Annotated in this window: 205 protein-coding genes, 8 tRNA genes, 3 rRNA genes and 1 pseudogene (2 of these 217 running past the window's edge); 109 read left to right on the top strand and 108 right to left on the bottom strand. The window is 60.8% G+C overall.

Annotated elements, in window-relative coordinates; genetic code table 11:
- On the top strand, positions 1-1,200 hold the 3' portion of the coding sequence (locus SPITH_RS07830; RefSeq protein WP_245523356.1) for a glycoside hydrolase family 3 N-terminal domain-containing protein. Its footprint begins 843 nt before the window's first position; 1,200 of the gene's 2,043 nt are visible here — the last part of the coding sequence; the start codon falls outside the window, past its left edge; its stop codon occupies positions 1,198-1,200.
- 148 nt (positions 1,201-1,348) lie between these two features.
- On the opposite strand, the gene SPITH_RS12175 is transcribed toward SPITH_RS07830, so the two are convergent.
- On the bottom strand, positions 1,349-1,510 hold the full coding sequence (locus SPITH_RS12175) for a hypothetical protein (protein ID WP_169311813.1): 162 nt from the start codon (positions 1,508-1,510) through the stop codon (positions 1,349-1,351).
- Positions 1,511-1,574: 64 nt separating this feature from the next.
- Here SPITH_RS12175 and SPITH_RS07825 point away from each other — a divergent pair, with 64 nt between their 5' ends.
- From SPITH_RS07825 to SPITH_RS07805, 5 genes are all read left to right on the top strand, one after another.
- Positions 1,575-2,804, top strand: coding sequence for a glycoside hydrolase family 30 protein (locus tag SPITH_RS07825; RefSeq protein ID WP_169311812.1), 1,230 nt, complete (start codon positions 1,575-1,577; stop codon positions 2,802-2,804).
- A gap of 74 nt (positions 2,805-2,878) precedes the next feature.
- Positions 2,879-4,243 (top strand): ABC transporter substrate-binding protein, encoded by a 1,365-nt coding sequence (locus SPITH_RS07820; protein WP_014625122.1) that lies wholly within the window; start codon positions 2,879-2,881, stop codon positions 4,241-4,243.
- 67 nt (positions 4,244-4,310) lie between these two features.
- Positions 4,311-5,255 carry a carbohydrate ABC transporter permease gene (locus SPITH_RS07815; RefSeq protein ID WP_014625121.1) on the top strand — a complete coding sequence of 315 codons (945 nt, stop codon included), beginning with the start codon at positions 4,311-4,313 and terminating at the stop codon, positions 5,253-5,255.
- Positions 5,252-6,277: a carbohydrate ABC transporter permease gene (locus SPITH_RS07810; RefSeq protein WP_014625120.1), complete on the top strand. Its 1,026-nt coding sequence runs from the start codon at positions 5,252-5,254 to the stop codon at positions 6,275-6,277. Before SPITH_RS07815 ends, SPITH_RS07810 begins: the two co-directional genes overlap by 4 nt.
- A gap of 46 nt (positions 6,278-6,323) precedes the next feature.
- Positions 6,324-7,355 (top strand): glycoside hydrolase family 30 protein, encoded by a 1,032-nt coding sequence (locus SPITH_RS07805; RefSeq protein ID WP_245523355.1) that lies wholly within the window; start codon positions 6,324-6,326, stop codon positions 7,353-7,355.
- Here the strand turns inward: SPITH_RS07805 and SPITH_RS07800 are convergent.
- Positions 7,339-8,583: an IS256 family transposase gene (locus tag SPITH_RS07800; protein ID WP_014624686.1), complete on the bottom strand. Its 1,245-nt coding sequence runs from the start codon at positions 8,581-8,583 to the stop codon at positions 7,339-7,341. The two genes, SPITH_RS07805 and SPITH_RS07800, sit on opposite strands and share 17 nt — an antisense overlap.
- Positions 8,584-8,688: 105 nt before the next feature.
- Here SPITH_RS07800 and SPITH_RS07795 point away from each other — a divergent pair, with 105 nt between their 5' ends.
- From SPITH_RS07795 to SPITH_RS07750, 9 genes are all read left to right on the top strand, one after another.
- Positions 8,689-9,075 (top strand): glycoside hydrolase family 30 beta sandwich domain-containing protein, encoded by a 387-nt coding sequence (locus SPITH_RS07795; RefSeq protein ID WP_081467742.1) that lies wholly within the window; start codon positions 8,689-8,691, stop codon positions 9,073-9,075.
- Positions 9,076-9,085: 10 nt separating this feature from the next.
- Positions 9,086-10,117 (top strand): LacI family DNA-binding transcriptional regulator, encoded by a 1,032-nt coding sequence (locus tag SPITH_RS07790; protein WP_014625119.1) that lies wholly within the window; start codon positions 9,086-9,088, stop codon positions 10,115-10,117.
- A 190-nt stretch (positions 10,118-10,307) separates the two neighbouring features.
- The gene (locus SPITH_RS11785) at positions 10,308-11,411 is read left to right on the top strand and encodes a glycoside hydrolase family 16 protein (RefSeq protein WP_014625118.1); all 1,104 of its coding nucleotides are present in this window, start codon (positions 10,308-10,310) and stop codon (positions 11,409-11,411) included.
- Between the two features lie 124 nt (positions 11,412-11,535).
- A complete protein-coding gene (locus tag SPITH_RS07780) occupies positions 11,536-12,561 on the top strand; it encodes a LacI family DNA-binding transcriptional regulator (RefSeq protein ID WP_014625117.1) in 1,026 nt (341 codons plus the stop codon).
- Positions 12,562-12,637: 76 nt separating this feature from the next.
- Positions 12,638-16,063: a hypothetical protein gene (locus SPITH_RS07775; RefSeq protein ID WP_014625116.1), complete on the top strand. Its 3,426-nt coding sequence runs from the start codon at positions 12,638-12,640 to the stop codon at positions 16,061-16,063.
- Between the two features lie 92 nt (positions 16,064-16,155).
- Entirely contained in the window at positions 16,156-17,853 is a 1,698-nt protein-coding gene (locus SPITH_RS07770; RefSeq protein WP_014625115.1) for a family 16 glycosylhydrolase, read from the top strand.
- Entirely contained in the window at positions 17,846-18,175 is a 330-nt protein-coding gene (locus SPITH_RS07765) for a hypothetical protein (RefSeq protein WP_014625114.1), read from the top strand. Before SPITH_RS07770 ends, SPITH_RS07765 begins: the two co-directional genes overlap by 8 nt.
- Positions 18,176-18,550: 375 nt before the next feature.
- A protein-coding gene (locus SPITH_RS07755) for an IS3 family transposase (protein WP_245523354.1) occupies positions 18,551-19,706 on the top strand; the annotation gives its coding sequence in 2 pieces (ribosomal slippage) (positions 18,551-18,807 and positions 18,806-19,706; 1,158 coding nt in all).
- A 330-nt stretch (positions 19,707-20,036) separates the two neighbouring features.
- The gene (locus SPITH_RS07750; RefSeq protein WP_155816530.1) at positions 20,037-21,020 is read left to right on the top strand and encodes a BamA/TamA family outer membrane protein; all 984 of its coding nucleotides are present in this window, start codon (positions 20,037-20,039) and stop codon (positions 21,018-21,020) included.
- Here the strand turns inward: SPITH_RS07750 and SPITH_RS07745 are convergent.
- From SPITH_RS07745 to SPITH_RS07725, 5 genes are read right to left on the bottom strand one after another with little or no spacing between them, the layout of a single operon-like run.
- Positions 21,017-21,754: a PHP domain-containing protein gene (locus tag SPITH_RS07745; RefSeq protein ID WP_014625111.1), complete on the bottom strand. Its 738-nt coding sequence runs from the start codon at positions 21,752-21,754 to the stop codon at positions 21,017-21,019. The genes SPITH_RS07750 and SPITH_RS07745 overlap by 4 nt on opposite strands.
- Positions 21,751-22,092 (bottom strand): hypothetical protein, encoded by a 342-nt coding sequence (locus SPITH_RS07740; protein ID WP_014625110.1) that lies wholly within the window; start codon positions 22,090-22,092, stop codon positions 21,751-21,753. Before SPITH_RS07740 ends, SPITH_RS07745 begins: the two co-directional genes overlap by 4 nt.
- A complete protein-coding gene (locus tag SPITH_RS07735; RefSeq protein ID WP_014625109.1) occupies positions 22,058-23,017 on the bottom strand; it encodes a CBS domain-containing protein in 960 nt (319 codons plus the stop codon). Before SPITH_RS07735 ends, SPITH_RS07740 begins: the two co-directional genes overlap by 35 nt.
- On the bottom strand, positions 22,995-23,354 hold the full coding sequence (locus tag SPITH_RS07730) for a DRTGG domain-containing protein (protein ID WP_014625108.1): 360 nt from the start codon (positions 23,352-23,354) through the stop codon (positions 22,995-22,997). Before SPITH_RS07730 ends, SPITH_RS07735 begins: the two co-directional genes overlap by 23 nt.
- Before the next feature lie 41 nt (positions 23,355-23,395).
- Complete coding sequence (locus tag SPITH_RS07725) at positions 23,396-24,079, bottom strand: redox-sensing transcriptional repressor Rex (RefSeq protein ID WP_014625107.1); 684 nt, start codon at positions 24,077-24,079, stop codon at positions 23,396-23,398.
- Positions 24,080-24,183: 104 nt separating this feature from the next.
- On the opposite strand from SPITH_RS07725, the gene SPITH_RS07720 reads away from it, so the two are divergent.
- The 5 genes from SPITH_RS07720 to SPITH_RS07700 are packed head-to-tail and all read left to right on the top strand — an operon-like array spanning position 24,184 to position 29,191.
- Positions 24,184-24,666 (top strand): NADH-quinone oxidoreductase subunit NuoE family protein, encoded by a 483-nt coding sequence (locus tag SPITH_RS07720; protein ID WP_014625106.1) that lies wholly within the window; start codon positions 24,184-24,186, stop codon positions 24,664-24,666.
- A 5-nt stretch (positions 24,667-24,671) separates the two neighbouring features.
- The gene (locus SPITH_RS07715; RefSeq protein ID WP_014625105.1) at positions 24,672-25,295 is read left to right on the top strand and encodes an ATP-binding protein; all 624 of its coding nucleotides are present in this window, start codon (positions 24,672-24,674) and stop codon (positions 25,293-25,295) included.
- Positions 25,234-25,632: a (2Fe-2S) ferredoxin domain-containing protein gene (locus tag SPITH_RS07710; RefSeq protein WP_014625104.1), complete on the top strand. Its 399-nt coding sequence runs from the start codon at positions 25,234-25,236 to the stop codon at positions 25,630-25,632. The genes SPITH_RS07715 and SPITH_RS07710 overlap by 62 nt, the downstream gene beginning before the upstream one ends.
- A gap of 9 nt (positions 25,633-25,641) precedes the next feature.
- Entirely contained in the window at positions 25,642-27,429 is a 1,788-nt protein-coding gene (locus SPITH_RS07705) for an NADH-ubiquinone oxidoreductase-F iron-sulfur binding region domain-containing protein (RefSeq protein WP_014625103.1), read from the top strand.
- A 10-nt stretch (positions 27,430-27,439) separates the two neighbouring features.
- On the top strand, positions 27,440-29,191 hold the full coding sequence (locus tag SPITH_RS07700; RefSeq protein ID WP_014625102.1) for an NADH-dependent [FeFe] hydrogenase, group A6: 1,752 nt from the start codon (positions 27,440-27,442) through the stop codon (positions 29,189-29,191).
- A 69-nt stretch (positions 29,192-29,260) separates the two neighbouring features.
- On the opposite strand, the gene SPITH_RS07695 is transcribed toward SPITH_RS07700, so the two are convergent.
- The 5 genes from SPITH_RS07695 to SPITH_RS07675 are packed head-to-tail and all read right to left on the bottom strand — an operon-like array spanning position 29,261 to position 34,294.
- A complete protein-coding gene (locus SPITH_RS07695; protein WP_014625101.1) occupies positions 29,261-30,730 on the bottom strand; it encodes a DUF4340 domain-containing protein in 1,470 nt (489 codons plus the stop codon).
- The gene (locus SPITH_RS07690) at positions 30,727-32,193 is read right to left on the bottom strand and encodes a GldG family protein (protein ID WP_014625100.1); all 1,467 of its coding nucleotides are present in this window, start codon (positions 32,191-32,193) and stop codon (positions 30,727-30,729) included. The genes SPITH_RS07695 and SPITH_RS07690 overlap by 4 nt, the downstream gene beginning before the upstream one ends.
- 10 nt (positions 32,194-32,203) lie before the next feature.
- Positions 32,204-33,067 (bottom strand): ABC transporter permease, encoded by an 864-nt coding sequence (locus SPITH_RS07685; RefSeq protein WP_014625099.1) that lies wholly within the window; start codon positions 33,065-33,067, stop codon positions 32,204-32,206.
- A complete protein-coding gene (locus SPITH_RS07680) occupies positions 33,064-34,023 on the bottom strand; it encodes an ABC transporter ATP-binding protein (RefSeq protein WP_014625098.1) in 960 nt (319 codons plus the stop codon). Before SPITH_RS07680 ends, SPITH_RS07685 begins: the two co-directional genes overlap by 4 nt.
- A 46-nt stretch (positions 34,024-34,069) precedes the next feature.
- The gene (locus tag SPITH_RS07675; RefSeq protein ID WP_014625097.1) at positions 34,070-34,294 is read right to left on the bottom strand and encodes a hypothetical protein; all 225 of its coding nucleotides are present in this window, start codon (positions 34,292-34,294) and stop codon (positions 34,070-34,072) included.
- Positions 34,295-34,479: 185 nt separating this feature from the next.
- Between SPITH_RS07675 and rph the strand changes: the two genes are divergently transcribed.
- Positions 34,480-35,160: a ribonuclease PH gene (rph, locus tag SPITH_RS07670; RefSeq protein WP_041624065.1), complete on the top strand. Its 681-nt coding sequence runs from the start codon at positions 34,480-34,482 to the stop codon at positions 35,158-35,160.
- A gap of 295 nt (positions 35,161-35,455) precedes the next feature.
- Entirely contained in the window at positions 35,456-36,265 is an 810-nt protein-coding gene (locus tag SPITH_RS07665) for a ZIP family metal transporter (RefSeq protein WP_014625095.1), read from the top strand.
- A gap of 86 nt (positions 36,266-36,351) precedes the next feature.
- Here SPITH_RS07665 and SPITH_RS07660 read toward each other — a convergent pair whose 3' ends face one another.
- Both SPITH_RS07660 and SPITH_RS07655 read right to left on the bottom strand, forming a co-directional pair.
- Positions 36,352-39,135 (bottom strand): TolB family protein, encoded by a 2,784-nt coding sequence (locus SPITH_RS07660; protein ID WP_014625094.1) that lies wholly within the window; start codon positions 39,133-39,135, stop codon positions 36,352-36,354.
- 89 nt (positions 39,136-39,224) lie between these two features.
- A complete protein-coding gene (locus tag SPITH_RS07655) occupies positions 39,225-39,545 on the bottom strand; it encodes a DF family (seleno)protein (protein WP_014625093.1) in 321 nt (106 codons plus the stop codon).
- 149 nt (positions 39,546-39,694) lie between these two features.
- Here SPITH_RS07655 and SPITH_RS07650 point away from each other — a divergent pair, with 149 nt between their 5' ends.
- From SPITH_RS07650 to SPITH_RS07635, 4 genes are read left to right on the top strand one after another with little or no spacing between them, the layout of a single operon-like run.
- Complete coding sequence (locus tag SPITH_RS07650; RefSeq protein ID WP_014625092.1) at positions 39,695-40,537, top strand: ABC transporter ATP-binding protein; 843 nt, start codon at positions 39,695-39,697, stop codon at positions 40,535-40,537.
- On the top strand, positions 40,537-41,277 hold the full coding sequence (locus SPITH_RS07645; RefSeq protein WP_155816528.1) for a hypothetical protein: 741 nt from the start codon (positions 40,537-40,539) through the stop codon (positions 41,275-41,277). The genes SPITH_RS07650 and SPITH_RS07645 overlap by 1 nt, the downstream gene beginning before the upstream one ends.
- Positions 41,267-41,641 (top strand): GntR family transcriptional regulator, encoded by a 375-nt coding sequence (locus SPITH_RS07640; RefSeq protein ID WP_014625090.1) that lies wholly within the window; start codon positions 41,267-41,269, stop codon positions 41,639-41,641. Before SPITH_RS07645 ends, SPITH_RS07640 begins: the two co-directional genes overlap by 11 nt.
- Positions 41,631-42,326 carry a GIN domain-containing protein gene (locus tag SPITH_RS07635; protein ID WP_014625089.1) on the top strand — a complete coding sequence of 232 codons (696 nt, stop codon included), beginning with the start codon at positions 41,631-41,633 and terminating at the stop codon, positions 42,324-42,326. Before SPITH_RS07640 ends, SPITH_RS07635 begins: the two co-directional genes overlap by 11 nt.
- Here the strand turns inward: SPITH_RS07635 and SPITH_RS07630 are convergent.
- Positions 42,297-42,803, bottom strand: coding sequence for an HAD family hydrolase (locus tag SPITH_RS07630; protein ID WP_014625088.1), 507 nt, complete (start codon positions 42,801-42,803; stop codon positions 42,297-42,299). The genes SPITH_RS07635 and SPITH_RS07630 overlap by 30 nt on opposite strands.
- A gap of 101 nt (positions 42,804-42,904) precedes the next feature.
- On the opposite strand from SPITH_RS07630, the gene SPITH_RS07625 reads away from it, so the two are divergent.
- The 3 genes from SPITH_RS07625 to SPITH_RS12795 are packed head-to-tail and all read left to right on the top strand — an operon-like array spanning position 42,905 to position 45,314.
- The gene (locus tag SPITH_RS07625; RefSeq protein ID WP_014625087.1) at positions 42,905-43,426 is read left to right on the top strand and encodes a DUF6512 family protein; all 522 of its coding nucleotides are present in this window, start codon (positions 42,905-42,907) and stop codon (positions 43,424-43,426) included.
- Positions 43,427-43,437: 11 nt separating this feature from the next.
- Positions 43,438-44,478 carry a magnesium chelatase ATPase subunit I gene (locus SPITH_RS12800; protein ID WP_014625086.1) on the top strand — a complete coding sequence of 347 codons (1,041 nt, stop codon included), beginning with the start codon at positions 43,438-43,440 and terminating at the stop codon, positions 44,476-44,478.
- Positions 44,460-45,314, top strand: a complete 855-nt coding sequence (locus SPITH_RS12795; RefSeq protein WP_155816527.1) for a VWA domain-containing protein — start codon at positions 44,460-44,462, stop codon at positions 45,312-45,314. The genes SPITH_RS12800 and SPITH_RS12795 overlap by 19 nt, the downstream gene beginning before the upstream one ends.
- A 107-nt stretch (positions 45,315-45,421) precedes the next feature.
- Here SPITH_RS12795 and SPITH_RS07610 read toward each other — a convergent pair whose 3' ends face one another.
- The 3 genes from SPITH_RS07610 to SPITH_RS07600 form a co-directional block, all read right to left on the bottom strand.
- Complete coding sequence (locus SPITH_RS07610) at positions 45,422-46,720, bottom strand: TRAP transporter large permease (RefSeq protein ID WP_014625084.1); 1,299 nt, start codon at positions 46,718-46,720, stop codon at positions 45,422-45,424.
- On the bottom strand, positions 46,713-47,258 hold the full coding sequence (locus SPITH_RS07605; RefSeq protein WP_014625083.1) for a TRAP transporter small permease: 546 nt from the start codon (positions 47,256-47,258) through the stop codon (positions 46,713-46,715). Before SPITH_RS07605 ends, SPITH_RS07610 begins: the two co-directional genes overlap by 8 nt.
- A 62-nt stretch (positions 47,259-47,320) precedes the next feature.
- Positions 47,321-48,346 (bottom strand): TRAP transporter substrate-binding protein, encoded by a 1,026-nt coding sequence (locus SPITH_RS07600; protein WP_014625082.1) that lies wholly within the window; start codon positions 48,344-48,346, stop codon positions 47,321-47,323.
- 163 nt (positions 48,347-48,509) lie between these two features.
- Between SPITH_RS07600 and SPITH_RS07595 the strand changes: the two genes are divergently transcribed.
- The gene (locus SPITH_RS07595; RefSeq protein ID WP_014625081.1) at positions 48,510-48,833 is read left to right on the top strand and encodes a cupin domain-containing protein; all 324 of its coding nucleotides are present in this window, start codon (positions 48,510-48,512) and stop codon (positions 48,831-48,833) included.
- 80 nt (positions 48,834-48,913) lie between these two features.
- A complete protein-coding gene (locus SPITH_RS12095; RefSeq protein WP_014625080.1) occupies positions 48,914-49,057 on the top strand; it encodes a hypothetical protein in 144 nt (47 codons plus the stop codon).
- A 31-nt stretch (positions 49,058-49,088) separates the two neighbouring features.
- Here the strand turns inward: SPITH_RS12095 and SPITH_RS07590 are convergent, their stop codons facing one another.
- The 5 genes from SPITH_RS07590 to SPITH_RS07570 all read right to left on the bottom strand — a co-directional run bounded on the left by SPITH_RS07590 (position 49,089) and on the right by SPITH_RS07570 (position 52,431).
- Positions 49,089-49,550 (bottom strand): TPM domain-containing protein, encoded by a 462-nt coding sequence (locus SPITH_RS07590; RefSeq protein ID WP_014625079.1) that lies wholly within the window; start codon positions 49,548-49,550, stop codon positions 49,089-49,091.
- On the bottom strand, positions 49,537-50,304 hold the full coding sequence (locus SPITH_RS07585) for a TPM domain-containing protein (protein WP_014625078.1): 768 nt from the start codon (positions 50,302-50,304) through the stop codon (positions 49,537-49,539). The genes SPITH_RS07590 and SPITH_RS07585 overlap by 14 nt, the downstream gene beginning before the upstream one ends.
- 18 nt (positions 50,305-50,322) lie before the next feature.
- Complete coding sequence (locus SPITH_RS07580; protein WP_014625077.1) at positions 50,323-50,931, bottom strand: LemA family protein; 609 nt, start codon at positions 50,929-50,931, stop codon at positions 50,323-50,325.
- Positions 50,932-51,048: 117 nt separating this feature from the next.
- Positions 51,049-51,121 (bottom strand) — tRNA-Met (locus SPITH_RS07575).
- Between the two features lie 65 nt (positions 51,122-51,186).
- Positions 51,187-52,431, bottom strand: a complete 1,245-nt coding sequence (locus SPITH_RS07570) for an IS256 family transposase (RefSeq protein WP_014624181.1) — start codon at positions 52,429-52,431, stop codon at positions 51,187-51,189.
- A 273-nt stretch (positions 52,432-52,704) separates the two neighbouring features.
- Between SPITH_RS07570 and SPITH_RS07565 the strand changes: the two genes are divergently transcribed.
- The gene (locus SPITH_RS07565) at positions 52,705-53,589 is read left to right on the top strand and encodes an energy-coupling factor ABC transporter permease (RefSeq protein ID WP_014625076.1); all 885 of its coding nucleotides are present in this window, start codon (positions 52,705-52,707) and stop codon (positions 53,587-53,589) included.
- Between the two features lie 77 nt (positions 53,590-53,666).
- On the opposite strand, the gene SPITH_RS12790 is transcribed toward SPITH_RS07565, so the two are convergent.
- Positions 53,667-54,257, bottom strand: coding sequence for a PrsW family glutamic-type intramembrane protease (locus tag SPITH_RS12790; protein WP_014625075.1), 591 nt, complete (start codon positions 54,255-54,257; stop codon positions 53,667-53,669).
- A gap of 1 nt (position 54,258) precedes the next feature.
- On the bottom strand, positions 54,259-55,326 hold the full coding sequence (hisC, locus tag SPITH_RS07555) for a histidinol-phosphate transaminase (RefSeq protein ID WP_014625074.1): 1,068 nt from the start codon (positions 55,324-55,326) through the stop codon (positions 54,259-54,261).
- A gap of 50 nt (positions 55,327-55,376) precedes the next feature.
- Here hisC and SPITH_RS07550 point away from each other — a divergent pair, with 50 nt between their 5' ends.
- Entirely contained in the window at positions 55,377-56,096 is a 720-nt protein-coding gene (locus SPITH_RS07550) for a type 1 glutamine amidotransferase (RefSeq protein ID WP_081467741.1), read from the top strand.
- Here the strand turns inward: SPITH_RS07550 and SPITH_RS07545 are convergent.
- Entirely contained in the window at positions 56,035-56,283 is a 249-nt protein-coding gene (locus SPITH_RS07545; protein WP_014625072.1) for a DUF3783 domain-containing protein, read from the bottom strand. The genes SPITH_RS07550 and SPITH_RS07545 overlap by 62 nt on opposite strands.
- A 102-nt stretch (positions 56,284-56,385) precedes the next feature.
- Between SPITH_RS07545 and clpB the strand changes: the two genes are divergently transcribed.
- Complete coding sequence (gene clpB, locus SPITH_RS07540) at positions 56,386-58,998, top strand: ATP-dependent chaperone ClpB (RefSeq protein ID WP_014625071.1); 2,613 nt, start codon at positions 56,386-56,388, stop codon at positions 58,996-58,998.
- A 141-nt stretch (positions 58,999-59,139) separates the two neighbouring features.
- Here clpB and SPITH_RS07535 read toward each other — a convergent pair.
- Positions 59,140-59,586 (bottom strand): annotated as a pseudogene (locus SPITH_RS07535) (type I restriction enzyme endonuclease domain-containing protein); the annotation flags it as partial.
- 104 nt (positions 59,587-59,690) lie between these two features.
- Between SPITH_RS07535 and SPITH_RS07525 the strand changes: the two are divergent.
- The 3 genes from SPITH_RS07525 to SPITH_RS07515 all read left to right on the top strand — a co-directional run bounded on the left by SPITH_RS07525 (position 59,691) and on the right by SPITH_RS07515 (position 62,983).
- A protein-coding gene (locus SPITH_RS07525) for an IS3 family transposase (protein ID WP_425358081.1) occupies positions 59,691-60,847 on the top strand; the annotation gives its coding sequence in 2 pieces (ribosomal slippage) (positions 59,691-59,940 and positions 59,940-60,847; 1,158 coding nt in all).
- Positions 60,848-61,184: 337 nt separating this feature from the next.
- On the top strand, positions 61,185-61,697 hold the full coding sequence (locus tag SPITH_RS07520; protein WP_014625069.1) for a hypothetical protein: 513 nt from the start codon (positions 61,185-61,187) through the stop codon (positions 61,695-61,697).
- 20 nt (positions 61,698-61,717) lie between these two features.
- Positions 61,718-62,983 carry a PilZ domain-containing protein gene (locus tag SPITH_RS07515; protein WP_014625068.1) on the top strand — a complete coding sequence of 422 codons (1,266 nt, stop codon included), beginning with the start codon at positions 61,718-61,720 and terminating at the stop codon, positions 62,981-62,983.
- Here the strand turns inward: SPITH_RS07515 and SPITH_RS07510 are convergent.
- The 3 genes from SPITH_RS07510 to SPITH_RS07500 are packed head-to-tail and all read right to left on the bottom strand — an operon-like array spanning position 62,911 to position 64,245.
- Positions 62,911-63,303 carry an STAS domain-containing protein gene (locus SPITH_RS07510; RefSeq protein WP_014625067.1) on the bottom strand — a complete coding sequence of 131 codons (393 nt, stop codon included), beginning with the start codon at positions 63,301-63,303 and terminating at the stop codon, positions 62,911-62,913. The two genes, SPITH_RS07515 and SPITH_RS07510, sit on opposite strands and share 73 nt — an antisense overlap.
- 59 nt (positions 63,304-63,362) lie before the next feature.
- Positions 63,363-63,713 (bottom strand): PilZ domain-containing protein, encoded by a 351-nt coding sequence (locus SPITH_RS07505; protein ID WP_014625066.1) that lies wholly within the window; start codon positions 63,711-63,713, stop codon positions 63,363-63,365.
- Positions 63,673-64,245 carry an ATP-binding protein gene (locus tag SPITH_RS07500; RefSeq protein ID WP_041624061.1) on the bottom strand — a complete coding sequence of 191 codons (573 nt, stop codon included), beginning with the start codon at positions 64,243-64,245 and terminating at the stop codon, positions 63,673-63,675. The genes SPITH_RS07505 and SPITH_RS07500 overlap by 41 nt, the downstream gene beginning before the upstream one ends.
- Positions 64,246-64,292: 47 nt before the next feature.
- Here SPITH_RS07500 and SPITH_RS07495 point away from each other — a divergent pair, with 47 nt between their 5' ends.
- Both SPITH_RS07495 and SPITH_RS07490 read left to right on the top strand, forming a co-directional pair.
- Entirely contained in the window at positions 64,293-67,073 is a 2,781-nt protein-coding gene (locus SPITH_RS07495) for a tetratricopeptide repeat protein (protein WP_014625064.1), read from the top strand.
- Between the two features lie 37 nt (positions 67,074-67,110).
- A tRNA-Met gene (locus SPITH_RS07490) sits at positions 67,111-67,183 on the top strand.
- A gap of 36 nt (positions 67,184-67,219) precedes the next feature.
- Here SPITH_RS07490 and SPITH_RS07485 read toward each other — a convergent pair.
- Genes SPITH_RS07485 through nrdR form a run of 4 tightly spaced genes read right to left on the bottom strand, consistent with a single transcriptional unit; the run spans position 67,220 to position 71,000 of the window.
- Positions 67,220-67,942, bottom strand: a complete 723-nt coding sequence (locus SPITH_RS07485; RefSeq protein ID WP_014625063.1) for an anaerobic ribonucleoside-triphosphate reductase activating protein — start codon at positions 67,940-67,942, stop codon at positions 67,220-67,222.
- A complete protein-coding gene (locus tag SPITH_RS07480) occupies positions 67,939-68,418 on the bottom strand; it encodes a thioredoxin family protein (RefSeq protein WP_014625062.1) in 480 nt (159 codons plus the stop codon). The genes SPITH_RS07485 and SPITH_RS07480 overlap by 4 nt, the downstream gene beginning before the upstream one ends.
- Positions 68,419-68,443: 25 nt before the next feature.
- The gene (locus SPITH_RS07475; RefSeq protein ID WP_014625061.1) at positions 68,444-70,513 is read right to left on the bottom strand and encodes a ribonucleoside triphosphate reductase; all 2,070 of its coding nucleotides are present in this window, start codon (positions 70,511-70,513) and stop codon (positions 68,444-68,446) included.
- Between the two features lie 13 nt (positions 70,514-70,526).
- The gene (gene nrdR / locus SPITH_RS07470; protein ID WP_041624060.1) at positions 70,527-71,000 is read right to left on the bottom strand and encodes a transcriptional regulator NrdR; all 474 of its coding nucleotides are present in this window, start codon (positions 70,998-71,000) and stop codon (positions 70,527-70,529) included.
- 181 nt (positions 71,001-71,181) lie between these two features.
- On the opposite strand from nrdR, the gene SPITH_RS07465 reads away from it, so the two are divergent.
- The 3 genes from SPITH_RS07465 to SPITH_RS07455 are packed head-to-tail and all read left to right on the top strand — an operon-like array spanning position 71,182 to position 73,024.
- A complete protein-coding gene (locus tag SPITH_RS07465) occupies positions 71,182-71,511 on the top strand; it encodes an arsenate reductase family protein (protein ID WP_041624255.1) in 330 nt (109 codons plus the stop codon).
- A 52-nt stretch (positions 71,512-71,563) separates the two neighbouring features.
- Positions 71,564-72,634: a 3-deoxy-7-phosphoheptulonate synthase gene (locus SPITH_RS07460; protein WP_014625058.1), complete on the top strand. Its 1,071-nt coding sequence runs from the start codon at positions 71,564-71,566 to the stop codon at positions 72,632-72,634.
- Between the two features lie 45 nt (positions 72,635-72,679).
- Positions 72,680-73,024 carry an FHA domain-containing protein gene (locus SPITH_RS07455; RefSeq protein ID WP_014625057.1) on the top strand — a complete coding sequence of 115 codons (345 nt, stop codon included), beginning with the start codon at positions 72,680-72,682 and terminating at the stop codon, positions 73,022-73,024.
- A 24-nt stretch (positions 73,025-73,048) separates the two neighbouring features.
- Here SPITH_RS07455 and SPITH_RS07450 read toward each other — a convergent pair whose 3' ends face one another.
- Entirely contained in the window at positions 73,049-73,924 is an 876-nt protein-coding gene (locus SPITH_RS07450; protein WP_014625056.1) for an HU family DNA-binding protein, read from the bottom strand.
- A gap of 64 nt (positions 73,925-73,988) precedes the next feature.
- Between SPITH_RS07450 and SPITH_RS07445 the strand changes: the two genes are divergently transcribed.
- The 5 genes from SPITH_RS07445 to SPITH_RS07425 are packed head-to-tail and all read left to right on the top strand — an operon-like array spanning position 73,989 to position 79,649.
- Entirely contained in the window at positions 73,989-74,513 is a 525-nt protein-coding gene (locus SPITH_RS07445) for a hypothetical protein (protein WP_014625055.1), read from the top strand.
- Entirely contained in the window at positions 74,513-75,499 is a 987-nt protein-coding gene (locus SPITH_RS07440) for a metallophosphoesterase (RefSeq protein ID WP_014625054.1), read from the top strand. The genes SPITH_RS07445 and SPITH_RS07440 overlap by 1 nt, the downstream gene beginning before the upstream one ends.
- Positions 75,500-75,510: 11 nt before the next feature.
- The gene (locus tag SPITH_RS07435; RefSeq protein WP_014625053.1) at positions 75,511-77,367 is read left to right on the top strand and encodes a serine/threonine-protein kinase; all 1,857 of its coding nucleotides are present in this window, start codon (positions 75,511-75,513) and stop codon (positions 77,365-77,367) included.
- A 2-nt stretch (positions 77,368-77,369) separates the two neighbouring features.
- Complete coding sequence (locus SPITH_RS07430) at positions 77,370-78,260, top strand: FHA domain-containing protein (protein WP_014625052.1); 891 nt, start codon at positions 77,370-77,372, stop codon at positions 78,258-78,260.
- A 9-nt stretch (positions 78,261-78,269) separates the two neighbouring features.
- Complete coding sequence (locus SPITH_RS07425; RefSeq protein ID WP_014625051.1) at positions 78,270-79,649, top strand: VWA domain-containing protein; 1,380 nt, start codon at positions 78,270-78,272, stop codon at positions 79,647-79,649.
- Positions 79,650-79,715: 66 nt separating this feature from the next.
- Here the strand turns inward: SPITH_RS07425 and pncA are convergent, their stop codons facing one another.
- The 8 genes from pncA to SPITH_RS07385 all read right to left on the bottom strand — a co-directional run bounded on the left by pncA (position 79,716) and on the right by SPITH_RS07385 (position 89,516).
- Entirely contained in the window at positions 79,716-80,324 is a 609-nt protein-coding gene (gene pncA, locus SPITH_RS07420; RefSeq protein ID WP_014625050.1) for a bifunctional nicotinamidase/pyrazinamidase, read from the bottom strand.
- On the bottom strand, positions 80,321-81,739 hold the full coding sequence (locus SPITH_RS07415; RefSeq protein WP_014625049.1) for a nicotinate phosphoribosyltransferase: 1,419 nt from the start codon (positions 81,737-81,739) through the stop codon (positions 80,321-80,323). Before SPITH_RS07415 ends, pncA begins: the two co-directional genes overlap by 4 nt.
- A gap of 94 nt (positions 81,740-81,833) precedes the next feature.
- On the bottom strand, positions 81,834-82,676 hold the full coding sequence (locus tag SPITH_RS07410) for a carbohydrate ABC transporter permease (RefSeq protein ID WP_014625048.1): 843 nt from the start codon (positions 82,674-82,676) through the stop codon (positions 81,834-81,836).
- Positions 82,673-83,569 carry a carbohydrate ABC transporter permease gene (locus SPITH_RS07405; protein WP_014625047.1) on the bottom strand — a complete coding sequence of 299 codons (897 nt, stop codon included), beginning with the start codon at positions 83,567-83,569 and terminating at the stop codon, positions 82,673-82,675. Before SPITH_RS07405 ends, SPITH_RS07410 begins: the two co-directional genes overlap by 4 nt.
- A 69-nt stretch (positions 83,570-83,638) precedes the next feature.
- A complete protein-coding gene (locus SPITH_RS07400; protein ID WP_014625046.1) occupies positions 83,639-84,895 on the bottom strand; it encodes an ABC transporter substrate-binding protein in 1,257 nt (418 codons plus the stop codon).
- A gap of 201 nt (positions 84,896-85,096) precedes the next feature.
- The gene (locus SPITH_RS07395; protein ID WP_014625045.1) at positions 85,097-86,449 is read right to left on the bottom strand and encodes a sigma-54-dependent transcriptional regulator; all 1,353 of its coding nucleotides are present in this window, start codon (positions 86,447-86,449) and stop codon (positions 85,097-85,099) included.
- The gene (locus SPITH_RS07390; protein WP_014625044.1) at positions 86,424-88,460 is read right to left on the bottom strand and encodes a sensor histidine kinase; all 2,037 of its coding nucleotides are present in this window, start codon (positions 88,458-88,460) and stop codon (positions 86,424-86,426) included. The genes SPITH_RS07395 and SPITH_RS07390 overlap by 26 nt, the downstream gene beginning before the upstream one ends.
- A 51-nt stretch (positions 88,461-88,511) precedes the next feature.
- Complete coding sequence (locus SPITH_RS07385; RefSeq protein WP_014625043.1) at positions 88,512-89,516, bottom strand: glycoside hydrolase family 5 protein; 1,005 nt, start codon at positions 89,514-89,516, stop codon at positions 88,512-88,514.
- A 97-nt stretch (positions 89,517-89,613) separates the two neighbouring features.
- Here SPITH_RS07385 and SPITH_RS07380 point away from each other — a divergent pair, with 97 nt between their 5' ends.
- The 3 genes from SPITH_RS07380 to pyrB all read left to right on the top strand — a co-directional run bounded on the left by SPITH_RS07380 (position 89,614) and on the right by pyrB (position 94,514).
- The gene (locus tag SPITH_RS07380) at positions 89,614-91,302 is read left to right on the top strand and encodes an outer membrane protein assembly factor BamB family protein (RefSeq protein WP_218915781.1); all 1,689 of its coding nucleotides are present in this window, start codon (positions 89,614-89,616) and stop codon (positions 91,300-91,302) included.
- Positions 91,299-92,864 carry a P83/100 family protein gene (locus tag SPITH_RS07375; RefSeq protein WP_014625041.1) on the top strand — a complete coding sequence of 522 codons (1,566 nt, stop codon included), beginning with the start codon at positions 91,299-91,301 and terminating at the stop codon, positions 92,862-92,864. The genes SPITH_RS07380 and SPITH_RS07375 overlap by 4 nt, the downstream gene beginning before the upstream one ends.
- A 75-nt stretch (positions 92,865-92,939) precedes the next feature.
- Positions 92,940-94,514 (top strand): aspartate carbamoyltransferase, encoded by a 1,575-nt coding sequence (pyrB, locus tag SPITH_RS07370; RefSeq protein WP_014625040.1) that lies wholly within the window; start codon positions 92,940-92,942, stop codon positions 94,512-94,514.
- Between the two features lies 1 nt (position 94,515).
- Here the strand turns inward: pyrB and SPITH_RS07365 are convergent, their stop codons facing one another.
- On the bottom strand, positions 94,516-94,920 hold the full coding sequence (locus SPITH_RS07365; protein WP_014625039.1) for a ParB N-terminal domain-containing protein: 405 nt from the start codon (positions 94,918-94,920) through the stop codon (positions 94,516-94,518).
- A 46-nt stretch (positions 94,921-94,966) separates the two neighbouring features.
- Positions 94,967-97,501 carry a penicillin-binding protein 1A gene (locus tag SPITH_RS07360; protein WP_014625038.1) on the bottom strand — a complete coding sequence of 845 codons (2,535 nt, stop codon included), beginning with the start codon at positions 97,499-97,501 and terminating at the stop codon, positions 94,967-94,969.
- A 128-nt stretch (positions 97,502-97,629) separates the two neighbouring features.
- On the opposite strand from SPITH_RS07360, the gene SPITH_RS07355 reads away from it, so the two are divergent.
- A complete protein-coding gene (locus tag SPITH_RS07355; RefSeq protein ID WP_014625037.1) occupies positions 97,630-98,430 on the top strand; it encodes a class I SAM-dependent methyltransferase in 801 nt (266 codons plus the stop codon).
- A 147-nt stretch (positions 98,431-98,577) separates the two neighbouring features.
- Here SPITH_RS07355 and SPITH_RS07350 read toward each other — a convergent pair whose 3' ends face one another.
- Genes SPITH_RS07350 through SPITH_RS07315 form a run of 8 tightly spaced genes read right to left on the bottom strand, consistent with a single transcriptional unit; the run spans position 98,578 to position 105,212 of the window.
- The gene (locus SPITH_RS07350) at positions 98,578-99,537 is read right to left on the bottom strand and encodes a PEGA domain-containing protein (protein ID WP_014625036.1); all 960 of its coding nucleotides are present in this window, start codon (positions 99,535-99,537) and stop codon (positions 98,578-98,580) included.
- On the bottom strand, positions 99,534-100,421 hold the full coding sequence (locus SPITH_RS07345) for a LysM peptidoglycan-binding domain-containing M23 family metallopeptidase (protein ID WP_245523352.1): 888 nt from the start codon (positions 100,419-100,421) through the stop codon (positions 99,534-99,536). Before SPITH_RS07345 ends, SPITH_RS07350 begins: the two co-directional genes overlap by 4 nt.
- Positions 100,421-100,819 (bottom strand): hypothetical protein, encoded by a 399-nt coding sequence (locus SPITH_RS07340; protein ID WP_014625034.1) that lies wholly within the window; start codon positions 100,817-100,819, stop codon positions 100,421-100,423. The genes SPITH_RS07345 and SPITH_RS07340 overlap by 1 nt, the downstream gene beginning before the upstream one ends.
- Positions 100,816-101,778: a tetratricopeptide repeat protein gene (locus SPITH_RS07335; RefSeq protein ID WP_014625033.1), complete on the bottom strand. Its 963-nt coding sequence runs from the start codon at positions 101,776-101,778 to the stop codon at positions 100,816-100,818. Before SPITH_RS07335 ends, SPITH_RS07340 begins: the two co-directional genes overlap by 4 nt.
- On the bottom strand, positions 101,775-102,758 hold the full coding sequence (locus SPITH_RS07330) for an MlaD family protein (RefSeq protein ID WP_014625032.1): 984 nt from the start codon (positions 102,756-102,758) through the stop codon (positions 101,775-101,777). The genes SPITH_RS07335 and SPITH_RS07330 overlap by 4 nt, the downstream gene beginning before the upstream one ends.
- Complete coding sequence (locus SPITH_RS07325; protein ID WP_014625031.1) at positions 102,755-103,567, bottom strand: ATP-binding cassette domain-containing protein; 813 nt, start codon at positions 103,565-103,567, stop codon at positions 102,755-102,757. Before SPITH_RS07325 ends, SPITH_RS07330 begins: the two co-directional genes overlap by 4 nt.
- Positions 103,564-104,355, bottom strand: a complete 792-nt coding sequence (locus SPITH_RS07320) for an ABC transporter permease (RefSeq protein WP_014625030.1) — start codon at positions 104,353-104,355, stop codon at positions 103,564-103,566. Before SPITH_RS07320 ends, SPITH_RS07325 begins: the two co-directional genes overlap by 4 nt.
- Positions 104,352-105,212 carry a PHP domain-containing protein gene (locus SPITH_RS07315; protein ID WP_281047812.1) on the bottom strand — a complete coding sequence of 287 codons (861 nt, stop codon included), beginning with the start codon at positions 105,210-105,212 and terminating at the stop codon, positions 104,352-104,354. The genes SPITH_RS07320 and SPITH_RS07315 overlap by 4 nt, the downstream gene beginning before the upstream one ends.
- A 137-nt stretch (positions 105,213-105,349) precedes the next feature.
- On the opposite strand from SPITH_RS07315, the gene SPITH_RS07310 reads away from it, so the two are divergent.
- Genes SPITH_RS07310 through SPITH_RS07300 form a run of 3 tightly spaced genes read left to right on the top strand, consistent with a single transcriptional unit; the run spans position 105,350 to position 108,620 of the window.
- Positions 105,350-106,327, top strand: a complete 978-nt coding sequence (locus SPITH_RS07310; RefSeq protein ID WP_014625028.1) for a cyclic nucleotide-binding domain-containing protein — start codon at positions 105,350-105,352, stop codon at positions 106,325-106,327.
- The gene (locus tag SPITH_RS07305) at positions 106,324-106,971 is read left to right on the top strand and encodes a Crp/Fnr family transcriptional regulator (RefSeq protein ID WP_013313525.1); all 648 of its coding nucleotides are present in this window, start codon (positions 106,324-106,326) and stop codon (positions 106,969-106,971) included. The genes SPITH_RS07310 and SPITH_RS07305 overlap by 4 nt, the downstream gene beginning before the upstream one ends.
- Positions 106,968-108,620, top strand: a complete 1,653-nt coding sequence (locus SPITH_RS07300) for an ABC1 kinase family protein (RefSeq protein WP_052296267.1) — start codon at positions 106,968-106,970, stop codon at positions 108,618-108,620. Before SPITH_RS07305 ends, SPITH_RS07300 begins: the two co-directional genes overlap by 4 nt.
- Here SPITH_RS07300 and SPITH_RS07295 read toward each other — a convergent pair.
- Positions 108,621-108,692, bottom strand: a tRNA-Thr gene (locus SPITH_RS07295).
- Between the two features lie 99 nt (positions 108,693-108,791).
- On the opposite strand from SPITH_RS07295, the gene SPITH_RS07290 reads away from it, so the two are divergent.
- From SPITH_RS07290 to rrf, 15 genes are all read left to right on the top strand, one after another.
- Entirely contained in the window at positions 108,792-109,634 is an 843-nt protein-coding gene (locus tag SPITH_RS07290) for a flagellar hook-basal body protein (protein ID WP_014625027.1), read from the top strand.
- Positions 109,635-109,659: 25 nt separating this feature from the next.
- Positions 109,660-110,454, top strand: coding sequence for a flagellar basal-body rod protein FlgG (gene flgG / locus SPITH_RS07285; protein WP_014625026.1), 795 nt, complete (start codon positions 109,660-109,662; stop codon positions 110,452-110,454).
- A 10-nt stretch (positions 110,455-110,464) separates the two neighbouring features.
- Positions 110,465-110,752, top strand: coding sequence for a rod-binding protein (locus tag SPITH_RS07280; protein WP_014625025.1), 288 nt, complete (start codon positions 110,465-110,467; stop codon positions 110,750-110,752).
- Positions 110,753-110,938: 186 nt separating this feature from the next.
- Positions 110,939-111,784: a sigma-70 family RNA polymerase sigma factor gene (locus SPITH_RS07275; protein WP_014625024.1), complete on the top strand. Its 846-nt coding sequence runs from the start codon at positions 110,939-110,941 to the stop codon at positions 111,782-111,784.
- Between the two features lie 36 nt (positions 111,785-111,820).
- On the top strand, positions 111,821-112,756 hold the full coding sequence (locus tag SPITH_RS07270) for a divergent polysaccharide deacetylase family protein (protein ID WP_014625023.1): 936 nt from the start codon (positions 111,821-111,823) through the stop codon (positions 112,754-112,756).
- Positions 112,753-113,769 (top strand): tRNA (adenosine(37)-N6)-threonylcarbamoyltransferase complex transferase subunit TsaD, encoded by a 1,017-nt coding sequence (tsaD, locus tag SPITH_RS07265; RefSeq protein ID WP_014625022.1) that lies wholly within the window; start codon positions 112,753-112,755, stop codon positions 113,767-113,769. Before SPITH_RS07270 ends, tsaD begins: the two co-directional genes overlap by 4 nt.
- A 38-nt stretch (positions 113,770-113,807) precedes the next feature.
- Positions 113,808-114,335, top strand: coding sequence for an adenine phosphoribosyltransferase (locus SPITH_RS07260; protein WP_014625021.1), 528 nt, complete (start codon positions 113,808-113,810; stop codon positions 114,333-114,335).
- Positions 114,336-114,382: 47 nt separating this feature from the next.
- A tRNA-Gln gene (locus tag SPITH_RS07255) sits at positions 114,383-114,453 on the top strand.
- A 9-nt stretch (positions 114,454-114,462) separates the two neighbouring features.
- Positions 114,463-114,534 (top strand) — tRNA-Glu (locus SPITH_RS07250).
- Positions 114,535-114,618: 84 nt separating this feature from the next.
- Positions 114,619-115,785 carry a glutamine-hydrolyzing carbamoyl-phosphate synthase small subunit gene (gene carA, locus SPITH_RS07245; RefSeq protein WP_014625020.1) on the top strand — a complete coding sequence of 389 codons (1,167 nt, stop codon included), beginning with the start codon at positions 114,619-114,621 and terminating at the stop codon, positions 115,783-115,785.
- Between the two features lie 3 nt (positions 115,786-115,788).
- Positions 115,789-119,004, top strand: coding sequence for a carbamoyl-phosphate synthase large subunit (carB, locus tag SPITH_RS07240; RefSeq protein WP_014625019.1), 3,216 nt, complete (start codon positions 115,789-115,791; stop codon positions 119,002-119,004).
- Positions 119,005-119,289: 285 nt separating this feature from the next.
- Positions 119,290-120,835 (top strand): 16S ribosomal RNA (locus SPITH_RS07235).
- 56 nt (positions 120,836-120,891) lie between these two features.
- Positions 120,892-120,965: transfer RNA gene (locus tag SPITH_RS07230), tRNA-Ile, on the top strand.
- Positions 120,966-121,044: 79 nt separating this feature from the next.
- Positions 121,045-124,043: ribosomal RNA gene (locus tag SPITH_RS07225) — 23S ribosomal RNA — on the top strand.
- Positions 124,044-124,086: 43 nt separating this feature from the next.
- A 5S ribosomal RNA gene (rrf, locus tag SPITH_RS07220) occupies positions 124,087-124,201 on the top strand.
- The 16S, 23S and 5S rRNA genes sit together here with 1 tRNA gene alongside, the layout of an rRNA operon.
- 173 nt (positions 124,202-124,374) lie before the next feature.
- Here the strand turns inward: rrf and SPITH_RS07215 are convergent.
- Together SPITH_RS07215 and SPITH_RS07210 are read right to left on the bottom strand one after the other, a co-directional pair.
- The gene (locus SPITH_RS07215) at positions 124,375-126,183 is read right to left on the bottom strand and encodes a motility associated factor glycosyltransferase family protein (RefSeq protein ID WP_014625018.1); all 1,809 of its coding nucleotides are present in this window, start codon (positions 126,181-126,183) and stop codon (positions 124,375-124,377) included.
- Between the two features lie 2 nt (positions 126,184-126,185).
- On the bottom strand, positions 126,186-128,039 hold the full coding sequence (locus SPITH_RS07210; protein WP_014625017.1) for a penicillin-binding protein: 1,854 nt from the start codon (positions 128,037-128,039) through the stop codon (positions 126,186-126,188).
- Between the two features lie 109 nt (positions 128,040-128,148).
- Between SPITH_RS07210 and SPITH_RS07205 the strand changes: the two genes are divergently transcribed.
- Together SPITH_RS07205 and SPITH_RS12785 are read left to right on the top strand one after the other, a co-directional pair.
- Positions 128,149-129,270, top strand: coding sequence for a peptidoglycan DD-metalloendopeptidase family protein (locus tag SPITH_RS07205; protein ID WP_014625016.1), 1,122 nt, complete (start codon positions 128,149-128,151; stop codon positions 129,268-129,270).
- 29 nt (positions 129,271-129,299) lie between these two features.
- Entirely contained in the window at positions 129,300-129,434 is a 135-nt protein-coding gene (locus SPITH_RS12785) for a hypothetical protein (RefSeq protein WP_013313539.1), read from the top strand.
- Positions 129,435-129,466: 32 nt separating this feature from the next.
- Here SPITH_RS12785 and secA read toward each other — a convergent pair whose 3' ends face one another.
- Complete coding sequence (gene secA, locus SPITH_RS07200; RefSeq protein WP_014625015.1) at positions 129,467-132,184, bottom strand: preprotein translocase subunit SecA; 2,718 nt, start codon at positions 132,182-132,184, stop codon at positions 129,467-129,469.
- A 75-nt stretch (positions 132,185-132,259) separates the two neighbouring features.
- On the opposite strand from secA, the gene SPITH_RS07195 reads away from it, so the two are divergent.
- Genes SPITH_RS07195 through SPITH_RS07175 form a run of 5 tightly spaced genes read left to right on the top strand, consistent with a single transcriptional unit; the run spans position 132,260 to position 136,350 of the window.
- Entirely contained in the window at positions 132,260-133,489 is a 1,230-nt protein-coding gene (locus SPITH_RS07195; protein ID WP_014625014.1) for an LIC_12708 family protein, read from the top strand.
- Positions 133,489-134,961, top strand: a complete 1,473-nt coding sequence (locus SPITH_RS12780; protein ID WP_281047811.1) for an NAD(P)H-hydrate dehydratase — start codon at positions 133,489-133,491, stop codon at positions 134,959-134,961. Before SPITH_RS07195 ends, SPITH_RS12780 begins: the two co-directional genes overlap by 1 nt.
- The gene (locus SPITH_RS07185) at positions 134,954-135,508 is read left to right on the top strand and encodes a hypothetical protein (protein ID WP_014625012.1); all 555 of its coding nucleotides are present in this window, start codon (positions 134,954-134,956) and stop codon (positions 135,506-135,508) included. Before SPITH_RS12780 ends, SPITH_RS07185 begins: the two co-directional genes overlap by 8 nt.
- Positions 135,509-135,523: 15 nt before the next feature.
- Positions 135,524-135,955 (top strand): hypothetical protein, encoded by a 432-nt coding sequence (locus SPITH_RS07180; protein WP_014625011.1) that lies wholly within the window; start codon positions 135,524-135,526, stop codon positions 135,953-135,955.
- Positions 135,955-136,350, top strand: coding sequence for a (deoxy)nucleoside triphosphate pyrophosphohydrolase (locus SPITH_RS07175; protein WP_014625010.1), 396 nt, complete (start codon positions 135,955-135,957; stop codon positions 136,348-136,350). The genes SPITH_RS07180 and SPITH_RS07175 overlap by 1 nt, the downstream gene beginning before the upstream one ends.
- A 1-nt stretch (position 136,351) precedes the next feature.
- Here SPITH_RS07175 and SPITH_RS07170 read toward each other — a convergent pair whose 3' ends face one another.
- Genes SPITH_RS07170 through trxB form a run of 5 tightly spaced genes read right to left on the bottom strand, consistent with a single transcriptional unit; the run spans position 136,352 to position 142,591 of the window.
- Positions 136,352-137,626, bottom strand: a complete 1,275-nt coding sequence (locus tag SPITH_RS07170; protein WP_014625009.1) for a glucose-1-phosphate adenylyltransferase — start codon at positions 137,624-137,626, stop codon at positions 136,352-136,354.
- Positions 137,627-137,674: 48 nt separating this feature from the next.
- Complete coding sequence (gene glgA / locus SPITH_RS07165; RefSeq protein ID WP_014625008.1) at positions 137,675-139,114, bottom strand: glycogen synthase GlgA; 1,440 nt, start codon at positions 139,112-139,114, stop codon at positions 137,675-137,677.
- 21 nt (positions 139,115-139,135) lie between these two features.
- Complete coding sequence (locus tag SPITH_RS07160; RefSeq protein WP_014625007.1) at positions 139,136-139,969, bottom strand: GNAT family N-acetyltransferase; 834 nt, start codon at positions 139,967-139,969, stop codon at positions 139,136-139,138.
- Complete coding sequence (locus SPITH_RS07155) at positions 139,969-141,648, bottom strand: glycoside hydrolase family 3 protein (RefSeq protein ID WP_014625006.1); 1,680 nt, start codon at positions 141,646-141,648, stop codon at positions 139,969-139,971. The genes SPITH_RS07160 and SPITH_RS07155 overlap by 1 nt, the downstream gene beginning before the upstream one ends.
- The gene (gene trxB / locus SPITH_RS07150; RefSeq protein WP_014625005.1) at positions 141,641-142,591 is read right to left on the bottom strand and encodes a thioredoxin-disulfide reductase; all 951 of its coding nucleotides are present in this window, start codon (positions 142,589-142,591) and stop codon (positions 141,641-141,643) included. The genes SPITH_RS07155 and trxB overlap by 8 nt, the downstream gene beginning before the upstream one ends.
- Before the next feature lie 172 nt (positions 142,592-142,763).
- On the opposite strand from trxB, the gene flgN reads away from it, so the two are divergent.
- Genes flgN through csrA form a run of 5 tightly spaced genes read left to right on the top strand, consistent with a single transcriptional unit; the run spans position 142,764 to position 147,085 of the window.
- On the top strand, positions 142,764-143,255 hold the full coding sequence (flgN, locus tag SPITH_RS07145; protein WP_014625004.1) for a flagellar export chaperone FlgN: 492 nt from the start codon (positions 142,764-142,766) through the stop codon (positions 143,253-143,255).
- Positions 143,256-143,264: 9 nt separating this feature from the next.
- Positions 143,265-145,139: a flagellar hook-associated protein FlgK gene (flgK, locus tag SPITH_RS07140; protein ID WP_014625003.1), complete on the top strand. Its 1,875-nt coding sequence runs from the start codon at positions 143,265-143,267 to the stop codon at positions 145,137-145,139.
- 10 nt (positions 145,140-145,149) lie between these two features.
- Positions 145,150-146,397 (top strand): flagellar hook-associated protein 3, encoded by a 1,248-nt coding sequence (locus SPITH_RS07135; protein ID WP_014625002.1) that lies wholly within the window; start codon positions 145,150-145,152, stop codon positions 146,395-146,397.
- 2 nt (positions 146,398-146,399) lie between these two features.
- On the top strand, positions 146,400-146,852 hold the full coding sequence (gene fliW, locus SPITH_RS07130) for a flagellar assembly protein FliW (protein WP_014625001.1): 453 nt from the start codon (positions 146,400-146,402) through the stop codon (positions 146,850-146,852).
- Positions 146,852-147,085 (top strand): carbon storage regulator CsrA, encoded by a 234-nt coding sequence (csrA, locus tag SPITH_RS07125; protein ID WP_014625000.1) that lies wholly within the window; start codon positions 146,852-146,854, stop codon positions 147,083-147,085. The genes fliW and csrA overlap by 1 nt, the downstream gene beginning before the upstream one ends.
- Here the strand turns inward: csrA and tsaB are convergent.
- The 18 genes from tsaB to metX all read right to left on the bottom strand — a co-directional run bounded on the left by tsaB (position 147,082) and on the right by metX (position 160,723).
- A complete protein-coding gene (gene tsaB, locus SPITH_RS07120) occupies positions 147,082-147,756 on the bottom strand; it encodes a tRNA (adenosine(37)-N6)-threonylcarbamoyltransferase complex dimerization subunit type 1 TsaB (RefSeq protein WP_014624999.1) in 675 nt (224 codons plus the stop codon). The genes csrA and tsaB overlap by 4 nt on opposite strands.
- Complete coding sequence (tsaE, locus tag SPITH_RS07115) at positions 147,753-148,175, bottom strand: tRNA (adenosine(37)-N6)-threonylcarbamoyltransferase complex ATPase subunit type 1 TsaE (protein ID WP_081467738.1); 423 nt, start codon at positions 148,173-148,175, stop codon at positions 147,753-147,755. Before tsaE ends, tsaB begins: the two co-directional genes overlap by 4 nt.
- Entirely contained in the window at positions 148,172-148,438 is a 267-nt protein-coding gene (locus SPITH_RS07110) for a hypothetical protein (protein WP_014624997.1), read from the bottom strand. The genes tsaE and SPITH_RS07110 overlap by 4 nt, the downstream gene beginning before the upstream one ends.
- Positions 148,439-148,469: 31 nt before the next feature.
- Positions 148,470-149,579: a PilZ domain-containing protein gene (locus SPITH_RS07105; protein ID WP_014624996.1), complete on the bottom strand. Its 1,110-nt coding sequence runs from the start codon at positions 149,577-149,579 to the stop codon at positions 148,470-148,472.
- A gap of 5 nt (positions 149,580-149,584) precedes the next feature.
- Positions 149,585-150,463: a V-type ATP synthase subunit I domain-containing protein gene (locus SPITH_RS07100; RefSeq protein ID WP_014624995.1), complete on the bottom strand. Its 879-nt coding sequence runs from the start codon at positions 150,461-150,463 to the stop codon at positions 149,585-149,587.
- 9 nt (positions 150,464-150,472) lie between these two features.
- A complete protein-coding gene (fliD, locus tag SPITH_RS07095; RefSeq protein WP_014624994.1) occupies positions 150,473-152,488 on the bottom strand; it encodes a flagellar filament capping protein FliD in 2,016 nt (671 codons plus the stop codon).
- Positions 152,489-152,512: 24 nt separating this feature from the next.
- The gene (locus SPITH_RS07090) at positions 152,513-152,842 is read right to left on the bottom strand and encodes a flagellar protein FlaG (RefSeq protein WP_014624993.1); all 330 of its coding nucleotides are present in this window, start codon (positions 152,840-152,842) and stop codon (positions 152,513-152,515) included.
- A gap of 66 nt (positions 152,843-152,908) precedes the next feature.
- Positions 152,909-153,757 carry a flagellin N-terminal helical domain-containing protein gene (locus tag SPITH_RS07085; RefSeq protein ID WP_014624992.1) on the bottom strand — a complete coding sequence of 283 codons (849 nt, stop codon included), beginning with the start codon at positions 153,755-153,757 and terminating at the stop codon, positions 152,909-152,911.
- Between the two features lie 169 nt (positions 153,758-153,926).
- On the bottom strand, positions 153,927-154,784 hold the full coding sequence (locus SPITH_RS07080) for a flagellin N-terminal helical domain-containing protein (protein WP_013313566.1): 858 nt from the start codon (positions 154,782-154,784) through the stop codon (positions 153,927-153,929).
- A gap of 200 nt (positions 154,785-154,984) precedes the next feature.
- Complete coding sequence (locus SPITH_RS07075) at positions 154,985-156,109, bottom strand: tetratricopeptide repeat protein (protein WP_014624991.1); 1,125 nt, start codon at positions 156,107-156,109, stop codon at positions 154,985-154,987.
- A 30-nt stretch (positions 156,110-156,139) separates the two neighbouring features.
- Positions 156,140-156,964 (bottom strand): PilZ domain-containing protein, encoded by an 825-nt coding sequence (locus tag SPITH_RS07070; RefSeq protein WP_014624990.1) that lies wholly within the window; start codon positions 156,962-156,964, stop codon positions 156,140-156,142.
- A 59-nt stretch (positions 156,965-157,023) separates the two neighbouring features.
- Positions 157,024-157,308 (bottom strand): cell division protein ZapA, encoded by a 285-nt coding sequence (locus SPITH_RS07065; RefSeq protein ID WP_014624989.1) that lies wholly within the window; start codon positions 157,306-157,308, stop codon positions 157,024-157,026.
- Positions 157,309-157,316: 8 nt separating this feature from the next.
- Entirely contained in the window at positions 157,317-157,712 is a 396-nt protein-coding gene (locus tag SPITH_RS07060) for a cell division protein ZapB (protein WP_014624988.1), read from the bottom strand.
- Positions 157,713-158,072 (bottom strand): 50S ribosomal protein L20, encoded by a 360-nt coding sequence (rplT, locus tag SPITH_RS07055; protein ID WP_013313571.1) that lies wholly within the window; start codon positions 158,070-158,072, stop codon positions 157,713-157,715.
- 27 nt (positions 158,073-158,099) lie between these two features.
- On the bottom strand, positions 158,100-158,297 hold the full coding sequence (rpmI, locus tag SPITH_RS07050) for a 50S ribosomal protein L35 (protein ID WP_013313572.1): 198 nt from the start codon (positions 158,295-158,297) through the stop codon (positions 158,100-158,102).
- Positions 158,298-158,310: 13 nt separating this feature from the next.
- A complete protein-coding gene (gene infC, locus SPITH_RS07045) occupies positions 158,311-158,829 on the bottom strand; it encodes a translation initiation factor IF-3 (protein ID WP_013313573.1) in 519 nt (172 codons plus the stop codon).
- Positions 158,830-158,918: 89 nt separating this feature from the next.
- Positions 158,919-159,548: a methionine biosynthesis protein MetW gene (metW, locus tag SPITH_RS07040; protein ID WP_014624987.1), complete on the bottom strand. Its 630-nt coding sequence runs from the start codon at positions 159,546-159,548 to the stop codon at positions 158,919-158,921.
- Entirely contained in the window at positions 159,545-160,723 is a 1,179-nt protein-coding gene (metX, locus tag SPITH_RS07035; RefSeq protein WP_014624986.1) for a homoserine O-acetyltransferase MetX, read from the bottom strand. The genes metW and metX overlap by 4 nt, the downstream gene beginning before the upstream one ends.
- Positions 160,724-160,771: 48 nt before the next feature.
- Here metX and SPITH_RS07030 point away from each other — a divergent pair, with 48 nt between their 5' ends.
- The gene (locus SPITH_RS07030; RefSeq protein WP_245523351.1) at positions 160,772-161,452 is read left to right on the top strand and encodes a hypothetical protein; all 681 of its coding nucleotides are present in this window, start codon (positions 160,772-160,774) and stop codon (positions 161,450-161,452) included.
- 95 nt (positions 161,453-161,547) lie between these two features.
- Here SPITH_RS07030 and SPITH_RS07025 read toward each other — a convergent pair whose 3' ends face one another.
- Entirely contained in the window at positions 161,548-162,540 is a 993-nt protein-coding gene (locus SPITH_RS07025; protein WP_013313577.1) for a class II fructose-bisphosphate aldolase, read from the bottom strand.
- Positions 162,541-162,589: 49 nt separating this feature from the next.
- Between SPITH_RS07025 and SPITH_RS07020 the strand changes: the two genes are divergently transcribed.
- The 3 genes from SPITH_RS07020 to SPITH_RS07010 all read left to right on the top strand — a co-directional run bounded on the left by SPITH_RS07020 (position 162,590) and on the right by SPITH_RS07010 (position 164,982).
- On the top strand, positions 162,590-163,396 hold the full coding sequence (locus SPITH_RS07020; protein ID WP_014624984.1) for a hypothetical protein: 807 nt from the start codon (positions 162,590-162,592) through the stop codon (positions 163,394-163,396).
- Between the two features lie 98 nt (positions 163,397-163,494).
- Positions 163,495-164,268, top strand: a complete 774-nt coding sequence (locus tag SPITH_RS07015; RefSeq protein ID WP_041624058.1) for a flagellar filament outer layer protein FlaA — start codon at positions 163,495-163,497, stop codon at positions 164,266-164,268.
- 9 nt (positions 164,269-164,277) lie between these two features.
- A complete protein-coding gene (locus tag SPITH_RS07010) occupies positions 164,278-164,982 on the top strand; it encodes a flagellar filament outer layer protein FlaA (RefSeq protein ID WP_014624982.1) in 705 nt (234 codons plus the stop codon).
- A gap of 54 nt (positions 164,983-165,036) precedes the next feature.
- On the opposite strand, the gene SPITH_RS07005 is transcribed toward SPITH_RS07010, so the two are convergent.
- Positions 165,037-165,837 carry a TatD family hydrolase gene (locus tag SPITH_RS07005; protein ID WP_014624981.1) on the bottom strand — a complete coding sequence of 267 codons (801 nt, stop codon included), beginning with the start codon at positions 165,835-165,837 and terminating at the stop codon, positions 165,037-165,039.
- Positions 165,838-165,894: 57 nt separating this feature from the next.
- Here SPITH_RS07005 and SPITH_RS07000 point away from each other — a divergent pair.
- Positions 165,895-165,980 (top strand) — tRNA-Leu (locus tag SPITH_RS07000).
- Here SPITH_RS07000 and SPITH_RS12000 read toward each other — a convergent pair.
- The 6 genes from SPITH_RS12000 to SPITH_RS06970 all read right to left on the bottom strand — a co-directional run bounded on the left by SPITH_RS12000 (position 165,962) and on the right by SPITH_RS06970 (position 171,518).
- Positions 165,962-166,660 (bottom strand): NUDIX hydrolase, encoded by a 699-nt coding sequence (locus SPITH_RS12000; protein WP_014624980.1) that lies wholly within the window; start codon positions 166,658-166,660, stop codon positions 165,962-165,964. The two genes, SPITH_RS07000 and SPITH_RS12000, sit on opposite strands and share 19 nt — an antisense overlap.
- Positions 166,661-166,669: 9 nt before the next feature.
- Complete coding sequence (locus SPITH_RS06990) at positions 166,670-168,667, bottom strand: ATP-dependent helicase (RefSeq protein ID WP_014624979.1); 1,998 nt, start codon at positions 168,665-168,667, stop codon at positions 166,670-166,672.
- Positions 168,668-168,675: 8 nt separating this feature from the next.
- Positions 168,676-169,146 (bottom strand): COG2426 family protein, encoded by a 471-nt coding sequence (locus tag SPITH_RS06985; RefSeq protein ID WP_014624978.1) that lies wholly within the window; start codon positions 169,144-169,146, stop codon positions 168,676-168,678.
- A 31-nt stretch (positions 169,147-169,177) separates the two neighbouring features.
- The gene (locus SPITH_RS06980) at positions 169,178-170,458 is read right to left on the bottom strand and encodes an ArsB/NhaD family transporter (protein WP_014624977.1); all 1,281 of its coding nucleotides are present in this window, start codon (positions 170,456-170,458) and stop codon (positions 169,178-169,180) included.
- Between the two features lie 2 nt (positions 170,459-170,460).
- Complete coding sequence (locus SPITH_RS06975) at positions 170,461-171,354, bottom strand: CBS domain-containing protein (protein WP_014624976.1); 894 nt, start codon at positions 171,352-171,354, stop codon at positions 170,461-170,463.
- Positions 171,355-171,445: 91 nt separating this feature from the next.
- Positions 171,446-171,518: transfer RNA gene (locus tag SPITH_RS06970), tRNA-Phe, on the bottom strand.
- A 123-nt stretch (positions 171,519-171,641) separates the two neighbouring features.
- On the opposite strand from SPITH_RS06970, the gene SPITH_RS06965 reads away from it, so the two are divergent.
- Positions 171,642-173,453, top strand: coding sequence for an alanine--tRNA ligase (locus SPITH_RS06965; RefSeq protein ID WP_014624975.1), 1,812 nt, complete (start codon positions 171,642-171,644; stop codon positions 173,451-173,453).
- On the opposite strand, the gene rlmN is transcribed toward SPITH_RS06965, so the two are convergent.
- From rlmN to SPITH_RS06890, 15 genes are all read right to left on the bottom strand, one after another.
- The gene (gene rlmN / locus SPITH_RS06960; protein ID WP_014624974.1) at positions 173,410-174,474 is read right to left on the bottom strand and encodes a 23S rRNA (adenine(2503)-C(2))-methyltransferase RlmN; all 1,065 of its coding nucleotides are present in this window, start codon (positions 174,472-174,474) and stop codon (positions 173,410-173,412) included. The genes SPITH_RS06965 and rlmN overlap by 44 nt on opposite strands.
- A gap of 8 nt (positions 174,475-174,482) precedes the next feature.
- Entirely contained in the window at positions 174,483-175,631 is a 1,149-nt protein-coding gene (locus SPITH_RS06955; protein ID WP_013313591.1) for a tetratricopeptide repeat protein, read from the bottom strand.
- On the bottom strand, positions 175,624-176,001 hold the full coding sequence (locus SPITH_RS06950) for a hypothetical protein (protein WP_245523350.1): 378 nt from the start codon (positions 175,999-176,001) through the stop codon (positions 175,624-175,626). Before SPITH_RS06950 ends, SPITH_RS06955 begins: the two co-directional genes overlap by 8 nt.
- A 147-nt stretch (positions 176,002-176,148) precedes the next feature.
- Positions 176,149-176,736, bottom strand: coding sequence for an imidazoleglycerol-phosphate dehydratase HisB (hisB, locus tag SPITH_RS06945; protein ID WP_014624971.1), 588 nt, complete (start codon positions 176,734-176,736; stop codon positions 176,149-176,151).
- Positions 176,737-176,747: 11 nt separating this feature from the next.
- Complete coding sequence (hisG, locus tag SPITH_RS06940) at positions 176,748-177,386, bottom strand: ATP phosphoribosyltransferase (protein ID WP_014624970.1); 639 nt, start codon at positions 177,384-177,386, stop codon at positions 176,748-176,750.
- Positions 177,383-178,477, bottom strand: coding sequence for an ATP phosphoribosyltransferase regulatory subunit (locus SPITH_RS06935; protein ID WP_014624969.1), 1,095 nt, complete (start codon positions 178,475-178,477; stop codon positions 177,383-177,385). The genes hisG and SPITH_RS06935 overlap by 4 nt, the downstream gene beginning before the upstream one ends.
- 27 nt (positions 178,478-178,504) lie before the next feature.
- The gene (rsmD, locus tag SPITH_RS06930) at positions 178,505-179,047 is read right to left on the bottom strand and encodes a 16S rRNA (guanine(966)-N(2))-methyltransferase RsmD (RefSeq protein WP_014624968.1); all 543 of its coding nucleotides are present in this window, start codon (positions 179,045-179,047) and stop codon (positions 178,505-178,507) included.
- Positions 179,048-179,055: 8 nt separating this feature from the next.
- The gene (recG, locus tag SPITH_RS06925; RefSeq protein ID WP_014624967.1) at positions 179,056-181,107 is read right to left on the bottom strand and encodes an ATP-dependent DNA helicase RecG; all 2,052 of its coding nucleotides are present in this window, start codon (positions 181,105-181,107) and stop codon (positions 179,056-179,058) included.
- Between the two features lie 7 nt (positions 181,108-181,114).
- On the bottom strand, positions 181,115-181,705 hold the full coding sequence (locus tag SPITH_RS06920; RefSeq protein ID WP_014624966.1) for a YggT family protein: 591 nt from the start codon (positions 181,703-181,705) through the stop codon (positions 181,115-181,117).
- Positions 181,706-181,732: 27 nt separating this feature from the next.
- The gene (dnaE, locus tag SPITH_RS06915; RefSeq protein ID WP_014624965.1) at positions 181,733-185,143 is read right to left on the bottom strand and encodes a DNA polymerase III subunit alpha; all 3,411 of its coding nucleotides are present in this window, start codon (positions 185,141-185,143) and stop codon (positions 181,733-181,735) included.
- 123 nt (positions 185,144-185,266) lie between these two features.
- Positions 185,267-186,121, bottom strand: coding sequence for an FAD binding domain-containing protein (locus SPITH_RS06910; RefSeq protein ID WP_014624964.1), 855 nt, complete (start codon positions 186,119-186,121; stop codon positions 185,267-185,269).
- Complete coding sequence (locus tag SPITH_RS06905; protein WP_014624963.1) at positions 186,108-186,593, bottom strand: (2Fe-2S)-binding protein; 486 nt, start codon at positions 186,591-186,593, stop codon at positions 186,108-186,110. Before SPITH_RS06905 ends, SPITH_RS06910 begins: the two co-directional genes overlap by 14 nt.
- Positions 186,577-188,580, bottom strand: coding sequence for a xanthine dehydrogenase family protein molybdopterin-binding subunit (locus SPITH_RS06900; protein WP_014624962.1), 2,004 nt, complete (start codon positions 188,578-188,580; stop codon positions 186,577-186,579). The genes SPITH_RS06905 and SPITH_RS06900 overlap by 17 nt, the downstream gene beginning before the upstream one ends.
- Positions 188,577-189,770 (bottom strand): DegT/DnrJ/EryC1/StrS family aminotransferase, encoded by a 1,194-nt coding sequence (locus SPITH_RS06895; protein ID WP_014624961.1) that lies wholly within the window; start codon positions 189,768-189,770, stop codon positions 188,577-188,579. The genes SPITH_RS06900 and SPITH_RS06895 overlap by 4 nt, the downstream gene beginning before the upstream one ends.
- Positions 189,767-191,245: a polysaccharide biosynthesis protein gene (locus tag SPITH_RS06890; RefSeq protein WP_014624960.1), complete on the bottom strand. Its 1,479-nt coding sequence runs from the start codon at positions 191,243-191,245 to the stop codon at positions 189,767-189,769. The genes SPITH_RS06895 and SPITH_RS06890 overlap by 4 nt, the downstream gene beginning before the upstream one ends.
- Before the next feature lie 166 nt (positions 191,246-191,411).
- On the opposite strand from SPITH_RS06890, the gene SPITH_RS12775 reads away from it, so the two are divergent.
- Positions 191,412-193,148 (top strand): SPOR domain-containing protein, encoded by a 1,737-nt coding sequence (locus SPITH_RS12775; RefSeq protein ID WP_014624959.1) that lies wholly within the window; start codon positions 191,412-191,414, stop codon positions 193,146-193,148.
- A complete protein-coding gene (ligA, locus tag SPITH_RS06880) occupies positions 193,148-195,241 on the top strand; it encodes an NAD-dependent DNA ligase LigA (RefSeq protein ID WP_014624958.1) in 2,094 nt (697 codons plus the stop codon). Before SPITH_RS12775 ends, ligA begins: the two co-directional genes overlap by 1 nt.
- Positions 195,242-195,248: 7 nt before the next feature.
- Here ligA and SPITH_RS06875 read toward each other — a convergent pair whose 3' ends face one another.
- The 5 genes from SPITH_RS06875 to SPITH_RS06855 all read right to left on the bottom strand — a co-directional run bounded on the left by SPITH_RS06875 (position 195,249) and on the right by SPITH_RS06855 (position 200,823).
- Positions 195,249-196,634 (bottom strand): family 4 glycosyl hydrolase, encoded by a 1,386-nt coding sequence (locus tag SPITH_RS06875; RefSeq protein ID WP_014624957.1) that lies wholly within the window; start codon positions 196,632-196,634, stop codon positions 195,249-195,251.
- The gene (locus tag SPITH_RS06870) at positions 196,631-197,662 is read right to left on the bottom strand and encodes a glycoside hydrolase family 88/105 protein (RefSeq protein WP_014624956.1); all 1,032 of its coding nucleotides are present in this window, start codon (positions 197,660-197,662) and stop codon (positions 196,631-196,633) included. The genes SPITH_RS06875 and SPITH_RS06870 overlap by 4 nt, the downstream gene beginning before the upstream one ends.
- A gap of 4 nt (positions 197,663-197,666) precedes the next feature.
- A complete protein-coding gene (locus tag SPITH_RS06865) occupies positions 197,667-198,515 on the bottom strand; it encodes a carbohydrate ABC transporter permease (RefSeq protein WP_014624955.1) in 849 nt (282 codons plus the stop codon).
- Positions 198,516-199,445 carry a carbohydrate ABC transporter permease gene (locus SPITH_RS06860; RefSeq protein ID WP_014624954.1) on the bottom strand — a complete coding sequence of 310 codons (930 nt, stop codon included), beginning with the start codon at positions 199,443-199,445 and terminating at the stop codon, positions 198,516-198,518. It lies immediately after the preceding gene.
- Between the two features lie 79 nt (positions 199,446-199,524).
- On the bottom strand, positions 199,525-200,823 hold the full coding sequence (locus SPITH_RS06855; protein ID WP_014624953.1) for an ABC transporter substrate-binding protein: 1,299 nt from the start codon (positions 200,821-200,823) through the stop codon (positions 199,525-199,527).
- A gap of 278 nt (positions 200,824-201,101) precedes the next feature.
- On the opposite strand from SPITH_RS06855, the gene SPITH_RS06850 reads away from it, so the two are divergent.
- From SPITH_RS06850 to SPITH_RS12770, 20 genes are all read left to right on the top strand, one after another.
- Positions 201,102-201,860: a DeoR/GlpR family DNA-binding transcription regulator gene (locus SPITH_RS06850; RefSeq protein ID WP_014624952.1), complete on the top strand. Its 759-nt coding sequence runs from the start codon at positions 201,102-201,104 to the stop codon at positions 201,858-201,860.
- An 11-nt stretch (positions 201,861-201,871) separates the two neighbouring features.
- Positions 201,872-203,122, top strand: a complete 1,251-nt coding sequence (locus SPITH_RS06845; RefSeq protein ID WP_014624951.1) for a dihydrolipoamide acetyltransferase family protein — start codon at positions 201,872-201,874, stop codon at positions 203,120-203,122.
- A gap of 37 nt (positions 203,123-203,159) precedes the next feature.
- Entirely contained in the window at positions 203,160-205,616 is a 2,457-nt protein-coding gene (locus SPITH_RS06840; protein WP_014624950.1) for an alpha-ketoacid dehydrogenase subunit alpha/beta, read from the top strand.
- Positions 205,617-206,978 (top strand): PHP domain-containing protein, encoded by a 1,362-nt coding sequence (locus SPITH_RS06835; protein ID WP_014624949.1) that lies wholly within the window; start codon positions 205,617-205,619, stop codon positions 206,976-206,978.
- Positions 206,975-208,138 carry an SDR family NAD(P)-dependent oxidoreductase gene (locus SPITH_RS06830; protein WP_014624948.1) on the top strand — a complete coding sequence of 388 codons (1,164 nt, stop codon included), beginning with the start codon at positions 206,975-206,977 and terminating at the stop codon, positions 208,136-208,138. The genes SPITH_RS06835 and SPITH_RS06830 overlap by 4 nt, the downstream gene beginning before the upstream one ends.
- A 12-nt stretch (positions 208,139-208,150) precedes the next feature.
- Positions 208,151-209,671 carry an FGGY-family carbohydrate kinase gene (locus SPITH_RS06825; RefSeq protein WP_014624947.1) on the top strand — a complete coding sequence of 507 codons (1,521 nt, stop codon included), beginning with the start codon at positions 208,151-208,153 and terminating at the stop codon, positions 209,669-209,671.
- 4 nt (positions 209,672-209,675) lie between these two features.
- On the top strand, positions 209,676-210,938 hold the full coding sequence (locus SPITH_RS06820; RefSeq protein WP_014624946.1) for a zinc-binding dehydrogenase: 1,263 nt from the start codon (positions 209,676-209,678) through the stop codon (positions 210,936-210,938).
- A gap of 16 nt (positions 210,939-210,954) precedes the next feature.
- On the top strand, positions 210,955-212,883 hold the full coding sequence (locus tag SPITH_RS06815; RefSeq protein ID WP_014624945.1) for a sensor histidine kinase: 1,929 nt from the start codon (positions 210,955-210,957) through the stop codon (positions 212,881-212,883).
- The gene (locus SPITH_RS06810) at positions 212,864-214,291 is read left to right on the top strand and encodes a response regulator (RefSeq protein ID WP_014624944.1); all 1,428 of its coding nucleotides are present in this window, start codon (positions 212,864-212,866) and stop codon (positions 214,289-214,291) included. The genes SPITH_RS06815 and SPITH_RS06810 overlap by 20 nt, the downstream gene beginning before the upstream one ends.
- 93 nt (positions 214,292-214,384) lie before the next feature.
- Positions 214,385-215,410, top strand: coding sequence for a rhamnose ABC transporter substrate-binding protein (gene rhaS / locus SPITH_RS06805; protein WP_014624943.1), 1,026 nt, complete (start codon positions 214,385-214,387; stop codon positions 215,408-215,410).
- A gap of 82 nt (positions 215,411-215,492) precedes the next feature.
- The gene (locus SPITH_RS06800) at positions 215,493-217,001 is read left to right on the top strand and encodes a sugar ABC transporter ATP-binding protein (protein WP_014624942.1); all 1,509 of its coding nucleotides are present in this window, start codon (positions 215,493-215,495) and stop codon (positions 216,999-217,001) included.
- Positions 216,998-217,984, top strand: coding sequence for an ABC transporter permease (locus SPITH_RS06795; protein WP_014624941.1), 987 nt, complete (start codon positions 216,998-217,000; stop codon positions 217,982-217,984). The genes SPITH_RS06800 and SPITH_RS06795 overlap by 4 nt, the downstream gene beginning before the upstream one ends.
- The gene (locus SPITH_RS06790; RefSeq protein ID WP_014624940.1) at positions 217,981-218,985 is read left to right on the top strand and encodes an ABC transporter permease; all 1,005 of its coding nucleotides are present in this window, start codon (positions 217,981-217,983) and stop codon (positions 218,983-218,985) included. Before SPITH_RS06795 ends, SPITH_RS06790 begins: the two co-directional genes overlap by 4 nt.
- Positions 218,982-219,296 (top strand): L-rhamnose mutarotase, encoded by a 315-nt coding sequence (gene rhaM / locus SPITH_RS06785; protein ID WP_014624939.1) that lies wholly within the window; start codon positions 218,982-218,984, stop codon positions 219,294-219,296. Before SPITH_RS06790 ends, rhaM begins: the two co-directional genes overlap by 4 nt.
- A 10-nt stretch (positions 219,297-219,306) precedes the next feature.
- Positions 219,307-220,455 (top strand): class II aldolase/adducin family protein, encoded by a 1,149-nt coding sequence (locus SPITH_RS06780; RefSeq protein ID WP_014624938.1) that lies wholly within the window; start codon positions 219,307-219,309, stop codon positions 220,453-220,455.
- Entirely contained in the window at positions 220,452-221,714 is a 1,263-nt protein-coding gene (locus SPITH_RS06775; protein WP_014624937.1) for an L-rhamnose isomerase, read from the top strand. Before SPITH_RS06780 ends, SPITH_RS06775 begins: the two co-directional genes overlap by 4 nt.
- A gap of 12 nt (positions 221,715-221,726) precedes the next feature.
- Positions 221,727-223,577, top strand: coding sequence for a methyl-accepting chemotaxis protein (locus SPITH_RS06770; RefSeq protein WP_014624936.1), 1,851 nt, complete (start codon positions 221,727-221,729; stop codon positions 223,575-223,577).
- 19 nt (positions 223,578-223,596) lie between these two features.
- A complete protein-coding gene (locus tag SPITH_RS06765; protein ID WP_014624935.1) occupies positions 223,597-225,420 on the top strand; it encodes a sensor histidine kinase in 1,824 nt (607 codons plus the stop codon).
- On the top strand, positions 225,392-226,876 hold the full coding sequence (locus SPITH_RS06760; protein ID WP_014624934.1) for a response regulator: 1,485 nt from the start codon (positions 225,392-225,394) through the stop codon (positions 226,874-226,876). The genes SPITH_RS06765 and SPITH_RS06760 overlap by 29 nt, the downstream gene beginning before the upstream one ends.
- Before the next feature lie 76 nt (positions 226,877-226,952).
- A protein-coding gene (locus tag SPITH_RS12770) for an ABC transporter substrate-binding protein (protein WP_218915779.1) crosses the window boundary here: on the top strand, positions 226,953-227,347 show its 5' portion. 184 nt of this gene lie beyond the right edge of the window; only the first 395 of its 579 coding nucleotides appear in the window; the start codon lies at positions 226,953-226,955; its stop codon lies off the right edge, out of view.

The raw sequence follows: 227,347 nt of genomic DNA, 5'->3' as shown, positions 1-227,347 counted from the left end.
GCTCGACTTCTCTCCACTCTCGACCGCCTTGGTCTCTTCACCGATGACCACCCCTACGCACGGCTTTCCCTCTCGGATATCGACTGGGAGGCACACCGTGCGCTCGCGAGGGAGGCGGCGGAGAAGTCGGTTGTGCTCCTCAAGAACAATGGAATTCTTCCCTTTGATCGGCAGAAGCTGCGGTACATCTATGTGACAGGCCCCAACGCTGCAAACCCCGTCGCCCTCCTGGGTAACTATGCGGGTGTGTCCTCACGCCTGGTCACGGTGCTCGAGGGGATCACCGGTTATGCGGGCCCTGGAATCACGGTGACGTACAAGATCGGGTGTCCCCTCCAGGGCAACAAGATAAACCCCATCGATTGGGCGAGCGGGGTGGCCCGGTATGCGGACGTGACCGTCGCCGTGATGGGACGTGACTCCACGGTGGAGGGAGAAGAGGGAGATGCGATCTTCTCCGATAATTACGGCGATCTCTCCGACCTCGACCTCCCCCGCGAGCAGATTGAGTACTTGAGACGAATAAAGGAGATAGGAAAACCCCTCGTGGTGGTCCTCCTCTCGGGAGCCCCCGTGTGCTCTCCCGAGCTCGAGGAGCTCGCGGACGCCATCGTGTACGCATGGTATCCAGGCGAAGAAGGGGGGAACGCCATTGCGCGGGTGCTCTTCGGTGAGATCTCGCCCTCGGGGAGGCTCCCCATCACCTTCCCGCGAGGTGTGGACCAGCTCCCTCCCTTCACCGACTATAGCATGGAGGGGCGCACCTACCGCTACATGAGGGAAGAACCTCTCTATCCATTTGGGTTCGGGCTCTCCTATGCAACCTTCTCGTACAGAGGTCTCCAGTCCTCGGCCTCGAGATGGGACAAGAGAGAGACACTCGAGCTCGTGTGTGAGGTCGAAAACACCTCCTCGATCCCTGCCGACGAGGTGGTCCAGCTTTACGTGAGGTGGGAGGACGCTCCCTTCCGAGTGCCGTTATGGTCGCTCAAGGGGTTCACGAGGGTGTCCCTTGGCGCCGGTGAACGGAAACAAGTGCGTTTCGTGCTTTCTCCAGAAGAGCTTTCCTTTATAGACGAGGAGGGGAGGAAGGTTCTCCCCGAGGGGAGACTCCACTTCCATGTGGGGCCGGCCTCTCCGGGTGGGCGAGCACAGGCACTAGGTGCGCCGGAGGGTGTGGACCTCACGGTAGAGTGTTAGTCTGTAGGGTGTTGATCGGAAAAGATCCCCGTTCGGGGATCTTTTTTTTGTTGACAGATCCCGAAACCGGGAGTAAAATGTTTCCGAAAACATGATAAGGCTAACATTACATGGGAAAGAATATTTTATCTTTGTTTTATAAGCACTTTTATTTTCTGGGACTAATGTTTTCGAAAACATTAGTCCCTTGTACTATCCTCCTGCTCCATGGCGTGCTCGTTATGAGTCTTACCTCCTGTGCCTCCCGGAAGGCGGAGATGTGGATGACCACCACTGATTGTTCCTTCCTCCTCTCTCCCGTCACGCCCATATCCCCTCCTGCCTCGCTTTCTTTCGAGATATCTGTAGACCCACATACGAAGTATCAGCGAATCATGGGGTTCGGGGCATCGCTTACCGAATCCTCGGGCTATGTCATCTCCACCTTGCCCCAGGAAGATCGGACGGCCCTCCTCCAGGCCCTCTTCGATCCGGAGATTGGTCTGGGACTCAATCTCCTTCGTCAACCCATGGGATCCCCTGATTTTGCCCTCTCAATGTACACCTATGATGATCTGCCGGAGGGAGAGGAGGACTTTCCACTTTCCAGATTTTCCATAGATCGGGACAGACGTTTCATCATTCCCTACCTCAAAGAGGCACTCGGGGTCAATCCTGAACTCCTCATCATGGCCTCTCCCTGGAGCCCTCCTGCCTGGATGAAGACAGGACAAAGTCTCATAGGAATAGAGGGAGGAAGGCTGAGGGAGGACTGTTATGAGGTGTATGCTCGCTATTTTGTGAAGTTCGTCCAGGCCTACGCGGAGGAAGGAATTCCCATCTATGCGGTCACGCCGCAGAACGAGATCCTCTATGCTCCTCCCACCTATCCGGGAATGCTCATGTCGGCAGAAGAACAGGCCCGGTTTGTTTCAGAGGCCTTGGGTCCTGCGTTCAAGGCAGCGGGCCTTGGGGTGAAGATCTTCTGCTACGATCACAATTGGGATGGGAAGGATGTTGTTCTGGAGATCCTCCGTCACCCCGATGCCTTGCGCTACCTATCGGGGGTTGCCTGGCATCACTACGGGGGAGCGCCCTCAGCGATGAGTGAGGTTCATGAACACTTTCCCGACCTTGAGATGTGGGTAACCGAGGCAGGGAATGGGAGGTGGATTGGGCGGGGTTCATTTTCCGCCACGTTCCGTGAGGGGATGCGAGAGGCGATAGAGATATTCCGCAACCATGCTTCGGCCCTCATTCTTTGGAATATCGCCCTCGATCAGCACAACGGTCCCATCGTGTTTGAGAATACTGCGAATCACGGTCTCGTGGAGATCGTAGTCGATTCAGGGAGCCGAAAGGGCCGGATCCGTGAACCGTACCGGTCAGGCTGGTATGTGCTTGGACACTTCTCTCGGTTCGTGAAGAGGGGATCGTACAGGATCGAATCGAATACCCTCGCAGGGAGTGTAGGCCACGTCGCCTTTGTAACTCCTTCAGGCGAGATCGTGGTGGTGGTGCACAATCCCTTCTTTTCCACCCAACGGGGGGTGGTTCGCATAGGGGGGAGCTCTGTATTCCTTGAGCTGCCTTCCGGGGCTGCAGCCACGATCGTGGTGCGATGAGGTCGTGTGTGAAGAGGTGGTCGACCACATTTCCCGTAGGGGAAATGAGAGATATCTTCCCTAAGGAGGGAGTCATGAGACGGTATCTGCTCCTCATTGTAGGCCTCGTCCTGGTCCTTACCGGGTGTGGGGGACCGGCACAGAAGGCTGAGAAGACCCAGGTTCGATGGTTCGTCGGTCTGGGTGCGGGCACCGATGAGCCTACTATCGCTGCCCAGGAAGAAATCGTAAAGCGGTACAACGAGTCGCAGGATGAGATCGAGCTCGTCCTCGAGATCGTTCCCAACAACCAGGCGTATCAGACCCTGGCCACCGAGCTCTCGGGAGGGAACGCTCCCGATGTGGTGGGGCCTGTGGGCATCAGAGGACGGGACAGCTTCAAGGGGGCGTGGATCGACCTCCAGCCGCTCGTGGACAAGTACCAGTTCGACCTTTCCATCTTCGACGCGCCGATGGTGGATTTCTATCGGAATCCCGGAGAGGGACTCCTCGGACTTCCGTTTGCCATCTATCCCTCGTTCCTCTATGTGAACGAGGAACTCTTCGAAGAGGCGGGAATTCCGCTCCCACCCACTGAATACGGTCAGCCATATGTGGATGAAAACGGCAAGAGCTGGCCGTGGGATATGGACACGGTGAAACGGATCGCCGTGAAGCTCACCGTAGATCAGAACGGAAACGACCCTTCGAGCCCCGAATTCGATCCTCAGAACATCGTGCAGTGGGGGTTCGGTATTCAATGGACCGACGCGAGAGGCATCGGCACGCTCTTCGGCCCCGGCACCTTCGTGGCCCCGGATGGAGGAGCACAGATTCCTCCTCACTGGGCTGAGGGTTGGAAGTGGGTGTATGACGGCATGTGGAAGAGCCACTTCTATCCCAACGGTCCTTACGGGTCGAGCGACCTCCTGAAGAACGGAGACTGGTTCTCCTCCGGCAGGGTGGCCATGGTCCACTGTCATCTCTGGTACGCGGGATTCGCCGAGATCAATTTCAAGTGGAACGTCTATCCCGTGCCTGCCTACAAGGGAAGGACGACCGCCAAGATGCATGCCGACACCTTCCTCATCACGAAGCAGTCGAAGAACCCCGATGCTGCCTTCAAGGTGCTCTCCTATCTGGTGGACGACGTGGCAGGTGATCTCTGTGCGGTTTACGGCGGCATGCCTGCGAAAAAAGAGCTTCAGGGTGATTTCCTCGACACCTTTTTCGCCAAGCGATGGCCGGATCAGGAGTTCAATCTGAAGGTGATCCAGGACAGCATCCAGTTCGCCGACAACCCCAACCACGAGAGCTGGATGCCCAGCTTCCAGGAGGCGAATACCCGGTACAACCAGTTCACGGATCTCATCTTCAACAACCCCGATGTGGACGTCGATGCGGAGATCCAGAAGCTGAAAGAGGATCTGGACAAGATCTTCAGGGCTGCTCAGCAGTGATTCGGTCCGGTGGTGGAGGACCTCGCGTCCTCCACCATTATTCTCTTTTATATAAGGAGTTGAGGCTATGAGCCATAAGGAACGACATCCTTTGAGACTGTGGGAATACAGGTGGGGGCTCGCCTTCATCGCGCCCTGGCTCCTGGGTTTCCTGATCTTCTACCTCTTTCCCATGGTCGCATCGTTCGTGTTCTCGCTGCTCGACTTTTCCCTCGCCGATCCTGCGGCCACGAAGTTCGTCGGGTTCGTCAACTGGAGCAGGGCCTTCGTGGAGGATCCAGAGGTCCTGGCTTCGGTTGGACGTATCCTCCTCTTCGCGCTCATCTCCCTTCCCATCGGCATGCTCTTCGCACTCGCCGTGGCCCTGCTCCTCCACAGCAGGTATCTGTTGGGGACGCGGGCTTTCAGGACGCTCTTCTACCTCCCTTCCATCGTGCCCTTCGTGGCGGCCGTGATCATATGGCAGGGGGTGCTCAATGAACACACAGGGTGGATCAACCTCGCGATCGAAGGGATCACCGGTCTCGATGTGACCGGTACCGACGGGATCAGGTGGCTCGCCGATCCGAGACTGATCTACTTCACCTACACGCTCATCGGATTGTGGGGGCTGGGGAACACCATCATCATCTTCCTTGCCGGACTCCAGGGGATTCCCATCGAGCTCTACGAGGCGGCAGAGATCGACGGAGCAGGACCGGCGCAGCAGTTCTTCAGCGTCACGCTTCCTCTCATCACACCGGTGGTGTTCTACAATGTGGTGATAGGGGTGATAGGTCTCATGCAGTACTTCCTGCCGCCCTATGTGATCAACATGGGGAGCGGATTCCCGAATGGAATGACCAACTTCCCCATGATCTACTTCTACCGGCAGGCCTTCACCTATCTCAATATGGGTTATGGCGCGGTGATCGCATGGATCATCTTTTTCCTGGGGCTTTTCTTCACTCTGATATTGTTCAGGACCTCACGATACTGGGTCTTCTATGCAGGAGGAGGAGAGGAATCATGAGAGAACAACGACTTTTCCTCAGACGAGTCGTCTTCACCCTGGGTGTTGCCGTGCTGGCGGCGGTGTATCTTCTTCCCCTGATGTACGGGTTGTCCATGTCGCTCAAGACGAGGGACCAGATCGCATCCGCGAAACTTTCCATACTTCCTCTTTCCCCCGGGACCTGGGAATACGAAGGAAAGCAGTACGACCTCTATGAGGTTCCCGTGGATGGAGAGGTCCGCATACTCGCCATGATAAAAAGGGGACGGACATCTTCCGTGTTCATGGATCCGCAACAACCGGGTGAGCAGATCATATGGGAGGGGAACTGGAGGACACTCGATCGTGTGTGGAAGGTCGATCCCCAGTGGAGCAACTTCGCCGAGGCGTGGAAGGCGACGAAGTTCCCCGTGCTTCTCAAGAATACCGTGCTCTATGCGGTGATCACCACGTTCGGTACCGTGCTCTCATCGCTCCTCGTGGCCTACGGCTTCGCCCGGTTCAGCTTCCCGGGAAAAAACGTGTTGTTCGTCGTCCTCATGTCGACCATCATCCTCCCCTCGGCGGTGACGTCCATACCCACGTATGCGATGTTCTACTTTCTCGGTTGGGTGGGGACATGGCTCCCCCTCATGGTGCCGGCCTTCTTCTCGAATGCGTACAACGTCTTCCTGCTCAGACAGTTCCTCATGGGTATACCGAGGGAACTCGATGAGGCCGCACGTATCGATGGTGCGGGGCCTCTGAGGACCCTGTTCCAGATCATCGCTCCTCAGGCCACGCCCGCGATCATCGCGGTGGCACTCTTCCACTTTTTCTTCGCCTGGAATGATTTCTTCGGTCCGCTCATCTATCTCTCCGGGAAGGGGGACCTCTATCCGATCTCCATAGGGCTCACGGTGTTCAACAACATGTACACCTCTCAGAACCACTTGATCCAGGCCGCGGCCCTCATCGCGAGTGTGATACCGTTGGTAGTGTTCGCCTTCGCCCAGAGGGTGTTCATGCAGCGTCTCATCGATACGGGGGTGTTCAAGTAATCACCTTTGGTCGGATATATCTACTACTCACGTGAGGAGGATGGACTTGAACGAGGCAGTGCTCTACGAGTCTTCGTATGTCACAGGAACGCGTCTTACCCATTTGCGTCCGGAAGAACGCAGCCCGGCGTCTGTGTCACGGTCATCGTATATCGAGCGGGAGGTGGTGTTCGATCCCTCGCAGGAGTATCAGCGCATACTCGGCTTCGGTGGGGCGCTCACCGAGGCATCAGGATACGTGCTTTCTCTGTTACCGGACAAGGAGAGGGAACGGGTGATCCGGATGTACTTCGATCGAAGGGAGGGGCACGGGTATACCTTTGCGAGGACGCACATGAACAGCTGTGACTTCTCGTTCGGGAACTGGGCCTTCGTGGAGAAGGAGGACCCCTCCCTCTCTTCGTTCGACCTGGCTCCTTCCCGACGGTACCAGCTTCCGCTCGTGAAGGATGCGTGGAGGGTCTCGGGTGGTCTTCGTCTTCTCGTCTCCCCCTGGAGCCCGCCAGCCTGGATGAAGGACAACCGAGAGATGTGCCACGGGGGGAAGCTCCTTCCGGAATACTACCCTGTGTGGGCGCGGTACTTCGTCTCCTTCATCAGGGCTCTTCAAGGGGAAGGGCTCGACGTGTGGGGCGTGACGGTCCAGAACGAGCCCGAGGCGGTCCAGACATGGGAGTCGTGTATCTACACCGGTGAGGAGGAAGGACGGTTCGTCAGGGATCACCTGGTGCCGACGTTCAGAGGGGCCGGCCTGGAAGGGAAAAAGGTGCTCATCTGGGACCACAACAGGGACAGGCTTCCGGAACGAGTGGAGGAGAGTTTCGGACTCGAGGGGGTGAGGGAGGTGGTGGACGGAGTGGCGTATCACTGGTACTCCGGTCCTCAGTATGGTAACGTGGAGGAGACCTCTTCCCGCATCGATGGCAAGCTCCTCGTGTTCACCGAGGGATGCATCGAGGGAGGGGCGAGGCCGGGTGAGTGGTGGGTGGGGGAGCGGTACGGCTACGAGATGATCCAAGACCTCCTCCACGGGGTCAAGGCGTGGATCGACTGGGGGATTGTCAAGGGGGAGTGTTGAAATTGAGCTGGAGCTGATAAGGGGTGCGTCTCCCCACCTCTTGTATCACCTGCATGCCCACCACGTAGAGGCCTACCACCTCATCTGCATGGGCATGGCTCATATACCCAGGATACCTCCGTAGAAAGCTTCTCATGTGCCGAAACATGTTCTCCGCAAGGTTGCTCGTCCTCACCTTCTCCTTCCACTCATAGGGTAACTCCAGATAGGAGAAAAGCCGGTCCTTCCGCCACAGGAGGGAGGCCGTCATCCGGGGAGCCTTCGCCGCCCACTTCTTCACGAATGCCTCCAACGCACGTGCTGCGTCCTCCTTCCCTCCTGCCTCAAAGAGCTTCCAGTACTCCGCTCGAAAAGCTCGCCTCTCCTTCTGGAGGTCTGCGTTCTTCCCCTTCCGTTCCCCCATGTCCTGCAGGAGCTTCTGCTCAAGCGTACCCTGCAGGTGCCAGAGGCATACCTGCTTCTTCGCCTCAGGATACACCGTCTCCACGGCCTGCCGGATCCCCTCAGCCTCATCGGCCACCACCAGCTCCACCTCATGAAGCCCTCGCTCATAGAGCCTGGTAAGGAGTCGCTCGTAGCTCGCCTGGTCCTCCTGCTCCGCAACGACCCAGTCGAGGAGCTCATGAGATCCGTCCTCCTTCACCCCCACGGCACTCAGGACAACCAGCTTCTTCTGACCCCTCCCACGCCTCTTTGCCCACACTCCATCCAGCACAAGGGCCTTCACTCCTCTAAGGGACCTCCTCCGCCACTGCTCCTTCTCCTCACGAAGACGCTTTATGAGCCGCAGGAGTGTCTGCGGGTGAGCCTCGCCTATCCCCAGCTCCCGTAACAGGATGGCCCACGTCCGCGCGCTCATCCCTCCCACATACCCGAGAAGGAGCTGCTCGGCGAGGGCCACGAGCCTCTGCTCGTAGGTCACCAGCTTTACCTCCTTCCCCCCGCCGGTGCGAATGCGGGGCACGCGTACCTCCTCGATCGGCCCCCAGGGGGTCTGCACGCTCTTCCACTTTCTGTAGCCGTACCGGTAGTACTGCCCTTTCTCAGGCTCCCCTCGTGCATATCGTGGTCGTCCTACTGCCTCCTCTCTCAGCGTCTCAAGGAGGTGTTCCAGGTACGTCTTGTAGGTGTGGCGCACCTCCTCCCGTAGCTGGTCTTCCACTTGTTTCATCAGATCAGAGAGGGTATACTGTGTCTCAATCAGTGTGCGTGTGTTACCACGCTTCATGGGGTATCTCCTCCTTGAAAAAAGGATTAGTGTGGTGGGAGATACCCCTTATCTTTTTTCCCCGCCTTTTTCAACACTCGATGTTACAGTCCCATCGACTGGAACGTGGTGCTCGATACGGAAGGGGGTCCGAATCACGCAGGAAACTTCTGCGACGCACCGGTGCTCGTGGATATCGAGGGGAAGGAGGTCTTCCCTCAATCCTCGTACTACTACATAGGTCACCTCTCACGGTGGTGTCGTCCCGGGAGCAGGAGAATCGAGGTCACCGTTCCCGAGGCCGGGGATGAGGGTTCATCCTCCGGTGGTCGCTTCTGGGAACAACGGGATCTGGCATTGGGGGTGCGGGATCCCGAGGGGAGGATCGTGTTGGTCTTGTACAATTCGCGTGATGTCTCCATCATGTACTCGGTTCGAAGGAAGGGGGACCGTGGAGAATTCCGACATGTCTGTCCTCCTCATTCGATCCAGACCGTGATCCTGGAGGCCTGAAGAGGAGGCTATGGTCACACAGAAAGATGTCGCCCGGCTTGCAGGGGTCTCCTTCATGACCGTCTCGCGCGTCATCAACAACAAGGGAAATGTGCGACCGGAGACACGCAGGCGGGTGGAGGAGGCGATCCGGGTGCTGGGGTATTCCCCCAGTTTCGTGGGGAAGGCCCTCAACCAGGGACGCACGGACACCGTGGCCATCATGACTCCTGCTCGTTTCGACGACACGATGGGGAGCCTCTATCTCATGAGGGTGATACGGGGGATATCCCTCGCCTGCAGACAGTACCAGCAGGATATCCTCCTCTCGCCTCTCACCCTCGAGGACCCCTCGTTTGATTACTTAAGGCCCTACAGACAACGGAAGGTGGATGGGCTCATCTATGTGGGACTCCAGAGGATGCCTCCTCAGGTACGTGAGGAGATCCACAAGCGGAAAATCCCCTGCGTGGTGATAGGCGACCGACCTGAGGATGAAGATCTCTCGTGGGTCGACACCGACAACGAGCGGGCGGGATACGACACGGTGATGAGGATGTGGAAGCGTGGACACAGGCGGATCCTGTTCGTAGGTCTCAAGTCGGAGTTCTACAACGCCAATATACGCGACAGGGAAGCCGGCTACCGGAGGGCGATGCGGGAGCTCTCCGGAAAGGAAGTGCCGGATGAGTATCTCATCAGAACGGGCTACCATCAAGAAGAGGTCGCCGGTGCAGTGGAGGAAGCATTCGCTGCTCTGAGCGATAAGCCGACGGCCCTCTTCTGCGCCACCGACGAGATGGCCTTGGGTGCGTTTGTAGGACTCAGGAGGGTGGGCCTCCGGGTCCCGGAGGATGTGTCGGTGGTGGGGTTCGACGGGTTCCTGAAGGACCTCGGCATCTCTCCTACCCTCGCCTCGAACGAGCAACCGCTCGTGGACATGGGGAGGAAGGCCGCCGAGATCCTCTACAAGCATATCTGTAATCCATCCGCACCCAGGGAGACGCACATCTTTCCGGTATATCCCCTGGAGGGAGAGACTCTACAGTCCGTGGTGGATTGAAACAGGGGGAGCCATACAGGCCGACCTCGATCGTACGTTTTCGTTGACGGGAAGGGAAACTGGTGGTAGAATCGTGTTTATGATAACGGTAACAAGCGTGGCGAAAAGAGAGGATCCAGGCCGCCACCCGGATCCTCTTGGCATGGCCTCCCGTAGGGAGGTCCGTACACCTTGATGTAGGAGGAGGGAGATGAGACGTTATCTTCCGTACCTTGCCCCCCTCATGCTCGTGCTTATGCTGGTTGTAGCATGCGAAGGGGGGATCGTCAACCTGAGTGGAGACCTGGTCTCCCGTGCCGCCTTTGAGAGCGGGTGCGACTATGTGGACGCCGACACCGCCCGTATCTGGGTCAATGCTGCCGATGCGGGGTGGGCGGACGTGCACTATAGGGTGAACAGTGGGGGACAGCTCAATGTCCGCATGAACCGGGAGGGCACCTACTTTTGGTACGACGTGAACGGGCTCTCCGAGGGTGATGTGATCGACTACTGGTTCACCATCGGGTTCAACGCGGGTGCGCAGGATACGGGCTGGTATTCCTACACGCACACCGCGGGTGGGAGCACCCCCACACCCACGCCACCTCCGTCTGGTGACTGGGTGCTCATCTGGAGCGACGAGTTCGAGGGCTCGTCCCTGGATACCTCCAACTGGACGCCCGAGATAGGGGGAAGTGGTTGGGGGAACAACGAGCTCGAATACTATACCGACAGGCCCGAGAACATACAGGTGAGCGGCGGGTATCTTCAGATCATCGCCCGTAGGGAGTCGTACGGCGGGATGAATTACACCTCCGCCAGGCTCAAGACCGAAAACAAGGTGTATCACACCTATGGGAGGATCGAGGCCCGTATCCGCCTCTCTCGCATCGGAATGGGGCTTTGGCCCGCGTTCTGGATGCTGGGAAACAACTTTTCACAGGTGAGCTGGCCCGCCTGTGGCGAGATCGATATCATGGAGCACATCAACACCGAAGATGTCGTGTACGGAACCATCCACTGGGACGCGGGCGGATATGCCTCTTACGGCGGCAATATTTCCCCCGTCGATGTGACCCAGTGGCACGTGTACTCCATCGAATGGGATGCCTCGTCCATCAAGTGGTTCGTCGATGGCGTGCAGTACCACGAGGCGAACATAGAGAACAGTATCAACAGCACCGAGGAGTTCCACCGTCCGTTCTTCATCCTCCTCAATGTCGCGATCGGGGGCAACTGGCCGGGCTTCACCATAGACGACAGCATCTTCCCGGTGACCATGTATGTCGACTGGGTGAGGTGGTACCAGAGGTGAGAAGCTTCTCCATACGGTACCCCTGGGTATCGTGGTGGCGGCAGGCAGGGCATCCCTGCCTGCCTTTTTCGTTAAAAAAGGAATGTGTATTGTGGGAATCGCACCTCTTGATTACAATATCGCTATGATCACCCAGAAGGATGTAGCACAGCGTGCGGGCGTCTCCATCATGACGGTTTCCAGAGTCTTGAATGGATCACCGAGCGTGAGGCCCGAGACCAGGGAACGAGTCCTCCGTGCCATGGAGGAGCTGGGTTACCACCCCCACAGCGGGGCGCGAAGCCTTGCTCGACGATACATAGGAAGCCTTGGTGTGGTGGCTCCCCTCCCGGAGAACATCGGCCTCGAGTCCAACCCCTACTTTATCAGACTGCTTCAGGGGATAGAATGGGCGTGTATCCATCAGGGGTACGATCTCCTCATCTCTTCCCAGCGCCGTCACGACCAGGAGGAATTCCCCTACTTCAGACTCTACTTCGAGCGAAAAGTCGACGGTCTCATCTTCCTGAACGCTGGTTTCGGGGATTCCCATCTCGAGCAGATAGAGAGGTATCACATCCCCTCCTGTGTGGTGGGGGAGCGGCCGGAAAGTCCTCATGTGGACGTGGTGGATACCAAGAATCGGGAAGGGGTGGCACGCCTCGTGGAGTATGTGGTGGCGCACGGGCATTCGAAGATAGGCTTCCTTCACTCTACCGTGACCACGTACCACATTGTCGAACGATTCGAGGGTTTCAAGGAAGCACTCTCCCGGTATGGCCTTCGCTTTCGCGAGGACTGGGTGTTCTGGGGGGATTTTTCCGAGGCGAGCGGGGCGGAGGCCCTGGACAGGCTCCTTTCACTGGATGACCGCCCCACCGCGCTCATCTGCGGTACGGACTCGATGGCCATCGGTGTGATACGGCGGGCTCGGGAGAGGGGGGTGCAGATCCCCGGCGATCTTTCCCTCACGGGATTCGACAACATCCCGGAGGCCAGGGTGGTGCACCCCGCGCTCACCACCATGGAACAGCCGCTCGTGAAGATGGGAGAACGAGCCGCCGAGTTGTTGCTTGAGCGAGTCCAGCATGTGGATCTCCCTGCACGACGGGAGTTCTTCGAGACCACCCTGGTGGAAGGTGAAACGGTCGGACATCAGAGAAACGTCTAGCCCGTGCCGGGCTCTTGAAAGGAAAGGAGGAATCCGTTACCCTTGTGTTAGCGATAACAATCAGGAGAATCCACACATGAAAGTAGATGGTAAGGCATTCCACGAAGGTGAAGGTGAGATCGTCTCTTTCCTTGGGGAACGCTGGTATCAAATCCGTCACTTCGACAGGATGCCCTGGTTCTTTACCACGGTAGCGAGCGGTGGAGATCTGTGGCTTTATCTGACCTCCAACGGAGGGATTACTGCAGGGAGGAAGAACCCCGATCATGCACTCTTCCCCTACTACACCGAGGACAAGCTCGCCGACATGGCGGAAGTCACCGGGGCCTCGAGCATCGTGCGGATCTTCACTCCTGGGAGTATGGTGGTATGGGAGCCCTTCTCCTGCCGTTCTGAAGGCAGGTGGGAGGTGGTTCGATCCCTCTACAAGCGATTGAACGGTGCCGCGGTCTACTTTGAAGAGGAGAACCTCGATCTCGGACTCTCGTTCATCTATGGCTGGACCACGAGTTCCCGGTTCGGACTGGTTCAGCACGTACGCCTCGAGAGAAAGAAGTGTTCCCACCTTGTGGAGGTGCTCTCCGGGGTGCGGAATATCCTCCCTTCCGGGGTGAGCTCCCGAGAGCAGAATGAGTTCAGCTGTCTCGTCGATGCCTACAAGCTGAACGAGCTCCTTCCCGGACCTCTCGGCCTTTTCAGACTCAGCTCCATACTCACCGACAGGGCAGAGCCGAGCGAGGCGCTGAGGACCACGGTGGCGTGGACCACCCTGGAAGCACCTGAGGCCGTCCTCCTCTCGGATGCCCAGGTGGAGGCCTTCAGAAGGGGGCAGGATGTGGAGACCGAGTCTCTCACCAGGGGACGGAGAGGGGCCTTCTGGCTCAAGACACGTCTGAGCCCTCGCGAGACCTCCAAGGACTGGCATGTGGTGCTCGACGTGGACTACGACCAGACCGACGTCCTCAGCCTGGGGTCCTTTCTTGAAAAGGGAAGGGATGAGGTGCGTTCGGCTCTGGAAGGTGATATCGAGGCAGGCATGGAGGAACTCGAGCGTATCGTGGGATCGGCCGATGGGTTTCAATGTACCGCCTCGGAGGCCTACGATGCTCACCATTATGCGAACGTCCTCTTCAATGTGATGCGGGGAGGAACCTTTCCCTCTGGCTACAGCCTTTCCAGGGACGATTTTTCAGATTTCCTTCGAATGCGCAGCCGGCGTCTCTTCGAGGCCCATACCTCCTGGTTCACATCACTCCCTCCCCAGATGGATCGAGAGAGACTCCTGGAAGAGGTGGAGAGGCGTGGAGATCCTCACCTCGTGCGTCTCGCCTACGAGTATCTCCCGCTCTACTTCAGCAGGCGGCATGGGGATCCCTCGAGGCCGTGGAACCGTTTTTCCATTGAGCTTAAAGATGAGGCAGGAAGACCCCGGCTCTACTATCAGGGCAACTGGCGCGATATCTTCCAGAACTGGGAGGCGCTCTCGGTCTCCTTCCCCGAGTTCCTGGAGCACATGGTGGTGGTGTTTCTCAATGCGAGTTCCCAGGACGGCCACAACCCTTACCGGATTTCGCGTGATGGAGTGGAGTGGGAGGTTCCCGAGCTCGAGAATCCCTGGGCCAACATCGGCTACTGGGGTGACCACCAGATCATCTACCTCCTGAGGTTGCTCGAAAAGCTCGCGCACATGTACCCCGACCGACTCGAGGCGATCTCCAAGAAGAGGATATTCACCTATGTGGAGATCCCCTACAGGATGAGGCCGTATCACGAAATGCTGGAGAACCCACGGGCTACCATCGAGTTTGATCCCGACTGGCATCGCAGGATCATGGCTCGGGTAGAGAGAGAAGGCTCCGATGGAAGGCTCGTCCATGAGGGAGACGGTGTCTACCTCGGCACGCTCCTCGAGAAGCTCCTCCTCCCCGTGTTGGTGAAGCTCACCTCCCTCGTCCCAGAAGGCGGGATCTGGATGAACACCCAGCGGCCCGAGTGGAACGATGCCAACAATGCGCTTGCCGGCCCCGGGCTCTCGGTGGTCACGCTCGCCTATCTCCGCAGGCACCTCGCCTTCCTCAGGAGTCTCTTCTCGGCGTGGGAGGGGAAGCGGGATGTCCCAGATGCCATTGGCCGCCTCTTTCACGGTGTGGATGGTGTGCTGAGAGACTTCGCCTCAGTGGAGATGTGGACTCCACGCCGGCGCCGTGCCTTCCTGGATCGTATGGGGAGGGAAGGGGAGACCTACAGGGGGCACCTCTACGAGCGCGGTCTTCCCGGCAGGCGCATCCTCCTCTCAAAGGAGGATCTCCTCTCCTTCTGTGAGCGTGCCCTGCAGGTGGTGGATGCCTCGCTCAGTGCCAACCGAAGGGATGATGGGCTCTATCACTCCTACAACCTCATGGTACTCGATGAGGAAGGCGGCATAGGCATACGCCACCTCTACCCCATGCTCGAGGGACAGGTTGCCGTCCTTTCTTCCGGCCTTCTTTCAGGTGAGGAGGGGCGCTCACTCCTCGATGCACTTTGGGAGAGTCCGCTCTATAGAGCAGACCAGAAGTCGTTCCTCCTCTACCCGGATAGGGACCTTTCTGCATTTCTCGATCGGAACGTGATCCCGCGCGAACGCCTCACCTCTTTCCGGCTTGTGGCAAGGATGAAAGAGCGGGGTGACGAACGCCTTTTCAGGATCGACGACGAGGGATACTGCCACTTCCACCCCGATTTTCGGAACGTGGAGGTCCTCACGGCGCGTCTTGCAGAGCTCCGGGAGGATCCTGAGTATGCGGAGCTCGTGGATGCAGAGGCGGAGGCGCTCTGTGACCTCTATGAGGAGGTCTTCGACCACGCCTCGTTTACCGGACGTTCGGGCACCTTTTTCGGGTACGAGGGTCTGGGAAGCATCTACTGGCACATGGTGGCAAAGCTGCTCCTCGCAGTGGGAGAGGCTTTCTGGGAGGCACACGATCGGGGTGAAGAAGAGATTGCCCGTGCACTTGCCCGACACTACTACCGGATTCGTGCAGGCCTCGGCTTCAATAAGACGCCTGCCGAGCAAGGCGCCTTCCCGCTCGATCCCTACTCCCACACGCCGAGGCACACAGGGGCGAGGCAACCTGGCATGACCGGCCAGGTGAAAGAGGAGATCCTCGCCCGGTGGTTGGAACTGGGAGTAAGGGTGAAGGGGGGGAGGCTCTGCTTCGAACCGGCGCTCCTCAGGAGAGAGGAGTTTCTCTCTGGGGCCCGAACGTTCGAATACTATGATCTCATGGGGAAGAAAGATGAGGTGGATGTCTCTGCGCACCAGTTGGTGTTCACCCTGTGCCAGATCCCGGTGCGGTACACCATGGGTGAGGGCTTGGAGGTGAAGGTGGTGTTGAGGGGTGGTGAGGTGAGGTCCCAGGAGAAAGGTGAGCTTGATCCTTCCCTCACGCAGGCACTCTTCTCTCGATCAGGAGAGATCCGTGAACTCCTGTTGACGGTTCCCGAAGAGATGCTCCTTTAGAAGTGGTGGGATGACGTTTTTCTTGACAGGGTGGAGAAGCGTGGTATAATGATAGCGATAACATGTTAACGCTATCATTATGGAGGCACACCATGAGAGCCAGATTGATGTCATGGGGTCTTGTGTGTGGGCTGGTATTGGTCGGCGTGATCGCGTGTACCAGTCCTACGGGACCAGGTACCGGGAGTGAGCCTACGCCCACGCCAACGCCAGAGCCTGTCTCCGGCAACGGGGACTTCTCCGAGCCCCTATCCACCGCCGAGCCCGATGCGAACGGCAACCTGGATACAGGGGGAAGTTGGGCCTTCTACCTCAACAGCGGCGGGGAGGCTACGTCAGAGATAGTGGATGAAGAGCTCCATGTAAGCGTGACGAATGCAGGCACTGCAGATTGGGCGATACAGCTCCTCCAGGCCCCTGTGGTGGTGGAGCGTGGCGGCACCTACCACATCAGCTTTGATGCCCGGGCTTCAGAAGAGGGGATGCGGGTGGTGATCAAGGTGGGAGGTACAGCGGAGAGAGGCTGGACCGCCTACTACCAGAACACCTTCACCCTCACCACAGGCATGCAGACCTATGAAGCCGACTTCAGGATGGAGCTCGACACCGATGAGAACGCACGCTTCGAGGTGTGGTTCCTCGACACTGGTGACTACTGGTTGGATAACATCTCTCTTCTGAAGACAGGTCAGGAGGAACTCCCCACAGAGGGTACGCTTACAGAGACAGATGAAGATAAGGTTGAAAATTGGCAGCTCGTGTGGTCTGAAGAGTTCGATGGTCCCTCCATTGATACCAGCATCTGGAACTTTGAGACAGGTAATGGCCAAGCGCAGGGCATTCCGGGATGGGGAAACAACGAACTGGAATACTACCGGGCTGAGAATGCATTCATTGAAAATGGGGTTCTGGTGATTGAGGCACGAGAAGAGCAGGTGACCGATGAATATGGTACGTATGAGTACACCTCGGCCCGCATGACGACCAAGGATAAGTACGAGTTCCAGTACGGAAGGGTGGAGATTCGGGCGAGGCTTCCCTATGGGCAGGGAATCTGGCCTGCGCTGTGGATGTTGGGGGTTGACATCGATACCAATTCCTGGCCCAACTGTGGTGAGATCGACATCATGGAGCTGATAGGGAGTGTGCCCAATGTGGTACATGGAACCGTACATGGGCCGGTGAGCCAGGGACCAGGTGTCGGTTCTGGGTACACCCTCGAAACCGGCACGTTTAACGACGACTTCCATGTGTTTGCCATGGAGTGGGATCCCGACGAGGTGGAGTTCTACGTCGACGATCAGCTCTATCACGTGGTGAACAAGGATGAGATCGGGTCTGACTGGGTCTTCGATCACCCCTTCTTCTTCATCCTCAACGTGGCGGTGGGCGGTAACTGGCCCGGCAATCCCGATGCTACTACAGTCTTCCCACAGCGTATGGAGGTGGACTACATTCGCGTGTACGAGGACACGAACCCCGATTCCATCGACGGCCAGGAGAAGTGGGACTGCGACTATGAGATCGCCTGGCAGGAACCCGTTCAGATAGATCAAGTGACGGCAAGTGAGGATCCTGAGTACTACCTCATCGCTGAAGATTCCACTCTTGTGGACGTGGTGATAGATTGGGATAACAGTGCTCTCACGACCGGTGCTGTGATGCCCGATGTGTGGGGTTCCGGCTCCACCTACGATGCTGAGGCGACCTATAATTGGGAAGAACTGCTGGTCTGTGACCCCCGGCACGAGATGGAGTATTTCTGCAGGTGTGCTCGCCTTCATGGGTGACATCTACGATGGCACTAAGTTGGCAGATTTCCCTGCGGATATTTCCACCTACACCTCCGTGAAGCTCACCTTTGCACTTCCTGCAGATTTCGACCTGGGCTCTAATCATGACATTCACATGAAGCTCGCAGGTTCTGCAAAAGAGATCTCCATCCTCCCGTACATCGATACCAGCACCACTGACTGGCAGCAGGTGTCTGTGCCTCTGTCTGCATTTGGCACTCCAGAGGAACTTGCGGGAAGCACGCAGATAGCCATTTTTACGCTTGGGTCTGCACAGCCGTACTACATTGCCGAGTGGCGCCTGAGTTCGCAGCAATAATGTGGTTCGTGATAACTTGAATCAGAGAGGGCCGTGTATGACCCTCTCTTTTTTTCTCACAGGATTAGGAGTCCTTCCAATGTTGAAAAGGTATCATTGTGGAAGTAATCAGAGCACGTGAAGCAAAAAAGCAACATACGGTGTCATGAAGGTGTAGATGAATACCCATGACATTCGAGGTGTCCAAGATTTTGTGGATGAAAGCGTGTTATGGTAGTAAGTGACTGTAATATAATACAATAGTATGGTTGTCGACACTTGCGAGTGTAGGTGAAGGAGGTGTGGTTAAATGAGAAAAGAAGTTATACTGCGTCCCGTAGGAGTGGACACGGAGAAATGGTAGAGGTAAGACTGGAATAAGGGAGGAGGACGCAGATGAAGAAGCGGACATGGACCACTGAAGAGAAACTTGCGATCGTCCTGGAAGGACTCCGAGGCGAACGGCAGATCGCCGAGATCTGCCGGGAACACCAGATCAGCCAGACGATGTACTACCGATGGCGGGACAGGTTTCTGGAAGGGGGCACGAGAGCCCTTGCAGACGGCAGGAAGGAGAAGGACACCTATCGAGCGAAGATAGAGCAGCTTGAGAAGATCATAGCGAAGCAGGCGATCCAGATCGAGATACTAAAAAAACGAAGGAGCTGTTGGGGAGATAGAGGCAGTGGAGCGGCTGGTGGGGGAAGGGTACCGGGTGAAGGATGCGTGTGAGGCACTTGGCGTGAGTCGGAGCCGGTACTATGCGAGGAGGAAAAGGGGGCAGAAGGTGGGGAAGAAGCGGGAGGAGAAGGAGAGGGACGATGGGCGGCTTATGGAGAAGATCAGGGATCTTGTGGGGGAGCATCCGTACTGGGGGTACAGGCGGGTGGCGTGGTGGTTGAGGAGGCGGGAGGGGGAGGAGGTGAGCGAGAAGCGGGTGAGAGGACTTATGAAGGGTGCGGGGCTTATGTGTAGACGGGAGAAGAAGAAAGCGAGACGTGGGAGTGGGCGAGGGAAGCCGGTGGCGAGGAGACCGAGGGAGTGGTGGGGGATCGACATGACGAAGGTGCTGGTGAAAGGGATAGGATGGGTCTATCTCGTGATCGTACTTGACTGGTACACGAAGAAGCTGGTGGGGTGGAAGGTGTCGGTGAGGGGGAGGAGTGAGGAGTGGTGTGCGGCGATGGAGATGGCGGTGGAGCGGGAGTTTCCCGAGGGGGTGAGGGGGAGAGGGCTTCGGCTGGTGAGTGACAACGGGAGCCAACCGTTGAGCCGGTCGTTCATGAAGGCGATGGAGGTATTGGGGATCGAACAGGTGTTCACGAGCTACAACAATCCGAAGGGGAATGCGGACACGGAGCGGATGATACGGACGATGAAGGAGGAGCTGTTGTGGCTGCGGGAGTGGGAACACGTGGGGGAGCTGGAGGAGGCAGTGAGGGGATGGGCGGAGGAGTACAACCAGCACTATATCCACAGTGCGCTGGGGTACAGGAGCCCTGAGGAATATGAGGCCCTTTGGGCGCAGATGCAACGAGAGGAGGTCGCATGATCCCTTTAGGTACTACCATTTCTCCCTCCCCTTTTTGTCTTGACGTAGTGGGCGCAGTACACCGTTTTCCGCTGTACTTGAAAGCATTGGCGTGGCAGTATAATCATAGGGGAGATGAGGATGTAGGATCTCTGTGAGTTCCTGGTGGATATACTTTATACTTAGAGAATACTCCCAGGTGGCAAATAGTAGATAATCACTAACACAAAAATAGGAGGGTGGATGCGAAAAGGGTTTATAAGGGCTATTATGTTGAGTGTGTTTTTGGGTTTGTGCCTTCTTGTGAGCGCGATGGAAGAGGAAGATTCCTCAGGGGTATTCTTCAGTCCCATGCTTTCGACATGGGGACTTGGGGTGGTGGTTGGTTATCGATGTGCAGATCTCATGGTCCCGGGAACTGCAACCTCGGTCTTTGCAGGGACAGAGGGAGGTTATTTCTACGGAACATACTACCGACTTCCCGATGGTACGGTCTTCTCTGGGACCAGGGGAGCATTCTCTCCGGACGATGTGGGCTTCAACTACTGGATGGTAGAGTGGAAGAGTGGTCTGAAGCAGGGATTTCTCTCAAAAGGGGGGCACGACTTCCTTGGCCTCGAACTGATCTACACCGGCGATTGGCGTCATCATGTAGAGAATGAGGGTGCGCTCCTCTTTGCTTCGAGTGTCCCCGAGAAGGAGGGACTCCTCATGCACGAGCTGAGAGTCTCGGTGTTTGCAGATTATGTGCTTCCGCACATCCTTCACCAGTACAAGGAGGGGATGGGGGCTGAGGTGTGGTTCCGCATGGTCCCTCCCGGGATGGGTGAGGGGTCTGGGGGGACGGTTTCCTACTATGGGGTGGGGGGGGAGACGAAGGCGAGTTTCACGGTGTACGACTCTGATCCCGAGGGAGATGAGTTTTGCGTGGTGCTTGTCACACATGCACTTTTCGAGCATATGTGGGGAGAGCACGTTCCGTTTTTTGAACTGGGCTATGCGACGGAGTATCTTCGAGGGGTGGATGGACAGGGATTGGATACTCCCAATTCAGGTGTAGCTAATGCGGAGCTACGTTTCTACCTTCCATCGCCCGGGCTCGCCTTTAACCTGACTATCTGGCCCGTGCTCTACGTATTTTCAGACAACGGATACTTCTGGGACGAGGCGTTCGAAGAGGGAGTGTTCGTCTCCTCTGCTGGTCTGGGATGTGCCCTGGAGCTGGCTCCTGTAGGTGTGCTCTCGCTTTCAACGCAGTGGCGACTCACAGACACCAATGTCGATGGGACGAGATGGAGTCCGCTCTACCTCTCCTTGGGCTCGTATCTCTTTTAGCTGGATGTTCCCGGTGGGAGGTCCCGTACCTCCCACCGTATCCTTCCTTCTGTGAGCGCCTTTTTAAGCTCGCTAAATGTAGGTGCTACAGCCTGAAAGAGAAAGTACCTCGCCCCGATACGATCGGGAAAGTGGGCGTCTGAATTGGTGATGATGGGGTAGCCACGGGTCTCGAGCTGAGGAGGAATGTGCCAGAGTTCGACCGCATCGAACGGCTCGTCCGGGAGAAAGCCGAGCTGGCTGTAGCAGGAGAAGGCACCTCTGTCTATGTGGGAGGGTATGGCGAGGCCTCCCTGTTCGTGCACTGCCTTTACGGCTCGGTGGAGATCCACCGTGCTTGCCGAGGCGAGGGAGAAGGGGATCTCCTCGATGATCTCTTCGGCCGCATTGACCACCGGTTGGTCACCGTATCGTTCGGGATTGTGGGGTACGGTGATGAGCGATGCTTCCCACCACGATGAGAACTTGAGGGCCGCTTCAAGGGTGGGGAAGATGGCAAGCATGTGGAGTTCCTCCGCGGTGGTGAGTTCCAGGCCTGGAAGCACGGTGAGGCCTGCCTCTTCTCCGCACGCATGGACCGCAGGGGCATTGCGGGCGGTGTTGTGGTCGGTGAGGGCGATGAGCGCAAGTCCTTCCTCTGCCGCTCTCCGGACGATGGTGCGAGGTCCCATGGAGAGGTCCCCACACGGTGAGACACACGAATGGATGTGAAGGTCGGCCTTCCACCACCTCATGATGATTGGGTAAGGGCCGTGTAGAGGATACCGGAGCACTCGAACTGGTTGCGGCTGGTCCTCAGGATGGCGATCCCCTCCTGCGATGCGGCCTCCACCATGTCCTCAGGGATGGGCCTGCTGTTGCACACGAGGACCACCCTGATGCCGGTAAGGGTGGCCACCGCGATGGTGTTCTTGTGCGCCTGGATGGTGATGAGGATCGAGTCTTCGGGGGCATTGGCCATCACATCGCTCAGGAGGTCGGAGGTGTATCCGGCCCTCACCACCACCTCGGGATCGGGAATGAGAACCTCCTCCGCCTCAACCAGAGGGGGGATTTTTTTTATAGTGAGCATCTTCTCCTCCTTGGAAGGATATTGCGATCTTCACGGTGGTCCCCTTTCCAGGGGTGGAGTGGATGGAGAACTCATCCGCCACGCGTTTGGTATTGGGAAGTCCCATCCCTGCTCCGAAACCGAGGGAACGTATCCAGTCCGCTGCGGTGGAGTAGCCCTCCTGCAGGGCCAGGGCAATGTCCTCGATACCCGGTCCTGAGTCCTCAGCGGTGATCTCCACCCTCTGAGGGGTGAGCACAAGCCTGAGGACCCCACCTACAGAGTGCACCACGATATTCATCTCGAGCTCGTAGGCGGCGATGGACGCCCTCCTCACCACCTTGGGGGGGAACCCTCGCTCGGTGAGGATCCGTTTTATCTGGGTGGAAGCGGTACCTGCGTGTTCGAAGTCGTACTGCCTGATGTAGAACTCCCTTGTGTATGAGCCCGCCTCCGGCGGCTGTCCCTCGTAGGAACGCTTATAGAGGGTTGCTTCCATCTGCTCGAGAGCTCGGTTCGCCTGCAGGAGGAGGCTCGTGATGATATCCCTGCTCGTGACGATGCCTACGAGGCTTCCTTTCTTGTCGAGTACCGGGAATCGTCCGTAGTGGTACTTATCGAGATAAGAAATTGCGAACCTGAGCGGCATGTCCTCTTCCAGCACCACCACGTTTCTCGTCATGTAGCTACCAGCCGGTTCGTCGATGTAGCCCTTGTCGAGGGCGGTGATGATGTCGTCGATGCTCACGATCCCCACCAGACGGTTTTTCTGCACCACCGGGACCCCGGTGATGCGATTCTCTTTCATCTTGTGCTGGATGGAACGCAGGGATTCGTCAGGAGTGGCGGTGATGAGTTCCCGCGTCATCACGTCCCTCACCTTGAGGGTATAGATGAGTTCGAGGAGTCGGGGAGAAGGGATGTCACTCAGCGGCGCCTGATCCATAAGCACCTTCCTTGATGCGGGCGATGACCGCACAGGTCTCGAACGTGGGCAGAGGAGTGGAGATGAGGCAGATCCCGTATTCATCGGCGAGGGCCTTCATCCGGGGCTGGACGGGTTTCCCGCATACCAGGATCACCGCGGGAGCTCCCACGATGTGGGCGGTACGAAGGGTCTGTTCTGAGGCGAGGCCGGTGATGAGCAGAAAGCCTTCTCCTTCATGCGTGAGTACATCGCTCATGAGATCGCTCGCTATCACTTCATCACAGGTGATCGACTCAGGTGAGGGACCGGCGACGTGTGAACCTTGTATGGCACGTACTATATCGGAAAGCCGCATTATACCTCCTTGAGGCATGTGTATGAGGTTGTGACTTATGTTCACTCCCTTAGAAGTTCAGGATGGTGTTCTGTAATGTGCACCATGTGAAAGAGATTTTCAAGTTTGAGCGCAATGTTGATTTGGATAATGATACACTGCTCTTCGCATCCATGAGGGCACTGTTCCTGACATTTGAGATTCACCGTTGTGAAGTTGAGAAACCCCCGCATCCCTGCAAGGCGCATCCTCTGAAACATCTCGAGTGCTGCGTGCGAAGGAACGGCCAGAATGCCCACCTTTATACCCTCTTTTTGTACGAATGATTGCAGCATATCCACGTGGTAGATGGGGACCTCACCCTGTTCGTCAGGAGGGGGTGGTGCAACATCGAAGCCTGCTACGATCTGGATTCCTTCCCGACGGAGCTCCTGAGATTCGATGAGGGCCCGGCCTATCCTTCCGCACCCTACCACTACTGTCTTGCGTGGTTTCTGTGCTCCGAGCAGGTCTTCGAGGCGAGCGATGAGGTCATCGATGAGGTACCCCCCCTTCTTTTTCCCCTCTAAGCCGAGGGCGGAAAAATCTTTGCGGACCACGGCGGGGGTCAGGCCGAGCGCATCGGCAAGGTTGGATGAATAGACTCTCACGAACCCGAGGGACCTGAGGTTTTTGATCACCCTGAGATAGCTCGACGCCCTCGTGATAGTGTTTTTTGTGATCGATTTCTCGTTAAATGCATCCATCGAGTTTCATATTACCATTATTCCTGAATAAAGAAAAGACTATTGATATTAATGCACCTATTGTCTATACTACAGCATACCACCACAAAAACACAGGAGGGTGCATGGCTCAGACAGTAGAGGTGACGCTCCATCCGGAACTTATGTCCTTCATCGATCAATGGAAGGAGAAGCCTGGGAATCTGATCATGGTGCTCCACAAAACGCAGGAGATCTACGGGTATATTCCCCGGGAGATCGCCATGGAACTCGCCAAGGTGCTCGATGTACCACTCGCAAAGATCTACGGTGTGATCACGTTCTACCACTTCTTCAAGCTCCGTAAACCCGGAAAGCATCGGATCTCGGTGTGTCTAGGTACTGCGTGCTTCCTCAAGGGAGGCGAGGACATCCTCAAAGAGCTGGAGGACCTTCTGGGTGTGGGGCCGAACACCGCGACCGAGGATGGGCTCTTCTCGTTCGAGGCGGTTCGGTGTCTGGGGTGTTGCGGGCTCGCACCGGTACTCATGGTGGACGGCGAGGTCTACGGCAAGGTGACCAAGGACGACCTTCCGGGCATCCTTGCCAAGTACAGGGAACAGGGATAGTACGTATGCATCGTACGCTCTCCGATCTCATTCTCGAGCTCGTTCAGAATTCGCTTGAAGCCGGAGCGCGTACGATTGAGGTGTTCTGTTCCACCAGGGAAGGGTGGTGTACGGTCCGTGTGAAGGATGATGGAAGGGGCATGTCCCCTGAGGAGAAAGAGCGGGCGCTCGACCCCTTTTTTACCGATGGCAAAAAGCACCCGGGCAGACGTCTGGGACTGGGGCTCGCCTTCCTCAAACAGACGGTCGACTTGGTCGGAGGCGGACTCTCCATCGAGAGTGAACCGGGGAAGGGCACGGTGGTACGCTTCAGCATGCCGCTCGATCATGTGGACACGCCTCCGATCGGTGACCTGGCGAGCACGTGGCGAGGAGCCCTCTCCTTCGAAGGGGACTACGAGCTTCTCGTGCAGAGAGAGAGCGATGGTGGTGAGTACACCCTCTCCAGGAGGGAGCTCCTGGATGAACTCGGGGACTTCTGGTATGCACCTCATGCCCTTCTGCTGGACAGGTTCTTGCACGAGCTCGAAGGCTCGTGCCTCAACGCTTCACGTGAAGGAGATGTCTATGGGAAAGATGACGCTGGAACAGCTCAGGAAGCTTCGGGAAGAGAAGAAGCGGCTCCTTGAGATGCGCGATCCCGACAATAAGGAGATCCACATCGTGGTCGGTATGGGAACCAGTGGGATCGCTGCAGGGGCCAAGGAGACGCTCGATGCCTTCTTGAGGATCATCGAGGAGAAAGGGCTCACCAACGTGGCGGTTCGTCAGGTAGGTGGTTTCGGGCTCGATTATGCCGAGCCCACCGTGGAGGTGATCATGCCCGGCATGCCGCGTGTGATCTACGGTAAGGTCACCCCTGATGTGGCGCGGCGTATCGTGGAAGACCACATCCTTGGCGGAAAACTGGTGGAGAATCACGTCTACGACAGGCCCGCAGCTGATATCGTGAGCAAAGAGGAATAGGAGGGACGCATGGCATACAAGCAGTACGTGCTCATATGTGGCGGTACCGGGTGTGAGTCGAACAAGTCCGACCAGGTGTATCGGAATCTTCTCGGGCTCCTCGAGAAAGAAGGGATTTCGTCCGATATCCAGGTCGTCAAGACAGGATGTTTCGGGTTCTGCGAGCAGGGACCGATCGTGAAGGTGCTCCCCGAGGAGTCCTTCTACGTGCAGGTGAAGCCGGAGGATGCAGAGGAGATCGTCAAGGAGCACCTCATAAAGGGGCGACCGGTCACCCGTCTCCTCTACAACAAGGAGCAGAGCAAGGAGTTCGCACGGGTCGACGATATCGACTTCTATCAGAAGCAGTTCAGGGTGGTGTTGCGAAACTGCGGGTTCATCAACCCCGAGGATATCAACGAGTACATCGCCCGTGACGGGTATGCGGCCCTCGAGAAAGTGCTTCTCGAGATGAGTCCCGATGAGGTGATCGAGGAGCTCAAGAAGTCGGGTCTCAGAGGTCGGGGTGGAGCAGGATTCCCCACCTGGCGGAAGTGGCTCTTCACCATGCAGGCGAAGGACGATGTGAAGTACGTGGTCTGTAACGCGGATGAGGGAGACCCCGGTGCCTACATGGACCGGAGCGTGCTCGAGGGAGACCCGCACTCCGTGCTCGAGGCGATGATCATCGCAGGTAAGACGGTGGAGGCCCACAAGGGATATATCTACGTGCGCGCCGAGTATCCGCTCGCCATCCGCAGGCTCAACATCGCCATCGAACAGGCGAGAGAGCTGGGCCTCCTCGGAGAGGACATCCTGGGGAGCGGGTTCTCTTTCGACATCGAGATCAGGCTCGGTGCAGGGGCCTTTGTCTGTGGTGAGGAGACCGCCCTTCTCGCCTCCATCGAAGGTTCCAGGGGTACGCCCAGGCCAAGGCCACCGTTCCCTGCGGTGAAGGGATTGTGGGGCAAGCCCACGGTGATCAACAACGTGGAGACCCTTGCGAACATCCCGGTGATCATCCTGAGGGGTGGTGACTGGTTCGCGAAGATCGGTACAGAGACATCCAAGGGAACCAAAGTCTTTGCGCTCACCGGTAAGGTGAACAACTCGGGGCTCGTTGAGGTCCCCATGGGCACCACCCTGAGGGACATCGTCTTCAACATTGGGGGAGGCATCCCCAATGGCAAGAAGTTCAAGGCCGTGCAGACCGGTGGTCCCTCGGGAGGTGTGATTCCCGAAGAGTACCTCGATACGCCCATCGACTACGAGAACCTCCAGAAGCTCGGTTCCATTATGGGCTCGGGCGGTATGATCGTGATGGACGAAGACGACTGTATGGTGAACGTGGCCAAATTCTACCTCGGCTTCACGGTGGACGAGTCGTGCGGCAAGTGTGCTCCGTGTCGGGTGGGCGGCCGCAAGCTCTACAACATCCTCGACCGCATCTCCAAGGGCAAGGGCACTCTCGAGGACATAGACAAGATCAAGGAGATCTCCCACGCGATGAAACGGGCCTCGCTCTGTGGTCTGGGCCAGACCGCACCCAACCCTGTGCTCTCCACCTTGCACTATTTCGAGGACGAGTATCGGGCCCACATCGTGGAGAAGCGGTGCCCCACCGGCAAGTGTGTGGAGCTGGTCACCTACACCATCCTTCCCGACAAGTGTATAGGTTGTGGCGTATGTGCCCGTAGGTGTCCGGTGAATGCCATAAGCGGGGAGCGGAAACAGCCCCACGTGATCGATCAGGACAAGTGTATCAAGTGCGGTGCCTGTTACGAGGCCTGTAAGTTCAACGCCATAGAGAAACGCTAAGGGGGCCATGATGAAGACGATAACGGCTACGATAAACGGCATACAGGTAGAGGTGCCTGAGGGCACGAGCATCCTCGATGCAGCAAAGCAGACACAGGTGAAGATCCCTACCCTCTGTCACCATCCCGACCTGCCTGCGTGGGGTGCGTGTGGTATCTGTGTGGTGAAGGTGGCGGGCAGCCCCAAGATGCTCAGGGCCTGTGCCACACCGCTCGAGGATGGGATGGAGGTGATCACTCACGATCCTGAGATCGTTCAGGTGAGAAAGACCGTCATCGAGCTCATCCTCTCCACCCATCCCGATGATTGTCTCTACTGTCCGCGTAACCAGAACTGCGAACTGCAGCGCCTTGCCGCCGAGTTCGGAGTACGGGAGCAGCCCTACGAGAAGAACATCGTTGATCTGCCCAAGGACAGCTCCACCCCCTCCATCGTGCTCGATCCTTCGAAGTGTGTGAAGTGCGGCAGGTGTGTGAACGTGTGTCAGAGCATGCAGAACGTGTGGGCGCTCGAGTTTCTGGGAAGGGGCGACGGTACCCGTATCGCTCCGGCGGGCGACATCGCGCTCAACGACAGCCCGTGTATCAAGTGCGGCCAGTGCTCGGCCCACTGTCCCGTCGGAGCCATCTACGAGAAGGACGACACCCGGAAGGTGTGGGAAGCCATCATGGATCCCGAGATCCACACCGTGGTACAGATCGCTCCTGCGGTGCGCGTGGCCATAGGGGAGGCCTTTGGCTACGAGCCCGGCACACTTCTCACCGGTAAGACCTATGCCGCACTTCGACGACTTGGGTTTGACGCGATCTTTGATACCAATTTCGCCGCCGACCTCACCATCATGGAGGAGGCGAGCGAGTTCGTGGAGCGATTCGCCCACGGCAAGGGCCCCATTCCCCTCATCACCACGTGTTGTCCCTCGTGGGTGGACTACCTTGAGAAGTACTACCCCGAGATGATCCCCCACTTCTCTTCGGCCAAGTCGCCGCAGATGATGCTCGCCGCCATGGTGAAGACCTACTACGCCCAGAAGAAGGGGATCGATCCTTCCAAGATCTTCATGGTCTCGGTGATGCCCTGTACCAGTAAGAAGTACGAGATCGAACGTGACGAGAACATGTACTCTTCGGGTTACAAGGATCAGGATGCCTCCATCACTACCCGGGAACTCGCCCGTATGATCAAGTCGGCCGGTATCGACTTCCACAACCTCCCGGATGAAGAGGCGGATCAACCGCTGGGGATATACACCGGTGCCGGTACCATCTTCGGCGTCACCGGAGGTGTGATGGAGGCGGCTGTTCGTACTGTGTACTACTTCATCACCGGCAAGGAGATGGAGAAGGTGGAGTACACTCCCATCAGAGGACTCGACGGTGTGAAGGAGGCCACTCTGGATATCGATGGCACGCAGGTGCGGATCGCGGTGGCCCACTCCATCTCCAACGTCCAGTACGTGCTCGATAGGGTGAAGCAGGCCTTGCAAGAAGGCAAGGAACCACCCTATCACTTCATCGAGGTGATGGCCTGTCGCGGCGGATGTGTGGGGGGCGGGGGTCAGCCGTATGGCGCCACCGACGAAATCAGGGCCAAGCGGGCTGCAGGGATCTACACCGACGACGAGCGTTCGGTGTACCGGTGCTCACACCAGAACCCTGCCATCAAGCAGCTGTATGAGGAGTTCCTCGAAAAACCGCTCAGCGAGAAGGCCCATAAATACCTTCACACGCACTATACAGCTAGGCCGCTCTATCTCAAATAACATGAGCGGCTGGAAAAGAAAGAGCGCGCCCCACAGGGCGCGCTCTTTTATGCCTGTGAGCCCCCTCGGCTAGCTTCCCGCCTCCTCCGCCCTTACCACCTGGTGGGTGAGGGTTTCCTCGGCCGCTTCGAGGAGGGCCTCGATCTGCCTCCGGGAGACGAGGAAGTAGGCCTTGCCCCTCCGCTGAGCTGCGTAGAACTCTTCATCGTAGGGGATGAAGGCGATCTGCTCACTCTTGTGTCCGAGGGTCTCGTCGAACCGGTAGGAGATCACCACCTCCGGTTTCCCCGTGATGTCCGGGGCGGGATTCGGGGAATCACCGGCGATCCCCACGCACTTCTGATAGAACTGGCGGAAGGCCTTCTCCTCTATCTCCTTGCCGTTGAGGTAGAAGTGTTCTTCTACCTCAGGCGTGGGTGTGGGCGTAGGACTCGATGCAGGGGATGCTCCCGGAGTGGGGGAGGGCGTGGGTGCAGGCTTCGCTACCCTCTCGATCTTCGCTTCATAGGTGACATCCGAAGCCATGATGGAGAAGCTTTCCACGTTGTCTATGTTCACCAGAAAGATCATAGTGTCGATGAAGTCGAACGGAGAGGCCGTGAGTACGCGGCTTATGTCTTTGATCACGAACACCTCATGGCTCTCCGGCCTGCGGGCGTAGTACCTGCCGTCGGGAAGCTGGCTGCCTATGTAGAGATCGAGCGTCTCGTCCTCGCCCTCCACCAGGAGGTGATAGGGAGGATCGACCAGATTCACCTTCTCCGGAGTGAGGTCCGTGAACTCCTGGATCATGATCCCGGTTACGGGGAGGATGAAGTCCTCGAACTTCTGGGGATCGATGGCGATCCAGTAGGCGAGGGGTTTCGTGAGCTTGTAGGTGTTCAGAGGTGCGAAGATCCTGTCCTCCTGGGTGGTCGGTTGTATCTCGATGGGGGCGGCTCCCTTTCTCTCGAGGAGAAGATATTTCAGCTTGCTGCTGTCGATCGAGGCGAGGTGTTTGTCCCTTATGTCGTCCAGGGTGATGAGGAACGCGTCTCCCATGTACTTGGGGATGGTGTATACCGCGCTATCCCCTTCACGCATCGCATAATAGGTGTTTCCCGCCGGACTCAGGTCTCCCAGGAGGATCCGTTCGGTGTTTCCGTTCTTGTCTTCAAGGAGCACGCTCGCCCGTGGTGTATCCAGTCCGTATTTTGCGAGATCCTGGGTGTTCTCCTCGAGAAGTCTGTCGGCCCGCAGGTTGGTGAGGCTGTAGCAGCGACTCGTCACCTCTGAGTTGTCGATCGCGTAAGGGGTCTCGCCTGCGAACTTCCATTCACCCAACCCTTCCTCTCCTTCTTTCTTCTCGCGAACGAAGACGAGCCCCGAGGGTTCCACCGTGACTCTCACGATGTCCTGTCGTTCGAGGGTCCTCACGTAGAGGATCGTATCCTCCTCTATCTCTTCCTCCTTCTGGAGGAGCGGGCGGACGAGAATGAGCGCCGCCACCACGGTGGTGGCGGAGAGCAGGATCACGAGACTCTTTGCACGCTTGTTCACAGATGCCTCCTCCTGAGCCAGATGATGGTTCCAGTGATGAAGAAGGCGAGGGGGATCACGGCTACTACCACCACGCTATAGACGAGCACCTGCGTGGCGGTCAGACTGAGGGGGAGATTGAGAAGGCTCTTGGAGGGAATGGAGAGCATGTCCTTCCTCTCGATGCACCAGAGCACACCGCCCATGAAGAAGTCGAGATTACCGGGGATCTGGGCGTTGAAGGGATACAAGGTTTCGAGCAGTGTGCCGGCGCCCACGAGGACGATCCGCGTCTTCTTCTCTCCCCTGTCGTCGAGACGTTCCTCTATAGCTGCCGCGAGTGTGTGCGGGCCGGGGATGTCGCCCTCTCCTCTCTGGATGTCTTCTCTCTCCAGGTCCTTTCGGAGAAAGGATCTGTCCGAAGAGGTGAGGAGAGGCGTGACACTCACGTTCCGCCTCTTGATCTCCTCTTCCTTCACGGCCTGCGTCCACTGGAGGACGATCGCCTCTTTGTTCTGGGTGATGGTCTTGGTGATATCATGGTACTCCACGTTGGGGACCACCTGATAAGGGTTGCCTGTATGGCGCTCCCTGTCCTGCTCGATCACGAATCCGTAGTCGAACCGAGCGCCATATCTGGAGAGTAGATCGTTGAGCACCGGAAGCTCTCCTGCCCGCACATCGGCCGCGACGAAGAGTCGTCCTCCTTCAGCGAGATATGCGTCAAGCAGGTCTGCCTCGCCCGGGGTGAGGTCTTGCTTGGGCGCGAGGATGAGCACCACGGCTGCGTCCTCAGGGACCTCGCCTTCCTGGAGAAGGTTGAGTTCCTTGGAGGTGAGGTTCTCCCGTTCGAGGAAGTCGTTCATTGCGTAACGGGAGAGTCGTTCCTCGCGGTGTCCCACCAGCTCGTAGACCACAGGGCTCGCGCCGGTGGTCACGGCGTGAATCGCTGCGGTGATGCGCTTCTCTGCAGAGAACCCCGTGATCTCGGGTCCCTGGGGAGAGTTGTAGTTGATGTCATAGAGATCGTACGAGCTGATGATCCTGTAGGCTCCTTCTCCCTTCACGATGATCGATCCCTGCTGGAGACGCTCTCCCTCCTTTTCGTACTCCGTGACGAGTTGAGGGTTTTTCTCCAGGTCCATGTACTCCACGTGAATTCGAGGAGAGGCCTTCTCGTAGAGGGTGAGTACCTCCTGTACTACCCGCGGGGCCTTTCCTTCCTCGTAGAGGGCGATGACGGTGATGTCCTCATCGAGCCCTTTGAGAAAGTTGAGACTCTCCTCTGAAAGGGAGAAGAGCTTCTCCTCGGTGAGGTCGAACTTGAGATCGATCTGCTGGACCAGGATGTTCACCAATACGAGGAGGAGTGCCATACCTACCGTGAGGATGGCCGCATACCCGCCGTACCGTACCGGATCCCTGTTGAGAGAAGAGATGAAACCTTCCATGGCAGATCGTATATGTTTGAATATCTGTTTCATTCCGGCCTCCTTACGACCAGCGTCGTTTCTCGAGCGCGTGTGTGGTGATGAACAGGAAGAAGGTGATGAACGAGAGGTAGTACACAATGGAGGTCACGTTGAAAATGCCAAGCCCGAACTCCTGGTACCGCTTATTGATGGAAAACCACCCGAGCACCTTCTGTATGAGACGTTCGAACAGGCTCTTCTCGATACCGTAGCCGATACCTATGGCGAGGATACCGACGAGGAGTACCGCTGCGGCGAGAAGGGGATTCCTCGTGGTGCTGTAGAGATAGAATCCGAGGGCTCCGATCAGGAGTACCGCAAATACGGCACCGGCGGTGGCGTCCGCAGGGAGGGCATTCGCAATGCTGTCGATGAGGATGAAGAAGAGAATGGCGAAGAAGGTGACAAGGCCCGCAGTGATCTGGTTCTCGGTGACCGCCGAGATGAAGGTGCCCACTGCAATGTAGCACCCACCAAGGAGGAGAAAGCCGACATAGCTTCCCACCGTCTCCCAGAGGGGAAGGGAACCGTGGATCTCGATGATGACGGCATACACCACGGTGGCGAGAAGGGTGAGGGCAAAGACCGTGAAGGCGGCGAGGAACTTCCCTGTGACGATCTGCCATACCGGCACGGGGGCGGTGAGGAGGAGCTGATCGGTCTTCTGATTCTTCTCCTCGGAGAGAAGCCGCATGGTGAGGATAGGCGCGGAGAAAAGAAAGACCATGATCACCGAGGAGAAGAAGCTCGCGTATTCGGGGCTCCTCGTGAAGAGATTCCCTGTGGCGAAGAAGAAACCCGTGGTGAGGAGGAAGAGCCCCATGAAGACGTAACCCAGCGGACTCACGAAGTAGGTGAGCAGTTCCTTCTTGTAGATCGCCTTCATGCGATTGCCTCCTTGGTCTGGGATTCCTGGGTGACGAGCTGGAGGAAGATGTCCTCGAGCGAGATGTCGAGCGATCGCATCTGGAGTATGGGGAGGCCGGCCCTGGCGCAGGCGGTGAAGACCGCCTTGCGGATGTCGGTTTCCTCCGGGGCCTTGGCCACCACCTCGACCGTACCCTCTTCCTGGGAGGGGCGGAACTCCAGCTCCTGCACCTCCTTGACGGCGGAGAGGGCCTTCTCCACCGCCTCTCTCGTGCCCTCGATGCGGAGGAGCAGGGTATTGGTACCCATGAGCCGCTTGGCGAGGTTCTCAGGGGTGTCGTCGGCCACGATGACCCCGTTGTTGATGATGAGCACCCGTTTGCACACCATGCTCACCTCGGGGAGAATGTGGGAGCTCAGGATCACGGTCCTGTCCTTCCCGAGGTCCTTGATGAGGGTGCGGATGTCGATGATCTGTCTGGGGTCGAGTCCTATGGTGGGCTCGTCCAGGATGAGGATCTCGGGATCCCCTACGAGGGCCTGTGCGAGCCCCACGCGCTGCTTGTACCCCTTCGAGAGGTTGCGCACCAGGCGTCCCCTCACGTGGAGGATCCCCACCTTCTCCATGATCGACTCGAGGTGTTCTTTCTGGCGTCGCCTCGGTACGTATTTGAGGTCGGCGACGAACCTGAGGAACTCGTCCACCGTGAGGTGGCCGTAGAGGGGCGGGTTCTCGGGCAGATAGCCGATCTTCTTCTTGCACTCCTCCGGCTCTTCGAGGAGCTTCACCCCGTCGATGACGACGGTGCCCTCGGTGGCCGAGAGATACCCGGTGAGGATGTTCATGGTGGTACTCTTCCCCGCGCCGTTGGGGCCGAGGAACCCCACGATCTCTCCTTTCTGGATGCTGAAACTCACGTCGTGGACCGCCGTGTGGATGCCGTAGCGTTTGGTGAGATGTTGGACTTCGATCACGGCTTCCTCCTTCCCTGCATGAGATTGACGGCCGCTCGTGTGCGGCTCAGGAGTCTGAGCGGTCCTCGTTCGCCTCGCCCTTGTCGAAGAACGAGCGGACGATCCCCCACACACCCCCAACGGCGAGCGCACCGTAGAGGAAGAGCGAGAATGCGTTGTAGAGGGTGAGGGGAGGTTGGAGGACCTTGAGGATGTCACCCCGTATGTAGAGGAGCACCGGAACGGCGAGCGCAACCAGAGACGGCACGAGCGTCTGGAGGTGTGGTCGCATCGGAGTCCTCCTTCGGGGTTTCATGCGTACCTATGATACGGGTACTTTCTAGAAAAAACAATAGAGCAGGGAAGAAGTTACAGGATGGGTGTTGCGAATGGGATATGAAGTCGCGGTGATCCGTGATGATAAGGTGACGGATGTTTCCTTGACAGAGGAGGAAGCTTCCTTCTAGCATAGCTCGCATGAGGCCCATGTCGTTTGAAGTAGGTGTGCTTGCCTATCCTGCGGGATCATGTCTGGTCTCGTTCGGGAACACCAAGGTGCTGTGTGCGGCTTCCATAGAAGAAGGGGTGCCGCCCTTCATCGAGCAGGAAGGGGAGGGGTGGCTCACTGCTGAGTACGCCATGCTTCCTGCGAGTGTGCCCGAAGGGCGTAAGCGGAGGGAGCGGGATAGCAGGGCGGTGGAGATCCAGCGGTTCATCGGGAGGTCACTCAGGGCCGCCCTCGACCGCACAAGGCTGGGACCCTATACCATTGTGATAGACTGCGATGTGCTCCAGGCGGACGGTGGGACGAGGACTGCGGCCATAAGCGGGGGATGGGTGGCGCTCTACCAGGCGCTTGAGAAGCTCGCCGAGCTCCACGGGGTGGAGGGGCCTGAGTACTTTCTGGCAGGACAGGTGGCGGCGGTGAGCGTGGGTATCGTGGAGGGCCAGCTGGTGGCCGATCTGGATTTTGCACACGATCTGGCCGCGCAGGTGGACATGAACGTGGTGATGTGTGATGACAGGCTGGTTGAGGTGCAGGGCAATGGGGAGAAGGGGGCCTTCACCAGAGAGGAACTCGATGCCATGCTCGACCTCGCGGCACAGGAGATCGGGCTCATCTACGAGGCGCAGCGTGCGGCATTGGGCCTTGCATGATGAGGTCGAGGTCGGGTGCTGAGTTCATTGGACGCACGTTACTAGAGGATATGGCACCGATAACGGGTACCGAGAAGGCCTTTCTTCCGGATCACGAGGAAGGTCCGCCGGCACAAAGGGCAGGGCATCTTGAGCGCGTCTTCCTTTTGTGTGAGGGGAGGGAGTGAGTGAAGACTGGTCCTCCCGCAGAATGGACAGGCGAGTGGGCGTAGAGTGGTGCGAGGGAGCTTCCCCATAGTATTATTCCTCTAGTAAAGTATATGTGATCATACGGTGTAGTGCGAGAGGAGGCGGTATGCAGTGGTTCATCGAGGCCCATGTGATCCTTCAGGCGTTTCTCGCCACGCTGTTCACGTGGGGTATGACCGCGCTTGGTGCCGGCGGCGTGTTCCTCTTCCCCAATCCTTCCCGTAAGGTGATGGATGCAATGCTGGGGTTCGCGGCGGGGGTGATGATTGCTGCGAGCTTCTGGTCACTCTTGAATCCTTCCATAGAGCTTTCAGAACAGATGGGGCTCATCCCCTGGGTCCCCCCGCTCGTGGGCTTCCTTCTGGGTGCGGGGTTCATCAGGCTCATGGACCTGGTGCTCCCCCACCTCCACCTGGGCCAGCCGGTGGAGCAGGCCGAGGGCATCCACACCACATGGAAGAAGACGCTCCTGTTGGTACTCGCGATCACGCTTCACAATATCCCGGAGGGGCTTGCTGTGGGGGTGGCCTTCGGAGCCGTAGGTGCGGGCATCCCCTCGGCGGACCTCGCCGGGGCCGTGGCCCTTGCCCTTGGTATCGGGATCCAGAACTTCCCCGAGGGGCTCGCGGTCTCTGGCCCTCTCAGGCGCGAGGGAATGAGCCCGGCCAGGAGCTTTTTCTGGGGGCAGCTCTCTGCGGTGGTGGAGCCTGTTGCCGCGGTGGCGGGGGCCGCCTTCGTGCTCGCGATGCAGCCCGTGCTTCCCTATGCCCTTGCGTTTGCGGCCGGGGCCATGATCTTCGTAGTGGTAGAGGAGGTGATCCCCGAGTCGCAGCTCTCGGGTAACTCCGATGTCTCCACCCTGGGAGCGATCATAGGCTTTGCCGTGATGATGACGCTGGACGTGGCCCTGGGATAGGTGCCTCCGGACGGATGTAAGGAGGGGCCTCGAGGGAGGGGTCCCTCCTTTTACGCAGGCGGCGCATGGGGGAGTGGGGAGATGTGCTACATGGTGAGAGTTCCCACCTCGAGGTTCAGCCACAGGCGGGGCCGTCCGTCACCGTGGGGTGGGAAGGGCCAGTAGATACCGGTGGTGAGGCTGAAGACCACTGAGGGGATGTCGAAGAGGCCCATGTCGGTGATGAGCCCACACCCTGCGGACTGAACAGGGGTGGTGGTGAGGTCGGGCAGGGTGGGTTCGGTGCTCTGCCAGCCTGCGGAGTACACGCCTGCGAGTCTCATGCGCCTGAGGTAGACGAGTGAGCCGAGAGGGGCGAGGTCGGGGTAGAGGAAGGGAACGGCATAGGTGGCCGTGAGGCTGAGGATGCTGTGCGCCTCATCGGAAGGGATGTAGCCGAGGGCAAAGGGTTCTCCGCTGAGGTCGTGGGTGCCCTGGGCTGTGTGGGCCTCCAGCGTGAGGGCTGCGTGGGGGAGCAGGCCGGGGATGCGTATGTCGAGGGTTTGAGAGAGGAGGTAGGAAGCCTGGTCCTGGAGGGGGTAGTGGAGGTGGGAGAGTTCTGCGCTGAGGCCCCACAGCGGGAAGGGGTCTCTTGGGCCTCCTATTCCCCTGAGGGTGAAGGAGAGGGTTTCCTCCACGGGGTATCTGGACCCCTCTTCAGGGGAGGTTGTGATGCCTGCGGTGAGTTCCGGTTGGAGGAGCCATCGGACGGCGTTGAGGCCCGTGCCGTGGCCGCCCTGGATGGGGAGGCGGACTGTGGCGAGGTGGGTGCTGGAGGGGGTGCCCGGTGCTCCCTCGAGGAGGTAGTCGCCGGCAAGACCGAGGTAGGTGGTGTCGAAGGCCCACCCCCCGTGGGCGGTGTGGGTGGGGAAGGTGTAGGCGGCAGAGAGGATGAGGTCTGTGGTGCCGAGGAGGTCGCTGGAGAAGAGGACGAGCGATGCGGTGTTGAGGAGGGTTTTCTCGGGGTGGAGGTGTGCGAGGTCAAAGGGGAGGATGGCCCATGAGTGGATGTTGAGGAGGTGGCCAAGGACGGAGTAGTCCTCGACCGGGTAGGCAATCTTGTCCATGGAGGAGAGGGCGGTGGTGGCGAAGGGGGTGGAGGATGCCCGGGGGGTGGGGGTGAGGGCTATGTGAGGGGCCTCCTCGGCCGGGAGCCAGGAGGAGGGGTCCAGGACGAGTGTCTGGATGGAATGGCCTTTCCAGGTGGTGTGGGCGGCATAGTAGAGGATCCCACCTGTGATGGAGGTGGCGGTGATGTTGTAGGGGGCGGTGGCGGTGAGGAAGAGGCGGGCCGGGCCGTCGGGTTGGGGCACGAGGGCGTAGATGGCGGGGTAGCCGTGGAGGGGAGCGATGAAGTAGAGGGCCTCGGCGCGGTAGAGAGGACAGGTGAGGGGGAGTGACTGTGGAGGGATGAGGGTGGTACGGGTGGCGGTGGGGATGTGGAGGAGCTGGAGGGAGACGCCTGCAGGGGAGTGCACCACCACGGCGAGTGTCTCTCCGTCGGGTGAGACCGCCACTTCTGAGGGTACCTCGCCGTGGGGGAAGGTGTAGGAGAAGTAAGGCGCAGGGGGAAGCTCATCGGGTCGTTCCATTGTGAACACCTGGAGTTGCGCGTTCCGATCACGGGAGAACCACAACCCTATGACCAGAGACCCGTCCTCTGAGGCTCCCACCCCGTAGTACCGGCCTTTCGAGGTGAGGCGCTTCTTCCTTCCTGTGGCGACGTTCATGTACCACAGGTCTGACCACCCTTCCTGCTCGCCCCATCCTGGGGCGTACTCCACCCAGTAGGCGCTCTCATCGGTGAGGGCCATGGCTTCACCGGAAGGGATCCGTCCCACCGAGCGTTCTTTTCCCTCTGGCGTGCGGAGCACCAGTTCCGTGCCCTTCTCGAGGGTGCCCCGGGCCAGAAGGAGGGAGCCATCCGGCCGTGTCCGCACCGCCGAGTACCAGGTGTAGTCCCCCTTTTCTGGCACCAGGGTACGGGAGGGGAACCGGGGTATCCCCTCCACCTCCTCTTTCCACACCTTCTGGTAATGCGAGATCATCTCGTTGTAGAGCCCTTTCACCCCCTTGCCTGTTACCCGGCGTAGACCTATGTCGAACCCTACATAGGGCAGCATGCTCCCCCATCTGATGGCCTCCTGGATCGCCTCCTCGCCATAGGTCTCCCGGATGTAGGAGACGAGGTGATACCCGAGTACGTAGTGGTTGGGGGTATAGACCACATAGGATCGGTTCACCATGGTGTGGTAGGAGAGGGGGTGCTCCAGGGTGAGGGCCCTGAACTGCGAGGCGAAAGCCGGGACGCGGCCCCTGCCCCTGTCGGAGAAGGCCGTCTCAGCCCACACCGCATCGCCCTCCATGAACCACAGGGGCATGGTGAGGGCTTCGTGTACCGCCTCGCCGGCCTCCCCGGCGAGGGCGTAGTAGAGCCACCAGGGACCCAGGCGGGCCGCATCTACCTGTGCCATGTGGCGGCCTTCGTGCACAGCGAGGAGCGAGTACCAGTCGCCTGCGAACAGGCCGCCGCGCACGTAGGGCACCTCGTACCAGTAACTCACCGCAGGGGGGAGGCCCACCGAGCCGTTCGCCGTCATGGTGGTGTTCCAGAGGACCACCGGCCAGGTGCGTGCAGGACCCTCTGGCCGTATCCCGAAGATCTCCTCTACGTGCTGCTCCAGGAGGTTTGCAACGTATTGTGCATCCTCCTCTAGCTCCGCAGGAAAGAGGATCTTGAAGTGGGGGGTGGTGATGGATTTCCAGTCCGTGGCGGAGAGAGGGGAAAGAGAGAGTACGACAAAGAGAAGCGCACACAGCACACGTTTCATGGCACCTCCCGTTTGATGTAATAGAGGGAATGAACCGCTCTCTTTAACCTTATCATGGGTACACGGGTGTGCCAGAGCGTATGACGGTGTTACATGCGAGAGAGAAAAGACTCGAGTCGCTCCACGATGAACCGGGTGGGAAGCACACCTGTGGGCTTTCCCTCTATGTGGTACACCCTGCAGGTGAAGCCCACGGTGGTGGGCACCTCACCTGTAGCGAGGTCCGTGGCATCGACAAGGATGGTGGGCGACCCAGGAAACCGCCACGTTTCGGCCTGTTCCTGGTTCTCTATCCGCACGTCCTTTACCATGTGAGGATCGAGCCCTAGCTGCTGGAGCGCCTCTTCCAGGTGCTCTCTCGTCTCTCTGCTGTGAGGGCATCCTTCAAAGTAGAGAAAGTGTATGGTCATATAACAAGTCTAACAGGAGGAGAGGTGAAGTGGAAGGGCACTGTCAGAGAGGTGCGGAGAACACGAAAGACGAGGAGATGCGCACCAAAAGGTTGACAAAAGACTAATAGTGTTATACATTGATATTACACTATTTCAAAGGAGCACGTATGGATTCTGTGATCCGAATAGAAGACCTATCCTTTAGTTATACGAAGAACACCCCTCTCTTCCAGGATCTTTCCCTTTGTCTCTACCCCGGTCAGGTGGCAGGCCTCCTAGGGGAGAACGGTGCAGGGAAGACCACCCTCCTCAAGCTCATCGCAGGAGAACTTTTTCCCGATGAGGGCACGGTAGAGGTCTTCGGTATCCCTGCTGACCGCAGGGATCCGGAAGTGCTTGGGCAGCTCTACTTTCTTGCCGAGGAACTTCCCTCCTACTCAGTGGTTGCTGAGACGTACGCCCGGACCACGGGTGTATTTTACCCAAGGTACCGCCACGAGATGTTTCTCGAGCTCTCCGACCACCTCGAGGTGGATGTCTCGAAGAAGCTCACCCAACTCTCGTACGGTCAGCAGAAGAAGTTTTTCCTGGCCTTTGCCCTCGCAACCGGGGTCCCTCTCCTCCTTCTGGATGAGCCTACGAACGGCCTCGACATACCCTCAAAGCGTCAGGTACGGCGGCTCATCCCTCGGTATGCAGCAGAAGGCCGTACGTTCCTCATAAGCACCCACCAGGTGCGCGATCTGGAACACCTCATCGACCCGGTGATCATCCTCCGTAAGGGGAGGGTGGTGCTCCATGCCTCAATGGATGACCTTCAGGAACGTTTCTCCTTCGTGGTGGCGCCCGAGGTGCCCTCCGCTGCCCTCTACGCAGAGAAGGTCCCCGGCGGCTATGGAGCGATCCTTCCGGGTGGCGGCAAGGGCGAGGTGGACCTCGAGCTCCTCTTCGATGCGGCGCGTACCGAACCAGAGGCGTTCGCGAGATTCCTTGAAAAGGAGGGAGTATGATGAACTCGATAGTGTATAGAGCCTCTCGTTACCTCATGCGGGATGCCCTCTTACGACGGGACAGCCTCTACACCATCCCTGGAGTGGTTGCGGCACTCTCGTTTGTCTTCATGTGTCTTGGACTTTCTGTGGATCCTCAAGGAGGGGATGCCTCAGCCTATCTGTTTATCTTTTCCTTCACAGGATGGGTGAGTGCAGCGGCAGCGCACAAGGAGCTTCAGCAGAAGGGGACACGTCATGAGTGGTACACCCTTCCCCTCGCTTCATGGGAAAAGACCATCTATCGCATGATACCTTCCCTCATCATCTGGCCCCTTGTGTGTTTCCCTCTCATATGGGTGGGCCGCATGCTCGCTGTGCTTGTGTTTGCCCTTTTTGATCCTGCGCATCATGCGGGCTTTCTCGTACCCCTCTATCCCCCGGGGGTGGGGGATGCCCTTCTCACCTATCTCCTGGGGCACGCGCTGTTCTACTTTGGAGGGGTGTACTTCACCTCCCATCCTGTAGGGAAGACCGTCCTCGCTTCACTGGGTGGAATGATCTTTCTCTCAGCCATAGTGGTGTTTAGCATATGGGCATGGAGCAAGCTCAGGGGTGTTCCTTTCGGAGGTTTCGATGGATTCAGCTTTCCTCTTGGCTCATGGAGGATGTTTTCAATAGGCCTTTCACTCTTCACCTCAGTGTGGTTCTGGGTACTTTCTTACTTCAGGATAAGGGAGAGGGAAGCGCGTGGAGTTTAAAGAGACGCGACCAATCTATCTTCAGATCGCAGATCACATCTTCGAGAAGATCGTCTCCGGGAGTTTCAAGGAAGGGGAGCGCATTCCCTCAGTGCGAGACCTTGCAGAGGAGATGGAGGTGAATCCAAATACAGTGCTCAAGACCTATGGGTATCTGGAACGACACGGTGTTATTCACAAGCAGCGGGGTACAGGCTTTTATGTGAGCGAAGGGGCAAAGGAAAAGGTGAAGGAGCTCCAGCGAGAAAGATTTTTTAAAGAGGTGCTTCCGGAGGTTTTCCTTATGATGGATACCCTCGGGATCACAGCTGATGATCTAATTCATTACTATACGACATGGAAGGAGGAATCGCATGAGACGTAAGGTGACGAACATACTTCTGGAAGTGTGGATCGGGGTTATGGTGCTCCTGGTAGGACTCTTCCCCGGGATTGCTTCCTGTGTGGGAGAACCACATCCCCTGTCATGGGGAGATGTAGAGACCAGGAAGGTGGAGGGGAGAGGCTTTTCAAAGATAGTATCTTCAGGTGTGTGGGAAATAAGGGTGGTGAAAGGGGATGAGTGGTCGGTTGAGGTTGAGGCACCTGAACGTCTGTTTGAGTATCTGGAGGTAAAAGAGAGAGGGGACATCCTCTCTCTTGGATGGCGGGGAAGGGTCACTATGTGGGGAAACGTCCCCACTCCTGTTGCGAGGATTACCGTTCCCTCCTTGAGGTCAGTGGAACTCTCAGGCGCATGCGAACTCACTTTCCGTGGACTTGTTGAGGATCGGTTCTCCCTTGAGGTGTCGGGCGCTGCGGATGTGGTGGGCAAGGAGGCCGCGTTTGGCGAACTTGAGCTTGAGGTTTCAGGAGCAGGGAGGGTGGATTTGTATGAAGTAGAGGTTGAGGAAGCCGAGGTGGAGATATCGGGAGCAGCTCATGTGACGCTCTGGGTGACTGAACGGCTGTTGGGTTCGGTCTCGGGTGTAGGATCACTCAGATACAGGGGGAATCCGTCAGAGGTAGATGTGGATGTCTCAGGGGCCGGGTCGGTCGCTCCCTTCTGAGCGGGTGAGGAGGATGCGGAGCGCTCCGATGCTCTCCTCCGCTGAGGTGTGGTGGATGAAGATACCGCCTATCGCCTCCCAGGATGCCCTGAGGCTTTCCCTGTCGTCGATGAGCACAGGGATTTCACCAGGCTGGAGCACCTTTTGTGCCGTGGTGGCCTTGTGTCGTGAGAGGCACGTGAGCACCTGCACATCCGGGCCGAGGTGGATGCGGCACCACTCCCGCTTCTGGGGGGCTGCCCATCTGCCGAGAGGAAGGCCGGTGAGCACGGTAGGGCCGAGGGGGCGGAGGAAGTGCCAAAGCTTCCGGCCGCCGGGGAGCCAGTCGAGCCGGGCGTAGAAGTGGGGTGTACGGGCGAGCACAGCCCACATCTCGGAAGGGGACTGCTCGTCAACCCGTTTCCCTGTGGCTTCGAGCACTCCCTTCTCGAAGTCCACGAGCACGCCGTCGAGGTCGACGAAGATACGGTATCGCATGGGTAAAAGGTGCGGATCTCCGGCCTTCTCGTCAAGGATATGGCCTTAAGGCCGGCTCTTTGTCTATAATTGAGAGGAGAGCATATCGTTCAGGAGAGAGCATGAACATATTCCTCAAGTCATTTGTATTTCTGGGGATCTACGGGGTGCTCCACTTTGGGTATGAGCTTACGGGATGGAGCTGGCTGGTTCCGGTGTTCGGCACGAACGAGTCGGTCTTCGAGCACCTGAAGATGGTCTACTGGGCCTACCTTTTTGCCTCACTCATAGAAGCGGCGGCCGCAGGATCGCTCAGGAGGCGGGAGACGCCTGGTTTCTGGCCCTCACGCTTCCTCTCCGTGGTGCTTGCGCCGTGGGTGGTGGTGCTCATCTGGTACGTGCTTCCGGGCTTTGTGGGGAAGGTGGAGAGCCTCGCGGTGGAGCTGAGCTGGGCCTTTGCGGTCACCTACGTAGTGGGGCTCGTGGCTGGCATGCTTGAGCACGACCTGGAGCGCCTCCCCTGGAAGGGCCGCACCCGCCTCTTGTTGACTGCACTCCTGGTGCTCGGGGGGTTCTTCTTCGTCTTCTTCTCGTTTTCCACGCCGTGGATAGACGTGTTTGTCGATCCTGCCACCCTTGAGTAGGGGAGTGTGGCGTGATCGATCGTGTGTTTCCGTTTTCGGCTATCGTGGGCCAAGAGGAGGCGAAGCAGGCCCTCCTCCTTGGGGTCATCGATCCGGGTATTGGGGGTGTGCTCCTCTCAGGCGAGAAGGGTACGGGAAAGACCACGCTTGTGCGAGCCCTCGCCTCACTCGTGCCGGGGATGCCTCTGGTGGAGCTCCCGCTCAACACCACCGAGGACAGACTGGTGGGATCGCTCAACGTGGAGAAGGCCCTTTCCGAGGGGGTGCGTGAGTTCGAGCCGGGGCTGCTCGCCGCGGCACACCGGGGGATCCTCTACGTGGATGAGGTGAACCTCCTTGAGCACCACCTGGTGGATCTGCTCCTCGATGTGGCGGCAACGGGGGTCAACCGCGTGGAGCGGGAGGGGATCTCCTATGAGCATCCGGCGCGGTTCCTGCTGGTGGGGTCGATGAACCCCGAGGAGGGGGATCTGAGGCCGCAGTTTCTCGACCGGTTCGGGCTTGCGGTGCCGGTGCGGCATCTGGAGGATCCGGACTTGAGGGCCGAGGTGGTGCGGCGGAGGCTGGCGTTCGAGACGGATCCCGCGGGGTTTTGCAGGGCATGGCAGGAAGAGGAGGAGGTGCTGGCCTCGCAGGTGAAGGCGGCGAGAGAGCGTCTCGGGAGGGTGAGGGTGGCCGAGGAGACCTACCGGGAGGCGGTGAGGATTGCGGCGGAGCTCGGGGCGCGGGGACATCGGGCGGAGCTGGTGATGGTGAGGGCCGCCCGCGCGCTCGCCTCGTTTCTCGAGCAGGAGGAGGTGGATGCCTCGCTGGTGAGGGCGGTGGCGCGGTATGCGTTGTTCCACCGGGTGAAGGTGGGGTCGGGTGAGAGTGAGGAGCGGGTGCTGAGGAGGATCGATGCGGCGGTGGACGGGCGTGTGGATGAGGGTCGGGAGGAGGGAGAGGTGGTGGTGGAGCCTGAGGATGCGATGGTGCCGGGGGCGGCGGCGGCAGGGTCGCTCATGTTCGAGTTCGTTAAAAAAAAACTGACGAGGTGGTCCACGAACCGGTAGTGGTGGAGATCGGGGAGCTGGACTTCGAGGGAGGGATGCGGGATGTGGGCCGGGGGGTGTGGAGGCGTGAGGTGGAGTATGAGCGGGGGCGGGCGGTGGGGGTGCGTCCGTTCGGGGAGGGGGAGGCGGTGCGGGATGTGGCGGTGGGGACGAGCCTGGTGGCGGCGGCGGGCGAGGGGGTTCGGAGGAGGGAGGGGAGGTTGGTGCCGGGGGTGAGGAGGGGGCACCTGCGGCGGTGGGTGCGGCGCAGGGGTGCGTTGGATGTGGTAGTGCTGGTGGTGGATGCGTCGGCGTCGATGGGGTGGGGCGAGCGGATGCGGGTGGCGAAGGGGGCGGCGCTCTGGATGCTGGAGCGAGCCTACCTGCTGCGCTGCAGGGTGGCGGTGGTGGCGTTCAGGGGGGAGGGGGCAGAGGTGGTGCTGCCTCCCACGGTGAGCAGGGAGCTCGGGAAGGTACGGCTCGCCCGGATGCCGGTGGGGGATGCCACGCCGCTTCCCGCAGGGCTTCTCGAGGCGGCCCGCTTGGTGGAGGCGGAGGGGCTCCGGTCACCGGGGACCCGCGCCACGGTGGTGCTCATCTCTGATGGTGAGAGCAACGTGCCCCTGCGGGACGGGGCGGACAGCTTCAGCGAGGCGGTGGGGATTGTGCGGGCCCTGGTGGGGAAGGGGGTGCGTGTGGTGTGTGTGGATGCGGGGATGGGGGAGGGGAGGATGGCCGAGCTCGCGCGGAAGGGTGGGGCGGACTACCGGCAGCTTCCCCGAGTTCCCGGTGCTCTTGGGGCCTTTGTGTCGGATCTCGTCGTATCGACGGATTCCACCTACGGAGAGCACGTATGAGGTGGAGGCCGGTTTGAGGGATTGGCGATTGTGAGAGAAACCCGGCCTCACCCGAGGGTGGGCCGGGAACGTGGAAGCAGAAGCTTTCTCATGTGACAGGGAAGGCGTCATGGCATGAAGATTCCAGGGAGGGTGGTGGTGAGCGGCGGGAAGAAGGTAACCAGGAGGAGCACCGTAACCATCACCAGCCACAGTGGGAACATGGTGCGCACCACCTTCTCTATGGGGATCTTGCCCACCGCACACCCCACGAAGAGGGCGGATCCCACTGGCGGAGTGGTGAGTCCTATGGCGAGGTTGAGTACCAGCATCACGCCGAACTGAATGGGCGACATCCCCAGTGTATCCACCACCACCGGGTAGAGAATGGGCGTGGTGATGAGGATGAGTGGGGCCATGTCCATGATCATGCCGAGCAAAAGAAGCAGTACATTGATGAGCAGGAGCAGAAGTACTTTGCTCGTGGTGATGCTCAAGAGGAGTTCCGTGGCCTTGGCGGGTATCCTCAGGTAGGCCATGAACCAGCCGAAGGCGCTCGCGGATGCGATGAGGGCCATCACCATCGCAAGGGTCTTCAATGAGCTGTAGAGAATCCTCGGGAATTTTCTCAGCGGAATCTCGCGATAGACGAAAAAGGTGACCACGAAGGCCCACACCACGGCCACGGCAGACGACTCGGTGGCGGTGAACACCCCGGAGACCACACCCACGATGATGATGACGGCCGTCATGAGCCCCATGAAAGCCTCTCCGGTGATGGCGAGGGCCTCCCGAAAGGAGTACCACCGCTCTCTCGGATATCCCCGTTTGATCGAGATGAAATGGGTGATGATCATGAGAGCGAGCCCGAGTATCACCCCCGGCAGGTACCCTCCAAGGAAGAGCCTTCCTATGGATACTCCTCCTGCAGCCAGGGAGAAGATGATCATGTTGTGACTCGGAGGAATGATGATCCCCTGGCATGCGCTGGTCACGGTGATGGCCACCGAGAAGTCCTCGTCATACTTGTTCTCCTTCATCATGGGGATGAGTATAGTTCCTATGGAGGAGATGTCGGCCACCGCAGACCCCGAGATGCCTCCGAAGAACATGCTGGCGAGGATGTTGACCTGGGCGAGGCCTCCGGGAAGTCTGCCTACGATGAGGTTCGAGAACTTGATGAGACGCTTGGATATTCCTCCCTGTCCCATGAGTTCTCCGGCCAGTATGAAGAAGGGAATGGCCAGGAGAGAGAAGGACTTGATGCCGTGGACCATCTGCTGGACCACCGACATGAGGGGAACCTTGAGATATATGCCCGTCACGATGGCCGCCAGGGCGAGTGCGAATGAGATGGAAACTCTCAGGATGATGAGCACGAGAAAGGTGCCCAACAGGAGGAATGTGGCGATCCCTGTATCAGGCATGGAAGACTCCTTGCAGATACTCTCGTATGGTCATACGTCCTTCGAGGACCGATTCCACGGCCTCTTGATCCGTGGGGATGCCGAGGAGTGCCATCAACGATTCCGCGGTGATGAAGAACCCGGCTATCGGGAGGATGAGATAGAGGATCCCCGCGGGCCAATGGGTGGCGGGGAGGATGGACCTGAGGGTGAATACGATGAGGATCCTGCCGTATACCATCATGATCACACCCACCACACCCTTTGCCGCGTAGTCGAGGATGTGCAGCACCCTGTTCACGAGGGGAGGAAGGCTCTCCTCATTCACGAGGTGGAGGCCGATGTGGAGGTTTTGCTTGACTCCGAGGGCGATGGAGATGAAGGCGAACCACACGAGAAAGACGAGGGAGACCTCTTCCGACCATCGCAGACCGCTGTTGAAGACATATCGGAGCACCACGTTGGTGAAGATGATCAGTACCATGAGTGCGAAGAGGATCTTCGCGAGGAAGAGCGTGACGATATAGAGGAGGTTGAGGATCTTGATCACGTGTTTCATCGAAATCTCCTCATACGGATACGAGAAAAGAGGAGGGCCCCCTGGGGGCCCTCTCTTGGAGATTACTGTACTTCCTGGATGCGGCGCACGATCTCCTGGATCTCGGGAGACTGCTTCGCATAGAGGTCCTTCATCCGTGCCTGCCAGGCGCTCTTGTCCTCCACCGGGATGATGGTGTTGCCCGCCGCCCGGACCTTTTCCTCTGCGACCTTTTCATAGGCCGCCCACTGTTCCCTCTGGTACTCTATGGCGTGCCAGGCTGCCTGTTTGAGGATCTCGATCTCCTCGGGTGTGAGTTTCTGGGAGAGGGAGATCTTGCTGCCGATGATGATCTCGGGCACCCTGAGGTGCTCGTCGAGGGTGTAGTACTTGGCTACCTCGTAGTGTCCGCTCGTGTAGTAGCTGGGCCAGTTGTTCTCGGCCCCGTCGATCACGCCGGTCTGGAGGGCGCTGTAGACCTCTCCGTAGGGCATCGGGGTGGCCACACCGCCGAGGGCGTTCACCATGGCAACCATGAGATCATTCTCCATGACGCGAATCTTCATCCCTTTGAGGTCATCTGGGGTGCGCACTGGCTTCTTGGTGTAGAAGCTTCTCGCTCCGGCCTCGAACCACCCGAAGCCGATGAATCCCGCATCTTCCACGGACTTGAGGAGTTCCTTGCCGATGTCTCCCTTGAGCACCTTCCACATGTGATCGGAGTCCCTATAGAGATAGGGGAGCTGGAGTGCGTTGAGGATCGGAACGAATGCCCCCACGGGTGCGATGCTCACCCGGGTGAGATCGATGGATCCGAACTGGACCTGTTCGATGACCGCCTTTTCCTCACCCAACTGGGAACTTGGATACACCTCGATGACTATCCTGCCGTTCGTTCGTTCTTTCACGAGTTCGGCGAACTTGTAGTCCCCCTTGGTGGTGGGATAGTCAGGCGGATGGGTCTCGGCGAGGCGGAGGACCACCTGCTGGGGTGCCTCGGCAGTGGTCTCTTGCGGCTTCTCCTTCTTCGCGCATCCTCCGAGGAGGAGCACGACGGCCAGTATCAGTACCACTATGATGTTGGACAGGGTGATGTTCTGTCGTCTCATATCCTCTCCTTTCGAATGTGGTATGGTGATATCATAAACTGATTACTACCGACTGTCAACGAAAAATGACTTTCGTTATGACTTTCGTTTTTTTTTCATAGTATTGAAATATATTACATAGTCGGCTATTATGGACCAAATAGTGCTTACTGATGGAGGGTGTATGAACTTTTATACCGGCTCAGGCACGACCCCGGTGGAGGTCTCCCCCGGGGTGAAAAGGGCGATACGAGCACACGGCGGAGGTCTCATGCTGGTCGAGGTATGGTTCGAAAAAGGGGCGAAGGCCGCGGTCCACACACATCCTCATGAGCAGGCTACCTATGTCATGGAAGGGAGGCTCAAGCTCACGGTTGAGGGAGAAGATGTTGTCCTCGAGAAGGGTGATTCCATCTATATCCCGCCCGAGGCTCCTCACTCGGCAGAGGCACTCGAGGCGACCCGGCTCCTGGACGTCTTCTCTCCTCAGCGGGAGGACTTCCTCTGAGATTTGTCTTTTCAGGCCCTTGTGCCGATATTTAACATAGGGGAAAGGATTTCCCTTACACCATAGGCAGGAGGCCGGTCATGACGGATCCCATTCGACCTGTAGATGCGGTGCCGATCGTGCCCGAGATTCCGGAGGCCCCTCCGGAGCCCCAGGAGAACGTCGAGGTTTCTGAGGAGGTAAGGGAAGAGGGGGTGGGGGAGCAGGTCAACGAAGAGGCCTGAGAGGTCTCACCTTCTTGAGGCCTTCCCCCACTCACTCGAAGGAAATCTCGTTGGGCAGTTCATTGGTATCATCGGGTGTGATGGGGAAATAGGTTTCGAGCAGCTTTCCCACCGCTTGTATCCCTGCAACAAGACCTTCACCGAACTCGCCCCGCGTGAAATACTCTTCCATGGTGTGTGCTGCCTCTTTCCAGAACCCTTCTCCGGCCTTTTCGTGAATCCCCTTGTCCCCGATGATGGCGAATGCGCGGTTTTTGATAGCCAGGAAGAAGAGCACGCCTGTCCGTTGTGCCGTCTTGTACATGCCGAGCTTGTTGAATGTGTTTATTGCCTCCTGGAGGACATCGCCGCGTTTTACCTCTTTCGCAATGTGGACGCGTATCTCGCAGGTGGATCGTTGTTCCACCTCTTCGATGGCCCGGACCACTGCCTCCTGTTCTTCCTTTGTGAGAAATCGTCTCGGATCAAGGGGTCGTTCCCTACCAACTGCCACTGGCACCTCCTCCGCCAAAGCCTCCCCCACCCCCGGAGAAGCCACCACCACCTCCCCAGAAGCCGCCTCCGGATCTGCCGCCGAATCCTATCCAGTAGATCCCTGGGCTTCTCCGCCTCCTTCCGCGGATGCTGTGAGCGCTTCTCCGGGAGTCGAGGATGAGTATGAGGAAGACCGCACCAAGGAAGAGGATCACTCCCCACAGGACGGGATCCTCGAGTGTGGATGGGGTGCCTCGCGCCATCGGTGTGTAGCCAGAGAAGATCTTCTCAAGGTCATCGCCGTCCACAGTGGCGGCGATGACCTTTTCCACCCCCTGCCTCACCCCGATGTCGTAGTTGCCCTCCTTAAATGCGGGGATGATGTACCGCTGGATGATGAGTGCACAGGTGGCGTCGGTGAGGACCGGTTCGAGTCCATATCCCACTTCGATGCGCACCCGTCTCTCCTGAGGTGCGACCAGTAGGATGATCCCGTTATCTTTCTCTTTCTGACCTATCTTCCACTTCTCTGCCAGGCGTATGGAGTATTCTTCAATGGACTGTCCCTCCAGGGACGGAACGGTGACGACCACGAGCTGATTGGTGGTGGTCTGCTCGTATCTCAGGAGAAGCGCTTCCAGTTCCTGCTCTGTCTGTGGTGAGAGGATGTCGGCGAAGTCGTTCACCCTCCCTGCCGGGGTATCGGGGAGGGTGAATCCGAACAGGAGACATGAGAGTGCAGCTATGGGTATGAGCGTGCGTATCTTGGCCACGGTATCTCCCCGGAGAGATCAGTCGAAATTCACCACGGGTGCCTTCTCGGCCCCCGCTTCTGCCTTAAAGTAGGCCTTTTCTTTGAATCCGAACATGTTGGCGATGATCACCGCGGGGAAACGGCGTATGGCGGTGTTGAAGCGCTGGGCAACCTCGTTGTACCTGCGGCGTTCCACTGCGATGCGGTTTTCGGTTCCCTCGAGCTGAGCCTGAAGGGCCAGGAAGTTTTCGTTGGCCTTAAGCTCCGGGTAGCGCTCCACCACCACGAGGAGGCGCGAGAGGGTGCTACTCAGCTCAGCCTGGGCCTGCTGGAAGGCCTCGAACTTCTGTGTGTCTTCTATCACTGAGGAGTCGAGGGTGAGGGATCCCACCTTGCTGCGGGCCTGCACCACTGCCTCCAGGGTCTCCCGCTCGTGTGAGGCGTATCCCTTCACCGTGGCCACGAGGTTGGGGATGAGGTCGGCCCGCCGCTGGTAGACGTTTTCCACCTGTGCCCACTGCGCCTTCACCCCTTCCTCAAGCTGGACCAGGTTGTTGTAGGTACCTACCACACATCCGTAGAGAGAGAGGACTATAAGAAGGATAATCCCTGCGACGATGAGGAGTGTACGCGTCCCTGGTTTCATGTGCGGCCTGCCTTTTTGGGTAGAGTGTTGCTCGTACAAGAAGATACTGCAGGAGAAGAGGTTGGTCAACGCTGAGGGGAAAGGGCAGAAAAAAACCGGCGCACTCAGCGCCGGTGTTAGCAGGGGGAGGACTCGAACCTCCGACCTTCGGGTTATGAGCCCGACGAGCTGCCAACTGCTCTACCCTGCGGTATTGTGTAGAGAAATATACAGAAACCGGCACATTGCGTCAACCCCTTCCGGGATTCGGCACTGTCAAGGGGGAGTGTTGAAATTGAGCTGGAGTTGATAAGGGGTGCATCTCCCCACCTCTTGTATCACCTGCATGCCCACCACGTAGAGGCCTACCACCTCATCTGCATGGGCACGGCTCATATACCCAGGATACCTCCGTAGAAAGCTTCTCATGTGCCGAAACATGTTCTCCGCAAGGTTGCTCGTCCTCACCTTCTCCTTCCACTCATAGGGTAACTCCAGATAGGAGAAGAGCCGCTCCTTCCGCCACAGGAGAGCAGCCGTCATCCGGGGGGCCTTCGTCGCCCACTTCTTCACGAATGCCTCGAACGCTTCCTCTGCCTCCTCCTTCCCTCCTGCCTCAAAGAGCCTCCAGTACTCAGTCCGAAAGGCTCGCCTCTCCTCCTGGAGGTGAGCCTTCTTCCCCTTCTGGTCCCCCATATCCTGCAGAAGCTTCTGCTCAAGGGTGCATTGCAGGTGCCAGAGGCATACCTGCTTCTTCGCCTCAGGATACACGGTCTCCACCGCCTGCCAGATCCCCTCTGCCTCATCGGCCACCACCAGCTCCACCTCCTCAAGCCCTCGCTCATAGAGTTTGGTAAGGAGTCGCTCGTAGCTCGCCCGGTCCTCCTGCTCCGCAACCACCCAGTCGAGGAGCTCATGAGATCCGTCCTCCTTCACCCCCACGGCACTCAGGACAACCAGCTTCTTCTGACCCCTCCCACGCCTCTTTGCCCACACTCCATCCAGCACAAGGGCCTTCACTCCTCTAAGGGACCTCCTCCGCCACTGCTCCTTCTCCTCACGAAGACGCTTTATGAGCCGCAGGAGTGTCTGCGGGTGAGCCTCTCCTATCCCCAGCTCCCGTAACAGAATGGCCCACGTCCGCGCGCTCATCCCTCTCACATACCCAAGGAGGAGCTGCTCAGCGAGGGCCACGAGCCTCTGCTCATAGGCGACCAGCTTTACCTCCTTCCCCCCGCCGGTGCGAATGCGGGGCACGCGTACCTCCTCGATCGGCCCCCAGGGGGTCTGCACGCTCTTCCACTTTCTGTAGCCGTACCGGTAGTACGGTGCCTTCTCAGCCTCCCCTCGTGCATATCGTGGTCGTCCCACTGCCTCCTCTCTCAGCGTCTCAAGGAGGTGCTCCAGGTACGTCTTGTAGGTGTGGCGCACCTCCTCCCGGAGTTGGGCCTCCACTTGCTTCATCAGATCAGAGAGGGTATACTGTGTATCAATCAGTGTGCGTGTGTTACCACGCTTCATGGGGTATCTCCTCCTTCTTTCAGAGGTTTGGTGGTGGGAGATACCCCTTATCTTTTTTCCCCGCCTTTTTCAACACTCGATGTTACAGTCCCTGTTACAGTCCCGGGTTTTGAGCGTTTTGTTGCTCTTTCTCAGTGGAGGCGGTTTGAGTTCGTAAATCGAAATTTGCAGAAAAATCGGGGGGATTTGCGAATCTGTGGGAACCACTTGTAGGTGTATAGGAAAGCTTTTATACTTCTCCTGAGATTTTAGAACACCATAAGAGGAGGGAGTATGCACATTCCTTCACACGTGATGTCGCATGCGCGGTCTGGTGCAGCAGGGGGCGGTATTGCAGGGCTTCTCACGGTGGGGGTCGCCTGGTGGGCCGCCCGAAGTGAGCGGAAGCCTGACGGCCTGCTTTTCGCGAGCGTGACGGCGCTCGTCTTTGCCCTGGAGATGCTCAATGTGCCTGTTCAGCATGGTACCTCGGGACACATCATCGGGACGGTGCTCGCCATTGGGGTGCTAGGCGCTCCGTTTGGTCTGCTTTCCATGGTGCTTGTGCTCAGCCTTCAGGCCTTGGTGTTTGCTGATGGGGGACTCGCCTCTCTCGGGTGGAACGTGATCAACATGGCCTTCGTCGCGGCGCTTCCGGCCCTCTTCCTGGTGCGGAAGGATCGGCCCGTCTCCCCGCTCCTGTGGGCGATTGCAGGTTGGGCCTCGGTGGTGCTCGCTGCGCTCGCTTGTGCGCTCGAGCTTGCGTACATGGGGATCTTCCCCGCACGCGAGGCGGTGCCTGCCATGGTGGGGGTGCACGCCCTCGTCGGGTTCATCGAGGGGGCGGGTACTGCGCTGCTCGTTCCTGTGCTCTCCCGGATGGGGAGCGAGGCACGAACGATGGGCTGGCTTGCCCCGGGACTCGGTGCGCTCGTAGGAGTGGTGCTCTTCGCACCGCTCGCGAGTCCGCTCCCCGACGGGCTCGAGTGGGTGCTCGAGCGCTTTGCCCACATCAAGGAGGTGGCCCCCTCGTTCGTGAGCCCGCTTGCCGACTACACGGTCCCGGGTGTGGCGAACCCCTTCCTTTCCACCATACTCGCAGGTATGGTGGGGGTGGTCCTTACCTTTGGCCTCGCGTGGGGTGTGGGGTGGTTTCTGGGTGTGCGGCGAGCAGGGTGAGTGTGGGTCTGAGTGTCTGTGGGGGGAGGCTGCGGTGTGTCCGCGGCCTCTTTTTTGTGGGGCGGGTCTTGTGGGGGCTAGCGGCGGGAGGGGGATGAGAGGAGGAAGGAGGTGATGATGAGGAGGGAGAGGGGAAGAGAGGCGAGGCCGAGGAGGGGGCGGGTGCGGGAGAGGAGGTTGTAGGCGAGGTGGAGGAGCCAGGCGAGGAGGATGCCGCGGTGGGAGCGGAGGGTGCGGGGGGGCGGGGTGGTGAGGAAGGGGCTGGCCCACAGGGTGGTGGCGGCGAGGTGGAGGGGGAGCGAGAAGAGGGTCCGGGCGAAGAGGGTGGAGGGGGAGGGAAAGGCGTAGAGCACGGTCTCAAAGGAGGCAAAGCCTGCCGGCACGAGGAGGACGGCGGGGCGGAGGGAGGGGGTGGGGATGCGGGGGAGGAGAAAGACGAGGGTGCCCGCCTTCACCGCTTCTTCGAGGAGGGGGATGAGGAGGGTGAGGAGGGAGGAGGGAAGGAGTGGGGAGAGGAGGGCGGTGAGCGAGAGGGCGAGGGCGCCGCCTGCCATGCCGGCAAGGATGAGGCCGAGGGTGTGGGGGATGGGGAGGCGGGTGAGGATGGCGGGGAGGGTGCAGAGGAGGAGGGCGCCACACCAGATGAGGGCCCAGAGTGCCACTTCCACGTCAGGTCCTCCTCGTCCTGAGGTAGTCCTCGAGTGCCGCGATGAAGGCCGTGTTGTGTTCGTGCGTGCCCACGGTCACCCGCATCCAGCCGGGGAGCCCGAAGCTGTCGAGCGGCCGGATGATGACGCCTCGCTCCATGAGCGCTCTGAAGGCCTCCTGTGAACTCCCTTCCACACGAAAGCACACGAAGTTCGCCTCTGAGGGGTAGTAGAACAGTCCCAGTCGGGAGAGTTCACCATAGAGGAATGCTTTCCCTTCTCTCGTGATGGCGCGGGAGCGTTCCACAAACGCTTCGTCGTCCAGGGCCGCGAGGGCTGCTGCCTGACCGAGGAGGTTCACGTTGAAGGGAGGCTTGAGCCGTCCCACATATCGTATCACCTGTGGGTGCGCCACGCCGTATCCAACCCTGAGGCCTGCGAGCCCGTAGACCTTGGAGAACGTGCGGAGCACCATGAGGTTGGGATGGTCTTTGAGGAGCTCGACGGTCTCGGGGAAGTCGCGGGCCTCCACGTATTCCCTGTAGGCTTCATCCACCACCACGAGCACGTCTCCGGGTACTTTTTCCAGAAAGGAGGTGAGCTCCTCATGGGAGAGGTACGTGCCTGTGGGGTTGTTGGGGTTGCAGATGAACACCACCCTGGTGGATGCGTCGATCCGGGCGAGGATCTCCTCGAGCTGAAACCGTCCCTCCTGCATGGGAGCGTAGCGGACCTCTCCCTCGAACACGCGCGTTGCAAAGGTGTACTCGGAGAAGGTGTGCTCCCCTGTCACCACGGAGGCCCCTCGGTCCACAAAGGCGCCGGCGATGAAGAGCATCACCTCATCGGACCCGTTTCCTATCACGTACCAGTCGGGGGAAAGGCCATGAAGCTCTGCCAGCTTCTCCTTGAGCGCGCGACATGCTCCATCCGGGTAGCGGTGGATGGTGGCTGCGGTGTCCTGGAGGGCCTTCAGGGCGAGCGGTGAGGGGCCAAGCGGATTCTCGTTGGAGGAGAGCTTTATTGCACCGGGGCGCGAGGCACCGGCCGTGTACGATGGAAGGGTTTCCACCACCTTGCGGACTCGCATGGACACTCCTTTTCAGGGATGGTAGAGTCATAGTAGCCCAAGAGGTAGGGATGAGGAAAGGAGGTCTTGTGCACGTTCTCTTCGTCCAGCACGTGGCGTTCGAGCGGCCCTTTATGATCGAGGATTACGTTCGCGAACAAGGGGCCCGCTGGGAGTCGGTGTGTCTTTCCTCTGGAGATGTGCTTCCCTCTGAGGTGCCCGATCTGGTGGTGCTCATGGGAGGGCCCATGAGCGTCCACGATGAGGGGCTGTACCCGTGGTTGAAGGAGGAGAAGGTCTTCATTCGCCGGTGTGTAGAGGCCGGGAAGCGCCTCATCGGTGTGTGCCTGGGCGCCCAGCTCCTCGCAGAGGCCCTCGGAGGTGAGGTGAGGAAGGCCAAAGGAAAGGAGATCGGCTGGTTCCCGGTGTACGTGACGCCCGAGGCCTCCGGCCACCCCTGGGTGGAGGGGATTCCCCCCTCACTCATGGCCTTTCACTGGCATGGTGAAGAGGTGACCCTCCCACCTGGGGCGCTCCACCTCTTCTACAATCACCACACCGAGGTGCAGGGCTTCCTCTACGAGGACCGCATCCTGGGGCTCCAGTTCCACCTGGAAGGGACGCCGGAGACCGGCGAGGCCCTCCTTGCCGCCTGTGCCAGCGAGTGTGCAGGCGAAGGCCCCTCAGTCCAGGACCCGCAGACCATCCGTGAAGGCTTCTCCCGCTATCTCACTCAGACGCGGAGGGTTCTCTTTCACCTTCTCGCCCGCCTGATTCCTTACGGGCAGTGAGCATCTTGTGTTCTTCAGTCACTTCTTTTATGAGCTCCGCCACCGTCCACTCGAGGTTCGTGGGGGTGGTCATGGCAAAGGCGATGCTGTGAGGATCCTCCACCACTTGCTTTATCGCAGGCAGGAGTCTCTGGATCTCCTGATGGGTGAAGCCGTGGAGCAGGACGAGCCGGTCTCGCTGTTCCATCGTAACTCCTTTGTTTGACGATCTTGAGCCCCTTGAGTAGGTTATTATACACGGACCCGGAACGACACGCCAGTACAAAATGTGATCCAAAGGGAGAAACATATGGATCTCGAACGTTTCACGGTGAAGGCGCAGGAGGCCTTGCAGAACGCGACCAAACTCATGCACCAGTACGATCACACCCTTCTCGAGCCGGAGCACATCGCCCTTGCGATCGTCCAGCAGGAGGAGGGGATCATCAAACCGTTGGTGGAGCGGTTGGGCGCATCCCGTGCCCAGATCGAACACGAGCTTGTAGCCCTGCTTGAAAAGAAGCCAAAGGTCTATGCAGAAGGGGGGTCGACCACTGGAGTGAGTCTCTCCAACCAGGCGGCTCGTGTCCTCAGCAAGGCCGAGATGGAAGCCAAGCGCATGCAGGACGAGTACGTGAGTGTGGAGCATATCCTCCTCTCTCTTGCCCAGGAACCGGGGGAGGTAGGACGTGTGTTCCAGCGCAACGGCCTCACCTATGAGGGCATAAAGCACGCCATAGAGGGTATCCGCCAGGGGAGACGGGTGACGAGTCAGGATCCCGAGAGCACCTACCAGGCCCTCGAGAAGTACTGCCGTGACCTCACCGCACTCGCCAGGCAGGAGAAACTCGACCCGGTGATCGGCCGCGACGAGGAGATCCGCCGCATGATCCAGGTGCTCCTGCGGCGCACCAAGAACAACCCTGTGCTCATGGGGCCGCCGGGTGTGGGTAAGACGGCCATCGTGGAAGGCCTTGCGCGCAGAATCGTGGCAGGCGACGTGCCCGATTCCCTCAAGGACAAGCGGATCCTCGCACTCGACCTCGGGGCCCTCGTGGCAGGGGCCAAGTATCGCGGCGAGTTCGAAGAACGCCTCAAGGCCGTGATCAACGAGGTCATCGCCTCTGAAGGAAAGATCATCCTCTTCATCGACGAGCTGCACACCCTCATCGGTGCAGGTGCGGCTGAAGGCGCCACCGACGCCGCCAACCTCCTCAAGCCCCCGCTCTCCCGTGGTGAGCTGAGGACCATCGGTGCCACCACGGTGGACGAGTACCGGAAACACATCGAAAAGGACGCGGCCTTCGAGCGCAGGTTCCAGCCCATCTACGTTGCGGAGCCCTCGGTGGAGGACACCATCTCCATCCTCCGCGGGCTCAAGGAGCGCTACGAGGTGCACCACGGTGTGCGCATCACCGACGAGGCCATCGTGGCCGCGGCGGTGCTCTCGGACAGGTACATCACCTCGCGTTTCCTCCCGGATAAGGCCATCGACCTCATCGACGAGGCGGCCAGCCGGCTCAAGATGGAGATAGAGAGCATGCCCACTGAGCTCGACCAGCTCGACAGGAGGATCCTCCAGCTCACGATAGAACGCCAGGCCCTCTCCAAAGAGAAGGACCCCGCCTCTCAGGAGCGGCTCAAGAAGATCGAGCAGCAGCTCTCCCAGCTCAAGGAAGAGCGCGACAAGCTCTACCTCAAGTGGCAGAACGAGAAGAAGATCATCGACGAGATCCGGAAGCTCAACGCCGAGATCGAGGAGCTCACCATACAGGAGACCCAGTACGAACGGCAGGGGAACCTCGACAAGGCGGCCGAGATAAAGTACGGCCTCCTGCCTCAGAAGCGGCGTGAGCTCGAGGAGAAGACCAAGGAGCTCGAGCGGCTCAAGGGCGAGGAAAGCTCGCTCCTGAGGGAAGAAGTGACAGAGGAGGACATCGCCCGCGTGGTCTCGAGCTGGACCGGCATACCGGTGACCAAGATGATGGCCTCCGAGAAGGAGAAGCTCCTTCACCTTGAAGAGGAGCTCGGCAGACGGGTGATAGGGCAGGAGGAGGCCATAAGGGCCGTGGCCGATGCGATCCGAAGGAACCGGAGCGGCCTCTCCGACCCGAGACGGCCGATGGGCGTCTTCCTCTTCCTTGGCCCGACCGGTGTGGGAAAGACCGAGCTTGCCCGTACCCTGGCCGACTACCTCTTCAACGACGAGCGGGCCATGGTGCGCATCGACATGAGCGAGTACATGGAGCGGCATGCGGTCTCCAGGCTCATCGGTGCCCCGCCGGGGTATGTGGGCTATGAAGAAGGCGGTCAGCTCACCGAGGCTGTGCGCAGAAGGCCGTACTCGGTGATCCTCTTCGACGAGGTGGAGAAGGCCCATCCCGATGTGTTCAACATCATGCTCCAGATCTTCGATGACGGAAGGCTCACCGATAGCCAGGGGCACGTGGTGGACTTCAAGAACACCATCATCATCATGACGAGTAACATAGGGAGTGATCTCATCCTCGAGGCCGACGATCTGGAGAAGGTCAAACCGCAGGTCAACAGCCTCCTGAGGGCGAGCTTCAAGCCCGAGTTCCTCAACCGGATCGATGAGATGATCGTCTTCCACAGGCTCACGCAGGAGCACATCTACAAGATCCTCGATCTCGAGATCGCACGCCTCAACGAGCGGCTTTCGGAGCAGCACCTCTCCATAGAGGTGGATCAAAAGGCCAAGGAGATCCTGGTGAGGGAAGGCTTCAGCCCCGAGTTCGGCGCACGACCCCTCAAACGCAGCGTACAGCGCCTCATCTACAACCCCCTTGCAAAAGAACTCATTGCAGGCAAGTATAGCGAGGGAGATACGGTGTTCGTGACCGCCGAGCACGGCCAGCTCCTCTTCACACGGAAAGTAGGAGAGGCAGTAGCCTCTTCATAGACACCTCAATTCTCGCCTTGAGGGAGGGCGTAGGCCCTCCCTCATTTGTGTGTGTGAACGAGAGAGGCGAGAAGCTCGCCAGAGTACGTGAGGAGAGGGGGCCGTGTTTCACAAGTGGAAGGAGCTCTAGTGAAAGAGCGTTTACGATAGCACCCAGTCCTCACACAAGACTTCTGTTTGCTCCAGCACAAGCTCGGTGGTTTGTTCCTGCTTGTCAGGAGGATAGCCGTATTTTCGCAGGATGCGCTTGACCAGTACTCGCAGCTGGGCACGGGTATTTTCCCGCTTGCTCCAATCCACCGAGACGCTTCCACGTACCCTTTCCACCAACTCCTGGGCGATCTTCCTCAGGGTCTCATCCCCCAGGACCTGCACCGCACTCTCGTTGGAAGCCAGTGCGTCGTAGAACGCCACCTCGTCCTCGAATAGTCCCAGATCCTCGCCTCGCCGAGCGGCTTCGCGCATCTGCTTGGCAATGGCGATGAGCTCTTCTATCACCTGAGCCGTCTCGATGGCCCGATTGTGGTATTTGTTCATAGCTCGCTCAAGCAATTCTGAAAGGTGATTACCATTTTTGAGCCACCTGTGGTATAATACCGAAGAGAGAGGTGGCACGGATATATACTGCGTCCCGTAGGAGTGGACACGGAGAAATGGTAGAGGTAAGACTGGAATAAGGGAGGAGGACGCAGATGAAGAAGCGGACATGGACCACTGAAGAGAAACTTGCGATCGTCCTGGAAGGACTCCGAGGCGAACGGCAGATCGCCGAGATCTGCCGGGAACACCAGATCAGCCAGACGATGTACTACCGATGGCGGGACAGGTTTCTGGAAGGGGGCACGAGAGCCCTTGCAGACGGCAGGAAGGAGAAGGACACCTATCGAGCGAAGATAGAGCAGCTTGAGAAGATCATAGCGAAGCAGGCGATCCAGATCGAGATACTAAAAAAAACGAAGGAGCTGTTGGGGAGATAGAGGCGGTGGAGCGGCTGGTGGGGGAAGGGTACCGGGTGAAGGATGCGTGTGAGGCGTTTGGCGTGAGTCGGAGCCGGTACTATGCGAGGAGGAAAAGGGGGCAGAAGGTGGGGAAGAAGCGGGAGGAGAAGGAGAGGGACGATGGGCGGCTTATGGAGAAGATCAGGGATCTTGTGGGGGAGCATCCGTACTGGGGGTACAGGCGGGTGGCGTGGTGGTTGAGGAGGCGGGAGGGGGAGGAGGTGAGCGAGAAGCGGGTGAGAGGACTTATGAAGGGTGCGGGGCTTATGTGTAGACGGGAGAAGAAGAAAGCGAGACGTGGGAGTGGGCGAGGGAAGCCGGTGGCGAGGAGACCGAGGGAGTGGTGGGGGATCGACATGACGAAGGTGCTGGTGAAAGGGATAGGATGGGTCTATCTCGTGATCGTACTTGACTGGTACACGAAGAAGCTGGTGGGGTGGAAGGTGTCGGTGAGGGGGAGGAGTGAGGAGTGGTGTGCGGCGATGGAGATGGCGGTGGAGCGGGAGTTTCCCGAGGGGGTGAGGGGGAGAGGGCTTCGGCTGGTGAGTGACAACGGGAGCCAACCGTTGAGCCGGTCGTTCATGAAGGCGATGGAGGTATTGGGGATCGAACAGGTGTTCACGAGCTACAACAATCCGAAGGGGAATGCGGACACGGAGCGGATGATACGGACGATGAAGGAGGAGCTGTTGTGGCTGCGGGAGTGGGAGCACGTGGGGGAGCTGGAGGAGGCGGTGAGGGGATGGGCGGAGGAGTACAACCAGCACTATGTCCACAGTGCGCTAGGGTACAGGAGCCCCGAGGAATATGAGGCCCTTTGGGCGCAGATGCAAGGAGAGGAGGTCGCATGACCCCTTTCGGTACTACCATTTCTCCCTACCCTTTTTGTCTTGACTTAATGGGCGCAGTACACATCACTGCTTGCGTGACGGATAGATGGAGCTTATAATGGCACTACGATTATTGTATGTGGGAGGAGATGTGCGGAAGGGGTTTCCTACGGTACTCGTGTTTCTCTTATTGGTGCTCTCCATGCTCTCTTCCTGTGAAAGAGGCACATCAAAGAGTGTAGAGCACACCCCTCTTCCTTCTCCCACGAGTTCTGCCTTAAGGGTGGAGCTCTCTGCCGCGCAAGAACCCTCTCCCCCTCCTCAGCCCTCGCAGGAGACGGGAGAGAAGGGGCTGACGATGAGATCCCCCGCTCCCTCTCTTCGTCCCTCTTCGGCCCCTCAACCCGCCCGGGTTCCGAGGGAGCATCCCTTTCTCCAGCACCTGAGGGAGTCCGTACTCGCGACCGACACCTACATCGGCCCCCTTCCGGGCCGTATCGCGCCTTCGTCGCCCGAAGAGGCGGCCCGCCGGACGGCACAGGCCTTTTCGACCAGGCGGCTGCCGCCCGAGATCCAGGATGAGGGGGTGCGGCAGCACGTTCTCAGGACCCTGGCCTATATGGATCGGCTGGGAGTCTCCGTCACAGGTGTACGTATCGGACTGGCCTTCCCCGACGCCTCGGGGCTCTTCCACGTGAACATCAAGCTGTATCTCCAAGAGGGATACGTGGGGGGGAGCCTCGTCTTGAAGAAGCAAGATGCCGGATGGGTGGTCTCCGACCTCCTCCTCGATACGGCATCGTTCCTCTCTCCCGAGACCGAGGAACGCCCCTTCGCGCCGGGAGGCTACGCCATGTTGCCCCTGTATTAGGGGAAAAGGAGGAGCAGGCCATGGGTACTCCGCTCAGGCGGATCGAGAAGGAATTCATCCTCAAGTCGCTCGAGGATGAGAAGATCCCCGTGGAGCTCCTGTTCCAGAGGCGGCGATACCGCGCGGAGATCCACAAGGTGGACTTCAAGACGAGCAAGATGTATCTCTTCGTGGAGGGGAACCCGGTGCTCGACATTCCCGTGGGCGACGAGGTGAGCGCCTATTTCCGCATCCACGGCACCCTCATGACCTTCGACATGGTCTACCTGGGGCGGGAAGACGACCTCGTGGTCACGAGCATCCCCGAGGGGGTCTATCGGGATCTCCAGCGGGAGTTCGAGCGGGTGAGACATCCGGAAAACGTGAGGCTCCTGTTCACCGTGAGGGGCGAGCGTTATGTCCTCAACTTTCCTTCCGTGAAGAAGGGGGGGGCGGGGACCCCACCGGTGGTGTCTCCCTCCTTCGATGCGGCCACCATCTCCGCGCTCCTCAACGACTTCAGGAAGAAGGCGGCCGAATTCTCCACCGAGAGCAAGATCGTCATGTTCAAGGAGCGCACTCCCGAATCCGAGGAAGAGCGTATCATCACCGACACGGGCAAGGTGCTTCTCTATCCTCAGAGCTATATCTACACGTCGGCCAACATCGACAGGCTCTACCCCCAGCTCAACCTCCTCTCCATAGACGCCATTCTCCTCTACTTCCGCGACCAAGGCGTCTCAAGGTCGGATGCCGTGCGCCGCATCAGGGAACTGGTGGCGCGGAAGCGGGAACAGAAGATAGGTCAGGAACTCTTTGCCCCCATCCTCTTCTATGAATACGTGATAGGGTATGTGTACCTGGTGAGCACGGTGGAGAAGAGGGTGCGTTACGACAGGCGGGTCCTCGAATACGTGCACGAGTTCTGCGCGAGTCTGGCCTATTCCCTCAAGATCCACGGGTACTTCAAGCCCCGGAAGGCCGAGATCACCTACGATCGGGCGGAGATCATCGACATAAGCCTCTCCGGGGTCCTGTTCACGTTCCCTCGACAAGTGGAGGACGATCCCTTCCTCCTCTTCTCGGAGATCGAGGTGGTGCTCGAAGTGGAAGGCAGGAAGGTCCCCGTCAAGGCCCGTGTGGTGCGGCGTTTTCAGGATGCCGACAAGCTCTACGTCGCGCTCGCCTTTCTCGATCTGAAAGACGACGACAGGTTCTTCCTCGCACGATCGCTCTACGGTGAGGATTTCTCCGGAGAGGTGAAGGTCATCTCTTCGGAGGGATCGGCGGAGGATTCTTCCTCGTGAAGCGCCTCCTCGAGAGATGGAGCGATGGGGAAATAGTGGAGGAGTTTCGTGAGCTCGATGACCCGTTTCACCGAGCCGTGGAGATTCACCAGGTAGAAGGCGATGTCCCGGCGTTTGGCCTCGGAGTAGGCGTAGAGGAGGGCCCCTATGCCGCTCGAATCGATGTAGGTGAGACCGTCGAGGTCGAGTACGATCTTCGCCGGGTGTTCGGGAAACACCTTCTGCAGCATGTCCTTTATCCGAGGAGCCTGGTAGAGGTCGAGCTCCCCGGTCAGGGAGAGGATGAACGAATGCTTCTCCCTGGTCACATCGATATCCATTCAGGCACCCCCTTTGCTACGCTGCATTATACCGCCTCCCGAATGAAGGTGCCAGGGGGTCATATGGTACGTACGTGATCCCGTATGAACTCCACCAGTTTTTTCAATTTGAGCGATGATTCTATGGGCACCTCTACGAAGCGAAATCCCGCCGTGTAGAAGAGATCCTCGTGGGCAGTCCATCGGACCTCGGCAGTCAGTTCAAAAGGGGGGATGCCCGTCTCTTCGAGGGGTATCACCTGGAGGACGTGATGCGCCCCCTTCTCCAGGGGAAGCGGCTTCAGGAACTCGAGTTTACAGCCGAGGACAGAGATGTCCCTCACATAGGCGGGGGTCTCCTCGTCCTCGATGAGGGCCTTGGCGTAGAGGTTATCGCGAGGTACTTTCCGCTTCTCTTCTCGCTGCTCCATGAGGGGCTCCTATAGCGATGCTTCCCCGGATGAGGGTCCCGTGTTTCTCCTGGGCGTCCCAGGGAACTTCGTTCCCGGTGCTGTCGAAGAAGTGGATTTCCAGTCTGTCGAAGACCTTCTTTGCGATATAGAGGCCCAGGCCGAAATGTCGGTTGCCGTTCGCTTCCCGGTAGGCATGGAAGGCCTTGCTCTCGATGTCGATCCTGTCCGCCGGTAGATTGATATCGTAGGGAAGAGTGGAGGGATCGAAGCCTCCTGCCTCGTCCCTTACCTCTGCGGTGAAGGAGCCGTCCTTGAAGGCGAGGGTCACGTATACAGGCGCAGGGTCGGTCTTCTTCGAGAGCGCCCTGAGGGAGTTGCTCACAAGCTCGAGTACGGCGTAGATGATGGTCTGAGGAGAGTGCGGGAGTCCGACTATCTCCACTTTCCTGAGGAGGGAGAAGACTTCCGTGACCGTGGCCCCCGGGTGGATCGTGAGTCGGATCCGGGAGAGTTTTTTCTCGCCAATCCGCAGATAGTGTGGCATAATCATCTATAAGGATAACCGATTCTGCCGAGAAATGCAAATAGGGGGAGGATGTGTTTCTCAGCATCTATCTCTACCACGGGAAGATGGCCCGACGGATCGGGCGGAGGCCGGTGCTGGAGTTCTATGACGAGCTTCGCAGGCGGCTTGTGGAGGTATGGCCGGGTTGCGAGTTCGTGGAGCACGGTGACCTGTGGCGCCTCTCCCTCCCCCCCCAGCACTCGAGGGAGGACGTGCTCGCGCTTCTCTCCTCGCTTTTCGCTCTCAAGGAGTTCGTGGAGGACCGTTCACACCTCCATCACGGAGTCGCCTTTCTCCTCGAGGATGGCGGATCCGGGGGCGGCCGGACGCACGAGGAGATCCCCCTCGGAGGCGGCTGCCTCTGGAGCACGGAGGGGGTCTACCGTCTCCTCGTCCGACATGTACGGGCGAAACGGGAGGAGGACCTGTGGCTCCTCACGGAACTGAGGGGCTATACCCCTTCCTCGGTCGAGTTCCCGTTCTCCCGGATGCCGCTTTCCCGGGGACAGTGCAGGGCCTTCGGCCGCTGCCTGCACATACTACGCCGGGGGGGCGTCTGCCACCTTAGGGCGCATCCGGCGGATCTCCTCGATTGGACCCTTGTCTGGCGTCTCGAGGGGAGAGGGTGGACCGTCCTGCCGCAGTCCTTCCACTCAGGACGCATGCTCGCCGCGGAATCCCTTCTCTCGGGTCTCCTCCGTCTCCTCCTCTCCCGCGTGGAGGAGGATGACTTCCCGAAAGGGTATGTAGGAGAGATGCTTCGAAGGGTTCGCTATGAAGACATCCTCGTCGACATCCCGCTCCGCGCACTCTACCATGCATGCACGCATCTCATGGATCTCCTCCGGCGCAGAGGACGGAAGGTGGTCGTGCTGGTCGCCTCGGAAGGGGGAGAAGAGGAGGAGCCCATCCTCGTACGCCTCCTCGAGTGGAGCAGGGAGAGGGGGATCGGCTGGGTGTGGGTCTCATCCACCTCCCCTCCCGCGTGGCTGAAGGACAGAGCGGTTTCCGTGGTGGCGCCTGGCCTCACTCCCGGGGACAGAGAGAGGTTCTTCCGGGAGAGAGGAGTCGATCCCCTCCGGGGAGCAGGAAAGTGGCACCGATTCGAACTCTACGCCCGGAACCTCGTGCGGGAGGACGAGGGCACCGGTCCCCTGGAAAGCTTTCTCATGGGACTCTCTCCGAAGGAGAGGAGACTCCTGTTGCTCCATGAGCTGTGTTTCCCCGTGCTGGGAGAGGAACGCATCAAGGACTGGGCCTCGAGATGGGATATCACGCCGCTCGAGGTGGAAGAGATGAGGAGCTGGCTGCAGGAGTATGGGGTGCTCTATCCGGGATCTCCTTCCTCCCCTCGGTATGCAGGAGTTTCCTCCTCCGGCGACGAGGTGCGGGAGATGGTCGCGCACCTCTCGATGGAACTCAGAAGGTTGGGGCATTCCGTCCCCTGGTTCTGGTTTCCCCATCTCCAGGGGGGGGAGCGGGATTCCTTCGTCTGGAACCTGTATCGGGGGTGGCTCCGGGGCGATAGCATGGTGAGGGATGCGAGAGAGGGAGGGCCTCTCTCCACACGGCTCCGAGAGGAGGAACGGCGTGGGCTCCTCCTCCTTTCGAGGATGATGTATGCGCTCGAGGAAGAGGAGAGGGGGGAAGGGGACAGGGTGGTGACGTTGTACGAAAAGGAGACATCGCTCTCCTCGCCTTTCAGAGAGTTTCTCGATCTCCACGTGGTGCGGTATCTCCGGGGAACCGATCCTCCCCGAGCCCTCGCCCTTGTGAAGGACCTCATCTTCCGGCTCCAGAACGGTCGTCCTTCCTCGTTCCTCAGGATCGTCGCCTATCTCGAGCTCACCCTCGCCATCGCTGCGAGAGGCACCCTCAGGGATGCGGAGGAGTATCTCCACCTCGCGGTGCACCTCGGAGAGAAGGATCAGGCCACCGGGCTCCTGGCCTCGCTCGTGGAATCCACCCTGTGGTGGCTCGAGGGGAGCTATACCAGGACGCTCCTCTCCCTCACCACGGCCCTGGACGGTGCGGTGGGGATCGACCTGCCCGAGGTGAGGGCCGCCCTCGGGTTCGTGCTCGGCCGGACCCACGTGGAGTTCGGTGAGTACGAGAAGGCTCTCGAGGTCTTCGACGCTACGCACGGATACTTCCAGTCCGTGCTCTCTTCAAGGGCCCTGCGGGTATTCAAGAAGTGGAAGGCCCGTTGTCTCTTCTTCCTCGACCGGCCGGAAGAGGCGGACCGCATCCTTCGGGAACTCCCTGAAGACGAGGAGGCGAGGTTGTTCCGTATAGAGGCCGCGGCCCGCGCAGGGGACACGAGAAGGATCATGGAACTGCTCTCCCTTCCGCCCGAGGATGTGAGGAAGTATCCGGAGGTAAAGGAAGACCTGCTTCCGTGGTGGTACACGGGCTTCGGGCTCATAGAAGAGCGGGTCTTCTATCAGCAGCCGAGGGAACGAGTCCCCAGGATGCTCACCCGGGTCCTGGAGCTCTACGCCCGGGGCATGGAGGGGGACATGTCCGCGGTGGAAGCCTTCTCGGAGATCATCCGCCACGCCCATCTGCGCAAGGGCGATCCCTATACCCATCTCTACCACCTCTGGTACGGCGAGATCCTCCTCGACCTCGAGAGGAGGGGCCTTTCCTATCAACAGGATCATCCCCTCACCATCCTTGGGAAAGGGGTGAAGCTCCTCCAGGTGAGGGCGAGCAGGATAGAGAACGCCACCCAGAAGCGGCACTACCTCTACAGGAACTACTGGAACGGAAGGCTCATGGAACTCGCGCGCCGCCACAAGCTCGTCTATTGACAGGCGCTTCCGGCTTTTGCTATAGTTTCCCACACATGGTGGCGTAGCTCAGTTGGTAGAGCAAGCGGCTCATATCCGCTGGGTCAGGGGTTCGAGTCCCTTCGCCACTATAAAAGGCGGCCGAGAGAAGAGGCCGCTTTTTTCTTTTACAGGGGATCGTCCTCGTGAGGGGTGTGGAACCGCAGGGAACAACGGATGCCCCTCTCTTCGCAGAGATGCTTCCACTCCTCGAGTTCCTCCGGCGGGTACGGCGCAACCTCCCTATAGGCGGGATCGAGGGTCACCGAGGGCCTGAAGCCTGCCACCACCACGTGGTCGATCCCCTCCGGCAGGTCCTCCAGCATCCGGGAGAAGACCTCCCTGTCCACGATGGGGGGACAGGCGGTCACCCGTACCTCATGGGGAATCCCCTGCTGCGCCACGAGCCCGAGCGATTCCCGCACCTTCTCTCCACCGGTCGTGTCGCCTCCCACCCTGTGGTAGAGATCGGGCGCGGTCTTGAAGTCCACCGCAACGTAGTCGAGAAGGGGAAGCACCTCCTCGAGCCGTTGAGGAAGGGTCCCGTTCGTGTCGAGCTTGCAGGCGTACCCCATCCCCCGCACCTCCTCGATGAGGGAGGGGAGAAACCCCTTGAGCAGCGGCTCCCCTCCGGTGAAGACCACGCCCTTGAGTATCCCGCGTCTCCGTGTGAGGAATGCGCGGATCTCCTCCCACGGGAGGAAGTCCTCGGAGTCTCCCTCTACCAATTCGGGATTGTGGCAGTAGGGGCACCTGAGGTTACACCCCCCCGTGAAGAGGACCGCGCTGAGCATGCCAGGAAAGTCGATGAGGCTCGTCTTCACGAGCCCCAGTCTGATCGCCTTGCTCATGCCACGGCAGCCGCGCCCTTGAGGAGATCCTTGAGCTCCTCAGGCGAGGTGGTACGGCCCACCTCCTTCCCCTTGCCGTCGAGGAGGAGCACGGTGGGGGTTCCGAGCACGCCGTATCGCTCCGCGAGGCTTTGCCCCTCGGCCGTGTCCACGTCTACGGCCCGGTAGGAGATCCCCGCCTCCTCGAGGGCCTGCCTCATGGCAGGACAGTAGGGGCACGCCTTCCGGTAGAAGTAGAGGATCTCGTCGGCTTCCCTCCGCTCCCGTGTCCTGAAGGTGTCGAAGGACAGCCCCACTTCGAAGGTCTTCCTGTGTCGGTACTCTTCCTTCTTGCCTTTGTTCCAGTTCTTGAGCGAGCGGTAGTAGCCGACGATCCGGGTGTAGATCTCGGTCTCCCTTCCTTTCACCTCGGCCAGCCTGGCCTTGAGCGATTCGATCTCCCGGTCGATCTCTGCAAGTCGTGTGCTCACGTCCATACGTTCCTCCTTACTGTGGGTGCATTTATAGTGCGGCCTGGAGCCGGCCCTTTTCCTGTTCCAGTTCCTGGATCCTGGCGAGGATGCGCTCCCGCTCCTCACGTTCGCAGTGTGGACAGTAGCGCACCTCTCCCTTCAGGTACCCGTGTACCGGACACACCGAAAATGTGGGGGTGATGGTGAAGTACGGGATACGATAGGTTCCTGCAATGGCCTTCACCAGATCGCGCACCACCCGCCAGTCGTCGATGGCCTCTCCCACGAAGGCGTGGAACACCGTACCCCCGGTGTACTGGATCTGGAGTTCCTCCTGCAGGTCGAGGGCATCGAAGATGTCGGCCGTGTAGTCCACGGGGAGCTGGGTGGAGTTGGTGTAGTACGGTTCCTCCTCACCTGCGGTGATGATGTCGGGGTAGTGCTCCTTGTCGTGCCGGGCGAGACGGTAGCTCGTGCTCTCGGCCGGCGTGGCCTCCAGGTTGAACAGGTCGCCGGTGTCCTCCTGGTAGTCCTGGAGCCTGCGGCGCATGTGCTGGAGCACCTCGAGGGCGAAGGCCCTCCCCTCGGGCGTGGTGATGTCCTTGCCCATGAAGTTGCGCAAGCACTCGTTCATGCCCACGAGCCCTATGGTGGAGAAGTGGTTGTTGAAGTGCTTGAGGTAGCGTTTGGTGTAGGGGAAGAGTCCCGCCTCCAGGAGCCGGGTGATGACCTTGCGCTTGATGGTGAGCGATTCGGCGGCGAGGTCCATGAGGTGGTTGAGCCGTCTGAAGAACTCGGTCCGCGAGTCCGAGAGATACCCGATGCGGGGGAGGTTGATGGTCACCACCCCGATGGAGCCGGTGAACTCGTCGGAGCCGAAGAGCCCGCCGCCCCGCTTCCTCAGCTCCCGCTTGTCGAGCTGGAGCCTGCAGCACATGGAGCGCACGTCTCCTGGCTTGAGGTCGGAGTTGATGAAGTTCTGGAAGTAGGGCGTCCCGTACTTGCCCGTCATATCGAAGAGCAGGGCGGCGTTCTCGCTGTCCCAGTCGAAGTCCCGCGTGATGTTGTAGGTGGGAATGGGATAGGCGAACCCCCTGCCGTTGGCGTCCCCCTCGAGCATCACCTCGAGGAAGGCCCGGTTGATCATGTCCATCTCCTCCTGGCACTCGCCGTAGGTGAAATCCTGGGGCTTGCCTCCCACGATCGCGGGCATGTCCTTGAGGTCCTCCGGTACCACCCAGTCCAGGGTGATGTTGGTGAACGGCGCCTGGCTGCCCCACCGCGAGGGCGTGTTCACGCCGAAGACGAAGCTCTGGACCGCCTGTTTCACCTCCTCGTAGCCGAGCCTGTCCACCTTCACGAAGGGGGCCAGATAGGTGTCGAAGCTCGAGAAGGCCTGGGCCCCGGCCCACTCGTTCTGCATGATACCCAGGAAGTTGACGATTTGCTGTACCAGGGTGAAGAGGTGCTTCGCCGGCTTGGAGGAGACCTTCCCCTCGACACCACCGAGCCCCTCCTCGATGAGCTGCCTGAGCGACCACCCCGCACAGTAGCCGGAGAACATGGAGAGGTCGTGGATGTGGAAGTCTCCGTTGATGTGCGCCTCTGCGATCTCGGGAGGATAGACCTTCTTGAGCCAGTAATTGGCCGTGATACTCCCCGAGTTGTGAAGGATGAGCCCACCGAGGGAGTAGTTCACGTTCGCATTCTCGTTGACCCGCCAGTCGCTCTGGGAGAGGTAGCCGTCCATGATGGCGGAGATGTCGAGCATGAGCTTGCGGGTGTCTCGCATGATGCTGTGCTGGGCCCGGTAGAGGATGTAGGCCTTGGCGAGGTCCACCTGGCGTTCCTCGATGAGCACGGTCTCGACCAGGTCTTGTATCTCCTCGATGGCCGGGGCCGAGTTGGGATGGCGATCTCTCATGAGCGCGCGGATCTTCTCCTCTACCAGATCGGTGAGGTGTTCGGCGAGGCTTTTGTCCTTCTCCCCCCGGACGCTCTCGATGGCCTTGAGGATGGCCCGCGTGATGCGTGACCTGTCGTAGAATTCGATCTGTCCGTCCCGTTTCACCACATACTTTGCCGGCGTTTCTCGCCGGGACGACACCTCATGTTCCATGTCGTTCTCCTCCTTAGCGTGTCACGTTGTTGGTTTTCTGGATGTGTCCTATCTCCTCCAGGAATGCCTTGAGATCCCTGAAGTTCTTGTATACAGAGGCGAACCTGATGTAGGCCACAAAGTCGAGGGCTTTGAGCTCCTCGAGCACCATATCCCCCAGGACCGACGTGGGAACCTCACGAGCGATGGGGTCGTAGAGGGCTGCGCGTTCCTCGATGCGGTTCACCAGCTCCTCGATCGTCTTGCCCGAGACAGGGAGCTTCTCCACCGCCCTCAGGATGCCCTTCTCGATCTTGCCGCGCTCGAAGGGTTCCCTCCTTCCCGACTTCTTGATGACCATGAGGGGTTTCTCCTCGATCCGTTCGTACGAGGTAAACCGATATCCACACGAGAGGCACTGCCGTCTCCGCCGGATACCCTCCCCTCCTGCGAGGGTACGCGTCTCTATCACCTTGTCGTCAGTACTCCCACAGTGAGGACATTTCACAGCTTGGAACCCCTCCCACATATAGGGTCTTTATGGATGTATTGTATGATAACACAGTATATATAGTGTGTCAATGGTCGGGGTGTGAGAAGCGCATCTCCTTCTTGAAGAGAGAGTTGAGGATGTCTCACCTTCACTTTTGAGACGAACTTGAGGTATGGTGTGCATATGGAGGTGCGAGGTGAACATCATCGTCTACGGTACCAGAAAGTGCAGGAACACGCAGAAGGCGATCCGCTTCTTCAAGGAGCGTCGCATCCCCGTGCAGTTCTTCGATCTCACCGAACGGCCCTTCAGCCCGGGGGAGGCGAGGAAGATCGCCCAGGCCCTGGGGAATGACGTGATCGATACAGAGTCCCGGCTCTACCGTGAGCGCCTCGCATTCATGGAGGTCTCCCTCGAGGAGCTCCTCCTCGAACACCCCGGTGCCCTCCGGACCCCCGTCGTGCGGGAGGGGACGCGTATCACCGCGGGCTATGTGCCCGAGGTGTGGTCTTCCTGGTTCTCCTAGAGGGGTTGTGCGAGTGGGTTTCTTCCGGTAGAATCAGGAGAGGAGGAACGTCATGGTGACCCGCATCTCTCAGCAGGCTGAAAACCTTCACATCCACGCCTTTGAGCAGCTCATCCCACCCAGGGAGCTCAAGGAGGCCCTTCCCCTCACAGAGAAGGCCCTCACCACGGTGGTGGAGGCGAGGAAGACCATCGTGAGCATCCTCACCAAGCAGGACCCCCGTCCCATAGGCCTGGTGGGCCCCTGTTCCATCCACGACCCTGTGGCGGCCCTGGACTACGCACGTCGGCTCGCTGCACTCCGCGAGAAGGTCCAGGATCGACTCTTTCTCGTGATGCGGGTCTACTTCGAGAAACCGCGTACCTCGGTGGGATGGCGTGGGTTCATCTTCGATCCCCATCTCGATGGCTCGGGCGATATCGCCTACGGCCTCAGGGAGGCGAGGAGGCTCCTCCTGGAGATCAATGAGATGGGGCTCCCTGCGGGATCCGAGCTTCTCGACTTCATCGTGCCCCAGTACATCGCTGACCTCATCTCGTGGGCCTCCATCGGGGCGCGGACCACGGAGTCGCAGACGCACCGCGACATGGCGAGCGGTCTCTCCATGCCCGTTGGCTTCAAGAACAGCACCGACGGCAGCATCGACAACGCGATCAACGCCCTCAAGGCGAGCAGGCACCCACACAACTTCCTGGGAATCGACCAGGAGGGGCGCACCTGCATCGTCCGCACCACGGGCAATCCACACGGGCACATCATCCTTCGCGGAGGAAGGCAGGGCCCCAACTACTACGAGGAGTTCGTGGAGGAGGCCGAATCTCGCATGCGCGAGGGGGGGTTCGAGCCGGCCATCATGATCGACTGCAGCCACGCCAATTCAGGCAAACGCTACGTGCGCCAGGAGCGCGTCTTCCGGGCGTTTCTCGACCAGCGCCTTTCGGGGCGCACCTCCCTCATCGGCTTCATGCTCGAGAGCAACATCCACGAAGGGTGCCAGAAGATCCCTGAGGACCTTTCCCAACTGGAGTACGGTGTGTCGGTCACCGACGAGTGCATAGGGTGGGAGAAGACCGAGGAGCTCATCCTGGAGGCGTATGAACGACTGGGAGGCGGAGAGAGATAGTCCTCCTTGTGCGATGCTCTAAACTGCAGTATACTGGTACTCAGTATGGGGGATGATACCATCATCGGTTCCAGTCCGGTGGGGAAGCGGCTGGGATCCATCCAGAAGCGCGAGAAGAACTACTGTCTCATCTTCGGCAATAAACGGCTTCCGATCGTCACCAAGATCACGATCGGCCGCGCCTCGGACAACGATGTGGTGATCGACAACAAGCTCGCGAGCAGGTATCATGCCTTCATCCAGAAGATCAAAAACGAGTATTTCCTCAAGGACCTCAACAGTACGAACGGTACCCATCTCAATGGCGTCCGCATTCCCCCTGACAAGTACGTGAAGCTCGCGCCGGGGGATGTGGTCACCATCGGCAAAACGAATCTCATCGTGATGTGACACGTACCCTCGGGTCACCTTCCTCTATGGTTCTTCGGCGGGGCTGAGAGGAGAGATGTCCACTGAGGCGGCCTTTTCCTTGAAGGAGCGTGAGGGCTTGAAGCGGGGAACGGCGATTGCAGGCTGTGCGGGCACGAGGATCTCTCCACCCGTGGCAGGGTGCCGCATGACCCGTGCCTTGCGTGGGGGGCGTACGGTGAGGCTGAAGGATCCGAGGTTCCCGAGGCGTACCCGCTCGCCCATGAGCACGCCGGCCTCCACGAGGGTGAGGTAGTCGGCGAGGAGTTCCTTCACCGCCTTCTGGGGAAGGCCGTGCCGGCGGGAGAGGTAGGAGGTGATGGTTCGGAGGGTGAAGTGGTCGATCTCAGTGGGCGTTGCGGGCATGGTGGACCTGTTGATCTTCACGAACCCGTTGGTGAGGTAGATGGTTGCTTCCCTCACCCTTCGCTCCTGTTCTGCAGGGGCGAGCGAGGGATCACAGACCGCTATCTTGTAGACCGCTGAGCTCTGCTTGAGGGCCGATCCCTCGAAAGAGGCGGTCTTCCCTTCCTCCACAGGTGCTGCGAGGCGTACGTCTTCGGCGCGGATGCTCTCCGGCACGTCGGAACGGAACTTGATGGAGGCGTACTCGAGCCACCTCCGATCTTCGCGGACCGGCCCCAGGCTGATGAGCGAGCCTGAATAGGTGAGGATGATGAGGCCTCTCGGATCGTCCGCCTCCACGCGGCCGAGCATCTGCATGCCGAGGCTCTGTGTCTGGCTCGTGAAGAGCTGGAACTTCTTTTCCCACGCGAGCGCGTACCGCTCTTTCAGTTCGTCCCGTACCGCGGGATCTTGCTCTTGAAGCAGCATCTCTATCTGACGCTGTATTTCGTAAGGGAGACGGTCGAATGTATTCATGTTACCCCCTTTTCAAGAAAAATGTGATAGAATACGCTATAGTATACAATGGAAGGAGGTTCGTATGGAAGTCTTTAATTCTCTTGCGCCGGTGATTCAGGAACACATCAAACAGATGGCCAAGACCACGGGTCTTCCTCTCGAGGATGAGACCTACGAGAAGCTCGCGAAGGCCTGGGTCGAAAAGGAGAAGGCCTTTCAGGAGGCGCTCCAGGAACACCGGTTCGAAGAGGTCTCGTTTTTCGGGAAGGACGATCCGCGCGGGCTCCTCGTGCTCACCTACTCGGGATCGCTTCTCTCCATAGGGCCGCTCAAGGAAGGGAAGCGGAGGGTGGAGTACACCTCCATCGGTCTGCGTACCGATGTGCCCGACAGTGCCGTGAAGGAGGACTCCGACCTCGCCGAGGATGTGGAGACCGATGCAGTGGTGAAGTTCTCCCGGGGGCCTATCCAGCAGAGTTCTCCGGTCTACAAGATAGCGGTGTTCTCCGAGGAGAAGCCGGCCGAAGAGGAGGACGAACTGCTCACCCAGGTGATCCAGGAACTCAGCGAGGATTTTGCAGAGATCAACAAGACCGTGATTGACTGATGTCGCTCCTTGACGTGCTGGACCAGATACGGGTCAGGGACGGCCTTCCTGAACGGGATGCCTACCTTGCCCTGGTGGAGGAGAGCCTCTCTCTGTTGGAGGGTGAGCCCCCTGTGTACCGACCGCGGGATGTAGAGGGTCGGAGTGGGGGGCTCGTGTACCTCGATCCGGAGCTCCCCACTGTGATCGTGCCCGACCTGCACGCGAGGTACGACTTCTTCCACGCCCTCATGCACGCCCGGCTGTTGGGGGCCGGACGGGTGGGGGAGATGCTCGAGGAGGGGCGCATACAGGTGCTCTGCCTGGGCGATGGGTTCCACTCGGAGCGGAGGGGGAGGGAGCGGTGGAAGGAGGCCTTCGACGAGTACGCCACCGCCTTCAGGGTGCGCAAGGCCATGGACGAGGAGATGAAGGAGAGTTTCGCGCTCATGGAGATGGTGATGCGTTGTAAGCTCGCCGCTCCCCGTTGCTTCCACTTTCTGAAGGGAAACCATGAGAACATCCTCAACGAGGAAGGGGAAGGGAACCATCCTTTCAGGAAGTACGCCTTCGAAGGCGAGATGGTGAGGGAGTACGTGCTCCGGTTCTACGGCGAGGACTTCCTCCACACGTATGCGAGGTTCGAGAAGGCGTTGCCTCTCCTCGCGGTGGGAGGACGTTTCCTCGCCTCCCACGCCGAGCCTGCCGAGGTGTACGACGAGGAGGTGGTGATCAACATGCGGCTCTATCCCGAGGTGATCTACGGCCTCACCTGGACGGACAACGAGGCCGCGGACGAGGGGAGCGTGGAGGGGATGCTCGCGCACTACCTTCCGGACGTGCCCGATGCCGTGTATTTCGGAGGGCACCGGCCGGTCTCCGGTGCCTACATGGAGCGGGCGGGAGGGCGGTACATCCAGGTACACAATCCTTCGCGCTGGGGGGTGGCGGTGGTGATGCCCGACAGAGCCTTCGATCCCGAGACCGATCTCGTCGACATCCAGTGAAGGAGGGTGTGGTGGCGGAACAGCCCAAGGCGATAGGCAACTACAAGGTGATCTCACTCCTCGCTCGGGGCGGTATGGGTGCGGTGTACAAGGCCCTCCACCCTGTGCTCAAGCGCCACGTGGTGATAAAGAAGCTCGCCCTCAAGGGGAGGAAGGAGGTCATCGAACGCTTCAAACGTGAGGCGAAGATCCTCCTGGATTGCAAGGACCAGAGGATCGTCCACATGTACGACTATTTCACCGAGGGACGCTCCCACTATATCGTGATGGAGTTCGTGGACGGAATGGCCGTGGACGTGCTCATCAAGCACCGGCGATACCTTCCCGCTCCCCTCGCGCTCTACATCCTGCGCGAGGTATGCTATGCCCTCAAGTACGCGCACGACCGCGGTATCGTGCACAGGGACATCAAACCGGCCAACATCCTCATCTCCAAGGAGGGGGAGGTCAAGCTCACCGACTTCGGTATCGCCGCGATTGAGAGCGACGAGGAGGAGGATCTTACCCGAGAGGGGATGACCCTCGGCACGCCTTCCTACATGCCGCCCGAGCAGTTCAAGGATGCGAAACACGTGGACAAACGGGCCGACATCTACGCCCTCGGCGTGATGCTCTATGAGATGGTGACGGGTAAGCGTCCGTTTCCCGGCAACTTCGCTCCCGAGACCATCATGATGATCCAGAAGGGGCGCTACCTCCCGGTGAAGAAGCTCAATCCCGATGTGCCCCGCACGGTGAGCAGGATCATCCGCAGGACCATCAATCCCAATCCCCGGAGGCGGTTCCAGGATGTGGCCCAGATCATCCGGATGGTGGAGCGCTACCTCTCGCGCTTCGATGAGGCCGAACTCAGGCATACGCTCTCGGCCATGGTGCTCCAGCCTGCGATCCCCGAGCCCGAGTTCAGGCAACGGAGGCGGGGGGGGCTTGTGGCGGCGCTTCTCACATTCGGTGTGCTCCTCTTGGGAGGTGCGGGGTATGCGGGATGGTGGACCGGTTTCATCCAGGAGACGGTACTCACCTCACGGTACGGGCGCCTTGCCGTGGAGGTGCGGGTGCCGGTCGGGGTGAAGGAGCCGGAGGAGCTCTTCCTCAAGGGGGTGCTCTTCATCAACGACCGGAACGAGATCCCGCCTGCACCCTATCCCCCGTTGCGTTTCGAGTTTGCGAGGGAGGAGGGGGAAAACCTGGTCTTCTCGTCTCGTCCCCTCTACGTGGCGCCAGGGGCCTACCGTCTCAAACTCATGGTGGAACACAGGGTGTACTGGTATTCCTGGGAGATCCTTCCTCTCTCCGAAGGTGAGCATCCTCCGCTTCTCGTGGATGTGGGCGAGGTGGCCGAGCGTCCGCTCAGGGTGGAGGGTGTAGCCCGTGACGCCCTCAGCGACACGAGGATCCTGGAAGGGGTGCGGTTCCTCGTGCTCCTCGACGGTCGCTGGGTACCGATCGATGAGGTGGAGGCAGAGAGACTGGTGACCGGACGCGTGTGGCGCTTCCGGGCAGAGGCGGCGGGGTACTACCCCGAGGTCTTCTCCCTCCTCATACGCCCGGGGCAGGACGAGCTTATCCTCTCCGCCGCCCTGGTGCCGAAACCGGGGAGGCTCGTGCTCTCGGCGCCCGAGGGGGTCAGGTTCCTTCTCGACGGGAAGGAGCGGGTACGTGCAGGGGGACAGGATCTCGGGTGGGTGGATCTCTCTGCCTACCGCGGAGGGGAAGGGGTCTGGGACCTTCCGTCCGGTCGATATGAGGCCATGGTGCGCAAGGGAGAGGAAGAGGCGAGGTTGGTCTTCCTTCTTCCCCCCGAGGGAGAGGTGCGGCTCTCGGTGCGTGAAGGGGAGAGTGGACTCATGCTCATGAAGGAGGAATAGTCATGTCGCTCATGATGAAACGTCTCGTGATGATGCTCCTGGGGGTGGCGGGGGGGGTCGTGGTGTGGCCCCTCCTGCTCCTCGTGGAGAGCCTGCAGACGACCTTTTCGAGCTATCTCGTGTTCTCACTGCTCGAAGGGATGCTCTTCGGCCTCGTCTTCGGTGCGGTCTTCGGTTCCTTCGAAGGAATCGTGGTCTCCTCGCGCAGAAAGGGGCTTCTCGGGCTGCTTTGGGGTGCGATCTTCGGCCTTTCGAGTGGCGCGCTGGGGATCCTCCTCGGCCAGCAGGTGCTCTTCGTGGTGGCCGAAGGAGTGCTCTCGGGGTGGGAACGGGGCCGGGAGGCGGGACTCATGTTCGCGAGCGGGCTCGGCTGGGGGTTCATAGGCCTTCTGGTGGCCCTCACCGAGGGGTTCAGGTCCCGATCCCTGCGCAAGCTCGGGGTGGGGATCGCAGGCGGGCTTGCCGGAGGCCTCGTGGGGGGGATTGCCCTCCAGGCCTTCAAGCTCTCCTTTCCCGGAAGTCCCTGGGCGCTTCTCGGAGGGCTCGTGCTCTTCGGACTTCTCTTGAGTTTCTTCTATGCCTTCTTCGAGAACCGGTTCTCGTGGGGTGCGCTCAAGGTCCTCACAGGGCCGCTCAAGAACAAGGAGTACCATCTGGTGAAGGCGAAGATGAGCCTCGGCTCCGATCCGAAGTGTGACATCGTGCTCAGGGGATACGGAGAAGTACGCCCGGTACACGCCTGGATCATGATGCGTAAGGGGAAGGTGGTGATCCGAAGGGAGGGGGATGCATCCCTCAGGGTGAACGACCGGACGGTGGAAGAGGCCCAGCTCAGGAGAGAGGATGTCATCGCCTTTGGCAAAGCCAAGCTCATCTACGGCATATTTGTGTAGGAGGGGAGTATGAAGGTACGCTATGCGTTCATGCTGGTGGCCGGGATGTTGATGGGAGGGGCGCTCTCCTCGCAGACGCTCACCATCACCCAGGTGGACACCTCCTCGCTCCTGTTCACCCAGACGGTGAGGGCCTACTTTTATGTGGACAACCTTCCGGGAGGGAAAGTGCTCACCGCCGCCGACATCACGGCACAAGAATCTCCCGACGGCGCCTCGTGGCGCCTCCTGCCCGTGCGCTCGCTGCGACGGGGCGTGAACCGAGAGGAAGGGATATCCTTCCTCCTCGTGCTCGACGCCTCGGGGAGCATGTGGGATGCTCTCGACGGCACGCCCACGGAAGATCCGGACCGGATGCGGATCACCCACGCAAAGCGGGCGATCCGTGAGTTTCTTCCGCTCCTCTCCGAGCGGGACAGGGTGGGGCTCGCGGTGTTCAACCGCACCTATCGGATGATTCAACCGATCGTCGACGATCCGGCCCTGGTGCTCGAGAAGCTCGATGCGATCGAGCGGCCCTCTCGCGAGCAGGCCTATACAGAGCTCTACCGCTCGATGGAAGAAGCCCTCACCAGCTTCGAGGAGGAGGGGCGACGTCGGGTGCTCGTGGTCCTTTCGGATGGTGAGAACTTTCCGGTGGATCCTGAGAAGAGTCCCGCAACGCCCGGGACCGCGGTCGATCTCGCCCACCGCTACGGCATCACCTGCTACGTGATCCACTTCGGTACCGAGAAGGACAGACTCATAGGGGATCTCGCCTCCGAGACCGGGGGAAGGGTGTTCGATGCGCGTAATGCCCTCGAGCTCGCCTCGGTGTACACTGCGATCCAGGAGCAGGTGCTCCAGGAATACGCGGTCGCCTACTATGCGGCGATGTTCCCCGGTGAACGGAGGTACGTGCGTATAGCCCTGAAGGGTTCCGGCACCTCCGACGAGCAGTACTACTACGCCGGCACGGTCCTGGGCAGCGCATCCAGCGGTGTGCCGTGGTACGCCCTGGTCCTCATGCTCCTCGCGATCGGTGTGTGGGCCTTCTTCCTCCTCTTCAAGCTGGAGAAGGAGACGACTCGGGCGGGACTCCAGCTCCTCTTCGGTGCCCCCGGCATGGGCACACGCATGTTCGCCCTCGCAGGGACCAAGACCGTGATAGGTGGCGATGCCACGGCCGACATCACCATCACAGGGAACCCCTCGCTCAGGCCGCAGGCGGCCACCATCTACTACGATCCGGATCGGGGCCAGTACACCATCCAGGGCGACGCAGAGCTCACGGTGAACAATCAGCCGGTGACGAGCAAGAAGCTCGAACCGGGGGATGTGATCAATATCTCGGGCACGGTCGTGGTCTTCGATGCACCCGACGAGGAGAAGAGGAAGAAGAAGGGATAGATGCTCATGCTCTCTACCGCGGGAGAAACGTGGAGCCCCTTCCTCCGTGCAAGACGTGGGGTGTGGTCAGCCCACGTCCCTTGACCGTAGGATGGTGATCCCCTGTTCCCTCATGCGGACCACAGCCTTCTCGAAGCCCTCCGCGCTGAGGGGCCTGGTAGCGTCCTCCACCACGAAGGTGGCGAATCCCTCGGCAGCCGCATCCATGGCCGTGTAGAAGACGCAGTACTCGCCGGCGAGCCCCGTCACGTACACCTCCCTCACCCCCCGCTCCCGCAGGTACCCGGCGAGGCCCGTGCTCCGTTTCCGGCCGTTGTCGTAGAACCCGCTATAACTGTCGATCCCGGGATCCGTCCCCTTGCGGACGATCGCCTCCACGGGACGGAGGTCGAGCCCGGGTGTGAACTCCGCGCCCGGGGATCCCTGCACGCAGTGATCGGGCCAGAGCACCTGCTCGAGGCCCGCGAGGGTGATCACCTCGTAGGGGCTCCTCCCCGGATGATTCGATGCGAAGCTCTTGTGTGTGGCAGGGTGCCAGTCCTGGGTGGCCACCACCACGTCGAACCGGCCCATGAGGCGGTTGATCACCGGGATGACGGCATCGCCTTCCGGCACCGGAAGGGCACCTCCCGGGACGAAATCGTTCTGGACGTCCACGACGATGAGCGCTCTCATACATCTTCCTCCTCACGCGAGATGTAGGGCGCCATGAGCTCATCCCGCAGGTGTCGCAAGGCCCTGCTCACCCCCACCTTGTAGATGTGGGGGTACTCGAAACGCTTGTACTCGGGGGGGAGCGCGGCGAGCCGCTCCCTCGCGTACCGGGCGATCTCCTGCACCGTGGGTGCGGGCCCCACACGGCGGCCCTCCTCCATCACCAGGTGGTGGAGCTCCTCGGTCTCGAAGTCCCTCACGCACAGCTTCTTGCCCGGTTCGTACGGGTGGTGGATGGTGTGTGTCCCCTCCTCGTCCGTGAGCAGTATCCCATCGGCCACCCATCCCCCGTCCCCGTTGGCGTAGCGCACCGCGCGCTTGCGGCCCGGGAGCGTGGTCTTCACGATGGTGTTGGAAATCTTCATCCGCGGCCTTCCTGCGCACATCGAGAGTTTGTACACCCCGTCCAGGGCCGCATCCGGCTGACCAGTCACCATCCTGGTGCCCACGCCGAAGATGTCGATGGGAGCGCCCTGCTCAAGGAGGCTCTTCACCACCCGCTCGTCCAGCTGGTTGGAGACCGCGATCTTCACGTGGGTGAGGCCCGCCTCGTCGAGCATCCTCCTCGCCTTTCGTGAGAGGTAGGCGAGGTCGCCGCTGTCGATCCGGATCCCGCGCAACCTGTGACCGGCTGCCTCGAGCTCCTTCGCCACCGTGATGGCGTGGGGGATCCCGCTTCCCAGGGTATCGTAGGTATCCACCAGGAGGATGCACGAGTCGGGATTGTGCCGCGCGTACTCCCTGAACGCCTCGAGCTCGTCGTCGTAGCTCTGCACGAACGAGTGGGCCATGGTCCCCACCGCCGGGATCCCGTAGCGCCGGGCCGCCTCCATGTTGGAGGTGCTGTCGCACCCTCCTATCACCGCCGCCCTGCTCGCCATGATACCGCCCCAGCCGTGGGCCCGCCGCAGTCCGAAGTCGCTCACCACGCGCTCGCCTGCCGCGAGACGCACCCTCGCCGCCTTGGTGGCGATGAGGGACTGGAAGTTGAGCACCGCGAGAAGGAGGGTCTCTATGAGCTGGGTCTCGAGGAGGCTCCCCTCCACCCGGAGGATCGGCTCGTGGGGAAAGGCGATCTCTCCCTCTCTGAAAGAGTAGATACTCCCCCTGAACGAGAACCCCTCGAGGAACGAGAGGAACTCGCTCCTGAACCCGTCGCGTTCCAGGAAGGCGAGATCCTCCTGTGAGAAGCGGAACTCCTCGATGAGCTCGAGGAGGTCTCCGAGCCCGGCGAAGACCAGGAACCCCCCTTCGTAGGGGAGGGTACGGAAGAAGTAGTCGAAACAGGCGGGAAGCTCGGCCCTGCCGGAGAAGAAGTAGGTCTGGGCCATGGTGAGCTCGTACTTGTCCACGAAGAGGGCGGGATGCAGCTCCACGCGCGTCCTCCTTTCGGGCGTCTCGTTGTAAGGTATCGTGAAAAAGGGAAAAAGACAACGCAGCCCCTTCCCGTTCCCGGGGCTGCGTCTCGTCTCACTGCTTCACCGATCCTGCGAGGAGGCCCCTGATGAAGTACTTTCCCAGGAGCAGGTACACGAGGAGCGGCGGGAGGGCGGCGAGGAGCGCGCCCGCCATCTGGACGTTCCACTCCACGATCTGGCTGCCCGCCAGGTTCTGGAGGGCCACGGTGATGGGCTGCACCCGAGGATTCTGGGTGATGGTCACCGCGAAGAGGAACTCGTTCCAGATACTCGTCATCTGCCAGATCACCACCACGACGAAGGCCGGGGCCGAGAGCGGGAGGAGGATGTGCCGGTAGATCCTGAAGAGCCCCAGTCCGTCGATCTGGGCCGCCTCTATGAGCGATCCCGGTATCTCGGTGTAGTAGTTGCGGAAGATGAGGGTGGTGATGGGGATTCCGTACACCACATGGGTGAGGATGAGTCCCGGCAGGGTGCCGTAGAGCCGGATCCTGCTCAGGAACTGCACCAGGGGGATGAGGATGCTCTGATAGGGGATGAACATCCCGAAGAGCACGAAGGCGAAGAGCAGGTTCGCCCCCGGGAACCGCCACTTGGCGAAGATGTACCCGTTGATCGACCCCAGGAAGGCACTCAGGATGGTCGCCGGCACCGTGAGGAGCACGCTGTTTAGGAAATTCGGCCCCAGTTTCTCGAGGGCCTTGGCGAACCCCTCGAGCGACACGGTACGGGGAAGCGACCACATGTTCTGGATGTTCACCTCCGCGAAGGACTTGAGGCTCGTGGCGAGGAGGACGTACACCGGTACGAGAAAGAAGACGGCTCCCACCACGAGCACCAGGTAGAGGAGGATCTTCGCCGCCGCCTTCTGCCGGAGCGCGTACTCCGTCCTCATGCGCGCCTCCCTTCCCTGAAGACCGACACCAGGTAGGGGACGATCACCACCGCTACGAGAAAGAGCATGACCATGGAGATGACCGCACCCTGGGCGTAGTGGTTGCCCCTGAAGGTGGTCTCGAACATGAAGATGCCCGGGAAATCCGTGGCGAATGCCGGCCCCTTGCCGGTCATCACGTAGACCAGGTCGAAGATCTTGAGAGAGATGTGTCCCAGCACGATGAGTGCGGAGAGGGTGATGGGCTTGAGGAGGGGAAGGATCACGAGCGTGAGCCTCTGGAAGTAGGTGGCCCCGTCGATCATGCTCGCCTCGATGACATCCTCGGGGATCCCCCTGAGGGCGGCGAGGTACATGGCCATGGTGTAGCCGGAGAACTGCCACGAGGCGGCGATGATGAGGGGGATGAGGGCAACGTGGAAGGGCCCCACGGTCGACGGATCGGTGTACCACCCCCAGGTCGCGGGGATACCCAGCTTCTGCAGCAGGGCGTTGAGGCCCACCGTGGGGTTGAAGATCCACCTCCACGCGACACCCGTGACCACGAAGCTTATCGCCATGGGGAAGAGGTAGATCGTCCTGAAGACATCCTCCCCCTTCACCGACCGCTCCAAAAGCAGGGCGAGGGCGAGCCCAGTGGTGACGGTGAGGCCGAGAAAGAAGATGGTGAAGAAGAGGGTGTTCCAGAGATCGGTCTGGAACCGCTGGGTCTGGAAGGTTTCAATGTAGTTCTTGAACCCCACGTAGGTGAAGTTGGGGAGGATACCATCCCATGCGGAGACCGAGACCCTGAACGACCAGATGATGAAGCCGTAGACGAAGATGCCCACGGCGATGATCGAGGGAAGCACGACCGCAGCGGCCTTCAGCAGTTCCCTTCGCTGATACAGCATATCGCGCTCCTTCCTGGTATGTAGAGAAAGAGGGTCCGTCCCCGGATGGGAACGGACCCTTCGACCGGCTTACTTCTTCGCGTACTTGTCGGCGATCTTCTGGAGCTGGGCCGCGGCCTTGTCCACGTCCCTGTCGGCCACCAGCACCGAGACCACGTCGTTGAGTTCGGTCACCCAGGCCTCGGAGGCGGCGGCGCCGTGGGCCACGGACGGGATGATCTCGTTCGAGGCGAAGTCGTCCATGGCGGCCTGGAGATACTCGTCATAGAGCGAACGGTCTCCATCGATCCGGCTGGGTATGGAGCCTTTCTTCGGATTGAAGGCATCCTGTCCCTCTCTGGAGGCGCACACGGTGAGCCACTTTATGGCCGCATCCCGGTGCGGGGCTCCCTTGGGCAGTCCGAAGGAGTCGGAGAGCATGATGAACATACCGCTCGTGCTGGGAGAGGGCGACCAGCCGTAGTCCACCCCCACCTTGAGCCCCTTGGACTTGAAGTAGCCGTGCGCCCAGTCGCCCATGATGGTCATGGCCGCCTTGCCGTCGGCCACGTACTGGGCTGCGGCGTCCCAGCTCAGGGCTGCGTGATCGCTGTTCACGTACTCGAGCATGCGCACGAAGGTGGTGAGGGCCCTCTTGGTCTCGGCGCCGTTCCATCGCGTCGTGCCGTTCCAGAGGCCGCGGTACCGTTCAGGACCCAGGCTCCCCGCGAGCACGGACTCGAGCAGATGGGTGGAGGCCCAGATCCCGTTGTCGCCGAGTGCGAGGGGGGTGATGCCCTTGTCGGCGAGGGTCTCCGCCACGGAGAAGAACTCGTCGAAGGTCCTGGGTGGGGTGAGTCCGTTCTGATCGAAGACCTTCTTATTGTACCACAGCACGTTCGAGCGGTGGATGTTCACGGGCACGCTGTAGATCTCTCCCTGATAGGAGATGATGTCGATCACCCCTTTGGGGTACTTGTCGAGGAACCCGTTCTCCTCGAAGATGAAGGTGATGGGCTCCATGGCACCGGCTACCACCCAGGTGTCGATGAGCTCGTGACCCGCGTGCACCTGGAAGCTGTCGGGCGGGTTGCCTCCCTGCATCCGGGTGGCGAGGACGGCCTTGGCATTGGATCCCGCGCCCCCTGCCACCGTGGCATTGATCACCTCGATCTCGGGATACTTCTGATTGAAGACCTCGATGAGGGCTTCGAGACCTTCGGCCTCACCCCCTGCGGTCCACCAGCTGAAGATCTCCACCTTGTTCTCTTCCTCCTTCTGCGCACCCGCCCACACCGTTGCTGCGAGCACCACGCAGAGGAGAAGTCCCGTGAGTATACGTCTCATGTGCACCTCCTCGTAAAGGGTGTATGTGTACGATGTAGCAATAAGGATGCCAAACGTGTTCATCGCATGAAGAAGACGGTCCATACAACTCGTTTCGATGTAATGTATTGTATTGGGATGACTCCGTTCGATTCCGTTCCTTTATCTTCATGGGGCCGATTGTTCCCTCATGGAAACAGGAGTGTTTCCTCCGGGATACATTCACAGGCCGTATTCCCGTATCCTGTGGTAGAGGGTCTTGCGGGAAATGCCCAGGAGACGGGCCGTCTCGCTTATGTGGTAACCGGTCCGCCTCAGGGCATCCTCGATGAGGGCGCGCTCGAGCTCACGGGTGTGGCGGCGTACTGCCTCGGGAAGGGTCTCGCCCTCCTTCAACGAGGGGCGGGAACCGGGAGCCCTGGGGAGATCGATGCGGTCGATGAGGGGTCCCTCTGCGAGGAGCACGGCGTTGGTGATGACATTCTTGAGCTGCCGGATGTTGCCGGGCCAGGTGTAGGAGACGAGGGCGCGTTCGACCTCTGGGGTGAAGCCTTCCACCTTGCGGTGGTACCGGAGTCTCGCCTCTTTGAGGAAGAGGTAGGCGAGGGGGAGGATGTCCTCCTTGCGTTCCCTGAGCGGGGGAAGGTGTATGTGGATGACCTTGAGCCGGTAGAAGAGATCGCTCCTGAAGAGCCCCTCCTCGACCCGTCTCTCTATGGGGGCATTGGTGGCTGCGATGATACGGCACTCGGCGGTGAGGGGTCTGCTCCCCCCGATGCGGTGGAAGGTCCGCTCTTCCAGGACGTGGAGGAGTTTGGCCTGCATCGCGAGGCTCATCTCCCCGATCTCGTCCAGGAAGAGGGTGCCTCGGCCCGCCTGCTCGAACTTGCCGCGGGTGCGTTCCACCGCTCCGGTGAAGGCCCCACGCTCGTGTCCGAAGAGCTCGCTCTCGAGGAGGGTCTCGGGGATGGCGGCGCAGTTGATCTCTATGAAAGGCCTGTCCTTCCGCACGCTCTCGTAGTGGATCCTCCTGGCCGTGACCTCCTTGCCGGTGCCGGTTTCTCCTGTGATGAGCACGGGGACGTCGAGGTCTTTCACCTTCTGGATGGTGACTTCCACCTGGTGCATGAGGGGGTGCCGGCTCCTGAAGGGCTCGCGTTCCTCCTTCGACCACCGGGCCTCGAGGATGGCCTGCTGTTCTGCGCGGCGCCGCATGTCCTCCCACTCCCGTTCCAAGAGGGAGAGGAGGAGGGTGTGGTCCACCGGCTTGGTGAGGAAGTTGCGGGCGCCCATCCGCATGCACTCCACGGCGGTAGGGATGTCGCCGTACCCGGTGATCACCAGGACCGCCACGTGCGGGTGGTGTGCCACCATCTCCGCGAGGAGGCTCATCCCGTCGTCCTTCCCCAGCCTGAGGTCGAGGAGGGCGATGTCCACCTCGTGGCGGATGAGGATCTCGCGGGCCTCGCTGGCGGTGCGGGCGAGAAGGACGCGGTAGCCCTGCACTTCCAGGAACTTCTTGAGACCGAGAAGCAGGCCTTCTTCGTCGTCAACGATGAGTACTACCGGCTGCACGTAGTCGTACCTCCACGGTGGCGCCGGAGGGGGTCCGGTTCCGTACCGCGATCCTCCCGCCGGCTCGTTGTATGATGTGATGGGTGATGGTCATGCCCAATCCGGTCCCTTCCGCCTTGGTGGTGAAGAGGGGGTCGAAGAGGTGGGCCTCCGAGGGTTCGGGGAAGCCGGGTCCCGTGTCGTGGAAGGCGATGACCAGGCCATCGTCCACGGAGCGTGCCTCCACCTGGATGGAGCCGCCTTCTCCTATGGATTCCATGGCGTTCTTGAGGATGTTGAGGGCCACCTGCTTGAGCTCCGCCTCCGAGATGAGGGCGGAGGGAAGCGGGCCTGTGCTGGTGTAGGAGAGCGCTATCCTCTTCTGTCTCGCCTGGGGGGAAAGGAGGCCGATGGTGTCCCTGAGGGTCCGGTCGACGTCGCAGGGGCCCTCGGTGCGTCCCCGTGCGTGGGAGAGGATGGTCTTCACGAGGTTCCCTATCCTGGTGATCTCTTTTTCGATCCAGAGGAGGGATTCGCGGCGCTCCGGGTCGTCTTCCACCGAGAGGAGGTAGGCGAGATGGGAGCTTATGGCGCCGAGGGGGTTGTTGATCTCGTGGGCGAGGCCTGCCGAGAGGGCGCCGAGGGCGGAGATGCGTTCGCTTATGAGGAGGGTTTTCCAGAGGGCCTCCAGTTCGGTGACTTCTTCGAAGACGAGGAGGGCCTTGGGTTCTCCTCCTTTCCTGTCGGCGGATTCGAAGGGTTGTATCTTGAGGGTGAAGACGCGTTCCGATGAGGCGAGGCGTACGCGTTCGAGGGTGGTGGGCCGGGAGAGGTCGAGGTCCTCGACCGGGGTGGGGAGGTGGAAGGAGGCGGAGATGAGGGGGGTGGCGAGACGGCCGAGGATATGGGGAGGGGAGGTGCCCAGCATGTCGGCGAAGTAGGTGTTGCAGAACTCGATCGTGCCGTCGGGGCGGGCCACCACGATACCGGCGCGGAGCGATGAGACGATCTGGCGGTTGTACGAGGTGAGGCGGGCGATCTCACGGTACTGCTCGCGGATGATCCGCTCTTCCTCGAGGAGGGTCTTCACGATGTGCGAGGCCTGATGGGCGATGAGACCGATCTCGTCGCGGGAGGAGAGGGGGGGGAGGGGGTGTTCCTGGGCGTGGGGGAGCCAGGCGAGGAGGCGCTGCAGGGGGGAGAGGAAGTGGGTGGTGCTCCCGGCGGCGAGGGCGGCGGAGATGAGGAGGGTGAGGAGGAAGAGGGCGAGGATGGTCAGGCCGATGGTGCGCAGGTCGATCTTGCCGGGAAGGGCGGAGCGGAGGGTGATGAGGTAGAGTCCTTCGGGGACTTCGCCGGAGAGGAGACGGGTGTAGGCGAGGAAGGGATGGTTGCCTATGCGGATCTCCCGGAAGGCGGCGTCGAGGGGAGGGGTGAAGCGGGGAGTCTGGGAGGCGAGGATGTGATCGGGGGTGGAGAGGGCCACGCGGGTATCCCGCGAGGGGTTCCACGCGAGGAGGCGGTCCTCGTCGACCAGGGTGAAGAGGAGGGCGTGGCCCGATCCTGCGGGGGTGTGGTAGGGCGAACCGGCGACGAGGAGGAGGGAGGGGCGGCCGTGCACGGGGGCGAGGAGGTAGAGGGCGCGGGGGAACCGGAAGGAGGAGAGGGAGAGGGAGGGGAGGGCGAAGGGTTCCCGGATACGGTAGCTGTAGTGGTCCACGAGGATGCGGCCGCCTTGGTCGAGAAGTACCACCCGGTCGGCGGGCGTGGTGGCGCAGATGAGCGAGGCGAGACGGGGAAGGGTGGGGGAGGGGGTTTCCAGGTGGGAGTTGAGGAGGGCGAGGGCGTTGAGCATGTCCCTCTTGAGCGCCTCGAGCGAGCCCTTCACCGTCTCCCACGTGCCGGTGAGGATCTCCTCCTCGGTGCGCCTCAGCCGCTCACTGTAGAAGAGGAGCACAAACGCAGTATTGAGCGCCGTGTGCAGGACGAGGAGACTCGAGAAGACGAGTATGAGCTTTGTCCGGAGTTTCACCTACCGGCTTACTATACCCCCTCTCCTCTCCGCGGTCAACGAAGACGTGCACTACGACCTCAGCATACCCTCCCTGAGGATCGAAAGGAGGTCGACGTCCACCATGTACCCCCCCATCTCCACGTACCGCGTACCGGGTCTCCCGTGCTCCACCACGCCGAAGGGCCCCTTGAAGTTCCAGAGGGCGTAACCCCATCCCCACTCGCGGTAGAGGGAGATCACGTCCTCGAACCACCGGAGGGCCGTAGGGTTCTCCACCTGGTTGTAGCATCCGAACTCCCCTATGTGGACGGTCACCCCTCGGGCGGCCACCTCGAGCCAGGGGCGGTAGAAGACGCGGAGCGTCTCCCTGTCCCAGGCCGCTCCCTCCCAGACGAGTCCGGGGTAGTTCGGGCGCTCCTTCACCTTCTCGTGGTCGGGCCACCACCAGGCACGGTAGTGGGTCAGGGCCATGGGTTGGTACCCCCGCCCGCTGTGGATCACCCCGAGATCGGTGAGTTCGGGCATGGCCTGGTGGCCGCCGCCCACCCCGTCGATCACGATGGTCCGATCCGGATCGATGGCCCGTACGGCCTCCACGGTCCGCCTCATGAGGGCCTCGTGCACCTCCCTGGTGAACCCGTACTGTCCCTCCTCCGGCGGCTCGTTGAGGAGGTCGAAGCTCAGCTCCTCTCCCGGGATGTCCCGGTACCTCCGGGCGAAGCCCTCCCAGAGGAAGACGAATGCATCCTGTGCCTCGCGGTCTGTCCAGAGATTGTGGCGTTCGAGGTCGTTACGGTTGATGCAGTACCCCGGTGCCCGGTGAAGGTTGAGGGAGACATGCAACCCACGGTTCCTGCATGCCTCGATATAGGCGTCGATCCGCTCGAGGACCCGCTCGTCCGGATGGAAGTAGTCGAATCCCTCCGTCCAGAACCTGTAGTCCATGGGGATCCGGATGAAGTTGAATCCCCAGTCCCCGATGAGGTCGAGGGCTCGTTCATCCGCAGGCTCTGGGGAAGGATGTTCGGGATCGCGCGAGAAGATCCACTGCAGGTTGAAGCCGTAGTAGGGCATGCGTCCTCCTCGTGGTTGTGTGCCACTATGATACCGGTTTCCATGGAAAAGGCAATACCCCTTGCCCCGGGCCATCCGGAAGGGTACCATGAACCACATGTCGGTCCTGCGCAGGATCCCCCTCTTCCTCATCCTCCTCGGCCTTGCCGCCGAGGAACCCGCCCCCTGGTGGTACATCGCCACCGGGAACGCGGCCGCCCCCCCCGTGCCCCTCTCCCCCGCCGCCGTCCTCCTCGCCACCGACGACCGCACCCTCATCCTCCTCTCCCTCTCCGGCACCCCCCTCCGCACCACCACCCTTCCCGCCCGCCCCCACACCCTCCTCGCCTCACCCCCCCACGGCCCCCTCTACCTCCTCCTCCGCCCCCACACCCTCCTCGCCCTCACCCCTGCGGGCACCCCCCTCTGGACCCTCGCCCTCCACCCCCCGCACCCCCCCGCCGTCCTCCCCTCCGGCACCCTCTACGCCCTCACCGCTCCCCGCACCCTCGCCCGCATCACCCCCACCGGCCGCACCCTCTGGCGCCGCACCCTCCCGGCCGACCCCGTACTTCCCCCCGTCGCCACCGCGGGCGGCCCCCTCTACCTCGCCCTCCCCGACACCCTCATCGCCCTCACCCCCGGCGGCCGCACCCTCTTCCGCATCCCCCTCGAGGCCTCCCCCCTCGCCCTCGTCCCCACCCCCCGGACGGGCCCCCTCCTCCTCACCGCGCGGTCCCTCACCCAGTTCGACCCCACCGGGACCCCGCTTTGGACCCGTCCCCTCACCCCCGGCGCCGCCCCCGCCCTTCGGACCGCACCCGGCCACATCGCCGTGATCACCCAGGATAGCACCATCCATCGATTCGATGCAGACGGCACCCCCCTCGGCCGCCATACCCTCCGCACACCCATCGCGCCCTCCCTCACCGCCCTCGCCGCCGACGGCACCCTCCTCCTCGCCACGCGCGACGGTCGCATCCTCGCCCTCGCCCCCGACCACACCCTCACCGACCTCACACCCGCCCCCCCCATCCCCTATCGCGGCACCCCCCTCCATCTCCTCCTCACCGAACAGGGACGCATCCTCCTCACCACCAGCGACTGGCTCCTCTACGCCCTCCCGACACCCCTTCGCCCCTCGCCCCTCTGGGCCCATGAACGCGGCCCTGCCGCCGGCACCGCCTCCCTCACCCGAGGCCCCGCCATCCCCCCCTGGTGGGAGGACGATCCCCGCTACCGGACCCTCCGCAGACTCGCCACCTCCTCGGACGTCGAGGACAACCTCAGGGCCCTCTCCCTCATCGAACGTCTCCTCGAAGGAGACCGGACCCTCGAGACCCTCGACTATCTCATCCCCCTCCTCCAGGAGCTCGCCCTGGGGGGCATGGGAGACCCCCGCACCACCTGCACCCACAGCCCGGTACGCGCCCGCGCCTACCTCCTCCTGGCCCGCACCGGAGACCCCGCCGCCCTCCCCCGGATCCTCTCGGGACTCTCGTACGAGACCCTCCCCGAACCCGTCGAAGCCCTGCTCGCCGCGGTGGCCGCCTTCCCCCTCGATCCCGACGGCACCCTCACCGACCGGCTCGAGACCCTGCTCCACAGACTCCCCCGCACCACCCTCACCGCCGTACTCGACGAATTTGTAGGTGCACTCTCACGCATTGTGGAGTATAATAGGGGGAGGGAAGGTGTGGAGAAGGCCATGAGACTCGCGCACCAGCTCGCCACAGGACCGTATCCCGCGGCCGTCCGCAGGGCCGCGCTTGACATACTCACCCACCAGGAAAAGGAGGCCCCATGAGACGCATCACCGCCCTCTTCCTAGGGCTCCTTCTCGCCATGCCCCTCGCACCCCTCGAAGTCGCCCGCGACGAACTCGAGGCCTACCGGGATGCGGAGGTCACCTTCGTCAACTACGAAGGCCCGCACGAGAAGATCGAGACCATCGAACAGATCAGAGGGATCGGCATCGCCCTCGCCGGTGGGAGGGACTACACTGCGCCCTTCACCGCCGACTACGCGGGCAAGTACCGCATCATCCACGCCGTCGATCCGGCCACCCCGGTAGGACTCGACGCCGACATCATGGAGATCCTCCCCTCGGCCCGTGTGGACCACATCCTCAACCTCAGACGCATCATCTCGGGATACCTCCAGGAAGCCTACGGCTATAGCCCGGAGGACGCCGCCACCCTCGCCTTCTTCATCACCATCTACAACGCAGTGCTCAGGGGCAACATCACGTACTTCCAGGAAATGTACAAACCCGTGGTGGTCCGGCACCTCAGGACCGACACCGTCGGCCTCTCGCGACACTACCGCGACTGGCCCGGGGGAAGCCAGATCGTCATCCCCCTCTCCGAAGGAGCGGCCCGCACGGACATCACCGCCGTAGAGACCCAGGCCCTCACCGGCCCCGAGGTCATCCAGGAGCTCAAGACCAGGGAGGACAAGGCCATCCCGGAACGCAAGGAGATGGTCGAGATCAAGGAGAAACAGATAGAAGAAGAGAAGGCCGCCCTCGAGGCCCAGAAGCAGGAGGTGACCGAAGAGGAGACACGACTCGCGGAAGAGAAGGCCGTCCTCGAAGCCCAGAAGCAGACCCTCGAGCAGGAGAAGGCACGGGTGGAGGAGACCCTGGCCCAGGCACCCCCCGGGAGCGAAGAGGAACGACAGGCCCTCGAGGAGAAACGGGCCGTGGAGGAGAAGGAAGCCGAGATCGCCCGGATGGAGGAGGAGACCGCCGAGAAAGAGACCCGGATAGAGGAGGAGAAGACCGAGATCGCCCGGAAAGAGATCGAAATCGAGAAGAAGGAAGAGGCCGTGAAACGTGAGCGCGAGGACATCGCCCGCGACCAGGAGAAGGTCATGGCCCAGCAGGCCGAAGCCGCACCCGAGCGCGTCCCCGTGGTAGAGGTGACCGATCCCGAGGGCCTCATGAAGAGCAGGTTCCTCCTCCTTGACACCACCACCTACGAGCCGGTCGCAGGGGCGGGCCTCACCATCGTGGGGAGGACCCCCGTCCCCTTCTCCGGAGGCTACCTCGTGATCGTGCCCCGGGACGGAACCACCGGCACCCTCACCCTCGTCGACGCCCGCACCCTCGACATCCTGAGGGAATGCGCCGACCCGGTGAGCATCCAGAGCCTCATCGAAGTACACGAGGGCAACGTCTATGCCGTGTTCCAGAAAGAGGGGAGGTGGCACGTAGGCCGGTTCGACCAGAACCTCGTTCGGCTTGCCTACACCAGGGAGGAAGTGGCACCCTACACGAGCTTCACCTTCACACCCACGAGCCTCTTTCTCCAGCGGCCCGACGGGAGGATCATCGAGGTCTCACTCTCGAGCCTGAGCACGGAGTGAGGGACCGACGTTGACCCTCACCCTGCAGATGCTGCATACTCGGTGCCGGACCACACCCACTCACGAGGAGGACCTATGAGCGAGCATCCCTTCAGGGGAAGGACCATCGCCACGGTACGGGATCTCTCGGTGGACGAGCAGTACTACCTCTACACCAAGGCCCGGGAGTTCAAAGAGGGCTTCGAAAAAGGCGGGGACATCTCGAAGTTCCGTATCGAAGACCCTTCCATGGCGGTGTACCTCTTCTTTCTGGAGGACAGCACGAGGACCAAGGAATCGTTCCGGAACGCCGCCCTCTTCCATGGGGTGAAGGTCAACGACTTCAACGTCCTGAGCTCCTCCTTCAACAAGAAGGAGAGCATCACCGACACCGTGAAGATGCTCGTGGGCTACAGTAAACGCACCATCGTGGTCACGCGTTCCCGTCAGGAGGGCCTCTGCAGGTGGCTCGAGCAGGCCGTGGGCGCCTACGCCCGCGACGTCGGCAGGGACCTCGTGGCCTTTATCAACGGAGGTGACGGCAAACACGAGCACCCCACCCAGGAGTTCCTCGACGAGTTCTCGTTCCTCGAACACCTGGGATGGGACAGGAGCGGGATCCACATCGCCCTGGTGGGAGACCTCTTCCACGGTCGTACCGTCCACTCCAAGGTCGACGGCCTCAAGGTCTTCCGGCAGGTGGAGGTCGATCTCATCGCTCCCGATGACCTCGCCATGCCCGAACACTACGTGCGCAAGATGGAGCTCGCAGGCTTCACCGTGCGGAGCTTCCCTTCGATCGATGCCTACCTCTCCCAGCGGAACATCGCCCCCATCTGGTACTTCACCCGGCTCCAGCTCGAGCGGATGGGTGAACACATCCTCGAGAAGGCCCCCATGCTGAGGAAGGCCGTCACCTTCAGGAAGGAGTTCATGGACCTCCTGCCGAAGGGAACGCGGTTCTACCATCCCCTCCCGCGGCACAGGGAGACCCCCACCATCCCCCACTTCCTCGATGCAACCCCCCTCAACGGCTGGGACAGACAGTCGATCAACGGCTATTTCACCCGGGCCGTACTCCTCTCCATGGTCGCCGGGAAGATAGGAGACGACTTCGAGGGTGCACCTCGCATCCTCCCCACCTTCAACGAAGACTTCGTGCAGGAAGTCGAGGTCCGACCACGACGGAAACCGGACTACAAGGTAGGGATAAAACCGGTGGAGAACGGGATCGTCATCGACCACATCGGGATGGGCAAGGATCCTGCGTCCATCTGGGACCAGGTCGACAAGATCCGGCGGATCCTCAGGCTCGACTGCATCAGCTCGCACGGCGTCTACAAGTCCCATCGCACGGGAGAGCACAAGGGCATCATCTCCCTCCCCGACGTCCTCTCCTTCGACAGACCTCACATCAAGATGCTCGGGGCCATTGCCCCCGGATGCACCCTCAACATCATCAAGGAGGGGCGGGTCGAACGGAAGTTCCGTATAGGGATGCCCCCACGTATCTACAACTTCGAGGAGATCTCCTGCACCAACGAGGACTGTATCTCACACCCCGATCAGCACGAGCACGTCATCCCGGAGTTCCACCGTTCCGACGAGGGGCTCTTCGTGTGTAAGTACTGTGAACGACCGCACACCTACGAGACCATATGGAGGAGCTGAGTCATCCCCTCCTCTTCTCCCACCACCTGCGGACGGCCCGCCAGAGTCTCCTGAACCAGAGCCGGATCCGCATCCAGAGGGAGGGGTGCTCGAGTGCGTTGAGGAGGAGATAGCCGTCGGTCTCCTCCTGGAGGGAGAGCTGTTTCCGGGTGGTGTTCTCCTCCATCTCCAGCTCCCGCATCCCCATCTCGTCGTCGATCGGCACGATCCGTACCTCGATGGTCTTCCACCCGAGTTCCTGTGCGGCCCTCAGCCTCCGATAGCCTGCGATGAGATCGAAGTCCCGGGAGATGATGATGGGGTGGAGGAGACCGTGCTTCTTCATGCTCTCTTTGAGCGGAGAGAGGTCACCCACATCCTTTCGTATCCGCTTGGGGATCCTTATCCGTCCGATATCCACTTGCATACGCTTCTAGGTACAAACTATCAAAAAATCTCCATTGTGGAAAGGCTTAGTCGAGCAAGGGATTGGAGGAGAGGTCCAGCTCCTCCTGCGGCGTCGGCGCGATCCCTCCGCCGGGGGTGGCGGACGGTCCGGCATCCAGACTCTCCATGAGGTTCCTGATCTCCGGATCGAGTTCTATCCCGATGGAGAGGGGCAGCTCGTCCGGCGTGTCCTGCACCAGGAGGGAGTCGAAGAGTTTCGATTCCAGGATCTGATCCCGCTCCTGCTCGAACTCCACGATGCTGTCGAATTCCTTGGGTTCCGTGCCGGTGAGGAAGACCTCCGTGCGGACTTCGCCCGTGTAGCCGGGTGGGGGCAGCAGCCCGTGCTCGGTCACCTCCACTTCCACGATCCCCCGTGAGGGTTTGGGGAAGTCCTTGGCCGGCAGGTCCTCGTGGATGGCCTTCATGTAGCGGGCCCACACCGGACCTGCGGTGACCGCTCCCGTCTGGTTGACGCCGAGGGAGTTGCCGGGCTGGTCGAAGCCGAACCAGACGGCCGTGGTGAAGTAGGGGGAGAAACCCACGGTCCATACGTCGGACCAGTTCTGCGTGGTACCCGTCTTGCCGGCCATGGGCATGGGAAACCCTCCCACGAGCTGACGGGCGTACCGGAGGGTTCCCTCCTCCACCGTGCTCTGGAGCAGGCTCGTCATGATGTAGGCGGTCTGGGGGCTGATGAGATAGATGGCGTCCCCCTTGCGCTTCTGCTCCTCGCGGAGCTCCTTTTCCGGTTCGAGCACGATCCTCCCGTTGCGGTCCTCCACGTAGCGGATGGCGAGGGGGGTCACCTCCTTGCCGCCGCTTGCGAACACCGCGTAGGCCCGTGCCATCTGTATGGGGGAGACGGTAATCACGCCCAGGCCCAGGGGATACTTCCGGGGGAAGGTCCGGGCGATCTCGGTCGGGTCGGAGATCCCCAGGAGGAGGGCCGCCCGTTCGATCGCCGAGTCGAACCCGATGGCGTCGAGCACCTTGAGGGAGGGGACGTTCATCGAGTGGGAGAGTGCCTCCCTCACGGTCACGTAGCCCTTCCACTCGCCCCGGTAGTTGAGAGGGGTGTACGGTGTGCCGTCGTCGTTCCAGAAGACCACGGGTGCGTCGTAGATGAGGGTGGCGGGCGTGAACTTCCTGGAGTCGATCGCCGCCGAGTAGTAGAGTGGCTTGAACGAGGAACCGGGCTGCACCTTGGCCTGGACCGCGCGGTTGAACTGGTTGATCTGTTCGAACGAGCTTCCTCCGACCATGGCGAGGATGTAACCCGTATCGTTCTCGAGGGTGATGAGTGCCCCTTCGACCCTCGTGCGACCCCGCTCCTGCTGGCGCTTCCGGTTTTCACGCTCGATGGGGGTGGCGAGCTCCTGTATGTCGAAGAGATTGGTGCTCATCTCCAGCACGGGGAAGAGGTTGTCCATGGCGTACTGCTTCGCGTCCTGCATGCGGCGCTTCTCGCCCGCGGCGATCTCAGGGAGGTCGAAGGCCAGGGAGAGCATGTCGAGCACCGGGATGAACTCCTGCTCGGCCTTGGACCTGGCCCGGGACCTGTTCGACCGGTAGACCGCATTCACCCGGGCGAATCCTTCCTGCATGTACCTGTCGGCCTTTTCCTGGAAGTCGAGGTTGAGGGTGGTGTGGATCACGAAACCATCGGTGTAGATGTTGAAGGTTCCAAGGAGCCGCTCTTCGAGCTGCTGTCGCACGTACTCCGAGAAGTACGGGGCCCTGTCCTCGCGTTCGAAGAAGGCCGAGGTGTTCTGGGGACGGGTGTAGTCGAAGTTGCGCCAGAACTCGTCGAACGATGCCTTGGCTTCCTCCTCGGTGGCATACCCCAGCCGCACCATCTCCTGGAGAACGGTCCACTGCATCTTCTTTGCCCGCTCGGGATGGTTGATGGGGGAGTACCTCGCGGGGCTCGCGAGCTGGATCACCAGCATCACCGATTCGGCGAGTGAGAGCTCCCGGGCCGAGTGACCGAAGTAGAACTGCGATGCGGCCTCCACGCCGTAGGTCCCGGCGCCGAAGTACATGGTGTTCAGGTAGAGTTCCAGAATTTCCTTCTTCGTGAGGTTCCGTTCGAGCTGGAAGGCCCACCACAACTCCTTGAGCTTCCTGGTGATGGTGATCTCCCGTCGATCGGTGTAGAGGTAGCCCGCCACCTGCTGGGTGATGGTGCTCCCGCCGGAGAAGTATTGACCGGTGACGATGTTCCAGAGGGCACGGAAGAAGTTCCTCACGCTGAATCCGTTGTGCCGAAAGAACTCCTGGTCTTCACGGGTGATGAGGGCGTAGATGAGGTGGGGAGGGAGTTCCTCTATGGAGACGATCTCCCGCTTCTCGTGTGAGAAGAACTCGGTGATGAGCCGGTCCTTCACGTCGAGGACCTTGCTCGGCAGCGCCACCTTGCTCCTTCCCACGTCGTAGAAGTGCTCGATGTTGAGGGTTCCGGCGAGGGCGAGACCCACCCCTATGCCCGTGCCGATCGACCAGAGGAGGAGCACGCCTATGAGTACGTTGAGGAACAGAGTGGAGCGCTGCACACCCATACGTAGAGACAGTAGGAGGAGGAGGGGGGTTTGTCAAGGAGGACCGGGTAGGCGATACGTGCGGTCCCCTCTGCCCGAGGAGGGACCGGCCTTGCCGAGCTGGCCCCTCTCTGGTATCCATATGAGGGATGCGGTTCGCGGATCCCCCGGTGGTCACAGTCTCTCTCGGGGCCTCGGAGCGGGAGATCGAGTGGGCGTGCTCGCTCGCGAGAGAACTGGACCTCGTCCTCGTGCCTCGCGGAGAGCGCAGCCTGGAGGATCTGGCGGCCGCATCCGGAGCCTCCGCGGTGCTGGTGGTGGGCAAGGATGGCCTCTCCCTGTTCCACGAAGGGAGACGGTACGTCTTCCACCCCAACATGGCCGTCCTGAGGGTCGATCGCCTCCGGAAGGGGGTGGGGGACAGGCTCGTGGCGGTGGCGGGGCTCGGGGCCGGAGACCGGGTGCTCGACTGCACGTGCGGGATGGCAGCCGATGCCGTGGTGGCATCCTTCGTGGTGGGGGAGGGGGGAGAGGTGCGCGCCCTCGAGGCCTCGCCCGTCCTCGCCTCCCTGGTGCGGGGCGGTCTCGCTTCGTACGTCCACCCCGATGCGAGGCTCTGCGAGGCCATGCGGAGGGTGGAGGTGCTCACCGCCGACTACAGGGACTACCTCGCTCAGGAGGATCCGGGCTCGTGGGACGTGGTTCTCTTCGACCCCATGTTCGAGTCCACCTACGACGCCTCACGCGGGATCGACCTCGTGAGGATCCTCGGGAGGGAGGGACTGCCCGACAGGGAGGACATCGAGAGGGCGCGGCGTGTGGCTCGGCGGTGTGTGGTGGTGAAGGATCGGCCGCCGGGCGCCCTCATCCGTCGTCTCGGGGTCGATGTGGTCCACCGCTCGCGGAAGGTCTGGTATGGGGTTGCGGAGGGGACGGCCTCACGATCGTAGAGATGAAGAAAAAGGGCCGACCCCCGAAGGGCCGGCCGCGGGTCGGTAATGTATAGCGTCTGGGAGGGGAACTATAGCGATTACCGACACCCTGATTATCGACGTATGCCGTCGGAAAATTTACCAAAAAATCTCCGCCACGACCACCTAGTGTGCCGGCTCCTCTATGTGCAGATCGAGGAGCAGGGTGATGGTATAGGTGACGTTCTCGGTGACCTCGAACTCCCTGGTGATGGAGTAATCCCCCACCTTGATCACCACGCTGTGGGTGCCCGTGGTGATGGGGAGCAGTTCCCGGGGCGCCGCGTCTATCTTCTCTCCGTCGAGGAAGATCTCGGCGACCTCGGGCACGTGGAAGAGGAGCGAGGGATGCGCCCTCTCGACCTCCACGACCAGTTCCGTGGTCTTGCCCTTCTCCACCGCGAACGTCTTCTCCAGGGGGGAGAACGCGGGGCCCTTTATGGTGAGGGAGTGGAGGCCGCTCGAGAGCAGGATCGGATCGCCCGTGTAGGAGATTTCCTTCCCGTCTATGAAGAAGGCGCATGCCGGGATTTCCTCGTCGTCGAGGCCCTCTATCCTGAGGCGGAGATACCCTTTCCGGGCGTAGAGAGGGAGCACGGTGCACTCGAAGGCCTGTGAGGAGGCCGAGGAGGGGAGACCCTTCATCACAGGGGTGAGGACGAGGGCGAGGGGGAAGTCGTCGGGTGCGACGGCCGGGGTGGGGAAGACCCCGGGACCTCCGGGAACGAAATCCGAGGAGGGGAAGGGGACCTGTATGACCACCTCGGTGGAGGTCGGGAGGATCTGGAAGAACGTCCGCGTCCCCTGGTAGACCCTCCGCTCCGGGGAGGGCGCGGGAAGGATCCCACGGTACAGAATCCCCGCGATCCCCTGCACACCCTGGAGCTTCCGGGGGACGGTGATCCGCAGCTCGAGCCCTGCGTACAGCTCCCTCTCCTCAGGAGGTATGGTGATCACGAGGACCTCCTCCAGGAAGAGAGGAATGGGGCCTCCGTCCCTGCCGTCCCACACCTTCGTCCTGAGGCCTCGGATCTCCTCCCCCCCAAGGGGCACAGAGAGGAGGAGGATGGCGAGCACGAGCATCATCTTCGCAGGAACTGTAGAGGATCTTTCCATCTCTCCCCCAATTGGGTGCCGAAGTGGAGGTGGGGTCCGGTGGTCAAGCCCGTGGTTCCCACGCGTCCGATCACGGAAGAGAGCACGACCTCCTCTCCCTCGGCCACCGTGATCTCCTCGAGGTGGCCGTAGAGGGTCTTATAGCCCCCCGCGTGTGCTATGATAATATATAGCCCAAGGACCGGATCTTTTCCAGTTGCCACCACCTTTCCTTCGCGGGCGGGATACACGGGCGTGCCTTCGGGTACGGCGAGGTCGATGCCGTAGTGGAACGAGGTCTTTCCCGTGATGGGGCTGATCCTGTGCCCGAAGGTGCTGGTGATCCTCGCTCCCTTCACGGGCATCTGGAAGAAGACGTTGAGGAAGAGGAGGCGTTCCAGAGGGGTGAACCCCTCACCCGGGTGGAAGAGGAAGCGCGTGGACGCTTCTCCCGTGTGGACCACCACCTCCCGGCCCTCGCTGCTCCTGGCTGAGACGGCCAGATACTGCTCGAAGTCGGTGCGCGGCTCGGTGGGGACGAAGAGCCCGGGCTGATTGGGGAGGAGGAGGGGAGTCCCCGGGATGAGATCGTCGGGGTGTTGGAGCCTGTTGAGGGTTGCGATCGCATCGTAGGGGATGTTGGCGGCGGCGGCGATGGTCATGAGGGTGTCGGAGGGGGAGGGCACGTAGAGGTAGAGGAGGAGAGGGGGAGGATCGGCGTCGGTGCGGGATGCGGCGAGGTGGGAGGATGCAACGTCGGCGAGGAGTTGTTTGAAGAGGGGATCGGAGGAGGAGAGGTCCCGGATGAGGGGATACCATGGCTGGGCGAGCGAGGGGAGAGTGAGGATGCACGAAAGGAGGAAGACGCGTCCCATCATAATAGGTATCGGAGGAAGAGGACGAGGAGAAGAGCTGCTCCTGCCACTGCCGCCCCGGCGAGGGGGGACCCGGCGCTCATGAGGAGGAGCCCGCCGATGATCCCTGTACCTCCGAGAATCCATCGGACCAGGCCTTTGAGGAAGGGGACGAGCACCTCTTTCGCATACGCCCGCAGACCCTTCGAGCGTATGCGTACGACGAGACCCCTGAAGAGATGGAAGCCGACGAGGAATGCGGTGAGTCCCACGGTGAGCCAGGCGAGGAGGGGGGACGAGAGCACGGCGAGGCCCCACAGGCCGTAGGCCGCGACGGCTCCCACCAGGGCGATGAGTGCGCAGACCAGCAGGACGTCGAGAAGCGTCTCCACCTCACGCTTGAGCGACTGTTTGTTCACGGCCTCCCTCCTTTGGATCCTTCCTCCTGGTCGGGGAGGTCGGGGCGTCCCTTCAGTATTCCCACAAACCACGAGAGTTCCTCCTCCTTCCCGAGTTTCTCTGCGAGGGGGAGGAGCTTTTCGAGGATCGCATTCACGCGACGGTCCTCTCCCATCGCCGCCCATATGCCCAGTGCCCTGGTGTAGGAGAGATAGGCGAGCTCGTCTTCCCCTCTTTCGAGGTAGAGGTCCCCGAGGGTCGTGAGGGAGAGGGCGATCCCGGGGGCATGTTCGGCCCTCTTGTCATGTGAGAGGGATTCCTGGAGCAGGGCCACGGCGGTCTCCGTATCTCCTTCGGAGGCGGTGATGGAGGCGAGGACGTAGTAGTTGGCGGCGAGTCCCCGCTGATCCTTCGCCCTCTCGTTGAGGGCCGCCGCACGTTCGAGATAGGCCTTGGCCTCCTCCCGTCGCCCTTCCCGTGCGAGCATGAGGGCCATGTTGTGGTACACGGTGGCCACCTTTTCCGGGTGTTCCTTCTCCACGTCCGACGAGGAGGCGATGAGCGAGTCGAGCATCGCTCGTGCCTCCTCCATGTGTCCTGTGCGCTGGAGGAAGGAGGCCCTGCCGGAGCGAACCTCGTATGAGAGGAGCCGGTCGTCGGTGAGGGCGAGAAGTTCCTCCGCCCGGGTGAGGGCCGCCCCGGCTCCCGTCTCGTCGCCTCGGGCGATGGCCACCTCGGCGAGGGCGAGATAGGAGCGGATCACCCCCGGGATGTGGTCCACGGAGAGGTTCTCATGGAGGGCCCGCAGGAAGAGGGCCTCGGCCTGGGCGTAGCGCCCCTTGGTGAAGTAGTCCCACCCGTACGTGAGGTAGGATGCCGCCTGGTTGCGCACCTCGAAGCGTTCCTCGGATACGGGCGGTTGACTCGAGCAGGATGCGAGGATCAAGGGGAGAGCGAAGAGCAGGTGTGCGTGCCTCATCGGAAGGCTCCTTCACGTAGAGGTTCGAGAAGGGTCTCCTGCGTCTGTTCCTCGGCTATCCCACCGCGGATGAGGGGATTGTTCCGGATCCCTTCCAGGACATCCCTTCCCCTCCGGATGGCCTGTTTCCCCTCTTCGAGGGTACCCACGAGTTGGGGCTCGGTCGAGGTGAGGAATTCGGTGAACTGCCTGAGGTTCGAGATCGCCGCCTCGAGTTCGCTGAGACTCGCCTCTATCGTGCTGTAGAGTTCCATCTCGTCGTCGAGTATCTTGGCGAGGGATCCCCGGGCACCCAGGAGCCGGGGGACGAGTCCTTCCACCTCGGACAGCCCTGCGGAGAGGGTCTCGATGTTGGCGGCGATCCCTTCTATCCTTTGGAGCACGGCGCCCAGGGCCACTCCCTCGTTCCCCGAGAGCCCCGCCTCCACCGTGGTGAGGGTCCGATCGAGGGAGAGGAGTACGGTGTTGAGGTTCTGGAGCACGGGCTCCACCTCCCCCAGGAGCCGGGTGATCGCGTCGGCGCCCGGAGGAACGTCCACACGTCCCTCTTCCACGAGGCGTCTCCCCTCCTCGAAGTCGAGCGAGGGGATGAGGCTCCCCTCGGGGAGTGGCGGGGTGGGCGTCTTCCCTTGGTAGAAGACGAGACCCCCTCCCAACCCGAGGGGGTTCGAGACCACGGCGAGCACCGAGTCCTCGTAGACCTTGTCGTAGAACCGATCTTCGATGTAGAGGAAGACCTTCACCCGGTTGTCCTCGTCGAGGGTGATGTCGGTGACCTTCCCGATGGCGAAGCCCTTGAACTGGATGCCCATCCCCGGCTTGATCCCATGGGTTTCGGAGAAGTACGTATAGAAGTGGTAGTTCTTCGAGAACCACCGCTGGTTCACGCCGAGGAGGATGAGGACCCCAACGAGGGCCACGAGGCCTCCCAGTACGAAGAGACCCACGATCTGGGATGCGAAGCGTATCTTGAATTTCATGGTGAACCCCCCTGCCACACGTCTTCTCCATCGAGGAGGGAGAGGATGTCCATGTCGTAACTCGCCGCCTGGCTGAGCACGTCGGAGAGGGCCTCGATGGTCTCGGGATTGGTGCTTCGGATCACCTCCGAGAGGGAGCCGGTCTCCACCAGACGTCCCTCTTTCAGGATGATCACCTCGTCGGCGAGGTTGGCACAGACCCTTGGGTCGTTCGTGGCCGCGATGATGCTCACTCCTTTCCCCTTCTCCTTTCTCAGGCGCTGGATCATCCGCTCACAGACGGCCGGATCCACCGATGAGGTGGGCTCGTCGAGGAAGAGGACGCGCGGTTCGACGAGGAGGGCCCTCATGAACGAGGCGATCTTCCTTTCCCCCAGAGAGATCTGGGAAGGGCGGAGGGAGAGGTCGTCGTCGAAGAGGAACTCCTCGCACATACGCTCGATCCTCCGCAAGAGGGCCTGCCTGTCGGCCGAGGGATCCCTCTGGAGCACCGGGAGGGTGAGGTTCTGGAGCAGGCTCATGTTCGCCCACAGTGCCGCGTCTTGAAACACGAAGGCGGTCTGCCTCCTCATCGAGAGGAGTCGCTCGTGGGAGAGCCGAGTGATGTCCTCCTCCCCGAAGATGATCCGGCCTTTTTCTATCTCTTTGAGTCCGTTCATCACTTTGAGGAGGGTGGACTTGCCCGATCCGGAGAGGCCCATGATCACCGTGGTCATGCCTTCGGGCACCTCCAAGGTGATCTCCTTGAGGATGGATACCCCTTCTATGGTCGCGGTCACCTCTTCCAGGCGTATACAACTCCGTCTCATAGGTAGTACACCAGGGTGAGGAGTGCATCGGCCACGATGCAGTAGACGAATCCCTTGCCTACCGCCTTTATGGCCACCTGCGGTATCTCGGTGGAGGCGCGTTCCACCTGGAACCCGCTGTAGGTCCCGACCAGGGCGATCACGGCCCCGAAGGTGGCGCTCTTCACCAGGGAGGAGAGGATGTCCACCGGCTTCAGCCTGAGGAGCAGGTTGTGGAAGTACTCGGCGAACTGTATGGGGTGGATGAGAGAGGTCACGAAGAAGGAACCCAGGAGTCCGAATATATTGAAGTAGACATTGAGGAGGGTGACGGCCACGATGGCGCCGAGGAACCGGGGTACCACGAGGTAGGAGATGGGGTCTATGCCGAATGCCATGTAGGCCTCGATCTCGTGGGAGACCACCATGGTGCCGATCTCGGTGGCGATGGCGGTTCCCGATCGAGCGGTCACGATGAAGGCCGTGAGGATGGGACCCAGCTCCCGGGTGATCACCGCGATGAGGATGGGGTAGACCAGGTCTCCCTGTCCGAACTGGGGGAGGAGGGAGACGCCCTGGATGATGATGAGGGCCCCTATTCCCAGGGCGAGGAGGGCGATGACGTTGAGGGCCTCCACTCCGGTGAAGAGTATCTGAAGAACGAGGACCCTCCCGGCTTCCCCCCGTCGTTTGCGGAAAAAGAGGACGGTCTCCTTGATGACCGTGGCCACGTACCCTATGCCGTAGAGGATGTCGTGTGTACGAGTGATGGCGCGATTTCCCAAGGAGCTGAGGATGTCTCCGCTCATGTACAGACTCCGCAGTGGGAAAGTCGTTCGATCAGGTCCGGGATGAGGGATGAGGTGATCGTGAGCCCCCCCGCGGTGGTGCCCAGGTCCACATCCCGCCTGTCCTTGCCGTGGAAGTCCGAGCCCGCCGAGACGAGGAGGCCCAGCGAGGCGGCAATCCGGGAGAACTTCCGTGCCTCCTCCAGGGAGTGGGAGTAGTGGTAGGCTTCTACCCCGTCCACCCCCGCCTCACGGTAGTCGGCGAAGCGCCGGACGAGCTGCTCGTCCGGGATCCCGAGGCTCACGGGATGTGCGATCACGGCGAGTCCCCCCGCCGTATGGATGGCCCTCACGGCCTCCTCCAAGGTGCACCCTGCCTTGGGCTCGTAGAAGGGCCTCCCGTAGTTGAGATATTCCTCCATGGCCTCGGGGATGGATCGTGCCAGACCCCTCGCCACCAGAAGGCGGGCGAAGTGCGGACGCGTGACCACCCCTTGCACCTCCTCCATATCCTCGAGGGAGACCTCTATGCCCGCTTCGCGCATCCTGTGGATGATGCGTACATTGCGCTCGTGGCGGCGTCTCCTCAAATCTGCGAGCAGATGTCCGAGCACGGGGTGCGAGGCATCGATCCCGAGCCCGAGGAGGTGGAATTCGCCACCCTCGTGGGCCACTTCTATCTCGATCCCCGGGATGAAGGAGATTCCTTCCTCTCTTGCGGCGCGTGATGCCTCCTCGAGCCCCGACGTAGTATCATGATCGGTGAGGGCGAGGAGGCCGATGCCCAGGCGGGCGGCCTCTTTTATGAGGAGGGAGGGGGAGAGGGCCCCATCCGAGGCGGTGCTGTGCGTGTGCAGATCGAGCCGCATAGCTTCCATACACCTATTACAGTAGGAAAAAACCGACTCCTGCTCAATGCCCCGGGGAGGGGCGGGGAAATCCCGTGGAGGATGGTATACTATATAAATGCTTGATTTTCTCGAGGTATGGTTTTACAGTCGAAAAAGGAGAGGATATGCCCCGAACCGTCCACTACAAAGCGAGCTCCGTGATCTATTTCGAAGGGGATGTGGGAGACAAGGCCTACATCCTCCGCGAAGGAGAGATCGTCCTCACCTCCACCGATCTCGAGACGGGCCAGGAGGTGCACGAACGGATAGGCAAGGGGGAATTCTTCGGTGTCAAGTCGAGCGTGGGGCGCTATCCCCGGGAGGAGACTGCGATGGTCCTCTCCGACGCCGAGGTGCTGGAGTTCTCCGCCTCTGAGTTCGAGGGCTTCCTCCTCAAGAACCCCCGGGTGATGATGAAGATGCTCAAGGTGCTCTCCCGTCAGCTCCGACGTATCCACAAGCGGGTTCAGACCTTGCTCGCCGTCTCGGAGGAGGTGAATCCGGAGGAGGGCCTCTTTTCTATCTGCAAGTACTACATCGAGAAACAGCAGTTCTCACAGGCCGCCTACGCCCTCGGCCGGTACCTCGCCTACTATCCCGACGGCGTCCACGTGGAGGAGGTGAAGGCCGCCCTCGCCCGCGTACAGGCTGCCCAGGCGAGAGGGGGTACGGGTGCGCTTTCCGTCCCGTCGCCCGAGCCCAGGAAGCCCTCCCTCTCGTCCGCGGAGAAGGACTTCTACGAGGCAGAGAGCCTGTTCGGCCAGGAACGGTACGAGGAGGCCCTTGCCTCCTTCATGCGAATTGCGGAGGGATCCGACCAGGAGGATGTCCGGCGCAGGGCCCTCTTCGAGTCGGGGAGGTGTCTCATGGCCATGGCGCGTTACGACGAGGTCATCCAGCACTACTCACGGTTCGCACGGGACTTCTCCGACGCACCGGAGACCTCGGAGGCCCTCTTCCTCATCGCCCGTGCCTACGAGGAGAAGGGCGATGGAGCACGGGCAGGGGCACTCTACCGTAAGGTGCTCTCCCTCCCGGGAGTGAGCAGCGAAGTGGTGAAGAAAGCGCGGAAGGCACTCAGGGGCCTGGAGGAACGGGTATGATGCTCACGGGGCCGTCATTCGACCGATTCGCCGTCTACTACAAGAGGGGTGACATCATCTTCTGTGAGTATGAACCGGGGGACACTTTCTACCTCATCCAGGAGGGGAGGGTACAGATCTCCAAGATCATGGGAGGGCTCGAAAAGACCATCGACATCCTCAAGCCGGGAGAGATCTTCGGAGAGATGGCCATCCTGGAGGAGGCACCGCGCTCGGCCACGGCCGTGGCCCTGGACGACGTGAAACTACTCGAGTTCACCAAGGAGAACTTCTCCCTCCTCCTCGAGGGAAACCCCCAGATCGCCCTGAAGCTCCTCAAGCTCTTCATCAAGCGCATCTATGACCAGAAACGAAGGCTCATGATCCTCACCCTCGACGATGAGCAGGCCAGGATCGCGGACGTGTTCCTCATGCTCGCCGAGTCCCGTCTTCAGGAAGAAGAGGACGAGGGTAAGGGGCTCGTCTTCGAGACCACGGTGGACGACATCGCTCATTGGGCCGGGATGAATCCCACCCGCGCCCGCAACGTGCTCAACCAGTTCGCCTCACAGCACCGGGTGACGCTCCATCCCGACAAGATCGTGGTGCACAACATCAACGATTTCAGGCGTCTGGTGTCCTCCCGGAGACCCATACGGAAATGAGAAGAGCACGGGGAAGAAAGGCACGCCTTGCCCGCTACCGCGAGATCTTCGCCCTCCTCGTGGGATACGGGTTCGACGAGGCCCTCCGCCGCCTCCCGCTGCGGGGCTTTTTCGTGAGGAAAAGACGCGGTGGGAAGGTGGAAGGGCTTCCCTACGAAACGAGGGTGCGACTCCTCCTGGAGGATCTCGGTCCCACCTTCATCAAGTTCGGTCAGCTCCTCAGCAACCGACCGGATCTCGTGCCGCCTCGGCTCGCCCACGAGCTCATGAAGCTCCAGGACCGGGTCGCCCCCTATCCCTCGGAGGAGGCGTTCGCCATCTTCGAGGAGGAGCTCGGAGTCGCTCCCTCGGAGGTGTTCACACGCATAGAACGGGAGCCCATCGCCTCGGCATCCATGGCCCAGGTCTACCGGGCCCATCTCCCATCGGGTGAACAGGTGGCGGTGAAGATCCAACGCCCTCACCTCGAGGAGATCATCGAGACCGATCTAGAGATCATGGAGCGCCTCGGCTCGCTCCTTGAGCAACTCTTCTTCGAGGGGCATATCCCCATGAAGGCCCTTGTCCGGGAGTTCGGGCGCCAGCTGCGGAAGGAGATGGATTTCTCGGGCGAGCTTCGCCGTATCCAGCGTTTCCGGGAGATCCACGCCGGGATGCCCCAGGTGATGGTGCCTCATGTCTACGAACGACTCTCGGGAAGTCGCGTGCTCACCATGCAGTACGTGGAGGGCATTCGGGTGAGTGAGCTGGATGCCCTCCGGGATGCGGGCATAGATCCTGCGGGTATCGCCCGGGTGGGCGTGGAGAGTGTACTCACCCAGATCTTTGTTCACGGGTTCTTTCATGCCGATCCGCATCCCGGCAACATCCTGGTCCTCCCCAACGGGAGCCTCTGCTTCCTCGACTTCGGGGCCATGGGAGTCCTCGATCCGTCCACCAGGATCCACCTCGCCCAGATCTTCCTCGGTATAGGTGAACAGAGTCCTCAGAAGGTGGTCTATGGTCTCCTCTCCCTCTCCGTCCGAAGGGAAGGATTGGACAGGAGACGCCTCGAGCAGGAGGTGTACGACCTCATCCAGGACTATGCCCTCCTGCCTCTCGGTGCGCTCAACGTCAAGGAGGTGATAGAACGCTTCTATCACCTCATCCTCCATCACAGGCTCGTCTTCCCTCCGGGACTCTATCTCTTCTTCAAGACCTTGCTCGCCCTCGAAGCGTTGGGAAGGACCCTCGACCCGGGTTTCCAGCTGGTCGAGTACCTGCAGCCGCACGTGAAACGGTTCGTGGTCAGCACCCTCAGGAAGAACCAACTCCTCAAGAACATCCCCTTCTTCCTCTCGGAGGCCTTCGACAGCCTCAACGAGACGGGGTTCGAGATACCCCAGCTCATCCAGCGACTCAAGGAGGGGAAGGTGGTGGTGGACCTCTCGGACACCGACCTCAAACTCCTCTCCCAGAAGGTGGACGAGTCGACCACCCGGCTCTCCTTGAGCCTCATCATCGCCGCGGCGATCGTGGGCTCGTCCATCCTCATACAGGCGAAGATACCGCCCCTCTGGAACGGGGTCTCGATTCTCGGAATCGTCGGTCTCGCTACGGTGGGGATCCTCGGGGGACTGCTCGTGCTTCACTTTTTGAGGAAATCTTAGAGCCAGAAGTGGGATTCGAACCCACGACCCACGCTTTACGAGAGCGTTGCTCTACCTCTGAGCTATTCTGGCGTGCGCACGGCATATATACCCTATTTCCTCTCGAAAATCAAGAAGCCAGTCCGGCAAAACCGTTAACTCTTCCTGCACGGGGTCGATAATCAAAGTGGTATGATACGTGGATACTACATAGGCGCGAGCGGTATGGCGAGCCAGCTCAACCGGATGGACGCCATCGCCAACAACCTGGCCAACGTGGACCTCACCGGGTACAAACGGGACACCGCGATCTTCAAGGCCTTCCCGGAACTGCTCATCCGAAGGATGAACGACAAGTACTTCAAGGTCCCGTGGGGGTCCATCGACAACACCCCCGTGGTGGGAAAGCTCGGCACCGGGGTGGAGACGAACGAGGTCTACACCGTGTTCGAGCAGGGACCGCTCAAGGAGACCAAGGACCCCTTCCACTTCGCCCTCGAGGGGCAGGGCTTCTTCACCGTGCTCACCCCGCAGGGTGAGCGCTATACGAGGAACGGGTCCTTCATCCTGGGACCCGAGGGCCTGCTCGTCACCAAGGAAGGCTACCCCGTGGTGGGTGAGAACGGGCTCATCCACATCAAGGCCAACAACTTCGTGGTCGACGAAGACGGACGCATCTTCCAGAACGCCCGCTTCGCGGAAGACCCCGACAGGCTCGTAGCCCTCGAGGAGAACGAGTGGGACGAGACGGAATTGGTGGACCGTCTCAAGATAGTGAACGTCCGAAGGCCCCGTTATCTCCAGAAGCAAGGGGACTCGCTCTGGAGGACCACCCGGGAGTCCGGGGAGGCGGAGATACTCCAGGATGGAAGACCGAAGGTGCGCCAGGGCTTCCTGGAAGGGTCGAACGTGAACCCGGTGACGGAGATGGTGCAGATGATAGAGGTGAACCGGGCCTATGAGGCCAACCAGAAGACCATCGAGACACAGGACAGCCTGCTCGGACGACTCATCAACGAGGCGCTGAAGATATGAACATGATGGATGAGGAGGCGGAGATATGATGCGATCGCTCTGGACCGCGGCGTCCGGCATGGTGGGACAGCAGTACCACATAGACACGGTGGCGAATAATCTCTCGAACGTGAACACCACCGGATTCAAGAAGAACCGGGTGGACTTCCAGGACCTCATCTACCAGACCGTCCGCATGGCGGGTACCCCTGCCACCGAGGTGACCGTGGTGCCCACCCCCACACAGGTGGGACACGGCGTACGGGTGGCGGCGAGCAGCAAGATCTTCACCCAGGGGGCCCTCCAGCACACGGACAATGTGAGCGACCTCGCGATTCAGGGCGAGGGGTTCTTCAGGGTCCTCCTCTACGACGGCACCTACGCCTATACCCGTGACGGCTCCTTCAAGATCGACAGCAACGGCCAGCTCGTCACCTCGAACGGGTACCGCCTCATCCCCGAGATCGTCCTCCCCGAAGGCTTCATTGCCGACACCCTCTCGGTCTCGGAGGACGGAAGGGTGACCGTGAAGGTGCCCGGTCAGGACGATCCCGTGGAGGTGGGCCAGATACAGATCTACCGCTTCGTGAACCCCTCAGGACTCCTCGCCGTGGGCGACAACCTCTACAAGGTGACGAACGCCTCGGGTGATCCCATAGGCGGGAGACCCGGATTCGATGGTATGGGCAAGCTCCTTCACAAGTTCCTCGAGATGTCCAATGTCTCCGTAGTGAACGAGATGGTGGAGATGATCGTGGCTCAGCGGGCCTACGAGCTCAATTCGAAGGCGGTGCAGACCTCGGATTCCATGCTCGGCACCGCCGTGAACCTCAAGCGGTAGGAGGACCGCGGTGATCAACCCCCTCGACCTGTATAAAATAGTAGACACATCGGTGACTCCTGGGCTCCCCCGGAAGGAGGATCCGAAGCTCAAGGAGGCAACCGAGGAGTTTGAAGCCCTCTTCGTGAAGATGATGGTCGATCAGATGCGGAAGGGGGTGCCTAGATCAGGGCTCCTCGAGAAGAACATGGCCGAGGAGGTCTTCGAGGACATGCTCTACGACGAGTATGCTCGGCTCATGGCCAAGAGCACCAGGTTCGGTCTCGCAGAGATGCTCTACAAGGAACTCTCCGGATGATCGAGGTGTAGTGAAATGAGAAAAATGTGCTGCCGTGATGTATGAAAAAGCATACAGAAGACGAGGTGACAAATAGGATGGTACGGGGAGGATCTCATGATCCTTCCCTTTTCTTTTTCTTGAAATGAATTGTATGGGTGTTGGATTATGGCACGCTCCTTGCTAGATAATGGACAGGAGTGTGCCATGAGCAGAAAGAGAGTCGTGAAGTACAGCGTCGGAAGGGAAGAGACGGCCTATCTCAGGGAGATCAAGCGCTACAAACTGCTCTCTCCCGAAGAGGAGAGGGAGCTCGGCAAGCGGATACGCCGGGGTGATCCCGTGGCGCGGGAACGGCTCATCACCGCAAACCTCAGGCTCGTGGTGAAGATCGCGCTCCAGTTCTCGGTACCGGATATCCCCCTCCTCGATCTCATACAGGAAGGTAACATCGGCCTCATCCGGGCGGTGGAGAAGTTCGACTACCGGAGGAATATCCGCTTCTCCACCTACGCGGCCTGGTGGATACGACAGGCCATCCACAGGGCGCTCATGAACAAACGTCGGCCGATACGACTTCCGAACCGTAAGGAGGACGTGCTCCGAAAGATAGAGAAGGCGAGACGGCTCCTCGAACAGCGGCTCATGAGGGAGCCCTCCACCGAGGAGATCGCCGATCTTCTCGGCATGGAGAGCGAGGAAGTCGAAGAGCTCATCAACCTGGGCCAGGAGGTGGTCTCCCTGGAAACCCAGATCAACGACGGGAGCATGGACCTCCACGATGTCTGCCCCGGTGGAGCCTCTCCAGAAGAAGAGGTGTGCAGGAAGGCCTGCAGGGAGGATACCCTCACCCTCATACAGCGGACCCTGGATTCCCGAGAGAGCGAGGTCGTGCTCCATCGCTATGCGCTCACCGGACCCCGCTATACCCTCAAGACATTGAGCGAGCAGATGGGGATCTCGCCCGAGACCGTGCGGCAGATAGAGATCCGTGCCCTCCGGAAACTGAGGGAGCGAGCCGAGGTGGTGGGCGATTACGTGCTCTCCCGGTGAGTTGAAGTTTACGCCGGAAACGGCGATATATGAGGTGTGAGTAGTACAGAGAAGCCGTCTCCCCGGAAGAGAAGCGGGAGCTCCCGATCCCGCGGCCGCAGGAAGCCTGCGAGAAAGCGTGCGAAGGCGAAGCGGAGCGCGAAGGGCTTCGGCCTCGTGTGGTTTCTCCTCGGCCTGCTCGCGGGAGCGGTCGCCGTATGGGTGGTGGTGCCTCCCCGTCCGGTGCCCTCTCCCCTCCCTACACCCGTGCCTTCCCCGTCACCCGTCCCCAGCCCGCTCCCGAGCCCCTCTCCCACCCCTCGGGTGGAGGGGGTCCTCTACCTCATCATCGACGATGCAGGGTATTCTCTCGACCAGGTGGCCCCCTTCCTCTCCCTTCCCTTCCCGCTCACTGTCTCCGTGCTTCCGGGTCTCCCCCTCTCGAAGGAAGTGGCCCTCAAGGTGCAGGAGGCCGGCAAGACCCTCTTCCTGCATCTCCCCATGGAGCCCGAGGGGGATGAAGACCCCGGCCCCGGGGCCCTCTATGTCTCCATGTCCTGGAACGAGATCGAGAAGGTGATCGCGGAGGACCTCGCCTCGGTCCCCGGGGTGCAAGGGGTGAACAACCACATGGGTTCTCGTTTCACCAAAGACCCTTTACGAATGGAGTGGATTCTTAGTATCCTTGCCGCCGGCGGTCTCCTGTTCGTCGACAGCAGGACCACGGCCGAGAGCGTGGTGCGGGAGACGGCGCTCAGGCTCGGGGTGCCTGTGATGGAGCGGGACGTGTTCCTGGACAACGAACAGACCGAGGCCTACGTCGAACAGGCCTTCATGCACGCCGTGCAGATCGCCAGGAGACGTGGGAGGGCAGTGGCCATAGGCCACGTGTGGACACGGGTCCTTCCCGGCGTGCTCGACCGAATGGCGGATCGCGCCAGGAATGAGGGCGTGATCCTGGGGGACATACTGGAGGTACTGGAGCGGCGATGAGGATAGTGGGTATAGAGACCTCGTGTGACGAGTGCGGGGTGGCGGTGGTCGAAGACGGACGACGCATCTTGAGCAACGTGGTGGCCACCCAGATAGAGTTCCACAAGCCGTACAGCGGGGTGGTGCCGGAGATCGCCTCCCGGAAGCACGTCGAATGGATAGCGGATGTGTACCTCAAGGCCCTCGATGAGGCAGGGGTGGCCCAGGAGTCCCTCGATGCGGTGGCCGTGGTGAACCGCCCGGGGCTCGTGGGCGCCCTGGTGGTGGGTGTGGCCTTCGCCAAGGCCCTCGCCTATGGGCTCGGGAAGCCTCTCGTCGCGGTGGATCACATCAAGGCCCATCTCTATGCTCCTCTGATGGAGTTCGATATCCCGTATCCGTTCCTGGGACTCCTCCTCTCGGGTGGGCACACCGTGATCGCAGAGGTGAGGAGCTACGACGAGTTTCGAGTGCTCGGTACCACCATTGACGATGCGTGCGGCGAGGCCTTCGACAAAGTGGCCAAGCACTATGGATGGGGATATCCCGGCGGTGTGGTGATAGACCGCCTCGCCCGGAAGGGGATCCCCGAGGCGTGCGCCTTCCCCGACCCCTCTCTCCACAAGGGGAGACACCGGTACGATGTCTCGTACTCGGGGCTCAAGACCGCGGCCATCCATCAGCTCGACCAGTTCTGGAATCCCGAGTACCCCCGGACCGACGAGAACCTCGCCGCAGCCTTCCAGAAGGCCGCCATCGACATGATCCTGAGACGACTCGAACTCGCGGTGGAGGATACGGGTATCCGCCGGATCGTGGTGGGCGGCGGGGTGGCCGCCAACTCGTATCTCAGGAACGCCCTTGGTGCCAGGTCCGATTGGCACGTGTTCTTTCCCTCTCTCCCGCTTTGCGGCGACAACGGTGCCATGGTGGCGGGTATCGCCTATCACTACGCGCGGGAGGGGAAGTTCGCCGCCCTCGATCTCGACGTCCATGCGCGGGTCGAGGCCTTCAAGCCCTATGCCGGCACGTGAGTTCCGGCCGGGGTGAAACTCATCGACGGAGGGGTGACATGTCCTTCGATCTCGACGCGAGAATCCGCAAGGTGCCCGATTTCCCCAAGCCGGGCATCCTGTTCTACGACATCACGAGCATCCTCATGGATCCAGAGGCCTTCTCCTACTGCATCGAGCGGATGGTCGAGCGGTACAAGGACCGCCCTGTCAACGCGGTGGCAGCCGTGGAGTCCCGGGGGTTCCTCTTCGCCGCGCCCTTTGCCCACAGGATGGGGCTTCCCCTCGTCCTCGTGAGGAAGAAGGGCAAGCTTCCGGGCAAGACGCGGGCGCGACGGTTCCAGCTCGAGTACGGGGAGGACGTGATCGAGGTTCACGAGGCCGATGTGCACGAGGGGCAGCGCATCCTCCTGGTGGACGACCTGGTGGCCACGGGAGGCACGCTCAAGGCTGCGGCGGAACTCCTGACCGAGTGTGGGGCCGAGGTGGAGGAGATCTTCTGCGTCATCGGACTCCCCTTCCTCAAGTTCAGGGAGTACCTCGCCGGCATCCCCGTCACCACCCTCATCGACTACGAGCACGAGTAGGGGCTTGACACGGGGGAAGGTTTTTTGTAGATTCTGGTAAGATTCATTCCCCGGTGGTGTAATGGTAGCACCGCAGACTCTGGATCTGCTTGTGGGGGTTCGAGTCCTCCCCGGGGAACGGAGACATGGCCCCTTCGTCTAGTGGTTAGGACAGGAGATTCTCATTCTTCAGGCAGGGGTTCGACTCCCCTAGGGGCTATATCCGGCGGCTGCCGGATTTTTTTTAGGATTTTCTGCATAAATATGCAGAAAATATCGCATAAATATGCAATAGGAGCCAGTAATGGAAGAACGCTGTGCCCTGGTCCTGGAAGACGGGATGGTCTTCTACGGCACCTCTTTCGGTGCCCCCGCCCTTCCGATCGAGCGCCTCACCCCTGGGCTGAAACCGCTCGAAGGGGTGGGGGAGGTGGTGTTCAACACGGGGATGGTGGGATACTTCGAAATCCTCACCGATCCCTCGTATACCGGACAGATCGTGACCATGACCTATCCCCATATCGGGAACTACGGGGTGGATGAGGCCTGGTGCGAGAGTGGTCCGGAGGAGGGGCGGCGTAAGGTGAAGGCCGCAGGTTTCGTCATACGCTCGCTCTATGACGGACCGGTTCCCGAGGGGCGCATGTCCCTTCACGAGTACCTCGCCTCACAGGGGATCCCCGGTATCACCGGCGTGGATACCCGTGCCCTCACCCTGAGACTCCGCGATGGCGGGAGCCCCTTCGGAGTCATCGTGGCCGTGCCCCACGGGAGGGAGATGCTCAACGACGAGGAGCGGACGAGGGTGGTGGAATACCTCACGAGCATCCCCCACATGGAAGGGGCGAACCTCATAGGGTACGTAGGCACGCATCAGGTCGTGGATCTGGAGGGCCGGCGGCCTCCTCACTTCGCAGTGATCGACTGCGGGATCAAGGCCAACATCATACGGGAGCTCAAGGCCCGCGACGTGCAGGTGACGCTCTTCCCCAGTTCCGTGGGAGCCGACGAGCTCCTCACACCCGAGTTCGACGCCGTGCTCTTCTCCAACGGTCCGGGCGATCCGGCGGTGCTCACCGAGCAGATCGACCTCGCCCGCTCCCTCATCGGCAAGAAGCCCCTCTTCGGCGTGTGCCTGGGCCACCAGATCATCTCCCTCGCCTTTGGCGCCAAGACCTATAAGATGAAGTTCGGCCATCACGGCATCAACAACCCGGTGCGTGACGAGTTCACCCGCCGGGTCTTCGTCACCTCCCAGAACCACGGGTTCGCAGTGGACGAAGAGACCCTGCCCGACGACCTTCTCGTCTGGTTCAGGAACGCCAACGATGCCACGGTGGAGGGAATCGCCCACAGGGATCTCCCGGTGAAGGCCTCCCAGTTCCACCCGGAGGCAGGACCCGGTCCTCATGACTGTTCCTGGATCTTCGACGAGTTCATCAGCACCGCCCTCAGGGCGAGAAAGGAGTAGCCCGTGCCGGCACGAAAGGATATCTCATCGGTACTTATCATAGGTTCGGGTCCCATAGTGATAGGTCAGGCCTGTGAGTTCGACTACTCCGGGACCCAGGCCGTGAAGGCCCTCAAAGAGGAGGGCTACAGAGTCATCCTCGTGAACCCCAACCCCGCCACGATCATGACCACTCCCGGCCTCGCCGACGTGGTGTACATGGAGCCGCTCGAGGTTCCCTACCTCGAGGAGATCATCAGGAAGGAGCGGCCTGACGCCCTGCTCCCCACCATGGGAGGGCAGACGGGCCTCAATCTCTCGGTGGAGCTCTACGAGGCGGGGGTGCTCGACCGCTACGGGGTCGAGCTCATCGGCGCGAACGTGGAGGCCATCAGGAAGGCCGAGGATCGGGGGAAGTTCAAGGAGGTGGTGACGAGTATCGGCCTGGACGTGCCCCGATCGGCGATGGTCAAGAGCCTGCAAGAGGGACGAAAGGTGATGGAGGAGATAGGCTTGCCCTTGGTGATCCGGCCGAGCTTCACCTTGGGCGGCAAGGGCGGGAGCATCGCCTCCACGCCCGAGGACTTCGAACTCCTCCTGGAACGGGCCCTCCTCGAGAGTCCGGTCCACGAGGCCCTCATCGAGGAATCGCTCCTCGGGTGGAAGGAGTTCGAACTCGAGGTGATGCGCGACCACATGGACAATGCAGTGATCGTCTGTTCGATAGAGAACATCGATCCCATGGGCGTGCACACCGGCGACAGCGTGACCGTGGCCCCCATCCAGACCCTCTCCGACTGGGAGTACCAGAAGATGCGGACCGCCGGGATAGAGGTGCTGCGGGCCATCGGCGTGGACTGTGGGGGATCGAACGTGCAGTTCGCCGTACGGCCGGACACCGGGAGGATGGTGGTGATAGAGATGAATCCCCGCGTCTCCCGATCGAGTGCCCTCGCGAGCAAGGCGACGGGCTTCCCCATCGCCCGGTGTGCCGCCAAACTCGCCGTGGGGTATACCCTGGACGAGGTGATCAACGAGATCACGGGGAAGACGGTTTCCTGCTTCGAGCCGGCCCTCGACTACGTGGCGGTGAAGGTCCCCCGGTTCGAGTTCGACAAATTCCCCTCGGAGTACGAGGAGCTGGGCACGCAGATGAAGTCGATCGGCGAATCCCTCGCCCTGGGGAGGACCTTCGCCGAGGCCTTCAACAAGGCCTGGCGTGCGGCCGAATACGGGTTCGAGGGGCTCCAGGAGCTTCGTGGTGTGAGTGACGAGGACCTCGAGCGGATGCTCCACTTCCTCCATCCCAGGAAGTTCTTCGCCATCTACACCGTGCTCCGACGGGAGGGGAGAGGAGCGGTGCCCTATCTCGCGGAGAAGACCAAGGTGGATCCGTGGTTCCTCTTCGAGATGGCCCGGGTGGCCGAGTTCGAGAACGAGCTCGAGCGTGAGCGCACGCTCACCCCGGAGCGCCTCCTCCAGGCGAAGCAGTACGGACTCACCGACAGGCGCATCGCCTCGCTCGTGGGGATGCGCGAGGAGGAGGTGAGCGCCATGCGGGATGCCCATGGCTTCAGGGCCTCCTACCACTTCGTGGACACCTGCGCCGGGGAGTTCGAGGCCCAGACCCCCTACTTCTACAGCACCTACGGCGAGATCGACGAGGGCGGGGATGCCGGTGAGGAGAGCGTGATCATCATCGCCTCCGGGCCGAACAGGATCGGGCAGGGTCTCGAGTTCGACACCTGCTGCACGCTCGCCACCATGGCCTATCGGGAACTGGGGAAGAAGGCCATCATGGTGAACTCCAACCCCGAGACCGTGTCCACCGACTTCAATGTCTCCGATAGGCTCTACTTGGAGCCTCTCTCCCCGGAGGATGTGGGGGAAATACTCAAGAAGGAGAAGACGAAGAAGGTCGTCGTCCAGCTCGGCGGCCAGACGCCCCTCAACATGGCCGAGGCCCTCGAGGCGGCAGGTGCCGAGATCGTGGGTACACCGGTGCGGGGTATCAAGGAAGCGGAGGACCGAGGGTTTTTCGCCGATCTCGTGCGTCGGGTGGGGCTCAACCAGCCGGCCAACCGCGCGGCCCGTACCCTCGAGGAGGTGCGCGCCTTTGCCGAGGAGATCGGCTATCCGGTCCTCCTCCGTCCCTCGTTCGTCCTGGGCGGGAAGAGCATGTTCATCGCGTTCTCGCCCGACGAACTCGAGGAGTTCCTCAGGCGTGGCGTTGAGATCTCACCCGAACGACCGGTGCTCGTGGACCAGTTCCTCGAAGATGCCTTCGAATACGACGTTGATGCGGTCTCCGATGGAGAGAACGTCTACATCGGGGGGATCATGCAGCACATCGAGGCGGCGGGCATACACTCCGGCGATTCCGCCTGCGTCTTCCCCCCGTACAAGTCGAACCCCGAGGTGCTCACCCAGATGAAGGACGCCACGGTGAAGATCGCCCGTGCACTGGGCGTGGAAGGGTTCCTCAATATCCAGTACGCGGTGAAGGACGACGTGCTCTACGTGCTCGAGGTGAACCCCAGGGCCTCCCGGACCGTACCGTATCTCTCCAAGGCCTCGGGGGTGAACATGGTGAAGGCCGCGGTGAGGGTGTGGGAAGGGGAGGACCTCAAGACCCAGGGGCTCGTGGGAGAGGACGGTGTAGGCGAAGGACGGTGTGTGGTGGGCTGGGCGGTGAAGGAGGCCATGTTTTCGTTCGACCGGTTCCGCACGGTCGACCCCATACTCGGGCCTGAGATGAAGTCCACCGGCGAGGTGATAGGGATAGGCCGCACCTTCGGAGAGGCCTTCGCCAAGGCCCAGCTGGCGGCGGGGAACACCCTTCCCACGAAGGGACGGGTGTTCGTCTCGGTGCACGATGCCGACAAGGCGACGATCCTGCCTATCGTGAAGGAACTCGTGGAGCTCGGATTCGAGATCGCGGCCACGAGAGGGACCGCCGACTTCCTCTATCGACACGGTATCTTTTCGGAGGTCCTCCTCAAGCTCCATGAGGGGCATCCGAATGTCGTCGATCACATGAGGAGGGGCCGGATCCATCTGGTCATCAACACCCCCCTCGGTCGATTCTCCCAGCGGGGGGACGAACACATCCGCATAGAGGCCTTGAGGAGGAAGATCCCCTATACCACCACCACGTCCGCGGCCAAGGCGGCGGTGGAGGGGATAAAGTATCTCCTCTCCGGTGAAGTCCGGGTGCAGGAGGTGACGAAATTCGAGTGAGTTTTTTGCGCCGGAGGTGTTGACAAAAAAGAGGGAGTCGGGTATAGTCACCCTCGCATTCGCAAGAGCGAGCGGATGTAACCCGCTTGACAAAGTGAATGAAAAGGCGCATACTATAAAACTGCGCTGTGGAATTGTGTTCTTTGGCAGAAGGTAGCGAAGGGGAGGTTGAGTAAGGGTGTGACGGAGACGAAGTGGTCGTACTGCTGCGTTGGGTAGTGGTACGGCATGAGGTAAGGTTTGAGCGAGAAGAAGAACCGCACTCTTCGGAGTGTGGTTAAGAGAATGATGGAGAGTTTGATCCTGGCTCAGAACGAACGCTGGCGGCGCGTCTTAGGCATGCAAGTCGAGCGGTAGGGTGGTGCTTGCACCACCTGAGAGCGGCGGACGGGTGAGTAACACGTAGGTGACCTATCCTCAGGTTGGGGATAGCCCGTGGAAACACGGGGTAATACCGGATGGCCTCTTATGGCTGTGGCTATAGGAGGAAAGGCCCGATAAGGGTCGCCTGAGGAGGGGCCTGCGGCCCATTAGCTAGTTGGTAGGGTAACGGCCTACCAAGGCGACGATGGGTAGGGGGTCTGAGAGGATGGCCCCCCACACTGGGACTGAGACACGGCCCAGACTCCTACGGGAGGCAGCAGCCAAGAATCTTCCGCAATGGGCGAAAGCCTGACGGAGCGACGCCGCGTGGGGGAAGAAGGCCGGAAGGTTGTAAACCCCTTTTCCCAGGGAAGAATAAGGGCGGGAGGTAATGCCCGTCTGATGACGTTACCTGGGGAATAAGCCCCGGCTAACTACGTGCCAGCAGCCGCGGTAATACGTAGGGGGCGAGCGTTGTTCGGAATTACTGGGCGTAAAGGGGGCGCAGGCGGTCTGGCAAGTCTGGTGTAAAAGGCTACGGCTCAACCGTAGTGTGCACCGGAAACTGCTGGGCTGGAGTCCCGGAGGGGGAGCTGGAATTCCCGGTGTAGGGGTGAAATCTGTAGATATCGGGAGGAACGCCGGAGGCGAAGGCGAGCTCCTGGCCGGAGACTGACGCTGAGGCCCGAAAGCGTGGGGAGCGAACAGGATTAGATACCCTGGTAGTCCACGCCGTAAACGATGTGCACTAGGCGTTGGGCCTTGGAGGCTCGGTGCCGAAGCTAACGCGTTAAGTGCACCGCCTGGGGAGTATGCCGGCAACGGTGAAACTCAAAGGAATTGACGGGGGCCCGCACAAGCGGTGGAGCATGTGGTTTAATTCGATGATACGCGAGGAACCTTACCAGGGCTTGACATCTACCGGGCGGCTGCAGAGATGCAGCTTCCCCGCGAGGGGCTGGTAGACAGGTGCTGCATGGCTGTCGTCAGCTCGTGCCGTGAGGTGTTGGGTTAAGTCCCGCAACGAGCGCAACCCCTGCCGTCTGTTGCCATCGGGTGAAGCCGGGCACTCAGGCGGGACTGCCGGTGACAAACCGGAGGAAGGTGGGGATGACGTCAAGTCATCATGGCCCTGATGCCCTGGGCTACACACGTGCTACAATGGCCGGTACAGAGGGAGGCGAAGCCGCGAGGCGGAGCAAATCCCAGAAAGCCGGTCTCAGTACGGATTGGAGTCTGAAACCCGACTCCATGAAGGTGGAATCGCTAGTAATCGCGCATCAGCCATGGCGCGGTGAATGCGTTCCCGGGCCTTGTACACACCGCCCGTCACACCACCCGAGTCGGGGGTACCCGAAGCCGGTAGCCTAACCCGTAAGGGAGGGCGCCGTCGAAGGTACGCCTGGTGAGGGGGGTGAAGTCGTAACAAGGTAGCCGTACCGGAAGGTGCGGCTGGATCACCTCCTTTCTGAGAGAAAGACACCCTGAAAGACCTCCCTTCGCTTTTTCTCGTGGAACAGGTGTGGGCCTGTAGCTCAGGTGGTTAGAGCGCACGCCTGATAAGCGTGAGGTCACTAGTTCAAATCTAGTCAGGCCCACTGTGGATAAGCGTGGCAGCGCGTGCTGCACGCGTTCTGTTCTTTGGCAGAGGGTAGAGAAGGGGGAGAGGGGAGATATGGTCAAGGAGATAAGGGCCTATGGTGGATGCCTCGGAGCCGCTCGGCGAAGAAGGGCGTGGTAAGCTGCGAAAAGCCACGGGGAGGGGCACACACCCTGAGATCCGTGGATTCCCGAATGGGGTAACCCGGCGGGCTGGAGGCCCGTCACCTATGGACTGAACACATAGGTTCATAGGAGCGAGACCCGGGGAACTGAACCATCTCAGTACCCGGAGGAGAAGAAATCAAGATGAGATTCCCTGAGTAGTGGTGAGCGAAAGGGGAGGAGCCTAAACCATGCTGGTGTAGAAGGTCTGGGCCGTTGCCGGCATGGGGTTGAGGGGCCGTTCTGGAGGGAGCCCGGAATCCCTCGCGCAGTTACCAAGCATCCGGCTAGTGGAATGGTCTGGGAAGGCCAGCCGGAGAGGGTGAAAGCCCCGTACACGAAAGCTGAGGTGCCTGCGTGGGAACGGTACCCGAGTAGGTCGGGACCCGAGGAAGCCCGACTGAATCTGGGGGGACCACCCTCCAAGGCTAAATACGAGGCGGCTACCGATAGTGGAAGAGTACCGTGAGGGAACGGTGAAAAGAACCCCGGGAGGGGAGTGAAAGAGAACCTGAAACCATAGGCCTACAAGCAGTCAGAGCCCGCGGAAGCGGGTGATGGCGTGCCTTTTGCAGAATGAGCCTGCGAGTTACTGTTGCAAGCGAGGTTAAGGGACAGGAGTCCCGGAGCCGTAGGGAAACCGAGTCTTAAGAGGGCGCTAGTTTGCAGCAGTAGACCCGAAGCCGGGTGATCTATCCATGGCCAGGTTGAAGCTGGGGTAACACCCAGTGGAGGACCGAACCCTAGTCTGGTGAAAAAGGCAGGGATGAGCTGTGGATAGGAGTGAAAGGCTAAACAAACCCGGCGATAGCTGGTTCTCGCCGAAATAGCTTTAGGGCTAGCCTTGCAGTTGACTGTAGCGGAGGTAGAGCACTGGATGGGCTAGGGCCCTTCACCGGGTACCAAACCCAACCAAACTTCGAATGCCGCTACAGGGTCTGCAGGAGTCAGACTACGGGCGACAAGGTTCGTGGTCGAGAGGGGAACAGCCCAGACCGCCAGCTAAGGTCCCGAAACCGTGCTTAGTGGGAAAAGAGGTGGGGCGGCGAAGACAGCCAGGAGGTTGGCTTAGAAGCAGCCATTCCTTAAAAGAGTGCGTAACAGCTCACTGGTCGAGTCGCCCTGCGCTGATAATGTAACGGGGCTATGCACGGTACCGAAGCTGCGGGTCGACACCTGTTTGAGGGTGTTGGCGGTAGGCGAGCGTTCCGCGTACCGATGAAGGCATGCTGGGAGGCATGCTGGAGGGGGCGGAAGTGAGGATGCAGGCATGAGTAACGAAAAGAGGGGTGAGAATCCCCTCCGCCGAAAGCCTAAGGTTTCCTGAGTAAAGGTCGTCTGCTCAGGGTTAGCCGGCCCCTAAGGCGAGGCCGAAAGGCGTAGCCGATGGGAAACGGGTTGATAATCCCGTGCCTCTCACAGTTTCCGAAGGGGTGACGCAGGAGGCGAAGCCGGGCCGGGGGATGGTAGACCCGGTGTAAGCGGGCGAGCCGGAGAGGGCGGTAGGCAAATCCGCCGCCTGAGGTGAGCCGTGAAGCCGAGCCCTGTAACAGGGGCGAAGCTGGTGTAGTCATGCTGCCGAGAAAGAGCCTCTAGGGGTAAGCTGTGAGAGACCGTACCGGAAACCGACACAGGTAGGCGGGATGAGCATTCCAAGGCGCGCGGGAGAACTCGCGTTAAGGAACTCGGCAAACTACCCACGTAACTTCGGGAGAAGTGGGGCCTCTGGTGGGTGGCGGAAGCTGCTTACTGGGGGTTGCAGAGTCCAGGCCCAAGCGACTGTTTACCAAAAACACAGGTCTCTGCGAACTCGCAAGAGGACGTATAGGGACTGACACCTGCCCGGTGCCGGAAGGTTAAGGGGATCCGTGAGCCGCAAGGCGAAGCGGTGAACCGAAGCCCCGGTAAACGGCGGCCGTAACTATAACGGTCCTAAGGTAGCGAAATTCCTTGTCGGGTAAGTTCCGACCCGCACGAAAGGTGTAACGACTTGGGCGCTGTCTCAACGCGAGACCCGGTGAAATTGAAGTATGGGTGAAGATGCCCATTACCTGTGGCTAGACGGAAAGACCCCGTGAACCTTTACTGCAGCCTGGCATGGGGACTTTGCATGGCATGTGTAGGATAGGTGGGAGGCAGGGAAGCCTGTGCGCCAGCACAGGTGGAGCCGTCGGTGAAATACCACCCTTGCCATGTAGGGTTTCTAACACCTGCCGTGATCCGGTAGGTGGACAGTGTCAGGTGGGCAGTTTGACTGGGGCGGTCGCCTCCTAAAGGGTAACGGAGGCGCGCGAAGGTCACCTTGCGCTGGTTGGAAATCAGCGTGGACGTGCAAGGGCATAAGGTGGCCTGACTGCGAGACCGACGGGTCGAGCAGGCGCGAAAGCGGGTCCTAGTGATCTGGCGGTACCGAGTGGAAGGGCCGTCACTTAACGGATAAAAGGTACTCCGGGGATAACAGGCTGATCCTGCCCAAGAGTCCACATCGACGGCAGGGTTTGGCACCTCGATGTCGGCTCATCGCATCCTGGGGCTGGAGCAGGTCCCAAGGGTTCGGCTGTTCGCCGATTAAAGCGGTACGTGAGCTGGGTTCAGAACGTCGTGAGACAGTTCGGTCCCTATCTGCCACAGGCGTTGGATGGTTGAGGGGGTCTGCTCTCAGTACGAGAGGACCGGAGTGGACGGACCTCTGGTGTACCAGTTATCGCGCCAGCGGTAGCTGCTGGGTAGCCAAGTCCGGAAGGGATAACCGCTGAAGGCATCTAAGCGGGAAGCCCACCCCAAGATGAACCATCCCCGGCACGTTATGTGCCCTGAAGGAGCGAGGGAGAAGACCTCGTCGATAGGCTGGCGGTGTACGCGTGGTAACACGTTCAGCCGACCAGTACTAATCCTCCGTGAGACTTGACCGTATCTTCCTGATCCCCTTTCCTCTGCCAAACAATGGAATCATTGCCTGGTGACTCGAGCGGAGGGGCAACACCCGTTCCCATTCCGAACACGGAAGTTAAGCCCTCCAGCGCCGATGGTACTGCCCCATGAGGGGTGGGAGAGTAGGCCGTCGCCAGGCTCTTTTTTTGTACTTATAGCGACCCCGCCGAAAGGGAGGGGTTTTTTTATGAATCATACTTGACACTAGTGCATAAAAAAAACGGCATGCTCCCTCCGGAAGCATGCCGTGCCCCTCCAGGGGGTCACTGATCATAAACCACACTTCTCTTTTCGGTCGGTTTTCCTCTGAGTTTAGAGTTTTTTCACCATTTCACGGGCTCGTTCTATTTCAGTGCGATGGAGGACGACACCTTCTCTGATCTTCTGATAGAGAATCCTGGAGTTGCCGAGCACGTGTTCCATCGCCGGTTCATCGGAGAGTCTGTCCACGATGTCTTGGAGCAGGAATCCCACGAGATCCCTCAGGGGATGGGTATAGATCCGGCTGTCCACGCCCTCCAGGGATGAGAAGATCTCCTGCGCGTGTCGGGGCGTGCCGTCCCAGGTGGCGAGTGTCTTGAGACCCTGTTCGAGGAGACAACCCAGCTCGGAGAGTCCCTCGAGGAGGTGTTCGTAGATTGCGAGGGCCTTCTCCCCTGTCTTCGTGTCCGGACGCTCAGGGGCTAGATCACCGGCGAGGATCTCTCGTATGAGGGGGTCGATGTGTTCTCGAACAGGGGGGAGTCCCAGGATGTCCTCGGGGGGAAGTTGTTCCATCCCCTCGATCGGGAGGCCCGGCCCGGTGATACGTACGCTCTTCACCATGCTCTCGGGGAGGTGGAGTGAAAACCAAGATGCGTAGAGCTTCATCCTCGCATTGGTGATGAGTGGATGGTCTTCCTCGATCTCGACGACGTCGGCTCCCCCCTCCCAGAGGGCGAGCGTCTCCTCCTGAACGGGTTGGTTGAGCCTCCAGGAGGCCGAGTGTCGTAGTCTCTCGTAGAGCGAGCCGCGGTAATAGGTCCTCCCATCGGGAAAGGCGAGGTCGAGACCGGCGCAGAAGATCGTGTTGCTCCCGATGTATCGGCAGAAGTCCCATGCCGTGGTGGAGACCGATCCTCCAGCGCCGAGTCGAGCGCGGAACGGGATCCACCGGGAGAGGTAGGCAGCGAGAGGGGAAGGGGATGCGATGAAGAGACTCCGGGATGCGTGCCTCCTGATCAGGGAGGGATAGACCGCAGGGTCCATGATGAAGAGGGATGTTCCTTGGCCCATGTGGTCGAGGTGCCGGGTGTTCCAGTATTGAGGGTCCACGATGACGACGAAGTCGGGCTCCACCCCGTGTGCCATGGCCCATCTGTAGGCGGTGTCCGTGGCCACCACGATGCAGCGCCTGGCGAGTTCGGGAAGGAGGGAGCCGATCTGATCCAGGGTGGGGCCCGCCGCCAGGAGGAGGGTGGGGTACGGGAATTCGTTCTGGAGGAGTTCGATCCCCCTCCCGTAGAGGATCCAGGGAAGGTTCACGAGGAGGTTGCGGATCCACCTCCTCCCGAAGCGTTCGATGGTGAAACGGTTGATTCTCCTCGTTTCCCGGATGCGGTTTACGAGTGAGGCGAGACGGGATGCTTCGTCCGGGAAGGCATAGGTATAGGCCGGAAGGGAGTGAAAAAAGATCTTCTCCGATCCCTTTCCCAGGAGGTCGTGATAGAGACGTTTCGGCACATCGGGGGAGGGGAGGAGGATCTTCACGCGATCGGAGGAGAGGATACGGGTGAGGGATCTTGTCCGCGCGGCGTGGAGGAGCACCTCCGGGGCGGGTTCCAGCACCCAGGCCTCGCCGTAGTGGTTCTTTTCCAGGAAGGCCTCCAGGTGGTAGCCGAGTCCGAATCCGAGGAAGACCACGACCTGGGCATGGCGGAGTTCGGGCCGATGCTCGAAGAGCCGAGCGGCTTCCTTCTCGGGCGCTCTGCTGCTGTGCACCACACGGCCCGCGAGTAGGAGGGTGGGGATGTCTCCCCCCTGGAGCTCCACAGGGACGGAACCGGATCGTTCGAGCAGGGAGAGGTGTTCCCGGGGAAGGAGGCGTTTGAGTGCCTCAAGGTTCGCCGTGAAGGTGTCCATTCCTACTCCAGTTCGAGGATGAGCCGCATACCGGGGCTGTAGGGTGTACCCGGCGGGGGATCCTGTCGGGTCACCCATCCGGAGCCCCTGATGATCACTTCGATATCGTCTCTCAGGAGGAGAGGGATGAGGTCCCTTTTGGAGAGGCCTGTGAAGTCGGGGATCTCATCTCCGATCTCGGGGAGCCTCTGCAAAAGGGGGGTCACGTGGCCGGTACCGACGAGGGTGGTCCGATTCCCCGAGGGAAGGGGGAGGTAGTCCTGGAGAAAGGCGGCGATCTCCCGTACCACCGGGGCCGCGATCCTTCCACCGTAGTAGCTGTCCCCATGCGGGGTGTCGATCACCACATAGACGATGACCCGCGGGTCGTCGGCAGGGAGGAGGGCCAGGGTGGAGGCCACGAAAGCGGTCTCGGAGTAACGTCCGGTCTCGGGGTCCACCTTCTGGGCGGTACCTGTCTTGGCCGCGATGGGAAGCTGCTCCAGGGCGGCTCGTCTCGCGGTGCCCCGCTCCACGGCCTCTCTCATGCCCTCCAGTATAAGGGCCGCGGTGCCGGGCGAGAAGACCCGGCCTGCGGGTTCGGGTCCCATCTCCTCGATCACGCTTCCGTCGGACGAGAGGACCTTTTTCACGATACGGGGTCTGAGCATCACGCCGCCGTTCGCAAGAGCGGTGGCCGCCTGGATCATCTGGATCGCCGTCACCCCTATCTCCTGCCCGATCGCGATGGTGGGTTTGGATCTGAGTGACCAGAGACGCGGCGGCTGCAGGACCCCTGCACTCTCCCCGTTGAGTCTGATCCCTGTCCTGGAACCGAATCCGAGCCTCGTGAGCATCTCATAGAAGCGCTGGCGATCCACGGTGTCCGAGGCATAGGCAGCTCCGGCGTTGCAGGAGTTCGCGAGGATGTCCTGTATGGTCTCGGTCCCGTGGACCCCGAGGCATCTGATACGGATGGGGGGAGAGACCGAGGCGTTTTCGTAGAAGCCGTTGCAGAAGAAGGTGCTCTCCCGGGAAGCTCCTCCCAGTTCCACGATGCTGGCGAGGCTGAAGATCTTGAACACGGAACCGGGCTCGTACACCGCCGACACGGGATAATTGAAGCGTTCCTCGTCCGTTGCCTCGGGATAGTGGTTGGGGTCGAAGTCGGGTAGTGCGGTGTAGGCGAGGATCTCGCCTGTGAGGGCGTCCGCCACCAGGATCATCACCGAATCGGCCTGTTCCTCCTCCTGTATCCGACGGGCGATCTGATCGGTCTTGTGCTGGATGTTCACGTCGATGGTGAGGACCACCTGATTGCCCGATGCTGCGGGGCTCTCGAGGGGGGATGACATGAGGGTCCTGTCCATGGTGTATTCTATGCCGTCGAGTCCCCTGCTGTCGGTACCGGCGAACCCTACGGCGTGTGAAGCGAGTTGCTTGAAAGGATAGATCCGCACGAATTCAGGCTGGAGGGAAAAGCCGGGAAGCGATCCAGCTTCCAGGAGATTCTTGATCTCCTGCTCCTCCGATGGGGAGATCCGACGTTTCACATAGAAGAACCCCGGATATCGTTGGATGAGGGAGAGGAGTTCCTCCTCACTCATCTCCAGTATGGGTGAGAGGAGGCGGGCCGCCTCTTCCGGTCGAGTGATCGAAGGTTTCCATGCGGTGAGAGCAGCCAGACGTGTCTGCATGGCGAGGATCTCCCCGTTCCTGTCGAGGATGGGTCCTCGTATGATGGAGCGGGAAGGAGAGGAGTCCTGGGGGGAACCGGAGAGCATGAGGTGGGCGTAGCGACCCACGAGAAGCACGCCCCAGATGCCGATGAGGGTGAAGACCAGGATGTCGCGCCAGCCGAGTCTGGAACCGATCATTGCCATCCTACCCTAGCACGATTGAGCTGTCCGTCTCAATCGATTATGGATGGATCTCCGTGTAAGGTAACGATCCCTCCCTGTCGATATCAGAGAGAGGAGGGGATCGATGCAACGAACGTCGTTCTACATGGAAAGCACCTATGTGAAGCCGGGTCTCCCCCGGAAGAGGCGTGTCCCTGATCGCATCCCGGGGTCCCGGATCAGGATGGTGGGCCACCTCCCTTCCGTGGAGAGGCGTACTCGTCCGGGGCGGGTCCTGTTGCACCGGGTGTGGGAGCGCATCACCTCCTCCGACCTCTGCAGGAGGGGGGCGCTCTCGGTGATGACCGTGTCGTTGGCGCTCAGTCTTTTCTTCTTCATCGCTCCTTCCCTCTCCTCCGTGACCGTGTCGATTCCCGTGGCGGAATCACACGAGGATATCTCGGAGATCCTCCGTTCGTACGTACGAAGGGAGGAGCATCCTCCCGCCGATATCCTCGAACCCGTCGACCCTTCCCTCTTCTCGAGACTCTCCATCCGTAGTTATACGATACAAGAGGGGGACACTCTCTACGATGTGGCGAGGCGTTTCGGGTTGAGAATGGATACCCTCGTGAGCTTCAATACCATAGAGGATGTGAGGCGTATCCCCGTGGGGGCGCAGATCCAGGTGCCGGATAGGGACGGCCTCCTCTATACCGTGCGGCGGGGGGATACGCTCGAAGGGTTGAGCGGACGATTCGGGGTCTCACTCGCACGGATCCTCGATGCGAACGATCTCGACTCCGACGTGCTCACGCCGGGACAGAAGCTCTTCATCCCCGGTGCCCGCATGACTTCCTTCGAGCTCAAGAAGGCTCTGGGAGAGCTCTTCATCTTTCCCCTGCGGGGGAGGATCTCATCGGGGTTCGGTATACGCCCGGATCCGTTCACCGGGGTGCCGAAGTTCCACAATGGGATCGATATCCCCGGTGATGTGGGGACTCCTGTGTATGCCGCACTCGGGGGGAGGGTGGTGCAGACGGGGACGCATCCGATCTATGGGAAGTACGTGATCCTCTCTCATCCCGATGGGTTTCAGACCCTCTATGCCCATCTCTCGCGGATCAGGGTCGAGAAGGGAGCCTATGTCTCCCAGGGGGGAAGGGTCGGTGATGTTGGAAACACGGGGTACAGTACGGGGCCCCACCTCCACTTCTCGATATTCAAGTATGGAAAGGCGGTAGACCCGCTTCGATATCTTCATTAAAATAGGACGACGATTCGAGGAGGGATGGAATGCGACGACTGGCCATCGTACTCGTAGTGTTGTTCGCCGTGGTGACGTTGGTGAACGTGTATACGAGTGAGCTCTCCCGTACTGCCCATAGCGAAGAGCCCGCTCAGGCGGCCGCCAGTGTGGTGGACGGCTGAGGCGGGCTTCCTCGGCACCCGGTGGTTCCCTCCTATCTCCCGCAGCAGTGCTTGTACTTCTTTCCGCTCCCGCAGGGGCAGGGCTCGTTCCTTCCGATCTTCCGCCCGGTCCGGCGTACGGTCGCCTGGGCCGGTTGGGCTGCGCGGGGAGGGGTGCTCATGCGTTGGCGCGTGGGTGCCCCCACCGGCTGGAGTACGCTGAAGTCCTGGTGTACGGCCTGGATGCGTTGAGGTCGGCGCGCGCCGGTCCCCACCGGAGGGCGTTCCTCGATGCGCAGGAGGAGGAGCTTCCGCGCAATGCCGGCCCTGATCCGATAGATCATATTTTCGAAGATGTCGGAACCTTCGAGCTTGTATTCGAGGAGAGGGTTCTTCTGCCCGTACACGCGTAGGTACACCGCTTCCCGGAGCGCTTCCATCTGCTCGAGGTGTTCCTGCCACCCCTGGTCGATGTTTCTGAGGTACTCGAATCTGAGGAAGAGGTTGAGGGCCTCTTTGCCCGCCTTTTCTTCCTTCTCTCTCAGTTCCCGGTCGATGAGGGCGAGCAGGTGATCACGCAGGGCTTCCTGGGTGAAGGGGATGTCGTCGGGGATGGGGGGGGCGTAGTAGAGGTGTTCCTGGAGTGTGCGGAGCAGGAGGTCCGGCGAGGGGTGCGGGTCTCGGAATACGTGTTCGAGGGCTTCGTCCACGAGGTCTTCGATGGCCGTGCGGACCCGGTCGAGAAGGTGGTTGTCCGTGAGGATGTCGTCCCTCTGGGCATAGATGAACTTTCGCTGTTCGTTGAGTACGTCGTCGTATTCGAGGAGGTGTTTTCGGATTTCGAAGTTGCGTTCCTCGACCTTCTGTTGGGCCCGCTCGATGCTCCGGTTGATGAGGGGATGGTTGATTGGTTCGCCGGGCTGCATGCCCACCCGGACCATCATCTGCTTGAGATTGCCGCCGCCGAAGAGGCGCATGAGGGAGTCGTCCATGGAGATGAAGAACCTGGAGCGGCCGGGATCGCCTTGTCTGCCGGAGCGTCCGCGCAACTGGTTGTCGATGCGGCGCGACTCGTGACGCTCGGTACCGATGACGTAGAGTCCTCCCAGGGCCTTGACCTCTTCGTAATCGCGCTCCCATCGCTTGAGCTCTTCCTCGTACGCGGCAAGGTAGTCCTCCGGGGCGGCGTCCGTGCCGCATCGTTTGCGGGCGCGGAACTCGGGGCTCCCTCCGAGTTTGATGTCGGTACCACGGCCGGCCATGTTGGTGGCAATGGTGACGGCGCCTTTCGCTCCCGCCTCCGCGATGATGAGGGCCTCACGGGCGTGGTTCTTCGCGTTGAGCACTTCATGGGGGACTCCGCGTCGTTTGAGCATGGTCGACAGGGTCTCGGATTTCTCTATGGAGATGGTGCCCACCAGGATGGGTTGGCCTTTCCTGTGCACCTCCAGGATCTCGTCGCAGATGGCGTCGAGTTTTTCCTCCTCGTTGAGGAAGACGAGGTCGTCGTCGTCGATTCGTCGTACGGGTCGGTTGGTGGGGATGACCACGACCTCGAGGCCGTAGATCTTGGCGAACTCTTTGGCCTCGGTTTCCGCGGTGCCGGTCATGCCGGCGAGTTTCTCGTACATGCGGAAGTAGTTCTGGAAGGTGATGGTGGCGAGGGTCCGGTTGCGCTCGGCCACGCGGATGCCTTCCTTTGCCTCGAGGGCCTGGTGGAGTCCGTCGGAGTAGCGGCGTCCATGGAGGATGCGGCCCGTGAATTCGTCGACGATCTGCACCTGTCCCTCTTTGACCACGTAGTCGACGTCCTTGTGGAAGAGGAAGTGCGCCCTGCACGCCTGGGTGACATAGTGGATGTATTCGAAGTTCTCCTCGGAGAAGAGCGATCCCTGGATGACCTTGTGTCGCAGGAGGAGTTCCTCTATGCGTTCGAGACCGCGGGTGGTGAACATGACCCGCTTGCCTTTCTCGTCGATCTTGTAGTCTCCTGTCTCCTCGAGGTATTCGCCGGTCTCGGGATCCTTCTCACATTCCTTGAGGAAAGGGACGATCCGGTTGGCGTCGAGGAATTTGCGCCGGTCGTCTTCAGCCGGGCCGGAGATGATGAGGGGGGTACGGGCCTCGTCGATGAGGATGGAGTCTATCTCGTCCACGATACAGTAGACGTGCCCGCGCTGGACCTTTTGAGAGATGTCGTAGCACATGTTGTCACGCAGGTAGTCGAAGCCGAATTCGTTGTTGGTCCCGTAGGTGATGTCCTTGGCATAGGCCTCTTTCCGTGCGGCGGTGTCCATCTGCGAGAGGATGGCGCCCACCGAGACGCCGAGGAGGTCGTAGACGGGTTTCATCCAGTTGGCATCGCGTTCGGCGAGGTAGTCGTTCACCGTGACGATGTGGACGCCTCTTCCTGTGAGGGAGTTGAGATAGGCGGCCGGGACGCTCGCGAGGGTCTTCCCCTCACCGGTTTTCATCTCGGTGATCTTGCCCTGGTGGAGGACGATGGCACCGAGGATCTGTACGTCGTAGAGGCGTTCGCCGAGCTTCCGTCTGGCGGCCTCTCGTACGAGGGCGAAGGCTTCGGGGAGTATGTCGTCGAGGGTGCGGCCTGCCTGGATCTGCTGTTTGAACTCCCGGGTCTTCTCGGCAAAGGCGTGATCGGGGAGCGATGTCGCCCATGACTCGCGTCTGTTCACCTCGTGAAGGAGGGGGAGGAGGGCCTTCACGTCGCGTTCCCGTTTGGTTCCGAAGAGGCGTTCGAGTATGCTCATGGTTTTAAGCTATCGCTTTGAGGGGATAAGGTCAAGATTGACAGGGAGATAGGCCACGGTTAGTATAAGCTGGTAATGAAATTGTCATGGTTCTACAGGGCGGCGGCGGGGGGGGTCTTTCTCCTCGTGATGGCATGCGGGAGAACGCAGGTGGTGGAGCTCCCGATGGAGAACGTGATCCACCTCCCGTTCGGTCGGCTCGAGGACGAGGTGAGTTTCTTCCCCTTCGCCGGGGACGTGGCGGCGAACGATGTGAATCTCGCGGTCCGGGAGGGGAGGTTCTTCGTGGGTAATGCGAGTGCCGCCAAGGTGATGGAGTTTTCGTCGTACGGTGAGCTCCTGCGGTTGTGGTACAATCCGGCCAAGAATCCCCCGCCGGGGATGCTCTCGCAGGTGGGGGACAGGTCGAGCCCCAGAAAGGCCTTTCCCTACGGTTTCGTGCAGAACGAGAGTCTGGCCGTGACGTCGCGGATGGAGCTCCTGGTTGAGGATGCCCTTCCGCCTGAGCGGGTGGAGCGCGACGAGGAGCGGGGGATGGTCTTCAATCAGGTGGTGGTGCGGTTCGCCGAGGACGGGTCGTACCGCGATTATCTCGGGAGGGAGGGTGTCACAGGGGCTCCGTTTCCCTACATCGAGGGGGTGTACGTGGTCGAGGGGGACGAGGTGGTGGTGGTGTGTCGGGTGGGGGCCTCCTGGGAGGTGTACTGGTACGACAGGGAGGGGAAGCGACGGTGGTACCGCTCGTTCGGTCTGGACAGGTTGCCTCTGCCGTCGGGGGTCCCGGTGGAACGGGTGGTGCCGTCCATCGCCGGGGTGGTGCCCGATATGGATGGGGAGGGGGTGTTCGTGAAGCTGGATTACTTCATCGAGGGGGTGGACGAGGAGACGGGTACGGTGTGGGGGATCGAACGGTACGTGAGCAGGGTGTACTGGTACAGTTTCTCGGAAGGACGCTATCTCTCGTTCTACGAGCTTCCGGAAGAGCGGCTTTTTTCGGAGGAGCGTGTGTTCGCGAGGAGGGATCAGGCGGTGCCGATGCCGTACGATTTCGTGGGGGTGGGGCCTGGTCAGCACTTGTTCTTCGTGAAGAGGGAGGAGGGGGAGGAGGGGCTCTCCCTCAGGGTGGTGGATGCGGTGAGTCTCGTGGCGAGGGACTTCCGGCTGGAGATGCCTCGGGCCGAGCCGGTGTACGTGCGTTTCACCGTGACGCCGGAGGGGATGCTCGCGGCGTTGGTGGTGTCGGCGGGGGGGGTCGATTTGTTCTGGTGGAGGACGGATCGTTACCTCGTGTCGGGGGGTGGATGATGAGGCCGCTCGTTTCCGTGGAGGGTGCCCGGCGGGTGGATGCCCGGACCCGGGAGGAGTATGGGGTGCCTGAGCTGGTGCTCATGGAGCAGGCGGGGATGCGGCTCCATGAGGTGTTCCGGGAGGTGGCGGGGGAGGATGGGCCTGTGGTGTATGTGTGCGGGTCGGGGAACAATGGGGGGGATGCGATGGTGATGGCGCGGTGGGCGTGGTTGGAGGGAAGGAGGGATGTGCGGCTGGTCCTCAGGGCGCGGCGGTTCTCGGAGGCGGGGAGGGTCCAGGCGAGGGTGCTCGAGCGGTTGGGGGTGCCCGTGCTGGTGTGGGAGGAGGAGAGGGAGGAGGTGAGGCGGGTGTGCAGGGAGGCGGGGTGGGTGGTGGAGGGGGTGTTGGGGGTGGGGGCGAGGGGGGGGCTCGCGGAGGATGTGGCGGAGTTGTTCAGGGTGGTGGGGGAGAGTGGGGCGAGGGTGTTTTCGGTGGATGTGCCCGGCGGGGTGGGTTGTGAGGGGGGGGTGAGGGCGGATGTGACGGCGATGGTGGGGGTGGGGAAGTGGGAGGTGTTGGTGCCGGCGTGGCGGGAGTGGGCGGGGGAGCTCCGGGTGGTGCCGATAGGGTTTCCTCCGGAGGTGGTGAGGGAGGAGGCCGAGGGATGGTGGCTCGGGCCGGGGGATGTGGGGGGGCTGGTGGGGAGGGTGCGGGCGGCGTCGCACAAGGGGGAGAGGGGGCGTGTGGGGGTGTGGGCGGGGAGCAGGGGTCTGGCGGGTGCGGCGTTGCTCTCGGCGAGGGCTGCGGCGAGGACGCCTGCAGGACTGGTCTACCTCTGTTGCGACGAGGAGGTGTACGGGCTTCTGGGGGGGCTGGGGGGTGGGGTGGTGGTGCGGCCGGGCGATGAGGGGGTGCGGGTGGATGCGGCGGTGGTGGGGCCGGGGTGGGGAAGGGGGGAGGGACGGGTGGGGCAGCTGGCCGCGATCCTCGGGCGTTGCGGGAGGGGGGTGATCGATGCGGATGGGCTCGAGGCCCTCGCCCGGTTGCGGGACGGGGAGGGCCGGCTCGATCTGGGTGGGAGGTGGGTGCTCACGCCGCATCCCGGAGAGTGCGCGCGTCTTGCAGGGTGTACGGTGGAGGAGGTGCTCGGCGCGCCTGGGCGGGTGTGCGGGGAGCTCGCGCGGGGGTTGGGTGCGGTGGTGGTCCTGAAGGCGCACACCACGTGGGTGGTGGCGCCTTCGGGAAGGGTGTGGGTGTACGACGGGATGTGCGCGCCGTTGGGGACGGGAGGGGCGGGAGACGTGCTGGCCGGGGTGATAGGGGGGCTGCTGGCGCATGGGGTGGGGGTGGAGGAGGCGGCGTGTGCGGGGGTGGTGGCGCATGGGGAGGCGGGGAGGCGCTTGTTCGCGCGCAGGGGATGGTTCGGAGCGGAGGATCTGGTGGGGGAGGTGGGGACCATCTTGAAGGATCTGGGGGTGGACTATGGTTGACCGGGAAGGAAAGGACCTTCCCCCCTCCCTCCCCCACGAGGAGGAGCTCACCTTCCGCTACAGTCGGGAGGAACGCCTCTCCATGGCTCCCCCGCGCGATGGATCCCGTATCGACTCCCGTCCCTTCTGGAGGAACACCTCGCTCATGATCCTCCTCCTCGACGTGGTGGTGATCGTCATCATGGCCCTCATCTACCATGTCTTCCTCGCTCCCAGAGACTGGGAGGTCACCGCCTCGGGGTACGTGTGGAGGCTCGAGGCGGTCTCCTATCAGGGACAGGTCCTGGGCAGTGTGAAGGTGAGGCGGGATGATGAGAGGGTCGTGCCGGTGCAGGTCTTGGGATATGGAGGATTCCAGAAGGAGGAGCTGTCCTCTTCCGGGGAGCCTCTCTTTTCGGGAATCGCGGGAGAGGGTGAGGGCCCCTGGGTGTTCACCTTTTCGCTTCCGCTCCCTGAATCGGATAGCCAGAGCCCGATGATTTATGTATTATTACAGGTGGGACAGGAGACGTTCCTCCTCTCCCGGGAACCTAGAAGGATAGATTAGCGAAGGAGGTCCATGATGTTGCAATTCTACGCGCTTTCCGTGCTCACGAACTTCATGAGCGGTATCATCCTGGCCCAGGAGACGTTCTCGGAGCGTACGGGCATCACTGCGCTGTTCAATCCCGAGGTGCTGAGGAGCAAGACGTTCCTCCTCGTGTGGGGAGTCCTCACTGCGGTGACGGGGGTCTTCAAGATCCTTTCGGTCACCGAAGGGGACGTGATCATCGTAGGGGATCTCCTCCCGGCCATCGCCGGTCTCGCGTCCGGTACCGCCCTTCTCCTCATGTTCTACCGGGAACGGCGGACCCCGAGTGAAGGCGCCGAGGTGGGAAGCGATGCGGTGGATAGGATCGACGCCCTTCTCTCGCAGAACAAGACCCTGGTGGGCGTGCTCTCGGTGGTGGCCGCGCTCCTCCACTTCCTCTTCCCGAGGGTGCTCTTCCTCTGATGGAGGAGCGGCTCACCACTGCTGGCGTCCTGCTGAGGGGAGGGAAGGTCCTCCTCGCCCTCCGGAGGGAGGGGGGATCGGTGGGTGGGTTATGGGAGTTCCCCGGAGGCAAGGTTCGCCGAGGGGAGGCTCCAGAGGAAGCACTTGTCAGGGAACTGCGTGAGGAGTTGGGCCTCGAGGTGGAGGTGAGGGAGTGTATCTATACGGGGAGCTTCAGAAACGGCCAGGTGAGGTATACCCTCCTGGGCTTCCTCGTCGAGACGGAGGGGGAGCCTCGGCTCAACGAAATGCATGCCGACCTGCGCTGGTGGGATGTGGGCTCCGTGAGGGAGGAGATCCTCGTCCCCTCTGACAGGCCGCTCCTCAAGGCCCTCCTCTACAGGTCGAAGGAATGACCTAGATCACCGTGCCGGACGGGATGACCTGGTTCTTGGTGATCACGATGATGTTGTCGCGGATGTGATAGCTCCCGTAGTCGCCGTTCCTCCGTTCCTTTGGATCCACCCCTATCCTGCAGTTGTCTCCGATGCGGGTGTTCTTGTCGATGATGGCGTTCTTTATGTGACAGTTCCGCCCTATTCCGATATGGGGGATCCCCTTCCGTACATTTTCCTCTTTCTGGGCGGGTGTCTCGTAGAGATCGGCCCCCATGCACACCACTCCTTCGAGTACCGAGTGGTCTCGTATCACGGTCCTTATCCCGATGACCGAACGGCTGATCGAGGCGTTCTTTATGATGCACCCTTCGCCTACCAGCGAGGTGTCGATCTTCGTATTGAGAAACTTGCAGGGGGGGAGGTGTCTCATCCGGGTGTAGATGGGGGAGGTCTCGTCGTAGAGGTCGAACTCCGGATACTCGGTGGCAAGGGCGAGGTGTGTCTCGTAGAACGATCGTATGGTCCCGATATCGACCCAGAACCCGGTGAAGACGTGGGAGTAGACCGCATATTCCCTCACCGCAGCCGGGATGAGTTCCTTCCCGAAGTCGGTGTAGGGGCCCTCCATCATCTTCTCGAGTACTTCCGCCTTGAAGAGGTAGATGCCCATGGATGCGAGGTAGTGTTTCCCCTGTTCCCTGTGGGAAGGCGGCACGATCTGCGAGCTCTTGAGATGTTCGGTCTCTCCCCTCGGATCGGGCTTCTCCTCGAAGGCCTTCACCCTGTGGGACTCGTTGCTCACGATGATCCCGTAGCGTCCGATGTCTTCCCTCCGGACCGGGGTTACGGCGAGAGTGATGTCGGCGTCGCGCTCCACATGGAACCTGAAGAACTCCCTCAGGTCCATCCGGTAGAGCTGGTCGCCGGAGAGGATGAGGTAGTGGGAGGGGTTTTGCGTCCTGAAGTGGTGGAGGTTCTTCCGTACCGCGTCGGCGGTGCCCTCATACCAGCCTGCGTGGGAAAAGCCCTGTTCCGCGGCGAGGATCTCCACGAAGCCCCTGCTGAAGCTGTCGAACTGATAGGTCTGGGCGAGGTGGAGGTGCAGTGATGCGGAGTTGAACTGGGTGAGGACGTACACCTTCCTGAACCCGGAATTGATGCTGTTGGAGAGGGGGATGTCCACGATACGATACCGCGCTGCGAAGGGCACGGCGGGTTTCGAACGCTCCTTGGTGAGGGGGTACAAGCGCGTCCCCTTCCCTCCCCCGAGGATGATGGTGAGCACGTTTTCCAATGCCTCTCCTCCCTTCCTGCTGAAAGATACCTTCCCTGGGATGGAGCGTCAATCGGATGATCCCCGCACTTCCCGGTAGCATGAGATGTACGACCGGGCGGCGTCTTCCCAGAGGAAGCGTCTTCGCATGCCGTTCTCTCGGATGGTGCGGATCAGGTCCGGGGATGTGAGGTAGAGCTCACAGATCCGTCTCATGGTCTCCACAATACCGTGGGGGGTGAGCGGATCGATGAAGAATCCGGTGCCGCTCCCCTTCCGGATGTCCACTTCTTCCACCGTGTCCACGAGCCCGCCGCGCCGACTCACCACCGGGATGGTGCCGTAGGCGAGGGAGTACATCTGGTTGAGACCGCATGGTTCATAGAGGCTCGGCATGAGGAAGAAGTCCGCTCCCCCTTCTATGAGGTGGGCGAGGTGTTCGTCGAAGGTGATGTGCACCGAGAGATTGGGGTACTGGGAGGCGAGGGCTCTGAGGTATTCCTCGAACCTCCGTTCCCCCGTGCCCAGAACGATCATGGTGAGGGGGAGCCGGAGCAATTGGGGAAGGGCGGGGTCGGGGGGATCACAGAGGAGACCGAGTCCCTTCTGATGCACCAGGCGTGTGACCATGCCGACGAGGGGACGTCCCCGGTCCGGTAGACCGGCGAGGGAGAGGAGGTGCCGCTTCACTTCTTCCTTTCTTTCCAGCGTTTCGATGGAGTACTGCACAGGAAGATGGGGATCCGTCTCCGGGTTCCAGAGATCGTAGTCCATCCCGTTGAGGATGCCCCGGAGTCTTTCCCCTCTCTCCCTGAGTATCGTTTCCAACCCGTATCCGAATTCGGGGGTCTGGATCTCCTTCGCATAGGTGGGCGAGACGGTCGTGAGTAGGTCTGCATTGACCACTGCCCCGCGAAGGAGGTTGATGGCCTCTCCGGTGACGATGTCCAGTCTCTCCGCTTCCTCCCTGGTGATGCCCATGGTGGGGAGCTGGTGGAGGGGAAAGACCCCCTGGTAGCCCAGGTTGTGTATGGTGAAGACCGTCGGCGGATCTCCACCGGCACGGGCGCTGTAGAGGACGGCAGGAGCCGTCGGCCAGTCGTGACAATGGAGCACCTCGGGCCGCCATGTGCCGTGGCGGGCGAGGGCATAGGCCGCAGCGGAGAGAAAGGAGAACCTGAAGAGGTTGTCGGGAAAGTCCCTGTGATCCGTGGTGGTGTAGATCCCCTTCCGCGATCCGAAGAGGAGGGGATGTTCCAGGAGCAAGACCGGAACCCGATCCACTTCCACGTGCAGGATTCGGGCCCACAGGGTGTGTGAGCCCATCGTGATTTTGAGTTCCTCCACCTTTGGGGACTCGGGGACTTCCATCCCCTGGTACCTGGGAAGGAGTACTCTCGCGTCCACATCCTGTGCTCGGAGCGCGCCTGCGAGGGCGGCTACTGCATCACCCAATCCTCCTGCCTTGGCGAGGGGGGTGAACTCACTCGTGACCAGAAGGACTCGCACCTCTTGGACTCCCGCTCGATTCTAGAAGTATGCGATACCGAATTCTCCCACCACCTCGAATCCCACCTTTTCATAGGCGTGCCGCGCGATGGTATGACCCTTTCGAACAAATAAACACACTTTTTTCCCTAAAGTTTCACTCGTGCGCGAAATGGTGTGAACCAACGCCTGGGCTATCCTCTTTCCCCGCCATGCGGGAAGGGTGTAGACTCCTCCCACCTGGTCCACGGTGAGCCCTCGGGCATTGGTGCCGGCCTTGGCCACGACGGTGTCTCCTGTACAGGCCAGGTAGAGGATCTGATCCCGCAGGAGGTGCCGTATGGTGGCGAAACAGTGGAGCGGGGAGAAGAGACGGGGATCGTAGAGGACTTCCTCTTTTTCGTATCCTTCTTGGAGCTGGTAGAGGGCGGGTATGTCGGAGGCGAGAGCGGGTCGTATGACGAGAGGGACGGCGGGTTCCGGAGGAGGAGATGTCCGGGTTCGAAGCATGAGGTCGTATTCCCTGAACACTTCGGGAGGAGAGGCGAAGAGCGGAAGCAGCTTCTCTACTTCGGAGAGGAGGCCCAGGCAACGGTTTCCCTCTCGCCGGATCTCGCTTCGGAGTGCGGCCTCCTCGTCCGGCTCGAGGTACCCGACCTCCGGGAGGTAGGGGAAGAGACTCCCGTGATCGAGGAGGATGACTCCTCCGAGTCTCCCGTCTCGGAAAATGCCCCAGAGGCGGCGTCCTGGGCACGCTTCGGCCTCCACGAGGGTGCGAGAGGATAGGTACACACACTCCCACTCCCGTCGGGTGAGGAGGTCCGTGACCCATCGTCTGAGTGTCTCGTCCCTGAGATCCAGTGGAACGACGGACATCAGGGAGGTGCTCCGGAGGAGGGGGTGAGGGAGATGGGGAGCGTCCCCGTTGGGGTGAGTTTGCCCATGAGGGCGAGGAAGCCACCCCGGTAACACTCTTCGCTCGTACCGTATACGGCCACCGCCGTGTCCACCCAGGGGACCTCGGCGAGGTACACCGGTGTGAGGGTGGAGAGCACCGCGATTCGTGGCCCCCATTCTTCGAGCGAGGCGAGGACCTCGAGACTGTTGGGATTCATGAGACAGTAGATGACCAGATCATACTGCTGGACGAGACGGGAGAGTCGGGCCTTCACTTGTTCGGAGGCAAAGTAGAAGGGGAGATAGGAGAACTGGAAGGTGTCCGCATGGGGGAAGTATTCCTTCCCGATGGAGAGGAACCTGGTGTGCTGGCCCACGAGGAGTACTCGTGCATCGCCTCCAGGGGAGAGCGGCACCTTCCCGCTCCTTACCATGGTGACGGCCCTGAGGGCCTGTTCCCCGAACGCCTCCGCGGTTTCCTCGTCGGGGAAGGCCTCCCGCAGGGTCTCCTCGGAGGGGATGAGGCCTTTTGGTCCCATGGCCTTCAGGTATCGGATCTTGAGCGTGAGGATCCTCCTCACGGAGGTCTGTATTCGTTTCCTGAACTCGGGATCGTTCCGGTATCTCGACAGCACGGCCTCCCAGACCGGGTCTCCGGGATGAGGAGGTCGTGACAAGAGGACCATGTCGTTGCCTGCCGAGAGAGCCTCTACCACGATGTGGGGGATGTCCTCACCCGCGACACGGGCCCCCATCATGTAGAGGTCGTCCGTGATGACGAGCCCCTGGAAGTCGAGTTTCTCCCTGAGGAGAGAGATCACGTGGGAAGAGAGGGTGGCGGGCAGGTCGTTCTTGGAGAGAAGGGGAAAGTTGAGGTGTCCTACCATGACGGCGGGCAACCCCTCCCTGATGAGGATCCGATAGGGGAGCCAGTCCCTCTCCCAGAGGGTGGCCAGGTCGTCTTCCACCACGGGGAGCTCGCCGTGGGAGTCCCCGCGGGCGTTCCCGTGTCCCGGGAAGTGTTTGGCCACCGGGATCACCCCGGCGTCCAGGCTCCCATGGTAGAAGGAGAGCGCAAGGGTGGCGACCAGCCGGGGATCCGATCCGAAGGATCTCGGCCCTATCACGTGGGCTTCGGGGTTGACGTACACGTCCACGGTGGGGGCGAAGTTCATGGTGATCCCCAGTGCCCTCAATTCCTTTCCGATGAGGAGGCCGGTCTGATAGGCCTCGTAGGGGAGGCGGGTCGCGCCGATGGCCATGTTCCCGGGAGTCTCTACGGTCTCCCCCTTTATGTGGCGGACCCATCCGCCCTCCTGGTCGGTGGCGACGAGGAGGGGGATGCCGGAACGGTGAGCGAGCGCCTTTTCCTGGTAGGCCGCCACACTCCTCACCACCGGGAGGAGGCGCTCGGCGTTCCTCCCGAAGATCTTGATGCCGCCCAGGTTGTAGCGCCCGATCCACTGCAGGATCCGGGGGTCGGGGGTCTCGCCATCGTAGCCTATGAGGAAGACCTGACTGATCGTTTCCTCGTCGGACATGGCTTCGAGGAAGGAAGGGATCTCCTCCTCCGTGAGGTCCCAGAACGAAGCGGGACCGGCCGGCAGCATCCATGGGAGGAGGAGAAGAAGGAGGGGGGCGTGTCCCCCTCTACTCATAGGCTTCCCCTTTGAGTTCATCGATATACTTCGCTGCACAGTGGGCTGCGACCGCCCCTTCACCCGCACCTACCACGATCTGACGGAAGGGGGTGTTGCGCACGTCGCCGGCCGCGAAAAGACCGGGAATGGAGCTCATCATCTCCTGATTCGTGATGATGTATCCGGATTCGTCCTTCTCCACTCCCTCGACGAAACCGGTCTGGGGATCGGAGCCGATGAAAATGAAGACCGCATCGATGGGTTCCTCATAGGTCTCTCCTGTATCCACCCGTTTGAGGAGCACGGAGGAGACCTTCTTCACCCCGTTCACTTCCTCACCTCTTATCTCCACCGCCACGGTGTTGAACCGGACCTCGATGTGAGGGTTGTTGAGCACCCTCTGTGCCAAGGCCTTCTGCGCCCTGAAACGATCGCGTCTGTGGATATGGACGATCTTGTCCGTGAGCTTGGAGAGATACATCGCCTCGTCGCACGCGGCGTCTCCCCCGCCGACCACGAGCATCCGCTTCCCCTTGAAGAAGGGACCGTCGCAGGTCGCACAGTAGGACACCCCACGACCGGTATATTCCTTTTCTCCCGGGATCCCCAGCTTCCGATGTGCTGCCCCCGAGGCGAGGATCACCGCGTAGGAGGTGAGCACCCCCTTCGTCGTCTCGACTTCGAACACCTTTTCCTTTTTGGAAATACGTTTCACCGTGGCGTTGAGAAAGGAAGCGCCGAAGTTCCTCGCCTGGGTTTCGAAACGTTGGGCGAGCTCGAAGCCCGAGATGGGTTCCGGGAATCCTGGATAGTTTTCCAGGGTGTCGATGATGAGCGCCTGCCCGCCTGGTGCCATCTGCTCTATCACCAGGGTATCGAGGGCTGCACGGGCGGCGTACTGAGCTGCGGCAAGCCCAGCGGGACCTGCCCCAACGATGATCACGTCATGGTCGGGTGTCATGATTCCTCCATAAAAAAATTCATATATATGAAGATATAGATACTATCTTATCCCGTCAATCTTACTCTACCACAGCCTCCCGAAGTGAGCAACCGAAGGATGATATTTCCGATAATCATTTCCCGAGGGTCATCCGATGATTAAGAGGAAGACCTCCCCAAAGGAGCCGCGTATGGTAGTCCTGGCCCATATCATGGAGCGGACGCTCGAGCAGATGGTGAGAGTGGTGGATGAGATGCTAGATCTACAGGAGAGTCTGAGGAACGCACTCTTCGAGAGGGAGTGGGTCGAGGTTGAAGAAAAGGTGACGGCTCTCCTCGAGAAGAGCCAGGCCCTCCAGATGCTCGAAGAGGACAGGACACGTGTCTATGCGGAGCTTCTCGCTGAGCTCGAGCTTCCGCCCGATACGCCCCTCCGGACGGCCCTCCGATACATCGACCCGCCTGAGGCGCAGGGCATAGAGGATGTGGCCGGGCGCCTCCGGGAACGACTGTTCAGGGTACGCGGCCTGGGTGAGGTGATCGCCAGGTATGCCGAGGCCTCCTATGCCGCAGTGTACGCCTGCCTCAGGGACCTCTTTCCCGATCGGTTCCTGGGGGGATACGGCAAGGACGGGAGGAGGTCCCAAAGCGAGTCCTCGCTCCTCATAGATACACGGCTTTAGGAGGAAGGAATGCACTCCACGTTCATGAGCATAGAGATAGGAAAGAGGGGACTCCTCGCACACACGCAGGGCCTTGCGACCGTGGGACACAACATGAGCAACGCCTCCGTGGAAGGCTATTCGAGGCAGAGGGTGAACTTCGAGGCCATGGATCCCCTCTACATGCCCGGGCTCAATCGGGAGGAGACACCCGGCCAGATAGGGCAGGGGGTTTCCATCCAGTCGATCGAGCGTATTCGGGATGAGATACTCGAAGGACGTATCGCGGCCCAGACCAATGTGGGCGGGTACTGGGAGACGAGAAACTCCTACCTCCTCATGGTGGAGAAGACCTACAACGAGCCTTCCGATGTCTCGGTGCGGAGTCTCCTCGACGCCTTCTGGGATGCGTGGCAGGAGCTCTCGATCCATCCGGACGAGGTGGCGGCCCGACACGCGGTGATAGAGAACGCGAAGGCCCTGGTGGACGGGATACACGGCCGGTATCACGCACTCTCGAGCATCCGCAAGATGATCGAAGAGGACGTACAGGTGACGGTGAACGAGGTGAACGACTACATCGCCCGTATCGCCCACCTCAACGAGCAGATCGTGAAGGTGAAGGCCATGGGTGACAATCCGAACGATCTCATGGATCGGAGGGACCTCCTGGTAGAGAAGCTCGCGAAACTCATCAACATCACCGTGGACAAGCGCGATCCCGACGAGTTCACCATCCACGTGGGGGGGAGACATCTCGTCCAGGGGAAGGTATATCACCCCTTCATCCTCGACCCCAGGCCTCAGAACGAGGGATTCAGTGCCGTGCTCTGGGAAGGGAGTACGGAAGAGGTTCGCCTCGAAGGGGGTAAACTCGCCGCCCTCCTCGAGCTTCGGGACGGTGACGTGAGAGGAGAGATACAGAAGCTCGATACCATGACCGTGAATCTGGTGAACCTCGTGAACGAGGTCCACAGGAACGCGTATGGACTCAACGGACAGACTGGGGTCGATTTCTTCGTGGAGCATCCGGCCGTCCTCAATGCGGTGGGGAATTACGATCGCAATGGCGATGGAGAATTCGACTCCACCTATCTCTTCCGTATCCACGGCACGAACGTACTCGATCCCAACGCCCAGGTGGGTATAGAGGGGGTCATCACTCTCTCGGGGACCGAGGGGGATGTGCAGATCGCCTATTACCCCACGGATACGGTTCAGGATATCGTGAACCGCATCAATACCTCGGGAGCGGAGGTGAGCGCCTCGTTCGATCGTCTGGGAAGGCTCGTCCTCAAGGCCACTCCGAGTGGGGATGTGGCTTTCCCTGATTTCGTGATACGCCACGTGGAGGATTCCGGACAGTTCCTTTCCGGCTATGCGGGGATCCTTGGGGGTAGCGGTCCTGAGAACGCCTACGATTGGGAGACCGTGGACGCAGTGCTCACCCTGAGGGGCGGTGCAGAGTATGGAGTGGCACCGTTCGCACATCCTTCGGGATGGGTGGTCCTCAACCCGGAGGTGGAGCGGGATCCGGCGAGTGTGGCAGCGGGCTTCGGACAGGGGGGGAGGCCCGCGCCTCCGGGTGATGGATCGGCCGCCCTCGCCATCGCGAACCTCAGGACCGAACCGGTGATGATAGGCAGGCTCATGACGTTCGACGACTACTTCGCGGAGGCCGTATCGGAGATAGGTCTCAAAGGACAGCAGGCCCAGATAGCGGACGAGACCCAGAAGCTCATCATGAAAGATCTCAAGGATCTCAGGGAGAGTATCTCGGGAGTGAACATAGACGAGGAGCTCGCCCAGATGATCAAGTTCCAGCACGGATACGCGGCGAGTGCGCGTTTCATCAGCACGTTCAATTCGATGCTGGATTTGCTCATCAACAGGATGGCGGTGTGAGGAGGCATAGATGAACCGGATCAGTACCAACATGCCCAATGACGACATGGTCTACCACCTCCAGAAGCGGGAACGGGCCCTCTACAGGGTACAGAACCGTATGTCCTCCCAGACGAGGATCCAGGACCTGAGGGACGACCCTGTGGGGGCGGCCCATGCGGTGCGTTATGACTCCTTTCTCACGCGCCTCAAACGTTATGGAGAGAATATAGAGTACGTGCAGGACTACTACAATGTGGTGGAAGGCCATCTCAAGGAAGGGGTGGAGATACTCCAGCGGATCAGGGAGCTCACGGTACAGGCGGCACACGGGACCTACACCCCCGAGGACCTCAAGGCCATGGGGAAGGAGGTCGATGAACTTCTCGAGCAACTCGTCCAGATCGCGAACGCACGTGGCCCCGAGGGGCGGTTCCTCTTCGGAGGGGCGCGTACGAGAGGGGAGCCGTTCCGGGTGGTACGCGGGAACGTCCCCGGGGCCGACGATCTCCTCATCACGGGTGTCGAATACATCGGGGACATCACGGAGAAACAGACGGAGATCGCGGAGGGGGCCTTCATCACCACCGGTTTCTCGGGGAACTTCGTATTCGGAGCCCAGCAACAGCAGGTGTATGCCACCGTCGATGCGCTTGACTACAGGGTGGGAGAGGCCGGATATTTTTCTATAGATGGAGTGCGTATCGACGTGACGGAAGGGGATACCCTCTATTCCATCGTGCAGAAGATAAACGATTCAGCCGCTCCCGTGAGGGCGAGGATAGATCCGGTGAACCACTCTCTCATCCTGGAGACGACGGTACCTCACCAGTTGTGGATGGAAGACGGGGAGGGAACCGTGCTCCAGGACCTCGGGATCATCGCTCCTCCGGATGTGCAGCGTCCGCCCGGCAACATCGCGGCCTCCGCTGTCCACGGAGGTGGTTCTCTCTTCGACGTGGTGATGCGTGTGAGGGATGCCATGATGGTGGGTGATCAAGACGCCTTGGGAGGAAGAGGGCTCGGTATGGTCGATGAGGCCCTCTCCGCCCTCGTGGGGAAGATGGGAGAGATAGGCGCGCGGGGGACGAGGCTCACATTCGCCTATGCTCACAATCAGGAGGAGATCCCGGATGTGACGGAACTCTATGCGAAGCGGGTGGATCTCGATGTGTCCGAGGCCATCATCGAGCTCAAACGACTGGAATTCACGCACAAGGCGGCCCTCTCGACGGCTGCGCGTATTCTACCACCTACACTTCTCGATTTTCTGAGGTGACGATGGGGACAGTGACGATTAACACGCGCCCATATGGGCCACTGACCGTTGACGAACGACAGATCCTCACCTTTGTGAACGGGCTCTTCGGGTTCGAGCACCTCACCAGGTACGCCCTTCTCGACTCGCATCAGCCTCCTTTCTACTGGCTTCAGTCTCTCGAGGACCCCCAGGTGGCGTTCGTGGTGATAGATCCTCGCGTCTTCAGACCCGATTACGATCCTGCACCTCTCCCTTCCGATCTCCAGGCGCTTGAGCTGGAACGGCAAGAGGATCTCCTGATCTTCGCGATCGTCACGATCCCCGAGAACCAGAGGGAGATGACGGCCAACCTGCAAGGCCCCCTGCTCGTCAACAGGAAGACGCGTCGGGCCGCTCAGGTGATCAGTACCGACGACAGGTGGCATGTCAAACACAGGATCCTGGAAGAGCTTGCGGCCCTGAGGAAGAGATAATGCTGGTCTTGAGCAGGAAGAAGAACGAGAGCATCATCATCGGAGACAATATAGAGGTCCGCGTGGTGGATATACGCGGAGACCAGGTGAAGATCGGTATCTCCGCCCCGCCTCAGATCAAGATCTATCGGGAAGAGGTATATCGTGCCATCCAGGAGGAGAACCGTTCGGCGCTGAGCGTCTCCAGGGAGATCCCTTCCCTCGATGATCTTCTGGGTGACGATGTTCCTTAATCTGCTCTTCGTGTGATTCCTATCTCCGCCTCGCTGAGACGGAGATAGAGGGGTTGTGCAGACGTGGGTGCCGCTCCCTGCTGCTCATAGATCGATCGGGCGAGGGCGAGCACTTCTCGGCCCAGCGCTTCCCTGAACCGGGGCACCACCTGTACCTTCTGGTCATCCGGGAACCAGGTGTCCTTGCATCTCTCTGCATGAGGTCCGACGAAGGATACCCTTTTGTAAGGGGCGGTGAGTTCGGAGAGTTCCCCGAGGGTGAGGTCGAGGTACTCCGTCCTGCGCTCACCTTTCAGGTAGAGGGCAGTGTAGTACCGCTGTTTCCTACCATCGATCACCGGTAGTACTGGATACTCCTCGCCCCGGTAGGAGAGCGCGTAGGCGTCGAGGGTGGGGACGAGTACGAAGGGGATCCCGAGGCTTACGGAGAGGCCCTTGATGGTGGCGAGGCCGATGCGCAGTCCGGTGAACGAGCCGGGTCCTGCACAGCAGGCGAGGAGATCCATCCTGCTCAGCGACGTGTGGAGAAGTGTGCACACCCTGTGGATGGTGAGGAGCAACTGTTCGGCATGCACCAATCCCCGATCCACGTGGAGGGAGATGTGGTCTCTTCCTGAGGATGCCACGACCGAGAGGAGTTCCGTGGAGGTATCTATGCAGAGGATGTTCATCGCCCTTCTTCCTGCACGGTGATCTTTCTTCTGGATGCGTCCACAACCTCTATGGTGATCGAGACGTGTCGTTCGGGGAGAAGGGCCTTCACCTTCTCGGCCCACTCGATCACGGCGATACCATCCCCGTAGAGGATATCTTCCAGGCCCAGATAGATGAGATCCTCCTCGGAGGCGAGCCTGTATGCATCGATGTGATAGATGGGAACCTCAGCCTCGTAGACCGTGGCTAGGGTATAGCTCGGGCTTGTCACGAGCCCGTCGTATCCCCACCCACGGGCCAGACCTCTCGTGAGTGTCGTCTTGCCTCCTCCCAGGGGCGCATAGAGCGCCACCACGACCGGAGCGGTGATGCGTGAGGCGATCTCCCGACCCACCGCTTCGGTCTCCTCGGGGCCGTGTGAGAGGTATTCTTTCAGGAGAGGACTCCTTGTTCCCTCAAGGCCTTGATGTGTGACTTGAGCGCCTTCACGGCACCCAAGACTTCCCCGCTCCTCGGATGCTCATGGAGCTGCACCTCTATCCTCGGTTCTCCCAGGGGTGTGTATTCGATGTGAAAGGATATCGGGATCTCTTCCTTCCCATGCACCACCGACTGAAACACCGCCCTCGCGGTGTAGGTCTTGCGGTAGTCCAGAGGGTGATCCTTTTCCTTAATGTCTTCCACGGAAATGAGTTTCATCTTTAGAGGATAGCGCAAAAGCAGGTGGGAGTCAATATCTGGAAGGAGAGGGGCTGAGACCGGGACGCATGTCGTAGATGATCTCCCGGAGTTCGTTCAGCTGGTGACGTGACATGCTGGTGAACATCACATGCATGATCGTCCCCTTCCCCCTCTCGGTGGTGACTCCCCGCACTTTCCCGTACGCGGAGATGGGTTCCCCCAGGTCGGTCCTGAAGTCGAGTCTGAGGAGGGAGCCGGGGGGGAGGGGATAATAGGTCCTCACTCCGCAGCCGCCAGCCGAGAGGTCAATGATGGTGCCATTGTATCGCTGCCCGGTATTGACGACCGCCTCCCGTCTCCGGCCCGTTCCTTCCACGATCTGGACCTTGTAGAAGTAGGTGGGCGCGTTGAAGTCGATCCTCTTGTGGCGTCGTTTCATCACCTGTGGTACCCGGGAGAGGTGGTCGATATAGAGGATCGGGATGGAGGAGCGGGTGCTCACGTGGCGGATGGTGGCAGGGGCGGAAAACAGCTGGGTGCCGTAGCGTACGAAGCTGAGGTGGACCCGGCTGCCTGGCGGGAGTTTCACGAGCCTTCCCTGTTCGTCGAGAGGAGCTCGTATCCCCAGATAGGTGGGGGTGTTTTCTGCCACCTCGGAGAGATAGAGTCTCCGGTTGTGAGGGAGGTAGAGCTTGACCTCTTCCCCGGGTTTCAGCTGTCTGGTCGATCCGAGGGTCCCCCTCCTGGGACTATTGGCCTCGATCACCTGTTTGATGAGAAACAGGTGGTGCTTCCTGAGGTCCTTCTCAGCATCGGGGAGTCTCGATTCCTCTATCTCGGCCATCTCGCGTCTGAGAATATTGTCGAGGACAGGGCTGTTGTGGAGTACGCGTTCGGGATTGGGTACGCGGTACTTCTTCACCAGTCCCTCGAGGAGACGGATATAGTGTCGGGTGAGACCGATCTTCTTGGCCGACCGCCGGAAGGAGAAAGTGCCGAGGCCCGAGAGGCTTCTCGCCCCCCCTCCGCTCCGTTGAGAGGTGAGCTTTCCCACCACCACGGTGAGGAGTACGGCACCGATGAGGACGAGGATCATGATGAGATTCGTGGTGGGGTCGGTCTCGGTGAAGAACTGGAATTCGTAGCGAAGGAGCGGCATCTCGCTCACCTGTCCAGCAGGAATGTGAGAAACCGTTGCATCCTCGGTATGATCTCGTATTCGAAGAGGTCTCCCACGAGGACGTAATCCTGATCCTCGTAGGCCTGCGTGACCTCGGAGAGGAATCCGTTTATCTCCTGAGCCAGGCCGGGAAGGCCTTCCCACTGTTCCCGGGTGTCCCTGTCGAGGTTCCCGAGCAGCCGTATGATCCTCTGGAGGTATTCGCTGAATCTCAGGACGATGTCCCGCGCCTCCACCGCCTTCCCCGTCTGGAGGAGTATGGAAACCTCGGAGAGTCGCTCGAGTTCGGAGGAGAGTGCCTGGGCCGTCTTTCTCAGGTGATCGAGGGGAGAGAGGAGTTCTTCTATCCTGTCCTCGATGAGGACGAGGAGCGCGGAGACGAGTTCGAGTATCTCCTTCTTGCTTTCGGGGGAGAGGGATGTGCTCGTGAGGAGAGAAGAGGTCTTGAGAGCCTTCTCGAGGGGGGATGCCCCTTCGGTGGGAAAGATCTCAGGGAGGAGGTAGGAGAGGTGTTCCCGCAGGGAGAAGAAGTCTTCGGCGAGGAGGCGGAGGTTCGGGTAGTCCTCCTTTTCCACGAGGGATTTCATGACGAGGAGGTATTCTCTCAATGTCGAGAGGGTATAGGCCCTGAATTCCTGCGGAGTATAGGCGGTGATCTCCAGCATCTTCACCTGATCCACGGGAAGGCGTTCCCACTCGTTCCTCTCTTCGAGAGGGATCGCGGCCTCTCCGTTGAGTCGGGCTTCGGTGATGAAGAGACCCGCCTTGTTGAGCCACTCCTCCACTCCTGAGAAGACTTCCCCGAGCGTTTGTTCGTGTTCGAGCGCGATGTCCACTTTCTTCTGGTTGATGACGAGCTCCATGTGTTCCCCCTATCTGTTCTGATTCGAAAGGGATCGGGAGAAGTTTTCGATCTCCTGGGAATTCTTTTCGAGCGTCTCCAGCATCCCCTCCATCATACCATACTTTCTTCGGAGTTCCACCTCGTAGTCCTGAAGGTATTCCTTGTAGTCTTCGATCTCTTTGTTGGTGGCGTTTATCTTCGTCTTCAAGGTGTTGAGACGTATGTCGTACACCCCCCCCGTGCTCCCGTACTGCTTCAGGGTCTCCTCCGTGAGGAAGGCAGCTCCTGTATCGACCACGAGGTCCCCGTCGGTGTCCCTCCCGAAGAGATCCTTGATCACGAGGATGTCCTTCTCCAGGGCGGCATCCAGGACGTTTTCGTCGATCTCGAGGTAGCCTCGCAGCTTGGTACGGTCGAATGGGCCTCCCCTCGTGGCATTGGTTGAGACTCCTATCTGGGCGAGGAGCCGGACGGAGGGATCCCTCGTCTCATACGGGTTCATCATGATGGTCTGGAGCTTGTTCCTGAGCTGAGTGAGCGTCATGTCGCCGCGGAAGATCCCCAGCTTCTCCTTCGCTCCTTCCCGCTCTTCGTCGGTGAAATACCCTATCTCGGAGATCACCTGTTCGTCACCCTGGGTGTATATGTTGAGATAGGCCATGAGCCTGTTGTACTGTCCGACGAACGAGATGATGGTGTCCTTGATGGTCTCCTTGTCGGGGCGGATGGAGAGGTTCACCGTGCGATCACTCGTGTCGTGAAGATGGAGGGTCGTCCCGGGGATCGCGTCCTCGATGTCGTTTGTGGGTCGGGTGAGGGGAATACCGTCGAGGAGGAACTCGGCGTCTTGGGCCTGGCTCACGGGATGTTTCGGGATGAAATCCGCCCGCACCGACGGATCGTAGACGCGGAGGGATGAGATCGTGATCTCTTTGTGGGTGTTCCTGTTCCGCAATGCGATCGCGTCCAGACCGTCCACAAGGGACGAGAGAGGAATGGTGATCGTCTTGGGAAACGGTCCCCGGTCGAGAGGAGTGAGGGGCACCGTCCTCCCGTTCTTCATGGCAAAGAGTACCTGATCGTCGTCTACGCGGGCAGGGGTCGGAGGTGGAGTCCATTGGGGGAGGGGTACCTCCGAAGGAGCTCCCTCCACCGAGATACCATCCAGTGTCACCCCTTCCGTGCCGGGAAGGGAAGGGCCGGGAGGGGGGGTGGGTTGAGGTGGTTCCTCGAGTTCCTTCACATCCAACGTCACCTCCAGGACCATCTGAGGGGTCACCTTGACGGGAGGAGAGACAGGAATCTGAAGCGAACTCCCCGGAGGGAGGACGAGGGTGGAGTCCACGATCCTGTGGCCGGATTCTTCCAGGGGGGTCTCCCACGCGGCGATATGGGCCTCATCGAATCGAGCCTCGAAGGAGGTGACGGGCACGGGCTCGATGAGGCCGAGCTCCACGGCGAGTTCCCTCGCTGCGCCTTCGAAGGCGAGGGCGGCGTCCTTGCCTGTCTTGAGCGATTCGATGAGGAGGACTTGCTGGGTGGGGGACTGTCGTACGATGCTCGCCTTGAGCACTCCTTCCCCCCGCCGGTTGAGACGGGCGATGAAGTCCTCGATGGTGCCGCCGGAAAACGAGAAGCCGACCTCTTCTTCCCCTATGCGGAAGGTATAGGTTCCCTCCGGTACGGTGTAATCCTCGGATAGGGGATCGGAGAGGAAGCGGTCCGCTGTAGCGAGACGGGTGACCTTGATCCTGTGCGTCCCCTCCAGGGCCTCTCTGGTGGTGGATGCGGTGAGCACTCGCTCGTCGGAACTCTCTGCAACCTTTTCCTGGAAGGGATTCTCGAATCCGTAGAGGCGCTTTGCACTTTCCCTCACCTTGGAGGTGAGGGTGGCTATTTCCTGCCAGGCTTCCTGCTGTTTCTTGTAAGAGGCGAGGGTGTCCTCCATTCGAGTGAGGGGAACCTTTTTCGCCTCGACGAGCTTGCCGACGAGTTCTTCCGTGTTGTATTTACTCGTGACACCGGGAATTGAGATGTCGGACATGCGAGGCCCCCTCCATTCTCCCCCCTATACCTGCTCGTCTACCAGAAGAGCCACTGCCTCTCGTATGCGTCTATGAAGACGCTGCAATGCTTCTGGCGGGAGCTCCTTTATCACCTTTTCGGTTTCCCTGTCGATCACCTTTACGATTACCTGATGCACTTCTGGATCTATCATGTACTTGAGGCGTCTATTGAAAAGAGAAGGGAGTCGTGTCGGGGGACTGAGTGTCTCCTTCCTGGGTGTTTGCCTCGCCGTGCCGGATGTCTCGTGGGCTGTGCGTATATCGTTTGCCTGTCGATGTGTATCATAGTCCTGCTGTTGCTGGTTCCCCCCCCATACTCCGTCGATCCTCATGTGATCCTCCTAGAGGGGAGAGGATCGCTTCATGCGTTCCTCCCCCCTTCCTCAAAAGAGGATGCCTTACCCCAGCAACTGGAGCACAGACTGAGTCTTCATGTTGGCCTGAGCGAGCATCGCCGTGTTGGCCTGGGTAAGGATCTGGTTTTTCACGTACTCCACCATCTCCGAGGCCATGTCCACATCGCGGATCCGGGACTCGGCCGCCTGGATGTTCTCCGCTGCAACGGAGACGCCCTTCCAGGCCATCTCGAACCTGTTCTGATACGCACCGAGGTCCGCTCTCTGTTTGGAGACGATCCTCAGGGCGGTATCGACCTGACCGATGGTCCTGTTCGCGTCCTCGGGAGTCGAGATGGAGACGAGGGCTCCTGCACCCGCGTTCTGACCGCCGAGAAGGGCTTCTGCGGTCATGGTTCCTATGTAGATCCGCTCCTGCTGATCCATGTTGGCACCCACCTGGATGGTGAGGCTCCTGGGACCGTTGGGCGCGAATCCACCGGTGAGCAGGTTCATCCCGTTGAACTGGGCGTGGGATGCGATCCTGTTGATCTCGTCCACCAGCTGGGACACCTCAACCTGGATTTGTAGCCGGTCCTCGTCGCTGTAGATCCCGTTCGCGGCCTGGACCGAGAGTTCCCTGAGCCTGTGGAGGATGTCCTGGGTCTCCTGGAGGTATCCCTCGGAGGTCTGGATGAAGGAGACTGCGTCCTGGATGTTCCGGGCCGCCTGGTTGAGACCGCGGATCTGGGAACGCATCTTCTCGGAGATGGCGAGCCCCGCTGCATCGTCGGCTGCCCTGGTGATCCTGAGACCGGAGGACAGCTTCTCGATGTTCTTGGTGATCGCCGTGTCCCGTTCGGCGAGCGTCCTGTTCGCGTACAGGGCGCTCATGTTGTGGTTTATGATCATGTGACCCTCCCTGTATAGAGAGACTTCTGGAAAGGCGATCCCTGCCTTTCCCCCGGACGTACCGTCCGGTTATATACGTGAAGGAGTGCCCGGGTGGGATCCCGGGCCCCCTTGAAGAGACATCCCCTGGAGGGTGGACTTTTCAAAGAGCTACTACAATTTTACTCCATCATCCGAAAAGTTGCAACACCGATTGTGTCTTGGTGTTGGCCTGCGCGAGCATGGCGGTGGAGGCCTGGAGCAGGATCTGGTTCTTGGTGTAATCCACCATCTCGGCTGCCATGTTGAGGTCCCGGATGCGCGATTCGGCGGCCTGGAGATTTTCCGCACCGATGTCGAGTCCCTTCATCGCATGTTCGAGCCTCGTCTGGTAGGCGCCGAGATCCGCCCGCTGCTTGTTCACCTTCTTGAGGGCGAGATCGATGACGCCGATGGCGCGGTTGGCGCTCTCGGGATCGGCGAGAGAGATCGGGGTGTTATCGGCGTTCTTCATCTGGAGAGCCGCCGCGGTCATGGTACCGATATACACCCGTTCCCTCTGATCCATGTTGGCGCCGATGTGGAACCAGATGCTGGCCGTGACCACATTCTCCCCTTCCTCCCGAGCGAAGCGCCCGGTGAGCAGGTTCATCCCGTTGAACTGGGCGTGGGATGCAATCCTGTCGATCTCGTCCACGAGCTGGGAGACCTCCACCTGGATCTGCATCCTGTCCTCTTCGCTGTAGATCCCGTTGGCCGCCTGGACCGCGAGTTCCCTCAGACGCTGCAGGATGTCCTGCGTGTTCTGGAGGAATCCTTCGGCGGTCTGGATGAAGGAGATACCATCCTGGGCGTTCCGGGAGGCCTGCTTGAGGCCCCTTATCTGGGAACGCATCTTTTCGGAGATGGCCAGTCCCGCTGCATCGTCGGCCGCACGGGTGATCCTGAGGCCGGAGGAGAGTTTCTCCATGTTCTTGCTCAGGTCGAGATCGACGATCCCGTGTTGCCTCTGAGCGAACATGGCGCTGAGGTTGTGGTTGATAATCATACCTTCCTCCATGAATGGTGTAGTGGTCCGGGCGTCCATGCCCGGAAAATTTTCGCTCATGTCGGCACGCCGGCATACCGACACTACGAATAGGAGAGCCCCTGCCTTTGACCTTCCTCCATGGCAGAAGCCTCACTCTCTTATCGACGAGGAGGGGTATAACTTTTAGGGGGGCGCTGTTTTTTCGTGCAATCCGAGGGTCACACCTCGTCTTCGAGCATCTTCAGGTATTGAAGTGCGAGAGGGTCGTCGGGAGCGAACTCGAGGACCACCTGGAAGAGCCTTCTCGCCTCCTCCACCCGGTGTTGTTTGAGTGCCACGATGGCGAGGTTGGAGATGATCTTCGTGTTCTCCGGGGCTTTACGGAGGGCTCGGTTGAGGGCCTCCTCTGCCTCTTCGATTCTCCCTTCTTCGATGAGACATATGGCGAGCTCGTTGAGCGTGTCGGCATCATCGGGATGGAGGGACTCCGCCCGGCTGAAGGCCTCGAGGGCCTCCCCGTAGCGTTCCTTCCTCCTGAGCGCCCAGCCCAGAAGGAACCATGCATTCCAGACCTCGGGGTAGACTTCCAGAAACTGGCGGATGAGATCGATCCCCTCTTCCTCCCTGCCTCCTTTGATAGCCTCGTACGCCTGCTGGAAGAGTTCGTCGTAGAGGTGGTGCTTCTCGATCTCCTCGACCAGTGCTCGTACTTTTCCTTTCCTGGAGGGGGGCGCTTCGGGATGATCGAGGAACCGTTTGAGGTAGGTGAGGGCGGTGGCATAGTCGTGCTGCTCAGCATAGAAGAATCCGGCGTTGAGATACGCGGCGGGGGGAACCCCTTCTTCCATGAGGAAGAGACGGTTGTAGGTGAAGGCGGCGTTCTTTCGGTATTCCTCGGCCCGTTCTTCCTGCCCCAGTTTTTCGTAGTTCTTCGCCCGCTCCTCGTAGACCACGGCGAGGTTCAGGAGGTGAGCGGGGTTCTCAGGCTCTAGTCCGATCAACGCGAGGAAGATCTCCTCGGCGAGGTCGTACTCCCCCTGCTTCGCCTTGAAGACTCCTGTCTCGGAAAGCTCTTCCGTGAGAGAAGGGCGCACCGCCTTCGCGAAGCGGCGATAGTATGCAGCATGTGGGTCCCCTGGTTCGTAGGCGAGCACCTTGAGTATGCCGGAGAGGATCATCTCCCAGGAGAGCTCCTCCAGGGAAAAGGCATCCTTTCCCGGGGGGGGTTCCACGGGGAGGGGGATATGAGGGTCGATGGTGAAATCCTCGATGGAGAAGTCGAGATCTTCGGGGAGTGATATGAAGACGATATGTCGTAGGGGATCGTGTGTCTGTTCCTGCATGTTCTCTCCTTGGGGTTCAGGAAGGGGTGCTCACTGAGGGGTATCCGTGCCCTGTCGGGGGAGGTATTTGAGGGCCTCATTGAGACGGATCTTGTAGCCGTGGGGCACCTTGTCCTCATCGAAATGGATTCCGTACGCTCCGATGTCTTTCCGTCCCTCCACCGGCTCATAACGGATGATGAGACCGGGAATTTCGAAGGTCTCCTGAGGGTCTTCGAATTCCAGTCTGAGTCTCACCTCTTTCTTGAGGAGGAACTTGGCCACCCCCATCATGATCACCTTGGCTCCCGAGAACGAGAGGTCCCTGAGGAGGCATCTTCGGGGGACCATCTGGATGTAGACGAGGGTGTTCCGTTCACGGAGTTTGAGTCGGCGTTGCATCTCCTCGTTGAGGAGGATGCGCTCCTCTTTCCTGTTCTTGGCATTGATGTTGGCTTCGAGGAGGGTTCCCAGTATCTCTATGAGATCGTCGGGAGGCCTGTGTGTGTAGGAGAGGGTGAGAAAGCTCACCGAGGCATCCTGTTTCCCGTAGGGCGTGATTCCCGCCACCTTTGCCGAGACGAAGAAGGAGAGCGGCTGGTGTTTCTCCCGCTCCTGGAAGCAGAAGCGGAGGCTCACGAGATTCTTCGCCTCCTTCAGTTTGTCCATGAAGTTGAGCTTGTTGTTGAGGATGATCTTCGCCCCTTCCATGGAGGAGGAATAGATGATGCATGGCCACTGTTCGTCGAGGCACTTCACGTACGTCTGTGTGGGTACGAGTCCTATGGCGGCGTTGATACCTTTGGTGAAGGTAACCTCGATATGCTTGAACTGATTGTAGTATCGTGTGATCTGCTGGCTGGTGACGATGGCCATACCTAGTAGCAACTATGGTGCATTTCATCTCTGTTTGTCAACAACGGGTGGAAACCTCCCTATTCGAGGGCTTCGTTGATCTGGAGGAGGATCCGGGAGGTGAGACGTTCGAGTTCCTCGTCATGGGGAGAGGGGCTCTCTGCCTGTTCGTGAAGAAGCTCGTCCGCGAGGACAAGGCCTGCAAGGATCGCGATCTTGAGGGAATCCTGCACGCCTGTTTTCTTCATGATTTCTTCAACCTTCCGCGTGTATGTCGAGAGCACCTTCTCCATGTGTTGGGGGGACTGATCGGTCCTTATCGCGAATCGGGTTCCCAGGATATTGATCTCGAAGGGTTGTTCCATCTCTCGACTCAGAAGATGTCGAGTTCTGGAGGGGGGGGAGGGGAGGAGTCTTCCTCCTCTCCCTCTTCCTCTGAGGAGATGGGTTCATCCTCCTCTCCATCGGGAGCTTCTTCCTGCTGAGAGGGGGGGGCTTCGGTGTGTGGTGGAGCGGCAGGCGCCTTGTCGGAGGAGAGAAACTCGTCTTCAAGGGCGTCGAGGTGCTTGAGCGCGGAGAGAATTCCTTCCTCGATCTCCTTCTGATCCTCACGGTACTGATGGATGAGCTGTTCCAGCTCTTCGATCCGTTCCGTGTAGCCTGCGAGTTTCTCCTTGAGGAGGGTGTTCTCCTCTTTCAGTTCTCTCACCCTCTTGACGAGCTTCTGAACCCCCTCCTCCAGGGCCCTGATCTGCTCCACATTCACCATCTATACCTCCAGGGCCTTTTTCGCAGTGGCGACGAGCTCCTTGAAGGCCTGGGGATCCTCGATCGCCATATTCGAAAGGACCTTTCTGTTGATGGCGATATTGCTCTTTCTGAGCCCTTCGATGAAGCGGGAGTAGGTCATACCTTCCTCCCTGCATGCGGCGGAGATACGAGCGATCCAGAGCTTCCGGAATTCACGTTTGCGATACTTCCGGTCCCGGTAGGAGTAGACGAGGGCCTTCGCCACCGCATCCTTGGCAGTCCTGAAATTCGACTTCCGCCTTCCCCAGAACCCCTTCGCGAGTTTAAGAATCTTCTTTCTCCTGTCCTTTCGTCGTGTACCGTCTATCGCTCTCGGCATGGTTCTCTCCTCTTGTGTGTGGTGTGGTCAACCGTAGGGGAGAAGTCGTTTCACCCGCTTCTCCTCCATCTTGGGAAGATGCCCCGGTTTTCTCAGGTGGCGTTTGCGCTTCTGGGCCTTTTTCGTGAGTATGTGACGGAGATTCTGTTTCTTGTACTTCACCTTCCCACGTGCGGTGATGGAAAACCGCTTCGCGGCGCTCTTACGGGTCTTCATCTTCGGCATACAGGACTCCCCTCTACTTCTTTGATTTCGGAGCGAGCACCATGGACATGAAGCGACCCTCCATGCTCGGTGTCTTCTCCACTGTATAGCCGTCCTCGAGCAACTCGAGAATCTTCTCGAGGACACCTCTGCCTATCTCCGTGTGCGCGAGTTCTCTTCCTCTGAAACGGATGGTAACCTTCACCTTGTTCCCCTCTTCCAGGAACTCGCGTATGTGACGCGTCTTGAACTCGAGATCGTGGGAATCGATCTTGGGCTGCATCCTCACTTCTTTCAGCTTGTTCTGTTTCTGCTTCTTCTTGGTCTCCTTGAGCTTCTTTTCCTGCTCGAATTTGTATTTGCCGTAATCGAGGATTTTGCAGACCGGAGGTTTCGCCTGAGGGGCGACTTCCACAAGATCAAGTCCCTTCTCTCTGGCTCGTCGGAGGGCCTCCTGGGTGGGTACCACTCCGAGCTGCTCGCCGTTCTCGTCGATGAGACGCACCTCACGCGCGGTGATCGCCTCGTTCGTTCTGAAATCCTTGTCAGCCAATCAGCCTCCTCGCATTCGTGCTTCGCGGATTGTTCGAGTGGAAAAAACTATATCATTCTTTCCGGAAAGAGTCAAACCACCCCGAAGGGTCAGCCCGTGAGGCCTTTCAAGAGATAGCATGCCTCGGTGCTCCTCACGTTCCGTAAGGGACCCTTGAGGATCCGGCCGCGCCTGAACGTGATCTCCTTAAGGATCGGAATCCCGAGGTCCCTGCAGAGATCCAGGAAATCGGCACGGGTGCAGAGGTGGATGTTGGGAGTATCGTACCATTTGTAGGGGAGATCCCTGGTCTCCGGCATCCGCCCGGTGAAGAGGAGCTTGAGTCGTACCCCGAGGTATCCGAAGTTGGGGAAGTTGACGATCACCCTCCTCCCCACCCTGATCATCTCCTGGAGGAGCTGTTTGGGTCTGTGCACGACCTGGAGGGTGTGACTGAGGATGACGTAGTCGTAGCTTCCCGTCTCGTAGTCCTTGAGCCCCTCGTCGAGATCGCCTTGAAAGACGCTGATCCCTTTCTGGATGCACTGGAGGACCATCGCCTCTTCGATGTCCACCCCCATCCCCTTCACGCCCCGCTCCTCGATGAGGCGGGAGAGGAGCGCTCCGTTCCCACATCCCAGGTCGAGCACCCGTGATCCCGGTTCGACCATATCCACGATCACATCGAAGATGTAGTTCTCGCTCTGATACGACGCGGGCGAGGGGGGCATGGACCTCATGACGACCTCCTTCCCGTGGTCTCCCTGGCCACGGTCTCGAGAAAGGATGCGATGAGCGGGGTCTGCCGCTCGGTCTCTATGAGGAATGCATCGTGTCCATAGGGACAGTCGATGTTCACGTAGGAGACGTCTTTCCCCGCCTTCATGAGGGCGAAGACGATTTCCTTCGACTGGTAGGGGGGATAGAGCCAGTCCGAGGAGAAGGAGACCACGAGCATCTTCCCCATGACCCGTGAGAAGGCCTGGACGAGACTCCCGTATTTCTCGCTGAGATCGAAGTAGTCCATGGCCTTGGTGAGATAGATGTAGGTGTTCGCATCGAACCGTTCGACGAACTTGTCCCCCTGGTACTCGAGGTAACTTTCCACGCTGAACTGATCTTCGAAGTCGTAGCCATAGGTCTCCCGGTTCTGGAGCCTTCGTCCGAACTTGTCCCTCATCGCCTCGTCGGAGAGGTAGGTGATGTGGCCTATCATTCGGGCGATCGCCAGTCCCCGGGCGGGGATCTCCTTTCCGTAGTAATCCCCGTTGTTCCAGCGGGGATCGGATATGATGGCGTTCCTTCCCACGGCATTGAACGCGATACCCTGGGCGGTGAGTCGTGCGGTGGAGGCGAGTATCACCGCCGATCGTACCCGCTCGGGGTGGGCCGTGACCCATTCGAGCGCCTGCATACCCCCCATGGATCCCCCTGCAACGGCGAGGAGGCGCTCGATTCCCAGGTGTTCGATGAGTTTCACCTGGGCGTTCACCATGTCACCGATGGTGATCACAGGGAAGCTCATGCCGTAGGGGGTTCCCGTTTCGGGGTTGATCGAAGAGGGCCCTGTGGAGCCCTGGCAGCCTCCCAGGACATTGGAGCAGATGACGAAGTATCGGTTCGTGTCGAAGGCCTTGCCGGGTCCCACCATCGTGTCCCACCATCCCGGGGACGGGTCGTCGGGGGAGTGAAAGCCCGCCACATGGGCGTCGCCGGAGAATGCGTGGAGGATGAGGACGGCGTTGCTCCGATCGCGGTTGAGCTCCCCGTAGGTCTCGTAGCGGATGGTGATTGGTCCGAACGACTTTCCGCTCTCGAGGATGAGCCCCTCTCCCGGTGTCCCGAAGGTGAAATCCTGGGGGGTGACGAGCCCTATCCCCTTTCCATCGTCCCACCTGCGACGTTCCTTGCCCATGATCCTCGCTCCATTGCAGGAATGAGTGAAATGTGCTCTAATGGGCACATGATGTTGTTCGCCCTCGTGAGCATGCCTCTATTCCTGATTTTTCTGGTAACTATACTGGGTCTCGTTCCCGAGAGTAAAGAGGGGTTGTACCGGTTCCTGAGAGGACTCGTGTGGGCCGTGCCCTTTGCAGTGCTCTATGTGCTCGTCATGCAGGGGACGGGGCCCGCATACGAGGGGCTCTGGCTCTACGTACGGGAGGGCGTTCTTGGCCTCGGACTTCCCTTCCTGGCGCTCCTCCTCGCCGGGGAGATCTTCGGATCCCGCTGGGGGGAGGGGTTGGAGCGGTATGGCCGCTTCCTGTGGTTTTCGGGGGGGTTCCTCCTGGCCTTTCAGGTCCTCGACCTGCTCCTCCACGTGCGGTGGATGGGGGCCTACACCCTCTTCTCTCACCCCCTTCTCTTTTCCCTCTTCCTGTACATGGCACCACGCATGTATACCGAGTGGGGCAAGACGGGGAAAAGGTTGCGGATATGGGGGTACTGGATCCATGGGGTGGTCGTGGTGCTCGCCACGGCCCTCGTGCCATTCTTCTACTACAGCAACTTTCCGGTGGTGACCCTTGTAGTGTTGGTCCTCGTAGGAGGATCGGTGGCAGTGAGCGGGGTCTTCCTTCCCTCACTCATCTCGTGGGTAGAAGGTCGCGTAGGAGGGGGGAAAGAGGAAGCTCACAGAGTCTGAGGGAATGCCTGAAAGGGGATGTCCCTCATCGTAAGAGAAGAGCCCGCCTTCCATGGGCGGGCTCTTCTCCATGAGTACCGATCTTTCGCCGGGCCTTATGCCTTTCCTTCCGATCCAAGCACATTGATGATCTTGTGTTTGTAGAGTTCCTTGAGCTCCGCCCTGGCGGGACCCAGGTACTTCCGGGGGTCGAAGACCTCGGGCTGCTCGTGGAGCACCTTTCTGATCATGGCCGTCATGGCGAGTCTGCCGTCGCTGTCGATGTTGATCTTGCACACCGCCGACCGTGCCGCCTTCCTGAGCTGATCCTCAGGGATCCCCACCGCGTCTTTCAGTTTTCCGCCGTACTTATTGATCATCTCCACGTACTGAGGAGGAACCGAAGAGGACCCGTGGAGGACGATGGGGAAGCCGGGCAGGCGCCGTTCGATCTCCTCGAGTATGTCGAACCTGAGAGGGGGAGGTACGAGCCGTCCATCCGGGAGCCGGGTGCACTGCTCGGGCTTGAACTTGACGGCCCCGTGGGACGTCCCGATGGCGATGGCGAGGGAGTCCACGCCCGTGCGCTTCACGAAGTCCTCGACCTGGTTGGGATCGGTGTAGATGGTCTTCTCCGAGGAGACGTGTTCCTCGATGCCGGCGAGCACCCCGAGTTCTCCCTCCACCGTGACGTCGTACTTGTGGGCGTACTCCACGACCTTCCTGGTGAGTTCCACGTTTTCCTCGTAGGGGAGATGGGATCCATCGATCATGACCGAAGAGAAGCCCATGTCCACGCAGGACTTGCAGAGCTCGTAGCTGTCACCGTGGTCGAGATGGAGGACGATGGGGATCTCGTATCCGAGTTCCCTCGCGTACTCCACGGCACCGCGGGCCATGTGCCGGAGGAGGGTGGGGTTCGCATACTCCCTCGCTCCCTTGGAAACCTGGAGGATCACGGGAGAGCGGGTCTCCACACATGCCTGGATGATGGCCTGGAGCTGCTCCATGTTGTTGAAGTTATAGGCAGGTATGGCATACTTGCCTTCCATCGCCTTCTTGAAGAGCTCCCTTGTATTTACCAGACCGAGTTCCTTGTAGGAAATCATCTCTCTGCTCCTTTACGTAAGGGTGTGTAGTGCCATATTATGGACTTAGATGTGGGCTGTCAATAAGATCGGCTTCGGCTCTCCGATACCCATCCTCGTCCTCTCCCTTTTGTGCTTCGGGTGTCACTCGGGCGAGAAGCCCGTTCTGCTCCTTTCCGCCGAGGGGGTGACGTTCTGGGAGCGTGCCCTCTCCCTTCCTCTCGAGGAGGTGGAGGCGCGTACCGGGTGTGAGGTGAAGGTGTTCCCGGATGATGCGGATCCGGGGGCCCTTCCCCAGAGGTCGCGCGTGCTGGTGGATCCGCTCCTCCTCGTTTCCGGACGCCTCGTACCGGATCTGCTCCCTTCCGGGGGTGGATGGACCACCGTGTCGTTTTTCCCTTGGAGCAGTTTGGTGGTCCCCGAGGGGATCGAGGTGATCCATGCGGACATGGGGGATGCGTATGAGGATCTTGCAGCCTATATAAGGAAGATTAAAGAGAAACCGAAGCCCCCGAGGATCCTCGTGGTCTACAGGGAGGAGGACGAGATCCTTCCTGCCGTCCTGGAAGGGCTGGGCGTGGTCCTCATCCCCACGAACGAGACGACATCGTTGGAGGAAGTACGGACCCTTCTCTCGGGCGGCCAGGCCGGGGGTCCTTCGCTCGTGTGCATCCTCGACCCGGTCTTCACCGAGAGTCTTCCCCATTCCATCCAGGGTGAGGTGCAGTGGGTAATGTTACAGGATGCCCCAGCCGATACTGAACGTGAGGTGGAAGGGGTCCTCTATCCCGACCTCATGGGGATGTTCGAGGCATGGTGCAGAGGAGAGACCTCTCCTCCCTTGCGGTGGAAGTTCATGATCGTGGAGCGAGGATGAAACGTGTGCTTTCCATTTTTTTCACCGAAAACTATTTGACAAAGAAAATTGATGCTCATATAATTCAATTAGACGAGCGCTGGCAAAAGGAGTCGAGAATGAAACGAGGGATAAGCCTGTGTATAGGCATCCTCCTCCTCGTCGGGGCGGGGGGGGTGTATGCCGATGAGGTGACGGAAAACATCCAGGCGATAGTCATCGAAACCTTCGACGACCCCACTGGACAGGAAGCGAATTCGCACATCTGGATCGCGAGGGGAAGCAAGTACGCCTCCGTGATCGAAACCGATCAGGGAAGCGTTGCCTATCCTCAGTGGGCATATGTGGAATCCTATCCCGAAGCCCTCTTCCGGCGTCCTCCCGAGGACAAGACCCTCAGGGTCTTCGGAATCCACGGGAAGTTCGATCTCAAGGGCTACAACTACGTGGAGTTCTTTCCCGTGAGGGAGGAGAACGGCGAGTATGTCCCCGATCCGATCGTGCTCCCCGGAAGGGTGAAGGAGATGGACCTGTGGGTGTGGGGCTCGAACCACAACTATACCCTGGAAGCTCACATCCAGGACTACATGGGAAGGATCCATGTGCTGGACTTCGGATCCATCAAGTTCAAGGGGTGGAAGAACCTCAGGGTGAAGTTCCCCGGGGCCATTCAGCAGGCTGTCCAGTACGTTCCTTCACTCAAACAGCTCTCGCTGGTGAAACTGGTCCTGTGGACCACCCCGGAAGAGAAGGTGGACGATTTCTACGTGTACATCGATCAGATCAAGGTGCTCACCGATCTCTTTGAGACGGGATTCGACGGTGACGTCCTTGCCAACCCGGAGCAGGTACAGGATCTCTGGGCCAATGCCCCGGCACCAGGAAGAGAATAGGAGTGAACGATGAAAAGGATAGCAGGTATTATAGTCACGTCTATCATGATCCTCTTCCCAGTGATGGCTCAGAATGTGGATGAGATAGATCCCACCAAACTGGGCACCGATACGGCACAACAGAAGCTTCAGGAAGTCTCGGTGGACCGGTTTGAAAACCCCGGTTTCTGGACGGTGAGGATGCCGCTCGACAACGGCCTCGTCGAGTTCCGCCGGTTCGAAGGAGGGCCGAAGGACAAGGAGCCCATCCAGGCGGAGGTGGAGGCCGGTATCCAGGAAGAGGATCGCTACGTGCTGGGTGTGAAGGCATCGTTCTTCCGGCGGGGGCCGGTGGAGATCCTGGTGAAACCTTCGAGGCCCATCATCGTGGAAGGCATTGTGAAGACCCTCTCCGTCTGGGTCGTGGGTCGTAACTTCAACCACACCCTCAAGGTGTGGATAGAGGACGCCTTCGGGAACGAGGCGATCCTCACCATGGGCAAGCTCAACTTCACGGGCTGGAAACGCCTCTCCGTGCCGCTTCCCACCACCTTGAAACAGCAGGACTACCACTACGGACAGAAGTCCGGGATACGGATCAAAGGGTTCATCATCGAGTGTGACATGATGGAGACCTTTGGACGCTACTACGTGTACTTCGACGATCTCCGGGCCGTCACCGACCTCTTCCCCATAGAGGTGAGGGACGAGGACGACATGGCCGACAACTGGTGAACCGCTTATCACACACGCGTGAGACATTGTAAGGCCGCCGAAGGGCGGCCTTTTTCAATGGTGAAGGGTGGGGTCGGAAAGAGGGGGGACTCGTTCGAGGAACCGCCGGTAGTTGGACATGAGGTGGGTGGCCGTCTCCTCGGGGGAGAGGCCCTTGAGAGAGGCGAGGGCCTCGATGATGTGAGGGATGGTGCCGGGATGGTTGACCGTCCCCCGGACGGGCTGGGGGGCGAGGTAGGGTGAGTCGGTTTCCACCAGCACGGCCGAAAGCGGTGTGGCCCGGGCCGCATCTCTGAGGCTGTGGTTCCGGGGGTAGGTGAGAGTCCCTGCGAAGGAGATGTAGAATCCTCTCTCCAGGAGGGCCTCAGCCTCCTCGGGCCCTCCCGAGAAACAGTGTGCGATCCCTCCCCGGGGAGGGGGCACCTCGTCGAGGAGGGAGATGGCTTCGGGGAAGGCCTCGCGGAGGTGGAGGATGACCGGATGGCCGGTCTCCCGTGCGAGGTGAAGCTGCGTACGGAAGAGGGCGATCTGGGCCTCCTTTGTGCCGTAAGACCGGAAGAAGTCGAGGCCGATCTCCCCTATGGCCACGAGTGCCGGGTGGGAGAGGGCTTCCCGCAGGTGTGACATCAGGAGGGAATGGTCCTCTTCGCAGAGTGAAGGGTAGGCACCCACGGCGAGCCGGATCCGGGGATGAGTGTCCGGATAGCGGAGGGCCTCCCTCCATCTGCGGGGATCGGTGCACACATGGATCCCTCCCCGCCATCCTTCCTTGGAGAGGGTGCGGAAGAGGGTCGCCACATCCACGCCTTTGTGTTCCATGAGATCGAGGTGAAAGTGTGAGTCGATGTACTCCACTGATCCTCCTTTCTTGACGATACCGTCGGGCTGTAGGTATAGTGATGAACACGAGATGCCGGAGTGGTGGAATTGGTAGACACAGGGGACTTAAAATCCCCTGGCCCGGAAGGGCCGTGCCGGTTCAAGTCCGGCCTCCGGCATCATCCTTCCATCTGATCGACCATCCTCGTTCCATCGTCCACAGGAGTGTCGAGAGTATTTCGCGATCGCCCGGAAGGATTGAGAGGGCTTGTGCGTCTCCCGGAGGGACGAGCGTGATCTCCTGATGGTCTTCGAGGTGCCCGGGAAGGTGGAGGAGGGGGGCGAGGTAGCTCACGAGGAGAAGACGTTCCTGCACGTATTCATACACATAGAAGAAGCGGAACAGGTGGTCCGGCAGGCGGAGATGGAGCTCCTCTTCGAGTTCTCGGGAGAGGGCCTCTCTCGCGGTCTCTTGAGGAAGAGCCTTCCCCCCGGGGAACTCCCAGAGCCCTGCATGGGGTCCGCGCTTTCTCTTGCCCAGGAGGATATTGCCCTCAGGGGAGACGAGGAGTGCTGCCACCACCACGGTGTGATCCGGGAACAAGGAGGCGGGGGGGATGTGAAGCCGGGCGGCGAGGTAGAGTCTGAGGGCGGGGTGTTCTGTATCCTCCGGAGTGGGCGGTATGTCTCCGGGCTCGGTTATGCCGGGGCCTTCATGCCACGGGAGTACGTGGATGCTGCAGGTCTCGAGTCGCGTTTCCTCCCAGAGCGACTTGCCCTCGACCTCGCCCTCCCACACGAGGCCCTTCCCTCCGAACACGGGTGCTGAGGACCTCTCCGGATGTCCTGCGTCCCTCACATCCGCCTCCTAGGAGCCGAATCTCGATTTCATACGGGCGAAGATGTCCTCCACATCCTCTTCCGTGAGGTCGGAGGGGGGCGCCTTGGTCTCGATGAGATGATCGGGAAGTTCCTCGAGGAATGGGGACGGAGTCTGCTCTTGGTCCTCCCGCATCACGCGTCGTTGTCTGCAGGAGGTGAGGTACAGGGCCTCCCTCGCCCGTGTGATGGCCACGTAGAAAAGCCTGCGCTCCTCCTCCATGTTGGCCTCCGATTCCTCGAGGGCTCGGGCGTGAGGGATGATCCCGTCTTCCACCCCTGCGAGGAAGACGTGGGCGAACTCGAGCCCCTTGGCGGCATGGATGGTCATGAGGTTCACCTTCCCCTTCGTGTCCTCCTCGTCGAGTTCGTCCTTCGTGATGAGGCTGATGCGGGTGAGGTAGGCTCCGAGGTTGGGATTGAGGTTGTCGGGATCGTTCTCCCAGCGTTCGATGAGGTCGGCAAAGAGCATGAGGTTCTGGTACCGGTACCGCGCCACCTTCTCGTTGTCGCGGTGTTCCTGCATGAGGTACTCGAAGTAGTCGATCCTGTCCACGAGGTCTCGCACGGTCTCTGCGATGGAGGTGCGACGACTGATTCGTTCCCCGAATTCCTCGATGAGTGAGACGAATTCGTCAAAGGTACGGGCCACCTGAGGGGGAAGGCCTTGCGCGTAGAGGAGCGAGGTGAGGGCGGAGTAGATCGAGAGCTCGTGCTCCGTGGCATACTCGCCGAGCATATGGAGGGTCTGACGGCCTATCCCTCTCCGTGGGGTGTTGATGATGCGCAGGAGGCTCACGTCGTCGTCCGGGTTGAGGATGACCCGCAGGTAGGCGATGATGTCTTTTATCTCTTTACGTTCGAAGAAGCTCGTACCACCCGAAAGCTTGTAGGGGATGTTGTGTCTGAGGAAGGCGTCCTCTATGGGGGTCATGAGGCTGTTGGTGCGTACGAGGACTCCTATCTCGTGATAGGGGATACGCTCCTTGAGGACCACGGTGCGGATGGTCTCCGCGATGTACTCCGATTCTTCCCTCTCGTCCGAGGGAAAGGTGAGGTAGATGGCGGTCTTGCCCGGCCTCCCGCTCCAGAGGCGCTTCTCCTTCCTGTTGGTGTTGTGGGAGATGAGCTGATTGGCGGCCTCGAGTATGGTCTGTACGGAACGATAGTTCTGCTCGAGTTTCACCTCTTTGCGCTCGGGGAAATCCCGCTCGAAGAGGGCGAAGTTCTCGTAGTTGGCGCCCCGCCATGAGTAGATGGACTGGTCGTCGTCGCCCACCACGCAGAGGTTGCGGTGCTCCTCGGCGAGGAGCTTGATGAAGTGGTACTGGAGGATGGAGGTGTCCTGAAATTCGTCGATGAGGATGTAACGGAAGCGCTCCCTGTAGGAGGCGATGACCTCGGGATGGGTCTCGAAGAGCCGTATGGGAAGCACGATGAGGTCGTCGAAGTCGACTGCATGATAGGCCCTCAGGTGTGCGTGGTATTCCTCGTACACAGCTCTATAGACCTCGTTCTCGGCATTCCACACGGCCCTTCCTGTCTTTATTGCACTGATGGTGTTCCGGATGGTGGAGATGTTGGCGAGGTCGGGATTGAGTCCCACCTCCTGGATGCATTGCTTGAGGAGGGCCTTCTGGTCCTGGGTGTCGTAGATGCTGAAGGTGGGACGGTATCCCAGCAGGTGGATGTGTTCACGCAGGATCTGTGCGCCGAAGCTGTGGAAGGTGCCCACCGTGAGGTTGGTGAGCTTCTTGCCCGTGAGGGTGCGGACGCGTTCCCACATCTCCCGGGCGGCCTTGTTGGTGAAGGTCAGGGCGAGGATGGCCTTCTGGGGGATGTGGGAGTCGAGCATGTAGGCGATGCGGTAGGTGATGACACGTGTCTTGCCCGATCCTGCACCAGCGATGATGAGGAGGGGCCCGTCGATCGTGGTGACCGCCTCGTACTGGGCAGAGTTGAGCTCCGCGCGGTAGTCGATCCCCATGGTGTACCTCACTTCACGATGAACTTGAGTGTCTCTATCCCTGTGAGTGTCACGAGAAGGACGATGATCCCTGCGATGACTACGCCCAGGGTCACCGCAGGTGCGGTCTTCCTGAGGGGGAGGCCGAGGATCCACGCGCCCAGGGTACCGGTGTAGGCGCCGGTGACGGGGAGGGGGACGGCCACGAAGACCATGAGTCCCCACATGCCGTAGCGCTCCACCTGATCGTGTACCTTTCTCCGGGCCCGTTCGAGGAGGCGTTCGGCGATGCGGTGGTAGACGGGGATGCCGAGGAGGGCCCTGTGGATGGTGTTGAGGAAGAGGTAGAGGAGAGGGGCGACCAGGCTGTTGAGGGTCACACAGTAGAGGTAGGCAAAGACCGGGTGGAGCCCTTGAGCGAGTGCGAAGGGGAGGCCTCCCCGGAGCTCGGAGACAGGGGCGAGGGTGAGGAGGGCTGTGAGGAGAAGCGTCCGGGTCATACGTCCTTCCTCTTGGAGAATGGGTGAGTACTCAAAAGTATCGGATGAACACGTAGAGAGTAGAGAAGAGGAGCGATACCGCCGTTACCAAGGCACCGTACTTGGTGAACTCGAGGAACGAGATGCGGTAGCCCGACCTTCCCGCGATGCCGGCCGACACCACGTTCGCCGAGGCCCCCACGAGGGTGCCGTTCCCGCCGAGGCACGCTCCCAGGGCCAGGGACCACCAGAGCGGTTGAATGGCGGGATGGCCGAGGGTGTCTCCCATGTGCTCTATGAGAGGTATCATGGTTGCGACGTAGGGAATGTTGTCCACGATGGCGGAGAAGATACCTGAGAACCATAGGATGAGGAGGGAGGTGGACTGGATATTGCCCCTGGTGAGCGAGAGCACGGCCTGGGAGAGGCGCTCGATGGCCCCCACCTCGACGAGGCCGCCTACCATGATGAACAGCCCGATGAAGAAGAAGATAGTGCCCCACTCGACCTCGTGGAAGAACTTCTCCACCTCGTGCTCGCCGGAGAGGAGCATGAGGAGCGAGGCGCCGGTCATGGCGATGGTGGCGGGTTCCAGCCCCAGGGCGCCGTGAATGAAGAACCCCACCATCACGAGACCGAGAACAAGGAGGGAGCGCTTGAGGAGCCGTGGGTTGGTGATGGCCTTGCGCTCGTCGATCTCCATGAGGCGGGCCCTGCGCTCGTTGCTCACCCTGAGATCCCTGCCGAAGAGCCACCAGGCGAGCAGGCCGTAGATCCCGAGAAAGAGGAGGATAAAGGGGGTGAGGTTCACGAGAAAGTCCATGAATGAGAGTCCTGCGGCGCTCCCTATCATGATGTTTGGCGGGTCGCCTATGAGGGTGGCGGTGCCGCCGATGTTCGATGCGATGGCGTCGCTTATCACGAAGGGAATCGGCGAGATGCCCAGCTCCACCGCGATGAGTATGGTGATCGGTGTGAGAATCAGCACGGTAGTCACATTGTCGAGGAGGGCCGAGAAGCCCGCTGTGATGAGGGCGAAGAGGATGAGGATGAGTACCGGATTACCCCTTGTGAGCTTCGCGGTCTTGAGGGCCACGTACTGAAAGAGCCCCGATTCCTTGGTGATCCCCACGATGATCATCATGCTCACGAGGAGGAGGATCACGTTCCAGTCGATGTGTTCGAGGAACGCCGCCTCCTGAGTGAGGATCTTGAGTAAAAGGAAAATCGATCCCCCCAGGAGGGCGAGGATGGTCTTGTTGATCTTCTCGAGTGAGATGAGTACATAGATGAGCACGAAGAGGATGAGTGCGCCGTAGATCTGCCATCCCATACTTATACCCTCAGCACCTTTTCGAGAATGTCCATGAAGCTCACCACACCGACGAGGGCCTCTCCCTCTACCACTGCGACGTGACGTCGCAGTGTACGGGTCATCTCGAAGGTGAGCTCTATCACCGTGGTCTGCGGTGTGCACACGGGGTGAGGCTGCTTCATCACCTCCTTCACCTGGATGCGCTCCTCGTTCTTGAGGAGTTCCTCGAAGGGTTCGAACGAGGAGAGGAAACTCAGATTCCCGAGCATGGAGGTGTATTGGGGAAGTCCTATGTGGAGGACGTCGAGCATCCGGATCTCACCCACGAAACGTCCGGACGCCTCGATCACCGGAAGGTAGCTCGTGTGATACTTCACGAAGAGGTCCACCACGTCCTTTATCGTATCGTCGGGAGAGATGGAGACGATGGAGGTGTTCATGATGTCCCTGACGAGAAGGCCCTTCTTTATCTCCACGTCGTGGGCTGCGATGATGCGGATGAACTGTTCGGGATGTTTTGCAGAAAGGAGCGCTTCCCTGGTATCAGGATCTTTGAAGAGGGTGGCGAGGCCTTTGAGGGTGTTGAGATAGGTGGAGGGCTGGGCCTTCGACGAGATGATGAGAATGAGGATGTCCACCTCTTTCCCGCCATAGGTGAAGGGCCTCTCCGGCACCGCCACGGCGATCACGTGGTCGTCGAAGTCGTCGAGCCTGAGGTGGGGAACACAGAGTCCGTGATCGAGGACCGTGGGTGCCTGCGCTTCCCTCTCCTGGACACGGGAGAAGAGGGTCTTCTCGTCCTGGTCCACGAGGCCACGAATGAGCCCAAGGAGGAGTCTCACCCCCTCTTCGAACGACGAGATACGGGCCTTGAGTTTGATGTACTCCGGGTGGAGGTAGCTCGAGAGTTTCATGCGATCACTATAGGGGAGAGGCCGGGCTTTGCCAAGGGGAGACAGGTCGTGCCCTCTCCTGGATACAAAAAAACCGGCCTTCCGGCCGGCCTGCCGCCGCGCAGAATCGAACTGCGGACACGGGGATTTTCAGTCCCCTGCTCTACCAACTGAGCTACAGCGGCATCGTTACGTGAGGATATATACCAGAAGATCGATCACATGTCAAGTGTAAGAGGGGTGATCATGTTCCTGCCGGTGTTATTCATGTTGACAGCGCAGGGGGGTTTTATTACTATCTTACCACCATGACAGGAAAAGAGCTGCGCGAGAAGTATATCCGGTTCTTCAGGGAACACGGTCATGCGGAGATCTCCGGGTTCTCCCTCATCCCGGAGAACGATCCGACGGTGTTGTTCACCACGGCGGGGATGCATCCACTCGTGCCCTACATCCTCGGAGCGGAGCATCCGGCGGGCAAGCGGCTGGTCGACTACCAGCGGTGCATCCGTACCGGGGATATCGATGCGGTGGGCGATGCGAGCCATCTCACGTTTTTCGAGATGTTGGGAAACTGGTCGTTGGGGGACTACTTCAAAGAAGAGGCCATCAGGATGAGCTACGAGTTTCTCACGTCCCCTCGATGGCTCGGGATCGATCCCGGGAGGCTCTCTGTGACCGTCTTCGCAGGGGATGAGATGGTCCCCCGTGATGAGGAATCGGCGGAGATCTGGCGGAGCCTTGGGATTCCCGAGGAACGCATCCACTTCATGTCGAGGGAACACAACTGGTGGGGGCCGGCGGGCAAGACAGGGCCGTGCGGGCCTGACACCGAGATGTTCATCGATACCGGCAAGCCTCCATGCGGGCCGGACTGCAAGCCGGGCTGCTCGTGCGGAAAGTACTTCGAGATATGGAACGATGTCTTCATGGAGTACAACAAGAAGGCGGATGGCACGTATGAGCCCCTCTCGCGTAAGTGCGTAGATACGGGAATGGGGCTCGAGCGTACCACGGCGATCCTCCAGGGAAAGCAGTCGGTCTACGATACCGAGTTCTTCGTGCCCATCATACGGGCGATCGAGGAGTCCACGGGGGCGGTGTATGGGAGGGATCCCGAGAAGGATGTCTCGATAAGGATCATCTCCGATCACATAAAGGCTGCCACCTTCATCCTGGGAGACGAACGGGGGGTAACTCCCTCCAACGTGGGGCAGGGGTATGTGCTCCGGCGTCTCATCCGGAGGGCGATCCGGCATGCGAGGAAGCTCGGAGTCGAGGGCAATTTCGTCCACCTGCCCGCCCAGGTCGTGTTGGACATGTACAAGGAGTACTATCCTCTCCTCGCGGAAAAGCGCGATTTCGTTCTCGAAGAACTCCGGGTGGAGGAGGACAAGTTTCTCAAGACGCTCCAGAAGGGCGAGCACGAGTTCGAGAAGATGCTTCCCAACCTGCTCAAGAACCCCAAAAAGGTGATTCCAGGGCGGATCGCCTTCAGGCTCTACGACACCTACGGGTTTCCCATCGAGGTGACCGAGGAGCTCGCACGGGAGCATGGGCTCACCGTGGATAGAGCGGGGTTCGACGAGGAATTCGAGCGCCACAGGGAACGCTCCAAGCAAGGCGCCGACCGGGTGTTCAAGGGAGGGCTCGCCGATCACACCGAAGAGACGACCAAGCTCCACACCGCCACCCACCTGCTCCATCAGGCGTTGCGGATCGTACTCGGCCCCCACGTCCAGCAGAAGGGGAGCAACATCACGCCCGAGCGGTTGAGGTTCGATTTCTCGCATCCCGACAAGCTCACGCCCGAGCAGATACGGAAGGTGGAGGAGATCGTCAACCAGAAGATCAAAGAGGATCTCCCCGTCACCATGGAGGTGATGACCCTGGAGGAGGCCAAGGAGAAGGGGGCGATCGCCTTCTTTACCGACCGGTACGACGAGAAGGTGAAGGTGTACTCGGTGGGAGATTTCTCGAAGGAGGTGTGCGGGGGGCCGCATGTGGAGCGTACCGGGGTGCTCGGGAGGTTCAAGATCGTGAAGGAGCAGTCTTCCTCGGCGGGTGTGCGGAGGATCAGGGCCGTGCTCCTGCCTCCCGATGGGTCTTCCGAGGAGTGACGACGCCGAGCTGTCCACATGCGCCATGGATGTGTTGGCCCTTGCGGTACCTGACGGTGACCGTGAGGGCCTTTTTCGTGAGGGAGGAGACGAAGGAGGAGAGGGCTGCGGGAGAGGGAGGACGGTAGGGGAGGCCGGGCACGGGGTTCCAGGGGATCACGTTCACGAGCACCCTGAGGCCTTCGGCGAATCCTGCGATGGCCCTGCTCTCCTCGGGGGTACAGGTGAGTCCCTCTATGGCCACCACCTCGAGGGTGATGCGTTTGCCGGTCGCCGCCTGGTATTTGAGGAGCGCCTCCTTCACATGGTCGAGAGGGTGGCGTGCTTCGACGGGCATGAGCTGTTTCCTCACCTCGGGCCGGGCGCTCGTGAGTGAAAAGGCGAGGCGGACGTGCGGCCCTTCTTCCGCCAGGCTGAGGATACCCGGGACGATACCGCAGGTGGAGACCGTGATCCTCCTGAGGCTGAGGCGGGAACCCCGCTCATGGGAGAGTATCGAGATGGCCTTCCTGAGGTTCGCGAGGTTGAGGAGCGGTTCCCCCATGCCCATGAAGACGATGTGCGAGAGGGGACCGGCCGTGTCCTGGAGGATGAGCCATTGATCCACGATCTCTCCGGGGGTGAGGTTCCTGGAGAATCCGAGTTGACCGGTTTTGCAGAAGGCGCACCCCATGGCGCACCCCGCCTGGGTGGAGAGGCAGGCGGTCTTCCGTCCCTTCCCGTCGGTGAGTACCACGGCTTCGACGATCTGTCCATCCTGCAGGCGTACCTGGGCCTTGATGGTCTCGTCTCCGGGATCCTGCACGAGTGCGTGGATCGTGGCGCCTCGTACGTGGTACGAAGAGGAGAGTTCCTCCCTCAGGCGGGAAGGGAGGGTTGTCATGCCGGAGAAGGAAAGGATCCGTTTCGCATGGATCCATTCGAAGATCTGGATGGCTCGATAACGAGGTTCCATTGGAAGGAGTTCGGAGATCTCTTCCGGAAGCAGGCCTGAAAGGGAGAGCCGTTCCCTGGTCCTCATGGCGCCGTTCAGGTCTCGAGTCTGTCGAGGAGATGCTGGATGTGGGTGTTTTTGAACCCCCTCCTGAAGAACTCCTTGAGCACGGATCTCGCCTCCTCCTTCTGATTGAGATGGAGGTAGCAGTCGGCGAGTTCTATGTAGATCTTGGGGTTCTCGGGATCGAGGCGGAGTATGGTGTTGAGGGATTCCGCTGCTTCGCGGTATTCCTTCCTCGCCTTGTGCACCATGGCGAGGCCGAGGATGGCGTAGCTGTCGAATTCTATGTTGAGGGCCTGGTGGTAGTACTCCTCGGCCCGCGCGAGATCCCCGAGGTGACGGTAGGCGTCACCGGTGCGGGTGAGGATGACCTTGTTGTGGGGGTCCTTCTCGAGGATACGCTCCCAATACTGGAGGGACCTGCGGTGATCGCCCACCCCTCGGTAGCAGTCGGCCAGGCCGAAGAGGGCGTAGAAGTTGTGGGGATCCTTCTCGAGGGCCTTGAGGAAGTAGGGGATGCCTCTCTCGTACTGTTTGAGCTTTCTGTGACAGTTCCCTATTGCCGTGAGCACTCTGATGTCGACACGGTCCCTGTCCCTCTCGAGTATGGCCTCCCAGTAGCTGATCGCGGTTCGGTAGTCCTTGAAGTCGTAGTGCAGGTGGCCGAGTCCGATGAGGGCGTAGGGGTTGCCCTCGTCGAGTTCGAGCACCTTGAGATAGAGTTCCTTGGATCGTTTGAAGTTTCCTGTCTTGCGATAGGCGTCGGCCACCCGGGTGAGGACCGTGACGTTGGTCTCGTCGTACTTGAGGTATTTCTCCCATATCTCGATGGCCTCGCGATAGCGTTCCTGGGCCTTGTAGCAGTCGGCCAGGCCGAAGAGGGCGTAGTTGTTGCCGGGGTAGTAACGCAGGCACTCCCTGTAGTAGGAGACGGCGCGGTCGTGCTCGCCCTTCTTCCTGTAGGCGTCTCCCAGGCCCACGAGGGCGTAGTTGTTGTGTCTGTCGAGCTCAAGGATCTTCTCGAAGCGGATGATGGCCTCTTCGGGTCTGTCCTGCTTGAGGAGGGCGTAGCCTTCTTGCGAGAGCTGGAGGATCTTTTCGTCCACCTCCTGGATGAGGTCCTTTCCCATGGGGAAGTCCTCCTCATAGGATGGTCGGTGTTCCCTGATCTCCTCATTCATGACGCACGTTCCCCTCTTCGTGTAGCCAGTGTCGTATGATTCCCGCGATCTTCTGCGTGATCGATTCGATCTTCCTCTTGTTACCGCTGAGATAGTAGAGTTTTATGGCGTCGATCGGTTTGTCGTGCTTCATGTACCAGTCGCCCACCCTCACGAGACCGTCCTTGTAGTCGCAGGTGAGGAAGATCTTCCTCGCCATATCGACCTCTCCCCGGTTGAGGAGTTCGTTGCCCTTTCTGATGAGCTGTACCCTGTCGGACTGGCTGAGAGAGGGAGCTGAAGGCCGCTCGGTAAGCCTGAAGAATCCTCCAGGAGGTATGTGCGCAAGAAGCTCATCGTCTTTTTTTCTTGGGTCTCTGTCCTTTTCCACCGACTTTACCATATGCGCGGATGTTTTTCAACCAATTTCTACAAAACCTCTAAAATCTCCAAAGTCTCACTTAATTCAAGATCGGCACGGCGTGTTGATTGTTAAGTAAAACATAGTAAAGGGAGCAGGAAAATGCAAGCTTTTCCCCTAGATGGTCCCCTTGGTGGACATGCGGGACCGTGAGGTGCCGCGCGGGGTGTACGCCTCTTCGAGGGCCTTGCCCCAGGCCTTGAAGAGGGCCTCGGCGATGTGGTGTCCGTTCTCTCCGTAGAAGGCCTCGAGGTGGAGGTTGATGCGGGCGTTGTTCACGAACCCGAGGAAGAATTCCTTGAGGAGGAAGAGGGGGAAGTTGCCGGCCTGGGCTTGGGGGAATGTCACCCTGTACACGAGATAGGGACGCTCGCATACGTCCACCACCGCCTGGCAAAGGGCGTCGTCCATGGGGATGATGGCGTAGCCGTAGCGCCGGACGGCTTCCACGCGCTGGAGGTGTTCCCTGAAGGCGGTGCCCAGCACGATGCCCGTGTCCTCCACGAGGTGGTGCGGATCGACTTCGATGTCGCCTTGCGCCTCGAGTTCGAGTCCGAAGCCGCCGTGGAACGAGGCGGCGTGGAGGAGGTGGGTGAAGAAGGGGAGGGGGGTGTTGAGGGAGATCCGGTCGGGATTCCCGGGGTGGAGGCTGAGGGTGATCCGGGTCTCCTTGGTGATCCGTTCGATGTGGATGGGGTTCTCCACGGCGTCTCCTTTCAGGGGGAGGGTTCTGTAGTTTCAATATCGAGCATTTCGAGGAATTCCTCAATCTCCTTGTAGTGGAGCTTGTAGTAGGCGGGGTTCGCCACGAGGTAGACTCGGATGCGGGCGAGTTCCTGGACCACGTAGAGGTTGTTGGCTTTGAGGGTGGAGCCTGTCTCCACGAGGTCGACGATGTAGGGGGCGAGGCCGAGGACCGGGGCGAGTTCCACCGACCCGGCCAGTTTGATGACCTGCACGGCCACGCCGAGCTTGTGGTAGTAGGTCCGGGTGAAGTGGGGGAACTTGGTGGCGATGGTGAGGGGTCCGGATCCTGCGGGTGGCGGGGTGTCCTTTCGGGCCGCGAGGCACATCCTGGTGGAGCCGAAGGGGAGGGGAGCGAGCTTGAGCAGGTCGGTCTGGCTCTCCGTGAGTACGTCTTCGCCGCAGATGCCGAGGCCGGCGATCCCGTGGCTCACGTAGACGGGTAGGTCGCTGTTCTTCACCAGAAAGAAGGTGAATCTGCCGGAGGTGTCCTCTATGACGAGCTTACGGTCGTCCTCGTCGGGAAAGATGATGCCGTAGCGTCCGAAGTGGTCCTGCACCTTCTTGAGAAGCCTTCCCTTGGGGAGGGCCATGGTGAGGCGGTCGCTCATGTGCGCTCCTTTCGTATGCGGGCGAGGATGGAGGGGGGGATGAATCGATGCGGGTCCCTTATAAGGGGTTCGAGCTTGCGGAGCATGAGGGAGTATCCCACGGAGGGGCACTCGAGGCCGAAGTAGGAGAGGAGGGAGTCGTAACGCCCTCCGGAGACCACGGCCGCATCGGCGCCTTCAACGTACACACGAAAGGCGATGCCGGTGTAGTAGTCCTGCCCCCCTGTCTCCGAGAGGTCGATGCGCAGGAGGGATCCGGGTACGCCCTGCGAGGTGAGGGCTTCGACGAGCGATGCGAGGGCTGCCACTTCCTCTCCGAGGGCGGTGGGGAGGTCACGGACGAGGGAGGTGAGTGCGGGGATCTCGCCGGGTTCTCCTATGAACCAGAAGAGTCGACGGTGGTTCTCTATGTCTCTCTCGTCCCAGCCTGCTTGGGTGAGGATCCGCCTGAAGAGGCTGCGATCGCGGGTGGCGATGGCATGGGCGATGCGGGAGGAGAGTCCGTCCGGGAGGGAGGAGAAGGCGAGGGAGAAGAGGCGTTTCGATCCTATGTGGAGGGCGTGAGGAGGGAGATCGAAGAGGGAGAGGGTGTGTGCGAGGAGGGTGAGGATCTCGAGGTCGCCTTCGGGGCCCGGGAGGCCGAGGAGCTCGACCCCCGCCTGGAAGTACTCGTCGTGGGATATGTCCTCCTGGCCTTCGTGACGGAGGATGGTGTCGGCGTAAAAGACACGAAGGGGGAGGTCTTCGGGGGCCACGGTGGTGCCGAGCTGTTTCGCGAGGAAGAGGGTGATGTCAGATCTGAGCATGAGGATGTCGCCTTCCCGGTCGACGAGGCGGTAGGTCTTGGCCTGGACGGCGGGGTCGAGGAGGGGACGGTAGATGTCGAAGAAGTCGAAGACCGGGGTCTGTACCGGGAGATAGCCTTGCGAGAGGTAGAGGTCTTCCAGTGTCCGGACCACGAACCGATGGAGGAGGGCTTCCTCCTGGAGGAGCTGCTCGGTGCCCCGTGGAATCTGGAGGCGCGCCCGGGCGGTTTCCGTGGTCTGGGCGAGTGGGAGGTCAGGTCGTGCGTGGTTGTTCTTTCTCTGCATCGCGGTCTCCAGTGGTCTGTGGGGCCACTATAGCACAATTCGATAGAAAGATACATATGACTGACCGAAGTGTTTCTCCTTGAAGCGTTCGAGCCTCCCCGGTGTCCCGGGGAGGGGGTCCTTTGAGGGGTGGTGGATGAGGATCACGGTGGTCTCGTGCAGGAGGGCCGAGGAGGAGACGAGTTCGAGGAGGCGGCCCTTGTGGGGGTAGGCGAAGGGGGGATCGAGGTAGATCACGTCGAAGGGGGAGACGGCGTGCCGGATGTAGTGCTCGGCGGGTTCGATGAGGATGCGGCCGTCTATCCCGAGTTCGCGCAGGTTGCGTTCGAGGACGGGTCGTTTCCTCCGATCCTTCTCCACGCACACGACAGGGGAGGCGCCCCGGGAGGCCGCCTCGATGGCCATGATGCCCGATCCCGCGAAGAGGTCGAGGAAGGATCGGCCCTCCATGTTCCCCAGGGAGGAGAAGAGGGCCTCGCGCATGCGCGCCATGGCGGGCCGGATGATGCCCGGCGGGCAGAGGACGGTGCGGCCTTTGTGGATGCCTCCGGTGATGCGCATGGGTTTCATGGGGCCTCCTAGAGGGCGGGTTCCTTGTCGGTTCGTTCAATGAGGGTGCGGATGAGGGTGTGTTCGGGCCTGAGGAGGCCGGGGTCCCTCGCGAGGAGGGCTTCCACGTCCTTCCGCACCTCGTGCATGAGGGGGGCGTCCCGGGTGAGGTGGGCGATCCGGAGCCTGAGGTGGCCGGCCTGGATCGTGCCGTCGAGGAGGTCGCCGGGGCCGCGTATCTCCAGGTCTTTCTCGGCGATGAGGAAGCCGTCGGTGGTTTCTTTCATGGTGCGGAGTCGGGCCTTTGCCTCTTCGGTGAGGTCGGGGCTGTACACGAGGAAGGCGTAGGATTGGCGGTCGCTTCGACCTACTCTCCCACGAAGCTGGTGGAGGGTGGCGAGGCCGAAGCGTTCGGCGTGTTCGATGACGATGCAGGTGGCGGTGGGGACGTTCACCCCCACTTCGATGACGCTGGTGGCCACGAGGATCCGGATCTTTCCCTGCATGAACTCCCGCATGATGCGTTCCTTCTCTTCGTCGGGGATGCGGGAGTGGATGAGGGCGACCTTCCACCGGGGGTATCGGCGGCGCAGGAACTCGACCATGGATTCGGCGTTGCGCAGCTCGAGCTTCTCGGATTCACCGATGAGGGGGTAGACGAAGTAGGCCTGATGTCCCTTCTCGAGCTCCTTCTCGACCCAGGTGTAGACCTTTTCCTCTTTGCCGAGCACGGCGAGGTGGGTGCGGACGGGTTTTCGGCCGGGGGGCATGGTCTTGATGGTGCTCATGTCCATGTCGCCGTAGAGGGTGAGGGCCATGGTGCGGGGGATGGGGGTGGCGGTCATGAGGAGGAGGTCGGGGTGGGAGGCCTTCTCCAGGAGGCGGGCGCGTTGTGAGACGCCGAACTTGTGCTGTTCGTCTATGATGGCCAGGCGGAGGTTACGGTAGGCGACGTCGTCGCTGAAGAGGGTGTGGGTGCCGATGACCAGGTCGACTTCGCCGCGGAGGATGGCGGAGAGGAGGGTGCGGCGGGCGGCGGGTTGGAGGGTGCCGGCGAGCAGGGCGGTGCGGACGCCGAAGGGGGAAAGGAGGGTGTGGGCGGTCTCGGCGTGTTGAAGGGCGAGGAGCTCGGTGGGGACCATGAAGGCGACCTGGTGCCCGGCTTCGATGTAGGGGAGGGCGGCGAGGAGGGCGACGAGGGTCTTGCCGCTGCCGACGTCGCCCTGAAGGAGACGGGCCATGGGGCGGGGGCTCGTGGTGTCGGCGTAGATCTCCTCGAGGACCTTCTCCTGGTCGGGGGTGAGGGGGAAGGGGAGGGAGCGTCGGAGGCGTTCCTGGAGGGTGCGGGGGAAGTGGACGGGGGCCTGAAGCTGGGTCTTTCGTTTCATGGCCGCGCGTACCACGATGACCTGGAGGAAGAAGAGTTCCTGGTAGATGAGGCGGGTGCGGGCGCGGGTGAGGGCGTCCCGGTCGGGGGGGAAGTGGATGGCGGCGAGGGCCTCGGGGAGGGGGGGGAGGGAGCGGGCTGCGAGGAGCGAGGGGGGGAGGGGGTCGTCGAGGAGGGGGAGGTACTGGCGGAGGGCGGCCTCCACGGCGGAGCGGAGGATGGTTTGGGGGAGGTCCTCGGTGGTGGGGTAGATGGGGAGGATCTTCCCGAACTCCTTCGGGCTCTCGGTGTAGGGTTCGATGATGAATCGTGTGGACTGGAGCTTCCCGTAGCGCATCTCGAACTGGCCGCTCACGAAGACCTTCATCCCCGGGGAGAACTTCCGGGAGAGGAAGTTGCGGCCGAAACAGACGAGGGCGGCGAGCTCGGTCCCGTCGTTGATGAAGATGCGGAGTACGGGATTGGAGGGTTTCCCTATGTAGTCCATGAGGGTGATGGTGGCAACGGTGGTGGCCTTGCCGGTGGCGTGGGCCTCGGCGAGGGAGGTGAAGGTGCTGCGGTCCTCGTAGTCGCGCGGGTAGTGCTGGAGGAGGTCGCCCACGGAGCGTATGCCGAGCTTGTGGAAGTGCCGTGCGGTCTTGCCTCCTATGCCGGCGAGGGTGGTGATGGGGGCGCTGATGTCCTCCAGGAGCATGGCGGCTCTAAAAGGGAAGGAGGATGAGGGCTCGGGTCACGAGGGAGACGAGGGCGTTCCCTGCGAGGTTGAGGAGGAGGAAGAGCACCCCGGTGATGAGGAGTCCCGTGCGGTATGAGAGGGGTCGGGAGGTACGCCAGAAGAAGTGGGAGACCGAGTAGGTGAGGGGGGAGAGGATGTTGTCGAGCGTGAACCAGAAGGGCCCCACGGAATTGGCGCGGAAGGCGATACCGAGGAGTCGGACGGCAATGAGTATCACGAAGAACATGAGGATGAAAGAGACCGCGAACCAGAGTCCCCCTACGATGATCGAAAGGATCTGTCCTACGTAGATCCGTCCCGTACGGGCGAGACTCAGGAAGATGTTCCCCAGCACCGAGAGGGCGAGGAGGGCGATGATGGGGGAAAAGTCGAAACGTTCGGTCCGGAGGAAGCCGATCCTCCTGAAGAGGGCGAGGTAGGGGTCGGTGATCCGGTAGAGCAGGAACAGCGCCTCCCCTCCCGAGGGGTAGAACCAGGAGAGGAGTATCCGAATGACGAGTATCAGACTGTACAGTGTGACGAGGGCGGAGAGGGTATAGAGTATCGTCGCGATCATGACGTCCTCCTTTCGATCTTCATGGGATCACTGGACCCATATCTCTCGCACGTACTCCTCTCTCCGGAGCTGATCGATCAGATCCCTCGAAGGGGATGTGGTGATGTGGACGGAGGCCTTCACCACCTGTTCTTTTCCCGAGGAGAGGGGTACGTGGAGGAACACCTGACAGCGGCCGCGGTGCTTGAGGATGAGTTCCCGGATCTTGAAGAGGTGGTCTTCCGGTACCTGGGGACTTGCGAGCCTGATGTGGACTTCCTGTGCGCCCACGGGGGGCAGGTCCTTCGGGTCGAGCATCTCTTCCACGATGAACTTGTAGTCATCACGGTTCCTCTCCACGCGTCCCCTGCATGCGACCACGGTGTCCGGGAGGAGGGGGGAGGAGAGTGCTTCGTATACGTTGGGGAAGAAGACCGCCTCGATGCTCCCTCTGTAGTCCTCGATGGTACCGAAGGCCATGCGGTTCCCCTTCTGGGTCGTGATTTCGCGTACGGTCTTGAGGACTCCCATGAGCTGGTAGGTCCTCGAGGGATCGGTCCTCTCCGGATGGGAGAGATCGAGGTTCACCCCCTTCTCCCATATCTCGCGCAGGTGGTCGAGGGGATGCGATGAGAAGTAGAAACCGAGAAGTTCCCGCTCGTAGCGGAGCTTCTCCATGGTGTCCCAGTCTTCCACAGGGGTGAACTGGAACTCCTCCCGGATCTGGGTTTCGGTCTCCTCGAAGAGGAAGCCCTGCGAGGCCTCCTGCTGCTCCTTTATGCGGTTCACGTGGGCGAGAAGGGCCTCCAGGTTGTGCATGAGTTCCGCCCGGTTGGGATGGAGGCTGTCGAAGACCCCTGCCTGGATGCATGTCTCGATCACCTTCCGGTTGACGGTGCGCAGATCCACGCGGAAAAGGAAGTCGATGAACGAGGTGAAGGGTCCTTCCTTCCGCTTGCCGAGGATCTCCTCCACTGCAGCGGTCCCCACGTTCTTTATGCCCACGAGGCCGTAGACGATCTTCCCGTCCCGGACCGTGAAGTAGCGTTCGGAGGCGTTGATGTCGGGAGGGAGGACCTCTATGCCCATCGCCCTGGTCTCGCCGATGTATTGGGCGAGCTTGTCCGGGTTGCCGATCTCGTTCGTGAGGTTCGCGGCCATGAACTCCGCGGGATAGTGGGCCTTGAGGTAGGCGGTCTTGTAGGCGAGTACGGAGTACGCGGCGGCGTGGGACTTGTTGAACCCATAGCCTGCGAAGGGGATGAGGAGCTCGAAGAGTTCCTCGGCGAACTGGCGGGAGTAGCCCTGGGCCACCGCCCCTTTGATGAACTTCTCCTTCTCCTTCGCCATGACCTCGGGCTTCTTCTTCCCCATGGCCCGGCGGAGGATGTCGGCTCCGCCCAGGGTGTAGCCCGCGATCTTCTGGGCGATCTGCATCACCTGTTCCTGGTAGACGATGACCCCGTAGGTCTCCTTGAGGATGGGTTCGAGGTCGGGGTGGGGGTAGGTGATCTTCCGTCTGCCCTGTTTCGCCTCGATGAACTGGTCGATGAACTGCATGGGCCCGGGCCGGTAGAGGGCGTTGAGAGCGATGAGTTCTTCGATGCTCTCCGGTTTCGCCCTTCGGAGGATGTTCTGCATACCCTCACTCTCGAACTGGAAGACGCAGGTGCTCTTCCCCTCGGCCAGGAGCTGGAAGGTCTGTGCGTCGTCTTCTGGTATGCGTTCCGTATCGAAGTCGGGAGTGTGCGTGCGGACGAGCTCCTCGGTGTGGGTGATGAGGGTGAGGGTCTTGAGTCCGAGGAAGTCCATCTTCACGAGCCCGCAGTCCTCGAGGTGTTCCATGGAGTACTGGGTGGAGATGTCGCCGGTCTTGGGATCCCGGTAGAGGGGCACGTAGTTGGTGAGGGCTTCCCGGCCGATCACGATACCCGCCGCATGGGTGGATGCGTGACGGCTGAGGCCCTGGAGCACCGAGCCTATCTGGAAGAGGCGCGTGTAGGTCTCGTCCTCCTCGGCGAGGCGGGCGAGTCTCGGTTCCCTCTGGATGGCCTCCTCGACCGATGATGCATCGCCCATGAGCTTGGTGAGTTCGTTCGCCTCGGCGAAGGGGATCCCGAGTACCCGGGCCACGTCCTTGATCACGGCCTTGGGTTTGAGGGTCCCGAAGGTGATGATCTGGGCGACCCGATCCTTTCCATACTTCCGGGTCACGTAGTCGATCACCTCTTCGCGGCGCGCGTAGCAGAAGTCTATGTCGAAGTCCGGCATGGAGATCCGTTCGGGATTGAGGAATCGCTCGAAGAGGAGACCGTACTTGAGCGGGTCGATGTTGGTGATGCCGAGGGCATAGGCCACGATGGATCCGGCCCCGGATCCGCGACCCGGACCCACGGGGATGCCCTGTTCCTTTGCGAAATGTACGAAGTCCCACACGATGAGGAAGTATCCGGTGAAGCCCATCTGGATGATGATGGACAGCTCGAGGTCGGCCCGCTCGCGGATCTCTCGCGTGATCTGGTGATACCTCTTCTTGAGGCCCTCGTAGGTGAGGTGTCTCAGGTAGGCCTCGGGCGAGTCGAATCCCTCGGGGATGTGGTATTCGGGGAGGAGAGGGCCGGGGAATGGTATCTCGAAGGCGCAGCGTTCCGCGATCCGTACGGTGTTCTCCAGGGCCTCGGGGATTCCCTCGAAGAGGCGGGCCATCTCCTCGGGCGACTTGAGATAGAACTCCTGGGTCTCGAACCGCATCCTGTCCTGGTCCGAGAGCTTCTTGTTCGTGCCGATGCAGAGAAGCACCTCGTGGGCCTCGGCGTGTTCCTTGAGGAGGTAGTGTACGTCGTTGGTGGCCACCAGGGGGATGTCGAGCTCCTTCGAGAGTTCCACCAGGGCCTTGTTGACGCGTTTCTGCTCGGAGAGGCCGTGATCCTGGAGTTCCAGGTAGAAGCGGTCGGGGCCGAAGATGTCCCGGTAGAACCGGGCGCGCTCGCGGGCTTTGTCGATCCGGCGGCCGAGGATGAGGGAGGGAATCTCGCCCCCGAGGCAGGAGCTCAGGGCGATGAGCCCTTCGTGATGTGCGGCGAGGAGCCCGTCGTCGATACGGGGTTTGTAGTAGAACCCCGTGAGGTAGCTCTCGGTCACGAGTTTGAGGAGATTGAGATAACCGGTGTAGTTCTCGGCGAGGAGGATGAGGTGGTAGTTGGCCGCGTGGTCTTGATCCTTGAGGGTGCGGGATTCCGGGGCCACGTAGCATTCGCATCCGAGGATCGGGGTCACTCCTGCCGCCCTGGCCTTCTTGTAGAACTCTATCATGCCGAAGAGGTTGCCGTGATCGGTGAGGGCCACGGCGTCCATGCCGAGTTCCTTCACCCTCTTGACCAGGTCCCCTGTCTTGATGGAACCGTCGAGCAGGCTGTAGTCGCTGTGTACGTGGAGGTGCACGAACGGATGGGTGCTCATGACCCTACACTATATCCCGAAACCGGGGGGCGTGCAACATGGGATGCTGCAAGGAGGAGGACGAGCCCGATCGGTGTGTCTGTAATATGTTTACAAGTATAGAGATAACCACCGTGAGATCGCTCAGGCGTGGCTCACGTTGAGGAGGAAGGTGTGGAGGAGGTGCAGGGCCTGCCGCTGTTCGTGGGGGGAGAGGCCGTACTGCTCCTGGGCGATGAGGGCCTCGGCTTCGTCCAGGGTGCGTGTCATCTCCCGTTCCGAGAGGGGGAGACGTTGGCCGGAGAGGAGTCCTTCCAGGTCGGCCATGCGGATGGGGAAGGGGTGTCGGGTGTGGAAGGCCCATCGGATCTCCTCGAGGAGTGAGCCCTCGCTCCGGGCGAGGCCGTAAAGGGTGAGTGGGCGATCCATGCGGTGGGGCGGCGTGAGGGAGAAGAGGTGGGTGTGGGTCCAGGGGGTTCGGGGGATGCGGATCCGGGTGAGGATCTCGTCTTCGTGGAGGAGGCTGAAGCCCTGCTGGTTCCTGATGGCGGAGACGGGAATCCATCTGCTCCTCGTGGATGTGCGGATCTCGACCACGGCGTCGAGGAGAATGAGGGCGGGCGAGATCCCGAGGCTCCTGTCGGGTATGGTGAGGTTGCCGCCCACGGTGGCCTTCCACCTGACGGTGGGAGGGGCTGCGAGGAGAAGTGCCCGGGTGAGGAGGGGGGGGAGGACGGCGCGGGCCACGGTGGAGAGATGGCCCTGGCTCACCATGGCGCCTATCTCCAGATACCGTTCCGTGCGGATGATCCGGCTCAGTTCTGAGACCCGTTGGAGGGTGATGATGGGTCCCTGGAAGCGGGTCCAGGTGTCGCTCATGGCGAGATAGGTGCCCCCTGCCATGAGAAGGGCCTCGGGGCGCTTCCGGGCGAGAAGGAGGGCGTCTTGAATGTCTTGGGGATAGTAGATGGCGACGCCGGAGTGCCTAGTAGTGTCCATATCGCCTCTGCCTGAATCGGAGGGCCTTCACGAGGCCCCTGGTATACTCCTCGGGGGTGATGCACGTGCAGGGAAACTGTGCCACGTGTTCCCTTATGCCCCTGGGGTCCATCTGATGATGCTCCGCGTATACGAGGAGACTGTGGCCGAGGAGGATACGGGAGGGGGCGCAGTGGCCGCAGGGGAAGACCTTCTCGGCGTGGAATCCCTTCTCCAGATCCACGTAGTCGGGGGTGGAGGAGAACCCTACGATCGTGAGGATGCGACGCTGTTGTACCGAGAAGAGGGGGACCATACAGGCGAGAGAGAAGACGTCGTCGATGAGCACCCCGCACCGTCCGCAGTAGCCACTGCCGCACGAACCCTTCACTGCGGTGACCCGGAGTTCACTCTTGAGGAAGGAGTGCAGATCCATGAGGGGGTCCACCTCCTGTTGAAGGTGGACGTGATCGAGCTCACAGGTGAGCAACATGGTGTTCTTCTCCCTGGATGAGGGTGGTGGAGCCCTCCCCATGGAGCTGGAGGAGGGCGAGATCGAGGGCGGGTGGGATGAGGGCGAAGGGGAGGTTGCCCGCGGGGAGGGGGACCGTGTTCTGGGAGGGGAAGAAGTGTATCTCTATGTTCGGAAGGGAGATGTCGGGATAGAGATCCCTTTCCCACGAGGAGCGTCTCATCGAAAGCGCCGTCAGGGTGTTCTGGATGAGGACCCTCCTGAGAGCCTCGGGAGAGAGGATGTGTCCGGCATCGATGCAGAGCCAGATCTTCACGATCCGAGGGACGTGGGTGAGGGGGATGGCCCGCACCTCCACTATGCCCACGCCCCATGCCTTTTCACTGGGGGGAAGGAGGTGATATCCTTGGGCGGTGGGTTTGACCCTCGTCCCTCTCGCATAGACCGAGAGGTGTATGGGGAGGGGGGTGCGGAATCGTTTCTGCTGGAGTTCTCTGCAGGCCCTCACCAGGAGCCCGGTGAAGAGCCTCACGTTTCTCCCCATGGATGAGGGACCTCCTGCGGGGAGGTCGGAGGCCCCCTCGAACGAGAAGGTGATCTTCCCTTCCGATATGCCGGTGTACTCCTTGATGAGAGATATCCAGACGTCCCGCAGTTCCGGATGTTGTGGAAGGTGGGTGCTTCGTACTACGAGTGTTCCGTCGGTCTCCAGCGAGAGGGAGAGGGCGGCACGTCGCCACCTCTCGGGGAACGAGAAGAACCCGTGCCAGAGGCCTGCGACGGCGAGACCTGTACCTCTTCTCGGTTCGAAGGGGAGAGCCTCTGTTCTTGGTGTGATGCTCTCGACAGTGAACTTGCGCGGAAAGTCGGCTTTTCGGGTGGCTTCCCGGACGAGAGTACGAAGTGCGTCGAAGGAAGGGTCTCCCCGGAGGTGTGTGAGCCTCCACTCCTCGGGAGAGGCCCCGGCCTTGAGGGCCAGGTGGTTCATCATGCCCTCCACGGCACGGGCGATGGGGACATCTCCCAGGCCGGCGAAGAACCCGGTGGGAAGGAGGTTCGTCCGGACGGCGCGTATGGTGAGTCGCATGCTCTTCCATCGGTAGAGGGAGAGGATGCTGGAAAAGGCCCGATCGACCATCTCCCTGCTGAAGGGCGCGATATACCCTGCATCGATGGAGATGAGGAGGTCGACCTTCCTCACGGCGTTCCGGGCGATCCAGGCGGTGTACTGGAGAAGCACCGAGGGGGCCTTGCTGCCGTAACGGCTCATTTCGTGGGGGGATAGTTGCAGCCTACACGGGCGCCCCGTTGTGCACGTGACGAAGGCCGCATAGGCGGAGCAGAGGAGCGGGGTGAGGACGTCCGCATCGTAGAGATGTTCCTCCCTGAAGAGGTTCACGTGGATCTTGGAGGACGGCTTGCCGCATACACGGGCCACGGTCTCTCGGACGAGCGAGGGCCATGGACATGTGGTGGCGATGTGGAGCACTCCGTCGGCGAGGTGGGTGACGATGGCCTCCTCGCGGAGTGGCGGCAGGGACTCGGACGGGACGAGGATACGGCCTCGTATGATCTCTGTCTCCGGTTCCTCCTCCCAGGGACCCCTTGTGGCGGTTCGGACGTGAGCGATCTGGTGGCCCAGGGCTTCTTCCAATGAGATGGTGGCGGGGAGTTCCTCGTAGGTCACCTGTATCCTCGAGAGGATCTCCCTCATCTCCCGGGAGGAGGGTGCGACGACGAGGAGGATGGGTTGTCCTTCATAGAAGACCTTGTCTTCCGCGAGGAGAGGGATCTCTTCATCGAGGATGGTGAGGGTAGGGCGGGGGAGGTCGGCTGCGCGGATGATGTTGATGTCGGGGGGGATGTCCTGGGGAATCTGGATCTCCCTGATCTTTGCGTGGGCCCTGGTGGACCTGAGGATGCCCACGTGGAGCATCCCGGGAAACGAGAGATCCAGGGGGTGTTCGGCTCCTCCGGTGAGTACGGTTCTCAAGTCCCTCAGGTTCATGGCCTTTTCCTGTAGGCGGCGTCGCCTGTCTCCAGGACCGAGCGGATCACGTAGTCCACCTCTTCATCCGAGAGATCGGGATAGAGGGGAAGGCTGAACGACCGCCGGTACACCCTCATGGAGACGGGAAAATCATCCGGTGAGAGGTGATAGCGTTTGCGGTAGTAGGGCATGAGGAAGAGAGGGATGTAGTGGACTGAGGTGCCGATACCCCTCCGGGCGAGCTTTTCGATGTACTCGTCCCGGGTGATGGAGAGGAGATCCTCCCTGATCCCCAGGATGAACAGATGCCAGGCGTGTTCCTCCGGGGCGTCGGGGAGTATGAGGTAATCCCTGGTTGCGAAGGCCTCCAAATAGCGGAGGGCGATCCTCTTCCTCTCCTCCCTGAGCTTCCAGGCCTTGCGGAGCTGCACCCGGCCTATTGCGGCGAGGATGTCGGGCATGTTGTACTTGAATCCCGGTTCCACCACCTCGTAGTACCACGCGGCCCCGGCCGTTCGATAGCGATTCCATACGGGCCTGTCGATCCCATGGAGCCTCATGAGTCTCACACGCGTCGCATACACCTCGCTCGCGGTGACCACCATGCCCCCCTCACCCGTGGTGATGGGCTTGGTGGCGTAGAAGGAGTAGACCCCCAGATCCCCGATGGCGCCGAGCATGCCCAGGGGAGTCTCCACCGGAAAGGCATGGGCAGCGTCCTCCACCACCGCGACTCCGGCGGTGCGTGCGATCTCGAGGAGCTCCGCCATCCGGGCCCCGCGTCCTGCGAGGTGCACCGGCACGACGACCTTCGCCTTTCGAGCCACCACGGGGTCCTTCAGTGTACGTTCGACTTCACGGGGATCGATGGTGAGGGTCTTCTCATCGATGTCGCAGAAGAGGACCTCCGCCCCGAGGTAACGGGCGACTTCGGCCGTGGCGGTGAAGGTGTAGGGGGTGGTGATCACCAGATCCCCTTCCCGGACACCCACGGCCTCGAGGGCCAGGTGGAGCCCCGCGGTCGCCGACTGTACTGCGCACGCATGAGGAACTCCCACTGCCTTGGCGAATTCCTCCTCGAAGGCGAGGGCCTCCTTCCCCGTGGTGAGCCAGCCGCTCCGTAGGACCCTGAGCACCGCCTCTTCTTCCTCCTTCCCTACGTGGGGCCGGGCGAACGGAATGGTGTAGGACGGGGATGCCTCGCTCATGCCGAACGCCTCACCAGCACCCGATAGGAGGAAAAGTATGTCGCGAGCACCTCAGAGAGGTGCTCCCTGTTCCGGTAGAGGTACTCCTTTCCCGGCATCCGGAAACAGATGGGCCGGAGCTCTTCGACGATTCTCTCCACCGGGAGGTTCGCCCCACCGTTCCTCACCACCTGGAGGATCCCCGGGTAGGGGGTGGGCTTGAGCTCCTCGTCCTCTGCGGTGAGGGTTTCGTGTTCCTTCTCTCCAGGGCGAAGACCGATGTACTCGATGGGGATGTCACGGTGGGGTTCGAAGCCGTAGAATCTGATCATCTGTTCGGCGAGGTCCTGTATCCGGATGGGTTTGCCCATGTCGAGGACGAAGAGCGCTCCCTTCTCCGTGACGCCTCCCGCCTTGAGGATGAGGGAGGCCGCTTCCGGTATGGTCATGAAGAAGCGGGTGGTCCCGGGGGTGGTGATGGTCACGGGCCCTCCGGTGAGAATCTGTTCCTTGAAGAGCGGCATGATGCTCCCACGGGATCCGAGGACATTGCCGAACCTGACCACCATGTAGGCACAGACCTCACCATCGCTGGAGAGCACGATCTCTTCGGCGATCCGCTTCGAACAGCCGTACACGCTCACAGGATCGGCCGCTTTGTCGGTGGAGACGAAAACGAACCGTTGCGTCCCGGCGGCACGGGCCGCGTCCACGAGGTTTCTGGTGCCGAAGACGTTGTTCTTGATGGCCTCCACCGGGTTCGCCTCCATGAGCGGCACGTGCTTATGCGCAGCGCAGTGGAAGACCACATCGGCCCTGAGGCGCTCGAGGATGTAGAACATGAAGTCCCTGTCCTGAAGCTCTCCGATGATGGGCACCACCGCGGCCTTCTCTCCGACCCCTTCCTTCTGGAGGAGACGGAGCTCCCGGTCGATCTCGTAGATACTGTTCTCCCCGTGCCCGAGGAGGTAGAGGCGCTGCACCCCACCGAAGAGGAGCTGGCGCGCGAGCTCACTCCCGATGCTTCCCCCCGCGCCGGTGATGAGGACCCGCTTTCCTCGAAGGTACCTGAGGGCCTCGGAGAGATTGATGGTGAGGGGTTCCCGGGGGAGAAGGTCGGCGGGGTCTATCTCCTTTGTCTGGATGAGATGTGCCTCGCCGTCGAGGATCTGGGATATGGTGGGGAGGATGCGGATGCGACCGAAGCCGGCCTGTTTGAGGGCCTCGTAGATCCCCTTGAGGACCATGCGTGAGGCCCCGGGCATGGCGATGAGGGCCTCGTCGTGGGGCCTGTTGCCGAGGACGGGCAGGACGTCGCGTATGGGACCCAGCACCGGAACCCCCATGAGTTTCGTGCCGATCTTTCCGGGATCGTCATCCAGAAAAGCCGCCACCGATCCGAAGATGCCCTTCTCCTGGATCTCCTTCGCAATGGCCGTACCGGCCAGCCCTGCGCCTATGATGTAGATTCGTGATGAACCCGTCGTCTTTCTCATGTGGTCGCCTCTCTCGAGCGAGGGTCTCCGGATCTGTCCATACCTTCATGACCTGTGATATAGTGTACATAGAGAGTACACGAGAAGGTCTCGCCCTTCAACTCATCTCTTTACATGTTAAGCTATCGGTTTTTTTCTTCCGATAGACAAGAGTAAGGAGAGATCCATGGATCGGAAAACCCTGCTCCTCATGATCCTCATAGGCGGTTTCGCGTGGACGAGCGAGGCGTCCCAGAACGTGTGGCAGGGGACCGCCACCGTCTCGCGGTACGGTGACTTCCCCTCCGGGGGATACTATGCTGCGTCGAACGCGTTTCCTCCCAACACCTTGGTCGAGGTGACCAACCTCGAGAACAGTGCCACGATCACCGTGATCGTGACCCAGCCCTTGAAAGAGGAAGGACTCCTCCTTCTCCTCTCCGGGGATGCGGCCCGCGCCCTGGGCATCCCCTCGGGCACCATCGCCCGGGTGAGGGCGGTGGAGAAGTCCAGGGTCACGGCGGGTGCAGCCGCCGGAGGAGCAGGAATCACGTCCGACATCGATTTCAATCCCGGAGCCACCATCCCCGAGAGCGCGCTCACGCCCACCCCCACCCCCACCCCCGTCACCCCTCTCCCCACCCCGCGCCTCCAACCCGGCTCCGTTCCCCTCACCGCCTCCCTGCTCGAGCCCTCCCCGCCCCCCGGCCCCACCCCCCAGCCGGCCCGTGCCGAGCCCACACCGGTCCCTTCACCGTCCCTCACGCCGTCCCCCTCACCCACTCCTGCGCCCGCCCGCGCCGAACCCACACCAGTTCCCACCCCATCCCCCGCACCCACCCCGACCCCCACCCCATCCCCCGCACCCACTCCCGCACCGGCCCGCACCGAACCCACCCCCATCCCCACCGTCCCCCTCCTCACCCCCACCGCACCCCCCACCGAACCCCTTCTCACCCAGCTCACTTCACGCACCCCCTCCAAACCCCTTCGTCTCCCGCCGCGTTCCGAGAATCCCTTCCTCTTCCTCACCGAACCCGAGACCACCCTCGACCTCTCCGAAGCCGAGATCGAACTCCTCGAGGAACCCGAACTCCCTGAATCCGGCGGTGAGATCGCCGCTGCCACTCCACAACCCACCCCCACCCCTGAGGTCGCCGCACCACCCACCCCCACTCCTACCCCGGAACCCGCACCGAGCCCCCTCATCTCCCTCACTCCGCCGCGCACCCTCACACCCACCCCCACCCCCATTCCCCTCGACGACCCGCCTCCCGTCCCGTCCCCTCAGCTCGCACCCGAACCACCTCATGCCCCCTCACTCGCCCTTGCCCCACCCCTCCTCGAACCTGCAGCACCTGCACGCGATGAAGCCCTGGTGGAGACCCTCACCCCCCCCACCATACCCGACACCGCCCTCGTCGTACCCCAGGAAGAGCCCACCCTGGCCGAGGCCCCACCCACTCCCGGCCCCACCCCCACCCCGATCCTCCCTGAAGGAGAGGTGGAACTCGCCCTCGTGCCTGCAGAGGAGCGCCCCCCTGTCGCCCCGGAACCCACCCCCACCCCCGAAGCAGAGGCCATCGAGCGCATCATCGAGCAGCTCCCACCCGCCCCCACGCCCACACCCTCTCCCACCCCCGCCCCTGTGGTGGCCGACACCAACCTTCCCCTTGTCGAATCCCTCGATCCAGGTGCATATTACCTCCAGATAGGGGCATTTACACGCCCCCAGACAGCCCTGCACCTGGTACAGAGGATCCGCACCACCTATCCGGTGGTCGCCTATCCCCTCACCCGACCGGACGGCACCACCGTGTACCGCATTCTGGTGGGACCTCTCAATGAAGATGAGGGAGGCACCCTCCTGTACTGGTTCAAGGCACAGGGCTTCAGAGACGCCTTCATCCAGCGGGGGAGGTGATGACCGAGCAGGAAGCCAAGAGGGAGATCGACCGACTCGTCGAACTCCTCCAGCGGGCGGACTACGAGTACTACGTCCTCGGCCGACCCCACCTCACCGACCAGGAATACGACAGCCTCTTCGAGCGCCTCAAGACCCTCGAGACACGGTTCCCCCACCTCCGGCGCCCCGATTCCCCCATCCAGCGCGTGGGCTCCGATCTCACCGTGGACTTCCCCGAAGTCGCACACACCATCCCGGTCTTGAGCCTCGACAAAGCCTACACCGAGACCGAGGTCCTCTCCTGGATCGAGAAGACCGAGCGCGCCGCAGGCAAGCCCCTCGGATTCGTCATAGAAGAGAAGATCGACGGCGTCTCCCTGGTGCTCTACTACCGGGGCGGCATCCTCGATCGTGCCGTCACCCGCGGCAACGGAAGGGTGGGGAACGACATCACCCCCAACGCCAGAACCATCAGGCAGATCCCCCTGCGCATTCCGGAAAACGGAGAGGTCGTGGTCCGGGGTGAGGTCTACCTCCCCCTCCAGTACTTCGACGAGATCAACGCCCGGATGGAAGTCCCCTACGCCAACCCCCGCAACCTCGCAGGGGGCGTACTGCGCAGGAAGAACAGCGCCGAGGTCGCCCGGGTACCCCTCCACTTCTTGGCCTACGACGGCTACCTTCCCTTCCCGGTCGCCACCTACACCGAGAGCCTCGACTACCTCATCGACTGGGGATTCCCGGTGAACCCGCGCCACGAACGCCTCCCCGCCGGAACCCCTGACCGTGAAGCCCGCATCCGCACCTTCATCGAGAGGGAACGCAGCGGGCGGGCGACCCTCGACTACCAGATCGACGGCCTGGTCTTCAAGGTGAACGAACTCGATGTCCGGGAACGCCTCGGCTACACCGGCCACCATCCACGATGGGCCATCGCCTACAAATTCGAGGCCCCACAGGCCGTGACCGAACTCCTCCGCATCGACGTCCAGGTGGGGCGCACCGGCCGCGTCACCCCTGTTGCACGCCTCAAGCCCGTTGAGCTCTCGGGTTCCACCATCTCCAACGTCACCCTCCACAACGAGGACTACGTCCAGGCCCTCGAGCTCGCACCCGGCGACCTCGTCGCCATCTCCAAGCGGGGGGACGTCATACCTGCCATCGAGAAGGTGGTGGAGAAGAACGAGGAGGGCGTGCCGGTCTGGCGCATGCCCGAACACTGCCCCGAGTGCGGCTCTCCCCTCGAGCGCCGGGGAGCCCACCACTTCTGTCCAAACAGGAACTGCCCTGCCGTGATCACGGGCAGGCTCAAGTTCTTCGTGAGCCCCAAACAGATGGACATCCGTGTCTTGGGGAACGAGACCATCGACTTCCTCGTGGAGAAGGGCTACATCCGGCGTATCCCCGACCTCTACACCTTCGACTACTGGAAGCTCCTCGACGAGCCCGGTTTTGGGGAGAAGAAGATCAGTCAGATCGTCCAGGGCATCGAGGAGAGCAAGAAGCGCCCCTTCTCCACCGTGCTCGTGGCCCTCGGGATCCCGGAGGTAGGCCCGAGCGTGGTCGAGACCCTCATACGGGGCGGCATCACGAGCATCGACCGGCTCTTTACCATCGCCGATAGAGGTGATGTCGAAGCCCTCACCCGGCTCGAAGGCATAGGTGAGAAGACCGCCCGGCAGCTCATGGAGACACTGAGAGACCCCGAGTGGCGGAAGGAAATCGAGGAGCTCCGGAAGGCAGGCCTCTCCTTCGAGGAGGAGCGACCTACCGTGGTCTCCGGCGGCCCCTTCGAAGGCCAGGCCTGGTGTGTGACCGGGAGCTTCCGGCACTTCACCCCCAGAAGCAAGGCCGAAGAGCTCATCGCCTCTCTCGGCGGGAAAGTGGTAAGCAGTGTCTCATCGAAGACCACCCACCTCCTCGTGGGCGAAAACCCCGGCTCCAAGCTGGAGAAGGCCCGCTCCCTCGGTGTCCGCCTGGTCTCCGAAGACCAGTTCATCGAGATGCTGAAGGCCGCGGGGGTGGACCCCTTCAATGAGAAAGAGAAGGGGCCCTCTGCCTCGCAAGAGGCATCTGAGCCCCCTCGTCAACCGGATCTCTTCTCCTCCTGAAGGAGTCTCACTCCCAGCCAGGCATCGAGGGCGAGAGTTTTTCTCGCATGAGGGAGAAGAGCCTCTCGGCCTCGCTCGGGGAAAGGTGGGCTACGAGAGGATCGGAGAGGAAGGCCCTGAAGGCGAGGTCCCAGTTCCGCTCGAGACCGGCCCTCGAGATGGTTTCCTGTTGTGCCACATGCCGGGTGAGATGACCGAGGAGGGAAGAGGGAAGGGCCCCGGCCTGGACGGGTTGCACCGAGTCGTACCTGAAGAGGGCGTTGGTCTCCACCACCGTCCCCGGCGGGAGATTGGCGATCTGTCCTCGGTTGGGAAGGTTCACGTTGCTCACCGTCTCCTCCACCCCAGCGATGGCCTTCAGCATGAGGACCCCTTCCTCTCCCGACGGGGCGAGCTCCACCTCTTCCTCACCGGAGGCGAGCCTCCGCGCCCGCGCCTCGAGCGACTTCTGATTCTCCACCCGCCAGGAGACCGGGGTGAGACTGAACTTCCAGGAGCGCACGGTCTCGGGGTCCTTCAAGTACCAGGATACAGGGAAGAACTCCGCGAGATGTCTGTCCCCTGCCGCTGCGATGAGTCCGAACCGCAGGAAGAGGTCGAACTTCACCTTGTGGGCGCTCGTGAAGTAGTCGTTCTCCCAGGTTCGTTCGCCCCCTGTCTCGAACCCCTCCTCCCTGTGACGCTCCGCGAAGCGCCGGTACATCGGGAGGAGGTCCACCCCCCGGAACGAAGCCCTGTCGATCCATGTGCAGTGGTTCAGCCCCAGGACATTGATGTGGATCTCCCTGCGCTGCGGAGGATCCTGGACAAGGCCCTCGTGTACCACCATCGAGGCGAGGAGTTCCTGGGTTCCAAAGACCTCATGACAGCATCCGAAGGCCTTCACCTCCGGGAACACCTCGTAGAGGGTCCGCACACAGAGTGCCATGGGGTTGGTGTAGTTGATCACCCAGGCCTTGGGCGCCCAGGTCTTGATGGCCTGCGCGAACTCTTCGTAGATCGGAATGGTCCTCAGGGCCCTGAACAGGCCGCCCGGTCCCGTGGTGTCGCCCACCGACTGGTAGATCCCGAAGGGCTCGGGCGCATGGACGTCCACCTCCATCTCCTTGAAGGTGCCGGGCATGATGGAGATGATCACCACATCCACGCCCTCGAGCGCATCCTTGAGGCTCGTCCTGGTCTCGTAGTGCCACTTCCCCTTCACATCGGAGCGGCTGGAGAGCCGGTTGCCGATCCGTTCGTTGAGGCGCGCCGCCTCCTGATCGATGTCGTAGAGGCGGACCCTTCCGGTGAGGGCGGGTTCGAGTGCGAGATCCGCCATGAGCTTCCATGCCCATCCGCGGGATCCCCCTCCTATGTAGGCGATCTCGAGTGACTGTTGTACGTGACTCATTCGTGCTCCTTGTGCTGCTGAAGTAGAGATGAGAGGAAGACGAGGGCCAGCCCCTGTCCCCATCCCTGTACACGTTTTTTCGGTATCTGCTTGTAGGCCTCCACGTCCCTCATCACTGCGGTACCGGCGGAGACGTTCCGCACCGAGCCGTCGGGCCCGATGTTGTCGACTATACCATTCAGAGCGCGTGCGACATATTTCCCGTGAAGGGGATGCCCGTAGAGTACGAGGGCCGCGGCGATGCCCGCGGAGGCACTCGTCTCCAAATAGGAAGAAGGATCGGTGAGCACCGTGTGCCAGAGCCCTTCCTCGGATTGGAGTCTCACCAGGGCGCTCAGGAGATCCCTGAGCGCCCCCTCGATCTGCATGAACATGGGGTAGGTGTAGTCGATGAGTCTGAGGGCCTCCGCCATGGTGAGGGCGGCCCATGCGTTTCCCCTCCCCCAGAAGATCCCTGAGAGATGGGTTCCCGAGAGATTGTCCCAGGCGTGGTAGAAGAGGTTGGTGGTCTCGTCCTGGAGGAGCTCCTCGTGCCAGTAGTACTGGGAGAGGGCGTCCTCGATGATCTCATCGTCCTGGAGCGTCACCCCCACCCGGAGGAGGAAGTAGGCGGCCATGAAGAGGGTGTCCACCCATGCCTGCTCCGGGAAGTCGTTCTTGGTGGACACCGTGTGTTGGAGCACTCCCTCCCCGAATCTGGGGGCCTCCTCCCGGAGGTAGCGGACCTTCTGCATCACGAGGTCCATGTACCGGGTCTCGCCCGTGGCTTCGTGAAGGGTGAGGAGGGTGTGGCCCATGGCACAGGCGTTCACGGTGAAGGGAGGGAGCCCCACTTCCAGATACTCGTCCACCCACCGGATGAGGAACTCGAGGTACTCGTCCTTCCCTGTGGCCTCCCAGGCCCTGCAGATGCCATGAAAGGCCACTCCCGCGGGCCAGTCCCACGTGAAGTCCACGTTCATGGTCCTCTTCGCTACGAGATCGATGATCTCTCGAAGCCTCTCTGGATCAATGGTCGGCATAGTCATGGCGTTATCCTTTCAATCCGGAGACTGTGATCCCCTCGACGAGGTATCGCTGGAAGAACATGAAGATGAGGAAGATGGGGACCAGAGAGAGCGTCCCCATGGCGAAGATGGCGGCCCAGTCCGTGGAAGTGGTGGGATCCGAGAACATCCTCAGGGCGAGCGAGACCGTGTAGTGTACGGGCCGGTTGAGATAGAGGAGCGGTCCGAGGAAGTCGTCCCACTTCCAGTAGAACTGGAAGATGGCGCTCGTCACCAGGGCGGGGCTCATGAGAGGGAATATGATGTGTCTGAAGGTGGTGAACCTGCTGCACCCGTCGATCTTCGCGGATTCGTCAAGCTCGAGGGGAATACCCCTTATGAACTGGATCATGAGGAAGATGAAGAAGGGCTGGCCGAAGAAGGTCGGTACGATGAGGGGGGCGAAGGTGTTCACCCACCCCAGTTTGAAGAAGAGGATGTACTGGGGGATCATCACGATCTGATAGGGGAGCATCATGGTGAGGAGCATACAGGTGAACCAGAAGGCCCTTCCCCGGAACCGGATGCGGGCGAACCCATAGGCAACCAGGGAGGAGGAGAGGAGGGTACCCACGGTCGCCATGGTGGAGTAGAAGAAGGAGTTCTGGAAAAAGGTGGCGAACGAGACCCCGCCCACCCCTTTCCACCCCCGCACGTAGGCCTCGAAGGAAGGAGCACGGGGAATGAGCGAAGCCGAGGCGAAGATCTCGGAGTTCTCCTTGAGGGAGCTTGCGATCATCCAGAGCACCGGATAGATCATCACGTACCCCAGGAGTATCACCACCGCATGGGTGAGGACCGAACGAAGGATCCTTGTCGTCTGCCTGTAGTTCATCTATCCCTCCTTCGCTTCGTAGTGCACCCAGAGATACGAGGACTTGAAGATGAGCGCGGTGAAGATCGCGATGACGAGGAGGAGCACCCATGCCATGGCGGATGCGTATCCCATCTGATAGAACTCGAAGGCCTTCTTGTAGAGCTGAAGGGCGTAGACCAGGGTGCTGTTCATCGGATCCCCGGAGGGGCCTCCTACTATATAGGCCTGGGTGAAGATCGTGAAACCGTTGATGAGCTGCATCACCAGATTGAAGAAGATGAGAGGGGTGAGCTGGGGGATGGTGATGTGTATGAATCGCTGGAAGGGATTCGCGCCGTCTATGTGTGCGGCCTCGTAGTAGCTCCGGGGTATCTGCTTGAGGCCGGCGAGGAAGATGAGCATGGAGGATCCGAACTGCCAGGCGGCGAGGAGGATGAGCGTGAGAAGGGCGGTCTTGGGATTCCCTATCCATGAAATATCCGAGTGTATACCCAGGGAGTGGAGCATCATGTTGACGATGCCGTCCTTCATGAAGATCCGTCGCCAGAGGACCGCCACGGCCACGCTCCCCCCGATGAGCGAGGGGATGTAGTATACGGCCCGGTAGAACCCCACGAATCTCAGGTTCATGTTGAGGAGCATCGCCACCGCCAGGGCGAAGACGAGCCTCAGTGGCACGGAGACGAAGGCGTACTGAAAGGTGACCCCGAGGGACTTCCAGAAGAGGTCGTCCCTGAGGAGGGCCCGGAAGTTGGAAAGGCCGGTGAAGACGGGGGGCGAGAGGAGGTCGTAGTCGGTGAAGGCGAAGTAGAGTGATGCGAGGATGGGGAAGAAGGTGAAAGCGAAGAATCCCACCAGCCAGGGGGAGATGAAGGCATAGCCTTCGAGGGTGTCGCGAAGGCGCGTCCTTCTCTCCCGTGAGGGATACCGAGTGGTAACGGATGTCATGTGATCGCTCCTTCAAAAGGGGTCTGCCGAAGCCGGCAGACCCCTGGTTCTGCGTGGTTGTACAGGAGACCGCGTCGGGCTACTTGTTCCTCGCGAGGATCTCGTTGGCCTGATCCATGAACTTCTTTGCTGCGGTCTTGGGATCGGTGACTCCGTAGAGCACCTCCTGGGTGATGGTCCTGAAGAGCTTCACCACCTCACCCGCGCCGGGAGGATCGGGAGGATCGATGGGGCTGTTGTGCCCCTCGCCCACGAGCTCGATGTACTCGAAGACCTGGCGGTTCACGGGATCCACGATGGCCTTGAGCGCATCCCTCACGGCCGGGACGATGGGAATCCCTCGTTCCGCGAGGAGGATCTTGTTGGCCTCGATGTCGGTGACGAAGAAGTTGACGAACCTGGCGGCCTCCTCCTTCAGCTTCGAGGACTGGGCGACCGAGAAGAACATGGAAGGCTTGAAGTACGTGCCGGGGCGCTTCGCACCGGGCAGGTAGGGAGGAAGGGCCACCCCGATGGGCCGCTTGGCCGCCGCCGCGGCGGAGACCACCTGGTTGCTCCAGAGGAACTCGACCCACGACCTTCCGCGGGCGAAGGCTCCCTCCTCCGGCGTGGTGCTCACGAAAGCCTCGTCGGGCCGTATGAGCACCCCCTTCTGGAGGAGCCTCAGTTGTACCTCGAAGAATCTCTCGAGGACTGCGGGATCGGTGAATCCCAGCGATGCCCCGGTGGCGGGATCGAAGAAGGATGCGCCCGTCTGTCTCAGCATGTTCTCGAAGGCGTGGCGTGGATCCGTGGTGGAGAAGGGGATGGTCTGGACTCCCGTCTTCTCGTAGATGGTCACGGCCATGGCCTCGAAGTCGTCGATGGTCCAGGTGGGCGAGGGCTCCGTGAGACCTGCCCTCTGGATCACCTCGGGGTCATAGATGAGACACCACGAGTTGGTTCCCAGGTTGATACCGTAGAGCTTGTCCCCCACCTTGCCGCCGAGGATGAGGTTCTCGTCCACCCCTTTGAGGTCTATGACCCCGGAGTCCACGAAAGGCGTGAGATCGACCAGGAGGTTTTTCCCACCGTACTGTCTGATGTAGGAGTAGTCCATCTGGATGATGTCGGGGAGATCGTTGGCCGCCGCCTGTGCGGCGAGCTTGTCCCAGTATCCCACCCATCCGGTCGTCTCCGTGAGGATGTTCACCTCGGGGTGTCGACTCTTGTAGAGCTCGACCACCTTGAGGGTACGTTCGTCCCTGGTGGGATTCCCCCACCAGGCGAGGCGAAGGGTGGCCCCTTTCTCCTCTGTCTCGCCCGTGCCCGATGCGCCGAGGGGAAGCCCGGCGAGGAGCACAAGGACGAGGAGCAGTAACATGCCTTTGCGTCTCATTCCATTCCTCCTCATGGTCGTATGGGATGATGGAGAAAGCAGCGAATGGCTTTCTCTACTTCGATTGTATCATATGAAACGAAAGAGTCAAGAAAAAGATTCAAAAAACAATGAAGGCCCCAAGGAGAGTGTACGAGAGCTCCTCCGGTCCCTGCGGGTACGAATACGCAGGACCGCGGGAGGGCTGAAGCAGGACGCAGTGTGTCTGCCCTCTTGATTTTTTTGTGGAATATGGTAAAATCGAAAAGGAATAGAAACCGTAATGAAAGGTGAAGTGCATGGCACTTGAAGACCTTGCCGAACGGCAGCAGCAGATCCTCACCCTCCTGGCGGAGAATGGTTCCCTCTCGGTCGGTGATCTCGCACGGCGCTTCGGTGTGTCTGAGGTCACCATCCGGAGTGATCTCAAGAGCCTCGAGGAGCGGGGCCTGGTGAACCGCACGAGGGGGGGTGCCACGCCCGCCCTCCACCGCAGCATCCTGGAGCGGATGCGCCTCCGGACCGAGGAGAAACATCGGATCGCCCGGGCCGCGAGTTCCTTTGTGGAGGACGGGATGGTGGTGATGATAGAAGCAGGGACCACCACCGCCCTCATCGTCCGCTACCTTGTAGGGAAGAGGGATGTGCACATCGTGACCAACTCGACCCTCGTCTTCTCCTATGCCCGACTCAATCCCTCGCTGAGGATCACGGTGGTGGGGGGGGAGTTCAGACGGGAGACGGAGTCCATGGTGGGGCCCATCGCGCTCTCCACCATACAGCGCCTCCACGTGCCGCTCGCCTTCGTGGGCACCGACGGCTTCTCCCTCGAGAGAGGTATGACCACACATCTGTTCGAGGGAGCCGAGATCGTGAAGGCCATGCGGCAGCACTCAGTGAAGACGATCCTCGTGGCGGACTCTTCCAAATACGGGAAGGTGGGCTTCGTCCACGTCCTTCCGCTCGAGGAGATAGACGTGGTGATCACCGATGCGGGGCTCCCCGAGGACGCGCGGGAGGAGCTGCGGGAGGCTGGGGTTGATCTCATTATCGTGTAAGGAGTTGAGGAATGGCTCATGAAGTGGTGATGCCGAGATTCGGAAGCACCGTGGAATCGGCGGTGATCGTGGAGTGGAAGGTGAAAGAAGGGGATACGGTCACTGAGGAGACTGTCCTCTGCGAGGTGGAAACCGACAAGGCCACCTTCGAGGTGCGTGCGGGCAAGGCCGGTACGGTACTCCGCCTCCTCCACGCCGAGGGGGAAGACGTGCCTGTGCTTTCGCCCCTCGCGTTCATAGGAGAGCCAGGGGAGGACGTCTCCTCCGAGGGCGTTCCCCGAGAGGCGACGTCGCGTGACGAGGCGGCGGCAGGCCGGTCTCCTGACCCGCAGGAGAGGCCCTCCGTCCCGTCCCCGGGGGAGGGGAGGGAAGAGGGTCGCATCTATGCGAGCCCCCGGGCCCGCCGTCTCGCCGAGAGGGAGGGAGTGGATCTCTCGGGGATGAAGGGTTCGGGGCCGAGAGGGCGGATCATGGAGCGGGACGTGAGGGCGGTGATCGAACGGAGGGGAAGGGGTGTGGCTCCCGAGGGGAGCGACGTGCGGCCTCGGCCGGCGGAGGCGGGTGTGCAAGGCCGTCCCCTCTCGGGGATACGCCGGGTCATCGCACAGCGGATGAGGGAGTCGCTCTCCCAGACGGCCCAGTACACCATCACCATGCGGGCCCCTGCCCGGGCCCTCCTCTCGTTCCGGAGGAGGTGCAAGGAGTCGGGGGACCCGGAGGTTTCCTCCATCACCGTCAACGATCTCGTCCTCTACGCCGTCTCCAGGGCCCTCCTGCCGGAGTATCCCATGCTCAACGCCCACTACGACGGCACGTCCCTCGTGCTTCATCCCTCTGTCCATCTCGGGGTGGCGGTTGATACCGAGCGGGGGCTCGTGGTCCCGGTGGTGCGTGATGCCGCCTCGCTCTCCCTGCTGGAGCTCTCCAAGAGGGTGAAGGAGCTCTCCCGGGCGGCCCAGAGGGGTGATCTCGATCCCGGTCTCATGAAGGGGTCCACCTTCACGGTCACCAACCTCGGCCCGCTGGGGGTTGAGACCTTCACTCCCGTGCTCAACTATCCCGAGGTCGCCATCCTGGGGGTGGGCGGCATCGTGCCCACGCCGGTGTATCTGGACGGGGATATGGACGAGGTGGTCCATGAACCTCGGCTCGTATTGAGTCTCACGTGCGACCACCAGGTGGTGGACGGTGCGCCCGCCGCACGGTTCCTGAAACACCTGTGTGAGGTCATAGCCGACATAGAGTTGTGGCTCGCCCGGTGAGCCGTGGAGCGCCGATCCAACATGGAAGGAGTCGAAGATGCCTAAGAACCTTATGGTGACGCCCGAAGAAGTGAGGAAAAGGGCCACGTTGAAGATAGATCCCATCCCCCTCAATCAGTACAGGGGTAATACCGAGGAAGAGCTCGCGCGATACGGGAAGGAGCGTCTGCTGCGTATCTACTACGACATGAGGACCATCCGCGAGTTCGAGTCCATGCTCGATGCGATAAAGAAGCAGGGGGCATGGGAGGGTATCAAGTACGATCACAAGGGGCCCGCCCACCTGTCGATCGGCCAGGAGGCCGCTGCAGTAGGCCAGGCACTCAACCTCGACGTCGAGGACTTCATCTTCGGAAGCCACCGGAGTCACGGCGAGATCCTCGCGAAGTGCTATTCGGCCATCTGGAAGCTGGATGAGCAGCGTCTCAGGGAGGTGATGGAGGGCTATCTCGACGGGGAGATCCTCGCGGTGGTGGACCGGATTCCCCACACCGACGTGAAGGACCTCGCCGAGAACTTCGTGCTCTATGGAACACTCGCCGAGATCTTCGCACGAAAGACGGGTTTCAACCGGGGGCTCGGTGGATCCATGCACGCCTTCTTCGTCCCCTTCGGGGTGATGCCCAATAACGCCATCGTGGGAGGCTCGGCCGACATCGCGGTGGGAGCAGCCCTCTACAAACGCATCAATCGGAAACCCGGGATCGTGATCGCCAACATAGGCGACGGCTCCACGGGATGCGGACCGGTCTGGGAAGCGATGATGCTCGCCAGCATGGACCAGTACCGGAAGCTGTGGCCCGAAGAGGTGGGAGGTGCCCCTCCTATGCTCTTCAACTTCTTCAACAACTTCTATGCCATGGGAGGCCAGACGTTCGGCGAGACCATGGGCTACCAGGTACTCGCGAGGATAGGGGCAGGGGTGAACCCCGAGAACATGCATGCGGAGCGGGTGGACGGCTACAATCCGCTCGCGGTGGCGGATGCCGTCGCCCGGAAGAAGGAGCTGCTCCTCGCGGGGAGGGGTCCCGTGCTCCTCGATACCGTCACCTACCGGTTTTCCGGACACTCGCCCTCCGATGCCTCCTCGTATCGCACGGAAGATGAGGTGAAGCGGTGGGAGAAGGTGGATCCACTCAAGGGGTATGCGGACTATCTGGTGAAACACGGGATCGCCACTCCCGAGGATCTCCGGAAACTGGACGAGAGGGTGCGGCAGAAGCTCATCCCCGTGGTGAAGCTCGCCACCGACGATGAGGTCTCACCGCGGGTGCCGGGGACGTTCATAGAGTCGGTCATGTTCTCGAACGACAGGGTGGACCGGTTCGACGATCGGGAACCGGAGGTGCTCCAGTCTCTCGAGGAGAATCCTCGGGTGAAGAGCATCCGGAGGAAGGAACGCTTTGGCCTCGATGCGGAGGGAAAGCCTCTCCCCAAGACCAAGGTCTTCCAACTCAGGGATGCGATCTTCGAGGCACTCGTCCATCGGTTCCTCGAGGATCCCACCATGGCGGCCTGGGGAGAGGAGAACCGGGACTGGGGTGGGGCCTTCGGGGTCTATCGCGGGCTCACCGAGCTCTTGCCCTACCACCGGCTCTTCAATGCGCCGATCTCCGAAGGTGCCATCGTGGGGGCGGGTGTGGGGTATGCGATCTGCGGTGGACGGGCGGTGGTGGAGCTCATGTACTGCGATTTCATGGGCAGAGCGGGGGACGAGATCTTCAACCAGATGGCGAAGTGGCAGGCGATGTCCGCCGGACTCCTCAGGATGCCGCTCGTGGTCCGCGTCTCCGTGGGCAACAAGTACGGGGCCCAGCACAGTCAGGAGTGGTCGAGTCTGGTGGCCCACATCCCGGGGCTCAAGGTGATGTTCCCGGCCACCCCCTACGATGCGAAGGGTATGATGAACCTCGCCCTCAGGGGGACCGATCCCGTGATCTTCTTCGAGAGTCAGCTCCTCTACGACGTGGGAGAGTACTTTGTTCCTGGTGGGGTCCCCGAAGGCTACTACGAGATCCCCGAGGGGCAACCCGCCCTGCGTAAGGAGGGGCGGGATCTCACCATCGCCACGGTGGGGGCTTCCCTCTACAAGGCCGTGGAGGCGGCCTCGGTGCTCGAGTCCCGGTTCGGCGTTTCGGCCGAGGTGTTCGACCTCAGGTTCATCGTCCCCCTCGACCTCGAGCCCATCGTGGAATCCGTGAAGAAGACCGGCCGACTCCTCCTGGTGAGCGAGGCGGTGGAGCGGGGCTCGTATCTCCACACCATCGCCTCGAAGGTGCAGGATCTCGCGTTCGAGTATCTCGACGCCCCTGTGGTGGTGATAGGGAGTCGTAACTGGATCACTCCCGCGGCGGAGATGGAGAGCCTGTTCTTCCCGCAGGTCGACTGGATACTCGACGCCGTGCACGAGCGATTCTTCCCTCTCGAGGGGTATACGCCCTTGGGGATGCATGCCCCGGAGGAGGTGATGCGCCGGTACAGGGAAGGGGTGTAGATGAGGATGGATCCGCAGTTCCAAAAAAAGGAAACGCTCAGGGAGAGGATCAATTCCCCCGGGCTACGGAAAGAGGAGCGACTCGAGGCCCTCTCCCTCTACCTCGAGGAACATGGGCTCGAGGGGAGGAGAGGCGAAGAAGTGAACAATCACATCCACACCTGTTACAGCTTCAGCCCCTATACTCCTTCCATGGCGGCCTTGAGGGCTGCGGAGGCAGGGCTTGCAGTGGCGGGATCGGTGGATCACGATTCCCTCGCGGCCGCTGAAGAGATGGTGGAGGCGAGCAGGTTTCTGGGGCTTGGTGGCATCGTGGGCTTCGAGCTGCGGGTGAGCTTTCGGAACACACCCTTTGGAGATCGAAAGCTCAACAATCCCGATCTCGAGGGTGTGGCCTACATCACGGTACAGGGCATTCCGTCAGGGAAGTGGAAAGAGGCGGAACCCATCCTCGGCCCTGTGAGGGAGGCGAGGGCACGGCGTACCGAACGGATGGTCGCGCGGTTGGGCGCACTTCTCGAGGAAAAGGGGATGCCCGGTCTCCAGTGGGAAGAGGTGGTCTCCCTCTCCTGTCTACGACAGGGGGGAACCATCACGGAGCGGCACCTCCTCATGGCGCTCGCCCACAGGTTCGTACGCACCTACGGAAGGGGTGGGCGCCTCGTCGAGGGACTTGTCCGTGAGTGGGGTCTCGATCCCGGTTCGAGGCTCGCCTCGTATCTTTCCGACCCGGAGAATCCTTATCTGGAATACGATCTTCTCGGCGTGCTCAAGGCCTACTTCCTCGAGCGCATCTACGTGTCTCCCGATGAGGATGAGTGCCCTCCGGTGGAGAGGGTGCTCCCGGGGTTGCTCGATCTCGACGGTGTGGTGGCCTACGCCTACCTGGGGGACGTGAAGGAATCTCCCACCGGCGACAAACGCGCCGAGACCTTCGAGGACGCCTTCCTCGACGAGCTCATTCCCTTTCTCAAGGATCTGGGGTTTCAGGCGGTCACCTACATGCCGCCTCGGAACACGAGGGTCCAGCTCGAGAGGGTACAGGCCCTCTGCAGGAGGTATGAACTCCTGGAGATTTCCGGTGTGGATATCAACAGCCCCCGCCAGTCCTTCAACTGCCCCGATATACTCGGACCCGAGTACCGACATCTCATCGATACCACCTGGGCCCTCGTGGGACACCAGCGTGTCGCGGATCTCGACCCCTCCTATGGCCTCTTCTCCAGCGGAGGGCCTTTCTCCCGGCTCCCCTTTGGCCGGAGGATCGAGGCCTACGCCCGGGTGGGACGGGAAGCGGTCGGGTTGCGGTCGGGAGAGGATGTGGCCGCTCTCGTCGAGAAGATGAAACGGGAGGTGCTATGAGTCTGTCAGAATCGATGCGGAGGGTGCTCCCGTATATCCGTGGAATGCTCATAGGGAGCACCGGAAGACCGGTCCGACTCGTCCCGGTGGTGGATCCGCCGGGTGTTCCTTTCGAGATCGATCTTTCGGAGATGGGAGAGATCACGGAGGAGAGGGTCCTTCACCTCCTCTCCACTGTGGCCGAGGAGTGGCGGGATGAGCGCTCCGGATCACGTTTCCTCCTCGTGCGGCTTCGTGAGGAGGAGCGGTGTTTCCGTGTGGAGGGACGGGGCGGAGGTCCCGGGAGAGGTGAGCCGGGATCCCCCTACGAGGGGCTCTCGACCAAGGGAAGAGAGGATGTCGTGAGGGGAAGGGTAGCGGTGGTCACCGGGGGTGCGCAGGGCTTCGGGGAGCAGATCGTGCGGGGGCTCTGTGCCTCGGGGGCGTACGTGTGCATCGCCGATCTCAACGCAGAAGGTGCGGAGCGCCTCGCCGACGAGATCAACGCCGAGGCGGGGGAACCTGTGGCGTGGGCCGTCCAGGTGAACGTGGCCGACGAGGGTTCGGTGGAGGGGCTCTTTGCCCGGATCGTGGAGGAGGCGGGGGGGCTGGATCTCTGCGTGAGCAATGCGGGTGTGTTGCGGGCCGGCAGTGTCCTCTCCCAGTCCTCCGAGGACTTCCGGTTCGTCACCGAGGTGAACTATGTGGCGTTCTTCCTGGTGACGAAACATGCGGCCCGGATCATGCGGGCCCAGCACCTCCTGGCTCCACGGTGGTACACCGACATCGTACAGATCAATTCCAAATCGGGGCTCGCGGGATCGAACAAGAACGGGGCCTATGCCGGGAGCAAGTTCGGCGGCATCGGCCTCGTCCAGAGCTTCGCCCTCGAGCTGGTCGAGTACCACATCAAGGTGAACGCCATCTGTCCGGGCAACTTCTTCGATGGCCCCCTCTGGTCCGACCCGGAAAAGGGGCTCTTCGTGCAGTACCTCCGGGCCGGGAAGGTCCCGGGGGCCAGGACGGTGGATGATGTGCGACGCTACTACGAATCGAAGATCCCCATGGGAAGGGGATGTACCGGACCCGACGTGATGCGGGCCCTCTACTATATCGTGGAGCAGGAGTATGAGACCGGCCAGGCCCTTCCGGTGGCGGGTGGACAGGTGATGCTCCACTAGAGGAGACAGTGTATGGACTACGCAATCGCAGTGATCGATATCGGCATGACCAACAAGAAGGTCTCGTTCTTCGATGACAGGCTCAACCTCCTCGAAGCCGCCCATCGGACCTTCCCCCCCGTACGGGTGGATGGAATCGAGACACACGACCTTGCAGGTATGGAGGAGTGGTTCCTGGAGGAGCTCTCCCGATACGCCGATCGGTTTCCCGTGAAGGCGGTGGCAGTGACGGCCCATGGGGCCACCGCGGTGTGCGTGGACGAGCAGGGGGAGCCGTGCGTCCCCTGCGTCTACTATACCCACGAGCCCGGTCCTGCCTTCCACAGGGAGTTCTTCGAGCGGTTCGGAGATCCCCTCGACCTCCAGCGACGGACGGGTACGGCCGAGTTCAAGGCGCTCATCAATCTCGGGAAGGGGCTCTATTTCGTGAAGCAACGCTTTCCGGAAGGATGGGCCCGTACGAAGTGGATCCTCTCCTACCCACAGTATTGGGGGTACAGGCTGACCGGGCGAATAGGGGCGGAGTGGACCTACCTGGGGTGTCACACCTATCTCTGGGATTTCCTCGCCGGAGAGTACTCCGAGGTGGCCCGTTCCATGGGCATCCTGCCCCTCCTCCCCCGGGAGATACGAAGACCGTGGGACAGCCTGGGAACCGTCTCGGAGGTCGTGAGCGATCGAACGGGTCTGGCCCCTAATACGATCGTCACCCTGGGGATACACGACTCCAACGCATCCCTCCTCCCGTATTTCGTCACGGAACGGGTGGGCGATTTCGTCCTCAACTCCACGGGCACCTGGTGTGTACTCATGAACCCCACTGATCGTTACCGGATGGAAGAGGAAGAGCTCGGCAAGGTGGTGTTCTACAACATCTCCGCCATGGATACCCCGATCAAGACTGCGATATTCAGGGGAGGGGCCGAGTACGAGGCGTACAGGGAGCTCATCAGTAGGTATGCCGCGCTCGATGAGGATCCGGATTTCATACCCATGGACTACGTGGATTTCCTGCGAAGGTCGGATACCTTCATCCTCCCCGAGCTCATCCCCGGTTCCGGCCAGTTTCCCGGCTCGCCTCCGGGTATCGTCGAGGGGGGACGGTGGTTCCCCTATGAAGAGATCGTACGGGGTGGGAGGGTCCCTCCCGTGCTTCGCGAAGGGAAGAGGGCCTACACGGCCCTGACGGTCTCCCTCGTGTTGCAGACCCTCGTCGCACTCCGGAGGATAGGCCTGCGAAAGGGACAGAAGGTCTTCATAGAGGGAGGATTCCGGAGAAACCAGGCCTATTGCCTCCTCCTCTCATCGGCACTTCCGGATCATCCGGTCTACCTTTCGGATCTCACGGAGGCGACGAGTTTCGGAGCAGCCATGACGGGGCGGATGGCGCTCACCGGCAGCGGTATCGAGGAGCTCTCCGGTGACACCTCGATACGGTACACCGAACTGGAGAAACACGACGTGCCCGGCCTCAAGGAGTATGAACAGGCCTGGCTCGATCTCATAGCACAGCACACAGAGAAAGAGAGGTGAGTGTATGAAGACCAAGGCGGTACGCCTCTATGGTGTCATGGATCTGAGGCTCGAGGAGTTCGAGCTCCCGGAACCCAAGGACGATGAGATACTCGCCCGGGTGGTCTCCGATTCCATCTGTATGTCGAGCCACAAGCTGGCGATGCAAGGGGAGGCCCACAAGCGGGTGCGCCACGATCTCAAGAAAAATCCCGTCATGATTGGGCACGAGTTCTGTGGTGTGATAGAGAAGGTGGGAAAGAAGTGGGCGCACAAGTACAGAGAGGGTGACAAGTTCGCCATCCAGCCGGCCCTCAACTACAAGGGGACGCTCTGGGCGCCGGGGTATTCCTACGAATACATAGGAGGAGACGCCACGTACGTCATCGTCCCTAACGAGGTGATGGAGATGGACTGCCTCCTTCCCTACACGGGGGAGGCCTTCTTCCTGGGATCCCTCGCCGAGCCGGTCTCTTGTATCGTGGGGGCCTACCACGCGCAGTATCACACCCATCCCGGCTCCTATCACCACGAGATGGGGGTGAAGGAGGGGGGGAGCCTCGCCCTCCTGGCGGCTGCAGGACCCATGGGGCTCTGCGCGATAGACTATGCCATCCATGGTCCGAGGCGGCCCCGACGCGTGGTGGTCACCGACATAGATCAGCGGCGGCTGGATCGTGCAAAGGAACTCATTCCTGTGGAGGAGGCCCGCAAGGAGGGTGTCGATCTCCTCTATGTGAACACCTCGGGTGCGGAGGACCCGGCGGACCTCCTCAAGGGACTCAACGACGGGCAGCCCTATGACGACGTGTTCGTCTTCGCTCCGGTGAGGGCCGTAGTGGAGCTGGGGGACCGTCTGCTGGGACCCGACGGGTGTCTCAATTTCTTCGCCGGCCCCACCGATCCCGAGTTCAAGGCGGAGCTCAACTTCTACAAGGTGCACTACGAAGGCCACCATCTCGTGGGAACCTCGGGCGGCAACACCGACGACATGCGAGAGGCCCTCACCCTCATCAGCGAGGGCAGGCTCAATCCGGCCGCCATGATCACCCACGTGGGGGGCCTCAACGCCGTGATCGATACCACACTCAATCTGGACAAGATTCCGGGTGGAAAGAAGCTCATCTACACCCACAAGAGACTCGATCTGGTGGCCATAGAGGACTTCGAGGAGAGGGGAAAGTCCGATCCTCTCTATGCCGAGCTCGCGAAGATCTGTGCGCGACACCACAACCTCTGGAACAAGGAAGCAGAAGACTACCTTCTCGCCCACGCGCCCGACATCTGATCAGAGGGAGGAACCCATGAGGATGCGCCTTAAGTTCGGTCTCATCACGCTTCTCGTCTTCATGGGGTTCCTCTTCGTCATCGTCCTCAACTTCGTCATCCTCGCCCGTATCGAGTCGATCACCGAGGTGGCACGGACTTCAGATCGACTCCTGGACGAGGTGAGGAGACTTCGAAATCGGGTGAAAGAGACCATGATCGCTGCCTTCTCTCCCGGAATCTACGGGAGCCTGAAGGACGTGGTCTACTTCGATCCTCCCGTATCCCTCGTGAGGAACCTCCGGAGTGAGAGCGAGAGCTTTTTCTCGCGCCTCTCGGGGTTCCTCGAGAGTGCCCCGCTCCAGAGACTGGTACGCCAGGGGATGCTCCAGAACGAGTACGAGACCGCCCTCATCATGAAGGACAAGGCGGCCTCCCGGCTTCGGGAGTTCTGCGAAGGGATGGAGCTCTTGCAGGAACGGGATCTCTTCGGTGATCCTACGCTCTACGCCACCATCCAGTCTTCGACGGACCCGAGGCTCATACGCATCTTCAGCACGGCCCGCGAGACCTCCTACTACCTGGTGAACAGCTTCGAGGGCTACCTCGGTTACTTCACCGAGGCCCTGGAGGAGGAGGCGCTGCGGAGCAAATATGTGCTCAGGGCTTCCCTCCTTGCCTTCTCGTTCCTCAGTGTGCTCCTCACCACGGTGGTGCTCACCGTGTTCTCCAGGAGGATCGTAGGCCGGCTGCGCGCCGTGGAAAGCGCCATCAGGGATCTCGCGGGGGGGAGGCTCTCCGTCTCGCTGGACTTTCGTTCGGGAGACGAGTTCGAGGATCTTGCGGCCAATTTCCGGAGGTATGCGGGACTCTTCGAGCAGAACATCCGCCGGATGGTGGAAGTAGTACGGGAGGTGGCCACGGAGGCGGTGGCCTACGAGAACAGGATCACGGCCTACGAGCCGGACAAGCTCAAGGGTCTCCTCTCCTATGTCCACCGTGTGCTCGTCGAGTACATAACCAGGGAGGAATCGATCGATGCCGCGGGGATCGCATTGTCCAGGAAGAATGGGTGTACCTGGTCCGTCTACGAGGGTGATCCTTCGCTCCGGGAGGAGGTGGGGGGGCTTCTCAGGGGCATGGAAACGGAACCACCACACGGCGGCGTCCTCCTCGCGGGAAGGGCCGGGATACATCTTCTCGTGGGGCACGTGGGGATCGGGGAGAGGAGCTTCGGTCTCCTCGTGCTGGTTGCGCGGAGGGAGTTCAGCGACCTGGAGCGCATCAGGTTCGAGAACTTCCTCGAACTCGGTGCACTCACGATCGACAACGCGCTCAAGTATCAGGAGCTTCTCGAGCGGAAGCACATGGAGTACGAGACGCTCCAGTCGCAGATAAGCCCCCACTTCCTCTTCAACGTGCTCACCTGCCTCCTCGCTCTCAACAGGATGAAGGAGCATGTGGCCGTGGAGCAGGCGATCTTTTCCCTCAAGGGCCTTCTCCGCTACACCATCGAGAGCAAGGCCGTGGTGCCCCTCCGGGATGAGTTGGGTTTCATCGAGGACTACCTGCGGCTCCAGCAACTCCGGTTCGGAGAACGGCTTTCATGGGAGATCCTGTTCCCCCGCGAGGCCGATGGGCTTCCCTTCCCTAAGCTCCTCCTCCAGCCCCTCGTGGAGAATGCGGTGGTCCACGGGCTCGAGGATGTTTCGGAGGGAGGACACATCTGGATCAGGATCACGGTGGGGGGAGGATTCCTCCACATCACGGTGGAGGACGACGGCAGAGGCTTCCATCTGAAGACGATGAAGGAAGGGGTGGGGCTTACCAACGTGAGGAGGAGGCTGCAGCTCCTCTTCCAGCACGCTCGTCTCGAGATCTCCTCGTCCCCCGGAAAGGGCACGGTCTCCATCGTCTCTATCCCTTTGAAGGAGCTCAAGAGGATTCATGCGCATACTCATCGCTGACGATGAGCCTTTGGCCCGATACACCATACGCAGTCTCCTCGAGGAAGTCGCCCATCCACGGGTCGAGTGCGTCCTCGAGGCCGCCGATATCCGGGAACTGAAAGAGACGATCTTCTCGAGAGAGGTGGATATCGTCTTCCTGGACATAAAGATGCCTGGTGGGAGCGGGTTGGACGCCATGACTCGGATCCTGAGAGAGCGGAGTGACATCCTCTTCGTGGTCGTCACCAGCTATGCGGATTTCGGGTTCGCAAAGACCGCTCTCGAGCTGGGTGCCCAGGGATATATCCTCAAGCCTCCTTCCAGGGAGGAGATGGATGCCATACTCGGTCGGCTCGAGGAGAGCCTCACCCGGCGAAAGAACGAAAGGCGGAAGGCATTGCACCAGTGGTTCGTGGACCTCCATGTCCTTCCGTACCCCGCCGTGAGTTCTCGTCCGAGCTTCCCGGATGGAATCTCGGAACATCCGATCCCCTTGTTCCTCTTTCACCCTGCGATCTCCTATCCGAACTGCAAGGGTGCCTTCGAAGCCGAGGGAGAGAGGCTTCTGGCCGAGGATGACGTGCTTCTCCATTTTCCTTCACACTATGGGGTGGATCTCTGTCTTTTTTGCAGGGAGGAGGGAAGGCTTCAGTCGACGCTCCTCCATCTCATGCACCACCTGCTCGAGCGATCTCCTGAGATACACCCCCTCCTCCTCGTGGGGAGGCCTGCCGCCTCGTCCCACGACGTGGCGGAGTTCTACGAGGAGGCGGTACGCCTGCTTCCGTTCGTCGCCCTGTTTCCTTCGGAGCGTATCCTTCCCCTGACGGTGGTCCAGGAGGCCTCCCGCACCCTCCTGCCCGGAGAGCGAGAGACGTTCGAGAACCTCTTCGCGATCGTTCGGGCCCTCGTGGAGCGCAACGAGGTGGGATTCCTCGATGCGGTGGAGGGTCTCATCTCACGACTACCTGGGCTGGAGGGACGTATCCGCTCGTATGTGGAGCAGTTCCTCCGTCGCTACATGGGGATCGATCGGCCTGCATTGAGGCTCACCGCCGCGGATTTCTCGTCGTGCCCTCTCGCCTCCAGGATGGGGATGCGATCCCGGGATGAGGACCACGATCCGGTGCGGAGGGCCCTCGCCTTCATCAAAGAACACTATACCCGGCCGCTTTCTGTCTCCATGGTGGCCTCGTACCTCAATCTCACCCCCAACTACTTCAGTTCCCTCTTCCATCGACGGACCGGCAAACGCTTCTCCGAATACCTCATGGAGCTGCGTCTCATCAAGGCGAGGGACTTCCTCCTTTCGGGATATTCGGTGAAGGAGGCGGCCCTGGCCGTGGGGTATGCGAGCGTACGCCACTTCTCCCGCATGTACCGTCGGTTCTTCGGGAGATACCCCTCCGAGGAGGGAAGATCGTAGAAAAAGGCACCATCCTGTGAGTTCCTGACACTTCTGGGGTTGCGAGAGCGGGGGTATGATGGGGTGGAACACATTCCAATTCAGGAGGGTCGTATGAAACGACTGATCACGGTACTGGTAGCCATGAGCCTCCTCACCACGGCGCTGTTCGCGAGTGGGGCAGGGGAGCAGGCGGGTGCGGCCGCGGGCAAGAAGCTCCGGATCGCACTCGTGGTGAAGAACCTCGGGAACGGCTTCTTCGAGGCGGCGCGGGACGGCGCCCTGGAGGCCGCCAAGGAATTGGGAGACGTGGAGATCATCTATCAGGGGCCCAGCTCTCCCACGGCCGAGGGGCAGATCGAGATCATCGAGAACCTCATCGCCACCAGGGTGGACGGGATCGCCATCTCGGCGAACGATCCCGATGCCCTCGTGCCTGTGCTGAAGAAGGCGATGGCCCAGGGGATCAAGGTGATCTCCTTCGATTCCGGTGTCTCCGAGGGCGGACGGATCCTCCATCTCGCTCCTTCGGACACCGAGCTCATAGGACGCAGTCAGGTGAAGCTCCTGGGTGAGCTCATCGGTTGGGAAGGCGAGATTGCCATCCTCTCTGCCACGGCCCAGGCCACGAACCAGAATGCCTGGATCGAGTACATGAAGAAGGAGCTCGCCGAGAACCCGAAGTGTAAGAATATGAAGCTCGTGGCGGTGGTGTACGGTGACGACCTGTCCGACAAGTCGTACCGGGAGGCCTTGGGCCTGTTCAAGTCGTATCCCGACCTCAAGGGCATCATCGCCCCGACCACGGTGGGTATCGCGGCTGCGGCCAAGGCCATCCAGGATCAGGGTCTCACCGGCAAGATCCAGCTCACCGGGCTCGGGCTTCCTTCGGAGATGAAGGCCTACATCCTCTCCGGTGTGTGCGAAAAGATGGCCCTGTGGAATCCGATCGATCTCGGTTACAGCTCCACCTACATCCTCTACAACCTCATCAAGGGAAAGAACACCGGCGCCGTAGGCGACGTGTTTTCCTGCGGGAGGATGGGCGAGATCAAGGTGGGACCGGGCGGCGTGGCGGTCATGGGAGAACCGTTCGTGTTCACCAAGGAGAACATAGAGAAGTTCGCCGCGATGTTCTAGGTTCTGTAGAGCGGCCCGTTGCAAGGCCCGGAGGAAGATGTCGCTCCGGGCCTTTCTTTGAGATTCGTAGGAAGGAGCGAACATGGAAACACCTTTGCTGGAACTGAAGGACGTCTCCATGATGTATCCGGGAACCCTCGCCCTCGATGGAGTCTCGTTCAGGATACGTCAGGGAGAGGTCCACGCACTCATAGGGGAGAACGGGGCGGGCAAGTCCACGCTGGTGAAGATCATGAGCGGGGTGCTCACTCCCACGAAAGGACGGATCTTCCTCGAGGGGGAGGAAGTGGCGTTCGGATCCCCCCTGGATGCCCAGAGGGCCGGTATCGCGGTGATCCACCAGGAGGCTGCGGTGTTCCCCGACCTCTCGGTGGCCGAGAACGTCTTCATGAGCAGTCCCGTATATGCCGGGCGGGTTCCCCTCCTCTCGTGGAAGGAGATGCACCGCAGGGCGGCCGCTATCCTCGAGGAACTGGGGGTGCCCCTGGACACCCGGGCGGTCGTGAAGGACCTTTCCACGGCCGAGCGTCAGTTGGTGGAGATCGCGAAGGCCCTCACCCACAGGGCGAGGATCGTGATCATGGACGAACCCACCAGTTCCCTCTCGGCACGGGAAGTGGAGGACCTCTTCAGGATCATCAGGGATCTCAAGGCATCCGGTACGGGGGTGGTGTTCATCTCCCACAAGTTCGAGGAGATCGAGGAGATCGCCGACCACTTCACCGTACTCCGTGACGGGCAATACGTGGGGGAAGGTCAGGTCCGGGAGACGTCCAGGGAGGAGATCATCAGGATGATGATCGGGAGAAAGATGGAACAGTACTATCCCGAGCGGGACTCCCGGCCGGGTGAGGTGGTGCTGGAGGTGAGAAATCTCTCGAGGGAAGGGGTGTTCCGTGATGTTTCCTTCGAGGTGAGGAGGGGAGAGATCCTGGGATTCTTCGGACTCGTGGGATCCGGCAGAACCGAGGTCATGCGGTGTATCGTGGGGGTGGATGCGTGGGATAGTGGAGAAGTGTGCTTCGAGGGGAAAACAGTGCGATTCAGATCCCCCAGGGAGGCGATGCGTCATGGTATCGTGTATGTACCCGAGGACAGACAGCTGCAAGGGTGCATCCTCAACATGAGTATCTGCGAGAACATCACGCTTCCCCTCCTCACGGCGCTCCACAAGAGAGGATGGATCGATCAGGTACGTGAGCGTCGTTTCGCAGAGGAGTATGCGAAGCGGCTCGAGGTGAAGGCTCCCCACGTACACGTGTGGGTGAATGCCCTTTCGGGTGGGAACCAGCAGAAGGTGGTGTTGGCGAAGTGGCTCGCCGCACAGCCCTCCCTTCTCATCCTCGACGAGCCCACCAGGGGTATCGATATCGCCACCAAGGCCGCGGTCCATGCCCTTGTAGCGGATCTCGCGGCTCAGGGGCTTGCGGTGCTCCTCGTCTCTTCCGAGCTTCCCGAGGTTCTCGGTATGGCAGACCGGGTGGTGGTGTTCCACGAAGGGAAGGTCACAGGGGTCTTCGATGCACGGGCGTGTACCTCGGAGGAGATCATGAGAGCGGCCCTCGGACACGGTGAAAGGGGTGTGGTATGAGAGTGCCGAGAGTCATGAAAACCCGTGAGTTCACCCTCTTCGTGTTTCTCGTGGTCTTCGTGGCAGTGGTAGGGATGCGGTCCCCTCGTTTTCTTGCAGTGGAGAACATCTATGACGTGCTCAAGGATTCCTCGGTCCTGATCCTCGCCTCCCTCGCTCAGTTCCTGGTCCTGCTCACCGGCGGGATAGACCTCTCCATCCCTTCCACTATGGCCCTTACGGGGATGTTGCTCGGTATGTTCAATATCGCGGTGCCGAATCTACCCTTCTATGTCTACGTGGGGGGTGCGCTTCTCCTCGGATTCGTTCTGGGCAGTTTCAACGGGATCGTGGTGGCGAGGTTGAGGGTTCCTCCCATCATCACCACACTCGGTACCCTCGCGATGTACCGGGCCCTCGTCTTCCTGGTATCGGGCGGGGAGTGGGTGAGCGCCCACGAGATGTGCGAGAGTTTCGTCTCCATACCCGTGGTGCGATTTCTGGGAATCCCGGCCATCATCTGGTATGCCTTCATCGTCTTCCTGCTGGTGACGTTCTTTCTCACGTATACGTGGACCGGGCGCTCCATCTACGCCACGGGTGACAACAGAAACGCGGCCCGGCTCGTGGGCATAGATACCAGGAAGACGGATTACCTTGTGTTCATGCTCAGCGGGGTGATCTCGGGACTCGCCGGTCTTCTCTATGTGACCCGGTATGCGGCGGCCCAGACCGACAGCGCCACTGGATACGAGCTGCAGGCCGTGGCGGCCTGTGTCATCGGCGGGGTGAGCGTCTTCGGAGGATCGGGAACGAGTACGGGGGTGCTCCTCGGGGCTCTCTTCCTTGGACTCCTCTACAACGCCCTCACCCAGATCAACATCTCGCCCTTCTATCAAATGCTCGTTCAGGGGATCGCCATCCTCATTGCCATCCTCGCCAATACCTTTGCGGAACGCTCGCGGGCCGAAAGGCTCCTCAAGACACGGAGGCACCGGGTATGAAGAACGTGCGACAGGGAATTCGCATCGGAGCCGTGCTCCAGAGATGGGAGGTCATCCTCTCCATCCTCCTTCTCACCATCATGGTGGTGAACGGCATCCTGAGTCCGTATTTCTGGGATGTCCGTAATCTCTTCAATACCACCTTCAATTTCACGGAGAAGTCCATCATCGCCCTCTCGATGGCCTTGGTGATCATCACGGGGTCCATCGACATCTCGGTGGGGTCGATCGTGGCCCTCTCCTCTTTCTGTATGGGATTGGTGGCCTCATATGGAGCTCCCGTCCCTGTGATCGTGCTCGTGGGGCTCCTGGTCGGCACGGTGGCCGGCATGCTCAACGGGTTCCTCGTGGGCTACCTGAGGATCCCGGCGATCGCCGTGACCATAGGGACCATGTCGTTCTTCAGGGGGATCCCCCAGGGCATCCTCGGTGACAAGGCATTCACTACCTATCCGGAGGAGTTCGCATGGCTGGGCCAGGGGTATGTCGGGGGGACGCTCGTTCCCTTCCAGCTCGTGGTCTTTCTCGCCCTCGCCCTGGTGGTGGGGCTCGTGCTCCACTACACGATTTTCGGGAGGATGGTCTACGCCGTGGGACGTAACGAGGTCGCGGCTGTGTTCTCCGGTATACCGGCGAAGCGGGTCAAGTTCGCGGTCTTCACCCTCAACGGGCTCTTCTCGGGCATTTCCTCCGTGTTGCTCACGAGCAGGATACTCTCCACCCGACCGAACATCGCCCAAGGCTTCGAGCTCGAGGCGATCACCATCGCCGTGCTGGGTGGGGTGGCGATCACCGGCGGATTCGGTGGGATTCCGGGTGTGGTGATCGCCAGTTTCGTGATAGGATTCATACGATTCGGGATGGGCCTCATGAACGTACCGGGTCGGGTCATGAACCTGGTGACCGGTGCGCTCCTCATCGTGGCCATCGTGATCCCCGAGTTCATCGCCTTTATGAAGAGAAGGAGAGAGACAGACATCGTGGAAGGAGGGAACGTATGAGACGACACGCCTTTGTGATGCAGCTCAAGCCGGGCTGCGAGGAAGAGTACAAGCGCCGCCACGACCTGATTTGGCCGGAGCTGAAGGACGAGCTTCGCAAGGCGGGAATCTCGGACTACACCATCTATCTGGACCGGAAGACGTACCGGCTCTTTGCGGTCCAGCGCCTCGCGGATGACGAGCGTACGGCGTCTCTTCCCGATCAACCGATCATGCGGCGATGGTGGGAGTACATGAAGGATCTCATGGAGACCAATCCGGACGACTCCCCTGTGGTCGAACCGCTCGAAGAGATGTTCCACATGGACTAGGGGAGGAAGGATGAGTCTGCAGGCCCTGGTGAAGCTTTCCCGTCTGTATGGTGCGGATCCCGAGTTCGTGCTCGCGGGGGGAGGGAATACCTCCTGGAAGGACGAGGCCCTCCTCTATGTGAAGGCCTCGGGGGTGTCCCTCGCCACGATCGACGAGACGGGGTTCGTGAGGCTCACGCGGGAGTGCCTCGAGAGGATACTCTCCAGGCCGTTCCCGGAGCGCGTGGAGGAACGAGAACGTGAGGTGGTGGCGGCACTCCTGGACTGCCGGATACCGGGAGAGGAAAAGCGTCCCAGCGTGGAGACGTTGCTCCATCATGTCATCCCCTACCGGTATGTGGTGCACACCCATCCTGCGCTGGTGAACGGGGTGCTCTGTAGCCTGGAAGGGGAGCGTATCGCGAGGGAACTCTTCGGTGAAGAAGCCCTCTGGATGCCCTACACCACCCCCGGATACGTGCTTTCCCGGGAGTTCCACCGTGTGGTGGCGGGATGGCAGGGTGGGGAACTCCCCCGGATCGTCTTCCTCCAGAACCACGGAGTGTTCGTGAGCGAGGACTCGCCCGAAGGGGTGATCGGTCTCTATGCCCGTCTCATGGAACGGATACGCCCCCTCTTTCCGCACGTTCCCCCTCCCTTCGGGGGCGTGATACAGCCACTCGGGGGAGAGATCCCGGGGATGCTCGAGCGTATCGTGCAGGAGGTGAGCGCCGGTACCTCCGAGGGGGTCTACCTCATGAGTCGGGATCCCGTGTTCGAGGGCTGCCTTGCCGGTGAGGAGGGAATGGAGGGGCTGAGGGGGGCCTTCTCCCCCGACCACATCGTCTACGCGGGCCCGGCTCCCCTCTTCTTCCCCACACGAGGGGGAGTCCCGGAGGAGGAAGAGGCTCGTTCCCGGACGAGGGGCTATCTCGAGGAGTATGGGGTGCTGCCCCGGATCTTCCTCCTCCAAGGGGTGGGGGTGGTCGCCCGTGCCTCCTCGGAGAAGGGGGCCCGGACGGCCATCCTCCTCTTCCATGATGCGCTCCGGATCTCTCTCTGTGCCCAGACCTTGGGTGGTCCGAGGTTTCTCACGAGAGAGGACGTGGAGTTCATACTCAACTGGGAGGCGGAACGTTTCCGCTCTCGCGTAAGTCTCGATCAGGGAGGAAACAGATGACATCGAACGACAGAGTTGAACGGGCCTTCGAAGAGGCGAAGGCTCGGTACGCGGACCTCGGTGTGGATGTGGAGGCCGCGGTGAAGAGGTGTGCGGAGATCCCCGTCTCCATCCACTGCTGGCAGGGCGACGATGTGGTGGGGCTTGAGGGTAAGGATACGCTCTCTGGTGGGGGTATCCTCGCGACCGGCAACTACCCGGGAAGGGCGCGGAGCGGTGACGAGCTCCGCCAGGATGCGGCCAAGGCCTTCTCCCTCGTCCCGGGGACGAAGCGTTTCAACCTCCACGCGATGTATGCGGAGACCGAGGGGAAGCGGGTGGACAGGGACGCCCTCGAACCGAGACACTTTGAGAAGTGGGTGGAGTGGGCCAAGTCTTTGGGAATAGGGCTCGACTTCAATCCCACCTTCTTCTCCCATCCTCTGGCGGATTCGGGGTTCACCTTGAGCCATCCGGACGAGGGTGTGCGGGCCTTCTGGGTGAGACACGCCATCGCCTGCGAGCGGATCGCTGCGTATTTCGCCTCTGAGCTGGATGGGGTGTGCATCAACAACCTCTGGATCCCGGACGGCTGGAAGGACATCCCCGTCGACAGGCTGGGACCCAGGGAGCGGCTGCTCGCATCGCTCGACGAGATCTACAGGGAGCGTCTCCCGGGTGTGATCGACACGGTGGAGTCCAAGCTCTTCGGCATCGGTTCGGAATCCTATGTGACCGGCTCGCACGAGTTCTATCTGGGCTATGCGGTGAGCCGGAACGTGGGCGTGTGTCTCGACATGGGCCACTTCCATCCCACCGAGACGATCCACGACAAGATCTCCTCGCTCGTCCTCTTCGTTCCACACGTGCTCATCCACATGAGCAGAGGGGTGCGGTGGGATTCGGACCACGTGGTGCTCTTCACGGACGACGTGCGTGCGGTGGCAGCCGAGATGGTGCGTCTCGGCAGGTGGGAGAAGATACACCTCGCCGTGGACTACTTCGATGCGAGCATCAACCGTATCCTCGCGTGGGTGATCGGTGCCCGGGCCGTGCAGAAGGCCCTCCTCTCGGCCTTCCTCGAACCGGTGGGCCGTCTCGAGGAGCTCGAAGCGGAGGGGCGCCTCGGTGAACGGCTCGCCCTCATGGAGGATGTGAAGAGCCTCCCGTTTGCCGCGGTGTGGGATTACTACTGTCTCTCCCAGGATGTGCCCCTCGATGTGGAGTGGATCCGCGAGGTGGAGGCCTACGAGAGACAGGTGCTTTCGAAGCGGACCTGATCAGGAGGGCGGATGAAGATCCGTACCAAGCTCTACGGGTTGGTGGGTGGGGCACTCCTCGTGCTGGTCCTTGCGGGAGGTGTCTACCTCGCCCTGCTCTCTCCCCAGGAGCGGATAGAGGATGAGCGACGCACGCTCGATGAGCTCTCGACGGCGCTCCTTTCCCTCCAGGTGGAGGTGAACAGGCTCGATTCCCTCCGGTTTTCGATGGGACGGGAGCACCTCGCCTCCCGCCTCAAGGAGCTGGATGCCGCCTTTCAGGCCGTGAGGGGGATCAGCTTCGTCCGGGAGAAAAACGAACGGGTGAGAGAATCGCTCGAGGCCATCGAGGCCCTTCAGGAGATCATCCTGGAAGATCTCGCCGAGGTGCAGGGGCTCTACGAGTCCCTCTACCGGTGGGCCGGGCGTCTCTACGGGGTGGGTGACTCGGTCTATCCCAAACAGTTCTATGTGATACCACCGGTCACCGGCGGGGAGGAAGAGAGGGAGGAGGCCCTCGTCCAGCTCTCCTTCTTCGACAACGCCCTCACCGGTTTGGATGGGAGTGTGGAGACCTCACTCTCCGTGCTCGAGGAACAGACCGATCTCATCGACGGCCAGATCAGGGCGCTGCGTCGGCAGGCGTTCTCGTCCTCCCTCGTGGTGGTGGGGATCATGGTGTCCGTGATCCTCCTCGTCCTCGTCCTCACGGCCCGGGGTATGGTCCGGCGTATCTATGGGATGCTCAGCGGGATAGGGAGACTCAAGGAGGGCCGTCTCTCGGTCCTCTTCGACACCAGGGGGAAGGACGAGCTCGCGTCGATCGGCCGTGCCATGGAGGAGTTCACCCGCGTGCTCCGCGCAGTGGTGGAGAGTATGAGTGATACCGTTTCCGCGAGCAGGGAGGTGAGGGAGTCCTTGAGCGGGGTCTCTGTGGAGACGAATGCTGCGCTCGAAAAGGTCTCCGAAGCGGTCAAAGGGGTGGATGAGAAGATGGTGTATCTGGAGGAGACCGCCAAGGCCACCGCCGCTGCGGTGGCCTCCATCGTGGAGGCCGTGGATCGGCTCAAGGAGCAGATACAGGTGCAGGCTTCCATGGTGGAACAGTCCACGGCAGCCGTGACCCAGGTGATCACCACAATAGGGTCGATGGCTACCATCGCCGGGGAGCACACATCACAGGGAGAGGAACTGGTACGGATCTCGAAGGAAGGCAAGGAGATCTTCGAGTCCGGATTCAGGAAGATGGAGGCGGTGGTGGAAATGGCCGGAAGGATAGAGGAAATGAGCAGGATCATCGGGAACATCGCATCCCAGACCAACCTTCTGGCCATCAATGCCGCCATAGAGGCTGCCCACGCGGGGGATGCGGGGAAAGGGTTCGCGGTGGTGGTCGAGGAAGTGAGGAAACTGGCGGAGGCATCGAGCAGGAGTTCCAGGGAGATCGCCGAGTCGGTACGGGAGATCACCGGTGCCATCGAGGGTGCCCGTGCGGGTATCTGGGACACCCGGGAAAGTTTTTCCCTGATCGAGGAAAAGATCGAGGAGGTGTCTGCTGCGATCGCGCAGATCGCAGGGAACCTCCAGGAGGCAGGAACCGGAAGCCAGCAGATCCTCTCCACGGTGACGACATTGAGGGACACCAGCAACGAGATACATGAGGATTCCCTTCAGGTATCGGAGCAGACACGGAGGATCGCTGCGTCGGTGTCTGCACTCGAGGAGGTGGTCGAATACGTGACCTCCGCCATGAGACGGGTGGAGGAAGACTTCCAGGAGGTCCTGGATGCCTCCCGTAAGGCCTCGGATCTCGTCGTGATTCTCTCCGAGCGGGAGGTTGCGTTGGAGGATCGTCTGAGCTACTTCAAGACGTCCGATTCGTGAAGAGGGTGGTCTTGTCAGCATGAGGTTCCAGACCAGGGTTTTCGTGGGGTATTCCCTGCTCATCGTGATCCTCGTGGTGATCCTCACCGCGGGGTTCTACGTCTACGCCCGGGGGCTCTTCGAACGCAACGCGGTCGAGACCTCGGAATTGCTCGTCTCCAAGGTGGGGTCTCAGCTCGACGCGATGTGGTATTGGATGGACTTCGTCCTTCTCACCCTCCTGTCGGATGCCTCTTTCAAATCCGCGGTCATCACCCTGCACACGCTCCCCAGAGACGATCCTTCGAACGGCACCTTTCTCAACGATGCCATGTGGACCATCCGTCGGTTCTTGCTCTCGTACGCCTTCCACAGGACCTTCCACGCCGTGCTCTTCTTCAACGACAAGGGGGACCTCTTTTCGAGCAACTTCATGGCCCATGCGAGCGGGCTCAATGGGGGAGGGGTGCCGGATGAGATCGACACCCTCCTTCCCCGTGAGATCGGAGATTCCCCCTTCTTCCTCCTTTCCCCTTTCCACGATCCGTGGGCAGAGGATCGTCCCGAGGTTTTCGGCATGGGTCGTACCATATGGGACACCGGAGTCGAGACTGCCTGGCTGATGGTACTGAAACCGCTCGAGGACCTTGAGGACCTGATTCGTCCCTCGCTTTCTCCTTACAGCTCGGTGGTCATCGTGTGGCGGGGAATGCTGTTCTTCTCCTCTCCCCGTCGCTCCTCGATTTCCCCCGATCTCCTCGCATTCTACGGCAAGACCGTGGAGCGGGAAAAGGAAGGCTTCCTCCCCAATCCCATCACAGGGAGGAGGGAGCTCGTCCTCTCATATGAGTCACAGATTGCCGGCTTGAGGGTCTTCTGGATCCTCGACAGGGATGCGCTTCTCAGGCCACTGCGGTTCACCTCCTTCATCGCTGCGATGATGGCCCTGAGCGTGGTCGCGATTTCACTCTTATTCAATCTCCTCTTCACCCGTTCCCTCACACGGCCGCTCCGTATGCTCAGGGAATGGATGGAGGACACCGAGGTGAAGACCCTCACGCTCCCTTCGATCCGACGCATCGAGACATCTCATGACGAGGTGGTGGAATTGGTCGAGGCCTTCAGGGATCTCACCTACCGACTCGACGACTCCATCCGGAGGGAACTCCAGCTCCGGACGTCCTGGATGCAGACCAAGCTCGATCTGGTGTACTCGCAGGTGAACCCTCACTTCCTCTATAATGTCCTCAACGTGATCTCCCAGAGGGCCTTCGAAGTGGGAGATACGGTGATTCCCACGGTGTGCGAGGGTATCGCGACCATGCTCCGGTATGCCTCCGCACAGGATCACATGGTGTTCCTGAGAGAGGAACTCGAGTACCTGCGCCACTACCTCTTCATAATGAAGCTGCGTCTCGAGGATGCCTTCGAGTGGAGGGTCGAGGTGGAGGATGGGCTCCTCGGTGTACGGGTGCCGAGGATGATCCTCCAGCCGCTCGTCGAGAACGCCGTCAAGTACAGGAAGCGGAAGGAACGGCTCGTCGTCCGCGTGGAAGGGGTGAGGAGGGGAGGGACCTCCTGGCTGTTGCGTGTATCGGACAACGGTACGGGGATGACTCCCGAGAAGGTGGAAGAGCTGCGGAGGATGTTCGCTCTGGTGGCCGTGCACCTCGACAGGGGGGAAGAGCTTCCCTCGGCCTCGGCTCCGGGGGGGACGGGGCTCGCCAATCTCTACACCAGGCTCTATGTGGTCTTCCGGGACCGACTGATATGGCGGATGGAAAGTAACGTAGGCGGGGGTACCCTCGTGGAAATAGGAGTTAAGGAGGACGGCGGTGATCAGGGTGATGCTGGTCGACGATGAGCCTCCGGCGAGGAGGTTCCTCAAGGGACTCATCGAGGGGATGGAGGGGTTCGTCCTGGTGGGAGAAGCCGAGGATGGGGCGGAGGCCCTGTCCAGGATCAGGGTACTCGATCCCGATCTCGTCATCACCGATGTGAAGATGCCGGTGATGGATGGTATCGATCTGGCGCATACCCTCGTGAGGGAACATCCCCTCATTCCCTTACTCGTGGTCTCCGCCTATGACGACTTCGAGTATGTCGAGGAGCTCCTCCACACCGGGGTGGTCCACTACCTGCTCAAGCCGGTGAATCCCGAGCGCATGCGGACCACTCTCGCCGAGATGGCGGCCTCTCTCCTCGAGCTCCGACGTAGGAGACAAGAGACGAACGTCCTGGCCCTCCTTCTGGGGGAGGAGACGGATGCCTTTTCCCTGGGTGCCAGGCACCTCTGGATGGCTCTCGGAAGGGTGGGTGCTCCCCCCCCTCGGTATCGTCTTTCCACCCCCCGGAGCATCACTGAGGTGGATCTTAGGGATCCCGAGACAGGTGTGTCGCTCTTCGTATTCCAGGGACGAGATGCCCACGAGCACCTCTACCTCTCTCCTGCGGAGCTCCCCTTTGCGAGGTTTTCCCGCCTCGTGAGGGATCATTTCGAAGGGTTCGACCGTCACCGGAAAACCCGCACCCTTATCCTTCGCTCTTCGCTCGTCGTGCCGGGGGATCTCCATCGTGCACCCGAAGACCTCTACAAAGCCCTCGACGAACACCTGGTCCTCGGGCGTGCCCGCATCCTTCGGTACGAGGATCTGTCTTACGAGGAGACGGATGATCCGGTTCCTTTCCTCGCGGGAGACGAGATGCTCTTGTTCATGCAGAGCGACCCTGGACGAGTGCCTCTGTGGTTCGAGTCCGCCGGCAGGGCCTTCGAGGAGCACGAGGTCTCTTTCGGACGGGTGATCTCCTGGGTAAGGGGCCTCTTCGCCGAGCTTTCGTCTGTCCTTCCGGGTGAGCAACCGGTCTCCACGGACGAAGAGGTGCTCGACCTCGCATCGTCGTGTGATTCGTATCCCGAATTGTGTAGGGCCCTCGCTTCCCACGTGGTTCCCGGGGATGTGAGGCTCGAAGATGCCGACCTCGCAGGGGCCCCTGCAGTGTTCGCGGAACTCTGTGCATATCTCAGGAAACACTTCAGGGAACCACTCTCGTCCGGAGAGCTGGCCCGAAGGTTCAGGATGTCGGAATCGTACCTGAGGAAGCTCTTCCGTGAGTACAAGGGTACGTCGTTCAAGGACTACCTCACCTCGCTCAGAATAGAGGAGGCGAAGCGCCTGCTCTCTCTCACCCCTCACCTCCCGATCAAGGCCGTGGCCGCCTCGGTGGGATTCAAGGACGAGTTCTACTTCAGTCGGGTCTTCAGGGAGCGCACGGGCATCTCTCCCACAGCGTACCGCGGGATTGCCGGAAAGTCCATGTAGGTGTGTCGATTCGTCCATGGTCATCCCCCGGAAGGGTGGTAGCATGAGTGCAACAATACCATTTCAGGAGGACAGTATGAGATGGAAGACGATGCTTCTGTTCGTCGTCATGGGGATGACCCTCTTTCCCGTCTTCGCCTCGGGCGAGGGGGAGGGGTCTTCCTCGACCTCGCCGGGGGGAGCCGAGCCGGTTGAGATCACCATGCTCATCGACAACCAGACGTCACTCGATGGCCTCAAGGCCGTGGCGGCTGCAGCGGAAGAAAAGCTGGGTATCAAGGTGACCTTCGAGTTCAGACCGGGCGGACCGGAGGGGGAAAACTATCTCAAGACCCGACTTGTCGCGGGTGATATGACAGATCTCTCTTACTTCAACTCCGGTTCCCTCTTCCTCGCCCTCAACCCTCCACAGTACTTCGTGGATCTCACCGATGAGGCCTTCATGGACCCGGTGATAGATGCCTTCAAGCA

The sequence above is a fragment of the Spirochaeta thermophila DSM 6578 genome, assembly GCF_000184345.1.
GTDB classification, from domain to species: Bacteria; Spirochaetota; Spirochaetia; order Winmispirales; family Winmispiraceae; genus Winmispira; species Winmispira thermophila.
The sequence above is the reverse complement of the archived record's forward strand: the minus strand, read 5'-3'. Positions and strand labels throughout refer to the sequence as shown.

Excerpts from the sequence above, each read along its gene's own strand:
- SPITH_RS07750 (WP_155816530.1), top strand. The coding sequence starts at position 20,037 with ATGCTTTCGACATGGGGACTTGGGGTGGTGGTTGGTTATCGATGTGCA.
- SPITH_RS06870 (WP_014624956.1), bottom strand. The coding sequence starts at position 197,662 with ATGACTATGCCGACCATTGATCCAGAGAGGCTTCGAGAGATCATCGAT.
- rhaS (WP_014624943.1), top strand. The coding sequence starts at position 214,385 with ATGAAACGACTGATCACGGTACTGGTAGCCATGAGCCTCCTCACCACG.
- SPITH_RS07330 (WP_014625032.1), bottom strand. The coding sequence starts at position 102,758 with ATGAAATTCAAGATACGCTTCGCATCCCAGATCGTGGGTCTCTTCGTA.
- SPITH_RS06935 (WP_014624969.1), bottom strand. The coding sequence starts at position 178,477 with ATGCAGAGAAAGAACAACCACGCACGACCTGACCTCCCACTCGCCCAG.
- SPITH_RS07315 (WP_281047812.1), bottom strand. The coding sequence starts at position 105,212 with ATGGAAGCTATGCGGCTCGATCTGCACACGCACAGCACCGCCTCGGAT.
- SPITH_RS07685 (WP_014625099.1), bottom strand. The coding sequence starts at position 33,067 with ATGAAGGCGATCTACAAGAAGGAACTGCTCACCTACTTCGTGAGTCCG.
- fliW (WP_014625001.1), top strand. The coding sequence starts at position 146,400 with ATGGGGACAGTGACGATTAACACGCGCCCATATGGGCCACTGACCGTT.
- SPITH_RS07375 (WP_014625041.1), top strand. The coding sequence starts at position 91,299 with ATGAGACGCATCACCGCCCTCTTCCTAGGGCTCCTTCTCGCCATGCCC.
- SPITH_RS07645 (WP_155816528.1), top strand. The coding sequence starts at position 40,537 with ATGAACTCGATAGTGTATAGAGCCTCTCGTTACCTCATGCGGGATGCC.
- SPITH_RS07450 (WP_014625056.1), bottom strand. The coding sequence starts at position 73,924 with ATGAATACATTCGACCGTCTCCCTTACGAAATACAGCGTCAGATAGAG.
- SPITH_RS07205 (WP_014625016.1), top strand. The coding sequence starts at position 128,149 with ATGCAACGAACGTCGTTCTACATGGAAAGCACCTATGTGAAGCCGGGT.
- SPITH_RS07715 (WP_014625105.1), top strand. The coding sequence starts at position 24,672 with ATGCATCGTACGCTCTCCGATCTCATTCTCGAGCTCGTTCAGAATTCG.
- SPITH_RS07030 (WP_245523351.1), top strand. The coding sequence starts at position 160,772 with ATGATGTTGTTCGCCCTCGTGAGCATGCCTCTATTCCTGATTTTTCTG.
- SPITH_RS07705 (WP_014625103.1), top strand. The coding sequence starts at position 25,642 with ATGGCATACAAGCAGTACGTGCTCATATGTGGCGGTACCGGGTGTGAG.
- SPITH_RS07210 (WP_014625017.1), bottom strand. The coding sequence starts at position 128,039 with ATGATCGGTTCCAGACTCGGCTGGCGCGACATCCTGGTCTTCACCCTC.
- SPITH_RS07405 (WP_014625047.1), bottom strand. The coding sequence starts at position 83,569 with ATGCTGTATCAGCGAAGGGAACTGCTGAAGGCCGCTGCGGTCGTGCTT.
- SPITH_RS07185 (WP_014625012.1), top strand. The coding sequence starts at position 134,954 with ATGGTTGACCGGGAAGGAAAGGACCTTCCCCCCTCCCTCCCCCACGAG.
- SPITH_RS07090 (WP_014624993.1), bottom strand. The coding sequence starts at position 152,842 with ATGAGGATCGACGGAGTATGGGGGGGGAACCAGCAACAGCAGGACTAT.
- fliD (WP_014624994.1), bottom strand. The coding sequence starts at position 152,488 with ATGTCCGACATCTCAATTCCCGGTGTCACGAGTAAATACAACACGGAA.
- SPITH_RS07520 (WP_014625069.1), top strand. The coding sequence starts at position 61,185 with ATGAGATCCCCCGCTCCCTCTCTTCGTCCCTCTTCGGCCCCTCAACCC.
- SPITH_RS07155 (WP_014625006.1), bottom strand. The coding sequence starts at position 141,648 with ATGAGTAGAGGGGGACACGCCCCCCTCCTTCTTCTCCTCCTCCCATGG.
- ligA (WP_014624958.1), top strand. The coding sequence starts at position 193,148 with ATGACCGAGCAGGAAGCCAAGAGGGAGATCGACCGACTCGTCGAACTC.
- SPITH_RS07510 (WP_014625067.1), bottom strand. The coding sequence starts at position 63,303 with ATGGATATCGATGTGACCAGGGAGAAGCATTCGTTCATCCTCTCCCTG.
- SPITH_RS07345 (WP_245523352.1), bottom strand. The coding sequence starts at position 100,421 with ATGGGACGCGTCTTCCTCCTTTCGTGCATCCTCACTCTCCCCTCGCTC.
- rpmI (WP_013313572.1), bottom strand. The coding sequence starts at position 158,297 with ATGCCGAAGATGAAGACCCGTAAGAGCGCCGCGAAGCGGTTTTCCATC.
- SPITH_RS07100 (WP_014624995.1), bottom strand. The coding sequence starts at position 150,463 with ATGGAGCTCGTCATCAACCAGAAGAAAGTGGACATCGCGCTCGAACAC.
- SPITH_RS07605 (WP_014625083.1), bottom strand. The coding sequence starts at position 47,258 with ATGAAACACGTGATCAAGATCCTCAACCTCCTCTATATCGTCACGCTC.
- rph (WP_041624065.1), top strand. The coding sequence starts at position 34,480 with ATGAGGCCCATGTCGTTTGAAGTAGGTGTGCTTGCCTATCCTGCGGGA.
- clpB (WP_014625071.1), top strand. The coding sequence starts at position 56,386 with ATGGATCTCGAACGTTTCACGGTGAAGGCGCAGGAGGCCTTGCAGAAC.
- SPITH_RS12175 (WP_169311813.1), bottom strand. The coding sequence starts at position 1,510 with ATGGGCGTGACGGGAGAGAGGAGGAAGGAACAATCAGTGGTGGTCATC.
- SPITH_RS07655 (WP_014625093.1), bottom strand. The coding sequence starts at position 39,545 with ATGACCATACACTTTCTCTACTTTGAAGGATGCCCTCACAGCAGAGAG.
- SPITH_RS07300 (WP_052296267.1), top strand. The coding sequence starts at position 106,968 with ATGAGAAGAGCACGGGGAAGAAAGGCACGCCTTGCCCGCTACCGCGAG.
- SPITH_RS07010 (WP_014624982.1), top strand. The coding sequence starts at position 164,278 with ATGAAAAGGATAGCAGGTATTATAGTCACGTCTATCATGATCCTCTTC.
- SPITH_RS06920 (WP_014624966.1), bottom strand. The coding sequence starts at position 181,705 with ATGATCGCGACGATACTCTATACCCTCTCCGCCCTCGTCACACTGTAC.
- SPITH_RS07720 (WP_014625106.1), top strand. The coding sequence starts at position 24,184 with ATGGCTCAGACAGTAGAGGTGACGCTCCATCCGGAACTTATGTCCTTC.
- pncA (WP_014625050.1), bottom strand. The coding sequence starts at position 80,324 with ATGAGAGCGCTCATCGTCGTGGACGTCCAGAACGATTTCGTCCCGGGA.
- SPITH_RS07455 (WP_014625057.1), top strand. The coding sequence starts at position 72,680 with ATGGGGGATGATACCATCATCGGTTCCAGTCCGGTGGGGAAGCGGCTG.
- SPITH_RS06775 (WP_014624937.1), top strand. The coding sequence starts at position 220,452 with ATGACATCGAACGACAGAGTTGAACGGGCCTTCGAAGAGGCGAAGGCT.
- metW (WP_014624987.1), bottom strand. The coding sequence starts at position 159,548 with ATGAGGTCCATGCCCCCCTCGCCCGCGTCGTATCAGAGCGAGAACTAC.
- metX (WP_014624986.1), bottom strand. The coding sequence starts at position 160,723 with ATGGGCAAGGAACGTCGCAGGTGGGACGATGGAAAGGGGATAGGGCTC.
- SPITH_RS07260 (WP_014625021.1), top strand. The coding sequence starts at position 113,808 with ATGTCCTTCGATCTCGACGCGAGAATCCGCAAGGTGCCCGATTTCCCC.
- SPITH_RS11785 (WP_014625118.1), top strand. The coding sequence starts at position 10,308 with ATGAGACGTTATCTTCCGTACCTTGCCCCCCTCATGCTCGTGCTTATG.
- SPITH_RS06800 (WP_014624942.1), top strand. The coding sequence starts at position 215,493 with ATGGAAACACCTTTGCTGGAACTGAAGGACGTCTCCATGATGTATCCG.
- SPITH_RS07460 (WP_014625058.1), top strand. The coding sequence starts at position 71,564 with ATGGTGACCCGCATCTCTCAGCAGGCTGAAAACCTTCACATCCACGCC.
- dnaE (WP_014624965.1), bottom strand. The coding sequence starts at position 185,143 with ATGAGCACCCATCCGTTCGTGCACCTCCACGTACACAGCGACTACAGC.
- SPITH_RS07810 (WP_014625120.1), top strand. The coding sequence starts at position 5,252 with ATGAGAGAACAACGACTTTTCCTCAGACGAGTCGTCTTCACCCTGGGT.
- SPITH_RS07815 (WP_014625121.1), top strand. The coding sequence starts at position 4,311 with ATGAGCCATAAGGAACGACATCCTTTGAGACTGTGGGAATACAGGTGG.
- SPITH_RS07360 (WP_014625038.1), bottom strand. The coding sequence starts at position 97,501 with ATGGGTGTGCAGCGCTCCACTCTGTTCCTCAACGTACTCATAGGCGTG.
- SPITH_RS07635 (WP_014625089.1), top strand. The coding sequence starts at position 41,631 with ATGAGACGTAAGGTGACGAACATACTTCTGGAAGTGTGGATCGGGGTT.
- SPITH_RS07355 (WP_014625037.1), top strand. The coding sequence starts at position 97,630 with ATGCGGTTCGCGGATCCCCCGGTGGTCACAGTCTCTCTCGGGGCCTCG.
- SPITH_RS07175 (WP_014625010.1), top strand. The coding sequence starts at position 135,955 with ATGGAGGAGCGGCTCACCACTGCTGGCGTCCTGCTGAGGGGAGGGAAG.
- SPITH_RS06860 (WP_014624954.1), bottom strand. The coding sequence starts at position 199,445 with ATGACATCCGTTACCACTCGGTATCCCTCACGGGAGAGAAGGACGCGC.
- SPITH_RS07570 (WP_014624181.1), bottom strand. The coding sequence starts at position 52,431 with ATGAAGCGTGGTAACACACGCACACTGATTGATACACAGTATACCCTC.
- SPITH_RS07350 (WP_014625036.1), bottom strand. The coding sequence starts at position 99,537 with ATGATGCTCGTGCTCGCCATCCTCCTCCTCTCTGTGCCCCTTGGGGGG.
- SPITH_RS07550 (WP_081467741.1), top strand. The coding sequence starts at position 55,377 with ATGAGGAAAGGAGGTCTTGTGCACGTTCTCTTCGTCCAGCACGTGGCG.
- SPITH_RS07310 (WP_014625028.1), top strand. The coding sequence starts at position 105,350 with ATGCCCCGAACCGTCCACTACAAAGCGAGCTCCGTGATCTATTTCGAA.
- SPITH_RS06850 (WP_014624952.1), top strand. The coding sequence starts at position 201,102 with ATGGCACTTGAAGACCTTGCCGAACGGCAGCAGCAGATCCTCACCCTC.
- SPITH_RS07020 (WP_014624984.1), top strand. The coding sequence starts at position 162,590 with ATGTGGGCTGTCAATAAGATCGGCTTCGGCTCTCCGATACCCATCCTC.
- SPITH_RS07660 (WP_014625094.1), bottom strand. The coding sequence starts at position 39,135 with ATGAAACGTGTGCTGTGTGCGCTTCTCTTTGTCGTACTCTCTCTTTCC.
- rsmD (WP_014624968.1), bottom strand. The coding sequence starts at position 179,047 with ATGAAACCCATGCGCATCACCGGAGGCATCCACAAAGGCCGCACCGTC.
- SPITH_RS06865 (WP_014624955.1), bottom strand. The coding sequence starts at position 198,515 with ATGAACTACAGGCAGACGACAAGGATCCTTCGTTCGGTCCTCACCCAT.
- SPITH_RS07305 (WP_013313525.1), top strand. The coding sequence starts at position 106,324 with ATGATGCTCACGGGGCCGTCATTCGACCGATTCGCCGTCTACTACAAG.
- rplT (WP_013313571.1), bottom strand. The coding sequence starts at position 158,072 with ATGCCGAGAGCGATAGACGGTACACGACGAAAGGACAGGAGAAAGAAG.
- SPITH_RS07400 (WP_014625046.1), bottom strand. The coding sequence starts at position 84,895 with ATGAGACGTATACTCACGGGACTTCTCCTCTGCGTGGTGCTCGCAGCA.
- SPITH_RS07105 (WP_014624996.1), bottom strand. The coding sequence starts at position 149,579 with ATGCCGCTCCTTCGCTACGAATTCCAGTTCTTCACCGAGACCGACCCC.
- SPITH_RS07800 (WP_014624686.1), bottom strand. The coding sequence starts at position 8,583 with ATGAAGCGTGGTAACACACGCACACTGATTGAGACACAGTATACCCTC.
- SPITH_RS06840 (WP_014624950.1), top strand. The coding sequence starts at position 203,160 with ATGCCTAAGAACCTTATGGTGACGCCCGAAGAAGTGAGGAAAAGGGCC.
- SPITH_RS07580 (WP_014625077.1), bottom strand. The coding sequence starts at position 50,931 with ATGAAACCAGGGACGCGTACACTCCTCATCGTCGCAGGGATTATCCTT.
- SPITH_RS07770 (WP_014625115.1), top strand. The coding sequence starts at position 16,156 with ATGAGAGCCAGATTGATGTCATGGGGTCTTGTGTGTGGGCTGGTATTG.
- SPITH_RS07430 (WP_014625052.1), top strand. The coding sequence starts at position 77,370 with ATGTCGCTCATGATGAAACGTCTCGTGATGATGCTCCTGGGGGTGGCG.
- SPITH_RS07675 (WP_014625097.1), bottom strand. The coding sequence starts at position 34,294 with ATGCGACCACACCTCCAGACGCTCGTGCCGTCTCTGGTTGCGCTCGCC.
- SPITH_RS07080 (WP_013313566.1), bottom strand. The coding sequence starts at position 154,784 with ATGATTATCAACCACAACCTCAGCGCCATGTTCGCTCAGAGGCAACAC.
- SPITH_RS06975 (WP_014624976.1), bottom strand. The coding sequence starts at position 171,354 with ATGAAACTCTCGAGCTACCTCCACCCGGAGTACATCAAACTCAAGGCC.
- SPITH_RS07765 (WP_014625114.1), top strand. The coding sequence starts at position 17,846 with ATGGGTGACATCTACGATGGCACTAAGTTGGCAGATTTCCCTGCGGAT.
- SPITH_RS07425 (WP_014625051.1), top strand. The coding sequence starts at position 78,270 with ATGAAGGTACGCTATGCGTTCATGCTGGTGGCCGGGATGTTGATGGGA.
- SPITH_RS07060 (WP_014624988.1), bottom strand. The coding sequence starts at position 157,712 with ATGGTGAATGTGGAGCAGATCAGGGCCCTGGAGGAGGGGGTTCAGAAG.
- csrA (WP_014625000.1), top strand. The coding sequence starts at position 146,852 with ATGCTGGTCTTGAGCAGGAAGAAGAACGAGAGCATCATCATCGGAGAC.
- SPITH_RS07650 (WP_014625092.1), top strand. The coding sequence starts at position 39,695 with ATGGATTCTGTGATCCGAATAGAAGACCTATCCTTTAGTTATACGAAG.
- SPITH_RS07820 (WP_014625122.1), top strand. The coding sequence starts at position 2,879 with ATGAGACGGTATCTGCTCCTCATTGTAGGCCTCGTCCTGGTCCTTACC.
- SPITH_RS06895 (WP_014624961.1), bottom strand. The coding sequence starts at position 189,770 with ATGAGCGAGGCATCCCCGTCCTACACCATTCCGTTCGCCCGGCCCCAC.
- SPITH_RS07365 (WP_014625039.1), bottom strand. The coding sequence starts at position 94,920 with ATGCAAGTGGATATCGGACGGATAAGGATCCCCAAGCGGATACGAAAG.
- SPITH_RS06780 (WP_014624938.1), top strand. The coding sequence starts at position 219,307 with ATGAGTCTGCAGGCCCTGGTGAAGCTTTCCCGTCTGTATGGTGCGGAT.
- SPITH_RS07545 (WP_014625072.1), bottom strand. The coding sequence starts at position 56,283 with ATGGAACAGCGAGACCGGCTCGTCCTGCTCCACGGCTTCACCCATCAG.
- SPITH_RS12785 (WP_013313539.1), top strand. The coding sequence starts at position 129,300 with ATGCGACGACTGGCCATCGTACTCGTAGTGTTGTTCGCCGTGGTGACG.
- SPITH_RS07745 (WP_014625111.1), bottom strand. The coding sequence starts at position 21,754 with ATGAGGTGGTGGAAGGCCGACCTTCACATCCATTCGTGTGTCTCACCG.
- SPITH_RS06825 (WP_014624947.1), top strand. The coding sequence starts at position 208,151 with ATGGACTACGCAATCGCAGTGATCGATATCGGCATGACCAACAAGAAG.
- SPITH_RS06820 (WP_014624946.1), top strand. The coding sequence starts at position 209,676 with ATGAAGACCAAGGCGGTACGCCTCTATGGTGTCATGGATCTGAGGCTC.
- SPITH_RS07565 (WP_014625076.1), top strand. The coding sequence starts at position 52,705 with ATGCACATTCCTTCACACGTGATGTCGCATGCGCGGTCTGGTGCAGCA.
- SPITH_RS07515 (WP_014625068.1), top strand. The coding sequence starts at position 61,718 with ATGGGTACTCCGCTCAGGCGGATCGAGAAGGAATTCATCCTCAAGTCG.
- SPITH_RS06990 (WP_014624979.1), bottom strand. The coding sequence starts at position 168,667 with ATGGGGATCGACTACCGCGCGGAGCTCAACTCTGCCCAGTACGAGGCG.
- SPITH_RS07600 (WP_014625082.1), bottom strand. The coding sequence starts at position 48,346 with ATGAGACGACAGAACATCACCCTGTCCAACATCATAGTGGTACTGATA.
- trxB (WP_014625005.1), bottom strand. The coding sequence starts at position 142,591 with ATGACACCCGACCATGACGTGATCATCGTTGGGGCAGGTCCCGCTGGG.
- SPITH_RS07725 (WP_014625107.1), bottom strand. The coding sequence starts at position 24,079 with ATGGATGCATTTAACGAGAAATCGATCACAAAAAACACTATCACGAGG.
- SPITH_RS07445 (WP_014625055.1), top strand. The coding sequence starts at position 73,989 with ATGGAAGTCTTTAATTCTCTTGCGCCGGTGATTCAGGAACACATCAAA.
- SPITH_RS07275 (WP_014625024.1), top strand. The coding sequence starts at position 110,939 with ATGAGCAGAAAGAGAGTCGTGAAGTACAGCGTCGGAAGGGAAGAGACG.
- SPITH_RS07025 (WP_013313577.1), bottom strand. The coding sequence starts at position 162,540 with ATGATTTCCTACAAGGAACTCGGTCTGGTAAATACAAGGGAGCTCTTC.
- carA (WP_014625020.1), top strand. The coding sequence starts at position 114,619 with ATGGAAGAACGCTGTGCCCTGGTCCTGGAAGACGGGATGGTCTTCTAC.
- SPITH_RS07730 (WP_014625108.1), bottom strand. The coding sequence starts at position 23,354 with ATGCGGCTTTCCGATATAGTACGTGCCATACAAGGTTCACACGTCGCC.
- SPITH_RS07500 (WP_041624061.1), bottom strand. The coding sequence starts at position 64,245 with ATGATTATGCCACACTATCTGCGGATTGGCGAGAAAAAACTCTCCCGG.
- SPITH_RS07790 (WP_014625119.1), top strand. The coding sequence starts at position 9,086 with ATGGTCACACAGAAAGATGTCGCCCGGCTTGCAGGGGTCTCCTTCATG.
- SPITH_RS07085 (WP_014624992.1), bottom strand. The coding sequence starts at position 153,757 with ATGATCATAAACCACAACATGAGCGCCCTGTACGCGAACAGGACGCTC.
- SPITH_RS06845 (WP_014624951.1), top strand. The coding sequence starts at position 201,872 with ATGGCTCATGAAGTGGTGATGCCGAGATTCGGAAGCACCGTGGAATCG.
- SPITH_RS07380 (WP_218915781.1), top strand. The coding sequence starts at position 89,614 with ATGTCGGTCCTGCGCAGGATCCCCCTCTTCCTCATCCTCCTCGGCCTT.
- pyrB (WP_014625040.1), top strand. The coding sequence starts at position 92,940 with ATGAGCGAGCATCCCTTCAGGGGAAGGACCATCGCCACGGTACGGGAT.
- SPITH_RS12780 (WP_281047811.1), top strand. The coding sequence starts at position 133,489 with ATGAGGCCGCTCGTTTCCGTGGAGGGTGCCCGGCGGGTGGATGCCCGG.
- SPITH_RS07700 (WP_014625102.1), top strand. The coding sequence starts at position 27,440 with ATGAAGACGATAACGGCTACGATAAACGGCATACAGGTAGAGGTGCCT.
- SPITH_RS12775 (WP_014624959.1), top strand. The coding sequence starts at position 191,412 with ATGGATCGGAAAACCCTGCTCCTCATGATCCTCATAGGCGGTTTCGCG.
- SPITH_RS07015 (WP_041624058.1), top strand. The coding sequence starts at position 163,495 with ATGAAACGAGGGATAAGCCTGTGTATAGGCATCCTCCTCCTCGTCGGG.
- SPITH_RS07065 (WP_014624989.1), bottom strand. The coding sequence starts at position 157,308 with ATGGAACAACCCTTCGAGATCAATATCCTGGGAACCCGATTCGCGATA.
- SPITH_RS07440 (WP_014625054.1), top strand. The coding sequence starts at position 74,513 with ATGTCGCTCCTTGACGTGCTGGACCAGATACGGGTCAGGGACGGCCTT.
- SPITH_RS06910 (WP_014624964.1), bottom strand. The coding sequence starts at position 186,121 with ATGGACACTACTAGGCACTCCGGCGTCGCCATCTACTATCCCCAAGAC.
- SPITH_RS07630 (WP_014625088.1), bottom strand. The coding sequence starts at position 42,803 with ATGCGATACCGTATCTTCGTCGACCTCGACGGCGTGCTCGTGGACTTC.
- SPITH_RS07735 (WP_014625109.1), bottom strand. The coding sequence starts at position 23,017 with ATGGATCAGGCGCCGCTGAGTGACATCCCTTCTCCCCGACTCCTCGAA.
- SPITH_RS07110 (WP_014624997.1), bottom strand. The coding sequence starts at position 148,438 with ATGAAACTCATTTCCGTGGAAGACATTAAGGAAAAGGATCACCCTCTG.
- SPITH_RS06890 (WP_014624960.1), bottom strand. The coding sequence starts at position 191,245 with ATGAGAAAGACGACGGGTTCATCACGAATCTACATCATAGGCGCAGGG.
- secA (WP_014625015.1), bottom strand. The coding sequence starts at position 132,184 with ATGAGCATACTCGAACGCCTCTTCGGAACCAAACGGGAACGCGACGTG.
- tsaB (WP_014624999.1), bottom strand. The coding sequence starts at position 147,756 with ATGAACATCCTCTGCATAGATACCTCCACGGAACTCCTCTCGGTCGTG.
- SPITH_RS07485 (WP_014625063.1), bottom strand. The coding sequence starts at position 67,942 with ATGAGCAAGGCGATCAGACTGGGGCTCGTGAAGACGAGCCTCATCGAC.
- SPITH_RS06875 (WP_014624957.1), bottom strand. The coding sequence starts at position 196,634 with ATGAGTCACGTACAACAGTCACTCGAGATCGCCTACATAGGAGGGGGA.
- SPITH_RS07075 (WP_014624991.1), bottom strand. The coding sequence starts at position 156,109 with ATGCAGGAACAGACACACGATCCCCTACGACATATCGTCTTCATATCA.
- SPITH_RS07290 (WP_014625027.1), top strand. The coding sequence starts at position 108,792 with ATGATACGTGGATACTACATAGGCGCGAGCGGTATGGCGAGCCAGCTC.
- SPITH_RS07180 (WP_014625011.1), top strand. The coding sequence starts at position 135,524 with ATGTTGCAATTCTACGCGCTTTCCGTGCTCACGAACTTCATGAGCGGT.
- SPITH_RS07780 (WP_014625117.1), top strand. The coding sequence starts at position 11,536 with ATGATCACCCAGAAGGATGTAGCACAGCGTGCGGGCGTCTCCATCATG.
- SPITH_RS07690 (WP_014625100.1), bottom strand. The coding sequence starts at position 32,193 with ATGAAACAGATATTCAAACATATACGATCTGCCATGGAAGGTTTCATC.
- flgK (WP_014625003.1), top strand. The coding sequence starts at position 143,265 with ATGCACTCCACGTTCATGAGCATAGAGATAGGAAAGAGGGGACTCCTC.
- SPITH_RS06815 (WP_014624945.1), top strand. The coding sequence starts at position 210,955 with ATGAGGATGCGCCTTAAGTTCGGTCTCATCACGCTTCTCGTCTTCATG.
- SPITH_RS07610 (WP_014625084.1), bottom strand. The coding sequence starts at position 46,720 with ATGCCTGATACAGGGATCGCCACATTCCTCCTGTTGGGCACCTTTCTC.
- SPITH_RS06770 (WP_014624936.1), top strand. The coding sequence starts at position 221,727 with ATGAAGATCCGTACCAAGCTCTACGGGTTGGTGGGTGGGGCACTCCTC.
- rhaM (WP_014624939.1), top strand. The coding sequence starts at position 218,982 with ATGAGACGACACGCCTTTGTGATGCAGCTCAAGCCGGGCTGCGAGGAA.
- SPITH_RS07665 (WP_014625095.1), top strand. The coding sequence starts at position 35,456 with ATGCAGTGGTTCATCGAGGCCCATGTGATCCTTCAGGCGTTTCTCGCC.
- SPITH_RS07480 (WP_014625062.1), bottom strand. The coding sequence starts at position 68,418 with ATGGACGTGAGCACACGACTTGCAGAGATCGACCGGGAGATCGAATCG.
- SPITH_RS07335 (WP_014625033.1), bottom strand. The coding sequence starts at position 101,778 with ATGAGGCACGCACACCTGCTCTTCGCTCTCCCCTTGATCCTCGCATCC.
- SPITH_RS07160 (WP_014625007.1), bottom strand. The coding sequence starts at position 139,969 with ATGTCCGTCGTTCCACTGGATCTCAGGGACGAGACACTCAGACGATGG.
- SPITH_RS06790 (WP_014624940.1), top strand. The coding sequence starts at position 217,981 with ATGAAGAACGTGCGACAGGGAATTCGCATCGGAGCCGTGCTCCAGAGA.
- rlmN (WP_014624974.1), bottom strand. The coding sequence starts at position 174,474 with ATGAGGACCAGGGAACGGCTCTCCCTTTCAGGCCTGCTTCCGGAAGAG.
- SPITH_RS07625 (WP_014625087.1), top strand. The coding sequence starts at position 42,905 with ATGAACATATTCCTCAAGTCATTTGTATTTCTGGGGATCTACGGGGTG.
- SPITH_RS06900 (WP_014624962.1), bottom strand. The coding sequence starts at position 188,580 with ATGAACCTGAGGGACTTGAGAACCGTACTCACCGGAGGAGCCGAACAC.
- SPITH_RS07775 (WP_014625116.1), top strand. The coding sequence starts at position 12,638 with ATGAAAGTAGATGGTAAGGCATTCCACGAAGGTGAAGGTGAGATCGTC.
- SPITH_RS06965 (WP_014624975.1), top strand. The coding sequence starts at position 171,642 with ATGACAGGAAAAGAGCTGCGCGAGAAGTATATCCGGTTCTTCAGGGAA.
- SPITH_RS07740 (WP_014625110.1), bottom strand. The coding sequence starts at position 22,092 with ATGCTCACTATAAAAAAAATCCCCCCTCTGGTTGAGGCGGAGGAGGTT.
- SPITH_RS06795 (WP_014624941.1), top strand. The coding sequence starts at position 216,998 with ATGAGAGTGCCGAGAGTCATGAAAACCCGTGAGTTCACCCTCTTCGTG.
- hisC (WP_014625074.1), bottom strand. The coding sequence starts at position 55,326 with ATGCGAGTCCGCAAGGTGGTGGAAACCCTTCCATCGTACACGGCCGGT.
- SPITH_RS07410 (WP_014625048.1), bottom strand. The coding sequence starts at position 82,676 with ATGAGGACGGAGTACGCGCTCCGGCAGAAGGCGGCGGCGAAGATCCTC.
- SPITH_RS07475 (WP_014625061.1), bottom strand. The coding sequence starts at position 70,513 with ATGGAACATGAGGTGTCGTCCCGGCGAGAAACGCCGGCAAAGTATGTG.
- SPITH_RS07710 (WP_014625104.1), top strand. The coding sequence starts at position 25,234 with ATGGGAAAGATGACGCTGGAACAGCTCAGGAAGCTTCGGGAAGAGAAG.
- SPITH_RS12095 (WP_014625080.1), top strand. The coding sequence starts at position 48,914 with ATGACGGATCCCATTCGACCTGTAGATGCGGTGCCGATCGTGCCCGAG.
- SPITH_RS06810 (WP_014624944.1), top strand. The coding sequence starts at position 212,864 with ATGCGCATACTCATCGCTGACGATGAGCCTTTGGCCCGATACACCATA.
- SPITH_RS07595 (WP_014625081.1), top strand. The coding sequence starts at position 48,510 with ATGAACTTTTATACCGGCTCAGGCACGACCCCGGTGGAGGTCTCCCCC.
- SPITH_RS06980 (WP_014624977.1), bottom strand. The coding sequence starts at position 170,458 with ATGGGATGGCAGATCTACGGCGCACTCATCCTCTTCGTGCTCATCTAT.
- SPITH_RS07195 (WP_014625014.1), top strand. The coding sequence starts at position 132,260 with ATGAAATTGTCATGGTTCTACAGGGCGGCGGCGGGGGGGGTCTTTCTC.
- SPITH_RS07505 (WP_014625066.1), bottom strand. The coding sequence starts at position 63,713 with ATGGAGCAGCGAGAAGAGAAGCGGAAAGTACCTCGCGATAACCTCTAC.
- SPITH_RS07325 (WP_014625031.1), bottom strand. The coding sequence starts at position 103,567 with ATGAGACGGAGTTGTATACGCCTGGAAGAGGTGACCGCGACCATAGAA.
- SPITH_RS07215 (WP_014625018.1), bottom strand. The coding sequence starts at position 126,183 with ATGGACACCTTCACGGCGAACCTTGAGGCACTCAAACGCCTCCTTCCC.
- tsaD (WP_014625022.1), top strand. The coding sequence starts at position 112,753 with ATGAGGATAGTGGGTATAGAGACCTCGTGTGACGAGTGCGGGGTGGCG.
- SPITH_RS07320 (WP_014625030.1), bottom strand. The coding sequence starts at position 104,355 with ATGAGCGGAGACATCCTCAGCTCCTTGGGAAATCGCGCCATCACTCGT.
- SPITH_RS06955 (WP_013313591.1), bottom strand. The coding sequence starts at position 175,631 with ATGAATGAGGAGATCAGGGAACACCGACCATCCTATGAGGAGGACTTC.
- SPITH_RS07385 (WP_014625043.1), bottom strand. The coding sequence starts at position 89,516 with ATGCCCTACTACGGCTTCAACCTGCAGTGGATCTTCTCGCGCGATCCC.
- SPITH_RS06830 (WP_014624948.1), top strand. The coding sequence starts at position 206,975 with ATGAGTCTGTCAGAATCGATGCGGAGGGTGCTCCCGTATATCCGTGGA.
- hisG (WP_014624970.1), bottom strand. The coding sequence starts at position 177,386 with ATGAGCGACCGCCTCACCATGGCCCTCCCCAAGGGAAGGCTTCTCAAG.
- SPITH_RS06835 (WP_014624949.1), top strand. The coding sequence starts at position 205,617 with ATGAGGATGGATCCGCAGTTCCAAAAAAAGGAAACGCTCAGGGAGAGG.
- SPITH_RS06985 (WP_014624978.1), bottom strand. The coding sequence starts at position 169,146 with ATGACCCGGACGCTTCTCCTCACAGCCCTCCTCACCCTCGCCCCTGTC.
- SPITH_RS06765 (WP_014624935.1), top strand. The coding sequence starts at position 223,597 with ATGAGGTTCCAGACCAGGGTTTTCGTGGGGTATTCCCTGCTCATCGTG.
- flgG (WP_014625026.1), top strand. The coding sequence starts at position 109,660 with ATGATGCGATCGCTCTGGACCGCGGCGTCCGGCATGGTGGGACAGCAG.
- SPITH_RS07825 (WP_169311812.1), top strand. The coding sequence starts at position 1,575 with ATGGGGTTCGGGGCATCGCTTACCGAATCCTCGGGCTATGTCATCTCC.
- SPITH_RS07070 (WP_014624990.1), bottom strand. The coding sequence starts at position 156,964 with ATGGCCATCGTCACCAGCCAGCAGATCACACGATACTACAATCAGTTC.
- SPITH_RS06855 (WP_014624953.1), bottom strand. The coding sequence starts at position 200,823 with ATGAGACGCAAAGGCATGTTACTGCTCCTCGTCCTTGTGCTCCTCGCC.
- SPITH_RS06905 (WP_014624963.1), bottom strand. The coding sequence starts at position 186,593 with ATGTTGCTCACCTGTGAGCTCGATCACGTCCACCTTCAACAGGAGGTG.
- recG (WP_014624967.1), bottom strand. The coding sequence starts at position 181,107 with ATGCTCCTGGAGGACATCAGCGCCCCCATCACCACCCTCGCCGGCATA.
- SPITH_RS07135 (WP_014625002.1), top strand. The coding sequence starts at position 145,150 with ATGAACCGGATCAGTACCAACATGCCCAATGACGACATGGTCTACCAC.
- flgN (WP_014625004.1), top strand. The coding sequence starts at position 142,764 with ATGGTAGTCCTGGCCCATATCATGGAGCGGACGCTCGAGCAGATGGTG.